We start from the raw sequence: 230,686 nt of genomic DNA on the forward strand, positions 1-230,686 counted from the left end.
TATGGTAACGGAATCGTTGGGTAATCGCACAACATCCACCATTATGTCGGGAGTTGCCCTGCTGTGGGATATGGGATCGTATCCCGTGGCATTGGTGATTTTTGTTGCCAGTATCATGGTGCCAACGCTGAAGATGCTGGCGATGTGCTGGCTGTGTTGGAATGCTCAAGAGAACGGCCATCATGATAGTGAGCGAGTGCATCTGGTGTATGAAATTGTTGAATTTGTTGGCCGTTGGTCAATGATTGATATTTTTGTTATTGCAGTGTTATCGACAATGGTCCGTATCGGCAGGTTGATGAATGTTTACCCGGAGATCGGGGCCGTACTTTTCGCCTTGGTGGTGATCCTGACAATGATTGCCGCAATGACGTTTGATCCCCGTCTGTTATGGGACCGACATAACTATGAGTTAGAGGAGCTTCCCGTTGACGAAAAGTAATCACAGCGTAGCGGAGATTGAAACGATTAAACGCTGGTCGCCAGTCTGGATTGTCCCAATCGTCACGGTGTTAATTGGTGCCTGGATTCTGTTTTATCATTTCAGCCATCAGGGGCCGGAAATTACGCTTATCACCAGTAATGCAGAGGGTATTGAAGCGGGTAAAACAACGATTAAAAGCCTCAATGTCAATGTGGGGATAGTGGAAAGTGTTGTATTGAGTAAAGACCTGCACCAGGTGGAAATCAAGGCGCGTTTGAATCATGGAATGAGCAAGTTACTGAGCCGCGATTCTGTTTTTTGGGTAGTCAAACCCCAGATAGGTCGGGAAGGTGTTTCGGGATTAGGGACGTTGTTGTCTGGGGCATTCATACAGTTACAACCGGGATCCAGTGAAGATGAAAGCAAGTCATTCAAGCTGTTGGATACGCCGCCATTGGCGCCACCGAATTCAAAAGGGATTCGTATCATCCTCAATAGCGAACAGTCTGGGCAACTGAACCCAGGTGATCCGGTGTTATTCCGTGGTTATCGTGTGGGATCGGTAGAAGCCAGCCAGTTCGATCCCAAGGCTAGAATGATGCACTATCAGCTGTTTATCTCCGCCCCATACAATAGCCTGGTGACAAGCAATGTTCGTTTTTGGAAAGACAGTGGCGTGTCATTGAATCTTTCCGCGCAAGGGATGCGCGTGGAGATGGGTTCCCTGAGCACACTGATCAGCGGCGGTGTCAGTTTTGATGTGCCTGCTGGCTGGGAGCCAGGGAAGGTCGCTCGTGATCGTGCTGAATATAAATTATTTGATAATCAGAACAGCATTCAGGATTCTCTTTATACCGAATACAAAGAATATCTGATGTTTTTTGATGAATCAATTCGCGGGTTACAACCGGGGGCACCGGTGGAATTCCGGGGCATACGGCTGGGCACAGTGACACAGGTACCGTACTTTCCGAAAGAGATGCTGCAACGTATTGATAGTGACTACCGTATTCCGGTGTTGATTCGTATTGAGCAGGATCGTCTGGATAAAAATATCCGGGAGAGATTGAACCTGAACCAGGAACTGCACAACGCCTGGTCAAAGGGATTGAGGGCCTCGTTAAAAACGGCGAATATCCTGACCGGTGCATTGTATATCGATATGGATTTCTATCCAAAACAGAAAGGTCAGCGTAGTAAGCCATCGACAGTGGATGGCTACCCGGTTTTCCCTACGGTTAATAGCGGCTTATCGGAGATACAGCAGAAACTGATATCAATATTAGATAAGGTTAATAATCTGCCATTGACCCCGATGGTAGAACAGGCAACCAAAACATTAGCAGAGGGTCAGTCAACCCTGCGAGAAATGCAAAAAACACTGGTAACTCTGAATCGGATTACTGGTAGTGAAGCCATGCAGGGTTTACCACAGGATATGCAACACACGCTTCGTGAGTTGAATCGAAGTCTGCAGGGCTTTCAGCAGGGCTCTCCGGCTTACAATAAAATGGTGGCAAATATGCAGCATTTTGATCAGGTGATACGGGAGTTGCAGCCACTATTACGCACTTTGAATGAAAAGAGTAATGCTCTGGTGTTTGACGCCCCGGGTGCCAAGGATCCTCAACCGAAGAAGGCTAAACCATGATGAAAGGATGGTCACTGGCGCTGATACTATTGCTGAGTGCTTGTAGCAGCGCCCCACAGAAAGTGTATTACCAGATTCCGGTTGACGTGAAGGATTCAGCGGTCTCTATTACTCCGGCATCTGGTCATTATTTAGAAATCAGGACTGTCAATCTGGCTGATTACCTGTCCAATTCGGGGATTGTGTTTCAGACATCAGATGTGCGTTATACCATTGCCAGCAATAACTTGTGGGCCAGTCCACTCGATCAGCAATTGCGGCAGGCGCTGATGGTTACTTTACATGACGGACTGCCGGGATGGCGAATCACCTCCCAGGACATAGGAGGCAACCCGGCAATGCTTGATGTAAACGTCACTGCGTTTCAAGGGCGTTACGATGGTAAGGCGGTGATTAACGGAGAATGGATTCTCCGCTATCAGGATAAAGTGGTCACTCATCCGTTTCATATAGAGATACCACAAACGGCAGATGGATACGACGCTCTGGTCAAAGCCTTGTCCCAGGGCTGGCTACAGGTTGGTCACTCTATTGTTCAGCAGATGGCTTCATTCCCCTAAAGCATATCCAATACCTTTGAACGTTATTTTTAATCTAAAAAAAATACGTTCAGAGGTTTTGTTTTGACCTCAATTCGTTAGCCATGATTTATGGCTGCCGCTAGTCGAAAACTTTCAATATAGTTCACAAATATGACATTGGCGTGAATTTTGCGCCTTGATCTTCCATGAAATACTCGCTATTCATAACGTGTGATTGACTGAAAAGTAATCACTGTTTTCTTTCCACCAGATATGAAAGTGAGGGAGATAAGGCATGAAGAGACAGAAACGAGATCGCCTGGAAAGGGCTCATTCACGAGGGTATCAAGCAGGTATTTCTGGTCGACCAAGGGAGTTATGCCCTTATCAATCGATCAATGCCCGGTCTCACTGGTTGGGAGGTTGGCGACAGGCCATGGAGGATAAGGTAGTGACTGCCTAGCACACCTTATCAATTGAAAAAGGAACAACCTCCGCCTGGGCGGAGGTTTTCGTTAGTGAACCAGCGTAAACGGTTCAGGCTGCGAAGGCAGACAACTCAAAAGCGGACGTCCACCGCCTCGGCTAATTGCGATAATATCAGTTCACTGTCTTTCCAGCCGAGACAAGGATCAGTAATCGATTGACCGTAAGTCAGTGTTTTCGGATTACGTGAGGGCTGATTACCTTCAACCAAAAAGCTTTCTATCATTACGCCGGTAATGGCCTGTGAGCCTTGGCGGATTTGTTGGCAGATATCCTGGGCAACATCCAACTGGCGGTGATATTGTTTCTGACAGTTTCCATGACTGAAATCGACAACCAGATATTCTGGCAGGGAATATTCGCATAAATCAGCACAGGTGATGGCGATGTCTTTGGCATGGTAGTTGGGGGTTTTGCCTCCACGCATGATGATGTGCCCAAAAGGGTTACCAGTAGTTTGATAGACGGTCATCTTTCCCTGTTTGTCCGGGGATAAAAACATATGTGATGCGCGGGCCGCACGGATAGCATCAATCGCGATGCGCGTGTTACCGTCAGTGCCGTTTTTGAACCCTACGGGACAGGACAGCGCCGACGCCATTTCACGATGGATCTGACTCTCGGTGGTGCGGGCTCCGATGGCACCCCAACTGATCAGGTCGGCAATGTACTGACCGGTGACAATGTCCAGAAATTCGGTCGCAGTAGGTAGGCCTAGCGTATTGATGTTCAGTAAAAGTTGACGGGCCAGCGCCAACCCTTCATTGACTCTAAAGGTGCCATTGAGATCCGGATCGGAAATTAATCCTTTCCAGCCCACAACGGTGCGCGGTTTTTCAAAGTAAGTGCGCATGACGATTTCCAGTCGGTCTTGGTAACGATCGCGTAGTTCAGCCAAGCGTTGGGCGTAATCAAGGGCACTTTCAGGATGATGAATAGAGCAGGGACCGATGACGACCAGTAATCGGCGATCCTGACCAGTAAGAATATTTTCTATTTTTAAGCGTGACATAGTTACTATTTTTGTCACCGCAGGCGTTACCGGTAGCTTGGTTATCAATGTATCAGGTGTAACCAGACTAGTGATGCGCGCACTACGCAGCTCATCTGTTTGTTGCATGTAGAATCTCTGAAATTTTTTAAAGGTCAGTCCATCCGGTTTGTTTCACTTGTTGCTTTCAAATCAATTAAACCGCGATTCCTGAATACTATACCATGTACTAGTACATGCGGCGACTCATACCTAAAATATCAATAATCTTGGCGGAAATTTCTTCCACCGAATAATTGGTGGTATTGATGTATTTGATCTGATGCTGGCGGAATAATGCCTCCACTTCACTCAGCTCTATCCGGCATTGCCGTAAAGAGGCATAACGGCTGTTACCTCGCCGCTCTTCGCGAATAGCGGACAGTCTCTCGGCATCAATAGTCAGGCCAAACAGCTTTTGCTGATAGGGTTTTAAGGCCTCCGGCAGGCGTAGGTTGTCCATATCGTCATCAATGAATGGATAATTGGCGGCACGGATTCCAAACTGCATAGCCAAATAAAGGCTGGTAGGCGTTTTGCCGCAGCGCGAAACACCCAACAAAATGACTTGGGCCTGATCAAGATTACGTAAAGAGATGCCATCGTCATGGGCCAACGTATAGTCAATTGCCGCGATGCGGGCGTCATATTTATTTAGATTACTGGCTGTCAGGCCGTGAGTCCGATTGGCGATCGGCATTGGAGCGATATTCAGCTCCTGTTGCAGTGGTGCCACCAGAGCCTGAACAATGTCCTGACAAAACCCTTCACTGTTGACAATAATGTCCCGTACTGTGGGAGTCACTATGGAGTAGAATACCAGCGGACGGATACCGCTTTGATGATAGATGGCATTAATCTGTTCACAGACTGCGCTGGCACGTGTTTCGCTTTCAACAAAAGGCAAGGTATAGCTAACCGCGTTGATCGGAAATTGTGAGAGCACGGCATGACCAATTGCTTCGGCAGTGATTGCCGTGCCATCTGATATATAAAACACACTTCTTTCCACAATCGCTCCTTACGCTTTTGTCTGGATACTAAAAAATCTTCTGTGCTGTAAATTGAGTTTTCCGTCATGATTTTATTGAAACGGCATTTTATTATGTTCATGATTAGAATGCTATTCTTTTACAATATTCAGGTTTTCTCCTAATTAAGCAAAGAAAACCTGCCAGTGTAGTTTTTTTTCATAGGTTGATCGATTCACCTTTCCCGCATTTTTAAAACGCTATGCTACCCTAAAAGCGCTGATATCGATTCTCAGCGAACTCTTCCATACCCCAATTGTATGCAGAAAGGATTATTTTCGATGTCCAATAACGGCCCTGATATGCGTAATGTCCTCTGGTATAACCAACTTGGTATGCACGATGTTGAGCGGGTGGGAGGCAAAAATGCTTCTCTGGGTGAAATGATTACCAACCTGTCTGAACTGGGCGTTGCTGTCCCCAATGGTTTCGCGACTACCGCCCAGGCGTTTAATGATTTTCTTAATCAAAGTGGGATTAACCAGCGTATTTATGAATTGCTGGATGGCACAGATGTGGATGACATTAGCCAACTGGCGAAAGCCGGGGCACAAATTCGTCAGTGGATTATTGATACGCCATTTCAGTCCGAGTTGGAACTGGCTATCTGTGAGGCTTATCAGCAACTGTCTGAGGGAGAAAACGACGCGTCCTTCGCCGTGCGCTCTTCAGCAACCGCAGAAGATATGCCAGATGCCTCTTTTGCCGGTCAGCAGGAAACTTTCCTTAATGTGCAAGGAATTGATGCCGTCATGACGGCGGTGAAACATGTATTCGCTTCCTTGTTTAACGATCGTGCCATTTCTTACCGTGTACACCAGGGATATGACCATCGTGGTGTGGCATTATCTGCGGGTGTTCAACGTATGGTCCGCTCTGATCTGGCGGCATCCGGCGTGATGTTCACCATTGATACGGAATCCGGTTTTGACCAGGTCGTATTCATTACCGCTGCCTGGGGTCTGGGGGAGATGGTGGTGCAGGGAGCGGTTAATCCTGATGAATTTTACGTTCATAAACCCACTTTGCTGAAGGGTAAACCCGCTATTGTTCGTCGCACGATGGGCTCGAAAAAAATCCGTATGGTTTACGCTTCCAGCCAGGAACATGGTAAACAAGTCCGTATTGAAGATGTGCCAGAACAGCTCTCAGGACGTTTCTGCCTGAGTGATGAAGAGGTTCAGTCACTGGCGCACCAGGCATTGCTGATTGAGAAACACTATGGACGCCCGATGGATATCGAATGGGCGAAAGATGGTCATAGCGGCAAGCTGTATATCGTTCAGGCTCGTCCGGAGACCGTGCGTTCAAACGGGCAGGTGATGGAGCGTTACAATATGCCAGAAGGTGGTGACATTCTGGTAGAAGGCCGAGCGATTGGTCACCGTATTGGTGCCGGCGAGGTCAAGATTGTCCACGATATCAGTGAAATGCACCGTATCAATGCCGGTGATGTCCTGGTGACGGATATGACCGACCCGGATTGGGAGCCGATCATGAAGAAAGCGGCTGCCATTGTCACCAATCGTGGTGGGCGTACCTGCCATGCGGCGATCATTGCTCGCGAGTTGGGCATTCCGGCCGTGGTGGGATGTGGCGACGCCACCGAACGTTTGCATAATGGACAAAAAGTCACGGTGTCTTGTGCGGAAGGTGATACTGGCTATGTTTACAAGGATGTACTGGATTTCACGGTGAAAAGTTCTCAAGTGGATGAAATGCCCACGTTGCCCTTGAAAATCATGATGAACGTGGGTAACCCGGATCGGGCTTTTGACTTTGCCTGCCTGCCGAATGAAGGTGTAGGTCTGGCTCGTCTGGAATTTATCATCAATCGCATGATCGGTGTTCATCCTCGCGCGTTACTGGAATTTGACCAGCAGACACCTGAATTACAACGTGAAATCAAAGCGTTGATGCAGGGTTATAATGATCCTGTTGAGTTCTATGTCGAACGTTTGAAAGAGGGCATCGCTACGTTGGCGGCGGCTTTCTGGCCAAAACGTGTCATCGTGCGTCTATCCGACTTTAAATCTAATGAATATGCCAATCTGCTTGGTGGCGAGCGTTATGAGCCGGAAGAAGAAAACCCAATGCTGGGTTTCCGTGGTGCCGGGCGCTATGTGTCACCCGATTTCAAAGCGTGCTTTGCGCTGGAATGCGAAGCCGTCAAGCGGGTACGCAATCTGATGGGGTTAACCAACGTTGAAGTGATGATCCCGTTTGTCCGGACTGTCGCTCAGGCTAAGGCTGTGGTTGAGGGCTTGGCGCATCAGGGTCTGCGCCGTGGTGAGGATGGGTTGAAGATTATCATGATGTGTGAGATCCCCTCCAATGCACTGTTGGCGGAGGAGTTCTTGCAGTATTTTGATGGGTTCTCTATTGGTTCCAATGATATGACCCAGCTCGCTCTTGGCTTGGATCGTGATTCTGGCGTGGTGTCCGAGTTATTTGATGAACGTAATGACGCAGTAAAAGCCTTGTTGTCGATGGCCATCAAAGCGGCAAAAAAACAGGGTAAATACGTAGGGATCTGTGGTCAGGGACCTTCTGATCATGAAGATTTTGCTGCCTGGTTAATGGAACAAGGTATCGACAGTTTGTCTCTGAACCCGGATACTGTGGTGCAAACCTGGTTAAACCTGGCTGAAACGCTCTAGTCCAGTTCACGTATAAAAACTAAAACCGCTCGTCAGCTATACGGCTACGGGCGGTTTTTTTATAGGTTAGCTGAAGTTTCGCTTTTTAACGGCTGACATGGCTCACAGACCATCGTCTTATGGATAAAAAAAAGCCCATCTCAGGGGATGGGCAAAGACTACACACAGCAATTCGTTACTGACTTTGACCAGGAGAAACCTTATTTGCAAACATTACGTTAACAATAGCGCCGGTATCCATAGTATGAATTTCAATCTGTAGAGTCATTAAGAATCATCCCAATGGTTAATGTTTTTTTAAGAATTATTTTAGTAACTGCAAAGTATGTTCAAAATATTTAGCATAAAACAAAATAAACAGATCTAAAAAAAGAATAACCATTGGGAATAATCTTATATTGATTAGATTAATTTATCATTTGTGAGATTATCGGGGGAGTAACCCCCGAAATGTAAAATGAGGCGTATTTAATTCCTTGTGCACAAAATGTTGCTATTTTTTGCCTGTATTTTTAACGCTAGTTAAGCTCGGTGGTTCAGGAGCTTCCTGCATCCATGCGGACAGGAGACGATAAGACACTGCCAATACTACCGGGCCGATGAATATGCCTATCATGCCAAAAGCCAGCAAACCACCGATAACGCCCGATAAGATCAGTAACATTGGTAAATCAGCCCCCATGCGAATCAATAGAGGGCGGATGACATTATCCAGCGTACCAACGATACAGCTCCAGACCAACAGCACCGTGCCCCAGGTGGTATCACCACTCCAATACAGCCAGATAATCGCCGGGATTAGTACCAATAGTGGCCCAAGTTGCGCAACACAGCACAGGAACATCAGAACAGTTAACAGTGTGGTATAGGGAATACCCGATAGTGAGAGTCCTATACCTCCAAGCAGAGACTGTACGATTGCGGTCACTACTACGCCGAGAGCAACGGCTCGAATGGCTTGCGCGGCAAGGATCACCGCAGTGTCGCCGCGCTGTTTACCCAGACGGATCGCAAAGCGTCGCACGCCCAACGCTACCTGATCGCCCTTGATGTAGAGCAAGACGCTGAATATGACCATTAGGGCGCAGTGCATCAGAAAACGGCCAATGTGCGCGGCTTGCTCTACTATCCAGGTGGCTGTTCTGCCGATGTAAGGCTGAACCTTTGCCATTAACGCGCTGCCACCACTGTGTACCAGCGTCTGCCAACTGCTGTAAAGTTTATCGCCAATCAGTGGGATGGATTCCAGCCATTGCAGTGATGGCGGTGTCATCTTCTGTTGACTGGATGCCCATTTGATCAATGCCGCGCTATTATCAATTATGCTACTCACCAGAATGGAGGTCGGGATGACAAACAGCAGAATCAACAACAGTGTCATCACGATAACGGCCAGGGGACGGTATCCCCACAATATATGTTGAAGGCGAATTAACAGTGGCCAGGTCGCAATTACCACCATGCTGGCCCAGGCAAACCCTAGAATGAACGGTTGCACCACCCAGAAACAGGCAATAATCATAATAGCGATGAACAGCAGGCTGAATAATATTCGGGTGATATCAAAGTGCTGAGGTTGAGGCTGAGACTGTTTCATCAATGAATGTTACCTCTGTAGGCCGGTACGATGCCTGATATTATCTCGTGCCGGCAAAACGATGAAAAATGAGAATAATTTATCATGCGTGATTTCCCGCAGTTTGGACAGGACGTTCACGTATTTACAAGTAGCGATGGCTAAACACTAGTATAAGTTTTTGCGCATACATTGGCGCATATCGCAGTGAAATATGATAAAACAAATTGAGTTCGGTCATGATGTAAACGCATCAGCCCGACAATGATTGTATTGGCAAACACCTCTCGCACGGACAGAGTCAAAAATAATGATCCCACAGATCACCCAAGCACCCGGACTTGTTCAACCGGTGCTTAACTTTTTGGAAGCATTGAAGCAAAACGGGTTTACGGGCGATATCGCCACTGACTATGCTGATCGCCTGACGATGGCGACAGATAACAGTATTTACCAGTTATTGCCGGACGCGGTGGTTTTTCCCCGTTCGACGGCAGATGTGGCGTTGTTAGCCCGGCTGGCTGGCGACCCACATTTCCTGGAATTAACGTTCACACCTCGTGGCGGCGGTACTGGCACCAATGGTCAGGCGCTGAATCAGGGGGTTGTGGTGGACATGTCCCGCTATATGAACCGAATTCTGGAAATCAATCCTGAGCAAGGTTGGGTACGCGTAGAAGCTGGGGTTATCAAAGATCAGCTAAATCAGTATCTCAAACCATTCGGTTATTTCTTTGCACCGGAACTCTCCACCAGCAATCGCGCTACGCTGGGCGGCATGATTAATACCGATGCCTCCGGACAGGGGTCGTTGGCCTACGGCAAAACGTCTGATCATGTTCTTGGGTTGCGGGCCATATTGCTTGGCGGCGACATGCTCGATACGCAGGCCATGCCGGTAGCGTTGGCCGAACAACTGGCGAGAGAAAATTCTCCGCTCGGTCGGATTTATCATACCGTATTGCATCGTTGTCGCGAGCAACGGCAATTTATCGTAGAAAAATTCCCCAAGCTCAATAGATTCCTGACGGGTTACGATTTGCGTCATGTTTTCAGCGATGACATGCAAACGTTTGACCTCACCCGTATTCTGACTGGGGCCGAAGGTACACTGGCGTTTATCACTGAGGCAAAACTGGATATCACCCGTCTACCCAGAATACGGCGGTTGGTGAATGTAAAATATGACTCTTTCGATTCCGCCTTGCGTAGTGCGCCCTTTATGGTAGAGGCACAGGCGTTGTCGGTGGAAACGGTCGATTCCAAAGTGTTGAATCTGGCACGGGAAGACATTGTGTGGCATTCGGTCAGTGAATTGATTGCCGATATCCCCGGTCAGGAGATGCTTGGCCTGAATATTGTGGAATTTGCTGGTGATGACGAAGCATTGATTGATACTCAGGTCAACGGGCTGTGCCAGCGTTTGGATACACTATTGCATCACCGTGAGGCGGGCATTATTGGTTATCAGGTCTGCCACGATCTCGTGGGTATTGAACGTATTTACGCGATGCGTAAAAAAGCCGTTGGTCTGCTGGGGAATAGCAAAGGGTTGGCAAAGCCAATTCCGTTTGCGGAAGATACCTGTGTTCCACCGCAGCATCTGGCGGATTATATTGCGGAATTCCGTGCTTTGCTGGACAGCCATAACCTGACTTATGGCATGTTTGGCCATGTTGATGCTGGCGTGTTACATGTTCGTCCCGCATTGGATATGTGCGATCCGCAGCAGGAGATCCTGATGAAGCAGCTTTCTGACCAGATTGTCGAACTGACGGCAAAATATGGCGGTTTGTTGTGGGGGGAACATGGCAAAGGATTCCGTGCCGAATACAGTCCGGCGTTCTTTGGCCCGGAATTGTATGATGAGTTGCGCCGAATAAAAGCCGCGTTTGATCCGGATAACCGGTTAAATCCCGGGAAAATCTGTGCGCCCCTGGGTGTTGACGCGCCGATGATGAAAGTGGATGCGGTTAAACGTGGGACTTATGACCGGCGTATTCCACTGGCGGTGCGTAGTGCGTTTCGTGGGGCCATGGAATGTAATGGCAATGGGCTTTGTTTCAATTTCGACGCCCGTAGCCCAATGTGTCCATCAATGAAAATTACCGGTAACCGTATTCACTCACCGAAAGGTCGGGCCTCGTTGGTACGGGAATGGTTGCGCCTGCTGACTGAGCAGGGCGTTGACCCTTTGACCCTGGAACAGCAGTTATCGCAGCAGCGGATGAGCCTGCGGAGCTTGATTCATAAAACCCGTAACACCTGGTATGCCCGTCAGGGAAATTATGATTTCTCCCATGAGGTAAAAGAGGCGATGTCGGGATGTCTGGCCTGTAAGGCCTGCTCGACCCAATGCCCGATCAAGATTGACGTTCCCAGTTTTCGGGCACGTTTTCTACAGCTTTACCATACTCGCTATCTGCGTCCGGCCAGAGATTATCTGGTTGCGGGGGTGGAAAGTTATGCGCCATTAATGGCCCGTAGTCCCAAGACATTTAATTTTTTCCTGAAACAGCCGTGGCTTAGTGCCTTAAGCCGTAAGTATATCGGAATGGTCGATTTACCACTGCTTTCGTCGCCCTCATTGCATCAGGTATTTGCCGGGCACCAGGCAATGGCAACCACGCTGGAACAACTAGAACAGATGTCGCCGCAGATGCGGGCCGACTATGTGCTGATTGTACAGGATCCCTTCACCAGTTATTACGATGCGCAGGTAGTGGCAGATTTTGTCCGTCTGGTGGAAAAACTGAATCTGAAGCCGGTCTTGCTGCCGTTTTCCCCGAACGGTAAAGCACAGCATATCAAAGGGTTCTTGCAGCGTTTTGCTAAAACAGTCACGAAAACCGCAGAGTTTCTTAATCGGGTTGCCCGCCTGGATTTGCCCATGGTTGGTGTCGATCCGGCGCTGGTTTTATGTTACCGGGATGAATATCGGGAAGTGTTAGGAGATAAACGTGGTGATTTTCAGGTGTTGCTGGTTCATGAATGGTTAACGGATGTTCTGGCTGATAAAGCGCCCCAGCCCTTGAACGGTGATCCTTGGTATCTGTTTGGTCACTGTACGGAAACAACGGCGTTGCCTGTTAGTTCACAGCAATGGTCGGCTATTTTCGCCCGCTTTGGCGCGACGTTGGAGAATATAAGTGTCGGGTGTTGTGGCATGGCGGGAACCTATGGTCATGAGAGCAAAAATCTGGTCAATTCTCAGGGAATTTATAGCTTGTCATGGCAACCGGCTTTGCAACGACTACCTCAGCAGCGTTGTCTTACCACAGGATACTCCTGTCGCAGTCAAGTGAAACGGATGGAGGGCAGCGGTTTGCGGCATCCTTTACAAGCATTGTTGGAGTTAGTGTGATGCTGTGGAAAAGAGATATCGATCTGGTGCAGTTTAACCAGCAAAGTATGGGTTGCATGTTGGGACACCTGGGGATCCGTCTGACACATATTACGGATGATACGCTGGAGGGCATTATGCCGGTGGATAACCGAACCCAACAGCCATTCGGTCTGTTGCATGGTGGAGCGTCAGTAACACTGGCAGAATCACTGGGATCGATAGCGGGTTATCTATGCACGGAAGGCGTTCAACAGGTGGTGGGCGTTGAGATCAACGCCAATCATCTGCGCGCGGTTAGTGAAGGAGAAGTGCGCGGCGTTTGCCGTGCGTTGCACGTGGGCAGAAGACATCAGGTCTGGCAGATAGATATCTTCGACCCAGTAGGTCGATTGTGTTGTTCGTCACGCCTCACCACGGCGGTGCTTACACCGGACGAATAAGCCCTCCACCTGGCCCATTACAGTTTAGGTAAACGCACGAAAATACCCGGGATGCCTACGGGATGGGCGCTCTCCAGGTAATTATTATCGTGTTTCTAGCATCATCGATCTCTTTAACCAATCGATGATGTATTTTTATCAATCCCCGCAAGTGATGGCAGTTATTGCCATATTTATGACTTGATTTCACCATTCTCATACCAGTCAGATGATAATGTTTGGGCTGATCAATACTGCTGTTAGATCGATTTAACAGTAATTCAGCCATATCGAACTCCAACGTGGTATTACGGCGTTTTCGTCCATGTTTATCAATACGCTGCCAGAGGTTAAAACTGATCGTTCGAGTGATCTCTTCCGAGTCTGTTTTCTATATTCCTCCTCTTATCATGTTTCACGGACATAATATTATCGGTGGTCGGTATTATTTTCCCTGTTTATAAAATAGATATTGCCTATGAATACTGTGATTTTTACATGGAAATTCGAACTATTAAAGTGAGTCATATTCGTGATTTTTCTAATTTTTTATTAGTAATCAATGAATTATTTATCATGGCGCCAGAAGTCAATGGCTTGTCATGTTGGCAGAAGACTTTCCCATAATCGGGATAACACTGTAGCTGGATCAAAGCCCCAAAGATCACGTGGTTGAAGCAATAATCATTATCACCAATGATTAGGGTAGTACGGCGTGAAATGGGAAACAGAGATGAATGAGGTAATCCCAATGCAAGCGGACGATAAAGTAGAAATGTTTTCACTGGCGGAGAATACCTGGCAAGGATTGACCCTGACGGAAAGTGCGGCGTCCCATATTCTGAAACTGATGCGGCAGGGACATGAGGTACAGGGTATACGACTTGGCGTTAAGCCATCGGGATGTGCCGGTTTTGGTTATGTTCTGGATCTGATTAATCAACCCAACGCAGGCGACCTGGTGTATGAGCGTGATGGTGCGCGGTTGTATGTTCCGTTGGACGCGATGCCTTTTATCGACGGTACTGAAGTGGATTTTGTCCATGAAGGTCTGAATCAGGTATTTAAATTCACCAATCCAAAAGCTCAACATGCCTGCGGGTGTGGAGAAAGTTTTGGCCTCTAAGCGGTGATGCGATCATGGCACGTAGTAACGTAGAAGTATCCGATGATGTCCAGACAAGGATCGAGGACGGACGCTACAAAGAAGGTTTTTTCACCGAACTGGCCACGGATGAACTGGCTCACGGTATTAACGAACATGTGGTACGGGCTATTTCTGCCAAGCGTAATGAACCTGAATGGATGTTGGCGTTTCGGCTTAATGCTTACCACGCCTGGCTGGAGATGGAAGAACCTCACTGGTTGAAAGCGCACTACGATAAACTTGACTATCAGGATTATAGCTATTACTCGGCACCGTCCTGTGGCGATTGTGACGACAATTGCAGCGCTCAACCGGGCGCCATTCAGCACTCCGGGACTGACGAGACCAGCCTGCCGTCAGACCAGAAAAATTACCTCACTACCGAGGTGGAAAAGGCGTTCGAGCAACTGGGTATTCCGGTGCGGGAAGGCAAGGATGTCGCGGTAGACGCGATATTTGACTCGGTATCTGTTGCCACCACTTACCGGCATGAACTGGCGAAACAAGGCATTATTTTCTGCTCATTCAGTGAAGCAATTCAGGAACATCCGGATTTGGTACGTCAGTATCTGGGTAGCGTAGTACCGTCCAACGACAACTTTTTTGCCGCCCTGAATGCGGCGGTGGCTTCAGACGGAACCTTTGTGTATGTGCCGAAAGGTGTCCGTTGCCCAATGGAACTTTCTACCTATTTTCGCATTAACGCCGCAAAAACCGGCCAGTTTGAGCGGACGATTTTGATCGCTGATGATGACAGTTATGTCAGCTATATCGAAGGATGTTCCGCACCGGTTCGTGATAGTTATCAACTGCATGCGGCGGTAGTGGAAGTGATTGTCAATAAAAATGCCGAAGTGAAATATTCCACGGTACAGAACTGGTTTGCTGGTAAGGACAGTAAGGGCGGGATCCTTAACTTCGTGACCAAGCGAGCACTGTGTGGTGGAGAAAATTCAAAGATGTCCTGGACGCAGTCAGAAACCGGGTCGGCGATCACCTGGAAATATCCAAGTGTGATTCTGCGTGGTGATAATTCGGTTGGTGAGTTTTTCTCCGTGGCATTAACCAGTGGTCATCAACAGGCGGACACTGGGACCAAAATGATCCATATCGGTAAAAACACCCATTCGACCATTATCTCAAAAGGAATTTCGGCCGGGCATAGCCAGAATACCTATCGTGGCTTGGTGAAAATTATGCCAAGTGCGACCAATGCCCGCAATTTTACCCAGTGTGACTCGATGCTGATAGGTAGTGATTGTGGTGCACACACCTTTCCGTATGTGGAAGTGAGAAACAATACGGCCCAACTGGAACACGAAGCAACGACATCCAGAATTGGTGAAGATCAACTGTTCTATTGCCTGCAACGTGGCATCAATGAAGATGATGCTATCTCCATGATTGTAAATGGCTTCTGTAAAGATGTGTTTTCTGCGTTGCCGCTGGAGTTTGCAGTGGAAGCACAGAAACTCCTGGCGATCAGCCTTGAACATAGCGTGGGCTAATGCATTAGTGGCTCCGTCACGGCAACGGAAATGGCACTCCGGTGCACATAATGATGAGCGTCAGCAATCAAAAGACGCCAGAAGGATAAATATGTTAAGTATCAAAAATTTGAGAGTCAGTGTCGAAGAGAAAGAAATCATCAGAGGGCTGAGTCTGCATGTTAAACCAGGAGAGGTCCATGCCATCATGGGACCAAATGGTTCAGGGAAAAGCACCTTGTCTGCAACGTTGGCTGGACGAGAAGATTATGAAGTGACTGCTGGTTCACTGTATTTCAAAGGCAAGGATCTGTTGACATTGGCACCGGAAGATCGCGCCGGAGAAGGCATTTTCATGGCTTTCCAATACCCGGTGGAAATTCCTGGCGTTAGTAATCAGTTTTTCCTGCAAACCGCAGTCAACGCCGTGCGCAAATATCGTCAGCAGGAACCGCTGGACCGTTTTGATTTTGCTGATTTCATTGAAGATAAAATCCAGCTGTTGAAGATGCCAGCAGACCTGCTGACACGTTCAGTAAACGTGGGGTTTTCCGGCGGTGAGAAGAAACGGAATGATATTTTGCAAATGGCGGCACTGGAGCCGGATTTATGTATTCTGGATGAAACAGATTCCGGTCTGGATATTGATGCGTTGAAGATTGTCGCTAATGGTGTGAATACACTACGTAATACTCAGCGTTCATTCATTATTGTTACCCACTATCAACGCATTCTGGATTACGTCAAACCTGATTATGTGCATGTGTTGTCTCAGGGAAATATTGTTAAATCCGGCGATTTCTCATTGGTTAAACAGTTGGAGGAACAAGGCTATGGCTGGCTTACCGACCAACAGTAGTAGCAAACAGCAGCACGTTGTGCAGCAGTGGCAGCAATTATTCAACACGGCTGCGCCGCGATCTCCCGAGGCCGAACAACACTGGCAACAGGTACTGCGGTTAGGGCTGCCACATCGTAAGCTCGAACACTGGAAATACACACCGTTAGATAGCTTATTGTCTCACGTATTTACTGTGCCGACGGCGCGCTTCATCAATCCAGAGTTGCGAAACATGCTGGCTCTGCCTGTCGACAGTTGGCGTCTGGTATTTGTTGACGGGGTGTTTAATGCGATGTTGAGTGACGTGGCGTGGGGGCCTTACCAGATAGATGTAAAGCCAGCTGGATCGCCCTTGTCATTATCTGTCGCTATTCAGCCAGAGGTCTTCCTGCATCTGACAGAAAGCCTGGCAATGTCAACTACGCTTATCCATCTGCCTGCTGGCGTGCAGGCAGATAAACCGCTCTATCTGTTACACATCAACAGCAGCGGTTCTACCCCGGCTTTGAATACGGTTCATTATCGACATCACCTGAGTGTCGGCCAGGGAGCCAGTGCACAGATTATCGAACATTATGTCAGTCTGGATGAAGGGGCGCATTTCTGTGGTGCGCGTTTAACTATTGATGCAGGAGAAAACAGTCAGGTAACGCATTACAAGCTGGGATTTGAGTCGCCAGCCAGTTATCACTTTTCTCATAACGATCTGTTACTAGCACGTGCGGCGCAGGTGAGCAGCCATGGTTTTCTATTAGGTGCCGGGCTGACGCGTCATCACACCAGCGCCCAGATTAACGGTGAAGGCGTTAATCTGGTGATGAATAGTCTGGTCTTGCCGGGTGGTAATGAAGTCTGTGACACTCGCACCTATCTTGAACATAACAAAGGCCATGGCGAAAGCCGCCAGTTACACAAAACCATCGTGCGTGATCGTGCCCGTGCCGTATTCAATGGCACGATTAAAGTGGCGCCTCAGGCGCTGAAAACCGATGGAAAAATGACTAACAATAATTTGTTGCTGGGTCGTCTGGCCGAAGTTGATACCAAGCCACAATTGGAAATCTATGCTGATGATGTGAAATGCAGTCATGGGGCTACGGTGGGGAGAATCGACGAGGAACAGCTATTTTATCTGCGTTCACGTGGTATTAGCGAGCGAGACGCACAACAGATGATTATTTTCGCTTTTGCTGCGGAATTGACGGAAGCGATTACGGATGAAGTATTGCGTGATGTGGTAGTCAGTCGCATTGCGCTTCGGTTGGAAAATACAATGGGAGGTGCTGCATGAGTTACCCCATTGAGCGAGTGAAAGCTGATTTCCCTGCGCTACAGCAGGAAATCAATGGTCAGCCTCTGGTCTATCTGGATAGTGCCGCCAGTGCTCAGAAACCGTTGGCCGTTATCGAACGGGAACGGGATTTTTATCTGCATGAGTATGCGGCAGTACATCGCGGCATACATACGTTAAGCGCGCATGCTACCAGCGCGATGGAAGGTGTCAGAGCACAGGTGGCTGCGTTTATTAACGCAGAGTCCGCCGAGGAGATTGTATTCGTCCGCGGCACGACTGAAGCGATTAATCTGGTGGCAAATAGTTATGGCCGTACCTTTTTCCAACCCGGTGATAACCTGATCGTGACCGAGATGGAGCACCATGCCAACATTGTACCTTGGCAAATGCTGGCAGCGTCTCACCAACTGGAGATTCGTGTCTTGCCGCTAACCGTCGAGGGTACGCTCAATATGGCGAAATTGCCTCTGTTATTGGATGAACGCACACGCCTGGTAGCGGTGACACAGGTCTCCAATGTGCTGGGGACGGTAAATCCGGTCAGTGAGATTATCCGGCAGGCCAAAGCAGCGGGTGCGAAAGTGCTCGTCGATGGGGCTCAGGCGGTGATGCATCAAGCGGTAGATGTTCAGGCGATGGATTGTGATTTTTACGCTTTCTCTGGTCATAAAATTTATGGACCAACGGGGATCGGCGTGTTGTATGCCAAAAAACAACTGTTGCAAGACATGCCACCATGGGAAGGCGGCGGGGCGATGATCAGGCAGGTCAGCCTATATTATGGTACCACCTATGTTGATGCGCCCTGGCGGTTTGAAGCTGGATCACCAAATACGGCGGGCATTATGGGGCTGGGTGCGGCGTTGCACTATGTCACGACCTTGGGGCGTGAAGCTGTCCACGTCTATGAAACCGAACTGATGCAGTATGCTTTGGAAGCGTTAGAGCAAGTAGCGGATTTTACGCTCTATGGCCCGCATCAGCGCCAGGGTGTGATAGCCTTTAATCTTGGGAAACACCATGCCTATGATGTAGGTAGCTTTCTGGATCAGTATGGAATAGCAATCCGTACCGGGCATCACTGTGCCATGCCATTAATGGAGCATTATGGTGTCCCCAGTATGTGCCGAGCCTCGCTGGCGCTCTATACTCAACGGGAAGACATTGACCGGCTGGTGGCTGGATTACAGCGTATTCACCGATTATTGAGCCGCTGAGCCGGTAAACGTCTGGAGATATTTATGACAATGCTGCCTGAACCACAAAAACTGATGCGCAACTTCCTGCGCTGTCATAACTGGGAAGAAAGGTATCTTTATATTATTGAGTTGGGGGTAGGTCTGAAACCGTTACCTGAGGCGTGGCGTCAGGATGAAAATGTCGTATCCGGTTGCCAAAGTCAGGTATGGATTGTAGTGCGACAGGATGAACAGGGGCGCATTATTCTTCATGGTGATAGTGATGCGGCTATTGTCAAAGGGCTTATCGCCGTGGTGTTCAGTCTCTATCAAGGGTTGAGCGCACAGGAGATCGTCGCGTTGGACGTTCGTCCATTTTTTCAGGAACTGGCGTTGAGTGAGCACCTTACGCCTTCTCGCTCTCAGGGGCTGGAAGCAATATTACGCGCTATACGAAGCCGGATTTTACCATTGATCTGAACACTTACTCTGGCCGAATGATCTTAATCACGTCAATGTAAAATATGAACATACGTGGGGATGAGGTTTCGGATGGTGCCATTCCTCGCGCTAAACTTTCGTATCTTGATCCTTTGGCGGATGGGGGTATCTAATATCAAGTTAACCTTAATTGCGTTAATTCATATTTCAGATTTCATCCCGTAGATCTTCTTCGGGACAGCTTTTATCCTTGAGTACGAGATTTTTTACAGTATTGAATTATAATATATTGATTCAAATAAACAAAACCTACCCTTGTTATATTAATTCCGAAAAAGTGAGCCATGAAAATAATCGCTTAGTGGGTTAACTACCATTTTTTATATCTATCTTTGAGCAGTGGAACAGGAAATTAAAAATGAAACACGCTTTTAAATTATTAACTCTATTCTTTGTGTCGTCCCTGGTGGGTATCTCAGTGGCGTGGGCGACAGAATATCCACTTCCACCACCAGGAAGCCGTTTGATTGGCGAAAATATTATTTATACCGTACCCAACGATGGCCGCCCTCTGGAAGCAATTGCTGCTGATTATAAGATTGGGTTGCTTGGGATGTTGGAGGCGAATCCGGGAACGGACCCTTATTTGCCGAAGGCGGGAACCACATTGATAATTCCGACACAGATGCTGCTGCCGGACGCGCCGCGTGAAGGTATCATTATCAATCTGGCTGAGTTGCGCTTGTACTATTATCCCAAGGGCAAGGATACGGTAATTGTTTATCCTATCGGCATTGGTCAGTTAGGGCGCAGTACCCCAGTTATGGTCACCCGGATCAGAGAAAAACATGAGAATCCTACCTGGACACCAACGCCGAACATTCGTAAGCGCTATAAAGAAGATGGCATCATTTTACCGGCAGTAGTCCCAGCTGGTCCGGACAATCCGATGGGATTATTTGCCTTACGGTTGGCTAAAAGTGGCGGGGTTTATCTTATCCATGGAACCAATGCCAATTTTGGCATTGGTATGCGTGTCAGTTCTGGTTGTATCCGTTTACGTCCTGATGATATCAAGGCATTGTTTAATGCTGTACCAGTAGGAACTCAGGTGCGGGTTATCAACGAACCTATCAAGGTGGCGGTAGAACCGGATGGTAAGCGCTATATGGAGGTACATCAGCCACTGTCCAGATCGGATAAAGATGACCCACAAACCATGCCGATTGCTCTTAGCAAGGACGTGAAGACGTTTATTCGCAACAAGGATACCGATGCAGGCAGTGTCTCTGCCACGATTGCTCGTCGTTCTGGTATGCCCGTATTGGTTAATGTTGGACAGCAGATTCACGACTTTCAGTTACCGCAGACGACAGGCGCTGCTGCACCTATTTCTGCCATCAGTCCATCACGGTAAAATTAAGGTAAAAAAATGGCGCACAATGTGCGCCATTTTTTACTCAACCAATTCGATTACTTTTTGTAAGTACGAACTTGGTTGTCCAGACGCTGGTTAGCACGAGCTGCGTCATCTTTAGCAGCCTGTACGTCAGAGCGGATTGCATTCACATCAGTAGCCAGTTGATCAACTTTGCTGTTCAGAGTCTGAACATCAGTAGACAGTTGATCGATTTTAGCATTGGTAGAGCAACCAGCCAGCAGAGTAGAACCCAGAATTACCGCGCCCAGTACCAGTTTAGTACGATTCATTATTAATACCCTCTAAATTGAGTTAATCTCCATGTAGCGTTATAAGTATTACACAAACTTTTTTCTAATGAGAATAAATTTTTGATTGGAAGATGCTTAATTTTGACTGTTCGCTCAAAGAATCAGCGAGTTTCACTGGCAGATTAAAAAAAGTAAATAAAACAGCAAGGTTATATCAGATAACTCTGAAGTAGAGTCACTCCAATATATCAATTAAGTATAACTAAAATGGCAATGAGTTAGCTGGCTCGTGTAATTGGAAAATAAAAAAGCGTCCCGAAGGACGCTTTTTCGTATAGGTTTTCATTACCGGCTTATTTTACAGACGCTGCACAGATGCGGTATTGGTGGTGCCACTGGGGACCAATGCTCCAGAAACCATCACGACAACGTCGCCTGGTTGTGCAAAGCCGCTGCTCAGAGCCGCTTCTTTCCCAATGCGATAGAAATCATCAGTCGAGGCAATTTCTTTCACCAGCATAGTTTCGATGCCTTTGCTCAGCAATAATTGGCGGGCGGTGATTCCATTGGTTGTCAGCGCTAGAATGCGGGCGTTAGGAAAGTATTTACGCACGGATTTAGCTGATTTACCACCGTTGGTGGCAACGACGATCAATGGCGCTTCCAGTTTTTCGGCGGTTTCCACTGCACCACGACATACCGCTTCCGTAATGCGCAATTTGCCCTCGTTGTGCAATTTTTCCAGACGGGGCTTCATCACTCTATCGGTACGTTCACAGATGGTTGCCATGATAGTCACTGATTCCAGAGGGTATTTACCCTTGGCGCTTTCTCCAGACAGCATCACGGCATCTGTACCATCAATAATCGCATTGGCAACATCGCCAGCTTCAGCACGGGTTGGGCGTGGATTCTTGATCATGGAATCCAACATTTGTGTTGCTGTGATAACCACTTTACGGGTTTCGTTACATTTTTCGATCATCATTTTTTGCGCGAAAATCACTTCTTCTACCGGGATTTCCACACCGAGATCACCACGTGCAACCATGATACCGTCGGACGCTTCCAGAATTTCATCAAAGTTGTTCAGGCCTTCCTGATTTTCGATTTTAGAAATGATCTGGATATGTTCCCCACCATGCTGTTTCAGGTGGGCTCGGATCTCTTCTACATCAGAACGTTTACGGATAAACGATGCGGCAACGAAATCAACGCCTTGTTCGCAGCCAAAAATCAGGTCGCGTTTGTCCTTTTCTGCCAATGCGGGTAACTGAATAGATACACCTGGCAGGTTGACGCCTTTGTTTTCCCCCAGATCACCATTGTTCAGTACTTTACAGATAACTTCATTACCCTTGATATCGAGCACTTCCATGCCGATAAGCCCGTCATCAACCAGTACGGTATTACCTGTTTTCAGGTCTTCGGTAAATCCGGCATAGGTCACGGCAACACGGTCTTTGTTGCCAATAACACTCTGCTCGGTGGTGAACGTGAAAATCTGGCCGGCAGTCAGAGAGACGTCGGCACCATTCTCCAGCTTCATGGTTCGGATTTCTGGACCTTTGGTATCCAGTAGAATGGCGGCTTTGTTACCTGTTTTTTCCGTGATGGCCCGTAGGTTCTTAATACGCTGGCCATGTTCAGCATAATCACCATGCGAAAAATTGAGGCGCATTACATTCATGCCGGCATTGAGCAGCTTGCCCAGCATTTCCTCTGATTCGGTTTTGGGGCCAATGGTACAAACGATTTTGGTCTTTTTCATAATGGTTAGTTTCTACAAGTTGTGATGGATAAAAAATATGTGAGCCGGCGGCTGATAGTGCTAATCCACCGGGATAGATATGGTTGGCGGTGATTCTGAAAGCTAAGTATAGGTGGTGACAGCAATGAGAGAATAAACGAGTATGTGACAGGATATTGCCCGGTCATGTGAAGTGATTTTATTGATGATAGTGGCACGTTAATTAGCTGAAACCATTCAATGAAACGACGTTCCGTATTATAGTTGTTAGATGGGGAGAAACAAGCCAGATGAGGTGATGATAACGCATATTTTAGTGCGTTTACGCAAAAAAATGTGCGATTTGTCATTTTTACACAGACTTGTTGCGCAACTGCCTGAGAAAAACTTATTGTGGTGCAAACGAACCAATCGCCAGTTTGGCTAATTGTGTGAAACAGGTCAACTGGATAGATAAAAATGAGAACAAGATGTGAAATGCTTGTATTTGTGTCGATCTCTATCACGTTTCTGTGTGTTGGATATTGAGACTACGATGGCAAATGGTAGTTTATGTACATACAGGATTGTTACTGCACTCGGCAGGCAAGACCAGATGTTCGCTTCATAGCGGGTATCTGGTTTTTTTGTTTTCAGAGCGTGAAAAATGAAGATAGCCAAAATACTTAACAATAATGTCGTCACCGTTATAGATGAACATCATAGTGAGCAGGTGGTGATGGGGCGAGGGCTAGGTTTCAAAAAACAGATCGGGGATGATGTAGATAACACACTGGTTGAAAAGGTATTTGAACTTCGTAGTAGTGAGTTGACCTCCCGTCTCAGTGAACTGCTGGCTGGCATTCCGCTGGAAGTCATCACGACAGCTGACAAAATCATCACTCTGGCCAAGACGCGATTGTCGGGACAGTTACAGAACAGCATCTATATTTCACTGACTGATCACTGTAATTTTGCCATCGAACGACATAAGCAGGGCGTTGATATACGTAATGTTCTGCTGTGGGAAATCAAACGGGTTTATCAGAAAGAGTTCGCGGTAGGCCTGGAAGCATTGGATATTATTGAACAACGTCTTGGTATCCGTCTGCCAGAGGATGAGGCGGGGTTTATTGCTTTGCATCTGGTCAATGCTCAGTTGGATAGCCACATGCCTGAAGTTATTCAGATTACCAAAATCATGCAGGAGATTCTTAATATTGTTAAATACCAATTGAATATTGACTATAACGAACAGGCTTTCAGTTACCATCGATTCGTTACCCATTTAAAGTTTTTTGCGCAGAGATTAATGGGACACAATACGGTATTCAGCAATGATGAGTCTTTGCATGATGTGGTAAAAGAGAAATACTCACAGGCATATCACTGTGCCGAGAAAATCCAGAGTCATATTATTCAGCAGTATTGTTACACTCTGACTAAAGAAGAGTTAATGTTTTTGACAATTCATATTGAAAGAGTCAGATCTGAATTATTGGAAAGCCAATAGACATAGTGGAAATGTATGCTGTAAATCACAAATCAGTGATTATTGATGAGAATAGACTTGCTGTTGAAGTAAAAATAAGTAGTCTATATTGGAAGCGTAAAAACTGGATTGCTACTGTATTCACCACCTGAAGAATACAGGCAAAACCTAAACCACCTTTCTTAGTGCTGATAGCATTCAAAAAGGTGGTTTAGGTTTTTTTTTGTCTCAAAAACAGTGTCGGGTATCTGATGCTATCCGGTTTTACCTGTGAAGTTACTGAGTATTAAGGATTGTCAATGAAATATAAAACGTTAGCCAATGAGATAATTGAAGGTGTCGGAGGGCTCAGTAATATCAATAGCGTATTACATTGCGCTACACGCCTGCGTTTTAAGTTAAAAGATAATAATAAGGCGAATGCTACTGCACTGAAGAATAACCCCGGTATCATTATGGTCGTGGAAAGCGGCGGTCAATTTCAGGTAGTGATCGGGAATCATGTCAATGAGGTGTATCAGGATTTGATCGAAATGTCCGGCATTCAGAATTTATCTGATGCAAGTCGTGACAGCAGTGGCGATGACACGACAAAGGAGAATATCCTTTCCCGGTTGATTGATGTCATTTCTGGTATTTTTACCCCATTTATTGGCGTAATGGCAGCCTCAGGGATTTTAAAAGGATTTTTAGCACTCAGTCTAGCATTGGGATGGATGTCAGATAAGAGTGGTACGTATAAAATATTATTTGCTTCCAGTGATGCCTTATTCTATTTTTTCCCCATTATTTTGGGATATACGGCCGGTAAGAAATTTGGTGGTAATCCATTTGTCTCCATGGTAATTGGTGGAACATTGGTACATCCTTCAATGATCGCTGCCTTTAATGCTATGCAAACAGCAGGATATCAATCACTTCATTTTTTGGGGATACCAATCACCTTCATTAATTACAGTTCATCAGTTATTCCAATTATTTTTGCCAGTTGGGTTTCCTGTAAACTGGAAAAACCACTTAATGCATCTCTACATGTCAATATTCGTAATTTTTTCACACCGTTGCTTTGTGTAATGATTACTGTCCCTTTAACATTTTTATTGATTGGGCCTACGGCAACCTGGTTGAGTCAAATGCTGGCTAGTGGCTATCAGTTACTTTATGGCTTTAACTCATTATTGGCTGGGGTATTCATGGGTGCTATCTGGCAGGTATGTGTAATCTTCGGGCTGCATTGGGGGTTTATCCCCATTATGCTAAATAATCTCAGTGTAATGGGACATGATACATTATTACCATTACTTACCCCGGCAGTATTAGGCCAGGCAGGCGCAACATTAGGGGTATTACTACGCACCCGCGATATGAAACTAAAAGGCATTTCGGGATCGGCACTTTCTGCAGCCATTTTTGGTATCACTGAACCTGCGATTTATGGTGTCACATTGCCATTACGTCGCCCTTTCATCTTCGGATGTATTGGCGGAGCCATCGGCGCAGGAATTATGGGTTATTTCCATTCCACTATTTATTCCTTTGGATTCCCTAGCATCTTTACTTTTACCCAAATTATTCCGCCATCAGGGATTGATAGCAGCGTATGGGCCGCCATTATTGGTACAATCGTCGCTTTTGTGTTCGCCGCTCTTGCTACCTGGTTATTTGGCATAAAAACAGCACAACCTGAAACGGCGGCTACCGCTATTGAATCTGTTCAATCATCTTCAGCGTCATTTGTGACAGGCGATGGACGCAGGCAAACGATCATGAGTCCGATACAAGGTAAGGTGCTGCCGCTGGATCAACTCAGTGATCGTACTTTTGCCAGCGGTCTGATGGGAAAGGGCATTGCCATTAAACCAACGGAAGGACAGTTGTTTTCACCAGTGAACGGTACTGTTGCATCATTTTTCAAAACCCATCATGCCATTGGCTTGTCCACTGATGAGGGGGCAGAGGTTTTAATTCATGTTGGTGTGGATACGGTGAAGCTGGACGGAAAATATTTTACGCCGCATGTCAGTATTGGTGACGTAGTAAAACAGGGGGATCTGTTGCTGGAATTTGACTGCCTGGCTATTGAACAGGCTGGTTATGACACCACAACGCCCATTATTATTACCAATAGCGCTGATTATATTGACGTCTTGCCTGTCGCTAGCGGTGACATTACCGCGAAAATACCATTATTAGTATTGGTTCGCCAAGAAAACGATATTCAGATCAATCCAAGGGAGGAACATAAATAATGAGCCATCATTTTCCAGAAACATTCTTGTGGGGCGGAGCCGTTGCTGCCAATCAGGTTGAAGGTGCATATTTAATCGACGGAAAAGGGTTGTCGACATCTGATGTACAGCCTCAGGGTATATTTGGCGAAATCATTGAGCGCCAGCTTGGGGACAGTGGAATAAAAGATGTCGCTATCGATTTTTATCACCGCTATCCGGAAGATATTGCGTTATTTGCCGAAATGGGATTTAAATGTTTGCGCACATCGATTGCCTGGACGCGTATTTTTCCTCAGGGAGATGAAGAAACACCCAATGAAGTTGGCCTGGCATTTTATGATCGATTATTCGATGAAATGGCGAAATATGATATTCAGCCTTTAGTGACACTATCTCATTATGAGATGCCATATGGTTTGGTCAAAAATTATGGTGGTTGGGGTAACCGTAAAACAATTTCCTTTTTTGAACGTTATGCCAGAACGGTATTTTCACGCTATAAAGATAAAGTGAAATTCTGGCTTACGTTTAATGAAATCAACGTGGCGCTGCATGCACCCTTTACCGGTGTTGGCTTGCCTCCAGAGAGTAGTAAACCAGATATTTATCAGGCAATTCATCATCAATTGGTTGCCAGTGCAAAAGCAGTTAAGGCCTGCCATGAAATTATTCCGGATGCCAAAATCGGTAATATGTTACTCGGGGCCATGCTTTACCCTTTGACCTGTAAGCCAGCAGATGTAATGGAAAGTCTGCAACAAAACCGAGAATGGTTATTTTTTGGTGATGTACAGGCACGAGGTGCTTATCCGGCGTATATGACTCGATTCTTTAGGCAAGCTGGTATTACGTTGAATATAACACAAGAAGATCGGCAAGCATTAAAAGAAACAGTCGATTTTATTTCTTTTAGTTATTATATGACCGGCTGTGTCACGACCGATAAAGATTATCGTCAAAAAGCGCGTGGCAATATATTGAATATGGTGCCAAATCCACATTTGAAAAGTTCAGAATGGGGGTGGCAAATTGATCCGGAAGGATTACGATACCTATTAAATTTCCTTTATGACCGATATCAGAAACCATTGTTTATTGTTGAAAATGGGCTGGGAGCTAAAGATAAACAAGAAAATGATGGTTCGATTAACGATGATTATCGCATTCAGTATTTGAATGATCATTTGGTCCAGGTTGGTGAGGCGATTGATGATGGTGTCGAGGTATTAGGTTATACCTGCTGGGGACCGATTGACTTGGTCAGTGCATCAAAAGCAGAGATGTCAAAACGATACGGATTTATTTATGTGGATCGAGATGATGCGGGTAATGGAAGTCTAACGCGATATAGAAAGAAAAGTTTTTTCTGGTACAAATCGATTATCGCCAGTAATGGTAGTGCATTAATCCGTTAACTTAGTCTTTTCCTGCGGATATAACTTATCCGCAGAATTGTATTTTATCTGGCATATTTAGGCTAGAGGGCTAAATACGCTTGTAACATACAACTTTTCTATTTTTTTTGATTTTCTTCATCGAACACTTAACAGGGATAATTATATGAAATTAAAAACCAGTTGTTTTGTTATTATGTGCGTATTATATCCAGTGGCATTTCCTACTATCGCAGCACCGCTTACCATTGAACAACGATTGGCTGCATTGGAGAAAGATTTACAGGAAACAAAGCTGGAATTACAACACTATAAGGATCAAGAGAAGGGAAATAACGATATTGTGTTAGTTAAGGAAAATAAGATACACAACAGTAAAAAGAAGAATGTCACTAATTCAACCTCTGCGTTGACAACTAAAATGGGTGATACGCTATCTGCGCCTATGTCATCGGCTGTTTCTGCAAAAGAGACCACATCAGCCATGACACTGCATGAGTTAAGTCAGTATGTCAAAGACGATATCGGATTCACCTACTCAGGTTATTTCCGTTCAGGATGGGCCACTGGATCACAAGGCTCACCGAAATCCTGGGCAATAGGATCGCTTGGTAGGTTTGGTAATGAAAATACCAGTTGGTATGATTTGATATTAAACCAGCGAGTGTTTAATAAAGATGGGAAAACGGCACACGCAGTGATCAAGCTGGATGGTAACGTCGATGAGCAATATTCAAGCGGATGGTTTGGTGATAGCAGTACGAATAGTAATAAACTTCAATTTTCGGATATTTATTTAACAACTAAAGGTTTTTTACCTTTTGCACCAGAAGCTGATTTTTGGGTAGGTAAACATGCTCTACCAGTTTATGAAATTCAGATGCTTGACTGGAAAAGTAATAGAACCGACTCTTCTGCCGGCGTGGGGATAGAGAATATTAAGGCAGGTGTAGGTTCATTTGATATCGCACTAACGCGTGAGGATGTTAATGTTTACAATCGAAGTCTTACTGCATATCAACAACTGAATACCAATGCGGTGGAAATGCGTTATAAAGATATTCCGTTATGGGATGGCGCGAAGCTGATGGTATTAGGAAAATATGCCATGGCGAATAAAAATGACAGTCAGAAAAGCAGTGAGGAAAATGGCACTTATTACTCATTAAAAAATGCGTGGCTGGGAGGCGCTATATTACGACAAACCCTTCCACATAAGGGATTTAACGAGTTCACGGCCCAGATGGCCAATAATTCTATTGCCAGTAGTTTAGCGCGTTATGCTGGTTCAAGCCCCTTTGTCGCGGTAAATGGAAACTATTATGGTGAACATACTGGTGGCACGGCGGTACGGTTGATTTCTCAGGGAGAAATGTACTTGCGTGATAATGTTATTATGGCTAATGCATTGGTTTATACCAATGGCAATGATGTTTATAGCTATGATACTGGGGCACACACAGACTTTGAAAGCATTCGTGCAGTATTAAGACCTGCCTATATTTGGGATGATTATAATCAGACCGGTGTGGAGGCTGGTTATTTTACCCAGACCAATAAAAATCAAACTGGCACAAAATTCACTGAATCTGGTTATAAAGCCACCTTGTTTCACACAATTAAAGTCGATACCAGCATGCTTAGTTCACGACCAGAAATCCGTTTCTATGGCACGTATTTAAGAGTGCTGGATAATGAACTGGATGCATTTACATTTCCAGATACAAAAAAAGACCAATTTACTGTAGGTATTCAAGCGGAAGTGTGGTGGTAGTCGCTGTTTAATTAATAGTATTTGCTACTTATGTATATCAGTTATTTTTCAAGTTGCAGATACATTGCCTTCGTTTACTCCATTGAATCACTTATCTGGGTAAATTTATTGTAATTATTATGTTTTCTGCTTTCTGCGACTCGAAATCTGTTGGGCATAGTATGAAAAATATGAGGGTTGATTTAATGAAAATGACAAAAAATAGTTTGTATCTGCTGATATCCAGCTTGTGTCTGTTTTCTCCATTGAGTGCCAACGCGTTTCCAAAGGGGATACCGGCGTTCCCGCGCTCTGATGTGGTTTCGACGCGCTATCTGTCACAAGTAAATGCGGATAAAAGCATCACATTCCGGCTATTTGCACCTACGGCGAAAACGGTCAGCGTAATTACCGGCGCTACACCAGAATCCTGGGCAATTCATCCCATGGTCAAGGATGAATTGGGTGTGTGGTCTTTCCGTACGGCACCACAGTCCCCTGATTTGTACGAATATTTTTTCAATGTTGATGGTTTCCGTAGTATTGACACCGGGTCGTCCACACCCAAACCACAGCGACAGGTGAATACCAGCATGATTCTGGTTCCTGGCAGTATATTGGATACCCGACAGGTACCTCATGGTGATTTGCGAATCATTACCTATCATTCATCGGCGTTGAAATCAGAACGTCAGATGTATGTCTGGACGCCACCAGGATATAGCGATTCAGGTAAACCACTGCCGGTACTCTATTTTTATCACGGCTTTGGTGATACCGGAGATTCGGCGGTTGCCCAGGGGCGCGTCCCCCAAATTATGGATAACTTGCTGGCAGAGAAAAAAATAGTGCCAATGCTGGTTGTGATTCCGGATACTGAAACGGATGCAGCCAACGCAATACCAGAAGATTTCGTGCCGCAGGACAGACGAAAGGTTTTCTATCCTCGCAATGCAGCAGCTGCGGACAATGAACTGATGCATGACATTATTCCCCTGATCAGCCAACGGTTTAATGTTCGTCATGATGCCGATGGTCGAGCGCTGGCAGGTTTATCTCAAGGGGGATATCAGACGCTGGTATCTGGCATGAGCCACATTGATTATTTTGGCTGGCTGGCTACCTTCAGTGGTGTAAGCACGACCACCGTTCCTAATGCTAAAGTCTCTGCACAACTGGCGAAAGCGCAGCAAGTTAATCAGCAATTACGTAATTTCACTGTAGTGGTGGGTAGTAAGGATAGTGTCACCGGGAAGGATATCGCTGGTTTGAAAAAGGAATTGGAGCAGAAAGGGGTAAAGTTTGATTACACCGTTTATCCCAATCTGGGGCATGAAATGGATGTCTGGCGACCGGCTTATATAACATTTGTTCAGAAAATATTTAAATAATATTTGATTACCAACACATAATTAATGCGGCCCCAATAAGTAAACAGCGGGATTCATAATGAATAATGGAATCACTATGGGTTTACGTTATGCAATAGCCGATATTTTATTAATGGCTGTCACTTTCGGGGCCGCGATGGTAACAATGAAAATTAGAGTAGATGACCCATCGGTGTCGTACATCTCTTTGAACGTGGGGATAATCTCACTCGTGATCATGCTTTTGGCATACAGAGACAAAACCTGGCTGTTCATTTCTGTGATACGTGTTTGATTTTTCTTTATCAGTTGCGGTTCAGTGGTGTCTTCACAGCCACGGGGCTCTGCTGAGCAGAGTGTTAGACGAGTAACCGTTATGCGTATTTTGAGCCTTTTTTCGAGGCATTTCTCTCATGCCTGCCATGGTTGGTAGGCGTGAAAACTGGTTGAGGTCGTCTTCTGTTTTAATGTCTTTGACCCGCTCGGCGGTGAGCGCCTTGAGTTTCTTTCGTTCATAGTGTGACTGTCTTCGTTGCCAGGACAAATATAATAAAAACAAGCAATTATACAGTTTAAATTACAGTTTTTAACGTTAACAAAAAAACACATTTTATCTATAATTTTTTCTTACTTAATGGGCGTTGACATAAAAAATCATTTTTTTATTTATTTTTAGCTAAATACTCTGATTTTTTTTTGCTCTCTATGCTTGGGGAAATTAAATATTATTATTGATTTGTTTTATGAAATTTTATGTTTTCAGTGAAAATGAATATAGAATAAATGCTTTAGACCTGCTAATGTTTTTGTGCATGCAGCGCATTTGATTTTACCGGGAAAGTAGTAGTTATCCTTGAACTCAGGAAGAGGTGGCAGTATGTCAATTCTGACAGAATGCACTGGAAATGATATTGGTGCTTATTGTAATATCTTCGTTGAAGAATATGAGAATGATTTAATCAAAAATCATCATCTCAGTCAGTCTGAAGCACATAAAAAAGCTATTGATGTATTTAATTCTTCGTTTCCTGATAATCGAGCTGAGAAAAACAACTCTCTTTTACACATTAACAAAATGCTAAATGATAAATCCTATCATGTTGGTTATATATGGCTTCTTTATTTCCCAAAAGAACAGTCAGTATTTATTATGGATTTCTATATTCTTCATGAATATCGTAATAAAAAAATCGGCTATGAAGCTATGAATGATTTGATATCAATGATCGGACGTTCCAATGTGACGATGATAAAACTACGTGTTGAGCCTGAAAATCAGGCAGCAATTGGTTTATACAAAAAAATAGGTTTTGATATTACCGGCATAAATATGGTCCGCAGGATAACCTTAAAGGTTGGAGAGAATGATATATCAAACAAGTGAGAGTATTAATAATGGAAATATTTTTTTAAAATTTAACGATTTCATAAAAAACAACAGCGTCTATATAAAAATAGAAAATATGAATCAGGGTGGTTCAATAAAAATAAAAACTGCTATAGCTTTAGTCGATGCAGCAGAAAAAAACGCTGGATTAAAAGAGAAAAAACATGTTATTGAATCTAGCTCAGGAAATCTGGGAATCGCATTAAGCATCATCTGTGCAGCAAGAAAATATAAATTCACGTGTGTTGCCGATAAAAATACGTTGCCTCATACTATCAAGGTCATGAAGGCATATGGTGCTGAAGTGATTGTCATCGAAAAACCTGATCCAGAAAAAGGCTATCTCGGTAGTCGACTCAACTATATCAGGAAAACATTGATGTCAGATAATAATTTGGTATGGACTAATCAATATGAATGTCCCGATAATAGCGAAGCCCATGCAAGATTGACGGCCAGAGAATTACTGAATGAATTTCCTGTTATTGACTACCTTTTTGTCGCAGCAGGAACGACGGGTACATTGATGGGATGTGTCCAAACTATTACTGAAGAATCACCAGCAACAAAAATTATTGCTGTTGATACTGAAGGGTCGGTCATTTTTGGTACGCCGCCAGCACCGCGCTATATTCCCGGTATGGGAGCCAGTGTCCCTCCGCCATTATTTGACAGTAAGAATCTGTTCGACATGGTACAAGTGTCAGAAATGGATACGGTGCAGACCTGCCGGATGGTCGCACAGCGCTACGGTTTTCTTGCCGGAGGTTCAACAGGGACCGTGCTGACTGCCATTCAGCACTATAGTCATAAAATTCCCACCGGTTCAGTGGTCGCCATGATTAGCCCGGATGGCGGAGAGCGCTATATCGATACCATCTATTCCGACGAGTGGTGTCGACAAAAAGGCTTATTGCAACTAAACGAGTTATCCAGTTGTGATTCCTTTTCTGGAGCAATTGCCGAATGAATAATTTGAAATTTGATGTTGTATCAGGCGAAACGATTGCCGAATTTCTTGCGAATTCTTATTGTGAAATTATGCACATTGTGCGGGAAACGTATTTACTCCATGAAGAAGGAGTCACAAATAATCCCGATAGCTATTTCTTACGTTTTAATGATAAACCTGAAGCGAGAATCATTGCACTGCCGTCGGCAATAAAAGGGGCTAAATCGGTTGCGGGAATAAAATGGATTGCCAGCTACCCCAGAAATCTGGAAAAAAATTTACAGCGTGCTTCTGCAACAATTGTTTTAAATGATTATGAGACTGGATATCCTTCTGCATTGCTGGAGGCATCGCAAATCAGCGCGTTTCGCACTGCGGCATCCGCAGTACTTGCGGCCAATACGCTGACAAATAATCGAAAGGTTGCTAGCAAGGTGGCTTTTATTGGTACCGGCGTCATCGCCAGAAAGATCGCCGATTTTTTCCGAGCTGAAAACTGGAATATCGATCTGGTTGTTGCTCACGATATAAACTCTCAGGATGCTGAAAATTTTTCACGTTATGTCAATAGTACACATGGATATCAGACAACAGTGGCAGACAATCTTACGGTCGCCATTGGTGAAGCCGACATTATTGTATTTGCCACTAACGCTGGCACGCCATATGTTACCGCTCCTGATGCAATAAAGAAAAATCAGATAGTATTAAATATCTCTCTAAGGGATATCGGTCCTGAGATTATTTTGCGTTCAGCCAATATCTTCGATGATATAGAGCATTGCATGAAGGCCAATACATCACCACATTTGGCGGAACAGATCAGCGGTGGGCGGGATTTTGTTGATGGTACACTGGCAGGATTAATTAATCGGCGATTCCAATTGCGAGAAAATAGACCGATAGTATTTTCACCCTTCGGTCTCGGGGTACTGGATTTAGCCGTTGCAGCTTATTTGCATCAACGGGCAGAAAAAGAAGGGCGGTGCTATTCTATTCCTGGTTTTTTCCCAGATATGACACGATAGATTTACTGTTTACCGCGAGTTAATTTGGAAAGTTTAATCGCCATTATTACTTGAGAGAAATATGAAGAGCAGTCCTATATTGCTTCGAATTGTAGTCTTTATGTTATTTCCGGTTATCGCTGTTTGTCTTGTTAGTTATATTTATTTGCTTCGCAGTCTGCCTGTTGTCGAAAATTTTACGCTGACAGGGCCGGGCTATAATAATGTCGTAGTGAAAAGAGATCATAATGGCGTGGTCTATCTTTCATCTGATGATGACAATAGCATCTATTTTGCCATGGGTTATGTTCAGGCGCAGGACCGCTTGTGGCAACTGACATTACAGCAGCGGATTGTTCAGGGAAGATTAAGTGAGATGCTTGGCGAGAAAGGGGTGAAAAGTGATATTTTCACCAGAACGCTGGGCATCTATCGTGCAGCCCAGCAGGCATGGACGCGGCTGGACCGACCGGCTCAGAATTCGCTAGTTGCCTATGCGGCAGGCGTCAATCAAGCTATCAAGCAGCAGCGAACCTTGCCCCCGGAATTTATCTTGCTGGGGGTTGAGCCGGAAAACTGGACGCCAATTGATTCTCTGGCATGGGTCAAAATGTTTGCCCTAGACCTGGGTGGCAACATGTTCAAGGAGATACAGTACGATGTTGCCACGGAAAGCCTGACCCACGAACAGGTTATGCTACTTTTCCCGACCTACGTTTCCGCTCCGCCTGACAGTGCTGCCAACCTTGCGCTTGCAAGGGGGACCGCGATGCAGCGTGTTGACGCTATCCGGCAACAACTGCCGTATTTTAGTACGGGAGGAATGGGGGTTGGCAGTAATGCCTGGGTGGTATCGGGCACGCATACCGTGACGGGGTATCCGCTGATGTCGAACGACCCGCATCTAAAATTGCAGCAGCCTTCGCCGTGGTATGTGGTATCACAGAATGGATCTCGGTTACATGCTCAGGGCATGAGTCTGATAGGGGTCCCACTGGTTATTTTCGGCAGCAACAGACATATTGCCTGGGGCGGCACAGCGCTTACGGCGGATGTGGAAGATCTGTATGTTGAAACCGTCAAACCGGGTGAGCCTTCCCAGTATAAGGAAGATAATAAATGGTTGCCTTTTACGCAAAGGACAGAGAGCATCCGGGTCCGCAGTGGTATTCCTGATGTGTTCTATCCACCCCTCAAGGATATTACGTTAAATGTGAAGGAAACACGCCACGGTCCGGTAGTGAATGCTCTGTTTCCTAATATTCACCAGACGCTGTCGTTGAAATGGTCGGCTCTGGATCCCGATGACACCAGCTATATGGCGTTCATGAGGATCAACTATGCCCATGACTGGCCGTCGTTTCAATCGGCGGTTCGATGGTTGGTGGCTCCTGCGCTCAATCTCCTTTATGCCGACACCCAAAACAACATTGGTATGTTAAGTGCCGGGGCTATTCCGGTTCGGGGATATGGTAATGGCGAACTGCCGCTGCCGGGCGAAAACAGCCGTAATGATTGGAAAGGCTATATTCCGTTTAACGAGCTGCCTGTGAGCTGGAATCCAGACTCGGGATTTATTGTTTCCGCTAACAACGAGGTCAGCAATCTGACATATCCGCATTTTATTTCTCATGACTGGGCGCTGCCGACACGCAAAGAAAGAATCATCGAACTGCTCGGTAACCGGATCGCCAAATCGGGAAATAAGGTAACGAACGAGGACATGATGGCCATTCAACGGGATACACACGACCAGAATATTGAGGCATTTCGCCAGGCGGTGGTGAAGAAAACTCGTCCGACAAGTGAACGTCAGCAGATGGCGATCAACAGATTAGTCGAATGGAATGGCGATATGACCAAGGAGAGTGTTGCCGCCACCCTTATTGTCAGTTGGGCCCGGCACTTGCGGATTGATATGGTCGTGGATTCGCTGCCCAAATCCTGGGGCGAAGATGAAAAGAACACAATGATGGGCAAGCTGGGCACCTACATCCCGCTGTCATCGTTGGTGAAAATCATCAATCGCGACCATGGCACCTGCCAGACGTTTGGCCGCCAGGTGTCATGGCATAATTGTCAGGATGTACTAGAAAAATCTCTCGATCAGGCGCTCGATGAACTGGGCAGAATGCGAGGTGATAATATGGATAGCTGGCAATGGGGCAGTCTGCACTCCAGCTATTATGCGCATAGCCTGTTTAGCGGAGTACGGTTTCTTGACAATATTTTCAGTACCCGAATAGAAAATGGTGGTTCTCCGAATGCAATCAATGTTGCTGATATGAATTTTGACTTGTCGAAAGGCTATTCTCAGGAACTGGGTGCCAGCTTCAGAATGATTATCGACGTCAGGCCGGGAAAAAGTAGAACGCAATATATCAATTCGACGGGGCAATCCGGCAATATCATGAGCGAACATTACCGAGATATGGTGAAGCCGTTCAATACATTCATATTCTTTGAAATCATGAGCGATTTCGATAGTAGCGTGAATCAATAAGGAGCTGGCTGTGGGATTATTCAGGAATTTCAGTCATAGTGCTCCGAATCGGGTTTTGCTATCAGTTTTTTTGGGCGCGCTAGCCGGAGCGATATATGCATTATTGATTCCACTGACATTGAGCGGATTGAACTCTTTGCCGATGGCGCTCAGTATTGCTGGTGAAAAGACGATCTCCATATTAGGGGTAACCATTTCTAACTATCGTCTCGCATTACTATTTTCTATTTCGATTATATTGATCCTTTGTTTTACTTCGATGTCGGAAATTTTGCTTATCCATGTTGGAATTGATTTTGCCAGAAAGCTGCGCAAGGATATTTATCAGAAGATAAGCCTGTTAAGCATTGTCGATCTTGAACGGCTCGGATTGGCAAGAATTACGGCCATTTTAACTACCGATGTGATGCAGGTTATTCAGGGCGCAAAGATAATTCCAACAATCATTATTAGCATGGTGACAGTGACAGGTATGATGTTATATCTGTATGTTGTCAACAATGAAATATTCTTTTTTATTATTAAAGCAATAGTGTTTGGTGTGTTGACTTATCAGATACCCATTTATTTTTCCAGATATTATCTGGTAAAAACACGCAATAAGGTCGATGAGTTGCGTAATCTGAATATTTCGTTGGTCAGAGGTGCTAAGGAGTTGAAGCTTGATCGTGCCAAACGCTATTATTTCCATCAAAATATATTAAATGCTGTTGAGGATAATATTGCCAGTAATGAAAAGAAGGGACAAACTATACTGGCGATTGCGGTGAACTATGGCGATTTACTCAGTTTCTTTGTCATTGGTTTTACCATGTTTGTATTTGGTAATTATCATGCGATCACCAGTCAGGAATTGATCGCTGTAATAATGACATTGCTGTATATCACTGCCCCCATCAGTGTCATTATCAATAATATTCACAATGTCACTCTGGCTGCTATTTCCATGAAGAAGATAACGGAAATCATCAGCATCATGCCTGCTGAGTCAACGATCAGTGGCGGCGAAACGCTGGTGCCTTGGCGGGAAATGACATTCAACGATGTGGTATATGAATATGTGTCGGAAGACAAGGATACAATATTTACCGTCGGACCGATCAGTTTCACCCTGCAACGCGGAGAGCTGGTTTATATCGTCGGCGGCAATGGGTGCGGTAAGTCTACTCTGGCGAAACTGATTACCCAGCACTATCTGCCCAGTCACGGTCTGATCAAGGTGGATGGGCAGAATGTTGATGATATGAATCGTGATGCAGTCAGACAGCATATCAGTTGTATTTACTCTGACTATCATCTTTTTGATTCACTGCTGATTGCCTCTGAAAATAGTGGTCTTGAAATCAAAGGTTATTTGAAAAGTCTGGGACTTTCTCATAAAGTCAAAATTGAGTCAGGCATATTTTCTACGACATTTCTCTCAGATGGCCAGAGAAAACGACTGGCATTACTCACGGTGTTGCTCGATAACAAGGATATTTATCTTTTCGATGAATGGGCCGCCGATCAGGACCCAGAATTTAAACGCATATTTTATGAGAAGATTCTGCCGGAGATGAAATCGCGCGGAAAAACGGTTGTCGTCATTACCCATGATGATCACTATTTCCATCTGGCAGACCGTGTTTTTAAAATGGACTCTGGAATGATGACGACGCTGAGATAGTGAGTTCATTAATAACATAATTAATCTGCATTAATACCACCTTATTATGGGATGTTGGGATGGAATCTAATAATGATTTATTCGGGCTGACATTGTCTCAGATGGATATCTATCTAGATCAAATCAAGTCTATTACTAGCCCAAAATTTAATATCGGCGGGTATATAAAACTACTCGATATTGATAGCGACCGCTTGGTTGCCGCGCATCAAATACTGATTGAGCAGTATGATTCATTTGGCATCAGAATATCTGCCAATACCGGACAGCCGCTACAGTCGATCTCCTCTGGTAGGAATATACAGTTGCCGATCATCGATTTTTCCACCGTTCCGGATGGCAGAGAAAAAGCGCGGGATTGGGTCAATCATGCTTTTTCCAATCCCTTTAATCTAGAGAACAGTGAATTATTCAAATCTTGGCTGATCAGAATTGATGCATCCGAGAGCTGGTATGTCGGAATTGCTCACCATATTATCAACGATGGCTTTGGCTTTATTAACTGGACGAAACGGCTTGCCGACATTTATAACCGCGAGAATCTGCCAGTCGGATTGCGTTGGCATGATATTGCTAACAGTGATAATGACTATTTGCACAGCGAAAAATATTTGACGGATCAGCAATACTGGTCTGAACGTCTGCACGGCGCTGTGGGAACGCGGCTGATGCAGGTTCATTCTGCGGTGGAAAATGAAAGCGGCAACAAAACCAGTGGTCGTGAAATTCGCCGAATGACCCGCCAAGCCTATAACCAATGGGTTTTTGCAACAAAAGAACACGGTCTCACACTCTATCATTTGATAGTTGCAACCATGGCCATCTATTTCTTTCGTAGCGAAAACGCCGGTCAGGTCGTTATCGGTATTCCGGTACACAATCGCCGTGGTAGTGAACAGAAGGATGTTATCGGTGTGTTTACCAATATTACGCCGGTGTATCTGGACATTTCAGAACATATGCGTGTTCTTGATGTTGCTGTGCTGGTTAAAGAACAGCAGAAGCAAGGCATCAGCCATAACCGTTTTCCGTTAGGGCACATTTCACAACTGGCGGCCGGGATTACCGACACTCGTAATGTCTTCGATGTCAGTTTTAATTATCTCAAAGTTGGTGGTGGCGTGGCATTTGGAGAACAGTCATCCGAACTGTTTTATTTGAGCCATTATCATGATGATACGCCGCTGAATGTTACCGTGTGGGAATCTGGAGGCAAACAGGAAATAGAATTTCATTTCGATTACAACTTCAGGTATTTCAATCCTGTCGAGGCGGAACGACTGGCGGACAGAATGATGTTCCTCTTCGACGTTTGCTGCCATGCAATAATGGATAATGTCTGTCAGATCCCTGTTTTGCCAGAATCCGAGCGACGATTGGCGTGGCAGTTTGCCGCAAGCCAGCAAGAGGCGCTCCCGCCGGATTCAATGCCTTTCCTGCACCAGCTAATAGAACATCAAGCGGCCATGACGCCCGATAACGTGGCACTAGTCGAACCTTCAGGACACCGTCTGAGCTATTTTCAGTTGAATCGGCAGGCGAACCGATTAGCCCGATACATGCGGCAACAAGGTGTCAGCATTGGCGAGCCGATTGTGCTTTGTGCTTCTGCCGGATGCGATGCAACGGTAGGAATGCTGGCAATATTGAAATCAGGTGCTGTCTGCGTACCTGTCGATCTGCGTTATCCGACGGAGCGTATTCAGCATGCGATCAGCCAATCAGGCAGCCGCTTTTTGCTGGCGGATACTCAGGCGGCCGGACATGAGCGGCTAAATGAGATACCTCACGGCTGTCGTGAGATAGCGCTCTGTCATTCGCCGTCCGATGAAGATGAGGCGCAACATCAGAATATTAACCAGAATGCAGTGGCATTAACGCCGGACTCTGCTGCATACATCATCTATACCTCCGGTTCGACTGGAAAATCGAAAGGCGTCGAGGTGGAACATAGTGCTTTCGCCCGACATATTCTCAATATCAATCGTTGTTATTGCATTGACGCCGCTGATCGTTGTCTGCAAACGGCATCGATCAGCTTTGATGCTGCATTGGAACAACTGTTTGTACCGTTGACCTGTGGAGCGTCGGTACATTTCATCGATCTGCGGATGAATGATGTTGATAGTGTGGTTTCATTTATTGAACGACGTCATATTACTGTCGCCGATCTGACGGCGTCTTATGTGAACGAATTCCTGAATCTCTATTCGGGCGTCAGACCTCATGCTTTGCTCAGGTTATTGATCGTCGGTAACGAATGTTTTTACAGCGCCGTATTGCGTCGATGCCTTGCCGTCAAGCTTGCGGACAGGGTGATTAATGCCTACGGGCCGACCGAAACGGTGATTACCAGTATGCTCTATGAAGTGAATTGGGATGATTTACCACTGGGTGTCACGGTTCCCATTGGGCGGGCAGTACCCGGCAATCGTACCTATATTGTCGGTCAGCATGGACAATTGAACCCGATCGGCAGTATCGGCGAATTATTAATTGCTGGGGAGAGTCTGGCGCGACGTTATATTAATGACGACGTGCTCAATGCCGGTAAATTTATTATCAAGCAGTTTATTCCAGAGGTAAATGAGCGATGCTATGCCACGGGGGATCTTGTCCGTTATCGTGAAGATGGAAATATCGAATATATAGGCAGAAATGATGGTCAACTGAAAATAAGGGGGCATCGTGTCGAGTTGCTCGAAATAGAGTCTGCACTGCTGGATATCAATGAAGTAAAGAATGCGCTGGTCAATTATCAATATGATGAGCAAGAGCACGGCCGATTAGTAGCCTATGTCGTTCCCAATGCGGAACAGGCCCTTCCTGTTGCGGTTATTAAAACGGTCAAGAGCAAACTTCGTTCGGTGTTGCCGGATTATATGATTCCATCGCAAATTATCATTAAACCGCAATTCCCTCTGCTTCCCAATGGGAAAATTGATGTCCGCCGTATTATCAATACACCGGCAGATTATGAAGACATCATTTTTAGACCGATAACACCCATCGAAATCAGTCTGGAAAAACTATGGCGTGAAATACTGCTGATGGATGAAGTGGATATTCATACCAGTTTCTTCAGTCTGGGCGGTGATTCGCTACTGGCTATTCGGCTTAACGCCATGATTAAGGATACTTTTGGCATTTCTGTACCTGTAGAACTGATTTTTAACTATTCCACTATTCATGAAATGGCAATGAATATTGACCTTATCCGCGATCAGGTTACTCATCACAAAAATCATATTCAATCTCAATTTAATACCGAGGGATTCCTATGAGTGTTCTCAATATTATCAATAAAGCGAAAGAATCTGGGGTCTTTCTCTATTTAAATGAGGGACGACTGGCCTTTAAAAGTCAAGGTGAATTAAGCAGTGAGCTGAAGGCCGAAATAATAGAACAGCGCGATGAGATTATCGCCCTTCTTGTCAGTTACGAGCAGTCTGTACCAGTGTTGGAAGCTAATACGCCCGTGGCAAAGCGTCGCACGATACAGGAAAAAATACCGGTTACCTTTGAACAGCAGAGGATGCTGGTGCTGGATACCATTTCCGCCCACAAACAAAGCTACAATATGACGGCGTTGATTACGCTGTCGGGGCAATTGGATACAGTTGCGCTAGAAAGCGCCATCAATATTCTGGTGGAACGCCATGAAGTATTGCGCACCTGCTATCGATTCGATGAACCGGGGTACTATGGCGTTCTTCACCCTCATGTGGATATCGCGCTGGCGATAGAGGACCTGACCCTCCTTCTTGTATCGCAGCGGGAAGCGCGTCTGGTTGCCCTGACGCAGGAAAGTGCAGAACTGGAATTCGATCTGGCCCATGATATTCCGTTACGAGTGAAACTGGCCAGAGTGGCGGAACAGGAGCATAGCCTGTTCATCACGTTACATCACATTGCCTTTGATAATGTTTCGATAGCCATTTTTTGTCACCAGCTTAGTACGGCTTACAACCATGCCGTCAATGCAGGCGAGGCACCGTTAGCGGCTTTGCCGCTACAGTATTCAGACTATGCGGATTTCCAGCTCAGCCAGTTAAATGTACACCACGACAGGCTGAAACATTTCTGGTGCGAACGCCTTCGCCACCTACCTGTACTGCACGATCTGCCGTTAGACTACGTTCGGCCGGCGACGCTATCGGCTGCGGGAAAACTGTACAGTGAGCGCGTGTCGGCGGAATGGGGTTTGCAGGTGACTGCGCTGGCGGAAAAAAGCCAGACGACAGTCTATGCGCTGCTGCAATCGATTTTTGCCGTTTTCCTTCACCGCTATAGCGGTGCTGAAGATATCGTCGTTGGTACACCGGTCAACAATCGAACGAATAGCGAACTGAATACGCTCATCGGTCTGTTTGTTAATACCCTAGTTATCCGCTCGGAAATTCGCTTAGGCGATACGTTCGATCAGTTTCTGACCAATAATAGCGCCACGATTCAGCAGAGTGTCGCTCACTCGCTGTATCCGTTTGAACAGCTGGTCGAAGCGATGAAAGTTGAGCGCAGCTTGAGTTACAACCCATTATTCCAGATCGTGTTTGTGTATCAGGATGAACGGCAGACACTGCTTCATTTGAACGGTTTGCAGTGCCGAATTGATGAAGTTCATACCAATACGGCCAAGTTTGATCTCATCTTGACCCTTAGTCACCACCACGACGGCTTATCGCTCAAGTGGGAATACGCGACCGATCTTTTCGACGCTGCATCAATAAAAAGCATGTCCCGCAGTTTTATCCGGGTACTGGAAAGTATCTGCCTCGATTCTTCGCAGAGGATTGGCGCTATTGCGCTGCTCAATGCCAGCGAGAAAGCGGCGAACATTGCTGTAGCCGATGCTGATCGCCAGTGCTATACACCTGCACTGACATTGGATCGTCTGTTTGATCGCCAGGCGGAGAAGTATCCGCAGAAAATGGCGTTGGAACTTGGTGAACATTCCCTCAGCTATGCGCAGTTGAAAGCGACGGCGGAACATCTGGCGAAGCGGATTGCGGATGCTGGCATTCCTCCACAGTCCCGGATTGCCATCGTGGCAGAACCCTCGTTTGAGATGATCATCGGCATTCTGGCGGTATTGAAGGCGGGTTGCGCCTATATTCCGATCGATCCCGCCAGTCCTGAGGCGCGTATTCACTACATTGCGCAGGATGCCGCCGTCGATGTATTTCTGGTAACGGAGCATACCCGTGAGCTGGCGCTTGCCGGATGTGGGCATTGCCTGCTCATCACGCTTGACGCCGACCAGACTCCGTCGGTGGCATTCACGCCGATGGCCTCCGGCCCGGACGATCTGGCCTATGTCATTTACACGTCGGGATCAACCGGCAAACCGAAAGGCGTAGAAATCACGCATGGCAATGTCGTGAGATTGTTCTCTGCTACGGACAAGCAATTCGGCTTTCATCATCAGGACGTCTGGGCGCAGTTCCATTCTTTCGCTTTCGATTTTTCCGTATGGGAAATCTGGGGCGCCCTGTTATTCGGCGGGAAACTGTTACTGGTCACTCGGGAACAAAGCAGAGATCCGGATGCGTTTTACGATCTGGTGGTGCGCCGGGAAGTCACTGTGCTCAATCAAACACCAACTGCTTTTAATCAGTTTATTACCGTCGACAGGAAGCAGCTGCGCAATCTGGCGTTGCGCTACGTCATCTTTGGCGGCGAAGCACTGAATCTGATGAGTCTGCGCCCCTGGCTCCAGCAGCATGGCGATCAACAACCACGGTTGATCAACATGTACGGCATTACGGAAACCACCGTCCATGTGACCTACAAACCCCTGACCTGTGACGAGATAGAGTCTGGCCGTGGCAGCCTGATCGGTAAGCCGCTGGATGATCTGTCGCTTTATCTACTCGACGCTTCATTGCAGCCGGTACCGGACGGCGTCGTTGCCGAACTGTTTGTCGCTGGCGGCGGTCTTGCCAGAGGATATCTAAACCGTCCGGAAATGACTGCCGAGCGGTTTATTCCCAATCCGTTCAATCCACTGGAACGGCTTTATCGTACCGGCGATCTGGTTTGCCGCTTACCGTCGGGAGAGTTTCGTTATCATGGCCGTTGCGATCAACAGGTAAAAATCCGCGGTTTCCGGATTGAAACTGGAGAAATTGAATTTGCCCTGTTGCAGCACCCGCAGGTGCGTGAAGCCGTAGTCATGGTGTATGAGCAGGAAAAACACGGTCCACAACTGGTGGCGTATGTGGTGGGGGATGGCGGGCTGAGCAACAGCCAGTTACAACTGGCGCTAAGACAGCATCTCAGCACGACGCTAGCCGACTACATGATCCCGTCACTGTTCATCGGCATAGAAAGCATTCCTCTAACTATCAACGGTAAGGTAGCTCGTCATTTGTTGGCAAGACCGGATTTCAGCACACTATTCGAGAACAGTTTTGTTGCGCCGCGTTCCGGGGTGCAACAACAGATGTGCGAAATCTGGCAGCTTACGCTGAATGTGTCCCGCGTCGGGGTTGAAGATAATTTCTTTTCTCTCGGCGGTGATTCGATTCGCGTGATTGGTATGGTGGCGGCGGCCAGAGACGCCGGTATTGTGTTTTCCGCCAAAGATGTGTTTGTGCATCAAACTATCGCCCGATTGTCGGAACATCTGGAACAACAGACGGGTGCGGTGGCGGTCAATGATCAGCCAGCACCTTTTTCACTGCTCAATGAGCGGGAAAAAGCGGTGTTGGATGGGTTACATATGACCGGCACCTTGCAGGATGCCTACCCGTTAACCCAATTGCAAAAAGGGATGGTCTTCCATAATCAGCGCGATGGTGATAAAGCGACCTACCACGATATTATGGGCCTGCAACTGGTTATCACATGGCATCAATCCGCATTCCTTACCGCGTTGCGCGCACTGGTCGAACAGCATGACATCCTGCGCACCCGATTTGTGTTGCACGGCGATGCCATGCTGCAAGTGGTAGCAAAAGAAGCTGAGCCTGAGCTGGAGTTCTTTGATTTACGCGACATGGCGGTAGCGCAGGCGCAACAGACGATTGATGCGTGGATGGAAGGCGAAAAATGCCGCGCATTTGATTACGACAGCCACATGTGGAAAGTCACGGTCCATGTACTGAACGATGAAGAGATTAATTACACCCTGACTTGCCACCACGCGATTATGGATGGCTGGAGTGTGGCGCTGTTTAATAGCGAACTGTTCAGACTGTATCGCGGTGCATTGCTGCAACAACCTTGTGTGGCGGCCAAAGGATTGCCTTATAGCCAGTATGTCGCCAGTGAAATGGCCGCGGTGCGATCCGCAGCGGCAAAAGATTACTGGAAGCGGACACTGGATGGCGCGGCGCTGCCCTGGTGGCACTGTAGCGAACGTGGTCGCATCATCCTGCAATCGGTGGAGATAGACGCGGAAGTCAACGCGGCGTTCACCCGACTTGCACGCCAGTTACAGGTGCCCGAGTCCACTCTGTTTCTGACCGCACATCTCTTTATGCTGGCATTTCTGAACGGTAAGAAAGATATCGTGACGTCGATCGTGACCCATCAGCGCCCGGCTATAGCGGGAGGCGACAGCGCGCTGGGGTTGTTCCTCAACTCGGTACCGTTACACATGACGCTGGACGCCAGTACGAACTGGCGGCAACTGATTGGCGAGGTTCAGCAACAACTGGCCGCGATGGCGGATTATTGTGATTACCCGCTGGCGAATATCCAGAAGGACACATCACTGGATTTCTCTTCATCGCTGTTCAACTTTACCCATTTTCACACCTACAACGAACTGGCCGACTCGCTAAAACTGATTAAAGAACAGTCTTTTACAGAAACCAACTATACGTTTGCTTCGCAATTCTCCAGAAACGTCACCACCCGACGCTATGAGTTGTTGCTGGAGTTGGACAGCGCGGTGTTTGATCCGGCGTTTTCACAGCGTATTGCGCAGTATTATTGTACTCTGCTTCGACAGATGGTCCGCCAGCCGGAGAGCGCCGCCGATTACTACGCTATTCTGGGGGATGACGAGTATTTACGCGTGCAGCAGCAGATTCAACATCCGTTCGAACTATTTCATCCTGGTCAATGTATCCATGAGTTGTTTGAAGCGTGTGTGACCAGTCACCCAGAGAAAGTGGCACTGAGGTTTGCCGACGAGACGCTGACTTACCGGCAATTGAACCAGCGCGCCAACCAGTTGGCCAGTTGGCTGGTGGGAAAAGGTATCGGGGCAGATAACCTGGTCGGGTTGTGTCTTGAACGTTCGCTGGAAATGGTTGTCGCCATTTACGGCATCCTTAAAGCTGGGGCCGCCTATGTACCTTTGGATCCAGAGGCGCCAGCGCCGCGGTTACAGACGATGATTGCCTCTGCAGAGATTCCCCTGGTTATTACTTCTGCCAGCGTAGCGCCGAAACTCAATCTGGTGGATGCCGAACAACTGATTCTGGACGACGTTGACACGGCACTGATGCTACAGCGCTATTGCATCGAAAATATCGACAAGGCCAGTCTGCTTCTGACGCCACGGCATCTGGCCTATGTCATACATACTTCGGGTTCTACCGGTACGCCCAAAGGCGTGATGGTAGAACATGCCGCGCTAGTTAACCGCATCGGCTGGATGAACAAGGCCTACCCACTTGCCTGCGATGATGTGGTACTGCAAAAAACGCCATTCAGTTTCGACGTGTCAGTGTGGGAATTCATCTGGCCGTTGACGCATGGTGCATCGCTGCTCATTGCCAGACCGCTTGGGCATAAAGATCCCTATTATCTGGTGGACCTGATCGTCTCTCGAGGCGTAACCATCGTGCATTTCGTGCCTTCTATGCTGCGGGCGTTCCTGAGTATCAGCGAATGTCGCCGCTGTACATCACTACGGCATGTCATATGCAGCGGCGAAGCGCTGCCAGTGGCTGTGGTTAAGGGGTTTCACCAGGTGCTGCCTGCGCGGTTGCACAACCTGTATGGGCCGACCGAGGCGGCGATTGATGTCACCTTCTGGGATACACAAGATAGTACTCTGGCAAAAACGGTGCCGATTGGTTACCCGATCGACAATCTGCGGATATATATCCTCAATGACGAGAAAAAGCCGATGCCGCAGGGGTGCCCTGGCGAGTTGTATATCGGCGGCGTGGGTCTGGCGCGTGGGTACCGTAATCGTGACGATCTTACCCGCGAGAAATTCTGCCATATTGCCGATCCCTTGTTTAACGGTGAGCGGGTCTATCAGAGCGGTGATCTGGCGGTATATCACTCGCAGGGAGAAATTGAATATCTTGGTCGTATCGACGAGCAAGTCAAGATCAAGGGATTCCGCATCGAACTCCAGGAAATCGAACATCAAATCACCGGGTTTCAACCCGGTGCATACGGAGTGGTATTGGTCAGAACGCAACACCACGATAAGCAACTGGTGGCATTTGTTTCTGGCGTCAGTGATGTCGACGCACTGCGCGCTTTCCTTTGCACACGGCTCAACGAGTACATGATTCCCGCCCATTTTGTAACACTGGATAGCATCCCTCTGTCGGTAAACGGCAAGGCTAATCGCAAGGCGCTGGCCGCGATAGTGATCGACGATATGGCGACTGTCGGCGAGTTTATCAGCGCGTCAACATCAATGGAGCAGGCGCTGGCACAGGTTTTTGCCAGCGTACTGGGGGTTCGGAAAGTTAGCATGCGGGATAATTTCTTTGCGCTGGGAGGCGATTCTATTCGCAGTATCGCGCTGGTGGCTGAATGTCGGGCCAGAAGCATACAGATTAGCGTTCAGGATGTTTACAAATATCCTCAGGTGGATCTGTTGGCAGAATATCTGGCGTTCCGGCATCAGGAGCAGGACGACACTGCGCTGGTGGGACCGGTGGTACTGTTGAGCGATGAGGATCGACGTCGGCTTTCTGAGGATATTCAAGAGGCTTATCCCTTGACGACGTTACAGAAAGGTTTGGTGCTGGAAAGCCAACTCGCGCCGGGCAGCGCAATCTATCATGATATTGTGATCTATACCGTCGACGATGCTCTTGATTATGTCGCGTTTGGGCAGGCGTTGAGTGAAGTACAGCAACGGCATTCGATTCTGCGTACCTGTTTTGACTGGTTGACGTTCAGCGAGCCATTACAAATTGTACGGGCAGGACAGTGCAACGGGCTGGAATGGGTGGATTTGACGGCGCTGTCGCCGTCACGGCAACAGCAGTCTCTGGACGATTTTCTGACCAGCGAAAAACAGCATGAATTCGACTGGACAGCACCGTTAATCCGCTACTTCATTCATCAACTTTCGGCGGATCGCTATCAGTTCACGCTCAGTTTCCATGATTCCATGTTGGATGGCTGGAGCATCAATGCCTTATCTTCCGAGATTTTCGACCGTTATTTTGCTCTTCGGCGCGATCAACCTCTGGCTGAGAAATATCAATTGCCGGTATTACCATTTCGGCAGTACGTTTCGCTGGAAATGGCTGCCTTGCTGTGTCAAGGGGATCGCGACTACTGGCGCGACAAACTTGCCGATTTCACCTTCACATCGCTGCCGTTTACCGGTACAGGTGCAGACAACGCGATTTGTTATACGGATGTCGAACTGGCTCCCGGTATTTCCCAGAGTCTGCTGAATCTGGCTGTGCAGATGGGAGTCCCGGTCAAGGTCGTGCTGTTGGCAGCCCATATGCGCGTACTTGCTTTTATCTGTGGTCAATACTCTGTGGTTTCCGGGCTGGAACAAAACGGGCGCCCGGAATTGGCCGATTCCGAACGGACGTTGGGGTTGTTTTTGAACACGCTGCCATTCCGGCTGGAACTGTTACCGGGCAGTTGGAAAGATCTGGTGCGTCAAGTGTTCGATGAAGAAATAGCGCTGATGCCTTATCGCCATTACCCCATGGCACAGATGCGTCTGGACAACGGTATTGGTGATCTGTTCGAGATTGTCTTCAATTATGTTCATTTCCACGTCAGTCAGGACACCATGATCCAGCACGGTCAGGCACTGGCACATCTGGATTCGGTACTGGAAACGGAGTATCCACTGCGCGCCGAGTTCAGCCGGGATACACAACAAGGGCTGGTTGCGCTCAGCCTGCATTACAACCCGAGCCGCATCGACGACGACGAGGTGGCGATTGTCTGCCATTACTATCAGCAGGTGCTGAGCGCAATGGCCACCGACAGCGATGCCAGTTGGTTGGATTTATCACTGCTGACCGCAGAGCAGCATCACGACTTCATGCATCGTTGGAACGATACCGGATACGCGTTACCGTCCGATATGAGCATTCATCAGTTGCTTGACCAGCAGGCGTCGCTGATGCCGGATCGCATCGCGGTGATTGAAGGTTCCCGGCGGCGGAGCTATCGGCAGTTGTCTGAAGAGTCGAACCGCATCGCCAGCGCATTGCAACGGCAAGGGGTGACATCCGGTGACGTGGTTGCTCTCTATGCCAGCCGCAGTATCAACTTCCTGACGGTTATGCTGGGGATCTTTAAGGCTGGTGCCGTCTACTTGCCACTGGATGTGAATCACCCCGGCGACCGTATTCGGACGATTTTGGCGCAGTGCGACAGCAATATGCTGGTAACGGATCAGGACCATTTTGCCTCGTTGAGTTCGATAGCCGCCGAGCTGCCGTCTTTCCCCAGTATGCTAATGATTACTGACCTGCAAGCGCATGATTCGACGCAACTTCAATCCGCCGTCAGTTACGATCTCAATGATCTGGCGTATATCATTTTTACCTCAGGTTCCACGGGCATGCCCAAGGGAGCGATGGTGGAGCATATCGGGCTTATCAACCATATCTACGCCAAGATGCGCGATTTGTCGCTGACGACGGCGGATATCGTGGCCCAGAATGCCTCTCAGTGTTTTGATATCTCTATCTGGCAATTCCTGTCCCCGCTGGTGTTCGGCGGTTGTGTCTGCATCTGTCCGGACGAGATTTTGCTGGATGCGCGCGGCTTGATTGCTACCGTGGCCGAACAACGCATCACGATTCTGGAACTGGTGCCTTCACTGTTGAAAGAGGTTATCAATCAACTGGAGGATGTGCCGGAAATCGGCCGTCAACTGGCTCAGCTACGCTGGTTGGTGCCGACCGGTGAAGCATTGCCGCCGCAACTGGCAAGACAGTGGCTGACCTTGTTCCCGCAGGTGCCAATCCTGAATGCATACGGCCCGACGGAATGTTCCGACGATATTACGCATTATCCGATCATGACGCCGCCAGCGGCGGACGTCGTCAATATGCCGATTGGCAAACCGGTGGCTAACATGCGGATGTATATCCTCGACAGCCGTAGAAAAAGGGTACCGTTGGGAACAGTTGGTGAACTGTATGTTTCCGGTATTGGCGTCGGCCCCGGCTATATCAACAACCCGCAAAAAACGGCCGACGCGTTTATCAACAACCTGTTCGACGATGGCTATTCCCGTATGTATCGCACGGGCGATCTGGCTCGCTATCAGAAAGATGGCAATATCGAATTTTTGGGGCGCATTGACCATCAGGTGAAAATCCGCGGATTCCGCATCGAACTGGGCGAGATCGAAGCCAGCCTGCGGCATTACCCTGACCTCAATGAGGCCGTGATTGCTGTGGTGGAAAACAGTCAGCATGACAAGCAACTGGTGGCTTATATCAGCCTGAAGAATAGCCGCGAAGCCGAACTCGCCGCACAATACGAGCCTATCGTCAAGGCGCTGACTGCGTTGCTGATGGAAAACCTGCCGCAATATATGGTGCCTGCTCATTTTGTCCTGCTGACGGCGTTGCCGCACTTGTCTAATGGCAAGATCAATCGCAAGGCGTTGCCGGATTATCGTTTGCATATTCCTGTCGCCGCCTTGACTACGCCACCCGTAACACCATTGGAACATCAGATAGCCGACCTGTGGCAAGAACACCTTAATACTGAATCTATCAGCATGGACGACAATTTCTTCAATGTCGGTGGTCATTCGCTCATGGCAATGCGCCTGGTGAGTGATATGAATAAAATGTTTGGTATGAAAGCCGGCGTGAAAGAGCTGTTCATGCATCCAACTCCGGCCCATTGGGTGCGTGAAGTCGAATTGTTGCAGGAGCTGACCAGAAATAGTGAGGCGATCACTGGCGGCAGTGATAACGATGGCGTAGAAATTGAGATGGAGTTTTAATGTGATGGATATCATGGAGATATTGCGTTTCTGCAATACGCATCGAATCAGAATCTCGGTAGAGAACGACCGTCTGAAGCTGAAGTCGACAGAAAAGATCACCGACGAGCGGTTTATTGCCAGCATAAAAGAACAGAAGTCAGCCTTGATCGCTATGTTATCGGCGCATAACGGTAGCAGCGATGACATGCCCGTTCCGGTGATGGATGACGACCCGTCATCGCTGTCCTATACGCAGCAACGCCTGTTTCTGTTGCATAAAATGGATCCGCAGTCCGGCGCCTACAATATGCCGAATCAGATTGACGTTAAAGGGGAGTGGGATCGCCAGATATTTGAAGGCGCCATCCGGGCGCTGGTTGAACGACACGAAGTATTAAGGACCACCTTTCAGGCAGAAAACGAGCAGATCCAAGCACATGTTCATCATGATCGTTATCCGGTGATAGATTATCAGGATCTGAGTGATTATTCTGGTAATGCGCTGGATGAACAGGTCAAGCTGCGGGCTAGGGCGGAAGCGCTGTGTGCGTTTGATTTGCAGCGGGACATTCCCTTCAGGATCGCCCTGCTGCAATTGGTGCCAGGGCATGCCATCTTGCTGTTTACCTTGCCACACATTGTTTCTGACGGCTGGTCGATGGGAGTGTTGGTCAGGGATTTTTGTCGGTTATACCGCCGCCTTGCCAGCGGGGAAGCGCAACCGCTCGCGCCGTTGCGTCATCAGTATGCCGACTACACTCGCTGGCAGAAAGCCTATTTTTCCTCTGATGACATGCGACGATCCATGAATTACTGGAGCAGCAAGCTGGAAGATTTGCCGTTGTGCCACAGTCTGCCTGTTATTTTTGGCGGTAGGGAGAGGAAGGTATCGTTGGGAGAAAAGCTGACATTACGGCTCGAACCGTTACTACGCGACAGCATCGAGACGTTTTGCCAGCATCACAATGTTACGCTGTTTATCTTTTTGCAGACAGTATTTGCGTTGCTGGTTTCACGTTATGGCAATGATCGTGATGTCGTCGTTGGTTTCCCTATTTCTGGCCGCGATGATGACCGATTTTTCGATAATATTGGCTGTTTCGTCAATACGTTGCTCGTCAGAACCCGGATCAATCCTGATGATGCGTTTCTGACCCTGCTTGAGCACAATAAACTGAATATTATCGAGGCGTATGAACATCAGCGAGTACCGTTTGACATGCTGGTGGATCGCCTCAATCCGCTACGTTCCTACCAGTGCAACCCGCTGTTTCAAATCTTGTTCACCTTGCAGAACAATGAGGAAGCCGCAGCCGTCCTTCCCGGCGTCGAATTGACGCGGCTGGAAAATCAGACGGCGTTACTCAAGCTGGATCTGGAGGTCAGCGTGACGGAAACCGAACGCGGCATTCAGATCGATTGGCTGTATAACCCAAGCCTGTTTGAACGCTACATTATGGAAGGGATGCTGGATAGCTATCAGGCATTGATTCGCGGTGTCCTGGCGGCGCCAGACTCTGGGGTTGAGGTGATATCGCTTCTGTCTTCGCAAGCGACTGCCGACATGTTGCGAATCGGCCGAACCGGGCCTACCGGGCCTGTCGATGTCTGCTTTCACCAGTTGTTCGAGGCGCAATGCCAACGTTCGCCGAACGCTATTGCGGCGGTTTTTGGTCATCGTCGCATCAGTTATCGACACTTGAATGCTTCAGCCAATCACCTGGCGTACCAGTTGCAGCAACAGCACAATATCACGTCCGATACAGTTGTCGGCCTGTACTGCCAGCGTAGTGCCGATATGCTGATATGTCTGCTAGCGATCCTGAAAGCAGGTGCGGCCTATCTTCCGCTTGATCCCGGCTATCCAGAGCAGCGTATTGCCTATATGTTGTCCCATTCCGGCGCCGAACTGGTGCTGACGACGCCGCAACTTGCCGTGTGTTTACCGACAGGCCCGGAGAACGAGGTGCTGATACTGGAGGAATCATTGCTGGTCGCCGAGTCTGAAGTCGATCACTATCCGAATCTTGCCTCATGTTCTCCAGACCGTCTGGCTTACATCATCTACACATCGGGCTCTACCGGCACCCCAAAAGGGGTCATGATCGAGCATCGTTCAGTCGTCAATTTTCTCCAGTCTATGAAACAGTCACCAGGATTCAGCTATCAGGATCGCCTGCTGGCAGTGACGCCGATAAGCTTTGATATTTCAGTGCTGGAACTCTTTTTGCCACTGAGTTGCGGTGGACAGGTTGTTATCTGTCCGGAACAGGATAGCCGTAATGCGGAGATCCTGAGTGAAATGCTGTTAAAACACCAGATTACTGTAATGCAGGCGACGCCAGCTACCTGGAAACTGTTGCAGCAAAGCTCTCGCTGGCGGGAACATAGGCATTTGAAAGTGTTAATCGGCGGTGAAGCCATCAGCCGTGAGCTAGCCGCAGCGCTGTGTGAGAATATGGGGTCGTTCTGGAATATGTATGGTCCGACAGAAACGACGGTTTGGTCAACCACGGGACAGATTGATACTGACAGCAACGACATCACTATCGGTCAGCCGATCACCAATACCATCCTCTATATCCTGAATGAACATCAACAATTGTCGCCGGCCGGTGTCGTCGGCGAGTTGTACATTGGCGGTGATGGCTTGTCTCGCGGTTACTACAAAAGGCCCGACCTGACAGACGAACGTTTTACAACCGATCCGTTTGCGCCAGGAGAGGGGGGGCGAATCTATCGCACCGGCGATGTTGCCAAATGGAATGCACAAGGGCAGATTACGGTACTCGGGCGTAGTGACAGCCAGGTAAAAATCCGTGGATACCGGGTAGAACTGGGGGAAATCGAAAGTGCCTTGCTATTGCATGAGTGGGTCAGTGATACGGCAGTCAGGCTCAGTATCCATCATGATGGAATGCTGGTCGCCTGTGTGGTGTTGGTGCCAGCGTTGCGCCAGCGTGCAGACCTTACCAACGAGATGCTGATCGGGTCGCTCAGAGAAAGCATATCGCAACGGCTTCCTGATTATATGGTTCCGCATCAGTACCTCTTTATTGATGCACTGCCATTAACGCCTAACGGTAAGGTGGACCGCAAAGCCCTGCCTGATATAACACAGGTGATGGTTTCCAATACACATTACGTCGCCGGGCGAAACCGTCGGGAGAAACAGCTCTGTGAGATCTGGAAAAACATACTGGATATCGAGCAGGTCGGCATTCATGACAATTTTTTCAGTCTGGGCGGGAATAGTCTGACCATGTTCAGACTGTTCAATAAGATGAAAAACAGCGGTTTCACATTCACTCTTGAAGATCTCTTCAGATATCAGAGCATCAGTGAACTGGAGATTTACGCCCATCCGGTTCTTGATGTGCACACGATCGATATTCCGGAATCCTCGGTCGTCGTGAGACTCAACCATTCATCAAGTCCTCGCAAGGTGTTCTGTATCCATCCAGAAGGTGGTATCGCCACCAGCTATTCCGCACTCGCTGGGCAACTGGCGGACTATGCGCAGTTTTATGGCTTACAGGCTCCGACGATATTCGGCGATTTCGGCCCTGGCACCATCGATAATCTGGCGAGTTACTATGTCGATGTCATGCTTCGTCAGCAGCCGACGGGGCGTTATCGGATTCTGGGATGGTCTCTCGGTGGAAGTATTGCCTGGCAGATGGCAGTTCAACTGTGCGGTCGTGGTTATCAGGTGGATTACCTGGGGGTTTTCGATTCGGAGTTGCCAGTCATGGCACCAGTAGACAAACGGGAAAACCTGGCCTGGGAAGCATTGATTAAAGACTTTAGCGCCGACGGATTATCACTAGACAGCGCACTCCTGGCCTCGTTGACGCCAGCTAACCGTAAGGTTTATCTGCTGGAACAGATCGTGGCCAGCAAGATTCGGCCTGAAGGCATCACGGATGAAATGACCCGTCGTTATCTAGACTATCTCATTGATGTTAAACACTCAAAGTATGGCACTCGCTTAACGGCCGCCAATATAGATATCGATTATTATGCAATAGAAAACAGCATCTACCATGCGCAAGGCCAGTACCGCGGTTGGGATGACGTCTCGTTAGGCACGGTGACACTGTTGCCTGCGAAAGGCAGCCATTTGACCATGCTGCAATCGCCGTTTGTAGAAGCGCTATCCAACACATTACGTACACGGTTGGGAGAGCAGACTGGTGAATGATACCCGACAGGTTTATCAGATAAAAAATCCTCTGACACGCTCTCACACCCCGGCTAATCCCTGGTTCAGATGCTTAAATATATGCACAAGACCACGACTACGGTTATTTTGCTTTCCCTATGCAGGAGGTAGCGCTTCAGTCTTTCACGACTGGCCTGCATTTTTTACGGAAAATATTGAGCTGATCAGTGTCCAGTATCCGGGGCGTGGTGAACGCTATAACGACGCACTTATTGCCGATTGTAGCCAGATGGTCGATGCGATTTACGCGAATATCACAACGTTGCTAGACATCCCAACCCTATTTTTCGGGCACAGTAACGGTGGGTTAATCGCCTATGAGCTGGCGCGGAAATTACAGTCCGCAAGCGGGTATTCACTGTCTCATCTGTTTCTTTCTGCCAGCTGCTCAGCGGCTGATCGCAAAGCGACAGCGAGGCGTTCAGCGCTGAATGACGACGCGTTAATCAGCGAATTAGCCAGCCTTAATGGTACGCCACCAGCACTGCTGGCGAACAAAGAGATGATGGAACTTTATCTCCCTATTCTGCGCGCCGATTTTACTATTTCTGACAGCTATCGCTATTGTTCTACGCCACGCCTTAAGAGCGCGACAACCGTCTTTTACGGATTACAGGATGACAGTATGTCGTTGAATGAGATAAACGGCTGGCAGAAAATTATTCATGGAAACGTCGATTTTGTTCCCATTAACGGCGGGCATTTTTTTATTCATGAAAGGCTGTCGCAGGTTATTTCACACATCAAACGCTATCTATGATCTACAGACGCCAGCGAAAATCTGTGAAATAAGAATTGGTACGACCGAGTGGACTCGAACCACCGACCCCCACCATGTCAAGGTGGTGCTCTAACCAACTGAGCTACGATCGTATACCAGGAATGGTGCGTTCTAATGGACTCGAACCATCGACCCCCACCATGTCAAGGTGGTGCTCTAACCAACTGAGCTAAGAACGCATTTTAAAAGCATTGCCGCCAGAGTAGCGGCGGGGACGAATATTAACGGGCTATATCGCCGCTGGCAAGGAGAAAAACATAAAAATTGTCTGCTTACCAGTCTGATTGTCGAGCTTATATGCAGTACGCCGTTTTTTTCGTCACACCCTCTGTTTTATCGAGATGCGCGAGTCAGGATCAGGGACGCAGGCTGTCGTTGTAACCAACGGATGCGCGTTACCATCATGATGGCTGAGGATGTCAGCCCGATAATGAAGCCGCACCAAAAGCCGGCAGGTCCCATTCGGGGAACAATTAGGTCGGTCAGTGCCAATGCATACCCGCTGGGTAATCCTAATATCCAGTAGGAAACAAAGGTAATGAAGAAAATAGAGCGGGTGTCTTTATAGCCACGCAGGACACCGCTACCAATGGTTTGAACGGCATCAGAAATCTGATACACCGCTGCCAGCAACATTAAGTGTGATGCCACCGCAACGACATCCGGATTTTTGTTATAGAGCATGGCAATGGGTTCACGCAGTGTGATAGTAAAAATAGCGGTGCAGATTGCCAGCACAATTCCAGATGCAATACTGGTATGGGCCGCGACACGAGCATCGGCTACAGAGCCTTCTCCCAATCGATGTCCGACACGGATGGTAGCCGCAACACCAACGGAAAGCGGCAGTACAAACATTAGCGAACTGAAGTTGAGGGCGATCTGATGACCAGCGACATTCACCACACCCAGTGGGAGTACCAGCAAGGCAACAATGGCGAACTGCGTGACTTCGAACAGAATTGCCAAGGCAATAGGTAAGCCGAGTCCCCACAGTCGCTTTAACGCCTGCCAGTCTGGCCTGAGTGACGAATGGTGTTGGCGGATATCCCGCAGCCAGCGGGCCTGACGAGTATAGCCAGCCAATAAAAGCATCATAATCCAGTATACGGAAGATGTCGCCACACCGCAGCCTACGCCACCCATTTCAGGCATACCCAATTTACCGTGAATAAAGACATAGTTAATCGGGATGTTAACCAATAACCCGATGAAACCAATAGCCATTCCCGGTTTCGTTTTTGACAACCCCTCACACTGACCGCGTAAAACCTGATAAAACAGATATCCTGGCACACCCCACGCAAGAGCATGAAGGTAATCAATTGCCTTCTCGGCCAGTTCCGGCGGGCCATTGTGCATCAAGTGGATTACGTACTGCCCCTGATACAGAACTATCATGGTGACAACAGAAATGGCACTCGCCAGTAAAAAAGATTGCTGTACTTGATGGGCAATGCGATTTCGCCGTCCAGAGCCGTTCATTTGCGCAACGACAGGCGTTAGCGCCATCAGTAAGCCATGGCCGAATAAAATGGCTGGTAACCAGATGGACGTTCCTACCGCTACTGCGGCCATGTCGGTTGCGCTATAAGAACCCGCCATAATCGTATCGACTACGCCCATTGAGGTCTGGGAAACTTGCGCAATGATGACAGGAATCGCCAGCGTTAATAATTGACGCGCCTCCGACAGATACTTCTGCACGAACACACCTTCCTAATAGGATCGATAGATATCTCAACCAGAGAGAAAGACAATCATCCTTTTTTACATGAAAAGAGCGGGCATTGTAACGATTTATCAGCAGTAAACCAATGAATTACCATTTCTTCCTGTTCTATTGAGATTATGTCAGCAATGCTGAAAAATTCGCTGATTCAATAGCGCTTTTACTCGGTAATCAAGTTTGGTTTTCTTTTTAATATCGTGCAAACTGCCTGGATAATGTTGAAATCAAGTCGGTATCAATGGATATGGTCCGTTGACACTGCATTTTTTAAACGAATTTAAGAGGCACTCCGCATGTTTACCGGTATTGTTCAGGGCACGGCTCCTGTTGTGTCCATTGATGAAAAAACCAATTTTCGCACGCACACTGTTCAATTTCCGCCTGAAATGTTATCAGGGCTGGTGCCAGGCGCATCTGTTGCTCATAACGGTTGCTGTTTGACAGTGAGCGCGATTGAAGGGGCGCGAGTCAGTTTTGATTTGATGAAAGAAACACTGCGTTTGACCAATCTCGGTAACGTGAACGTAGGTGATTCAGTCAATTTAGAGCGTGCTGCCAGGTTCGGTGATGAAGTCGGTGGGCATGTTATGTCGGGCCACATCATCTGTACGGCAGACATCGTTAAAATTCTGACCTCGGAAAATAATCACCAGATCTGGTTCCGAATGTCGGATGATGCCTTGATGAAATATGTACTACACAAAGGGTTCATTGGTATTGACGGTATCAGCTTGACTATTGGTGAAGTTACTCGCAGTCGTTTCTGCGTGCATCTTATCCCTGAAACGTTAAACCGGACTACGCTGGGGCAAAAACGATTGGGTGATCGTGTGAATATTGAGATTGATCCACAGACACAGGCGATCGTGGATACGGTTGAGCGTGTATTGTTGAATCAATCTCACCGTCAACAAGATCCGGCCACAGAAGCAACAGAATAAAATAGTGTAGCCGTCAGCATAAAGCTGGCGGCCAAGTCAATCCGTCAGTGGGGGACGCGTATCCCACCTTCAACGCCGTCAACACTGAATAGCACCTGCCACAGTTGAATATCCCGTGCGCGAAAGGCACCAGCACAGGCGTTCAGATAGTAACTGAACATGCGGTGGAATTTTTCAGGGTAATTCGCTGACAGTTCGGACCAATGTTGCTGGAAACGTGCATGCCAAGTCATCAGCGTTCGATCATAGTCAGCCCCAAAGTTGTGCCAGTCTTCCATGACCAGATAAGGTTCACTGGATTGGGCAATATGTCGGACCGACGGTAGGCAACCATTAGGGAAAATATATTTGTTGATCCAGGGGTCGACTTCAAGATTCGTTTTGTTGGCACCGATAGTATGTAGCAGAAAGAGGCCGTTGGGCTTCAGGGTTTTACGTACCAGTTGGAAATAAGTATCGTAATTTTTGGGGCCGACGTGTTCAAACATACCAACAGAAACGATGCGGTCGAACTGGAGATTCAGATCGCGATAATCCTGTAATAAAATCGTGACATCCAGTTCCTGGCATCGCTGCTGAGCCAGTTTCTGCTGCTCACGAGAAATAGTGACACCTGTGACCGATACACCGTAGTGACGGGCTGCAAATGCCGCTAGTCCGCCCCAACCACAGCCAATATCCAGCAGTGTCATGCCGCGACGCAGCTGTAACTTTTCGCAAATCATACGAAGTTTGTCTTCCTGAGCTTGTTCCAGGGTGTCTGCCTGTTTCCAGTAACCACAGGAATATTGCATGTATGGATCAAGCATCAGTGAGAAAAGATCATTGCCGAGGTCGTAATGTTCTTTCCCTACAATCCACGATCGTCTCTTTGATTGAAGATTGATGACTCGTGCAAGTAGAATCCGTATCAAATCGCGCCAGCGCTGCGGTATTTTTTCTTCCAATCCGGCTCGCAGTACCCGATGGAAAAACATATCCAGACGTTCACACTCCCACCAGCCGTCCATGTAACTCTCACCAAGACCCAAAGAGCCTTCACGCAGAATGCGTTTATAAAAATCGGTATTCTTGACAGTGATATCAAAAGGTCGCGAACCATTAATAGTGATGTCAGCCATTGACAGCATTTCATGCACAATCTGGAACCAGGACGTATTATGCCTACCTAGCTCCTCTATATAAGACGAACTCATAATCTCTCCCTACCTTGCCATTTGAATTACAGCAAGGAACAACATAGACAATTTTTACCTGTAATAAGAATCGGTGGATGCTTATCCATCGTTTACCCTCTGAACTATTTCAGAGAAATAAATAAGAGAAACGTTGGTATGGAAAGCACCTATCCAAATTAGACGACGAAGGCGTTCGGCAGTCTGAGTATAAGGATAGTAAAACTATTCAGTATGTCTTGTTTGCCTGTTATGTTCACATAAGGCAATAGCAAGTCTATGACTGCTTCAGCCTGTGGACAAGCATAAATAGTCTGAAGCAGTGGTTAAAAATTTAATGAAATAAGGCAGCAATAAGTAAATTGTCTGAATTAACGGCGATAATCACGGAACGGACCATCTGCGACAGAGCGTCGTTCAATCAAGGTAGGGTGGACTTCAATGACCTGTGCTTCTTCACGTTTGCTGACAATGCGATCCAGTAGCATAGATAATGCAGACTGTCCCAAACGCTCTTTGGGTTGATGCACCGTTGTCAGCGCTGGTGTGAAATAGCGAGAGTGCCGTACATTATCATACCCGATCACCGAAATATCCTGCGGTACACGTAAGCCGAGTTCGTCAGCTGCACAGATTGCCCCCATGGCCATGATGTCACCACCACAGAAGACGGCTGTTGGGTGATGCTTTTGTGCCAGTATCTGATGCATGGCTTTATAGCCGGATTCCGGTTCAAAATCGCCTTGAACAATCCACTCTTCATGTATTGTGATATGCGCTTCTTTCAGGGCCTTAAGAAAACCCAAGTAACGCCCGCTACCCGTATTCCGTTCTTGCAGACCGGGAATGGCGCCGATGTCGCGGTGACCACGCTCAATCAGGTAACGACCTGCCATATAGCCACCTTCAAAAGCGTTATCAATAATGGTATCGGTAAAATCACTGTGCCCCTTGCCCCAATCCATCACGACCATAGGAATGTTACGGTAATCTTCCAGCATGGAAAGCAGTGCTGGTGGATATTCAGCGCACATTATCAGTAATCCATCTACTCGTTTTTGTGCCAGCATAGAAAGATAAGCACGTTGCTTATCCAGATTGTTGTGGGAATTACACAGAATTAGTGTGTATCCTTTTGCGTAGCAACTATTCTCAACAGATTCGATAATTTCTGCAAAGTAGGGTGCCTCACTTGAGGTCGCAAGCAGTCCAATGGATTTTGTATGATTAACTTTCAAGCTGCGGGCAACGGCACTTGGCGAATAATGTAATTCTTTGATGGCTGCCCTTACGGCGGCTTTAGTATCTTCGGCGACGAAACGTGTTTTATTGATCACGTGTGATACGGTTGTGGTAGAAACACCTGCGCGCTTTGCCACATCTTTAATCGTTGCCATGTAAAATGACTCCTGAACTCACCTGATTACAGCAGTAAGTAAATGGTTAATCGTTTGCCTGCGTGAATAGTTCTCTTTCTGAGCACGAAAGCAGAACTTCAGAAGGAGAGAGTCGGCGGTTTAGACCTGAAGGGCAAGGTTGACGCTTTCGACCAACGCAGGATGTGTACAGTAAACTGCAAATTCTGTCCGATTTAATGCAAAAGTGGAAGTGCTAATTCATATTATGTCTGCGATATTCGGAGAGGATTTCCCGATCAAATTAAGAGAAAGTTTCCATATACCCACTACTATTGGTAGTATTTATTGTCTGGCTTGGGGTAATAAACCCATTCTGATTACAATAACGGATGTCAATACTGAGTCTGCAAAGGAGGTACTTATGGATACGGCTCTAAAAATGTCGTTGTTAACCACAGTGTGTGCATTGGCCATTATCATGGCGTTCAGTTTTACAGCAGTGCTGAACTGATAAGCTTTAGTGACGGTGTAAAGCCACTGAATTAGCCATTTTTGGCATGACAAGACAGAAAGACAACGGGACCGGAAGGTCCCGTTGTCAGTTGGAGTATCCCTCGGTGCGGTATACCCAGGTATCTTGAGCTTAACGAGAATGTTACATCAGCGAACGGTCTTTGGCGTGACGACACGGCGTGCGCCGACATAGTGTTCTTGCCAATAATTGCCGCTCAATTTGCTGATCTTGATATCGGAACCTGTCCGCGGGGACTGAATAAAACGCCCATTACCAAGGTAAACCCCGACATGGTCGGCTGCACCGCGATTACTAATGTGGAAGAACACTAGATCACCTCTTTCCAGCTCACTCTTTTTGATCGGTGCTGCATCACGCAGGTGGAACATTTCATTAGCTGTGCGTGGGATCGGTATTTTTACTACGTCTTTGTAGGCGTAATAGATCAATCCGCTGCAATCAAATCCGGCAGCAGGTGAAGCGCCTCCCCAGTGATAGGGTTTCCCAATCTGTTTTAGCAACTTATTCATTGCAGTCAATTTGACGTGTTGGTAATGCTTTCTGCGCATAACACTAAGGGGTAGTGCTTTCTTGTGCTTGCTTTCTCTGCTTTTGGTTCGTGCCGCTATTTTTATTTTTCTATCTTGCGTTCTGTGATGTGTGGGCTCACCGTTTTCAATGTGTCTTTTCGATGCCACATGCTTGATTTCTGTTGCTTTAGTCTCATGGGTTTTTGTGCGATGTTTGGTCGATGGTCTAGTCAGATGTTTGGGATGAGCGGCTGAGTTTCGTGTGGCTTTGCTGTGGGAATGTGCTGTTTTAGTCGTTTTTAGCGAGTATCCCTTACTGCCCTTCTCTTTTTTATCGTGTGTCGGTACTGTGGCTTTTTTGGTATTTTTGGACGGTTTGTTTTTTCTTGTATCAACCGTGTCAGTTACGCCCACATTGAGCTTATGCAGGGAAACCGCCACGGCGTGTGGTGCGGCTTGTGCCAAATTAAAAAACAGGTTGCTAAAAAATAACAAGAAAAAGGTAACAAATAACCGCATAATTATTATGACTGAATGTCGTCCTCAATCGCTCGATTTCCACAGTATTCCTGAAAATGGGACGATAAAAAAGTGAGAATAGCCGTTTTATTACAACAAAATAGTGAAAAATCGTTAACGAGTGTAATTATGGTGTGATTATCATCAGTTTCCGCATCAGATTTCACCAATCATTATCTAATGATAGCCCTAGTTTAAAACCCTACAAAAGATAACGTTTTTTTGTGACTGCCGCTATCGTTACAATACAAAAGAGTCAATGTGATATTGGCAATATCTATAACTGATGCTGATGGCGGCGGATCAACCGTATAGCCATCACGTGCTTGAGGAAGCAATAGAATGACGACAACGACAATTGAAAAAATTCAGCTCCAGATCGCTGAAAACCCTATTCTGCTATATATGAAAGGTTCTCCAAAACTGCCAAGCTGTGGCTTTTCTGCTCAGGCGGTACAGGCGTTGTCAGCATGCGGCGAGCGTTTTGCTTATGTTGATATTTTGCAGAATCCAGAAATTCGTACAGAATTGCCCAAATACGCCAATTGGCCCACTTTCCCTCAGTTATGGGTAGACGGTGAACTGGTCGGTGGATGCGATATCATCATTGAAATGTATCAGCGTGGTGAGTTACAGCAACTTATCAAGGATACTGCAGAAAAATACTCGTCCCAGAAAGATGGTCAGCAACAATAAATCGACACTATGTTATTTTATACGCGATGATTTTCAGGCGGTAACCACCGCCTGAAAATCTCAATCTTCGCTATGGGCAGGTGAAGGTTCTGCCTCGGGTTGCGTGGCTGTTGGCCATCCCCCCATTCGTTTCCAGCGATTTACCAACTCACAGAATAGCATTGAGGTCTGTTGGGTATCATACAAGGCAGAGTGGGCCTGACTAGGATCAAATGGGACACCGGCAGTAATACAGGCTTTAGCCAGGACTGTCTGTCCTACTACCAATCCACTGAGCGCTGCGGTATCAAAGGTGGCAAAAGGATGAAAAGGATTGCGTTTCAGTCCACAACGCTCTGCAGCGGACATGAGAAAACCATGATCGAAAGTAGCATTGTGTGCGACAACAATCGCCCGATTGCATCCCTGATCTTTAACCCCTTTACGCACGACTTTGAAGATTTCATGTACCGCTTCATATTCACTGACGGCACCACGTAAAGGATTGGTCGGGTCTATGCCGTTAAACGCCAGTGCTTCTGGCTGCAAAATTGAGCCTTCGAACGGTTCAACGTGAAAATGCAATGTCTGATCCGGCAGTAACCAACCATTGTCATCCATTTTGAGTGTCACTGCGGCAATTTCCAGTAGTGCATCCGTTTTAGCGTTAAATCCTGCGGTTTCCACATCAATTACGACCGGATAGAATCCGCGAAAACGGGCACTCAGGACATTAAGGTTATTTTTGTCAGCCATCATCTCTTATTGGTCTTCAGCAAATGCAGTGCGCATTATGGCAAATTTTAGTGGCGGATGCAGTAACGTCAGATCTAACAGGTACCGATCTGGCACCTGTCAATGCAGGGAATATCAGTTTCCCAGACCCAGATCGGCCTGTGAACGTTCAATTAACTCAATTTTATAGCCATCAGGATCTTCGACGAAGGCAATGATCGTGGTCCCGCCTTTTACCGGGCCTGCTTCACGGGTGACATTACCGCCAGCTTTGCGGATACGCTCACAGGTAGCTGCAACATTATCCACCCCGAGTGCAATATGCCCGAAGGCGTTGCCGAGATCGTAGCTGTCTACTCCCCAGTTATAAGTCAGCTCTATCACTGCACCTTCACTCTCTTCGGTATAACCGACAAACGCCAGTGAATATTTGTATTCTGTGTTTTCACTGGTGCGCAGTAGCTGCATACCCAAAATATGGGTATAAAAATCAATGGAACGTGATAAATCGCCAACACGCAGCATGGTGTGAAGTAAACGCATAATTTCCTCTATTGGCTTCAGTGGTTAATGGTAATTTGCAGGTAAAATCAATGAGAGAAGTATAGCGGTGCATATAGCTTGAGTCCAAGCCATGGGTCACAGAAGCCTCCTGGCTGTCGACTCTTGGTGGGAGGTAATGTTGTCTTGCCCGAAGCATTTTTCTCATTGCTTGCCTCTTTTTTACTAAAAAAACGCAGTTTCGACAAAACTGACTGGTATTTCCATAGTGACGAAACTATTTTTATTGTTATTGTTAATCAATGCTTGCCAGCCGGGACGATCAACGCTTCAATAAAAAGGTTCGATGAGGAGGAGGTCCCGTGGCTGAGCAACTTGAGCTTTTTCCTGTACCCAATCCCTGTCGTGGTATCTGTCAGGCTGATGAGCGGGGTTTTTGCCGAGGGTGTTTTCGTAGCCGGTCGGAACGTTTTAGTTGGGGACAAATGAGCGATGTTCAGAAACAGGATGTCTTACGTCTTTGTCGGCAAAGGATGAAACGATTGCAGCGTGTTGAGAAAATTTCAATACCGCCGGAACCAGAGCAATCGAGTTTGTTTTAAGATAGGTCGTGATATTTTGTGTAATAAATTAAGTTTAAGATCATTTTTAGGTAACTATTATTTGGTAGAATACTTATTGTATTTACAATAAATATATATTTTTCGTTTTGTCTTATTTTCATTTTTATAAATCAGAGTTGATTGCAATCCAGGGATATAACTTAGCATGCTAATTATAAGGAGTAGTGATGGAATTGCCATTAGGATCTGATTTAGCCCGGTTAGTACGTGTTTGGCGCGCCTTGATAGACCACCGTTTGAAGCCGTTAGAACTTACACAGACGCACTGGGTGACGCTGCATAATATTCATGAACTGCCCCCAGGGCAGTCCCAAATTCAGTTGGCGAAGGCGATTGGTATTGAACAACCGTCATTGGTCCGCACTTTGGATCAGCTTGAAGATAAGGGATTGATTACCAGACATATATGTGTACATGATCGCCGAGCTAAGCGCATTATGCTGACAGATATGGCTGACCCGATCATTCAGGCGGTTAATGATGTTATCGATCAAACGCGCAGTGAAATATTAAATGGAATCACACCTGAAGAGGTTAGTGAATTAGCGACCATAATTTCCAGGTTGGAAAGCAATATTCTATCGTTATATGAAATGCAGTCTTAATTTGTATGGCACTTGAAAAATCTTGGTTTTAAAAATTAAATTCTGCTGATTGTTAATTAAATTGCCATTAACAGAGTGTTTTGCTGAAATTTAATTTTGCCGATTAATCACCCCTCGTTAGAGTGGTGATTAATCGATTTGCAATTAGCGAGGAGAAACAGTTACTGAACGGCCATCACTGACCATTGCGATTCTCTGACCAGCATAGAATTTGGTAGTACCTTGTTTTTGTACCACCATAATGGTATTGCCGTCATCTTTACGGATTTCCAGTTGAACACCTTGAACACGGTTTATCGCTCCCTCAACACTTTGCCCAGCGACACCACCTGCGACAGCACCAGCGGCGGTGGCCAGGCTACGTCCGGTTCCTCCACCAACAGTATTGCCCAGGAAGCCTCCCAAGACTGCCCCGCCAAGAGCGCCAATAATGTTATTCTCTTCGCCAGCCTGTATTTGTACTGGCCGTGTAGAAATAATTGTGCCGTAAGTTACGGTTTGGACCTGTTTGGCATCAGATGCGCTGTAAACGTCTCCAGATAATGTACTGGTATTTGCACAGCCAACCAAAGTGATACTTGCTAAAGTAATCACAAGAAAATACTTCATCATTTAAGGCTCCTGTAATGGCGATGTCGGACTGGCGCTGCCCTTGTACCGACTAAATTATTTACATGCAGATTATGACGTGGACTAAAGCACCATTCCACTTTTTTACCTGATCACCAGGATAAGATAATGCACTTAACTTTATAATAAGCCGACTATAAAGTTCACGTTAAAGCCCCATTTTTGTGAAAAGACATGTCAAATGGTTATTTTTTACAAAAACTGGCGACAACATAGAAAAAATGACAAAAGTCCACTAAGAATGTCGGTGAAATGCTATTTTTATCGGGTACATTTCTCACCTGCCATTACTGTGTGATCCCCACGGAAAGTAAAAGGTTAATAAGATGAAGTCAGGCAGATATATTGGCGTGATGTCGGGAACCAGTCTTGATGGTATTGATGTGGTGCTGGCCGCGATTGATGAATACACTGTAGCGCAGCAAGCCAGCTATTGCCATCCGATCCCACAGTCTATCAGGCTGGCTATTCTCAGCATGTGCCAGGGGCAACCGGTGACATTGTCGGCACTTGGGCATTTAGATACCCAGCTCGGTATTCTGTTTGCTGAAGCTGTGCTGGCGTTGTTGAAACAGTCGGGAATCAGCGCTTCAGATATCACCGCTATCGGTTGTCATGGGCAAACAGTATGGCATGAACCCGGTGGTGATGCGCCTTGCACTATGCAGATTGGTGATAATAACCGTATTGTGGCGATGACTGGCATCACCACTGTGGGTGATTTCCGCCGCCGGGATATGGCTTTTGGTGGTCAGGGTGCGCCGTTGGTGCCGGGGTTTCATCATGCGTTGTTATTTCATCCGGCTGAGCGGCGTATTGTGTTGAATATCGGTGGGATAGCCAATATTTCCTTGTTGGCGCCAGGGGTACCAGTCAGAGGTTATGATACAGGTCCGGGTAATATGTTGTTGGATGCATGGATTTGGCGTCATTGTACACAGCCTTATGACAGGAACGCTGCATGGGCGTCAACCGGGCTGGTGCATACTGACTTGTTGCATCATCTGCTGGCTGATCCCTATTTTTCGTTGCCCGCACCGAAAAGCACTGGGCGGGAATACTTCAATCTTGGTTGGCTGGAAAGGCAGCTCGCCGCTTTTCCGCTGATAAAACCGGAAGATGTCCAGGCCACGCTGGTGGAGTTGACGGCGGTAAGTATTGCTGAGCAGGTGCTGTTGAGCGGTGGGTGCGAGCGTTTGCTGGTTTGTGGCGGAGGAGCGAGGAATCCGTTGATCATGTGTCGTCTTTCCGCGTTACTGTCGGGTATTGAAGTTAGCACAACCGATGAGTGTGGTGTCAGTGGTGATGATATGGAAGCCCTGGCGTTTGCCTGGCTGGCATTTCGTACATTATCAGGCCTTCCTGGCAATTTGCCCTCGGTAACCGGCGCCAGCCGGGAAACCATCTTGGGAGGAATTTATCCCGCCATGCACGACTAATCAGACTTCGCTGAGATTTCTGATATTAACTGGTTGTTAGACTGTTATTGAGTTGCGTGTTGGTCTGGTTGGTAATGCAGTCAGAATGCAGTATGCCAGGAAAAATAACAGGAGAAGACTAATGAAACACTTGCTGACAGGCGGAGCCCTGTTGCTTTTAAGCGGATGTAGCCAATGGATAGGGGAACAGGAACACACACTACATTATCAATGTGGCACTATGCCGTTGACGGTAACGATGATTGAGCAACCACGGCAATCCCACGTCACTTTTCTGCTGGATGGTGAACTCCATACCTTGCAACAGACACCATCGGCTTCAGGCGTTCGCTACAGTGATGGGAAATATACGTTCTGGAGCAAGGGAAATCACGCCTTTATCCAACGGGGGAGCAACATTATCGTTAACGATTGCATCTTGAAATGATCGGGTTCCCGTTCTATGTCAACCGTTGAGATTTTACCTGTACGGGCGCAGAATGATCGCACTTTTTTCTGGCCCGGTTTAGCGATGGCAGGACTCAATGATGATGGAAAATGAAAATTCGCGCAATACGATAACCGCAGTGCCGGTAACAGAAAGCACGACAGATATTGCGGACTTACGTCGTGAATATACTCGCAGTGGCCTTCGGCGCCATGATTTGACGGAAAACCCACTTGACCTGTTTGAACGGTGGCTAAAACAAGCGTGTGAAGCTCGGCTTGCTGACCCCACTGCAATGTGTGTAGCGACAGTAGACGAGCAGGGGCAACCTTATCAACGGATTGTGCTACTAAAGCACTACGATGAAAAAGGGATGGTGTTCTACACCAATATGGGGAGCAGAAAAGCCCAGCAACTGATGAACAACGCCCATATCAGTCTGTTATTTCCCTGGCATATGTTGGACCGGCAGGTCATTGTTCTGGGGCGAGCCGAGAAACTACCGGCACTGGATGTGCTAAAGTACTTCCATAGTCGGCCTAAAGACAGTCAGATTGGTGCCTGGGTATCAAAACAATCCAGTCGAATTTCTACCCGTGGAATTCTGGAAAGTAAGTTTCTGGAGCTTAAACAAAAATTTCAAAATGGCGAAGTTCCTTTACCCAGCTTCTGGGGTGGATTTCGTGTCAGCATTGATAGCATGGAGTTCTGGCAAGGCGGAGTTCATCGCCTGCATGATCGTTTTTTCTATCAACGTCAGGAAAATGGTTGGCAAGTAGACCGTTTGGCGCCTTAAGTGTGAAATATCCCTATTAACCCACTGGCGCTCCCGTCGGGAGCGCTTTATTCTATGAAGCTTCGTGTTGCTGGCGCTTTAAAGGCAACATAGGCCACAAACTGACGCATCAGAAACAGATATCGTCTTTTTTCCTCATTTATCCTGGGGATAATTAAACCTGTCATGTTCGATGATAGTCATTCTGCTGAACATGCGACATGATTTTTTTGCATAAAAATGGAGTTATCGATGGCGAGTAGTAACCTGATTAAACAATTGCAAGAGCGAGGCCTGGTAGCTCAGGTAACGGATGAGAACGCGTTAGCAGAGCGACTGGCGCAAGGGCCGATTGCTCTATATTGCGGTTTCGATCCGACGGCTGACAGCTTGCATTTGGGGCATCTGGTTCCTCTGCTGTGTCTGAAACGTTTCCAAATGGCAGGCCATAAACCAGTAGCATTAGTCGGTGGGGCAACGGGGCTGATTGGTGATCCCAGTTTTAAAGCGACCGAACGTAAGTTGAACACGGAAGAAACTGTTGGAGAATGGGTAGATAAAATCCGCCGTCAGGTCGCGCCATTCCTCGATTTTGACTGTGGTGAAAACAGCGCCATTGCCGTTAATAACTATGACTGGTTTGGCAATATGAGCGTGTTGACCTTCCTGCGCGATATCGGTAAGCATTTCTCTGTGAACCAGATGATTAACAAAGAAGCTGTGAAGCAGCGACTGAACCGTGATGATGTCGGCATCTCCTTTACTGAATTCTCTTACAATTTGTTGCAGGGCTATGATTTTGCTGCCTTGAATACCCAATTGAATGTCGAATTACAGATTGGCGGCTCGGACCAATGGGGCAATATCACGTCTGGGATCGATTTAACCCGACGTATGAATCAGAAGCAGACATTTGGCTTAACTGTCCCGCTGATTACCAAAGCCGACGGTACCAAATTCGGCAAGACCGAGGGGGGAGCCGTCTGGCTGGATGCCAGTAAGACCAGCCCTTATAAGTTTTATCAGTTCTGGATAAATACTGCTGACGCAGATGTTTATCGCTTCCTGAAATTCTTTACTTTCCTGAGCATGGAAGAGATCAATGCCTTGGAAGATGAAGATAAAAACAGTGGCAAAGCCCCGCGAGCCCAGCATGTACTGGCTGAAAAGGTGACCCGGATGGTACATGGAGAAGCCGGTCTTGCTGCTGCGCAGCGAATTACCCAGAGTCTCTTCTCGGGTTCATTGCAGGATATGACGATAGAGGATTTCGCCCAACTGGCGCAGGATGGGATGCCGACCATTTCGCTGGATCAGGGGGCTGATTTACAGCAAGCGCTGGTCAGTGCTGAACTGGTACCGTCTCGTGGTCAGGCCCGCACGATGATTTCTTCCAATGCGGTAACAGTGAATGGTGAAAAAATAGCCGACGCTGAATACACCTTCAAGGATACCGATCGTCTGTTTGGCCGTTATACGTTACTGCGTCGGGGTAAAAAACATTACTGCCTGATTTGCTGGCAGGTATAACGGCGATAATCAAAAAAGGACTTTCGGTTCCTGATGTTTATCATTTGAAGGCGATATCCGGGACGGCATGGGGATGAGGCTCTCGTAAGGGCTTCTCCCTCTGGCCTGAACCCGGTATAACCGCTCTTTTGATTGACCAGCACCTGGGTTTATCGTGTCCTTGTTTATCAAGAGTATGTACGAAAGGTGCAGGCAGGGATAACAACGATTTATGAAAAATATATTGTCAATTCAATCACATGTTGTTTTTGGTCATGCAGGGAATAGTGCAGCTGAATTTCCTATGCGCCGGATGGGTGTTAATGTGTGGCCACTGAATACCGTTCAGTTTTCCAATCACACACAATATGGGAAATGGACCGGGTGCGTTATGCCTGCCAGTCATTTGACTGATGTTATTCAAGGCATCAATGATATCGATCGCCTTAAAGATTGTGATGCGGTGTTGAGTGGCTATATCGGTTCGCCAGAGCAGGGCGGACATATTCTGGATATTGTCAGACAGGTGAAAGCGATCAATCCGCATGCCGTTTATTTTTGCGACCCGGTAATGGGGACGCCGGAAAAAGGATGCATTGTGGCGCCTGGAGTGACGGATTTCCATTGTAATCAGTCATTGCAGGCCAGTGATGCTATTGCACCAAACCTACCGGAACTGGAACTGCTAAGCGGTCGTGCTGTACAGAGTGTTGATGAAGCCGTACAGGCTTGTCGTGAATTGTGCCAGCGAGGACCAAAGTTGGTGTTGGTAAAACATCTCAGTCGGGCAGCGTACCGTAGTGACAGTTTTGAAATGCTGCTGGTTACGCCGACGGAAGCGTGGCATATCAGTCGTCCACTGGTGGATTTTGGTGAGCGTCAGCCAGTGGGTGTGGGTGATCTTACCAGCGGTTTACTCTTGGTTAATCTCCTTAAAGGCGTCGCGCTGGAAAAAGCGTTGGAACATACCACTGCCGCTGTTTATGAGGTGATGCTGATGACCAGAGAAATGAATCAGTATGAACTTCAGTTGGTTGCAGCCCAAGACGGCATCGCGAATCCTCGCCACCATTTCCAGGCGGTACGTCTTAACTGATGGCGTCAGCCTCCGCGAGAGCGGAGGCATTCCTCGTACTTTACAGCAACAATAATCCTTCTGCTGTTAACGCTTTTTCCACCGATGGGCGTACCTCAATCCTCTCCAGATAAGCCTTCAGTGCAGGGAAATGCGTAAGATCAAATTTAAGTGCCTGTGCCCAACGAGCAATCGTATACAAATAGGCATCGGCTACACCGAAACGATTACCGACCAGGCAGTCATGCTCACTTAACACTTCATTGATATAGCGAAAGCGCTGCTCCAGATAGCTGCGTAAAAGATCTTTATACGATTCAGGCGTTCCCGGGCGGAACAACGGCGAGAATGATTTATGCAATTCAGTAGCAATATAATTCAGCCATTCAATGGCGTGATAATGGTGAATAGTATTCGGAGGGGCAATAAGATTATATTGTGGCGCCTTATCCGCCAGATAAAGCGCAATAGCGACGGTCTCTGTTAAAATAGAGCCATCGTCCAGTTCAAGGGCCGGTACCAATCCTTTTCGGTTAATTAGCAAATAATCCCTATCCTGTTCGGTTTTTTTGGTGCGCAGGTCGACTTTTTCCAATGTGAACCGAGTCCTTGTTTCATGCAGGATGATGTGGGGAAACAAGGAGCAACTCCCCGGTTTGTAATAAAGTTTCATGTGCTATTCCTTCCTTAAGCGTCGAGAGAGTTTTTTGTTGCAAATTGATAATAATATGTATGATTTTATTAAATAATAAGTAAGGCATTATTGCTATAAATTACATCCTCTCGCTGTGCGTTGTCTCGCAGATTATTTGATCTGAAAAATCAATGGCACGCTGATTATGTTGTCATGTCTCCTGCCAATTTAGCCTGTCTGACACAGAGTAATAACTATTGTTGAAGCTCAGGAGCAAAGCTGAAAGAACGGTAAGTATTTTGATAGGTATAGGTGATTTCTATTATCAATTTTAATGTTAACAAAATGTTATTTTTAGTTTGTGTTATCTTTAAAGAAGATCATAAAATTCGGGCTGGATAGCGTTTGTCGGAGCTACAAACGAGAACACCAGCACGAAAAATCTATCCAAATGAAGAGGCGGGTTACCATAAATCATGCTTCTTCAGATAGATACTCAGTCACCCGGGAGGAAGTATGTCATCTCAACTTCGTGAAGCTTGTGTCGCTACACTCACCGTCCGAGAACAATCTTATAACTACTATAGTTTGTCTTTGGCTGCTCAGCGGTTGGGTAACATTGATAGGTTGCCTAAATCGCTCAAGGTTCTGCTGGAAAATCTGTTGCGCCATCAGGATGGCGATGCTGTGCAGGATGCCGATCTGGAAGCACTGGTTGCATGGCAAGATACCGCTCACGCCGAACGTGAGATTGCGTACCGTCCATCCCGTGTATTAATGCAGGATTTTACCGGTGTGCCGGCTGTCGTCGATCTGGCGGCGATGCGGGCAGCAGTGCAGCGGCTTGGAGGAGATGTCAATAAGGTCAACCCATTAACCCCAGTGGATTTGGTGATTGATCACTCCGTGACCGTCGATTATTTTGGCGACAATCAGGCTCTGGTGGAAAATACGCGTTTGGAAATGGTGCGTAATTATGAGCGTTATGCTTTTTTACGCTGGGGACAGAAAGCCTTCCACCATTTTAGAGTCGTGCCGCCAGGTACCGGGATTTGCCACCAGGTGAATCTGGAATATCTCGCGAAAGTTGTCTGGCATGAAAAGCAAAAGGAAGAATGTGTTGCTTACCCGGATACGTTGGTGGGGACGGATTCTCATACCACGATGATCAACGCTCTCGGCGTATTGGGCTGGGGGGTTGGTGGTATTGAAGCTGAAGCGGCGATGCTGGGACAGCCGGTTTCAATGTTGATTCCCGATGTCGTCGGTTTTCAGCTTACCGGTAGACTGCGAGAAGGTATTACGGCAACGGATTTGGTGCTGAATGTCACGCAGATACTGCGTAAACAAGGTGTCGTGGGTAAATTCGTTGAATTTTATGGTGACGGGCTTGATCACCTGGCACTGGCTGATCGTGCGACGATTGCCAATATGGCGCCGGAATATGGTGCAACCTGCGGTTTTTTCCCGGTCGACGATATTACGCTGGACTATTTGCGGTTGACGAATCGCAGTGACGATCAGATTGCACTGGTGGAAGCTTACTGCAAACAGCAGGGGTTGTGGCGATATGCTGGTGATGAACCCCGGTTTACCAGCCAATTGACGCTGGATATGAATAGTGTAGAAACCAGTCTGGCGGGCCCCAAACGTCCACAAGATCGGGTAGCGCTGGTGGATGTTCCCAACGCTTTTCAGGCCACGCTTGAGCTGGATCTTGCAACCGCTCGTCAGCCGGATGACGACACCTCTTTACCGGAAGGGGAAGATTGTCGCCTCAGCCAAGGCGCGGTAGTCATTGCTGCAATTACGTCCTGTACCAATACATCTAACCCCAGCGTCATGATGGCAGCCGGATTGTTGGCCCAGAATGCGGTCAAGCGTGGGTTGAAGACGAAACCCTGGGTGAAAACCTCTCTGGCACCTGGTTCTCGGGTCGTAACGGATTATTTCGCCAAAGCAGGATTGACTGACTCCCTCGACCAGTTGGGTTTTAATCTGGTGGGGTATGGGTGTACTACCTGCATTGGCAACTCGGGCTTGTTACCCACTGCCATTGAGCATGAGATAAAAGAGAAGGATCTGACGGTTGGCGCCGTGCTGTCCGGTAATCGTAACTTTGAAGGTCGCATTCACCCGCTGGTGAAAACCAACTGGCTGGCTTCTCCACCGCTGGTAGTGGCTTATGCGTTGGCTGGCAATATGAACGTGAATTTGACGAGTGATCCGCTGGGTGAGGATGAACAGGGGAAGGCGGTTTATTTACGTGATATCTGGCCATCAGCGAAAGCGGTGGCGAACGCGGTATTGCAGGTCAATGCGGATATGTTTAGAAAAGAGTATGCGTCGGTGTTCACTGGAACGCAGGAGTGGCAGGATATTCTGGTAGAGGACAAGGCCACCTATGATTGGCCGGTAGATTCCACTTATATTCGTAAGATACCCTTTTTCGATGAGATGTCACCGGAACCTACACCAGTACAGGATATTAACGGTGCTCGGATTCTGGCGATACTGGGTGATTCCGTCACGACTGACCATATCTCTCCTGCGGGCAACATCAAAGAGGATAGCCCGGCCGGGCATTATCTGCTGGAACATGGGGTGGCAACCGAAGCGTTTAATTCTTATGGTTCACGACGTGGTAATCATGAAGTGATGATGCGTGGCACGTTTGCCAACATTCGCATCCGCAATGAGATGGTGCCCGGTAAAGAGGGTGGATACACCCGGCATATACCATCGCAGGATGAAATGACGATTTATGATGCTGCAATGCGTTATCAGGACGAGAATTTACCGCTGGCGTTGATCGCCGGTAAGGAATATGGGTCAGGGTCCAGCCGTGACTGGGCAGCGAAAGGCCCTCGTTTGCTCGGTGTGCGAGTTGTGATTGCCGAATCGTTTGAACGTATTCACCGTTCCAATCTGATCGGGATGGGTATTTTACCGTTATCATTTCCGGCAGGTGTAACGCGCAAAACACTACAGCTCACCGGTGATGAGCAAATTGATATTACTGGACTGACTACGCTTCACCCTGGTTGTACCGTAACCGTAAAAATCACCCGACAGGATGGTCAGCAACAGGTGATTGACACGCTGTGCCGTATTGATACACGCAACGAACTGATTTATTTCCAGAACGACGGTATCTTGCACTATGTCATTCGTGGAATGTTGTAATTTATCCGTTGGCGCAGATCGGGTTCTGTGCCAGCGCGGTCATATTGTTAATGTGTTCGCTGGATATTTACACCGTTACCTATTGGTTTTTCTGCCCCAGATGATGGATTTATCGTCTGGGGAAATTTTGACAGGTGTTACTTTATATCCAGTAGATGGCCCATCTTGGCGGCTTTGGTGGCTAGATAGCGTTCATTTTTCGGGTTACGACCGACGATCAACGGAACACGTTCCACTATATTAATACCTGCTTCGCTTAAGATTTTGACCTTTTGTGGATTATTGGTCAGCAGGCGTACGGCACCAACATGCAATAACTTGAACATATCGGCACAAAGGGTGAAATCACGTTCGTCGGCGGCAAAACCCAACTGATGATTAGCTTCAACAGTATCAGCTCCTTTGTCTTGTAACGCATAGGCCCGAATCTTGTTCAGCAAACCGATATTACGACCTTCCTGACGATGGTAAAGCAGTATTCCGCGGCCTTCTTCAGCAATATGGTTAAGCGCCGCTTCTAACTGAAAACCACAATCACAACGCAGACTGAATAGTGCATCTCCGGTCAGACATTCTGAATGCACTCTGGCTAAAACCGGCTCCGGACCGGAAATATCACCGTATACCAAGGCCAGATGATCCTGACCGGTCGCTATTTCTTCAAAACCGACCATCAGAAAATCACCCCAAGGTGTAGGCAATTTGGCTTCTGCCACCCGCTTTAGCTGCATGTTAATCTCCAAAACAAAAAATACTGATGCGCATCCTACCGTTGGATGGGAACCTTAATCAGCCCAAGATCTGACTCGAATCAGATCGATGTATGTGGTTGTCGGTGCTTGATCGATGACGAAATGGCTAACGTTGTAGCAGTGTCGTTGATAGAACCGGGAGGTATTTTACGCCATAGTGGCTGCTTATGTCCTGTTTTCTGGTAAAATTGTGAAAAATATGTTGCTTTATATCCCGCTGAAAAATAGGGAGAAATGATGTACGAACTCGCCAGACGAACTGCGCTGGGTGTAATAGTATTGCTGTTGATGCCGCTAATTATCTGGGTAACTGGCTGGCAATGGAGACCTGACGTCTCTGGCTGGTGGCTACTGGTATTATTTTGGATAACGGAAACGGTCTCTTCACCGTGGGGGGTATTAACCTGCATGGGGTTGAGTCTTTGGTTTTCGTGGTGTCTACGTTTTCGATGGGCACCGGCATTAGCGTTGATAGTCATTATGGCTATGGCCATTCTGCTGGGACAGGGCGTGAAATCTGTCATTAAAAACTGGGTCCAGGAACCGCGACCTTTTGTTGTTTGGCTGGAAAAAAAACATCAGGTTGACAGTCACTATTTCTCACTCGGTAATACCCACACTGGATTGGCAAAAGAACCGCGCAATGTGGAACAACCACCCCTGTGGTTGCGCCATTACTGGCAGGGTGAACATGGGTTTGCTTTTCCTTCCGGACATACGCTGTTTGCGGCCACTTGGGCATTGATGGGGGTCGGGTTGTTATGGACACGCCGTCATTATGTAACGGTAACGCTATTGATGATATGGGCCATCGGGGTGATGGGCAGTCGGTTGGCATTGGGGATGCATTGGCCACAGGATCTGATAATGGCAACGGTGATCAGTGGAATATTGGCTATGGTCGCGACATGGTTGAGCCAGTACTGTGGGTGTTTGCCAGTGTCGCTCAAGGATACAGAAAACAGGTAAGGCAAGTATTTGTGGATCGCTCGGATTAACGTCTTTCTCTCTTACGACGAAAATTGATTCAGGATAACGCGCTTAATGGAATAAGCGCGTTATCCTTTATGATGTTGTGGTGATTTTCATATCAGAAGCCATTAAAGCGTCAGTGTTGTGTTTTTAACCCTGTGATAAGTGAAATGTGGGAATCAGCCAGCTAATGGGTTTTTCCCTCGGTACATATCTCTGTTTCTGCAGCAGTTGGACTGATATCTGAACGCCAGTTGTATCTCGTATCTCAACCAGACAGCATTTCCCACCGCGGAGCAGAAATGCTAATTTAGTGGGGTTTACCGCCGAAATTTGGCATAATTCATGCGGTTAACGCGATATCACAGGAACAAAACGTGAAATACATGCTAATTTTTCTCCTCGTGCTGGCGATATTCATTATTTCTGTCACACTGGGCGCGCATAACGATCAGGTTATTACCTTTAATTATCTGGTTGCACAGGGCGAATATCAGCTTTCAACGTTGTTGGCGACACTGTTTGCGGTCGGGTTCATTTTGGGATGGGTGATCTGCGGTCTGTTTTATCTGCGGGTACGCATTGCGCTAGGGCGTGAACAACGTAAAGTCAAACGCCTTGAGCAGCAATTACCCATCACTGATGACGTCAACACACCGCCTGAGCAAACAACGACCCACTAAGGAATCACTCCCTATGTTAGAACTGCTGTTTCTGTTGCTGCCAGTTGCCGCCGCGTATGGCTGGTATATGGGTCGCAGAAGCGCACAGCAGGATAAACAGGATGAAGCTAACCGTCTGTCGCGGGATTATGTGACAGGTGTCAACTTTCTGTTATCCAATCAGCAGGATAAAGCGGTTGAGCTATTCCTTGATATGCTTAAGGACGATACCAACACCTTTGAGGCTCACCTTACACTGGGAAATCTGTTTCGCTCACGTGGTGAGGTTGACCGCGCCATCCGTATCCACCAGGCATTGACGGAAAGTACCGCGTTGACGTTTGAACAACGTTTGCTGGCCGTACAGCAACTGGGGCGTGATTATATGACGGCAGGGCTGTATGACCGTGCCGAAAAAATATTCAAACAATTGGTGGATGAAGAAGATTTTCGCCTCAGTGCGTTACAACAATTACTGCAGATTTATCAGGCGACCAGTGACTGGCAGACCGCTATTGATACGGCGGAAAAACTGGTCAAATTGGGCACCGACCGATTGCGGGTAGAGATCGCCCACTTTTACTGTGAACTGGCACTGCAATTCATGGGTAATGATGATTTGAACAAAGCCATGGCGTTGTTGAAGAAAGCCATAGCATCGGATAATCAGTGTGCTCGCGCTTCTATCATGATAGGGCGTATTTATATGGCCCAGCAGCAGTTTTCCCCAGCGATAGCGGCGTTGCAACAAGTGTTGGAGCAGGATAGGGATTTTGTCAGTGAAACGTTGCCGATGCTGGAGGAGTGCTATCAGCATTTACATCAACCTCAGGATTGGTCTGCGTTTTTGAAACGGTGCGTGGAGGAAAACACTGGCGCCACCGCAGAACTGATGCTGGCGGATATTATTGAACGAGAAGACGGTACCGAAGTCGCTCAGATCTATATCAACCGCCAGATTCAGCGACACCCTACCATGCGAGGATTTCACCGGCTGATGGACTTTCATTTGCGAGAGGCAGAGGACGGAAGAGCCAAAGAGAGCCTGGTTGTATTGCGTAAGATGGTCGGTGAGCAAGTCCAGACAAAACCCCGCTATAGTTGTAACAAATGTGGATTTACATCACAGTCACTATACTGGCATTGTCCTTCCTGTCGGACGTGGGCCAGTATCAAGCCCATTCGCGGCCTTGATGGTGAATAGCCGTGGCAAATGTTTATTTATCTGATTTTAGTTACAACATACCAATAGTGCATTTACTCTTCTGGTGCTGACCATCAGGCAATAGACTGGTAATGCTTTCCAGGCGGCTGGGATTTGCTGGTCTGGACATGTAGAATGCGCGGCGGGAAAGTAGGGCTTTACTTATCAGCATGTGTAATTGAGGGAAATACTCGTGAATGTCGAAACTGTAGGGCAGAAAAAAGCATCAACCACATCACCGATTATCGTTGCGCTCGATTACGCCGATCAGCGTGCTGCCTATGATTTTGTTGATCACATCGATCCGCAAGACTGCCGCCTGAAGGTAGGCAAGGAGATGTTTACACTGTTTGGTCCACAGTTGGTCAAGGATTTGCAACAGCGTGGTTTTGATGTTTTTCTCGACCTGAAATTTCACGATATTCCCAATACCACCGCGCGTGCCGTGGCCGCTGCTGCCGAATTGGGCGTGTGGATGGTGAACGTTCACGCCAGCGGTGGTGCTCGCATGATGGTGGCGGCTAAAGAGGCGTTGCATCCGTTTGGTAGCGAGGCACCTCGGTTAATTGCCGTGACGGTACTAACCAGTATGGACACAGATGATTTACGTGGCCTGGGTATTACATCGTCGCCGGCAGAGCAAGCTGAACGACTGGCCATGCTGACTCAACAGTGTGGATTAGATGGTGTAGTGTGTTCTGCGCATGAAGCTGAGCATTTGAAACAGGTATGTGGTGCCGGGTTTACGTTGGTGACGCCGGGTATCCGTCCGGCGGGCAGCCAGGCGGGCGATCAGCGGCGTATTATGACACCGGAACAGGCGCTACAGGCTGGCGTCGATTATATGGTTATTGGACGCCCCATTACTCAGTCAGCGGATCCGGCTCAGGCATTGAAAGATATCCGGCTGTCACTGCAAGGGAGATAATGATGAATGATGATAGCAGCCGTCTGGTGTATACAACGGAAAGCGGTCGCATTAAACCGGAAGACGCGCCAGTGTCACGCCCTCAGGGCGATGGTATTGTCCGTATTCAGCGTCAGACCAGTGGACGTAAAGGTAAAGGTGTCTGTGTTATCACTGGTGTCGAACTTGATGATGCCGCACTGGAAAAACTGGCTGGCGAGCTGAAAAAACGATGTGGTTGTGGTGGTTCGGTAAAAGACGGAGTGATTGAGGTGCAGGGCGATAAACGTGATCTGTTGAAACAGTTGTTAGAAGCCAAAGGGATGAAGGTAAAACTGGCGGGAGGCTAACGGTGACCTCAAAAAAACTATCGATGACGCCATGATAATGCAGGCTCGGAAAATCGAGCCTGCTCAGGGAATCACTTAGTGACTTGATGACCGACAATACCTCCTACGGCTGCGCCACCCACCGTTCCCAATACACTACCGTGGGTCAGAACTGAACCGCCGATCGCACCAGCGCCAGCGCCAATAGCTGTATTTCGATCACGTTTGGACATATTGGAGCAACCGCTCAACCCGATGGTTAGTGCTATTGCCATGGCGGCTATGACTAAACGTTGGTTCACTATCATGGTTTTCTCCCGTTGGATCCGCTTTACGTTTTAAACAAGATTATTGCTGGCCTGAAATGAGGAAAATATTGTTGTTCGTGCTTTTCCTGAAATAAAATATAAATTTTTTGCCTTATATCACCCAGGCGTCAGTATAATCATCGATATTCGCAGCAACAGGTAAAAACTCTTAATTCTGTTCATAGTACAGTTCTCATTGCCGTTGTTGTCAACGCGCGATCTGTCAGACTTGCCAGTCTGGTTATACTTTTGCTGGTGCAGCAGAACGCTGACAGATCTTTAGCTATTTAGCCCATACCGGGAGTGACGTGTCACCGAGAGAATAGAATGAAATGGCTAAAGGGAGTGGATAATGTTAGATGAAATTAAAAATCAGGTACTTGAAGCTAATTTGGCCTTACCTCGGCATCACTTGGTGACATTTACCTGGGGTAATGTCAGCGCGGTAGATCGTCAGCAAGGATTAATGGTGATTAAGCCTTCAGGCGTAGAATACGATGTGATGACAGTAAACGATATGGTGGTCGTAGAGCTGGAGACAGGTCGTGTAGTTGAAGGCTCAAAGAAGCCGTCATCAGATACCGATACTCACCGGGTGCTTTATCTGGCCTTTGATTCGATCGGTGGAATTGTCCATACACATTCTCGCCATGCCACTATTTGGGCCCAGTCAGGACACGATCTACCGGCATGGGGAACCACGCATGCCGATTACTTCTATGGCGCCATTCCCTGTACCCGATTAATGACCGATGACGAGATTAACGGCCACTATGAGCGGGAAACCGGCCAGGTTATCGTTGAAACCTTCCACCAGCGACATCTTTCTCCCACCGATATTCCTGCTGTGCTGGTGAATTCGCACGGTCCTTTTGCCTGGGGAAGTGATGCTCACAATGCGGTGCATAATGCCGTTGTTCTGGAGGAAATTGCCTATATGGGGATATTTTCACGTCAGCTGACGCCGACCCTGGAACCGATGCAGCAAACCTTGCTGGATAAACACTACCTGCGTAAGCACGGTAAGAACGCTTACTACGGACAATAATCTATTTTGCCTGATGTCACGAATTTACTTCACTGGAGACGTGAATATTCAAGCAATAATAAAGTGTTATAACGGATTACTCAGAAGTAAAACAAAAAAGAACGAGTCTGGCGGTCATTGCCGGACTCGTTTTGCGTTATGGCAGTATATTTCCGGCGGCACGATAGATTTCGTACCACTCTTCACGTGTTAAGCGCAGTTCCGACGCCAGGGCAATATCTTGCAGGCGCTGGGGGTCCATGCTGCCCACAATCACCTGCATGTTGGCCGGATGGCGCAGGATCCAGGCCACGGCGACAGCGGTATTTTTCACACCATATTGCTCGGCAATGCGGTCAATGGTGGCATTGAGTTGCGGGAATTTTTCATTGTCCAGAAATACGCCAGTAAAAAATCCATACTGAAAAGGTGACCAGGCTTGAATGGTCATATCATGAAGGCGGCTGTATTCCAGCACGGCACCATCATGATTCACGGATGCCGGGTTGGTCATATTGACATTGAGGCCAGCATCAATCATCAGCGTATGCATGATGCTGAATTGCAACTGGTTGGCAATCAGTGGTTGGCGTATCGATTTTTTCAGTAGTTCAATTTGTAACGGATGCTGGTTGCTGACGCCGAAATAGCGCACCTTGCCAGTGGTTTCCAGTTCATCGAAAGCAGCAGCCACTTCATCCGGCTCGAATAACGTATCGGGGCGGTGTAGTAACAGGGTATCCAGATAGTCGGTGTGCAGCCGACGCAAGCTGGCGTCTACCGAAGCGACAATATGTGCTTTGGAAAAATCAAAACAGCCTTTACGAATCCCGCACTTGCTTTGGATAAATAGTGCGTCGCGTGACATGGCCGATTTCTGCATGGCGGCGGCAAAAATTTCCTCGGATTTTCCAGCCCCATAGATGTCGGCGTGATCAAATAAATCGATCCCAATATCCCGTGCGGTGTTGAGGATAGTAACTGCCTCATCGACACTTTTACTGGCCAGGCGCATACAACCCAACGAAATGTTGGCAGTCAGTAACGTTGAATTCCCGATAGCAATTTTTTTCATTGGTGCTCCAGTGATAAATCCAGCGAGAATTGTGCCATCAGGAGAACCCTGATGGCGCGATGTGCTTAAGCTGCTGGTTTGGCGATAATGTTGCGAGTATCCAGACGAACTTCAGCAATGGTCACTTCCAGCGTATCACTTTGGCGATATACCGTTTCACCTTTCACCGTCACGGTACCGGTTTCCTGGCTGCATGCCAGTTCATCACGTACCGCATGAATAAATGATGCAGGAATAAATGCCGAGGCACCGTTATCCAGTAAACGAACACGCAGACCGCCGCGAGTCACGTCCATGATTTCTGCCAGAAAACGTGCGTCAGTGCCTGCTTTTTCTTTTAGAAAACGGGCATACAACCAGTCACTGACATCACGTTCAGCCATACGATTCAAACGACGGCGTTCTGACAACTTCACAGTAACGTCATCCTGTGGTTTTTCTGTCGGCTGACCACTAATAATTGCTTTCAGCAGGCGATGATTCACCATATCTCCGTACTTACGGATTGGCGAAGTCCAGGTGGCATAAGCTTCCAGACCAAGACCAAAATGCGGCCCAGGCGTGGTGCTGACTTCCGCAAATGACTGAAAACGACGGATACGACTGTCAAGGAATTGTGTTGGCTGAGTATCCAGTTCACGGCGCAACGCACAAAAACCCTCTAATGTCAGCAGATGTTGCGCATCGGCATGAATACCATTATTTCCCAGCACGGTGACCGCTTGTTCCACCTTGGACGGGTCAAAGCCATTATGTACGTTGTAAATGCCAAAACCAAGCTTGTCACGTAGAACCTGCGCCGCACAAACGTTAGCGGCAATCATCGCTTCTTCCACAATACGGTTGGCAATGCGACGGTGCTCTACCACGATATCCAGCACTTCACCTTTGTCTCCCAATAAGAAACGGTAATCTGGGTGATCTTTGAATACCAGAGCATGTGTCGTGCGCCAGTGACTGCGGGCCAGGCATACGCGTTGTAGCAGACGGAGCTGATGGGTAATTGTCTCGCTGGCAGGTTGCCAGTCACCTTGTTGTTCCAGCCAATCAGAAACACTGTCATAGGCCAGCTTGGCTTTGGACTCAATCCAGGCGGCGAAGAAGTGCATGTCATCCAGCGTTCCGTCGTCGGCGATAGTCATGCGACATGCCAGTACTGGGCGACGTTCTCCTGGCCGTAGTGAACAGATATCATCCGATAAATGGCGCGGGAGCATCGGGATATTGAAACCAGGCAAATAATTGGTAAACGCGCGATGACGCGCAATGGCATCCAGTTCACTGCCAGCAGGGACATACGCGGTAGGGTCGGCAATTGCCACCGTCAGTTGCAGTGAACCATCATCGTTATCCTGTACGAACAAGGCATCGTCCATATCTTCCGTACTGGCACTGTCGATAGTGACAAAATCCAGCGCGGTTAAGTCTTCTCGCTGCAAATCTCCGTCATCCAGTGCGGCAGTATCGGCTTCGGGGGCAGTGCGCTCCAGATCGTGACGTGACAATGTCACCCACCATGGGACCAGAGGATCCTCACTGTTAGTAATGTACTGCGTTAGTTCAGCGTGGAAGTTGCGATCACCTTTCAGCGGGTGCCGGCGCATTTCCGCTACAGCCCAGTCGCCCTCCTGAAAGTCATGCGCCAACGCGTGTGCGGTGTGGCAAGAGATGGATTCTTTCAGTAGCGGATGGTCAGGAATAATAGCCAGACGATCGTCTTTCTTCTGAACACGCCCGACAAAGCGGGTCAGGAACGGCTCAACTAACGATTCTGGTTCGACGCTTTCTCGCTCTTTTTCCGTATGCACTGTGGCGACAATACGGTCACCGTGCATGACTTTCTTCATTTGCGGTGGCGGAATGAAATAACTCTTTTGAGCGTCGGCTTCAAGAAAGCCGAATCCCTTATCGGTAGCTTTAACGACGCCTTCTACCCGTGGCGTTTGGGAATGGAGTTGCTGTTTAAGCTGAGCAAGCAGCGGATTATCTTGAAACATAGCGTCCAGGAATGCGGTTATAAGTGGCTTTAGCGGCGAATAGTTTTACGCGAATCAGTCGCTGGCGGCAAGCGCTGATCAGGTAATGCAGGGAATATCCGGCTCGGGCCTTGTGCAATCTGAGTATCCCCCATTCGAGTGCGGTTAGGCAATCCGGGATTCAGACTGTTCCGCGCTGGGCGTAATCCGTACTGGAATTGACTTGGATGTCGGCGTAAAGGTTTCGTCACCATAGCTGGAAAGCGGCACCAGTGGATTGGTTTCTGGATAGTAAGCCGCCAGGTTGCCGGGGGGAATATCATAACCCACTAGCCGGAATCCAGTTATTTTGCGTAAGATACCATCATGCCATAAGGTTTCAATATCCACCCGATCACCATCCTCCAGCCCCAATCCGGCAATATCTTCCGGGTGCATAAATAGCACCTCGCGTTGGCCGTATACTCCGCGGTAGCGATCATCCAGTCCGTAGATAGTGGTGTTGTACTGATCATGCGAACGAAGTGTCTGCAACGTGAACGGTGCGGGATCATCGCCTTTGGGAACCACACTGACTGGTAGCGGGGCACTACTGAAGCGGGCTTTACCGGTTGGCGTGTGAAAATGGTATTCAGCCGCCGCATTGCCCAGCCAAAATCCCCCAGGTTCGGCACAACGTTGATTGAAGTCGTTGAATCCTGGTAACGTTGCAGCTATATAATCGCGTATTAGCCCATAGTCTGCCGCCAGCGCCAGCCAATCAACGTGATTGTTGCCTAATGTCGCTTGGGCAATACCGGCTACGATAGCGATTTCGGAACGTTGCTCCGGCGACAATGGCTGGCCGACGCCTTCAGAAGCGTGCACCATACTGAAAGAGTCTTCCACCGTGATGAATTGTGATCCGCTGGCCTGTATGTCCTGATCGGTACGACCCAGTGTGGGCAGGATTAATGTATCTTCTTGCGTGGTGATCAGATGACTGCGGTTAAGTTTGGTACTGATATGAACCGTGAGATGACAGCGGCTGATGGCGTCAGCTGTACGTTCGGTATCTGGTGCAGCGGCGGCCAGATTGCCTCCCAGGGTGATTAGCACCTTGACTTCATCACGCAGCATGGCCTCGATAGCTTGTACCGTATTGTGGCCGTGACCACGCGGTGGGGTGAAGTGAAAATGATCGGACAGACTATCGAGCAAAGCAGTGGACGGTTTCTCGTCAATACCCATAGTGCGATTGCCTTGTACGTTGCTGTGACCACGCACTGGACATAGCCCCGCGCCCGGTTTTCCTAATTGCCCAAACAGTAGTTGCAGATTAACGATTTCCCGAACTGTCGCCACTGAATGTTTATGCTGAGTAATACCCATTGCCCAGGTACAAATCACCCGTTTTGATCGCTGATAAATAGCGGCAACATAGCGGATCTGTGTTTCACTCAGTCCTGATTGCTGTTCGATTTGTGGCCAGCGGGTGGCATCCACCATTGTCAACCAGGCGTCGACCCCGTCGGTGTGCTGGTCGATAAATACCTGATCAAACAATCCTGTTTCACCGATGGTCAGACGTTGGCGATGTGTTTCCAGCAACGCCTTCGCCATGCCACGCACCGCAGCCATGTCGCCGCCAAGATTGGGTTGCAGATAGGTTTCGCTGATGGTGCCAGACAACGGTGTTAGCAATTCCAGCGGATTTTGTGGATTGGCGAAGCGTTCCAGACCGCGCTCACGCAAGGTGTTGAACGCCACAATATGGGCACCGCGGTCGGCGGCATGCCGCAGGCTGTGCAACATCCGTGGATGGTTGGTGCCGGGGTTTTGCCCGAACACAAAAATGGCATCGGCGAGTTCAAAGTCCTGTAAGCGGACGGTGCCTTTACCTACGCCAATACTCTGTTTTAGCCCGGTGCCACTGGCTTCATGACACATGTTGGAACAGTCCGGAAAATTGTTGGTGCCTACCATGCGGCCGAATAATTGATAGAGGAACGAAGCCTCATTGCTGGCACGACCCGACGTATACAGTTCGAGTTGATCTGGATGCGCCATCTCATGGATGTGGCGGGAAATAATGGCAAACGCATCGTCCCAACTGATCGGCACATAGTGATCATGCTGACGGTCATAGCGCATCGGATGTGTCAGTCGCCCCTGATACTCGAGAAAATAGTCACTCTGGCGGCGTAGAGCACTGACACTGTGGGCGGCAAAAAAATCTGGTCCGACAGCTTTGCGAGTGGCTTCCCAACTAACGGCTTTGGCCCCATTTTCGCAAAAGCTAAACGTACTGCTGTTATCGTCACCCCAGGCGCAGCCAGGGCAGTCAAATCCTTTGCTTTTATTGACTCGCATCAAATGGCGGATATTTTTCAGTGTTTGCTTGCTATCCAGTACAAAACGGGTAGTGGCTTCTAGAGAGCCCCAGCCGCCCGCAGCAGCGCGGTATGGCTTGATAGATGATTTAAATTTCATGATTTTCTATGCAGGTGATGATGTTTCGGATATGTAGCGTTTTCTTTAATACTTTGTTTGCTAACTAAGAAGTTTAGGTGCTGCACAAGATGCTGTCTAATCGAAGGAGATAATAGCGGGATAGATAAAGCTTATCGTCGCCAAAGGGTGCAATCTGATGTGATATAGTAGTTTTTCCATGCGGAAAAGAGCAATACTATGGATATCAAGCAACTGATTTATCTGTGTAATCTGGAAAAAGAACGTCATTTTGGTCGTGCTGCCGAAGCCAGTTTTGTCAGTCAGCCGACACTGTCGATGCGATTGAAAAATCTGGAGCAGGAACTGGGACTGGCGCTTATCAACCGAGGTAATAATTTTGAAGGTTTTACCGCAGAAGGTGAACGGGTATTGGCCTGGGCTCGGGAGATGGTGTCAGTATATCAGGGACTCAAGTTGGAAGTAGGATCACTGAAACGTGGGACTAGCGGTCTGTTGCGTATCGGAGTGGTGCCGCAATGCAGCCTGGCGTTGCCTGAATTGCTAGCTGCCGTCAGTGCCGATTACCCACATATGGATTATCAGGTTTCGTTGTTCAGTGCTGACCCATTGCTGGAGGCGCTTAATGCACATGCTGTGGATGTCGGTATCGGCTTTTTTGAGCCGACTGTATTGCGAGAGCTGAATTTTCAAACCGCCTCTTTGACCGAGCAGCGAGTGGCATTGTTGTATCATCCACAGCATTTCCCACAGCTTGTAAGTGACAGTGTAACTGAATTGACGGAGATTGCCGAGTTGCCACTTTGCCTGGCAGAACCCAGCCGCTATTTCCGGCGCTATCTGGATAACCAATTCCGCGAAGCCGGTATTACGCCGCGGGTACGAATGGAGAGTTCATCTGTGCTGCAACTGATCCAGGGTGTGTTTGTCGGGCTGGGTTGTGGCATTGTTCCTGCCGGTAGTTTGATCCCGGCGATGATGCCCGAACTGATGTGGCGTGAATTGGCGCTGCCGTCGATGCCACGTCACGGTGCAGTAGTGATGGCTGCAAGCGGGCGGGCGACAATGCTGGCTCAGCATTTCTTTGATGTGGCGCGAGATTGGTTGTTAAACAGGGATCGGTAAATAGAATGAAAAGCAGAGGAAGGATATCAAGTTCAAACTGATAAGTGAGTTTGATGGCAGAGTCTATATAGCGGCGATAATGAGAAGATCGTAAAGGCGCTGCAAGTCCCTCCCTGTAAGCTCAAGCCGCGCTATCCCTGGCGCGGATGCTTTACTCTTCTTCCTCATCATCACCGTTTTGATGCTACACGTAGGTTTGCCAACGGTCTGAAGTGAGCCTTGTGGCTCGCTTATTACCAGATACCGGATTAATTATCCAGTTCCAGCTCATTCATGGAAGCGATATTGAAACCGCCATCAACGTGCAGTATTTCACCGGAGATACCGGCCGCCAGGTCAGAACACATGAAAGCAGCCGCGTTGCCTACATCTTCAATAGTGACTACCCGGCGAATAGGCGTAACGGCTTCGCAGTGCGACAGCATTTTTTTGAAGTTTTTGATGCCGGAAGCAGCCAGTGTGCGGATCGGACCAGCGGAGATAGCATTGACGCGCACGCCTTGTGCACCCATGGCATTCGCCATATAGCGGACGTTGGCTTCCAGGGAAGCTTTGGCCAGCCCCATCACGTTATAGTTCGGGATGGCGCGTTCTGCACCCAGGTAGGAAAGAGTAATCAGTGCAGCGTGCGGGTTCAGCATGTTGCGGCAGGCTTTCGCCATGGCAACAAAACTGTAGGAACTGATGTCATGCGCGATAGAGAAACCTTCGCGGGTAACGGCGTTAACATAGTCTCCGTCCAGTTGGTCGCCTGGGGCATAACCAATAGAATGAACGAAACCATCGAAATTTGGCCATACTTTTGCCAGTTCAACGAACAGTGCTTCAATGCTGGCATCTTCCGCAACATCACATGGCAGAATGATGCTGGAACCCAGTTCATGGGCAAACTCTTCTACACGAGATTTCAGCCTGTCGTTCTGATAAGTGAACGCCAGTTCTGCTCCTTCTCGGTGCATCGCCTGTGCGATACCGAATGCAATGGAGCGGTTACTGGCAACACCAGTTACCAGAATGCGCTTGCCGTTAAGAAAACCCATAGCAGTATCCTTGTGATCATTGTTGCTGCGGTCATCACCAATAAAAATAGTTAGTTATTGATGGTCGCGGTGAATAAACCGGATGATTCTATCATGTATGACACACAGAGGGGTACTCCGAGGAGTCATGCGGTTGGTCACCCGCGGAGAGTATTTCTCTGTTGGTTATCGCGTCGATTGAATCAAAAGTTTCCGTTGTCGCGTCGCCAGGCATCAGCGCTCAGTGCCTCACCAAAATGGCTGGCTATCAGACGTTTGGTCAAATCATGCAGTGGGGCTGCCAATACGTCGGCGGTACTGCCGCGTTCAACCACTTCTCCGTCGTGCATTACCAGCATTTGGTCACTGATATGTTTCATCATGCCCAGATGCTGGGTAACATAAATATAGGACAGTCCGTGTTTTTCCTGAAGCTCCAGCATCAGATTGATAATCTGTGATCGCATGGACATATCCAGGGAGGCCAAGGCTTCATCGGCCACAATCACCTTGGGCTGCAAAATCAACGCCCGAGCCAGTCCGACGCGCTGTTTCTGCCCCGGAGCTAACGCGTGCGGATAGTAGTAGGCATGGTCTGGCCGTAGCCCGACTTGCCGTAACGCCACATTGATGGCTTTTTCCCGATCTTCAGCATTCAAACTGGTATTCAGTCGTAAGGGGAGATCCAGCAATTGGCCAATACGCTGGCGTGGATTCAGTGCATTGGCTGCATCCTGGAAAATCATGCGAATACGTTGGCTGCGGTAGCGATAATCACCATAATGAAGTTGATGATCGTCGATCAGCAGTTGTCCGGAAGTGGGGGCTATCACCCCAGCCAACATTTTTGCCAGCGTCGACTTGCCTGAGCCATTTTCACCAATGATGGCCAATGTCTGCCGCTCTTTCAGCGTAAAACTCACCGATTTCACTGCTTCTATGTGATGGCGTTGGAACAAGCCAGTACGATAGCGAAATGTTTTGGTCAGGTTTCGGGCTTCCAGCAGTGTTTCTACCATCAGGATTCCTCCATGTTGAGCGGAAAGTGGCAGGCATACAGATGGTTTTTCATTGACACCAACGGTGGGGTTGTCATGCATTGTTTCTGCGAATAAGGGCAGCGAGGGCCGAGTCGACAGCCCACAGGTAAATGCTCCAGCGATGGGATAGCCCCTGGCAGTGCATTCAACCGGCTCTTGTGCGGCAGAGAACGGCCAAAATCAGGCATGGCGCGAATCAGTGCCTGGGTATACGGATGATGTGGTGTAGTAATCAAATCTTCACCGGTGGCGCTTTCTACGGTTTGGCCGCAATACAGCACATTAATGCGGTCTGCCCATTTACTCATGGTTTGCAGATCATGGCTGATAAGCAGAATCGTCGTATTGTTATTTTTATTTAACCGGGACAATAAACGGAAAATTTGTGCCTGAGTGGTGGCTTCCATCGCATTGGTGGGTTCATCAGCGATTAACAAACGAGGCTGGTTAGCCAGTGCAATAGCGATCATTACTTTCTGGCACTCTCCATCCGTTAGCTCATAAGGGTAGCTGCGCATAATGTCTTTATGGTCTTTGAAACCGACCCGATGAAGCAATTCTATGGCGCGACGTTTGCGCCAGTTAATGCGCTGCCACCAGCGGCCTTTGTAAGTCCAGCCGGGGATGACCTGCATTAGTTGGCGGCCAATACTGGCGGAAGGATCGAGACAGGATTGTGGCTCCTGAAAGATCATGGAAACGTTGTGTCCGACCAGTTTGCGCCGCTGCCGCGTGGATAACTGTAACAGGTCGATATCGTCAAAACGAAAACGGTCGGCGCTGATGCGCCAGTTATCTTTGCTGATGCCGCAAATTGCTTTGGCGATCAGGCTTTTTCCTGAGCCGGATTCTCCTACCAACCCACGCACTTCGCCTTCACTCAGGCTAATGCTCACTCGGTCTACTGCTTTGACCGGGCCTTCGGCGGTGAGTAATTCAATGGTCAGATTACGAATATCCAGTAATGGCATAACCTTTCTTCACCCTTACTCAGTTTGAGTCATCAGAGCACGGCGTACACCGTCGCCCAGCAGATTGACAATCAGTACGCTGAAGGTAATCGCGGTACCGGGCAGCATGACTGTCCAGGGCGCAACATAGACTAGTTCTAGCGAGTTCCCCAGCAAGGTACCCCATTCTGTCGTAGGGAGTTGGGCTCCCAGATTCAGGAAGCCTAGGGCGGCAATATCCAGAATGGCGACAGAGAGGGCGCGGGTAAACTCTGTTACCAGCAGCGCCAGAATATTGGGCAGTATCGCATACCAGATGATGTAAATTATTGAGGCACCATCCAAACGGGCGGCCACAATATACTCTTTTTCCAGTTCTTCATGCACAGCCGTGTATATGGTGCGCACCATTCGCGGCAGCAGTGCCAGACCTATCGCCAGCATGGCGTGTCCCAATTGTGGCCCAATGAAAGCGATCACAACAATGGCCAGCAACAGAGAAGGGATAGAGAGCAGGGCATCGAGAATATGGTTCAGTACGGCGGAGCGTAACCCGTGGGTAACGCCTGCCAATACGCCTATCAGTACGCCACACAGTGCAGCGGTAACGGTAACCACCAATGCGGAACCAAAGGTTGGTGCGGTACCGCTCATCAAACGGCTCAACAGGTCGCGGCCCAGATCGTCGGTGCCGAGGAAAAAGGAAACTTCACCATAACGTGACCAGGAGGGGGGCAGTAGCTGGTAGCCCAAAAATTGCTGATCGACGGCATAAGGTGCCAGTGCGTTACCGAATAAGCATAAGGCGATCAAAAACAGGAAGCCATAAAGGCCCAACATGCCCAAGATATCCTGATAAAACGCTTGCCAGGTATCACGCCAACGGCTGGGTAGATTCTTTTCACTATAGACATTATCGAAGGGCATACCATTCCTTATGTTTCAACGGGTTTGCCATTGCACCCCAGATGTCAGATAACACATTAATAGAAATGACCACCGTGCCGATGACCATGACGCCTGCCGAGATTGCCGAGTAATCCTGTTGGCGGATAGCGTTCACCAGCCAGCGCCCCAGACCTGGCCAGCTGAATACCACTTCAGTGATCATCGCCAGCGTTAACATGGTGGAAAACTGTAATCCCAGTTTGGGAATAATCGGTGGAAGGGCGTTATGCAGTAGGTGACGGCGGATTACGGTTGAGCGTGACAGCCCTCGGGTTAAGGCGGCTTTGATGTAGTTCTTGCTGCCAATTTCGGCCGTACTGAGGCGCAATAGTCGGATAACTTCGGTCGTTGGTCCAACCGAGAGCACAATGACGGGCAAAATCAGATGACGGATGGCACTGAGTAACATTTCATCCCGGTACGGTGAGTCTGACAGCCAGGCATCAATTAAGGCGAATCCGGTGACGGGGGGAACCTGATACAACAGATCAAAACGCCCAGATACTGGCAACCAACCGAGATGGAGTGAAAAAAACAGCGTCATCAACAGAGCCAGCCAGAATACCGGTAGCGAGAAACCGAGCAAGGCCAATCCACTGATAAATTTATCCATCCCCTTGTTTTGCATCACACCGGCGGTAATCCCCAACGGAATCCCTACCAACAATGATAATGAGAACGACAGGACACATAATTCAATCGTGGCAGGGAATACTTCTCTCAGTTGTTCGTTGATGGGTTGACCGTTAATACTGGAAAGTCCGAAATCACCCTGTAACAGGCTGACAAAATAGAAATGATAGGCATCGAACAGTGCCGCACCACTCAGCGGAGCATGGGGGGTAAAATAAACCAGGCTAAAGCTGATCAGCGAAAGCAGAAACAGTGTCACCAACAGCAGTAGCAAACGGCGCAACGCATAGATGATCATGGTTTTTCCTCTTTAGCTGGCATCGGTGAAGAAGGATCCACGGATGTTGCATCCGGTTTTTCCTGATGTCCGTCGTCCCGGTAAACCCCAGCGAATGAGGCGTTGCCAAATGGGCTGAGTATTAACCCTTTCATATCAGCGCGGTAAGCCTGCATGCGGAGCGATGATGCTAACGGCAACACAGGTAACTGTTCGGAAAGAATGTGCTGAGCTTGCTGGTAGTACTCAATGCGTCGGGATAACTGTTGTGAAGAGCGTGCATCCTGCAATAACGTATCGAAATCCTGATCACACCAGTGAGCATAATTGGTCTGTGAAGGAATGGCGGCGCAACTTAGCAAGGGACGGAATACGCTGTCTGGGTCATTGCTGTCGGTGGCCCAACCCGCCAGTGTCAGATCATGGTCCATCTCCATCAGGCGAGCTTCCTGAAAACGACCTTCAACGGGAACTATCGTGACTTTAATTCCCACTTGCGCCAGATCGGCCTGAATCAACTCGGCAGTTTTTATCGGGCTGGGGTTATAGGACTGAGAGGCCATGGGTACCCATAAGCGCAGACTTAGATTGGTAATCCCTAGTTTCTTCAACAACTGACGGGATTTTACAGGATTATATTCTGTCACCTGCGATGAGTTATCGTAGGCCCATGACGCTCGAGGCAGGATAGAAGCGGCAGTTTCCGCCGTGCCGTAGTAAATGGATTGCATCAGCCGGTCATTATTAATCGCCAGGGCAATGGCATGCCGGACATCAACATTATCCAGTGGTGGTTTCCGCACATTAAACGCCAGATAGGCGACATTCATGCCGGGTCGCAGAGACAGACGTAAGCGGGGGTCGTTACGCAGGATGGATAATTGGCTGGCCGCCGGATAAGCTAATACATCGCATTCACCGGTCAGCAGTTTTGATAGCCGTCCGGTGCCGCCGGAACCGAGATCAATGACCACCTGAGCCATACGTGGTTTCCCACGCCAGTATTCATCGTTACGTTTCAGGCGGATATATTGACCGTAACGGTATTCGTCCAGCATATAAGGCCCAGTGCCTACCGGTAGACGATCGATCTGCTCTTTTTTGTCTTGCTGCACCAGTTTCTGCGCATACTCAGCCGAAAGCACTGGCGCATAATGTGTCGCCAGATGCCACAGGAACGATGAGTCTGGATGATTTAGCCGGAACTCTACGCTGTATTCACCCAATTTTCGGATGCTCTGTACCATGCTGGAAAACTGCAAACTATCGAAATAGGGATATTCACCGCCATTGATGTCATGAAACGGGTTATTTTTATCCAGCATGCGTTGAAAGCTGAACATCACATCATCTGCATTCATCATGCGTGTTGGGGTAAACCAACGGGTTTTCTGAAACGGAACATCCCGCCGCAGCCAAAACCGATAGGTTGCGCCATTATCTGATACTTCCCAGCGTTGGGCCAATTCAGGCATCAAGCGATAGGTATAGGGATCGACCCCCAGCAGACGATCATACAGCTGGGCTGCCAGGGTATCGACCATTAATCCACTGCGCGCCATTTGTGGGTTAAAGGTGTTTAGAACATCATTGACGCAATAAACAAACCCACTGTGTCGGATATCTTCCAATGGTGTCGTTGGACCAACTGGGGGTGGTACCGGTACGGCCAGCGCGGGCAACGACAGACAGAACAGCACCAATACGAGAGTTATTTTTCCGGACATACAGGCATTTTCACACATTATGTAATACACAGAGTGTATCGCACTCTGCGCCTCCTCCCAATCTGTTGTGCTTATCTGGCCTCTTTTCCATCAGAATTGCTGCATAACTCATCATTTAAGTACAGTAATTTGGCAATATGCGTAACACGATGATTAACCCGCCGCATCCAGCCATTGTTGGTTTTTATCGTTCCTGCCGGTTTAGCATGTTCTGTCACGTACCGTCGATTTTTTATCAAACGTTATGTTATAACATTCCATAGTTGTGCTAATGTAATTCCCGATTATCACGTGAGTTTGACGCATAACCGTTAGTCAGCCATTGCGCACACATTTCAGGCAGGAGAAAAGCCATGCAGCCACTACCCGTCACTGTATTGTCCGGTTTTCTGGGGGCAGGAAAAACCACTGTACTAAACCATGTATTAAATAATCGTCAGGGAAGGCGTGTCGCAGTAATTGTCAATGACATGAGCGAAGTGAACATTGATGCTGATCTGGTGAATAATGAAGTTACGCTGGATCATCGTCAGGAAAAGCTGGTCTCCATGAGTAACGGCTGTATCTGCTGTACCCTGCGTGAAGATTTATTGATTGCTGTGCGGGAGTTGGCGCAGGCCGGATGTTATGACTACCTGCTGATTGAATCCAGTGGTATTTCCGAACCGTTACCTGTAGCGGAAACCTTCACGTTTGAAGATGAGAATGGACAGCGTCTGTCTGATTTCGCCCGGCTGGATACGCTGGTCACTGTGGTGGATGGGGTGAATTTCCTACAACAGTATCAGGCGGCTGAGAGTTTGTATGATGTTGGGCAAAGTCTGGACGAAGAGGATATGCGCAGCGTGACGGATCTGCTGATTGAGCAGATTGAATTCTGCGATGTGATGTTGATCAGCAAAACCGATCAAATGACCACTGAGGCGCGGCAAGAGATTATTACTGTGCTGCAAACCCTCAACCCGACCGCGCATATTGTGCCTATCGAGCAGGGACAGGTTCCGCTGGAAGAGATACTGAATACCGAACGCTTCAATTTTGACAAGGCGGCACAAGCACCCGGCTGGTTGCAGGAACTGCGAGGGACACATACGCCGGAGACAGAGAACTACGGCATCAGTAATTTTGTCTATCGGGCTCGGCGGCCCTTTGATACCCGCAAGTTTCATGATTTTTTGCAACAAGATGACTGGGGCGGCGGACTGTTGTTGCGTTCGAAAGGATTTTTCTGGCTGGCAACCCGGCCCTTTGATGCCGGATTATGGAATCAGGCCGGTGGTATACTGCGCTATGGATTGGCTGGCAAGTTCTGGAAGGCCATACCGGTCGACCAATGGCCACAAGATGCAGAAACACAACAGATGATTACTGAAAAATGGCAGGAGCCGTTTGGGGATATGCGCCAGGAAATGGTTTTCATCGGCCAAAATATTGACCCAGCCTGGATTACCCATCGACTCAATGCCTGCCTGATTAATGACAGCCAGTTGGCCGCTGGCGTAGATCATTGGATGGAAATGGAAGATCCTTTTCCTGAGTGGTAAGGCGTGTCTAATTCCAGCTATTCATTACTCACGGATAATTCATGTTTTTTCAACAAACCGCGGAACTGATGGTAGGTCAATCCCAGGAGTTCCGCGGCTTTGCGCTGATTGAAACGTGCCTGCGTCAGTGATTGCTCCAGCAGATGTTTTTCCTGATCCCGCTGCCAGCGACGCATATCCAGCGGTAAATCGGGAAGGGCATCGCTGGGGGTGGCGATAAGGTCCGGTAGTATTGGAGCATCTTTTTGGAATGGATCAATAATAATATTATCCAGCGCTGTCGCGCTGCTGGCGTGGCGATACACCGACCGTTCTACCACATTCTTCAATTCCCGGATATTCCCAGGCCAGGCGTAGTGCAACAAGGTATGTTCAGCATGCGGTGTGAACCCCGGGAACAACGATTGGCCCAACTCACGGCACATCTGCACGGCAAAATGCTGAGCCAGCAACATGATATCCTGCTGGCGTTGGCGCAGTGGGGGGAGATACACTACGTCAAATGCCAGACGATCCAGCAGATCAGCACGGAATTTTCCTTGCTCAGCCAGTACCGGCAGATTGTCGTTAGTCGCACAGACCAGCCGGACATCCACCTGTAATGGCTGTCCACCACCAACGCGTTCCAGTACACCGTATTCGATGACCCGCAATAGTTTTTCCTGCACCAGCATGGGGGCAGTCGCCAGTTCATCAAGGAATAACGTTCCACCATCGGCACGCTCGAAACGCCCGAGATGGCGCTTTTGTGCGCCAGTAAAGGCACCCGCTTCGTGTCCGAACAGTTCAGAGTCGAGTAGGTTCTCATTTAATGCCGCACAGTTAAGGGAAATGAATGGCCCTTGCCAGCGGGGAGACAAATAGTGCAGTCGGCTGGCGATCAGCTCTTTACCGGTACCGCGTTCGCCAATTACCAGTACGGGTTTATTAAGCTGCGCCAGTTGTGACACCTGTTCCAGCATTTCAAGAAAATTGTTGGCTTCACCCAATAAAGATTCTTTTTCATGATCCATAACACTCGCCTTGTCATTTTCACCAACTATTGGCTTATTTGACCATGATAATGTGTGGTGTAAAAAACAGCAATAAAATAAGTATTTATATTTCATGTGGTTAAGTAAATATAAAACTTGGCATGAAGTTTGATTAGGTTATATCGACACGCAAAGGTGTTATCCGCAGTGGCTGATAACATCACTGAATCAGGCGTATGCACGCCGAAAATCATCAGGAGAATTATGTTATGGGTATTTTTTCTCGTTTTGCCGATATCGTGAATGCCAACATCAATACGTTACTGGATAAAGCGGAGGATCCGCAGAAACTGGTAAGGCTGATGATTCAGGAAATGGAAGATACGCTGGTGGAAGTTCGTTCGACCTCCGCGCGTGCACTGGCAGAGAAAAAACAGCTAACGCGCCGTATTGAACAAGCTCACAGACAGCAGTCTCAGTGGCAGGAAAAAGCAGAGCTGGCCTTACGTAAAGATAAGGACGATCTGGCCCGGGCGGCGTTGATTGAAAAGCAGAAACTGACGGATCTGATGGCGGTATTAGAACAGGAAGCCAGCAATGTGGATGAAACGCTGGAGCGTATGAAGCGGGAAATTGGTGAGCTGGAAAACAAATTGACCGAAACTCGTGCTCGTCAGCAGGCGCTGACGTTGCGTCATCAGGCCGCCTCGTCTTCCCGCGATGTTCGTCGTCAATTGGATAGTGGTAAGCTGGATGAAGCTATGGCGCGTTTTGAACAGTTTGAGCGCCGGATAGATACGCTGGAATCTGAAGGGGAGAGTATGGGTCTGGGTAAACAGAAATCGCTGGATCAGCAGTTTGCCGAATTGAAAGTTAACGATGAAATTGACGCGCAACTGGCGGCGTTGAAAGCTAAAGTTAAACCCATGGAGTAATGGCGACGGTAGTCGTTAAATTTGGCGGCTGCCATGATTGACCATCATAATAATTAAGGAGAAAAAATGGGTGCCTTGTTTCTGACTATGATACCGCTAACCATATTTATGCTGTTTGTGGCACCGATATGGCTCTGGCTTCATTACAGCCAGCGCAAAAACAATGCTCAACTCAGTCAAGATGACATACAGCATTTGGTCAGATTGACAGAAGATGCAAACCGTATGCGAGAACGTATTGCGGCGCTGGAAGAGATTCTGGACGCGGAACATCCAAGCTGGAGACAATCCTGATGAACAGTACCTTGACGGGTAAAAAACTCTACCTTCTACCTGAAGAAGGCATCATCAAAGGGGTCTGTGCTGGTCTGGCCCGCTATTTTGACGTTCCTGTGAAGTTGGTGCGAGTTATCGCGATATTATCGGTGTTTTTTGGGCTATTTCTGATCACCGCTGTGGCCTATATCATTCTGAGCCTGGTGTTGGATCCGGCCCCTGCATCGTTTTACCGGGAAACCCCGACGCAGACACCACGCCAATTGCTGGATGATGCCGATGCGACGCTCCGCGCCAGCGAGCAGCGTTTGCGGCATATTGAACGCTACATTACTTCCGATACTTTCGGGGTACAAAGTCGATTCCGTCAGCTTTAACCTTACTGGTACATGATGCCGCGCTGCTTCGGCAAGCGGGCGTTGTGTCGTATTTTTTGGTGTTGAACGCGGTAAAATGATAACGCACCGAGTGTCCGAAAGCGTTACAAGGAACAGGAGTGCCATGTCTCATCCTCTTAATCGACTGCAAAACGAGTTAGGCTCGTTGGTAAACCGTGGTGTCGACCGTCATTTACGATTGGCGGTGACCGGGTTGAGCCGCAGTGGTAAAACGGCGTTTATCACGGCGTTTGTCAACCAGTTACTTCATCTACATAGCGGCGCCAGATTGCCGCTTTTTTCTGCCGTCAGGGAAGGGCGGCTACTGGGTGCAAAACGCATTCCTCAGCGCGACCTGGGTGTCCCGCGATTTGCTTACGATGAAGGCATCGCTGCGCTGTATGGTTCTCCGCCCGCATGGCCGACACCGACCCGTGGTGTCAGTGAGATCCGACTGGCGCTGCGTTATCGCTCTCATGATTCTCTGCTCCGGCATTTTAAAGACACGTCGACCCTGTATCTGGAAATTGTCGATTATCCTGGCGAATGGTTGTTGGATCTGCCGTTGCTGGAACAGCGTTATCTTGACTGGTCACGACAGATGACCGGATTGTTGCAAGGGGATCGCATCGCCTGGGCGCAGCCTTGGCTGACGCTGTGTGAAAAACTGGACCCTCTGGCTCCGGCGGATGAAAACCAACTGGCGGCTATCGCTCAGGCCTACACGGATTATCTGCTGAAATGTAAGCAGGAAGGTTTCCATTTCATTCAGCCCGGACGGTTTGTGTTACCTGGTGATCTGGCGGGCGCGCCGGTACTGCAATTCTTTCCCTGGCCCCGGTTGGATGTGCAGGGGGAGTCCCGACTGTCTCAAGCGGATGTTCGTACCAACATCGGCATGCTGCGCCAGCGTTTTGACTACTATTGTCAGTCCATTGTTAAAGATTTTTATAAACGTCACTTTGTACGCTTCGACCGTCAGATAGTACTGGTGGATTGCCTGCAACCACTGAATAGTGGTGTCAATGCGTTCAACGATATGCGTCTTGCCCTGACGCAACTGATGCAAAGTTTCCATTATGGTAAACGTACATTGTTGCACCGTCTGTTTTCCCCTCGCATTGATAAGCTGATGTTTGCTGCCACAAAATCGGACCATATTACCGCCGATCAGCACACCAATCTGGTGTCGTTATTGCAGCAATTGGTGCAGGAAGCCAGACAGAGTGCTGCCTTTGAAGGTATTAGCATCGATTGTGCCGGTATCGCTGCCATTCAATCGACACAAGGTGGCATCGTGGAACATCAGGGACAGAAAATCCCGGCCTTGAAGGGGCACCGACTCAGCGATGGACAACTACTGACACTCTATCCTGGCGACGTACCGGCTCACCTTCCAGGCGCGACATTCTGGCGTGAGCAGGGGTTCCATTTTGATCAGTTCCGCCCGCAGGAAATGAGTGTGGATACGCCGTTGCCGCATATCCGGCTGGATACGGTAATGGAGTTTTTATTGGGAGATAAATTGCGATGAATGAACCGCTGAAGCCGCGCATTACTTTTGAGCAGAACGAGCCAGAAGAGCCGCAGCCGACATTGCGTGCGAATCAGACTTTTGATGAGCAAGACGCACAACGGTTTACCCCACAGGATCCCGCCAGTGAACTGCCGGAAGACGGGATGGCGGAAGCGGTTATCAATGATGTTTTGCACCCTAAACGTAGCCTATGGCGACGTATGGTGATGGCGGGGATCACGTTGTTTGGCATCAGCGCGCTGGCGCAGGGAGGGCAATCTCTGTATCACGCCTGGCTGGCACAAGACTGGATAGCGTTGGGCGGTATTGCCGCTGGCAGTTTGATCGTCGGCGCGGGTGTTGGTTCGCTGGTGATCGAGTGGCGCCGGCTTTATCGCCTGCGCTTGCGGGCGGAAGAGCGCGATATTGCGCGTGATCTGTTGCACAGTCACAGCGTTGGCGCCGGACGGGGATTCTGTGAAAAACTGGCCCGACAGGCAGGGTTGGATCAAGGACATCCGGCGATACAACGTTGGCAGGCGTCGCTGCATGATACCCATAACGATAGGGAGGTTGTCGAACTGTATGCCCGGTTGGTACAGCCTGTGCTGGATAATCACGCCCGACGGGAGATTAGCAGCTCTGCTGCCGAGTCAGCATTGATGATTGCTGTCAGCCCACTGGCACTGGTGGATATGGCGTTTATTGCCTGGCGTAACCTGCGGTTGATTAATCGTATCGCAACGCTTTATGGCATTGAACTGGGGTATTTCAGCCGTCTACGACTGTTCCGTCTGGTTCTGCTGAACATCGCTTTTGCTGGCGCATCTGAGCTGGTGAGAGAAATTGGCATGGACTGGATGTCGCAGGATCTGGCCGCCAGAGTGTCGGCTCGTGCCGCACAGGGTATTGGTGCTGGTCTGTTGACCGCTCGTTTAGGCATCAAAGCAATGGAGCTGTGTCGTCCTTTGCCCTGGCTGGATGATAAACCACGGTTGGGTGATTTTCGTCGTGAGCTTATCGGACGGGTTAAGGCCATCATGCATAAAACATCCTGACAGTTTCAGCACGATGGGGTGATATCTGGCATTTCTCCTGAAATTTCTTACTATTAGTCAAGAAAACGTTCATGTTTTGGTGCATTCATCAGTACCGTTGTGATAAGCATAGTCATGTATACCGAGTACGGGTTTCATGCAAATACCGATATGTGTATGCTTCTCTTCCATTGACGGGATGTTTGCTTATGCACCACTGTAAAAAAATCATTATTACCGGACTACTCTGTTCTGTGTTGCTCTCTTTATCTGCCCAGGCACAATTGGTGCTGGCACCCGCCGATGCTCAACGTTATGCACAAGGCAGTTTCCCCGAATACCTGGACTGGTTGACACTGCCTGATAGTACTGAGTCCTCGTCCGATATTCAGCACAATGCCGCATGGCTTATCAACGCGCTCAAGAAGCGCGGGTTCATTACTCAACAATTGAAGAATGATTTACGTCCCATGGTTTACGCCGAATGGGGGAAACCACAGCCGAACCGCAAAACCATCCTGTTTTATATGCACTTCGATGGGCAACCTATCACTGCAACCGAGTGGAAAACCGATCCCTGGAAACCGATACTGAAAGTTAATGATGGAAAAGGGGGATGGCAGGTACAGCCTGACAACCATCTGTTAACCACGTCCGCACTCGACCCAGAGTGGCGTATCTTTGCTCATTCTGCCGCTGATGGTAAAGGGACCATTGGCATATTTCTGGCGGCGATAGATGCACTGAAAGGATCGAATACACCAGCGACGGTAAACATCAAAGTGTTGCTGGACTCAGAAGAACGACGGGGATCACCACATCTTATTCGAGTGGTGGCACAGAATGCGGCTCAGCTTAAAAACGACGGTATCGTCATTTTCAATGGTGCCATGTCCGATAATGATAAGCCGATGATCACCTTTGGTTATCGGGGTAGCATCCAGGTGGATATGACCGCTTTTGGTCCTATCGTCGGTGCGCACAGTGGGGCTTACGGCAACATTATCTCTAATCCGGCCATGCAGCTGGCAGCGTTGCTGGGCAGTATGAAAGAAGCGAATGGTCGGGTGACGATCCCCGGTTTTTATGATCGGGTAAAAATCAGCGACAGCGATCGTAAACAGATGGCCGAATCTGCTCCATCGCCTGGAACGATAGAAAACCGCTATGGTGTGAATCAGTTGGATAAGATTGCGGACAATCCTATTGAGGCGCTGCAATACCCTTCATTGGATATTATCGGTCTCAATGCCGGGGATACCGGTCGACGGGCTATGACGGTCATCCCGGCGACGGCTACCGCCAGTATTAACCTCCGAACGGTACCGGAAACTCCGCCGGAGTATCTCTACGATTTGCTGAAAACGTATGTGGTATCCAAAGGTTTTCATATCATCCGCTCTGACTCACCTTCGTTACAGGAGCGGAATCATTATCCTCGTCTGATTTCCATGACGATGCTGGCCTCACCTGGCAGTGCCGTCGCGGTCAGAACACCGATGGATTCCCCGTTTGCGATATGGGCGGTAAAGGGAATAACCGCCCCCAGGGGGATTGCAGCGGAAAAAAATCGCATGGTGGGTATTTCACCGCCAATTAATGGCCCGGTTCGTCTATTAAAAAGCAGCTATGTGTTCGTGCCGTTATTGAATGCAGACGACAATCAGAACAATCAGGACGAAAATCTGCGCGTTGGTAACTATATCGAGGGTGTAAGAACGATCGTGTCCATGGTGACTACGCCATTCCCGTAAATTTAATCGCTGCTACTGGAATAGCGGTTCGCCGTGCTGAAGCGGGTATTGCGCCGTGTTTGAATTATTCGGTGACTGTCAACTTTTGCTGACACTTTACTTCATCCTGTGACAGTGAAAGGGTATCATCAGGTTTTATCCTCTGCCGCACCTGATTAAGAAGGCTGTCGTTGATGCGTCTGGAAGTTTTTTGTGAAGACCGTATTGGTCTAACCCGCGAACTGTTGGATTTGCTGGTACTCCGCCATATTGATTTGCGCGGGATTGAAATTGATCCCGCCGGCCGAATTTATCTCAACTTCGCGAGCCTGAGTTTTGATGACTTCCGGGGATTGATGGCAGAAATTCGCCGTATTGATGGTATCAGCGATGTCCGGACCGTCGCCTTTATGCCTTCCGAACGTGAGCATCGAGCGTTGAACGCCTTGTTGGAATCAATGCCGGAGCCGGTGTTGTCCCTCGACTTGAGAGGGAAAGTGGAATTGATCAATGCGGCGGCGTTGAGGCTGTTTGGATTGCCGGTGGAGAAGTCCCGTAACCTCACCCTTGGCCAATTGATCCACGGATATAATTTTACCCATTGGCTGGAACTGGGTAGTGTGCCAGAAACCGAGCGAGTGGTGATCCAGAGTCAGGATTTTCTGCTGGAAATAACACCGGTATATCTGGACGACGATACCGCTAAACCGACGATTGTCGGTGCGCTGATAATGTTGAAATCTGCGGCGCGTATGGGACGCCAGTTGCAGGCGATCGGCATTAATGATGACAGCGAATTTGATCATCTGGTCGCTATCAGCCCTAAGATGCGGCAGGTGATCGATCAGGCCAGAAAATTGGCGATGCTGGATGCGCCGCTGTTGATAGTGGGTGAAACGGGCACAGGTAAAGATATGCTGGCACGGGCGTGCCATCTGCGCAGTACCCGTGGAAAAGAACCGTTCCTGGCACTGAATTGCGCTGCTTTGCCGGATGACGTCATGGAAAGTGAACTTTACGGTTATGCGCCGGGCGCTTATCCCAATGCACTGGAAGGTAAAAAGGGATTTTTTGAACAGGCTAATGGGGGGTCGGTATTGCTGGATGAGGTGGGAGAAATGTCACCTCAGATGCAGACTAAACTGCTGCGCTTTCTCAATGATGGTACGTTCCGTCGGGTAGGGGAAGAGCATGAAGTTCATGTGGACGTGCGGGTTATTTGCGCCACTCAGAAGAATCTGCTGGAACTGGTACAGCACGGTCAGTTTCGTGAAGATCTCTATTACCGCCTCAATGTGTTGACGCTGACGTTGCCGCCGTTGCGTGATCGCCCGGCGGATATCATGCCATTGACCGAACTGTTTGTGGCACGTTTTGCGGATGAGCAAGGCATACCAAGACCAAAATTGGTGCCGGAACTGCGTAATCTGCTGCCGCAATACGGCTGGCCCGGCAATGTGCGTCAGTTGAAAAACACCATCTATCGCGCACTCGCTCAACTGAATGGCAATGAATTGCGTTTGCAGGATATCGATCTGCCCGCTTTCGTGGCTGAGTTGCCGCAGAGTGATGAACCACTGGAGGGGTCGCTAGACGATATCAGTAAACGTTTCGAACGCTCGGTACTGACTCGTCTCTACCAGACCTATCCCAGCACTCGCAAGCTGGCGAAACGGCTTGGCGTTTCTCATACGGCGATAGCCAATAAACTGCGGGAGTACGGGCTTAGCAATCGTAAAGTCAGTGAGGAAGAAGACGAGTAAGCACTGTGCCTCTTTAACGGGCATGAAGGCTATTTGCGGGAACCAGTGAATATAGGGCAGCATCGATCGGCTGCTGCCGGATGATGATCCGGTTTCTGGCGATACCTTCATAGTGCGCTCCCGCTTTCTCTGCCACCCGGCGACTGGCCCCGTTTTCTTCGCCCGTCACAATTTCCAGCCTGGTTAGTTTTAGCTGACTGAATCCGTATACGGCTATTGAGTTAACGGCTTCAAGTGCGATACTTTTTCCTTGCATGGATTGCCGTACCCAGTAACCAATATTGCCCATTTGGCGAATCGGCTGAATTTCATTAATAGAGATACCACCTAAAAATCTTTCGGATGTCCGGTCAAAAATATCAAGATCAACCGCGGTATGTGCCTGCCTGCTCTGGTCACAGAAGGTGAACCAGTCTGTGGCTTCTGTAGTGCTGTAAGTGGATGTACACCAGGGTAGCCAGCGCCCGACAGTGTTGACAGACTCCAACACCGCCTCGACAAACTGGGGAATATCATCATTGGCGAAGGGGCGAATCACTAGTCTGGATGTCAGTAAAGGGAACATAAACTCACCTGAATGCGTATCGGTCATTTGGATTCATTTGGCGCCGGAAACGTGGCGAGAGTATCCAGTAATAGCTGATCTTGTTCTTCCGCAGGCATATAGACCAGCATGCGGTCGCCATTACGTGATGCTGTCCACCAGTTGATCTGTCTCAGTGAAATGATGCCGAGATTCGGGTGGTAGAAACGTTTTACTCGATCATCAACGCCCTGAATTTCGTAGTGTTGCTGCCATAACTGACGAAATTCTTCTGATACGGCAAGATAGCGCTGCAATTGCGATTCCCATCGCCGGTCGCCAGCATGTTCCGCCATCTGTGCGCGAAACATAGCCACAATATTGGGCAAAAATTCATGAAGATCGACCAGGTGCTCTCGCCAGCCCTGATGGGTTAACGCCAGGTAGATGCAGTTGCGATCTTCTGGTGGAATCTGGCGCAGATCGATATTTAGCAGGCGGCACCAAGACTGGTTAAATCCAAGAATAGTAAAACGGGCATTGACAATAACGGCGGGAAAGGGGTTGAGTTGGTCAAGGATCCGCTGACTGGCAGCACTAATTTTTTCGCAGCTTGCCTGCACTGATGGTGAGAATGGTAAACCTGCCAGCATAAACAGATGCCGGGTTTCCACCTCATTGAACTGCAATGCATCGGCGATAGCCGTTAGCGTTTTGACTGAAGTACGAATAGGTCGCCCTTGCTCTAGCCAGGTGTACCAGGTAATGCCAACATCGGCCAATAGCGCCACATCCTCTCGTCTCAATCCGGGAGTACGTCGCTTGCGGGGCACTGCTAATCCCAGACGCCGTGGGTCGAGACTTTCACGGCGCGAACGCAGAAACGTACCCAATACTTTACGGTTGTTCTGTATGGTTGGCGGAGCTTTAGCTTCTGACTGCGGATTAACATTCATTATTGCCATTACGTGTCTTCTTCTATTCTGACAGGTAGTGTTTATACCAGGATAATCAAGAACTGGTACCCGTTTAATTTACAGGTGATGCTAGCTCCGGTTGGTTCTTAACGCAATGGGTACAATTATGAAACATGCTTCATCCACCCTGGGGTTAAGCAGTATCGGTCTGGTGATTTTATTAACCGGACAACTGCTGCCGATGATTGATTTTTCGATAGTCAACGTGGCACTGGAGTCTATTGCCCATTCCCTGTCGGCCAGTCCTGCTGAGCTGGAGCTGGTGGTTTCTGTTTATGGCGTAGCTTTTGCCGTTTCTCTGGCGATGGGAGGGCGGCTGGGCGATAACTATGGCCGTCGCCAGGTCTTTATGATGGGGGTCTTTTTATTTGGGCTGGCCTCTCTGCTGTGTGGTATTGCGCAAACGGTATGGTTGTTACTGGTGGCTCGGGCATTGCAAGGTGTGGGTGCGGCGTTGATTGTGCCGCAGATTCTCGCCACGCTGCATGTCTGTCTGCGTGGTAGAGAGCATGCGCATGCCATCGGTTTGTACAGTGCCATTGGCGGGTTGGCGTTTATTGTCGGACAAGTATTGGGTGGGTTACTGATTCAACTGGATATTGGTGGTTACGGCTGGCGTAGTGTATTCCTTATTAACCTGCCTTTTTGTCTGTTGGTGTTGACCTGTGCTCCGCGATGGGTACCGGATACCCGTGGTGAGAAAAAGGTGGCGCTCGATCTTCTTGGCATTGTGGCATTGTCGCTGGCGATTATCTGTCTATTGTTTCCACTGGCACTTGGCCCGATATGGCACTGGCCGTGGCAGTGTCTGGCGGCGCTGGCTGCCACGCTGGTGCTATTCCCTCTGCTGTTGTGGATTGAACGTTACCAGGAACGACAACAGCGAGCACCGTTATTGCCCCCAGCTTTATTGCGTCTACCCAGCGTCCGGTTGGGATTAGTGATTGCCGTGCTGTTTTTCTCCAGTTGGAGCGGATTCATGTTCGCCGTGGCTTACACATTGCAATCTGGTGCAGGGTTTACGCCGTTACAATCAGGGAACAGTTTTATTGGTCTGGGGTTGGCTTATTTTATTGCTTCACTATTCAGCAGTCGAATAACGGGACGGGTTGGCAAAACGCGTGCTCTGTTGATTGGGTGCACCATCCAGATGATCGGATTGTTGCTATTGATAGCCACGCTGGTATGGGTGTGGCCCGTGTCGGAAGGGGTGTATTTATTACCCGCAACGTCGGTAATTGGGTTCGGCCAGGCATTTATTGTCAGCAGCTTTTTCCGTATCGGGCTGTCTGATGTCCCTATGGTGCATGCGGGTTCTGGTAGCGCACTGCTTTCCACGGTGCAACAAGCATCGTTGGGGTTGGGGCCTATTTTACTGGGAACGGTGTTGGTTCAGACGCTGCATTTTACACAAGGACGATTTTTGACCGCGCTGATCGTTACGTTATGTGCTGAATGGGGATTGATGCTGATATTAGTACTGCGTACAGGCCTGGTGTTGCGTAAGGAAAACCACGAGCCGCAACAGGTCACTATTACATCTTGTGTGGCGGTGGATATTCAGAAAAACAATTAATTGATAATGAAAAAATGCCAGTCAGTAAAACGCTGACTGGCATGATGAACGCCGATGACGGGGATTATTTCAGTACTGCCAGTGCGGCATCATAATTCGGTTCGGTGGTGATTTCGTTCACCAACTCGCTGTGCAATACGATATCGTTTTCATCCAGTACCACAACCGCACGAGCAGTCAGGCCTTTCAATGGACCATCAACAATGGCGACACCATAGTTTTCTTTGAATTCAGCGCCACGCAATGTAGAAAGCACCACTACGTTATTCAGCCCTTCTGAACCACAAAAGCGTGACTGGGCGAATGGCAGATCAGCAGAAATACACAACACAACGGTGTTTTCCAGCTCGGAGCCCAATTGGTTGAATTTCCGCACGGATGTTGCGCAAACGCCGGTATCGATGCTGGGGAATATGTTCAGAATTTTACGTTTGCCTGCGTACTGGCTGAGAGCAACGTCAGAGAGATCTTTGGCAACCAATGAGAACGCGCCGGCTTTGCTACCCACTTTGGGAAAGACCCCGGCTACGGGTACTGGATTGCCTTGAAAATGTATGGTCTGTGACATGTCTGCGTCCTTAGTTACATGTGGTTAACATGCTGTTCAGTGTAGGGCAATACCCTCAAATTTGATATAAAAAATTATGCCCCAACAGGTTAACCATCGGGTCAAGATAACGCTCATTTGCCGTGTCTGCGGCAATGACGGGCAGCTCGGCAGTAATACATAGCAGCGCTCTGTCGGCACACCAACTGCCAAACGAGCCCGGTGTGCCATACCCTACATTGTCTACCTGCGGTAAGGAAAAATGGTAAGCCATCCATGTGCCTAGTACAGAACATTGTGGATCATCAATACAGGCCAATGGTTCATGAAATGACACGACCCACGGAGGGGAGAGTCGATCAATTAACTGGCACAATGCCTGGGTTTCCGGTTCGGACCCTGGAGCATCACCGGTCGATAGCGTGACATCCCGCGCCTTAGTGGCGTCACTCCAGCGATAAACGGTTTCACCTGGTTGCCAGTTACTGGCCGGAAAGTTGCGGTTGATATCGACACCATTGGCATTGGAACGTATCCCAAGCTGACAGCCATCCGGGTTTACCGCCAGAATGACATGATGATGACGGTGGCCTGGCGCCAGGCTGCGCATGGCGCAGGACAGCGCGATGGTAGAAGCGGTTTCATCTCCGTGGGTGCCTGCAATGATCAGCCCGCTACCGCTATGCTGAATTTCAGCAGGGAAATAAAGAAGTGGTGCGCCCAGTCTTGAGTGACCATAAGGTTCACTGGATGTGGAGAAAAAGCCACGTGATTGCCTGTCTCGATAGGGTAATGCATGTTGCGTCATTGCTGTATTCCTGCGTCATCATTGTCAGGTTCATCATAGCAAATAATACTTCTGTGATGCCGCCGGGAATAACACCCGTAATATAGTCATAATGGCTGGATGTAAAAGCGGATTTTTGACTATTATAACTCACGGGATAGTAACCATTTTTTATGCGGTAAGGTGAAATATGTGTATTTGTGATATCAGTGTCGAGGACGTCTATGTTCGTTTGCCCTTATCGGCTTCCGTCGCCTGGATGCTGGATCGGCAGGCGGAACGTAAGCTGGGGTGGAAACGTTTTTTAGCACCGAAGAAAAATGTCCGCCCAAGCTGGAAACTTAAACCGCTACAAGACAGTTATGAAGTTCGCTTTTATCCAAAAAGAACGCCAGAGCTATGGTTTTTCAGCGCGGAAAATGCTGCCAGAAAGCGTCTCTAGGCATAACAATGGTTCATGTTCCCCTGTTGCTGATATTCGAACAGGGTGGTTATCAGGTAAGGTCAATTCATCATGTTATTTCGTTATTCCATCCTGTGTGGCGGGTTATTTACAGCGTTAATGAGCAGCGTCAGTGCCGCACAAGTGCCTCCGGGAACCATACTGGCTGAAAAGCAGGAAATTGTTCGTCATATCAAGGACGAACCTGCCTCACTGGATCCGATAAAAGCGGTGGGATTGCCGGAAGCGCAGGTTATTCGTGACCTGTATGAAGGCCTGGTCAATCAGGATGCGTATGGCAATCTGATCCCCGGCGTGGCGCTACGTTGGCAAACCAATGATAACCGTACGTTTATTTTTACATTGCGTGACAATGCCCGTTGGTCCAATGGTGATCCGGTAACGGCCAAAGACTTTGTGTACAGTTGGCGCCGTCTGGTTACACCGAAAAATGCTTCACCATTTGGTTGGTTTGCCCGTTTGGCTGGCATTCTCAATGCCGATGAGATTCTGGCGGGTAAACTACCGGCCGAGAAACTGGGCGTGATCGCAATGGATGACCACACTCTCAAAGTACAACTGAATAAACCCGTACCCTATTTTGTCAGCCTGGTAGCTAACTTCAGTCTTTATCCGGTACATCAGGCCACGTTGGAAAAATACGGTAACGACTGGACCAAACCCGGTAATTTAGTGGGCAATGGTGCGTTTAAACTGCAAGACAGGGTGGTGAATGAAAAGCTGGTGCTGGTGCCGAATGATGACTATTGGGATCATGCCCATACCTGTCTGACCAAAGTTACTTTCGTACCGATTAACAGTGAATCGAGCGCGACTAAACGCTATCTGGCTGGAGATATCGATATCACGGAGTCGTTCCCCAAGAACATGTACCGAAAGCTGATGAAAGAGTTACCAGGTCAGGTTTTTACGCCGGATCAACTGGGAACGTATTATTACGCCTTCAATACCCAGCGCGCTCCGACGAATGATCCGCGGGTACGCAAAGCGCTGTCGTATGCTATTGACCGGCAGGTTATTGCGGAAAAGGTTTTGGGAACCGGAGAAAAACCTGCTTATCACTTTACGCCGGATGTGACGGCAGGGTTCAAGCCTGCACCCGTGGAATTGCAGCAATATTCACAAGAAGAGCTGGATGCTCAGGCCAAGGCACTGATGGCGATTGCCGGTTATGGTCCCGGAAAACCATTGAAGTTGTCGTTACTGTACAACACACAGGAAGTGCATAAGAAGATTGCTATCGCCATCGCCTCAATGTGGAAAAAGAAACTGGGTGTGAACGTGAAGCTGGTCAATCAGGAGTGGCAGACCTACATCGATAGCCGTAATACGGGAAATTTTGATGTAGTACGGGCGTCCTGGGTAGGGGATTACAATGAGCCTTCAACATTCTTGTCTCTGTTAACGTCGAATCACAGCGGTAATATCGCTCGTTTCAAAAATGCGGATTATGACCGGGTGCTTGAAGACGCCGCGGGACAGACCGATGCCAAGATGCTGAATGACGACTACAACAAAGCCGAACAGATACTGGCGGACCAGTCCCCGATTGCACCGATCTATCAATATACCAACGGACGGTTGATCAAGCCGTGGGTAAAAGGGTACCCGATTACCAATCCGGAAGATGTGGCATACAGTCAAACACTCTATATTCTCAAACATTAGCCACTCACTTCCGAATGTCAGTACGGGGGCGTCCATCAGGGTGGGTTGGGTTTATAATACCGGAGGTAACGTGTGGTAGCCATTGAAGGAAAATCATTACAGCAAACAGGGGCCGTTCATGCTTACCAACTGGATGGTGACGGCGGCGTTATGCCGATTGGCGAGCATGGCACGCTTAGCAGCACCAAACCCTGCTGGCTGCATCTGGATTCTACCCAACCTGACAGCATCCGATGGCTGAATGAAACGACGTTACTGCCTGACAGTATACGTAGTGCTCTGGCGGGAGAAAGCGCCCGTCCCCGGGTGAGTCGACTGGGTGAGGGGATCATGATCACGCTGCGTAGCATTAACTACAACGCCAATGCCAGACCGGATCAACTGGTGGCTATCCGGGTCTTTATTACCGACCAGTTGATCGTCTCTACCCGGCGACGTAAGGTCGCGGCGATTGATGAGGTTGTGGACGACCTTAAGAATGGTAATGGTCCTACTGATAGTGGCAGTTGGTTGGTCTCTATTGCGGAGGCGTTGACTGACGACACCAGCGAATTTATTGATGATCTGCATGAGCGGATTATCAATCTTGAAGATAGCCTTTTGGATGAGAATATTCCGCCACGCGGCCAACTGGCTCTTATCCGTAAGCAACTGATTGTGATGCGCCGCTATATGACGCCGCAACGTGATATTTTTTCCCGTTTGTCCAGTGAGCATCTTCCCTGGATTCAGGATGACGACCGTCATCGGATGAAAGAGATTGCGTCCCGGCTGGGGCGGGGGCTGGATGATCTGGATGCCAGTATTGCGCGGACCGCCGTTATCGCTGATGAAATAACCGCACTTATGACCGATGCTTTAAATCGCAGAACTTACACCATGTCCCTGCTGGCGATGGTGTTTTTGCCGTCTACATTTCTTACGGGGTTATTTGGCGTTAATCTGGGTGGCATTCCCGGGGCCGGGAATCATTGGGGATTTGCCGCGTTTTGCCTGATGTTGGTCATGTTGGTATTTGGTGTTACCTGGTGGTTAAAACGCAGTAAATGGTTATGAAAAAACAATGATTCTTATTGCACAAATAATCACACTCTATGAGCAGTAGACAGAAAATCACGGCAATATTGAGCTATATCAACATTTTTTACCCATTGGTACGGCACTATCACCCCCGCAGGTGAATGCAACGTCAAGCGATGGGCGTTGCGCTCCATATTGTCTTACTTCCTTTTTTTGAATTACTGCATAGCACAATTGATTCACACCATGCCGACTTTATGTCGGCATTTTTTTCGCCGGTAGTAAGGATAAAAAATGTCTTGGTTTGAGGCGTAACTCCTCTGCGGGCGCCCCATCCATTACCTGGTTAAACGATTAGCGCCTGGATTATTTGATTTCCAGCACGTCCAGTTTTTCCGGTGAGGCAGTGACATCGTCATCGTCATCATCATCTGGTCGCCAGCCTGACGGTTGCAGCGGTAATATTTCACGATCGAACGCCAGATCACCGCCATTTACCACCTCGCTATCGTGAGTAATGGATTTAAAATCAAACAGAGCGGTATCACACAGATGGGATGGCACTGCGTTCTGCATGGCACTGAACATGGTTTCTATCCGGCCTGGGTAGCGTTTGTCCCAGTCACGCAGCATGTCCTTGATGACCTGACGTTGCAAGTTAGGTTGAGAACCGCACAAGTTGCACGGAATAATCGGGAACTGCCTGGCATCAGCAAAACGTTCGATATCTTTTTCGCGACAATAAGCCAATGGGCGAATCACCACATGCTTGCCATCGTCGCTCATCAGTTTGGGCGGCATGCCCTTTAACTTGCCACCGTAGAACATATTCAGAAACAGCGTTTGCAGAATGTCATCACGATGATGACCCAGGGCGATTTTGGTGGCGCCTAACTCAGTGGCGGTACGGTACAGAATGCCACGACGCAGACGCGAGCACAGCGAACAGGTGGTTTTCCCTTCTGGAATTTTTTCTTTCACGATGCCATAGGTATTTTCTTCCACGATATGGTACTCGATACCCAGGCTGTCCAGATACTGTGGCAGTATATGTTCAGGAAACCCCGGCTGTTTCTGGTCCAGATTAACCGCCACCAGCGAAAACGTGACGGGCGCACTGCGTTGCAGATTGCGCAGAATTTCCAGCATGGTGTAACTGTCTTTGCCGCCGGACAGGCAGACCATAATGCGATCGCCGTCTTCAACCATATTGAAATCGGCAATAGCTTGTCCCACGTTACGGCGCAGGCGTTTTTGAAGTTTGTTCAGATTGTATTGTTGATTTGGTTTAACTATTGGGTTCTCTGTCATTTTTTAATCTGCTAAAAAGGATTGGCACCCGCTGACAGTAGTCAACATGCATCAGTATGATGTGTATGGTACGGATTGCAGCGACGAATGCCAGATCGTTTTACGGCGGCGTTCCATAATTCACCGGTTGAAGAAAGCGAATAACTCGCTTTTTGCTCACCTTTTTGTTTTCGTGGCTGAAATACAAAGCGTAACCGCTGAGTTTCAGTGAGCCGGTGCTCCCGATGAGGGTAGATGATTTTTCTCCGAGGTTTTTCCCCTGTGAGTCCCTTTACGCTTTTAATGCTTCAATCGCGGGAGTAAGACGGGACATCGTGCGGATACCTGCTTGTGTGTTTATTCATGTGAACGCCAGTCTGGGCAATTCAGCGCAGACTGGCGTTTGCTATGTGCAGACGACCAGATTTATTGGCAAAGCCTGTCAGTTGGATTAAACGACAGTGGGATCCAGGCGGCGAGTTTCGTCAAGTGAGATTGTCAGTTCATCCTTCGTCATACGTACGCAGTAGGAGGGCATCCCTCGCTCAAATCTCCAGCCTTCAGACAGTGCCCCTGCATCCACAGTGTCAAAACCGAACGCCTCGTAGAGTCCGGTTGCGATCCTTTTACCATCAATGTCATTTCCAGCGAGAGGTAGTGCCCGGCGTAAAGCATTGCCGGCGGGCAGACCATCACTTACAAGCTGGGTCATTGGAATGGCATTGAATGCCTTAGTGATCTTCGCGCCAGGCAGATGACTGGACAGAAGTTCACTTGTGGTCGTCGTCTGTTTATCCAGTTCAGCAATATGACCATCGCGTTCAGGATAGTAGTTGACTGCGTCAATGACCTGTTTCCCTGAAAGCGCTGAGACCGGTAGCTGCCCGATCGCGGTAAGGGGCACGGCAATCACAACGATGTCACCGAATAGGGTGGCCTCACTGGCGGTGCCTGTTTCGCAACCGATCATCGAACGAAGACTGAATAGTGTCTGTGGCCCACGCGAGTTACTGAGCATTACCTGATGCCCGGTCTTGATCGCAAGTTCAGCAATCGCCCGCCCCACAAAACCTGCGCCGATAATACCGATTTTCATCACTCTTTCCTTTCAAATATCTTCTGGAAGAGAAAGAATAATTAAACACCTTGTGTTGATAAATGATAATTAATGGCATAGATAAACAATATATAAGAGGGAATCATGGACCGACTGACCAGTATGAATGTCTTTGTCAAAGCGGCAGAGCTTGGCTCCTTCGCCGCAGTGGCAGAGGCTTTACGAATTTCGCCGCAGATGGTGGCGAAGCATGTGGCTCGGCTTGAGGCGCGATTGGGTACCACGCTTCTGAGCCGAACCACTCGTCGCCAGCACCTGACTGATATTGGTCGTAATTACTATGAACGCTGCAAGATTGTGCTTGCAGAGGCAGATGCCGCCGACGCAACCGCACTTGAGATGAAAGTCACACCTTCCGGCACGATCCGGGTGAATGCACCCGTGACCTTTGGTGCTGTAGCTCTTGCACCTTTCATTACGCGCTATCTGGAACACTATCCCGATACTCAGGTCGAGCTAACGTTGAGTGACCGAGTTGTCGATCCGCTTGAGGAGGGATATGAGGTTATTATCCGTATCGGCGAACTGACTGACAGTCCGATGATTGCCTATCCTTTGCGGCCTTATCGACTGATTGCCTGTGCCTCGCCTGATTATCTTGAGCAGAAAGGTGTGCCAGAAACGCCTGCTGATCTTGTGCACCATTCGTGTCTTATCTATGGAATCTGGTCTCCTTCCATGCCTTGCCGTTGGTTGTTTTACAAGGCGGGAAAAACCGAAGAAGTACGGCCTGAAGGCCGGTTTCGCTCAAATGACTGGCGGGCGCTCCTGTACGCGGCAATCAATGGCTATGGTGTGACGCTGGGTCCTGAAGATGTACTGAGGGAAGAAATCAGTGTGGGACGTCTGATACAGGTTCTGCCGAATTATGAAGGACCCGTTCGCCCGATGAATATGCTGATACCCGCCGGGCTGCGACAAACGGTAAAAATCAGAAGTTTTGTCAACGCGGTTAGCGAAGCTTTTGGCCTGCCGACATGAGTGTGATTTTAGTAATGTAAAGAAGCGGGATTAATAGACACTGCTGTCACATACATCGCTTCAATTATCGTTAATGATCGAAAGGTATATCACCCCTAAACCGGAGATAAACCGAGGTTTCTCTCTCCCCATGTTGTAAATTGTGGTAAATAGGATTATTACGAATAATAGGAAAACGGTTCAGGAACCAAAAAGAATGAAGTTGTCACAATGGTTTTTGGCAAGCACCGCATTGATCTTAGTGGCTTGCAGCAGCAATGAAAACATAGAAACCGCTTCAGCAAATTCACCGATGATGTCTGCTCAGGATATGGCCACCTTGCAGAATGATGGCTCGTCAGTGGCCGTCATTTGTACGCTGGCTGGTGGGAAAATGGGCATATCACGACAATTGAACGGTGCCCGTATTGGAACCTGTTTGCTGACTAACGGTAAACGCTGTGATGAGCAGGAATTAATGAGCGGAACGTGCTCTGCTGGCTGAATTCGGCAGTAGGCAGAGGCTACCGTCGCCAATGCGTTGGATATTCACGGGTTCAGTAGGTTAGGGCACTCTTCATTGCGATTGATTTGTTGCAGGTTTTGCAATGTGGTTTGTGAAATGCTGGTCAGTGCTTCTTCAGTCAAAAATGCCTGATGACCGGTAAACAGCACGTTATGACAGGCGGAAAGACGCTGGAAAATATCGTCCTGAATGACGTCATTTGATTTGTCGGTAAAAAACAGGCCGCGTTCGTTTTCATAAACATCCATGCCTAATGCGCCAATTTTATGCTGTTTCAGCGCGCTGATGGCCGCCTGAGAGTCAATGAGCCTGCCACGGCTGGTATTTATAATCATCACGCCATCTTTCATTTGTGAAAATGCCGTTTTATTAAGCAGATGATGATTTTCCGGTGTCAGGGGGCAATGCAGAGAAATGACATCGGCATTGGCATACAGTGTTTTCAGGTCAACATATTTAGCACCCAGTTCCAGCGCCTGTGGGTTTGGATAAGGGTCAACAGCCAACAGGTGCATACCAAATCCTTTCAGGATACGCATGGTGGCGATGCCAATTTTACCGGTGCCAATAATTCCGGCCGTACGCTGATGCATATTAAAACCAATCAGCCCTTCCAGTGAAAAATTGGCATCGCGGGTTCGCTGATAAGCGCGGTGAATGCGGCGATTCAGGCACAGCATCAGACCAACAGCATGTTCAGCTACTGCCTCCGGCGAGTAGGCCGGGACACAAACCACTTTTATTCCCAGCTCAGAGGCAGCGGCCAGATCAACATTGTTAAATCCTGCGCAGCGTAGTGCCAGGGTTTTAACGCCTAACTCGGCTAATTCCGTCAATACTTCTCGTCCACCGTCATCATTGACAAAAATACATACGGCCTCACTGCCGGTAGCGGTTTTTGCGGTACGCGGGCTGAGCATGAAATCAAAAAATTCCAGTTCGTAACCAAAGTGCTGGTTAACCTGTTCCAGGTATTTACAGTCATATTGTTTGGCGCTGTAGATGGCCAGTTTCATGGCAACGGCTCCAGATTATCGGTTAGTTGTTTCTAAATAGTAAACTAACAGAAAACGATAAATAAAGAGACAAACCGTTACCTAATTAATGGTAACGGTTTGGAAATGATAAGAGAGAAAAATGGTTTAATGTGTGTTACTGAAGACTGAAACCGCTTCCGCCATGGTAGTGATCTGGCTTTGCAGACGTTCGATTTCAGTGCTGGCGTGGCTGGCAAGGGTGGTATTTTGTCGGGTAGCGTCGTCAATGTTGTTCACTGCATCATTGATCTGACTCATCCCGATAGATTGTTCCTGTGTCGCATGGGTGATCTGTTTCACTAATTCGTTTACTTGTTGCACTTGATGATGAATGTGACTCATGGACTTCGATGTATGTTCAACCATGCGGTCGCCGCTATTAATGTTATCAATAGTCAATTGAATGATGCTGGCAATATCTCGCGCTGATGAAGCACTGCGTTCTGCCAGCATGCGAACTTCCCCCGCCACAATAGCGAAGCTTTTACCCATTTCTCCGGCATGGGCAGCCTCTACCGCGGCGTTGAGCGCCAGAATATTGGTACGGAATGACAGATTATTCAGTACACCGATAATATTGTTGATTTCGTGACTGGAATGGATGAGGGTTTTCATCGTCTGGGCCACCTCCTGGACGGCTTCTTCTCCAGCACCTGCGGCCTGATTAGCCTCCTGAGCAAAGTTTTCCGCCAGTTGGGTGGCAGAGGCATTGCTTTTAATAGTGACAGTGATTTCTTCCATAGAAGACGCGGTATTTTGCAGATTTTCTGCGGTTTCCTGACAACGTTGGCTCAACATATTGTTGCCTTTGGCTATCTCGGCACAAGCTGTACGTAGCTCGGCCAGTTGTCCGCTAACATCATCGACAAAGGTACGAAAATTCATTCCGGACTGATTTACCGCACGTAACAACATTCCAACTTCATCAACGCGTTTAAGTTCAAATTTAAGATCGGCTTGTCCGGAAGCCGCTTTAATCGCTTGTTTTAGTATGCTCTCTAATGGTCTGGCCAAATGTTGTACCAATAATTCACTGGTAACCAAAGCTCCAATAAAAAGAAATAAAGCAAAGAGTAGTGTTACGATGTTGGCAGGAAAGACGTAGATTAAGAGGCCCAATGCTAATAGTAGAAAAATAATAAAGTAAACTCGGATACGCCAGCGCACGGGAATAATTTTAAACAAACTTAACAATTTTAATGAGCCTTTATAAATCAGCAGTCCCTGATATAACTCTCTGGTTTTTAATTTTTCTTCATTTATGTTCTTATACAAACTGTCGGCTTCTTTTATTTCATGTGCCAACGGTGTCGTGCGTACCGACATATATCCCGCGATATTCCCATTTTTAATTAACGGTGTCGTGCTGGCTTTTACCCAGTAGTAATCACCGTTTTTACGACGGTTTTTCACTATTGCCGTCCAGATTTTTCCAGATTTGAGCGTAGACCACATGTCTGCAAATGCAGCGGGCGGCATGTCTGGATGACGCACAATATTATGTGGTTGATCGATGATCTCAGCAAAGTCATAACCACTAGCTTTAATAAAATCTCTATTGGCATAAGTGATATGACTGTCTGGTGTTGTCACCGACATCAGTTTTGTTTTTTCATCTAACACATACTGAATATCACTGACTGGAAAATTCTTACGCATCGTTCAATCCTTGTGCTTTGGGAAAGTGTTATTGCTAATATTCAAAAAGAAGCTAACAATTGAATTCATTAATGGCAAGGATAGATATTCATTAGACACGAAAGTAAAAAATGCTGACTAATAAATAGACATACACTGTTTAATTTTCATGTTTGTTATTCATTTTTCCCATTACTGTACTCAAATGATAATGTTTATTATTTTAATAAATCAGAAGTAATTAATATCCATAATAGATTATCTTGCTTAAATTTTTGCCAATAAAAATAATAGCAGCGTGAGTGATTTCGCTATTCCATCATTTATACCCCAAATCATTCGAGTTGCAAAATGGCGGTAGGTGAAATGGAAGGTAATGGGTTGAATGTGCCCCACTGATATGTACAGTTTATACCAGTGGGACAGTCGTATATTAATTAGAGGCACTAAACACTGACACCGCTTGCGCCATCGTGGAGATCTGTTGTTGCAAGTGACCGGTGGCGGAATTGGATTGACTGGCTAATGCCGTGTTCTGATGGGTTAGCGCATCAATCTTGTTTACCGCGTCGTTAATCAAGTTGAGTCCCTGTGATTGTTCCTTGGTGGCCATGCTGATCTCATTCATCAGACGGGTAACTTGTTGCACTTTCGTCAGAATATTGCTCATCGACTTATTGGTGTGAGCAACTTGCTGATCGCCGGTCCGGATACTGCTAAGTGTGTCGTCAATCAGTTCAGCAATATTTTTGGCTGAATTGGCGCTGCGTTGCGCCAGTGAACGAACCTCACTGGCAACCACGGCAAAACTTTTCCCCTGTTCGCCAGCATGTGCCGCCTCTACGGCGGCATTAACAGCCAATATATTGGTTTGAAAGGCAATATTATCCAGTACACTGATAATATCGGTAATTCGCTCACTGGCTTGGGTAATGGTATCCATGGTACTGGCGACTTCAGAAACCGCTTTTTCACCAGCATTCACTACCTGATTAACGTCCTCGGCATATTCTGAGGCCCGGACTGACGCATCGGCATTGCTTTTGATAGTGGCAGTGAGCTGCTCGACGGACGCGGCGGTTTGTTGCAGGTTTTCCTCGGTTTTTTCACAACACTCCGCTAACGTGCTATTGCCCTGGGCTATCTCGCTACAGGCATTTTTCAACGCATTCAGGTTATTATTCACGTCATCCACAAAGGTGCGAAAGTTCATACCGGACTGATTTACCGCTCGCATCAACATACCGACTTCATCTGCACGATTGAGTTGCACCAGATTATCCGCCTGTCCGGCTGCTGACCGCATTGCCTGTTCCAGAATCCGTTCAATCGGTTTGGCAACATGCAGTACCAACAGCTCACAAAAAAGACCGCTACAGAGTATCAACAACGGAAACAGCATCCATACCAGGGGTGTATGGATCAACAGAGAAAATACCATTGCCAGTGGCAACAGGCCTAACAGGGCAAAATAGCTACGAATACGCCAGCGCAACGGCATGGTTTTGAACATGCTCAGCCATTTTAGTGGTCCGCGATAAACCAACAGGCCATAATGGAAAGTCCGGTGTCGAAGTTTGCCTTCGTTAACCATGGCGTAGAGTGTTTCCGATTGCTGGATCTCTTCCGATGATGCCGCTGTGCGTACTGACATGTAGCCGATCAGTTTCCCTTCTTTTTTCAGCGGAGTTGTACTGGATTTTACCCAGTAATGATCGCCGTTCTTACATCGATTTTTTACAATACCCGTCCAGATTTTCCCTGCTTTTAGCGTACTCCACATATCAGCAAAGGCTAAGGGCGGCATATCCGGATGGCGGATAATGTTATGCGGTTGATCCATTAACTCGTCGGACTGATAACCGCTGACCTTAATGAAATCTGCATTGGCATAGATGATATGGCTGTCAGGTGTGGTGACGGACATTAATTTGGTGCTGGCATCCAACGGATACTGATGTTGGCTGACAGGATAGTTTTTGCGCATTACTTAATCCCTTTCGTGCATATCCTGATGGTGATTCTGTTATTGAGGTGACAGATACCGTCCAGGTAACTACAACATTGATAGCCCCAATGAAAAGTGACGTACTATTGGCGTATTTATGTAACGACAAAAGTGAAAGATAAGAACGACTCATTTCAATTGCTGTGTATATGTAAAAATTTTACCACCCGCGAGTGAGTTGGATGTATGTATTTTGCTGTGAAATGTGAGCTGAATGGTTAATGTAGAGGCAAGTTAATGGGTACTTCGTACCAAAGGGTAGACATGACGAGGATGAAACAGTGCCAAAAAATAATAACCATGCGGAATAATTCCTGATGTTTAAGAAATTTTTACTGGCTATTGGCCTGTTAGCCAGCTTGGTCTTGCTACTGATTACCATGTGGTTATCGTTGCCGCACTGGATGCCACGGCTGTTGGCGTTCTGGTTGCCAACCGGCGCGTCAGTCACTATCGATTCACCTCCTCGCTGGCAGAAAGGCCTCTATCTGCCGGGGTTTAGCGTCAATTTCCAGCAATGTCGGTTTCTGTCGGTGGAGAGCATTGGCTTGCACCGTCGGCAGGGTTTATGGGCCTTGGCGATAGACCGTCTGCATGTCGATGCGACCTGTCTGCAATACTTGCCTGAGGCGGATCACCATACTCCTGCGTCGCTGGCGCAGTGGCAGCGGCGTCTGCCTTTAGCTGATGTCACCATCCATCATTTTTCACTCTCCCCCTGGATTAATGACAACGGCGCATTGCATCTGAAGAGTCGGGCTGAACAGCAGACGGTGGATTTTCAGGGAGAACGACTGGGGTTATTGGCGGATATCAACGGGCAATCACTGACACTGCGTGAAGGTCGTATTGCTACTTATCAGGGACAGCCGCCAGTGAAGCTTAGTGGCACCTTACAATTGGCTACGTTACTGAATCAGTTACCCGTTGAGGGGCATTTACAAGGAAGTATGGTTCCGCTGCAATTGTCAGAGCCGGTAACGGTAGCGTTACATTGGGAGAATAATCACGGCGAATTGACGCTGGGAACGGTGGGCGAAAAGACACCGTTGCTGATTTTGCCCTGGAGTATGGATGCCGACAGAATTCAGGTCACCAATGGACGTTGGCACTGGCCCTATGGCGTTCAGCCGGTGTCGGGAGGCGTTGCCATGACACTGACGGACTGGCAGCAAGGGATAAACCATACCCGCATTGAAGCGCGTATCAATATCCTTACCCAAGGACACAATGGTAAGGCCAATGCGGTACTGGTACTCGGCCCTGGCACGCTGGGGATGGTCGACAGTAATCTGCGTTTTCAACTCACCGGTCAGGCCAATTTAAAAGCCGTGTCTTTCTCGGCGTCGTTGCCAGGGATTCTGCGTGGTCCGGTGCTTAATCCAACGCTATCCATTCTTCCCGGTGCGTTGCTACGAGCCTGGGGAAAGTTAAAGCCAGATATGACGTTGGAAGAGGCCCGCTGGCCGCTGGCAGGCATAACAGTGAGTGAGGCAGGGGTCAGTGGCCGTCTGCAAGCGATTGTTCGGGTGCGAGATGCGTATTGGGGGCGATCCAGGCTCCACTTTGATGGCGTGGCGCACGATTTCTGGCCGGATAACGGCAATTGGCAATGGCGTTATTGGGGGCGAGGGGAATTGCTGCCGTTTCAGGGACACTGGGATATCGCGGGGCATGGTTACTGGAAAGACTCGTTGCTTGAAGTCAGTGCGCTGTCCTGCGGACTGGATCACATTCACTATGGCGCGATTACGGTTGTTAAACCGAGGCTGACGCTGGCGCAACCGTTGCGTTGGCAACGGGACAAAACTGCAAAGTCGTTACAAATGGCATTGCGACTGGTGGCCGAACAGGTGGACTTCGGTGGGGCGAGTTCATTGCCGCCAGCGACCTTGATGCTGAATATTAAAGGACGTGAGCCGGATGATTTTCAATGGGAAGGTCGTTTACAGACAAATGACATAGGTCCAGTGACCTTGTCTGGCCGTTGGGATGGCAAGCGATTACGCGGTAGCGGTTGGTGGCCTGCACAACCACTGCGGGTGTTCCAGCCGCTATTACCCGCGGATTGGAAAATCACTCTTCGGTCCGGTAAATTTTATGCTCAGACGGCATTTTCTGCTGCCCGTGGACAAGGATTTAGTGCTGGCGGACACTGGGTAGTGAAAAATGCAGCGGCGTGGATATCGGACGGTGATGTCAGCGGCGTGAATTTTATTCTGCCTTATCGGTTTCACGATCGCCGCTGGCAACTGGGGGTTAAACAACCAGTCACATTACGGATGGGTACCCTGAATAACCTGTTCCATATACAGAATATCCTGATGACGCTTTCTGGCTATTATCCTTACAGTGACCGATATCCGTTGACGTTGTCACAGGTGGATATGGATGTACTGGGTGGGCATATCTCGCTCTCTCCGTTACGTATTCCACAACATGACGCGGCTATCCTCCGGGCCGAACATATTGAAACGAGTGAGCTTTTTACCGTACTGAAAGTTAAAAAAGTCGCGATGTCTGGTCGTGTAAGTGGCATATTACCGCTTGATTTTACGTATCCAACAACCGTGGTCCAACATGGCTTTTTTACTAATGATGGTGCGTTGACGTTACGCTTGGATCAACAACTGGCCGATGAGCTTGCAAAAAAGAGTTTGACCGATGCTATGGCTGTAGAGTGGCTGCGCTATTTGGAAATTGATCGTTTCTCCGCCAGTATTGATGTGGATAAACAGGGTTGGTTGCTTCTGAAATCACATATTCGTGGTAAAAGTTCCCTGCGCAACGCCAGGCGGGAAGTGATACTGAACTACCATCATCAGGAGAATATTTTTCAATTATGGCGCAGTCTGCGCTTTGGGGATAATTTGCAGGATGCACTGGGACAGCAATTGACGGAATAATAACTAAGGAATCGTGCTATGAAAAAAGTCTGTGCTGCCTTATTACTGTCTATGGTGTGGCTTACCGGATGCATGCCCCGGATTGAACTGGCAGCGTCCAAAGAGCCGATCACGATTAACATGAATGTCAAAATTGATCATGAAATACATATCAAGGTGGATAAGGACACCGCCCAAATGTTGGAAAAATCAGACACCAAAGTCAGCGAAGTGGTAAAGAAAAGCGCGCCTGATAAAGGCGCGCAATAAATTACCAAAGTACAATAAAAAATGGGGGGTAATGAATGATGATGTTTACGCTGTTGCCAACTGGGACAACTGGTCTTTCGCGTCTTGCAGGGCCTTTTGCGCTACATCCGGACCATAGCCAAAACCTTCTGCAAATACGAATTCAATGTCAGTAATGCCAATAAAGCCAAGGAACAAACGCAGATACGGGGTTTGCAGGTCACTTGGCGCGTCTTTATGGATACCGCCGCGGCTGGTTAGTACCACCGCTCGTTTGCCTTTCACCAGACCTTCAACGCCATTTTCACTGTAGCGGAATGTCACACCAGCGCGGGCAATAAGATCAAAGTAATTCTTTAGCTGAGTGGGAATGTTGAAGTTATACATCGGTGCAGTCATAACAATGACATCATGAGCCTGTAGTTCGGTAATCAGCGCATCAGACAGCGTCAGGGCTTCCTGCTGACGTGGCGTCAACGGTTTATCGGAAGGACGCATGGCGCCGACCAGTTCTCCATCCAGTACCGGCACTGGCTCAGCAGCCAGATCGCGTTCGGTAATGGTATCACCGGGATGAGCCGCCAGCCATTGAGCAGTAAAGTGGTCAGCCATTTGGTTTGACTGAGAGAAGTCGGCCAGAATACTTGATTTCAGAACTAATACTTTACTCATTGCCAATTCCTTGTCTTGTTGAAGGTGACGGAGAACATGTCTTCGAATAGAGGCATAATAGGCAGGTTGCCGATGACGTGATAGCTGAATATTTCGAGTGCTTTGTTCGATTTTATTGAATGAGCATTTTCTCCCTGTGTTATAGCCTGTGGCACCAATGTGATACCATGCCCGCCGCATTACCGCCGTAACCGGCTCTGCGCCAGAGAAAAGTATTTAAGGAACGCACCGTGAAATCACCTCTCAATGCATTAAGCCTTCAGATCAATACGTTAATGCTACGCGATCAACCACGCTTGCGCCGCCGTGTGCAAGGCGCGATGAAAGTGGCAAAACCACAAGCTCAGGCGGCGATTGCTCAGGAGATTGAGGGAGAAATTCTTGTCGCCCGCCAGCGGGTGGAAAACCGACGCGCGTCTCTGCCTGTCATCACTTACCCCGAGGCTTTACCGGTCAGCCAGAAGAAAGAGGCTATTCTGGCAGCGATACGCGACCATCAGGTGGTGATTGTGGCGGGGGAAACCGGTTCGGGTAAAACCACCCAGCTACCTAAAATCTGTCTGGAACTGGGGCGAGGCATCACGGGACTGATCGGTCATACTCAGCCACGTCGTCTGGCGGCACGAACGGTGGCGGATCGTATTGCCGCTGAGCTGGAAACGCCGTTGGGCGGCACGATAGGTTATAAGGTGCGTTTTCATGATCAGGTGAGTGATAACACGCTGGTCAAGTTGATGACTGACGGTATTTTGCTGGCGGAAATCCAGCAGGATCGGTTGTTGATGCAATACGACACGATCATCATCGATGAAGCGCATGAGCGCAGTTTGAATATCGACTTTATTCTGGGCTATCTGCGGCAAATTCTGCCCAAACGTCCGGACCTAAAAATCATCATCACGTCGGCCACTATCGATCCTCAACGTTTTTCCCGTCATTTCGGACAGGCGCCAATTATTGAAGTTTCCGGACGTACCTATCCTGTGGATGTACGCTACCGCCCGGTGGTGGAGGATGCGGAAGACAGTGAGCGCGATCAACTGCAAGCGATTTTCGACGCGGTGGATGAGCTGGGACGCGAGGGGCCGGGTGATATCCTGATTTTCATGAGTGGTGAACGCGAAATCCGGGATACCGCCGATGCGCTGACCCGGCTGGATTTACCCCATACTGAAATTTTGCCTTTGTATGCGCGTCTATCCAATCAGGAGCAGAATCGTGTATTTCAGTCGCATCATGGTCGCCGCATTGTGCTTGCCACCAACGTGGCGGAAACCTCGCTTACGGTGCCGGGTATTCGGTATGTCATTGATCCCGGCACGGCACGTATTAGCCGTTACAGTTACCGCACCAAAGTGCAGCGCCTACCGATTGAACCCATTTCACAGGCATCGGCTAACCAGCGGAAGGGCCGCTGTGGTCGCGTAGCGGCTGGCATATGTATCCGGCTTTATGCGGAGCAGGATTTCCTTTCACGACCAGAATTTACCGATCCGGAAATTCTGCGTACCAATCTGGCGTCGGTCATTTTGCAGATGACGTCACTGGGGCTGGGCGATATTTCCGCTTTCCCATTTGTCGAGGCGCCGGATAAACGCAATATTCAAGATGGTATCCGTTTACTGGAAGAACTGGGCGCGATCCAAAGCGGAGAAAACGGGCATTACCATTTATCACAACAGGGGCAGCAACTGGCACAGTTGCCTATCGATCCACGGTTGGCGCGTATGGTGCTTGAAGCTCGCAAGATGGGGTGTGTCCGTGAAGTCATGATTATTACTGCTGCCTTGTCGATTCAGGATCCGCGTGAGCGCCCACTGGATAAGAAGCAGGTGTCAGATGAAAAACATCGGCGCTTTGCCGATAAGGAGTCTGATTTTCTGTCATTTGTGAAACTGTGGGATTATTTGCGCGAGCAGCAGAAAGCGTTGTCTGCCAGCCAATTCCGCAAGTTGTGCCGTACCGATTTCCTGAACTACCTGCGAGTGCGTGAGTGGCAGGATGTCTATACCCAGTTGCGTCAGGTCGTAAAAGAGCTGGGATTACCGGTTAACAGCGAACCTGCCGATTACTTCAGCATTCACTGTGCGTTACTTTCCGGGTTGCTTTCCCATATTGGACAGAAAGATATGGAGAAGCCGGAGTTCAGCGGTGCACGCAATACCCGGTTTGTGATTTTCCCTGGCTCCGGTTTGTTTAAAAAGCCGCCCAAGTGGACCATGGTGGCCGAACTGGTGGAAACCAGCCGGCTCTGGGGGCGGATTGCCGCGCGTATTGAACCGGAATGGGTGGAACCGTTGGCCCAGCATCTGATTAAACGCAGTTACAGTGATCCACATTGGGAGAAAGCACAGGGTGCGGTCATCGCTCAGGAAAAGGTAACGCTGTTCGGTTTACCGGTCGTGGCGGCACGCAAGGTGAATTATGGCTCCATTGACCCGCAGCTATCCCGTGAGCTGTTTATCCGCCACGGGTTGGTTGAAGGTGACTGGCAGACACGGCATGTATTTTTCCGCGCCAATCTGAAGCTACTGGCTGAAGTAGAGGAGCTGGAAAATAAATCCCGCCGTCGCGACATCCTGGTGGATGATGAGACGCTGTTTGCGTTTTACGATCAACGGATTCCACCTGATGTCATTTCCGCTCGTCATTTTGACGCCTGGTGGAAGACCGCCAGCCAGTCGGACGCTGATCTGCTGAATTTTGAAAAGAATATGCTGATTAAAGACGGTGCGGATAGCGTCAGTGCACTGGATTACCCCAACTTCTGGCACCAGGATAATATCAAACTGCGACTGAGCTATCAGTTTGAACCAGGAGCTGACGCTGACGGCGTTACGGTGCATATTCCACTGCCGATTCTCAATCAGGTGAAAGAAGATGGCTTTGAATGGCAGATTCCCGGCGTGCGGCGTGACTTGGTGATTGCGCTGATTAAATCGCTGCCAAAACCAACCCGACGCAATTTTGTGCCTGCACCTAACTACGCTGAGGCGTTTCTGGCTCGAGTAACACCGCTGGAAAAAGGGCTGTTGGACGCACTGGAACGAGAACTACGTTTGATGACCGGCGTGACGGTTCCTCGTGAAGAGTGGCAGTGGGATCAGGTGCCCGATCATCTTAAAATGACCTTCCGCGTGTTAGATGAAAAGAATCGCACTTTGCGGGAAGGGAAGAGCCTGAGTAATCTGAAGGAACAGTTGAAAGATAAGGTACAGCAAACGTTATCAGCTGTGGCAGATGAGGGTATTGAACAAAATGATCTGCACACCTGGAGTTTTGACCACCTGCCCGAGTGCTATGAGCAGAAACGCGGTGGTTATGCGGTGAAAGCCTATCCGGCGTTAGTGGATGAAAAGGACAGCGTGGCAATTCGCCTGTTTGATACACCACATCAGCAGCAACAAATGATGTCGCGAGGGTTGCGGCGATTGTTACTGCTGAATATTCCTTCCCCTATCAAGTATCTACATGAAAAGTTGCCCAATAAAGCCAAGCTGGGATTGTATTTTAATCCTTATGGCAAGGTGCTGGATCTGATTGATGACTGCATTGCCTGTGGTGTGGATATGCTCATAAGGGAGTTTGGCGGGCCGGTGTGGAAAGAAGAGGATTATCTGCGGTTGCATGACAAAGTCCGTGCCGAGCTAAATGACACGGTGGTGGATATTGCCAGGCAAGTAGAGCAGATCCTGACGACGGGTTTTGCCATCAACAAACGGTTGAAAGGGCGGGTAGACATTACCATGGCGCTGGCGCTGAGTGATATCAAAACCCAGCTTAATGGGTTAGTTTACCGCGGCTTTGTGACTGAAAATGGCTGGCAGCGTTTGCCGGATGTATTGCGTTATCTGCGGGCGATTGAACGGCGGCTGGAAAAACTGGCACAAGACATTAATCGTGATCGGGCGCAGATGCTGAAAATCGAACAGGTTCAGCGGGCCTGGCAGCAGTGGTTGCACAAATTGCCGCTGGAACGTCGGGATGATGAGGACGTAAAAGCGATTCGCTGGATGATTGAAGAACTGCGGGTCAGCTATTTTGCCCAGCAACTTGGTACGCCTTACCCCATTTCTGATAAACGCATCCTGCAAGCGATGGAGCAGCTTGACGTTTAAACCTGGTTTTTCCCCGGTTCCGGTCAGCTTCAGCATGCATCCCCGTTTATGCCATTGAACGGGCAGATACGGTAACCATTTTTCGGAAGAAGGGCGTTTTCAGTTCAGAAAACGCCGATAAGCTGATTCAGTGGGATGCGTGTTCAGACAACGTTTCTAATTGTTGACGAATAGCGGTAACGGCCACGGCACGGTTGTCTGCCTGGTTTCGGGCACTGGCGTCCGGAGCGGAGCTTTGAATCCCCATCAACACCCAGCCATTAGGGGTTTTCAACATCAACGGCGAGCCACTGTCGCCCGGTAAAGTGTCGCACCGGTGTGACATCACGGCCTTGTGTACCCAACCCGTAATCAGACAATTCTGGTGCCGGTACAGTGTTTCCTGGTGATCTTCCGGATAACCCGCCTGAGTAACGTGCTGGTGTGCCTGCGCTAAGGCGATTTTCAATGCCTCCAGCGAGCCTGACCATAACGGTAATGGTTTGATATTGGGTGGCGTCTGTTTCAGGCGGATAAGCGCGTAATCCCACGGTGCCGCAGCGGGGGGAACGATCCAATCGTCTCCATCGGCCTTCAGTCGTTTGGCCAGCCGTCTGTTGGTTAGCGCTACAATCTGGTGGGTCTCATAGCGCCAGCCGTTGCCGGTAGGTAAAAAGCGTAAGGCAATGGGTTTGTCGGCGACACCTGGAGGCGCAAGCACGCAATGCCCTGCGGTAAGTGCCAGATGTGGCGAAATCAGTGTTGCCGTGCAGAGATTACCGCTGGCGGTTTCTAACTGGCCGATGGCCTGCCAGGGCCATTGGGATACATCAGGAACTTTATCGCGATCATCATGGTTAAAAAACAGGATTTGCTTTTGCTGCTCAGCGCTGGGAACGGTATCTGCCCAAACCGTTGGAGCAAGAAGGGTGAATGAACATAACAAGCAGGCTGATATGCGCATAGAAGAGTTCGCCTTTGAGTAAAATTCAGCGTGTTAACAATGGGGTGAAATAGCTAATAGTATGAAATAACTATAGACGGATTTGCTGTTGGACGGATCGGACACCATTGCTGTCATCCCATCGATGATATGAAAATAAATTACAGGAAAAACAGTATGATAACCAACGCGCAAATAAGCAGAAAGGACAATACGATTTCAAATGAATAACGACGCAGCATCATCCTATCCCCATGAAATAAACACCCGGTCAAACCGGGTGTTTAAGGTCACTTATGTCATGTTGGAAGTTGAATAATGAGCGAATCACTTCCTGTATTCATGACTGTCGATAGACAGCATGCTTAATTAAGCTGCCGGGGTAGCAGTCTTCTTGGCCGGAGTGTGTTTTTTCACAACTTTTTTCTTGGCTGCCTGAGCTTTCTGGGCAGGGGTAACGTGTTTTTTCACAACTTTTTTCTTAGCGGCCTGTGCTTTTTGAGCAGGGGTTGCTGTTTGTTTTGCATGTTTCACATGCTTAACATGTCTTACGTGCTTAACATGTTTCTTAACATGAGCGGTTTTAGCCATAGTTGTTGACGCGCTAGCGGTAGGCGCCGTTGTAGCAGCATCAGCTGCAAAGGCAACAGAGGACAGACCCAGAGCTACACCTGCGATCATTACTAATACTTTATTCATCATCATTTCCTCATTATCCAATTCGTATTTCGAACCCCTAAGGTGGGCCGATGAAAGGAGAATAAGCGAATATAAGCTATCACTCTGTGAGTGATTGGTTTCCGCGTGTAACGAATTGTACAACCTTTGTCGGCAAACCACCGGAAGCCGATGTAGAGGTGATGACTGGCCAGCGAAAAATAAACCGTGCACCGCCCAGTGAACTGCTTTTCACACTGATGTCTCCACCATGAGCGCGGACGATGGCGTGAACAATCGCCAGACCCAGTCCACAGCCGCCACTGCTGTTTTCAATACCAGAATCAAGCCGAATAAAAGGTTCAAAGATGGTTTCTCTATCTTGTGGGGCGATGCCGGGCCCATCATCTTCAACTTGCAGACAGGCTACGCCTTGATCCAGAGTGAGTCCTATCCGCAAGCGGTTTTTGCAGAAACGCAGCGCATTAGTGACCAGATTATTTAAAACTCGCTCCATCAGCCGTAAATCGACATAGCCGAAATTAGCGGATTGATGAATATCCAGCTCAATTTTTTTATCCGCATGAACCAGTTGAAAATCCTGAACCCGCTTTTGTAACCAGTCTGATAAGGCAATGGCTTCCAGATGCAGTGTGACTTGTGGCCGATCAAGACGAGCGTAAGTGAGTAATTCATCAATTAATGCCTCCAGTTGACTGATGTCCCGGTTAATCGATTCTTGCTCCTTTTCGGTCAGATTGTCGCTGATTGCCAGGCGGTAGCGCAGGCGCACCAAGGGAGTTCGCAGTTCATGAGCGATGTTGTCAATGAGCTGTTTTTTACTGGCAATCAGTTGATTCAGATTGTCCGCCATACGATTAAAGGCCACCCCGAGACGGAAAAGACTAGAGGTGTTGTCAAAGTGAGTACGTTCTTCTAGATGCCCGTCCCCCAGTCGTTGGGCCGCGCTTTCCAGTTGCAGCATCGCTTTCCAGTGTGGGCGCATCCACAAAAATACGGGTAGTGCCAGCGACAGGCCGATCAGCATCAGTACAAATAAATTAAGAAGCCGGATTTCATGCAGGAAAAACAGATAAGGAATCGGACCAACGGCCAAAACGTAGTGGCTGCGGGGGATGCGTTGAATAAACGTGTATTCATCGTCCAGTGCGATGATCTCGCCCTGTACCAGGCGCTGATGTTCCCGGGTACTGAGCGTGTATTTACTGATGGGTTCGATGTGCAGTTTGAATGAAAGATTCAGGTCCATCTGATTAATGGTCTGATGCCATTCGCGTGGGGGAATAGCGCGCAGCTCATTGCGGATCAGATAAAGTGAGCTTTTCATCAGGTCATTCATGGACTGTCGACCCGCGCGTTCAGCAGTAACTTTATAAACCAGCCCGACCAGCAGGGTCATTACCAAAAAGCTGGCAAAAAGTAACAGAAAAAACTGAATAAACAGCTTTCTCATGATAAGCGTGTCTCCCAGGCGTTGGGGGCGAACAGATAGCCTTTGTTACGGATAGTTTTGATACGAACGGGTTCCAGCGCATTGTCGTACAATTTTTTGCGCAGACGGGAAATGGCGACGTCTATACTGCGATCCATGCCGTCATAACTGACACCTCGCAGGTTTTTGAGCAATGCTTCCCGGTCCATGATTTGCCCGGCATGAGTAGCCAGTTGCCACAGAAGATCAAAATCGGCGGTGGATAGTACGATGTTTTCATTATCCAGTGTAACTTCCCAATTGATCGGGTCGATGCACAATAGACCAAAGTTCAAGGGTTTATGCAGCTGCACTGACTGTGGTTTATCCAACGGAGACGAAGGTGTCGCCGCGTATTGACGGAAATGCAGTCGTAGCCGCGCTAACAACACCGCTGGCGGTGTGGTTTTCAGAATGTAGTCATCAGCACCCATCTCCAACGCCAGAATATGGTTCATGTCGCTATCAAGAGAGGTTAGTAGAACGATAGGACCGGAAAATACCGGTCGCAGTTCACGGCAGAGCGTCATGCCGTCTTTGCCGGGCAACATAATATCCAGCAGTATCAGGTCAGGCTTTTGTTTTTCAATAAATGCCAGAGCCGTGTCCCCTCGGGGCTCTATCTGCACATCAATATCATGTTTGCCTAAATACGCTGCGATCAATTTGCCTATTTCAGCATCATCTTCAACAAAAACAATTTTATACATGTTTGTAAACTCACAACTTAAAGCATTCCAAAGCATAGGGTTACGTCACCCGCGGCGCTATTACTGCGGTGTAAACAAGCGTGTCAGGTTAGCGTAGCGGGCGACCACCGTCTAATCCCAGCGTCTTACCGGTCATGTAGTGACTACTCAACAGATAATGAACCAGCCGGACAACCTCTTCTTCGCCAGGTACGGTTTCTATCAAGGATTTTTTCAGAGCTTTCTGACGATACCTGGTCGTATCGTCCGGGTGAAACATGATCAATGCTGGCGCAATGGCATTGACTTTGACATCGGGTGCCAGCTTCTTGGCAAAGGAGCGGGTCATATTGTCCAGCGCCGCTTTACTGGCGGCATAGGCAATGTGCTTCTCACTGCCTTTTTCCACGACATAATCGGTTAGATGAATGATATCGCTTCCTCCGACCCCCTGACCATACAGACAAGATTCCAGCAGTTGATTAAGTAGGTAAGGGGTATAAACGTGGATTTGCAACATTTCTGCCAGCGTTTGTTCCAGCGGCTCATCATGCTGTTCAGCCCGCCATGTGCTGGCGTTATGAATAACGGCCCGCAACTTCGGCGCCAGCGCCTTGACGCGTTTGGCAAAATCATAAACGTTTTCGGTAGTTGAAAAATCAGCTTGCAGGCAGATTGCACCCTGCTGTGACAATATTTCCAGCGACGGGTAGTATGTACGCCAACTGACAATCACTGGCACATTCTGTGCCAAAAAGGAGTGTGCCAACGCCAGACCAATGCGTTTCGCACCACCGGTAATCAGCACGGGTGCGGTAAAAGAAGTTGCCACAATAAAAGCTCCTGCTTTTGCGGAGTAACACTACAATTATTCAAGACACTATACCTTATTACGTCTTTTTTGCGTTGTAATGCGCGATGGTGAATGGCGGAATTGACCCACTGGTAACGGAGAGGAGAAACCGATGAAAAAGGTTCATCTTGTACCTACAAACTCCAGTGAAAGAATCTGCATTGATTACACCGCTTATCTTGGTGCGTTGTGCAACAAGCGCTGGCGCTTTATTGATGCAATCTATGGCGTGATGCCGATTTTCGGTATTGTCACGAAAATGCCGGAGAGGGAACCCGCTACTGAAAATGAGAAACTTGAGACGCTGGCGTTGCAAGTACTGTCAACACAGGTCAGCGATGAAACCAATATCGCTCGTTTGATTACCCTGGCGCAGCAGCAGGGACTGACGGATATTGATATCCGTCTGCCCTATGCCCTTTCAATGGAGCAACTACAGGCTATTGGCCAGGAATGCGATAACTGTTTGCTGGCATTGACGCAGTATGAAGAATATCTGTCTATCCACATTACCGTGCCTATGCCGGGAAATGCTCCGTGAATCCTGCCTGATATATGCAGTAGATCCTTTACACTTTATTCTGGTGGTGTGTCTTGCAGCGATGCTGTCGCCTCCAGTGCTTGTTCCAACGTAGCGTAAAAGCTTAAACGGTTGGCGATGGGCATTACATTGGCCCGCGCCAGAGTTTTTAGTGGCTGGAACGGAATATCCGTAATGATCAGATGTTTGTCGGCAGGCAGCAGTTCACTGAAACGCATGAACGCACTCAAACCACCCGCATCCAATACCGGTACGGCATCCCACTGCAAAATAATGGTGTGATATCCTTCACTACGCTCCAGCAGATCGTTAAAAATGCGTTCCGCGGCAGCGAAAAACAGTGGGCCATTCACGCGTAAAACCAGTCTCTCGTTCGGCAGCTTTCCCGCCAACTCACTCAATCGGGTCATTTTGGCGATGCTGCGCATAAATAGCAGTGATGCCAGCACAATGCCCACGGTAATGGCAATAACCATGTCAAACAGCACAGTCAATGACATACACAACACCATCACGATGATGTCGTCTCTGGGGGCCCGACGTAGCAGATCAATTACCTTGTGGGCTTCACTCATGTTCCAGGAAACAATAAGCAAAAGAGCAGCCATCGCTGCCATTGGCAGGTAAGAGAGTGACGGTGCCAGCACCAGCAGGGCCAGTAGTACCAGCAAAGCATGAATCACCGCAGAAACAGGTGATGTAGCACCGGCTCGCACGTTGGCGGCTGAACGGGCAATGGCGGCGGTGGCGGTAATGCCGCCGAAAAAAGGCGCAATGATGTTGCCGAAACCTTGTCCCACCAGCTCAGCGTTTGAGCGATGTTTCCGGCCAGTCATACCATCCAGCACCACAGCGCACAGCAGTGATTCAATAGCGCCAAGCATCGCCATGGAAAACGCCGCCGGGAGTAAGGCAGAAATACTCTGCCAACTGAGCGTCATGGTTTGTCCACTGGCTGAGGGAACATTCCAGGGAAGTACAAGTTGGGGAAGAATAGCCGGGATACCCTGACCCTGAGAGCCATCCGCCAGCAGATAGCTAAAGCGAGAGCCAATGGTCGCAACTTCTATATGCATCAATGACAGTATTCCCATGACAGCCGTACCTGCCAGCAATGCGGGCAAATGTCCGGGCACGCGAATATGCAATTTTGGCCAGATAAGCAAGACAAACAAGGTTGTACCGCCAATAAGCAAATCACCGATCTGTAGTGAAGGAAGCGCATGAACGATTGCTATTACTTTCCCGACGTAGTGTTCTGGCATTACCGGCATCGTCAGACCAAAGAAATCCTTGATTTGCATGGTCGCGATGGTAATACCGATCCCGGAGGTAAAACCGAGAGTGACAGACAAGGGAATATATTCGATCAGGCGACCAAGGCGGCACACCCCCATCAGCAACAAAAATACGCCAGAAAGTAATGTGGCCACTAATAACCCGGAGAGCCCAAATTGCTGGGATACCGGATAGAGAATGACCACAAATGCGGCAGTTGGACCGGATACGCTGTAGCGGGAGCCGCCACTGAGTGCAATCACCAGCCCGGCGACGGCGGAAGTATAAAGCCCGTATTGCGGTGGAACGCCACTGGCGATAGCCAATGCCATCGCCAGTGGTATGGCAATGATACCTACAGTGATACCGGCAATAACATCATGAGTGAAGCGCTGTAACGTATATTTTTCACGCCAGCATGCCTCTATCAGCGCGCTGAACGGTGTCGTGCCGTTAATTCGGTGTGAGTTCATCTAAGGCAAAAAACCAACAAAAAGAAAAGGGAATGACGAGTCGCCAGTCAGTGACCCGACGTAGATTGAAGCGCTACGATACGCTCTTTGTCTGATGGAGATCCAGAGGTATATCAAGAGAAAGGTGTTACCCCTGTTGAGGGAGTGAAATGTAGCCTATTATTGGGAAATTCAGTTCTATTACAGCACTATTATCCTAATATCAGTGGGAAATAGCGCCGGATATGGGTTGCCATTCACCACATAGATGCACCGATAAGGGAAAAGGATGTTATTACTTTCAGCGAATTTATTATTCTTAATGTGTAATAGATTATTTTTTGCAATTAATTTATGTGCACATAACAGACTGATTATTTATTATTCATAACCATGGTTTACATTTTTAATCTTATTGTTTTTATTGGCTACTGCGGCTTAGAAAAAATGAGCGGTATATAACGGCAATTGCACAGACTCAATAGAATGCAAAAACAGTAATGATTGGTTATCTTTTGCCGTAATATAATCAAACTTACATTGATGATCCAGTTTATCATCGGTGAGAATATAGCGTGTCAAATGCATGGTAGACATGGTAGAAAAGTTTTGGGGCGAGGGTGGTAAGCTGTGTTAACGCGTGATTTTTTGCAAAAAGCAGATTGTAGAACATCGTTTGGTTGTATTGAGGAAACTTTATTACTCACCCCACAGCAACGCGCTGATTCATTGGCGAAAACACTGGCATGTCGTCCTAATGACAGTCCGGTTTGGGTGTTTGGCTATGGTTCTTTGATGTGGAATCCGGTATTTGATGCTGAAGAGAAGAGCCTGGCGACGCTCAACGGCTGGCATCGGGCATTCTGTCTGCGTTTGACGGCTGGTCGTGGTACGGAAAGCCAGCCTGGTCGAATGCTCGGTCTGAAACCGGGTGGTAGTACTACCGGATTGGCCTATCGTTTGTCGGAAGCCACGCTACAGGAAGAGCTGGAATTACTCTGGAAGCGTGAAATGCTGACCGGTTGTTATCGTCCGTTATGGTGTGAGTTACTGCGGCATGGCGGCGAGCCTATTTCAGCATTGGTGTTTGTCACTAATCCTGATCACCCTCAAGTGGAAGCGGATACCTGTATTCAGCATGTGGCACCGTTGATCGCCCAGGCCAGCGGGCCGTTGGGTACTAATGCGCAATATCTGTTTGCACTGGAACAGGAGCTTTATCATTACGGTATGACTGATGACGATCTGACGGCGTTGGCCAGACAAGTATGGAAATTACAGAGCGGCTACTGAAACATTCATGAATAAACCGATTTCTGGGTAATCGGGGTAACAAATTTGCCGAGAGCAGATCCCCGCTTTCGCGGGGATAACCGGTTAAACAACAGCAACGCACCTGCTTGCACAGAGGGATGTTCTTGTGAGAGCGAAGCCGTTCCTTATCAAATTGATTACCAGCCTACGCCAAGTCCCAATGTATATAATGTGTCGTTGACATTACCCTGTACGCTTTCGGTACGGGCGCGTGTCACTTTCATGACCACAGAAGACCAATTGGTTACTTTGAAACGCAGCCCTACGCCAGCCTTGAAATATAATGGTGTGGTGCCGTCAAAGGAGCGGCCGATTTCACCGTCGGTAAAGGCTTCAGTACGCTTACCGAACAGGAAGCGATCATAATTCCATTTAAGACCACTGGAGTAGAAGTTGTCCTTCTCGTCATTTTGGTAAATGAATTCCTGTGAGTTGATCAGCGTCGTTATAGAGAACGAGCCCAGGTCGTTGTCCCAGAACTGATAACCAGGACCGGTACCGAAAGAGCGGTTGATTTTGATATCTTCAACCCAGTCTCGCTTGTATTGATAACGGGTCTGCCAGAACCAATTCTCGTCGATGAATTTATCCAGTGCATATTCACCAGCCGCATTTTTGGTACTTTCCACTTCATCTTCTTTGGCCATATGGTAGCTGGCATCAATGTTGTGACGCCAGGTACCGTGGCGAAGTTTGGTGTTTAGCGTGACATCATGATTATCGGTTTCAGTAGAGCTTTTCTTGTGAGATAGGCTGACATCAATATTACCTTTCCAAGAGAAGTCCGCTATCAGCGGCTTAGGCTCGACCATAGTGGTGATACTTGATAGTGGCAAGGTTTCCTGCGCGCCACTGACCTGACCATCGTCGATAGCAGGCCGGGCGATGATCGCACGCGTTTCGGCCGGTTTTATCGATGGATAAAGCGTACCTTTTTCGTAGCGATGACCCTGAATGATCATTCCATGGTCGGTCTGGAAAGTTTTTACTTTATCCCAGGAGATAGAAACGGTGTCCGCATAGTCTGTTTTGATGAACAGTTTGCCGCTATCCAGTAGGGTGATTTGTCCGCTGAGCTTGTCGCCGTTGGCTAACCAGACCGTGTCTGCATAACTGCAAGAAATACCTGCGGCACTGAGACTGATAAACAGGCTCAGAGACGATATTGCATATTTGGAGTTTGTCATTTTGTCAGATAAACAGTAGTGACTCATAGTGAAAGACGTCATTGAGGACGTACGGCCGATAAAGAAAAAGCCGGTTCTACCCGGCGGTGCAAACATTAACAGGAATCATGCTGAGGCTCTATGCATAACTGTCTTATTGATAGAATGTAAATTGTTATAAATAACGCTATTAATGAGGTTCCGCTATATATGACGCGAATCATATTGTTGTCACTGTTATAGCGGAATAGATAATTACACCGCGCGACTTGGTGGCCCAGCCTGAGGAGACAAAAAGCGTGCTGTCAGCGATTGACGCAGTTTGATGACTACCCGTTCCTGAAAGAGCAGGCAAAGGAGAATGGTGGAAAGCAGGAATATGCCGTAACCGACAAGTGACAATTGCACCTGACCGGCTATGCTGATGCACTGTGACCAATTAGTGAAGCACTCGATCGGATTACCACGTACCAGTTGTTCACCCGTGCGGAACAGATTAAACAGCGGGACATGCAACGCAAAAATAGATAATGAGGTCGCTCCCAGTCGAGTCGACCAGGTTTTTATCCAGGTGTGGTCGGGTTCTTTGGCTTGTGCACACAGATATACCAGTGCAACCTGTGCGGGTAGCAGTAACCCGTTGTGCAGCAGAAAATACCAATAAGGCGCTCCGCTCCGGGTGAACAACCAGGTGGCAGCAATAAAGCTTAATCCGATAAAACATCCCAGCCCTCTGTTTTGCCAGGATGTCAGTGCCGGCAATTGGCCGTCACGGCATTTGCGAAAAATAGCATAGCCAAGCACACCGGCCAAAAACTCGGGTAGACGAAGGAGCGGCGCACGTTGCAATAAGCCGGTATAAGGTATGCCGTACCATTGGTGCCAGACGGCCAATACAGCGGGCACCAGGTAGAATAGGCATATCATTGCCAGCCACAGGCGGGGATAACGGCGGTTCACCAACCAGGGTGCCAGCAACGGAAATAACAGATAAAAGAAAAACAGGGTGGACAAAGACCATAATGGCGCATTAAACGTCAGAAAATAAGGGTTCCATGCCTGAAGCATCAACAGTTGCAGCAAGCTGTTAAACATCAACTGGCTGTTGGTCATGTAATGCCGCAACGTTTCAGGATTTACACTGGGATCATTGCTGTCATAGATAACAAAACGGGCACTGGCCGCCTGACCTTCAGGAGGAATGGCTAGCCAGTACATCAGGCTAACGGCCAGGATTGATGTTACTAAGCCGATAATATGTATTGGATACAGATTAAAGAAACGCTTGGCTAAAAATACCCGTGCCGGTTCTCGTAACTGGCCATTCCGAATGTAGACATGAGTCAACAAAAAACCTGACAGTACAAAAAAAGTACTGGTGGCAAAGAATCCCATACTGGTCAGTTCACTGAGGAAAGGGATGCTTTTACGTTGCGGGTAAAAATGGAATGTATGATAAATCATGACATAACAGCCCAACAGAAAGCGAAGCCATTCCAGTCCGATAAATCGCTCTTTACTACCAACTTGCATTATTTATCCTCCAGTGCCTGATAACAACGCAATGAAGCGCAGTAATAGCACTAGTCTAGTCAATAAATATGGGGAAATATTTAGGAAAACGGCTATAAATTAAGAGAAGTCTTTTGAATGCCTCAATATACAAGTAATTATGAAAAGTAATGTATAGAACCGTATATCTGTGTATTTTATTATTGGATTAATAAACAAAGGGTTATATAAGAATTTATATATATTCCTTGTACTTCATGTCGGTTGCGTTAGAACACTTTTTCTTGTAATACCCATACAGCGGCTTCCACGCGGGATTTCAATTTCATTTTTTTCAATAGATGTTTTACGTGTACCTTTACCGTACTTTCAGTGATGGTGAGCTTGCGTGCGATGACTTTATTCGATAACCCTTGGGCGATCAGCTTAAGAATATCTTTTTCACGCGGTGTGAGTTGCTGAATATCTCGTTCGCTGTTATGGCGATTTTCCCGCAGATTGGCGGCCAGAATCGGTGTCAGCGTTTCGCTTAATACCATTTTCCCTGCCGCTGCCTGATGTAACGCGGCCAGTAGATCTTCAGGCTCCATGTCCTTGAGCAGATAACCATCGGCGCCATTTTTCAGCGCATTGATCACGTCATCTTCATGATTAGAAACACTAAACACCACAATCCGGCCGGAAAGCGGCTTTTCCCGTAGCCGGTTCAGTGTCTCCAGACCGTTCATTCCCGGCATATTCAAATCCAACAAAATGAGATCCGGGTCGAGCTGCTCGGCCAATTCCACACCTTGTTCACCATGGCAGGCTTCTCCGGCGACGCGTAAGTCGGCATCCATGCTAATCAGCTGTTTTACGCCGTTGCGTAGCATGGGATGATCATCAATCAGTAAAAGAGTCGCTGCATCTTCGTTGTTAGTCATTGTGTTCTCCCGTTAAAGATGATGGGTGATGATAGTCGGCAATGAAACTGACCTTGACTTCGGTTCCTCCCTCATCACAGCGCCGGATAGTGAAGTCGCCGTGCAAACTGCGAGCGCGATCGTGCATGATGATCAAACCATAGTGATTGATGCGACTGGCATCATCAGTGATACCGATTCCATTGTCACACACGCTGAGCACAATCCGGCCCTGATGCTGCAATAATCTAATGTCTACCTGGGTGGCCTTGGCATGTTTATAGATATTACTGAGTGCTTCGCGCACGATTTGCAGTAGGTGAATCCCCTGATGGGCAGACACCGCCTGTGGTGGAAGTTGGTAAAGTAGACTAATGGGATAACCCAGCCGCTTACCGAATTCCTCAGTCGTGGTGCGTAGCGCCGCCAGCAATCCAGGCTCGGACAGTTTAAGCCTGAAGGTGGTCAGTAATTCACGCAACTGGCGATAGGCGGTGTTAATTTCATCCCGCATCGCCGACAGTTGTTGTTGTGTTTCTGGCGACAATGTTTCGTTCTGCATTTGCAGGCAGCTTACCTGAATTTTCAAGCAGGAAAGCGATTGGGCGATCGAGTCATGCAGTTCGCGGGCAATAGTGGCCCGTTCTTCCATCAGCATCAGTTGCTGCTGGTGGCTGGACTGACGTTCCAGCGCCAGCGTGCTGGTCAACTGTTCCAACAGCGTGTTAAGTAATTGATGTTGATCCTGGCTGAGCTGAGTATCGGTAGGTAATCGTGCCAGCACGACGCCGTAGTGCCCCAGTTTGTCACTCAGATTCCAGTATAGTGGCTCCGTCGGCGTTTCCTGTGTCGGTGCCTGTGTACTGCAATACTGGCAGCCGACATCGGGACATTGATCCAGATCGAGTGATGCGTCGTGGCTGAACTGATGAAATTGTTCCTGGTTGTTATCTTCATACAACCGCAACTGAATATCGCGTAATGGAGCGAGTTTACTCAACTCATCCAATACTGGCATCAGTCGGCTACAAATAGGCATACTGGTATGCAGACGGCGGCTGACGCGGTATAGAAAAGAGAGGGTGCTATTTTTCTGTTGTAAGTCGGCGGTTTTTTCCTCTACGCGTTGTTCCAGATCGCGATAGATGGCAGCCAATTCATCGGACATGCTGTTTAGCACCTGTGCCAACGTCCCCATTTCGTCTTTTCCGCTGATCATCACCCGCTGTCCGAAATCACCACGGCCAATTGCCTGAGACATGGAAACCAACTGTTGCCAGGGGCGGAGTAGACGGCGACGCAGATAGACGATAGTGCTTATCAGCAGCAGAAGCATGGTGGCAATAAATATGCGCTGCACCTGTGCAACCAGCCGTAAACGCTCTTCCGTTTTATGGTCAATGGCGGAGACCAGCGCATCCAGTTGTGTGACATAACCGGCTACCTCGGCAGATGCATCGATTGGCCGGGTAGCCCGCTGTAAATGGGGTTTTAACGATACCATCCAGTATTGTTGCAACGTATCAAATTGTTGCCCCAATCCTTCACGCTGTACCGCCTGTTGCAAATCGCTGCTGGTTTCATCCCGTTCAAGAGCCTGAAGATAGACTTTATGATTGTCGGATAAAGGCACCATTGACAGTAGTCGATAGCTTTGCATACGTAGTGAACCGGCTTTATTGATAGCGTGCGCGTTTCCCTGAATGCTTTGTGCCATCCAACTGGAAACCGCCATGCCGGCAATACCGAGTATGCCCAGTAACAGCATCATTAGTGCTACCTGGTTAACCAGCGATAGCGGTAGCAGAAAGCGTTTGAACATGTAGAAACCCCCTATGACCGAGGAGTAGAAAATCCACATCGGAAGATGTCACCCTGTCGGTATTTTTCCCTATCCTCACGGATAACCCCATACCTATAACTGAGTACCACCAAATTTCCACCTACCATTATGCGTTAGAACAGAAATAATGGGATGAGATATAAAAATATGAAATTAAAGATTTAATTTTCTCCGTGATGTTACTCATTAAGGAGTGTGACGATTTGGGGGGCGTTTTTTTACCTAACACCCGGTTGATTTATATCAACTTTGCCAGCGGTGTAACCCCTAATGTGACGCGTAACCATACAGGTGTTTCTATTGACCGAGGTTTTTATGACGCAGCCAACAATGACTCAAATCACGCCACGTGAGACGGTGATCAGGGAGTGGTACCCGGAAGATCCGCAATTCTGGCAAACCCGTGGGCAGGGTATTGCCCAACGCAATTTATGGATATCTATTCCTTGTCTGTTACTGGCATTTTGTGTCTGGATGTTGTTCAGCACGGTAGCGGTTAATCTCAATAAAGTAGGCTTTCATTTCACCACTGAGCAACTATTTATGTTGACGGCGCTCCCGTCGGTTTCCGGTGCGCTGCTACGCATACCCTATTCGTTTGTTATTCCGCTGATGGGAGGACGTCGTTGGACTATCCTGAGTACCCTTGTTCTGGTGATCCCCTGTGTGTGGTTGGGGTTTGCCGTGCAGAACCTGCAAACCTCCTATCATGAATTTATGGTCATTTCGCTGCTGTGCGGTTTTGCGGGGGCGAATTTCGCGTCCAGCATGGCCAATATCAGCTTCTTTTTTCCGAAAGCCCGTCAGGGTGGGGCGCTGGGATTAAACGGCGGCTTCGGTAACCTGGGCGTCAGCGTGATGCAACTGCTGGTGCCGGTGGTGATTTTTCTACCGATATTGAGTTTTACCGGTAAAGGCGTTGCCCAACCGGACGGCAGTATCATTCAGTTACAGAATGCGCCGTGGGTGTGGGTGCCGTTTCTGCTGATCGCGGCTGGCGCCGCCTGGTTCGGTATGAACGACCTGAGCGCTGCCAAAGCTTCTCTGCGTCAACAGCTACCGGTGCTGAAGCGCTCACATCTGTGGATACTCAGTGTGTTGTACCTCGCCGCGTTCGGGTCGTTTATTGGATTTTCTGCAGGTTTTGCCATGCTATCCAAAACCCAGTTCCCGAGTATCGTCATTCTGCATTACGCCTTCTTTGGGCCGTTGCTGGGAGCATTGGCACGTCCGGTGGGGGGGATGCTATCCGACCGCTTTGGTGGTGTTCGGGTGACATTGATTAACTTTATCCTGATGTCGATACTTTCCGCTCTGTTGTTCATTTCACTGCCAGGAACCGGCAATGAGGGTTCTTTCCCACTGTTCTTTGGTATTTTCATGTTGTTGTTCCTGACGGCGGGACTGGGAAGTGGTTCCACTTTCCAGATGATTGCCGTGATTTTCCGTGGATTGACACTGACGCGGGTCAAGGCCAGTGGCGGAAGTAATGAAGACGCGCAGCGCAGTGCCGTTACCGATACGGCTGCCGCACTTGGGTTCATTTCCGCGATGGGCGCGATTGGCGGGTTCTTTATCCCGAAAGCGTTCGGGACTTCGCTGGAACTGACTGGATCGCCAGCTGGCGCGATGAAAATTTTCGTGGTGTTCTATGCGGTTTGTGTGCTGATTACCTGGCTGTGCTACGGTCGCAAAAAAAGTCAGTGACTGACGAGTGAGTAGTCAGGGATGACTTCTCTGGAACCGGGCATGTTCTTACCGATATGCTCGGTATCCAATTTCTGCAATAAGCAAGCCAGTCAGTTGCTGTTGATCCCTGCCTTTTTTCTCTGCTTAATCGCCAGTCACATACTTTTTCACTATCCCAGGCAATGCGGAATTTATGTAAAACGAGATTTACGAGTTTCGCTGTGGTGTTAATTTAGTTACAACATTCTTAATGGAAAAATCAAGTGGTGCCTCACCTTTAAATAAAGAGAAAATTCATTCTGGTAAGCATGTTTCTGCGGCTACCCCCAAATAGTTGCAGGTATAAATCCTGTGCCTGTCATTTATTTATCAGGTTAATAATCTATTTATTTATCAATGTCTTGATTTCAAAAAGGTATATCACCCTTTGGTGGTATTTTACCCGTTACCCGTTGATCCCGGCTCCATCTCTCTTGATCACCATCAATTTTGACTTATGACGCGCTGGCTAACCTAGCGGCAAATTGAGCGATGTGTCGTAAGCAAAGCCTACGCGTCTGCTACGGACATTTTATAACTACAAGTTTATAACTACAGGGGCCAGCAGGCTCCGCAGCAGGAGAGTCCGGATGAGCAAATTTCTTGACCGGTTACGCTACTTTAAACAACTAGCCGAGCCATTTTCTGATGGTCATGGTCAAACCCTTAATACCAATCGTGATTGGGAAGATGGTTACCGTAGCCGCTGGCAGTATGACAAAGTGGTACGGTCGACACATGGTGTCAACTGTACCGGATCGTGCAGTTGGAAAATCTACGTTAAAAACGGGCTGGTCACCTGGGAAACCCAGCAAACCGACTATCCACGTACCCGCCCGGATTTGCCAAATCATGAACCCCGTGGTTGCCCACGCGGTGCCAGTTACTCCTGGTATCTGTACAGTGCTAACCGTCTGAAATATCCGATGATGCGCAAACAACTGATCACATTGTGGCGCGAAGCCAAACAACATCATCGCGATCCCGTGGATGCCTGGGCATCAATTGTCGGTGATGTGGAAAAAGTTCGCAGCTACAAACAGGTACGTGGTCGCGGCGGCTTTGTGCGTTCTGACTGGAATGAAGCCAACGAACTGATTGCGGCGGCTAATGTTTATACCGCCAAAACCTTTGGTCCTGATCGTATCATCGGTTTCTCGCCGATTCCGGCCATGTCGATGGTGTCCTATGCTGCTGGTGCTCGCTATCTGTCGCTGCTGGGGGGTGTTTGCCTCAGTTTTTACGACTGGTACTGTGACTTGCCGCCCGCTTCACCGCAAACCTGGGGTGAGCAGACTGACGTACCGGAATCTGCCGACTGGTACAACTCGTCCTATATCATTGCCTGGGGTTCCAACGTGCCGCAAACGCGTACCCCGGATGCGCATTTCTTTAGTGAGGTCCGTTACAAAGGCACCAAAACGGTAGCGATTACGCCAGACTATGCGGAAATCGCCAAACTGTGTGATCTGTGGCTGAATCCGAAGCAGGGCACCGATAGCGCGATGGCGCTGGCAATGGGCCATGTGATCCTGAAAGAGTTTCATCTGGAACGTCCGAGCCACTATTTTATCGAATATGTTCGTCAGTACACCGATATGCCAATGCTGGTGCTGTTAGAACCCCGTAATGACGGTTATTACGCTGCTGGTCGGCTGCTGCGGGCGGCGGATCTGATCGATAATCTGGGGCAGGACAATAACCCGCAGTGGAAAACAGTTGCGATTGATGAGCACAGTGGCAATCTCACCGCCCCGCAGGGCTCCATCGGCTATCGCTGGGGGGAACAGGGCAAATGGAATCTGGAGCAGCGCGATGGAACCAGCCAGCAGGATGTTAGTCTGCGCCTTAGCTTACTAGGGACCCATGACGATGTTGTACCGGTGGGGTTCCCTTATTTCGGTGGCATCACCAGCGAACATTTCAACAGTGTCGGACTGGATGAAATCCTGTTGCATCAGCTGCCCGTCAAACGCCTGCAACTGGCGGATGGCAGCGATGCGCTGGTGGCCAGCGTGTATGATCTGACGCTGGCTAACTACGGTGTAGACCGCGGCCTACAGGATGACAACTGTGCCAAGGATTATGATCAGGTGAAGGCATACAGTCCGGCGTGGGCTGAGCAGATCACTGGCGTTTCCCGACAGAACATTATTCGTGTCGCCCGTGAATTTGCCGATAATGCGGATAAAACCCACGGCCGGTCAATGATTATCGTCGGTGCCGGAATGAACCATTGGTATCACCTGGACATGAACTACCGTGGGCTGATCAATATGCTGGTTTTCTGTGGTTGTGTCGGTCAGAGCGGTGGTGGCTGGGCGCATTACGTCGGACAGGAAAAGCTGCGCCCGCAAACCGGCTGGCTGCCGCTGGCGTTTGCTCTCGACTGGCAGCGTCCGCCACGCCACATGAACAGCACCTCGTTTTTCTACAACCACTCTAGCCAATGGCGTTATGAAACCGTAACGCCACAAGAACTCCTGTCGCCACTGGCGGATAAATCCCGCTTTACCGGCAGCATGATTGATTTCAACGTGCGCGCCGAACGCATGGGCTGGTTGCCGTCGGCGCCGCAACTGGACACTAACCCGCTGCATATCGCCGCCAAAGCGCAAGCCGCCGACATGACGCCGCAGGAGTACACGGTCGCTGCACTGAAATCCGGCGAGTTACGTTTTGCGGCCGAGCAACCGGATGACCCGCAGAACTTCCCACGGAACCTGTTTGTCTGGCGTTCCAACCTACTGGGCTCGTCCGGTAAAGGCCATGAATACATGCTCAAATATCTGCTGGGTACAGAGCACGGTATTCAGGGACAAGATCTGGGCGTTCAGGGCGGAGTGAAACCGGAAGAAGTGGAATGGCAGGATCAGGGCGGTGAAGGGAAGCTGGATCTGGTGGTAACGCTCGATTTCCGCATGTCCAGTACCTGCCTCTATTCGGATATTGTGCTGCCCACCGCCACCTGGTACGAGAAAGACGATATGAATACGTCGGACATGCATCCGTTTATTCATCCGTTATCGGCGGCAGTCGATCCGGCCTGGGAATCCAAAAGTGACTGGGACATTTATAAAGGTCTCGCCAGTGTATTTTCCCGCGTGTGTCAGGGACATTTAGGTACTGAAACCGACGTGGTGACGTTGCCGATTCAGCATGATTCTGCCGCTGAACTGGCGCAGCCGTTGGGTGTACAGGATTGGAAAAAAGGCGAATGTGACCTGATTCCAGGGAAAACCGCGCCACATATTATGGTGGTGGAACGCGACTATCCGAATACTTATGCGCGCTTTACATCACTCGGTCCGTTGATGGATAAGCTGGGAAATGGCGGTAAAGGCATTAGCTGGAACACCCAGACGGAAATCGATTTTCTGAAAAAACTGAACTACACCAAGGCAGAAGGTACTGCCGTCGGGCGACCGAAGATTGAAACTGCGATTGATGCTGCCGAAGTGATTTTGTCGCTGGCACCGGAAACCAACGGCCAGGTGGCGGTTAAAGCCTGGGCCGCACTGAGCAAGGTGACGGGGCGCGACCACATTCATTTGGCACAGTCGAAAAAGGATGAAAAAATTCGCTTTCGCGATCTTCAGGCTCAGCCGCGCAAGATTATCTCCAGCCCCACCTGGTCCGGTCTGGAAGATGAGCACGTGTCTTACAATGCCTGTTACACCAACGTTCACGAGCTAATTCCGTGGCGCACGCTATCGGGTCGCCAGCAGTTGTATCAGGATCACGAATGGATGCGCGCCTTTGGCGAGGGTCTGCTGGTCTACCGCCCGCCTGTGGATACCCGCACGACCACACTGTTGCTGAACAAAAAATCGAATGGTAATCCGGAAAAGGTGCTGAGCTTTCTGACGCCGCATCAGAAGTGGGGCATTCACTCCACCTACAGCGATAACCTGTTGATGCTAACGCTGGGACGCGGTGGTCCGATTGTCTGGCTGAGCGAAGACGATGCCCGCGATCTGGACATTGTGGATAATGACTGGATTGAAGCGTTTAACGTCAACGGTTCTCTGACGGCTCGCGCCGTGGTGAGCCAGCGTATTCCTGCCGGTATGACCATGATGTACCACGCACAGGAACGTATTTTGAATCTGCCCGGCTCGGAAATGACCGGACAGCGCGGTGGTATTCATAACTCTGTGACTCGCATCTGTCCGAAACCAACACACATGATTGGGGGATATGCGCAACTGGCCTATGGTTTCAACTACTACGGCACCGTGGGTTCCAACCGTGACGAGTTTGTGGTGGTTCGCAAAATGAAGCGTATTGACTGGCTGGATGACGAAGGCCAGGACGATATCCAGACCAACAGCACAGCAGCTAAACGCCGGCAGGAGAAAGCCTAATGAAAATTCGTTCACAAGTTGGCATGGTGCTGAACCTCGATAAATGCATTGGGTGTCATACCTGCTCGGTCACTTGCAAAAACGTCTGGACCAGCCGTGAAGGTATGGAGTACGCCTGGTTTAATAACGTCGAAACCAAACCTGGCGTTGGATATCCTCATGCCTGGGAAGATCAGGAGAAGTGGAAAGGTGGCTGGATCCGAAAAATCAACGGCAAGCTGGAACCACGGATGGGCAGTCGTGTCGGCGTACTGGCAAAGATTTTTGCCAATCCGGATGTGCCGTCCATCGATGACTACTACGAGCCGTTTGATTATGACTACCAGCATCTGCAACAGGCCCCGGAAGGCAAGCATCAGCCGGTAGCGCGCCCACGCTCGCTGATTACCGGTCAGCGCATGAAGAAGATCGAAAACGGTCCGAACTGGGAAGACGATCTGGGGGGCGAATTCAGTAAACGTGCGTTGGATAAAAATTTCGACCAGATGCAGAGCGCGATGTACGGCCAGTTCGAAAATACCTTCATGATGTATTTACCACGGCTGTGTGAGCACTGCCTGAACCCGGCTTGTGTAGCGACCTGTCCGAGTGGCGCCATCTACAAACGCGCCGAAGACGGCATTGTACTGATTGACCAGGATAAATGCCGTGGCTGGCGTATGTGCCTGACCGGTTGCCCGTACAAAAAAATCTACTTCAACTGGAAAAGTGGCAAGTCGGAAAAATGTATTTTCTGTTATCCGCGCATTGAGTCCGGCATGCCAACGCTGTGCTCGGAAACCTGCGTGGGACGGATCCGCTATCTTGGGGTTTTACTGTATGACGCAGACTGCATTGAACAGGCGGCATCAGCGGATAACGAACAGAACCTGTATCAGCGTCAATTGGATATTTTCCTCGACCCACATGACCCGGTAGTCATTGAGCAAGCGTTGAAAGATGGCATACCACTGAGCGTCATTGATGCCGCGCAGCAGTCACCGGTGTACAAAATGGCGGTGGACTGGAAGCTGGCGCTACCGCTGCACCCGGAATATCGCACGTTGCCAATGGTGTGGTATGTGCCGCCTCTGTCACCGATTCAGTCTGCTGCTGATGCTGGTGAACTGGCACACAGCGGCATCTTGCCGGATGTCGAAAGCCTGCGTATTCCGGTGCAATATCTGGCTAACCTGCTGACGGCAGGGGACACTCAACCGGTGTTGCTGGCGTTGAAACGTATGCTGGCCATGCGCCACTACAAGCGGGCTGAAACGGTAGATGGCATTACCGATACTCGTGCGTTGGAGCAGGTGGGCTTAACTGAAGCGCAGGCTCAGGAAATGTACCGCTATCTGGCAATTGCCAATTTTGAAGATCGCTTTGTGGTTCCCTCCAGCCATCGTGAAATAGCGCGGGAAGCCTTCCCGGAAAGCAAAAGTTGCGGGTTTAGCTTCGGTGACGGCTGTCACGGCAGCGATTCTCCGTTCAACCTGTTCAATAGCCGCCGTATTGATGCCATTGATGTCAGTAGCAAGACGCGGGATATGAACAGCAAAATCATGCGGGAGAACGGTCATGATTAGTCTTCAGGTGATTGCCCGTCTGCTGGACTACCCGGACCGCGAACTGTGGGAAAACCAATCGGCGCTACTGGAGGCAATAGAGCAGACGGAGGAACTGTCATTGCGTCAGAGCGCTCAACTGATGCAGTTTATCGGTGATTTTTACCGATCAGACTTATTAGATAGACAGGCGCAATACTGTGAGCTGTTTGACCGTGGTCGTGCTACTTCACTGTTGCTGTTTGAGCATGTACACGGTGAATCGCGCGATCGTGGTCAGGCGATGGTGGATTTGATGGAACAGTATCGTCAGGCCGGCCTGATGCTGGACAGTAAAGAGCTGCCAGACTATTTGCCGCTGTATCTGGAGTATCTGGCGCAGCGAAAACCAGACCAGAGTCGTGCCGGATTAACGGATATCGCGACAATTCTGGCATTGCTGGGAGCCCGCTTGCAGCAACGTGACAGCCAGTATGCCGTGCTGTTTGATCTGTTGTTGTCGATTTCCGGTAGCGCACTTAGAAGTGACAATGTCACTAAAAGCATCGCCCACGAAGCCCGTGATGACACCCCGCAAGCGCTGGACGCCGTGTGGGAAGAGGAGCAGGTCAAATTCCTCGGTGAGCAGGGTTGCGCATCGGCGCAACAGACTCAACATCAGCGCCGCTTCACTGGCGCGGTGGTACCACAATACCTGAATCTTGATACCACGCCGGTAAAAGGAGGATGCTAATGTATTATATCAACCTGTTTTTTTTCGATATTTATCCTTATATTGCCGGTGCGGTGTTCCTGATCGGTAGCTGGTTGCGTTATGACTACGGGCAGTACAGCTGGCGTGCAGGCTCCAGCCAGATGCTGGATAAAAAAGGGATGCGACTGGCCTCCAATCTGTTCCACATCGGCATTCTCGGGGTACTGGGCGGCCATCTGTTCGGCATGCTGACGCCACACTGGGTGTACGAAGCATTTTTGCCGCTTGAAGTTAAGCAGAAAATGGCCATGTTCGGTGGCGGACTATGTGGCGTGCTGACGCTGGTAGGGGGTGGTTTACTGTTGAAGCGCCGCCTGACTAACCCGCGAGTGCGGGCTACGTCCACTACCGGCGATATTTTGATCATGACACTGCTGGTCATTCAGGCGGTGCTAGGACTGTTGACTATCCCATTCTCTGCCCGACACATGGATGGCAGCGAAATGATGAAGTTGGTGGAATGGGCGCAGGCCGTGGTGACGTTTCGTGGTGGCGCGTCTGGGCATCTGACCGATGTGGCGCTGATTTTCAAACTGCATTTGGTGCTGGGGATGACGCTGTTCCTGCTGTTCCCATTTTGCCGGCTGGTGCATATCTGGAGCGCGCCGGTGGAATATCTGACGCGCCGTTATCAACTGGTGAGGAACCGACATTAACTGATATTAATGCTGAACAGATAGGAAAATCGGTTTTTTTGGTTATGCTGGTGCACTAACCACACCGGTTAAATAGGGCGGCGTAAAGCAAGATGGCTTTACGCCGCGTATCATTTCAATGTTTTAAATCCACTGTATTTCATCTCCACCACGTTTCAAACGGGCTGGATTTCAGACCAACTGTGACGCTGCCACTATCTCACACATCATAACTAATTGATTTTTATACTCTAAAATTTTCCATTACTCCCAGGCTAACGTTTGTAACAGGTGGTTAATTGATAGCCAGTCGCTGCCTTCCTATTCTATTGCTACGCAAAAACGCGACCCGCGTAATACGTAATAAATAACCGGGGAGGTTTATATATGTCGTTTCAACAGCAACCCACACGCGTTTGGGATACCCGTCGTCAGGAAAAGCGTCGGCGTATTGAGAGCGTACAGGGTTTGGTCTCAGGAAAAGTGATTCCCACCGATGACATCATCGCCGCACTGGAAAAGCTTATTGCGCCCGGCGATCGTGTCATTCTGGAAGGAAACAACCAGAAGCAGGCGGATTTTCTGTCTCGCCAATTAGCGGAGGTGAGCGCATCACATATTCATGATCTGCATATGATCATGCCTAGTGTCGGGCGACCGGAACATCTGGATATTTTTGAGAAAGGTATTGCCCGCAAGTTGGACTTCTCGTTTTCCGGCACTCAGAGCCTGCGTATTTCGCAGTTGCTGGAAGATGGTTTACTGGAAATTGGTGCTATTCACACCTATATCGAACTTTATGCTCGACTGTATGTGGATTTAGTGCCGAATGTGGCCCTTATCGCCGGTTACAAAGCCGATCGCCACGGTAATCTGTACACCGGGCCGAGCACCGAGGATACCCCGGCATTGGTGGAAGCCGCCGCGTTTAAAGACGGCATTGTGATCGCTCAGGTGAATGAGTTGGTGGAAGATGAGTGCGATCTGCCACGTGTGGATATTCCCGGCTCATGGGTTGATTTCGTGGTGGTAGCCGACAAGCCATTCTTTATCGAACCGCTGTTTACCCGTGACCCTCGTCTGATCAAACCCGTGCATGTGCTGATGGCAATGATGGCCATCAAAGGCATTTATGCCAAACACCAGGTGCAGTCACTCAACCACGGTATTGGTTTTAACACTGCCGCCATCGAACTGCTATTGCCCACCTATGGTGAACAACTGGGATTGAAAGGGAAGATCTGCAAACACTGGACGCTGAATCCGCATCCGACCTTGATTCCAGCGATTGAAAGCGGATGGGTAGATACCGTTCATTGCTTTGGTGGCGAACTGGGTATGGAAGACTATATTGCCGCTCGCCCGGATGTTTTCTTTACCGGCAGAGACGGCTCGATGCGCTCCAATCGCGCATTCTGCCAGATGGCCGGGCAGTACGCCGTCGATATGTTCATTGGTTCAACTTTACAGGTTGATGGGCTGGCGCACTCGTCTACCGTTACCCGCGGGCGCTTGTCCGGCTTCGGCGGCGCACCCAACATGGGGCACGATCCGCATGGTCGTCGTCACGCTACCCCAGCCTGGCTGGACATGATTGAGGAACCCGATCCGCTTCAGCGCGGCCGCAAGCTGGTAGTACAGATGGTGGAAACCTTCCAGGCAGGCGCCAAACCCACATTCGTGGAAAAACTTGATGCTGTTGATGTCGCTAAAGAGACATCAATGCCGTTAGCGCCGGTCATGATTTACGGTGATGACGTCACCCATGTTCTGACTGAGGAAGGGATCGCCTACCTGTACCGCGCCAAATCGCTGGAAGAACGGCGGGCAATGGTCGCCGCAGTGGCAGGCATTACTGATATCGGTTTGGGCGTAGATGCCAAACGCGTGGCAAGCCTGCGGCAGGAAGGCAAGGTGGTATTCCCGGAAGATATGGGGATTCGCCGTACCGATGCAAGTCGTTCGCTGTTGGCGGCGGGCAGCATTTCCGATTTGGTTGAATGGTCCGGCGGATTGTATAACCCACCGGCTAAATTCCGGAGCTGGTAATGCTATCTCCTTCCTGCTTTTTCGATCGCGCTGCTGAGACCGGTGCCGCTTTTCTGGCAGAACAGGCGACTCATGCACTACTGGATGAGGTTCGCTTGTCGCCAAAACCGGGCCTGGTGGACAGCCGTGGCAACGGTGCTCATCAGGATCTGTCGCTGGCACTGATGGAGCGTTCTGCCTATAGCCTGCAACCGACATTTCATGCGCTGGCGCTGGCGGGTTGGCAACGCCGAGCCGATGTCGCGCTGCGCCGGGAGATCGGAGAAATAGGACGTGAGGGTGAAGTTGTCATGATGCAGGCCACCGCTGGCGTCAATACTCATCGCGGCGCCATTTGGGCACTGGGGTTATTGGTAACGGCCTCTGGCATGCTCGGTGGCCGAGGCGCACCTGAACAGGTGGCGCAACAGGCGGCACAACTGGCACAACTGTCTGACTCTGCCAGTCCTAAACGCTTCAGTAAGGGGTTGATCGCCACCCGCCGCTATCAAGTTCCCGGTGCGCGGGAAGAAGCGCAGCAAGGGTTTCCTCATGTGATACGGCTGGCATTACCGCAGCTATGGCGTAGCCGGGCGATGAACAGTGGTGAGCAGGCCGCCAGACTGGATGCGCTAATGGCAATCATGACTAGTCTGAGTGACACCTGCGTGTTGTCTCGTGGTGGGATGGCGGCGCTGGATGCGATGCAACAAGGTGCCAGACAGGTACTTACCGCCGGTGGTTTTTCCCATCCAGACGGGCGTCAGGCGCTGGCAACATTGGAAAAGCATCTGTTGCAGTACAACGCATCTCCCGGCGGCGCGGCAGATTTACTCGCCGCCGCATTGTTTCTCGATCGGGCCTCGGCCCGTGGAGTAACCAGATAAGAGGACGTTATGGAAAGTATTGAATTACGTTATCCGGCACAACAAAGCCTGCCGGGCAGAGCATTGGTGGGCGTGGTGGGCTCCGGTGATCTGGAAGCTTTGTATGAACCCGCCACGGATCAGACATTGACAATCAGGATTAAAACGTCCGTTGACGGCAGTCGGGTTCACTGGCAAATGCTGTTTGACCGGCTGAATACCTTGACGACGTTGCCCACTGGCCGTCTGGACATTAATGATTTTGGTGCCACGCCGGGTGTAGCGCGGTTACGCATCGAACAGGTTTTCGAGGAGGCCAGCCATGCGTGATGCCATCAGCTTTATTGAACTGAGTGCTCGCCAGCGGGCGTGTAACCTGCTGGATGACGGGACGTTCCACGAGTTACTGGGGCCGTTTGAGCGCATCACGTCGCCGTGGCTGGAACCGCAGGGCATTGTGACGCAGGCGGATGACGGGATGGTGGTCGCCAAAGGCACCATCAACGGTAATTCGACGGTGGTGATTGCGGTAGAAGGGGCGTTTCAAGGCGGCAGCATGGGGGAAGTCTCTGGTGCCAAGATGGCGTCGGCACTGGAGTTGGCCGCAGAGGATAACCGCAAAGGTATTCCCACGCAGGCTGTGCTGCTGCTGGAAACCGGTGGTGTGCGTTTGCAGGAGGCCAATCTCGGATTGGCAGCGATAGCTGATATTCATGCCGCAATTGTCGATCTACGTCGTTATACCCCCGTTATCGGCATTGTTGCTGGGACGGTGGGGTGTTTTGGCGGTATGTCGATTGCCGCCGGATTGTGTAGTTACCTGATCGTTACCCGCGAAGCCCGGCTCGGCCTCAATGGTCCACAGGTCATCGAGCAGGAAGCCGGAATTGATGAGTATGACTCCCGTGATCGTCCGTTTATCTGGAGTATGACCGGCGGCTCAGTGCGTTATCGCAGTGGTTTTGTGGATCGGGAAGTGGCCGATTCACTTCCAGCGGTAAAAGCTGCCATGCAGGCATGTCTGGAACGTGGTGTACCGGAACAGCATCGCTCGGAACGGTTTGACTGGTTCTTGAACCGGTTGACTTCTTTTGATACCCGCCAGCAGGCTAGCGCCGCGCTGACCGAACAGTTATTTACCCGGGAGGAACGCGCATGAGTACTTTACCTTTAAGCCGCGGAGCGTATTGGTTTTCACTACTCACTGCGGGAGCCGTACCGGTAACGGGACTCTGTCCATCTGTCCGTGCCGCTGACGGTGACATTGACGGACAGGCCGCTCGTTTTATTGCTGTAGTACCGGATGCCAATAACCAGTATCCGCGGGCTGCTCACGGCGAAGTCGGGCTGCTGGAAGGCTGGACGCTAGCGAAAGTGGTCACGCAGGTGGTGGCGGAAGATCGTCAGCAAACACAAAAACGAGCCATCGTGGCTATCATCGACGTTGCCAGCCAGGCTTATGGTCGTCGGGAAGAAGCGTTCGGCATCCATCAGGCGCTGGCTGGCGCGGCTGGCGCTTATGCCAGTGCTCGACTGGCGGGGCATCCGGTGATTGGTCTCATCGTCGGCAAGGCGATGTCCGGCGCGTTTCTGGCGCATGGTTATCAGGCTAATCGGTTGATCGCTTTCAATGACGCAGGCGTGATGATCCATGCCATGGGTAAAGCCTCTGCGGCGCGTATTACACTGCGCTCGGTGGAAGCATTGGAAAAACTGGCCGCCACTATTCCGCCGATGGCTTATGACATTGAAAATTATCACTCATTGGGGCTGCTGGATCAGTTGCTGACCATCGTGGATCCGCTTAATGCCAGTGTTGATGAACAAACACAGGTATACACGGCGATTAGTGATGCGATTACCTCTGCCCGTCAACAAGGTACTGATCTGCGTAATCGGTTAGGTGCGAAAAACCGCCACAGTTCTCAACTGGTGCGGGAACGTATGCGCGCTGAATGGTAGTGCATGGCATGCGTTGCCTACCTTTCTAAAACGCGCTGTGCGCGCTGGTGTGTGCGGCAAAAAGTGCGCACCAGCACGTTGACACCTGCCTGATAATCGCCACAACGTGCAGACATCAGGCTGAATGTACCATCAACAATTTTTTCTTATTGGTAACAGGTGATTTATGACCTACGTGATTATTCATGCCTTGGCCCCGATTTTTCTTATCATGTTGCTGGGTTTCTACGCAGGAAAGGCCAAAATGGTGGATAACCAGAATGTGTCTTTGCTGAATATTTTTGTTATGGATTTTGCCCTGCCGGCTGCGCTGTTCAGCGCAACCGTACAGACGCCCTGGCGCGGCATTGTCGACAAATCGCCACTGATTGTGGTGCTGGTTCTGGCGATGTGGATTACCTATGCGGCGATCTATTTTTTCTGTACGCGTGTGCTGCACAAATCACCACAGGATTCGGCGGTACTCACGTTGACAGTGGCGCTGCCTAACTATGCTGCTCTCGGCCTGCCAATCCTCGGTAGCGTACTGGGGGGATCCACTACCACGTCGCTGTCGGTGGCGGTATCCATTGCCTGCGGATCGGTGCTGATGACGCCGTTCTGCCTGCTGATTCTGGAACGGGAGAAGGCGCTAGCCGCAGGTCAGGCGCAGGGTTCCACTCTTGCGATGCTACCGGTACTGATGTGGCGCTCGGTGAAAAAACCGATTGTCTGGGGACCGCTGCTGGGGGTGGTACTCTCAGCCGTAGGGATCCATATGCCGGAAATCGTACTGACATCGATTAAACCGCTAGGTCTGTCGGCAACCGCGTCGGCACTGTTCCTGACCGGTGTCATTTTGTCCGCCCGTAAGCTGAAGGTGAATGGTGCGGTAGTGATTGCCAGTATCACCAAACTGCTGGTGCAGCCACTACTGGCATGGGGACTCGTATTGGGACTGGGACTACATGGCGAAGTGGCGATTACTGCGATCCTGATGATTGCTCTGTCTGCCGGTTTCTTTGGCATCGTCTTTGGCAACCGTTTCGGCGTACAGTCGCCGGATGCTGAGGCTACACTGCTGATTAGCTCGATGCTGTGTATCATCACATTGCCGTTGTTTATCACCTTGACTGCCGGATTGTAACTGGAGTCTGTCGATGATTCGTCCGCATGATTTGATCTGGGTTGCTGATCTTGCTGCATTGGGCACCGAACAGGAACTGCCTGAATGGGTAAGTCGGCAATGGCATATCGATCTACCACTGATAGTCCGTCGGGACAGACACCATGCCGGACGAATTCCTGCGGGCATTCGTGGGACGCAACGTAGTCAGCGGGCTGCCGTCTGGGTAGACGCTGCGGCTGTGCATCGAATCACAACCCCCGAGTCACTGGTGACCGACGCCTTTGTTTTATTGCGTTCTCCATTCATTTCCCTGCCGCCAGTACAGGCGCTGATGAGTTTGCTACGCCTGTTGAGAAACTGGCATTGGGGTGTGACCGGCAGTTGTGGCTATGCGCTGGCAACCGGGCTTCCGGTGATGCATGACGACAGTGATCTGGATATCGTGGTGCGTTGTCCGCAGCCGGTTGAACGCACAACGTTGATTGAGCTGACACAGTGCCTGCAATTAATACCATGCCGTATGGATGTCCAGATTGAAACACCACAAGGCGGCTTTGCCTTGCTGGAGTGGTTGCGTAGTGATCGGGTACTGATAAAAACCAATACTGGCCCACGGCTATCTGTTTCTCCGTGGGGCACCGATGAGATGACGCTATGAAAATTTTGTTTACGTTTCCCGGGCAGGGGGCGCAAGTCGCGGGTATGTTGCATCAGTTACCGGATAATATGGCCTCGCGACAACTGGTCGTGCAAGCCAGTGATGCGCTGAGTGAGAATGTGCTAACGCTGGATAGCGATTCTGCGCTGCATCACACCCGCGCAGTTCAACTGTGCCTGCTGATTGCCGGTGTGGCTTATGCCACCGAATTGGACATGTTGGACGTCACGCCGGACATCGTCAGTGGCTTGTCTATTGGCGCCTTCCCCGCCGCGGTGATTTCCGGAGCGCTGGATTTCAGCGATGCGGTACGCCTGGTGGCGTTGCGTGGGGAATTGATGGAATGCGCCTATCCGCAAGGTTATGGTTTGACAGCAATAAGCGGTTTGCTACAACCGCAGATGGAACGACTGCTGGCAGAAGAGTATAGCGTGGCATCACCAGTCTATCTGGCGAATATTAACGCTGAAGATCAGATGGTGATTGCCGGCAGTGATGCAGCGATGCAACGAGTGATACAACGGGCTCGTGACGCTGGCGCCCATAAAGCTCAGCGGTTGGCAGTCAGTGTACCTTCGCATTGTGCTTTACTGGATGAGGCGGCACAGCAACTGTCCGATGCCTTACAGAAAGTCAAGGTGCAGCGTCCGCGAGTCGCTTACCTGAGTGGCAGCAATGGGCGGGTGTACTGGCAACCAGAGCAGATTTCACGGGATCTGGCATTGAATATGGCGCGTACTGTGCATTGGCATGACGCGATGATTGCGGCCAGCGAACGGGGTGTGCAACTGGCTATCGAAATGCCGCCCGGCGCGGTGCTTACCGGATTAACCCGACGAGCATTGGTGCAGGGTGAAGCTATTTCCCGTTGTCAATTGGGGGTGAAGGCAGTGACGGAAATTGTGGCCCGCTATCGCCGGTATGCCCGGTAAAACTCAAACGGTACCAACAGCACGAGCGTACATTCTGCCTTCTGCCGCCAGTGCCAAAACATTAGGATCCAGCTCGCGATTGCGGGCAAACACCAGCGCAATGGTTTGACGCATTGGGTAGTCATCACACAGTGGCATGAGATGTACGCCATTTTCATAGACTTTCTTCATCCGTCCGGGTAACAGGGTATAACCCACACCAGCCTGCACCAGACTGATCATTGAAAAAATATCGTTGACGCGGGTAACAATATCCGGCTCAAAACCAGCAATCTGAAAGGCTTCGCTGAATCCGTGGTAGGTGGCAAAACCTTCTGTCAGCGCAACGAATTTCTGGTCGCGAAAATCACGTAAGTCAGCCGGGCCGTCCACGATCAGAGGTGAGTCGGCCGGTGCCGCCAAAAAAATATCATCCTTAAACAGGGGGAGTATTTCGAAATGGCTGGCATCAACCTGACTATCAGAAACCGAAATCAGAATGGCATCCAACTGTTGATTTTCCAACTGAATGAGCAGGTCTCGGTTAGAGCCCATCGTCAGGTCAATTTCGATTTCCGGGCGGCGGACTTTTAACCCCATAATCAAACGGGGGACAGTTTCCAATGTCAGGGAATACATGGTGCCAATCTTCATGCGTTGCTGACCAAAACCTGCCACTTGCCGGGTTTGTTGAATACCTTTCTCTGTCAGCCCGACGATATCGCGGGCGAAATCCATAAGTGTGTGTGCGGAAGGTAAAGGGATCAAGCTGCGACCACGATGAATAAACAACGGGCAACGAAAACCCTCCTCCAGTGTGTGTAATGCGCGATGTACGCTGACACTGCTCAGGTTCAACTGTTCTGCGGCCCGGCCTATATGTTCTGTGTCCATAAATGCCAGAAAAATTTCTAGCTTTTTAAGCGTAATATCACTGTCGATCATCATAACCGTCTGTGGTGCGGAGTCAGGCCCGTACCTTATCAAATTTGAGCATAGTGTTTTTATCGATTGCGGAGATAACGATGGATTTATCTGCTTTTTTTGATCTCAGCCGGATTTTACTCGCACCGGAGCGTTGTGTGTTCAGAAAAAGAATTGTCTGTTTTATGGATTTACCGGTTTGATTTTTTGTAAGTTTGCGCATTTGGTGCAATGCTTAAGTCGCTAAGCAGATTGGCCTGAGGTTACAGGCGTAGAAACTAAGAGGATAAGGTATTTATGGGCATTATTTCATGGATTATCTTTGGTTTGATCGCCGGCATTCTTGCTAAATGGATTATACCTGGACAGGATGGCAGCGGCTTTGTTATGACCGTTTTGTTGGGGATTATCGGTGCTGTGGTGGGGGGGTATATCAGTACGTTCTTTGGTTTTGGCCGGGTCAATGGTTTCAATATTGGTAGTTTTGCTGTAGCGGTTATTGGCGCGGTGGTCGTATTATTGATTTACCGTAATATTCGCAGCTAGCCAGTATTCATTATCCGCGTCCTTGGGGATGCGGATCTCTTCAACATCTGCTGTTGTTTTAAACGCTCCCAGGGTATTTACCTCTCTCTTTCTCCAAACGCCAGAGGGTTACCCATTTGACTCGGCGCTCAATCCGAAGCAGGCAATACACGAGGAAATCGTGGCTACTTTTACCCAGCGATGTAAATCGAAATGGTTTCCGGAAGGGACTTCAACCGGTTAAAGGTAGACGTAAACTACAATACGCTTCACTTAATCCTGTTGTTGAAGTAGCCACTACGTTTGGTTCCAGAAGGGATGCCGAACGTGGTGGCTACTTCGCCTGACTGACATGCATCACGATGCCAGCAAATATACACATCCGTCTTAGTGCGTCGTGACGACATCCAACGCTCGCAGGTTTTCCGGCATCCAGGACAGTTTTACTTCCGAACCGATTTTCCAGGCCGGATTCACCTCGTTGGCGGACATTTTTATCATAAACTGTGGCTGTCCGGCGACTTCAGTTATTAAACGGACGTGGTCGCCCAGATAGATAAACTGCTGAATACGGGCATTCATCTGCTGTGCGCTGGTGGGTAAATGTTCGTCATTAACTTTTACCCGTTCGGGCCGGATGCACAACGTAATCTTTTTACCCGGTGAACTTGGCCGGACTTTCAGTGCTTTCAGCATGGTGCCGTCATCCAGACTCACATGGTAATAATCGCCATCGGTACCTGTTTGCGTGCCGATCAGTGTGTTGTTTTCACCAATAAACTGGGCAACAAATGCGTTCTGTGGACGCTCATAAATATCGTTGGGATAATCCATCTGCTGAATGATGCCATCGTTAAATACCGCCACCCGATCAGACATAGTCATCGCTTCACTCTGATCGTGAGTAACATAGACTACCGTCAGCTCCAGTGCCTGATGTAGTGCCTTGATTTCCAACTGCATGTGTTCGCGTAACTGTTTATCCAATGCACCCAGCGGTTCATCCATTAATACCAGACGGGGTTCAAACACCAGAGCTCTGGCTAGCGCTACACGCTGTTGTTGGCCGCCGGACATCTGTGCCGGATAGCGATCCGCCAGATTTGTCAATTTCACCCGATCCAATACCCGATCCACTTTTTCTTTGATATCGCTGCGATTCATGCGGCGGATCGACAGGGGGAATGCCAGATTCTCTGCCACGGTCATATGCGGGAAAAGCGCATAGTTTTGGAAGACCATCCCAATACCGCGTTGATGCGGCGGCAGATGATGTAATGGTGTGTCGCGCAACAGGATTTCCCCTTGCGTCGGGGTTTCAAACCCGGCCAGCATCATCAGACTGGTGGTTTTGCCAGAACCGGATGGCCCCAGCATGGTCAGAAATTCGCCTTCCTGAATATCCAGATTAAGATTCTTTACCACTAATCGATCGCCATCGTAGGTTTTCTGAATATTCTTGAAGCTGACATAGGTTTTCATTATTTCATTCTCTCACTGTGTCTGGAACAGCAAGTTATATGCATAAACCATGCCTATTAATGAAATGGGCGCATGACGAGCAGGGTTGTCAGGATAAATCGGCACGCTGAACGCATGAGCCACACGTTCTACCTGTGGTGATGCATGAAATCTTAAAACTGGGCATATTGACCATATTTTCTCACTGTCCGTGTGATCAGACTTATAACCTATGCCTCAAAATAGTGATCTATTGTTAATTAAGGGCACTAAAAAAGTGCACTTTTTCCTTGCGATTACCCAACATCAGGTAACGCTTTCAGCTCATTCAGACTGGTGACAATCACGCCGAATGCTCGCACCATTTCATCTTCGTCCACACTGGCGTAACCCAGTAACAGACCTCGTTGATGAGTGGGGTGCAGATAGTAGCTGGAGAGCGGTTTTACCATCACACCGCGTTGAAGAATGCGAGCGCTGAGTACCACATCATCCACTGTATCGGGTAACCGCATAATCAGGTGCAGCCCGGCGTTACTGTTGTATCCCAGATAGTCTTCACCCAGATGCTGTACGATCAATTCGCTTAGCAGGGTGCGACGGCGGGCATACAGCAGACGCATACGGCGGATATGTGCGGCGTAATGTCCTTCACTGATAAACTGGCTCAGTGTTAGCTGAGTCAGTAAATGTCCACCGCGGTACAGCTCGGCATGGGCAATTTTCAGTTCCTGGGCCAGATGAGGGGGCAGCACCATATAACTCACTCGCAAACCGGGATACAGCGTTTTGCTGAAAGTACCGATGTAAATCACCGGCGGCTGGTTTTTTAACCCTTGTAACGCTGGAATTGGGCTACCGGAGAAACGGAATTCACTGTCATAGTCGTCTTCAATCACCCAGCTTCCGTGCTCTTGGGCCAGCGCCAACAACCGTTGACGACGCGCCAGGCTCATTACTGACCCCAGAGGGTACTGGTGGGATGGTGTAACGCAAATCAGGCGTGGCACCCATTGAGGGGAAACCTTATCCGGCGGCACCATACCTTGCTCATCCACTTCTATCGGGGCGACCCGTAGGCCATTGATAGTCAGTACGTTACGCATCCCCCAATAGCATGGGTCTTCAAGCCAGGCCAGATCGCCAGGATTGCACAGCATTTTTGCCAGCAAATCCATTGCCTGATGTGTCCCTTCGGTAATCAGAATCTGATCCGGCGTGCATTCTACTGAGCGTGCGATCCGCAGGTAGTCCACCAGCGAGCGCTGTAGTTCCGGGCATCCGCCGATTGGTGAATAGGAGAGCTGTTCCGGTTTGAGTCGACGAGCGAGACGAGTTTGCAGCCGTCGCCACAGATCATGTGGAAAGCTGGTGATGTCAGGAATGCCCGGCATAAAAGCCCCCCATTGTTTTGCCGATGCTCCGGCATAACCCAGCAAATGCAGGCCCCGGCGGGAAAACTCCTGTACCACTGGACTGGGGGCGGGTTCAGTATCGTCACGCAAGTTCGGAATTGCCGTGTCCGGCAGCTGTTCTGTTACATAAGTACCGCTACCGGTACGGGTTTCGATGTATCCTTCGGCGAGTAACTGTTCATAGGCGGCGATCACTGTGTTGCGTGACAGCGAAAGCTGCTGCGCCAGATCCCGCGAAGAGGGCAAGCGCCGCCCAGCTGTAATGGCACCCTCCAGAATGGCCAGCCGGATAGTATCGTAAAGACGTTTGTTTAATGTGCCTTCCTGTTGGCTTTCCAGCCCCTGCAATAGCAAGTCAGTCAGTAGTGAGCGCAAAGTGGACCCCTCAAATATTAAAAACTGGCTCTGGATTATAGGGCCATAGCGCGCATAAATAGCAACACTAAGGCATAAAATTGTCAGTCATAACCTATTGGGTGTGTTCATCGAATCGGAGCAGAAAATGAATAATAGCGAATTAAATCAACGCCGTTTGGCCGCCACGCCGCGTGGTGTAGGGGTAATGTGTGATTTCTTTGCTGCCAAGGCGGAGAATGCCACGTTGTGGGATGTGGAAGGCCATGAATATATTGATTTTTCTGCTGGGATTGCAGTGCTGAACACTGGCCATCGCCATCCGAAAATTCTGGCTGCAGTGCGTGAACAGCTGGAGTGTTTTACTCACACCGCTTATCAGGTTGTGCCTTATGGCAGCTATATCACGCTGGCCGAACGTATCAATGCGATAGCGCCTATCCACGGGCCGGCAAAAACCACTTTCTTCACGACGGGTGCTGAAGCTGTTGAAAATGCAGTGAAAATTGCGCGTGCTTATACCAAACGCCCTGGTGTGATTGCCTTTAACGCTGCTTTTCATGGCCGTACATTGCTGACCATGACATTGACTGGCAAAGTGGCACCTTATTCCACTGGTTTTGGCCCATTCCCAGGGTCCATTTTTCACGCGGTATATCCTAGCGAGCATAATGGCGTCACGGTAGAACAGTCGCTGGAAAATATCGATCGTTTGCTGCATACCGATATTGCTGCTGATCAGGTGGCGGCTATTCTGCTGGAACCGGTACAGGGTGAAGGCGGTTTCAATGTGGCGCCACCGGAATTCATCAGCGCACTGCGTAAACTGTGTGATGAGCACGGCATATTGTTGATTGCCGATGAAGTACAAAGCGGTTTTGCCCGTACTGGCAAAGTGTTTGCGATGGAGTATTACGAAGAAAAAGCGGATCTGATCACCATGGCGAAAAGCCTGGGGGGCGGTTTCCCGATTTCCGGCGTGGTTGGTCGCGCTGACGTGATGGATGCCCCAGGACCGGGCGGACTGGGTGGCACCTATGCTGGTAACCCCCTGGCGGTGGCGTCAGCTCTGGCGGTACTGGATGTGATTGAAGACGAAAAACTGTGCCAGCGTGCGCAGCAACTGGGAGCCACACTGGTAGAGACGCTGAGAAGTCTGAAAGCGAAGTGCCCGGCGATCGTCGATATTCGTGCCCGTGGCTCAATGGTGGCGGTAGAATTCAATGATCCGCAAACGGGTAAACCTAGTGCGGAGATTACCAAGACATTCCAAAAAGAGGCGCTGAATCAGGGGCTGCTGCTGCTGACATGTGGTGTGCATGGCAACGTGATCCGTTTCCTGTACCCGCTGACCATTCCTGATGCTCAGTTCAGTAAAGCATTGGACATCCTGACCCGCGTCCTGACTCAGTAAAAGGATAGCTATGCAACTGAAAAATAATATTTTATTCCGCCAGCAATGTCTGATTGGCGGTGAGTGGCTGGATAGCCAGAGCGGTGAAAATCTGGTTGTGAACAATCCGGCGACGGGTGAAACGTTGGGAACTGTACCGCTGGTGACTGCCGATCAAACCCGTCAGGCGATTGACGCGGCGGAGCAGGCGCTGACTCCGTGGCGTTTGCGTACTGGAAAAGAACGTGCGGCGCTGTTACAGGCATGGGCACGGCTGATTCGTGAAAATCAGGATGATTTAGCTGCGTTACTTACTGCTGAACAGGGAAAACCGCTGCCTGAAGCGTTGGGGGAAATCGGTTATGCCACGTCGTTTATCGATTGGTTTGCCGAAGAAGCCAAACGAGTTGAAGGCAGTGTGTTGCAGTCACCACAGGCCACCCAGCGTCTGTTGGTAATTAAACAGGCGATCGGGGTGTGCGCGGCGATTACGCCGTGGAACTTCCCGGCCGCGATGATTACCCGCAAGGTCGCGCCGGCACTGGCGGCAGGCTGTACCATGATTGTTAAACCGGCAGAGCAGACACCGTTTACGGCACTGGCGTTGGCGGAATTGGCACAACAGGCTGGCATTCCTGCCGGAGTATTGCAGGTGGTGACCGGTGACGCGCCTTCGGTAGGGAAAATCCTGTGCGATAGCCCGGTGGTTCGCAAGTTGAGTTTCACCGGCTCAACCGAGGTCGGGCGTATTCTGATGGCGCAAAGCGCACCAACAGTGAAAAAATTATCACTGGAACTGGGCGGCAATGCGCCGTTTATCGTGTTCGACGATGCAGATCTGGAACTGGCGGTGAAAGGTATTTTGGCGTCCAAGTTTCGTAACAGCGGTCAAACGTGTGTTTGTGCCAACCGGATTTATGTCCAGCGCGGTATTTACCCGGCACTGGCGGCACGGCTGGTAGAGGAAGTGAAGAAGCTTAAGGTGGGAGAAGGTACTCAACCCGGTGTTACACAAGGCCCGTTGATTGATGACGATGCGGTCAGCAAGGTGCAGCAACACATTGATGACGCGCTGTCGCAAGGGGCAACCTTGTTGGTGGGGGGAGAACCTCATGCGCTGGGCGGTACGTTCTTCTCTCCAACGGTGATTGGCGATGTAACGCGCACTATGCGTTTTGCCCGCGAAGAAACCTTTGGCCCGGTCGCGCCGCTGTTTCCGTTCAGTGAAGAGGCTGAAGTTGTCACCATGGCCAATGACACGGAGTTCGGTCTGGCTGCCTATGTTTATACCCGGGATGCCATTCGTCAATGGCGAGTACCCGAAGCGCTTGATTACGGCATGGTAGGTATCAACACTGGCCTGATTTCGAACGAAGTGGCTCCATTTGGCGGTGTGAAACAGTCAGGTTTGGGCCGTGAAGGTTCACGGTTCGGTATCGAGGATTATCTGGAGATGAAATATCTCTGTGTAGACCTCACGCCTTCAGTTTGACGCAAGGAAAGACAGGGACGTCTCACTTTGCCGTTGTTCTATTATGGTGCGTCTGTCTTTCCCGGAAGCACCATAACAAAGCAGTAAACTCTCAATAACAATAGTTCTAAAAACAGGGCGCTTTGCCTATCTTATGGCGTCACGCTTCTCTGCCCCATCGCGTTAACCCCACAACATTTATCAGATATTGGCACGAAATATGCTTTATATAAAAGTACATGATGCATCGGAAACGATTTTACGATGTTGCCGTTTTGGCATTGCGTTGACTAACTCTCCAGGAGCCAGACTATGTTAAAAAAATTTGCCGTATCTGTACTTTTCATTGCCATGGCCGCTCAGGCACATGCGGAAACGTTAACCGTCATCTCTTTTGGCGGTACTAACAAAGATGCGCAGGAAAAAGCGTTCTACAAACCTTTTATGGCCGCGAATAAAGACACTATTGAAGCCGGGGAATACAACGGTGAAATGGCACGTATTCGTGCCATGGTGGAAACCAAGCAGGTTGGCTGGGATGTGGTAGAAGTCGAAGGGCCGGAGCTGATGCGCGGTTGCAACGAAGGACTGTTCGAGCCACTGGATTGGAAAAAACTGGGCGACCCGTCTCAGTACGTCAATGGCGCGGTTACTGAATGTGGCGCCGGCATCTTTGTGTGGTCAACGGTACTGACCTACAACGCGAACAAACTGAAACAGGCACCTAAAAGCTGGGCTGATTTCTGGGATGTGAAAAAATTCCCCGGCAAACGAGCATTGCGTAAAAGCGCCAAATTCACACTGGAAATTGCGTTGTTGGCAGATGGCGTGAAACGCGAGGATCTGTACAAGGTATTAGCAACGCCGGCAGGTGTTGATCGTGCCTTTAAAAAGCTTGATCAGATTAAATCCAATATCCAGTGGTGGGAATCTGGCGCACAGCCGCTGCAATGGCTGGTTTCCGGTGATGTGGTGATGACTTCCGCCTATAACGGCCGTGTTGCTGTGGCGCAGAAAGAAAAACCCGGTATTCATATCGTATGGAAGGACGGCATCTACGATCTGGATAACTGGGCTATTGTGAAGGGGTCTAAACATAAAGCGCTGGCGGAGAAATTCATCGCTTTCGCTAATCAGCCAGAAAATCAGAAAGTATTCGCTGAAAATATTGCCTATGGTCCAACCAATGTGAAGGCGACCAGTCTGCTGCCACCTGCCGTCGTCGCCGATCTGCCTACGGCTCCGGAAAACCTGTCGCAAGAGTTGCAAGTTAACAACGAGTTCTGGGTCGATCATGGTGAGGAACTGGAACAACGCTTTAATGCCTGGGCTGCCCGTTAGAACGAACCGGTCTAACATAACAAGGAGATATAGCTTATGCCCCAGAACGATACGTTGGCTGTTGAGCCGCTATCAGGCAATAAAAAAGCAATAACCAGTTTGAAACAGCAATTACGTGTGGCACAAGCCCGCTATAAAAGACGGTCGCTGCTGCTGATTGCGCCATTGTTCTTGTTTATCCTGGTGAGCTTTCTTTTCCCTATTACCTCGATTCTGGGCAAAAGCGTGTCAAACCCCGATCTCCGTGTCAGTATGCCTTCCACCATTGCCGCAATGCGGCAATGGTCAGGCAAGAGCGTGCCGGACGAGGCGGTGTTTAAGGCCCTGGTGACGGATTTACGCAACGCGCGCAGTACCGGGCAGGTGTCTGCCATCACCAAACGGTTGGGGTATGAAGACTCGATGTACCGCACGTTGATTAGCCGGACGCTGCGTAAGCTACCACAGGAAGATACGCCTGATATACGTGGCCAGCTAATTGCCAACCAGCCCCTGTGGGGCGAAGTGACCACCTGGAAGACCATTGCCCGGGCATCAAAGCCTTTCACCAGCTATTACCTACTGGCGGTATTCGACCATAAAGTCGATCCGCAAACGCAGAAAATTGTGCAGCAACCCGCCGATCAGGCGCTTTATGTAACTGTCTTGCTCCGCACTTTGCTGATGGCTGGCGTAGTAACGCTGTTGTGTGTTGGCCTGGGTTACCCGCTGGCATACTGGTTGGCGAAACAACCTACTAACCGGGCCAATCTGTTGATGATTCTGGTTCTGTTGCCGTTTTGGACCTCATTGATTGTTCGGACGGCTAGCTGGATTGTGTTACTGCAATCCGGCGGTCTGATTAACCATGCGCTGCTCGGACTTGGCATTATTGAGCACCCGTTGGTGTTGGTCTTCAACCGGGTGGGGGTGTATATCTCCATGACCCACATTTTGATGCCATTTTTCGTGTTACCGCTGTATGCCGTAATGAAAGGCATTTCTCCCAACTATGTGCGAGCAGCGATTTCACTGGGAGCGCATCCATTTATCGCATTCTGGCGCGTATACATACCTCAGACCTATGCAGGTGTTACGGCGGGGGCGCTGCTGGTATTCATGATGGCGATTGGTTACTACATCACGCCAGCATTGCTGGGGGGGCCAGGTGATCAAATGCTGAGCTATTTCGTGGCGTTTTTCACCAATACCACCATGAACTGGGGAATGGCGGCCGCATTGGGAACACAGTTGCTGGTTATTGTCACGTTGTTGTATGTGGTTTATATGCGTGTTACCCGTACCAATGCAGAAGCGGCTGCGCATTAACAAGAGGATAGGGAAATGAGACAACAGGGTGCGCTGGTTATCCGTTTGTGGAATACCTTTTTTAACGTCTATGGCGCTGCGATGTTGCTGTTTTTGGTAGTGCCGGTACTGGTGATTGTTCCACTATCATTCAATGCCGGTTCATTCCTCAGCTACCCGCTGGCGGGATTCTCCTTACGCTGGTATCACGAATTTTTCAATTCCAGTGAGTGGTTGAATGCGCTGGGAAACAGTCTGCTGATTGCCCCATTGGCGACATTGCTGGCAACCGCACTGGGCGTTCTGGCTGCGGTAGGGCTGGTGCGTGGCGAGTTTCGTGGTAAATCGTTGGTGATGGCAGTATTGATATCACCGATGATTGCACCAGTGGTCATCGTGGCGGTAGGAATGTTTTTCTTCTTCGCCAAACTGTCTTTACTTAACAGTTATGTTGGGTTGGTGCTGGCTCATGCGGTGCTGGGTGTGCCTTTTGTGGTGATCACCGTGATGGCAGTGTTGAAGAATTACGATCAGAATCTGACGCGGGCGGCTGTCAGTCTTGGCGCATCGCCATTGACTGCGTTTCGTAAGGTGACATTTCCGCTGATTGCCCCAGGGGTGTTCTCCGGTGCACTGTTTGCATTTGCCACTTCATTTGATGAGGTTGTTGTCACGCTGTTTTTAGCCAGTCCACGTCAGCGAACGCTCCCGTTGCAAATGTTTGCCGGCATTCGTGAGAATCTGGATCCCACTATTGCCGCCGCCGCTTCGCTGATGGTGGCGGCGGCACTGATTCTGTTGGTGGTGATGGAGCTTCTGCGTCGCCGGACGGAGCGGTTGCGTGGTGGTCACTGAAAACTGAAAACCGTGTCATGGGGGGAATCGCCATGACACGTGGTTATTGTCAGAAAACAAAAATAGCGATACAAACTGCATTAGCGGTTATTCCTGTGTTTCCACCCGTTTTGTAGAAGGTACAAAACAAAACCTTTGCTCGAAAAGGGCTTCATGTTATTGACATAATTGAAGGCACTCACGTCATAAAAAAATTTAATCCTCTACTTCCATTTATGATCTTACTTTCAATAGCGTCGATTTTCGCGTGATGACACCTCAAACTTTGCAAAATCTCATTTGAGCAGATACGTGCCAGAATGTACTCTGGTCCGCCCATAGGTCTACTGGCAGTTTGGCGCTGCAGCGGTGTTTGTGTTGGCGACCGCGTTTATATTCATAAAAGCAGCAGGGTTGTTGGAAGCCTGGAAGCAATAACTGTCGTTGCCTTGCACCGCGTAGAAACACGATGAGACGTTCGCTGGGATAGTGATGTTATTGAGTCCACCAATCCTGAAGATTGTCGCAGTTGCAGCCCGGGTCGCGGGGCTATTGGGGTTTTTCCGGAATGTGATGCCGGTGTTGGGTGCCCCGACCTGAATGGCTGCATAATTGGTACAATTGGCACTGAACGGCAGGTCGACAGCAAAAGCGGGGGCGGACAAGGCGGTGAACGCACCCAAGATCATGCCCGTCGTCAGGTAGTGGTAAAAATATTTTATATTCATCATATTAGTGTCCTTTTTTTCGTGTATGAAAATCTGTAAAAACAAGTGAAGACGTTGTTGCAACATTTCAGCTTCTTTTGCCTTTGCCACCGATTGGTGACGAGTGTGCCGTAAAGATTTTTGAACTATCATCATTTACGGTCATTATCCGATAGACGCGAATGTCTCCATGACACCCTTCTTTATAAAAATTAACCGATGATCGATGTACATAAGTCAGGTTTGGCAGAAAGTCAAAGTACCGTCCAAAATATATGTCAAGTCCATTGCCCCGGATCCGAATACAATCTTAGTCGGCGTACTCAAGCTGGACTTTGACTGTATAATTGAGTTTTCATCGAGTTGCGTATTTAGCTTTGGCAGCATAACGCCTTGTGCAAGGTCGGTTACTGTTAGATAGTATGAAATTTGTGCAATATCGAAATAATAGCGGGTATTTGGAGCACCTTGCATGACTAATGCCGGGTACTGGGCAACATATAATGCAACGCTCATTGTCAATGAAGCAGAAACGGTAAAGCTGGCATCTGTCGTGATCTCTAACTTGTTGTGAATATTTGGGTTTAAATAAGGAGTACCAGAAAAAAAACCGTTATTATTGTGTTGAACAGGAAGTGCATTATTGCTATTTGCGGTGGTTGGAGAGACGGATGTTGGAGATTGTCCTGAGGTGAATAGAACACCGATATCAACGGGTTGAGACGTGTTCCCCCAGCCTAATCCAAAATCAGTTTGATCCCACTTGAATGAGTAATTCCCACCATTATTAATCGTCGTCACTAACCAAACGAGCGAAAATTCATTAATGTCTGAAGCATCAGCCAGAAATATGGCCACATTCTGTGGTGCACCACTGCTATTAGTTACGTTCACGGAATAAGTCATGATCGACGCTTCCTTCTCAACAGCAAGCATGGACGGCAGTATTTGCTGGATAATGTGATGATCCATGAATGGGATCAAATAATGAAAATCAATTTCCTCTTGATAAGGGCTGAAGAGAACTCCTTAACTCTCAATACTATATTTCGAAAAACCAATCTGTAGAAAACAACAGATTGGTTTTCTTAAACGACGGCTGAGAACAAAATGCTACTGATCCTTAAGACGTCAGCAAAACAAATTGTAAAGTATCAGTGAGTTTGAATTTCAACGAAGTTACGCCTTCGGCGAAGGAGAACTGTGTTGGACTACTGACAAATGTTCCCGAAACAGCAACACCTTGTTTTGAGTCTGTGGTGCAAATCCAATAGGTTGGGTGTGTATCAAACAAAAAATTCCCATTTGGTTTGCCTTGCATGGCAAATGCTGGCAAAGAATTCATGTAAACAGCAAGGCTCATCGCCAGTGATTGTGAAACAGTAAATGATGCGTCGGTTTTCACTAACATGCTGCCGCTAGACACCTCTGGATCATAGAACGCTGTGGGTGACGTTTGAAACTGACCATTAGAGTAAGTTACACCCATCTCGTTGTTTCCTCCGGCAGCAGTAGGATTCATGTTCTGGAGGGGGCCACCGGAACTCCATAAAACGCCAGGTGCCAATGGCTGTTCAGTGGTACCCCAGTTGAGAGCCCAATCTATTGACCAATTGTAGCTATTTGTATTCCCATTGTTGATCGTTTGCAGGAGCCATACCAAAGGCAAGCCTGCTTTGAGGTTAGGGTAAGTTTGATAGATGGCAACATTCGCGGGAGCGCCGCTGGAATTTAATACAGAGATAGAATAGGAAGACATAATTTATATTCCTTTCAGTATGTATGAACTAAATAAGCGTTATTTTGAGCCAATTGGCTACGGCATTTCGTTCCGGAATAACGTAATTATTGTCTGTTTTTTTCATTGTGCAAGTATATTTTTTTTATTTATAAATTTCGTGTTTGTTGTTGTTTAAAAAAGAAATAATCATATTTATTTTTTTTATTTAAAATATTTTTTATACAAAAATATAATGTATTCAATGTGCTGGTGATTTATTTAAATTTATAAAAACAGATGCGTAGCAGTGTCATCATTTTAAAATAATTTACCCAATATTTTTTGGTTTTTCTTATATGTATGATTTTATTATAAATAAAACCCTAAATTGTTGTTTTCCAGATTATTTGTCTTATAATTAATTTAATTATTATTATTGCTATGTATAATCATATCGTATTGGGGTTTTTTAGTAAGTAAACGTGGGCTGGAGTAATCAAGGTTACTCTTTAACTCATTACGTCAGTAATTATTTAACTGAGAAATAATATAAGCATTTTAGATACTATCAACATAACAATACAGACAAAAAACTTTTATTGTGCTAATTGAATTAATGATTATTCATCTCTTTAAAATATTACAGTATGCAGTAGTCAATAGAAATTGATTACGCTTTAGCGTTTTTCCAATGTAATCATTATGATTCATTTGATGTTAATTCATCGTTATATGGGGGACTGAGCTGACTATAATAACCGATGGTATAATTCGTTATTGATCTATTCGCATCACTAAAATTACCGTATCCACTGTTTGATACCCGTGTGCACCCGTGTGCTGCTCAACGGTTATTGCAGAACTGCATCGAGCGAGTCTTATCATCATTACGATTGTTCCACTATCGTTCAATGCCGGTTCGTTCCTCAGCTACCTGCTGGCGAGGTTCTCTTTACGCTGGTATCACGAATTTTTCAATTTCAGTGAGTGGTAATGTGCCAGGAAACAGCCTACTGATTGCCCCATTGGCGACAGCATGGGCGTTCTGGTCGCGGTAGGGCTGGTGCGTGGTAGTCACTGAAAACCGTGTCATGGGGGGAATCGCCATGACACGTGGTTATTGTCAGAAAACAGAAATAGCAATACAAACTGCTGCATCAGTAGCAGTCACATACCAGAAAAACATATTTTGTTACCTAAAAAGAAGAGTAATCAAATAATTTGTTAATAATACATCTCAGTACATAATATGTTACTTGATTAGTATGTTAATGGCCTGTTTCATGATTTCTGTCAAAATAAAGTGATAGGGTTAAGTGTTTTATATTAACTACGATTTAACCATACCCGTCATACTTCAAGTTGTAGGCGCGTTGGCTTTCCTTGCCCACTCCAGTCACTTGTTTGAGTCAGCGCTGAAGGGTCACTGTGTTGCTGTCTTTCTGCAACTTGCCGTTATTCAGGGTTAAACCTTTAATCAGCAGGTATTCAATGCATAAAATTAACACGATGGAGCCGGTTACAGAGCAGTCGCTTTCACTTTCGCCTTTGTTCTGGCAGCTTGTGGGCGTGATGGCGCTCGCCGTTCGTTTGGTCTCCGGCTGGACTTATTGGGGCGGCGCGAGTCGCAGGTTGATTTATGACCTGGCCAAGCTGGATCCGACATCACCCGCTTATCTTGCCAACAAGCTGGTACATGCTGCACCGGGTATGGCATTTGATTTGTCTGGTGTGATGTATTGGTTGCTGGCCCATCCAGTACTGCTGCACATTGCGATAATCTTTTTCACGCTGGTTGAATTGGTGGTAGGCGTGGGACTGATCATCGGCTTTGCCACCCGGTTTATGTCTTTTATCGGGTTAGGTCTGTCGGTGACCTTAATGATCATTTTTGGTTGGATGGGGACCACCTGCCTGGATGAGTGGACCATGGCGGCCTGCGGGTTTGCCATGTCGGCCGTCGTTCTGGTCACCGGCGGTGGCAAGTGCGCGGTGGATCAACTGTTGCTGCCGATGATTGAGAGAAGCGGTGCTCGTTGGCTGGTATGGTTAACCAGTGGGCCGTTGCCACTAACAACCAGGCAGGTGATGAAATTTGCTTCGACAATGGCGGTCATCTCTATCGTATTTACCGTCGGTTTTTATGGTTATAATTTTGGAGCGCTTATCACGCCGCTTGGTAAACGCCTGGATAATGCGCACCCAACAGTTACGTTATCCGATGCCACCCTGATGGATCATCACTTGCGGGTCGCTACTTACATAAAGACGGGCCCAGATACGCAAGGGGCCTATGTGACAAAGGTTTCGTTAATCCAACAGGAACAAACGCTGATAAGCTACCAGGCCGCGGATTTGAAAGACCCAGCCAAAGTGGTGTTGAAAAATCAATTTGCACCATGGTCAACCTGTAAAGCAATGGCTTATGCAGTACGTTGCCAGCTAGGTTCCAAAGCCAATTGGGTGATTACACTGCCAGCAGATTTAACCATGGATGACCATAAACCACTTACGGTTGAATTTACCGATGTGGAAGGGAAAAACTACACTGCACTGGTTGAGCTTCACTAAGATGATCTCGTACCAGATGGCGTTGTAATAGATATGAGGTTACGCGACGGTCATTGACACGTGGAAACCGCGTCATGGGCAACCCCCACGACGCGGGGTCATGGTCAGGATGCTCCGACGTTGTCAGCAATCTGATGTGATGGCGTATCTTTGGGATCCTGAACGAAATCATCGCTATCTGTAATTGTTGCCTCAAAACTGCGCAGACGCTTATAGATTGATAGCAGTTCGACAATGGTGGTCCAGGAGTTGATCAGATACTGGAATGAACTGCGCACTTGATCAAACACATTGGTAATCTGTGTCATCAGCCCGAGCGTCAGACTTCCGGCAACGATGGATGGCAGCAGGACTATCAGACCAAATATATTATCGGTTTGCAGATACAATACCCGCGCAATATTGAAATAGGTGTAGTGGAAATAGAGACGAAAATAGTTTTTACGTACGTGAGTAAATAATTCCCGCACAGTAACCGGGGCTGCCCGCTCCTCATTATCTTCTCCATACACCAGTTCTTTACGGTAGGCGGCCTCTACTCGCTGATTATTGAACTCCAGCCCTGGCAGTTTGATCCCGATTATCGCCAGTAACCCGGTTCCCATCAGCGACCAGATAATGGCGGCAATCAGTAGTGCATAGGGAATATGGCCGACGATGGGTAATTCAGTCACATGGGATGACAATGAAATCAATATGGGTAAAAATGCAATCAATGTCATGATTGACTGAACCAGATTGACACCCAACCCCTCCACCGTTGAGGCGAAGCGCATACTGTCTTCCTGAATACGCTGTGCTGCGCCCTCGATGTGACGTAGACGTGGCCAATGAGAGATGTAGTAGTCATTCATTGCCATACGCCAGCGAAAGACATAATGGCTGACGAAAAACATATTCATAACACCCACTGTCACGGCGATTAATGCAATGCCGAGAAATATTCCCAGTTCATGATAGAAACTGCCAATAGCTACCGCATGAGGTGTCGACAAGGCTTTCTGAATCAAATTATAAAAAGGGACGTACCAGGCGTTTATCGCGACGCCAACTTCAACAGAGAAGTAGGTGGCAAAGATGATCAGCGCGGAACCGAGGATTGACCAACGCTGCCAGCGGTGAGGCGAAAAAACAAACCAGCCGGTGGCAAAAATGCCGACACTGAGCAGATAATAACCATAAAACCATAAAAAAGGCGGTGACCAGAAGCGTGTTGCACTGTTGGGTAATGGTTGCGTGATATGCAACAGGCTATTGCCTAATGGTTTTCCCCATGTATACCAGAGTACAACAGACAGCAATGTCCAAAATAAAGCGGAAGAAAAAAACAGTTTTGGATGCGGAAAAAAAGATTTAAACATAACGCGTTTTGCCTGTTAGAAATATTTGTTTCATTAATGTGTTTTCATTACCAGATATCTGATTCACATGCAGGTTTTTTATTGCAACGATATTTGACGGTGCCATCATTTCTTTACAGACCGTGGATAATAAATTAAGCAATAAGCAAGAATCAGGCGAGTGATACTGATAACCGCATAACCGCAGCCGACGTAATTTATTTTTCGTATATACCCGTCATACTTCAAGTTACAGGTGTGTTGGCTGCGTTCGTTCACCCGAATCACTTATCTGAGTAAGCTCATCGGGATTCACTCTCTTGCCGCCTTCCTGCAACTCGAATTATTTTGGGTATCGATGTTTACCTGTGTTTTACTCGATTTCAATAATTTCCTTTTCCCTTTTCTGCTCCTGTTCCAACTGACGTAATATCCGATAAACCTGTGCGACTGCCTGCAAGGTATCACGAGGAATGTAGTTGCCGGTCGGAATACGGTAAAGCGTTCGGGCCAGCCATACAAAACGGATCACCGGAATATCGGCTTGATGGGCGCGGGTGATCAGTTTCTTCGCCTGATCATCTTTCCCTTTACATAGAATGCGTGGCAACGGTGTTTTTCCCGGACGATAAAACAGCGCCACCGCATAGTGCGTAGGGTTAACCAGCAGCAGGTCCGCATCTTCAACTTTGCCTTTGGGGCGCTGGGTGGCCGGTTTATTCAATATCTCATTCGCCAGTGACTTACGATGTCCTTTCATGTGCGGATCACCTTCGGAATCTTTATGCTCACTACGGAGATCTTCATGACTCATACGTTGTTGTTTCATAAAAAAATATTTTTGCAGGCCAAAATCCAGAGCGGACAATACCAGCAGTGCCGTCAGGGTGGTGCGTGCACTATGGTGTAATATTTTCGCCACACCGTGCCAGAATCCGTCCAGGTCACCGTAAGACAGCTCCGCCAGCGACTCCAGATCGGGGATAATGACCAGATAAAATATCGTGCCGATGGTGCTCGCTTTTAGAATGTTGGTCAGCATCTCCGTCAGTTTTCGCATGGAGAACATCTGTTTGAACTGGTTGATGGGATTCAGTCGACTAAGGTCAATGCGCAGTGCTTCCGGCGCAAACAGCGGGCCATACTGGAGCCACCCGCCGACCAGACGTAACAGCACTGCCACACTGATGGTAAGCAGGCAAAACGTAGCAAGCAGGGATAACGCTTCACTGAAAATTTCTTCTGCCGCATGGCCGAATGGGTCACTCAGACGTGCCAGAGGGAGTTGCATCAATGACTGCAATTTTCCCATGCTGCGGTCTGCCAGCGCCAGAATAGTTTCCAGCAGACTGGTGCAAATCAGTAATTTTGGTACATCCTGGCTTTGGCCAACTTCCCCTTTGCGCCGCGCATCCTGTAATTTTTTGGTCGTGGGTTTTTCGGTTTTTTCGCTCACGCAGACTCCTTGCCACGCTGTTCAGGGTTGAACGGAAAAAAACAGCGGCAACAGATATTTCAGGTCGGGCAAGGCCATAATTCGACCCTCTGCAAGAAATTGCACTACTGGCATATAGACAATAAAGAATGACATACCGGCCAGGCATTTTGCCGGTACCGATAGTACGTAAACCTGTAGTTGCGGGCTATAGAGACTGAGCATGGCGATGCTGAATTCCAGTAACAACAACAGTGCCACCAGTGGACCGGCATACACCACCATGTGGCTGAAGGTTTCTTTTAACAGATCCAGATAGGTGTGAAATCCTTGCTCAGACAATGGTGGGAGCCATTGCAGGGGTGGCCAGATCTGATAACTGTCCCAGATCACTTGCATTGGGCCGGAGATACCGATGGTTAATATCAGCAGCAGAATAAATGTCTCTTTCAGCAGATGACCGAGCGGCGTGACATCTCGGCCCAGCGCCGGGTTCAGTTGCCCGCCGATCAATGCTCCGCGCTGGTTGTCAAACAGTGCGCCCACGGATTCAAACATCCAAAACGGCATGGATAGCAGTGACCCCAACAATAACCCGACAACCATTTCCTTCAGCAGCAGCCCTGTCAATATCAACCAACTAAGGTCAGTTACCATGAGTTGTTGTTGAATGGCGGTAGCGGGTACCAGTGCCAGTGTTATCACGACAATATTGCGTAACATCCCTTTGACCACCGTGAAGGAAAATATCGGTATTAGAAACAGACAAGGGTAGAGGCGGGCGACGCCCAGCGTGATGGCGAACAGAAAGTGGTAGATGCTTTCAATCGTGGAGATCATAACAACCTCATACGTGGGTATGTTCAATCATGCTGAAAGCCGTGACGGCCAGTTGAATCAGCTCGCTGCCAATCCAGCGCCCGGTCATCGCCAATACCAACCCGACAGAAACCAGTTTGACGGCAAAGGGTAGCGTCTGATCCTGAAGCTGCATGACGGCCTGTATCAGCGATACCAGTACCCCGACCATTACCGCTGCCAGCAAGGGGGGGGCCGAGAGCATCACCACCAGAACCATGGCTTGTTTGAACAGATTGAGTGTTTCCACGGCAGACTCACAAATAGCTGTAGAACAGACCGTCCAACAGACGTGTCCAGCCGTTCACCAATATGAAAAGTAATAACTTGAGTGGCAGTGAAAGGGTGGTGGGTGCCACCATCTGCATCCCAAGCGCCAGCAGTACGTTAGAAACGATCAGATCAATAACGATGAAAGGGATATAAACCAGAAACCCTATTTTGAACCCGGCCTGCAATTCCGAGAGTACAAACGCCGGGATCACCAACAGGATATTTTGGGTATTCACTTTCTCCGACATGCTTGCCGGCCACATGCGGATGCTGTTTTCATGCAGGTGGACAAGAATGTCCGGGTCACTGTTGCGCGACATGAATTTTTGTAGTGGCGTGATCCCGCTGCCGAGCGTCGTTTCCAGTGTTTCAATGCTGTTTAAATCCAGCGGCGTGTCCTGAAATTGTTGCCGGATATCGTTGAATACCGGCGCCATGATAAACAGTGTGGACGCCAGAGCGATACCATACAGCGCCATATTGGGGGGCACTTGCTGCACGCCAATGGCATTACGGGTAATGATCAACACCATGGCGATTTTAAGAAAGCAGGTACAGACGATCATCATCATCGGAATCAGTGAAAGCGCGCCGAGGAACAGGGCAAGCATCACTGGATCGAACTGACCGGAGATCATGATGCCAGCTCCTGTACAACCGGTGTGTCAGGGATGCCCATCAAGCGTTCAATTTTCAGTCCCAGTCGTCCTTCCACATCCACCAGTTCACCACAGGCCAGTGGTTGTTCCCCGTGATACAGCATGGCTTCACCGGGAATGGCGTGTTGCAGCGTCAGGATGGCCCCACGGTCAAGTCGCTGTAATTCCCGTAAGGTCATGGTCAGGTGACCACAGCGAACGGTCAGAGTAAGAGATAATGGCGGAAGTGGAACAGCGTCCAGGTTATTCGGCATGTCGTCAGATATACCATCTTCCATGGGGGTTTCAGGATTCTCATCGTCATTAAAAGGGGAAGTCATGGGGTAATCCTCACGTTCAGTCACGATAAAATGATAAGGCGCACCACCATCCATCTGGAGTTGCCCGGATAAACGCCAGCCAGCCAATAACACAGAACCCTGGCCCTCCGGCGAAAAGTATTGTGTGGGTGGCAAAATCAGGTCGCCCGGTTCCATATGCAGAATGTCATCATGGGGCAACGTCACTTCTGCCAGTATCAATGGATGATGAAAACACAGTGCTGCCGGTAGTGGATGGTGCTGAGGCACCCAGCCGGACTGCGCCAGCAGCCGCAGTAATGAAGATAAAACCATCCATAATCGGCTACGCACCTGGTGTGGTCCCAGGCTGACGCCGAGCCAAAGCGCGATATCTGGCTGGGCAGCGGGCAAAGAGGTTGGCTGCAACTCACCTAACAGTTGGCGCAGCGCCGGGCTCAAATAGTGGTTGTAAAGCGTCCAGTACCACTCCTGCGTATCCTCCTCGGCATCATCGGCTGTGCTGGAATGTTCCGGCAGCAGCGCCGGGCAGGACGAAAACAGAGACAGTACGGTGTCGGCGCTGTCCAGCAGTAATCGACCGTGGTCACAATGCCAACTGGTTTCCGTTCCGCGGAGGCTCGCTGTCTCCGCGAGATTTAGCCGTAGCTCACCGGGCTGACCGTCAAGCGTAAACGCAAAACGATAACCGGCTGCTAACCGGCGATAAACCAGTGCTTGCTGATAGCGTACTGGCGGCAAGTTAAGTGGTTGGCAGTTCATATCCCGCCCCCTGCGTTTCAAACTGTAGGTGGATTGGGCAGGCGAGTGCTTCTGACAATGAACGGCGGCAAGACTCCCGACGGGTCTTCAACTGTTCGTAAGTGTCTTTGTTAAAGCGCAATGAAACGTCCCAGCCGTTAGGCCGCAGCGATGCCATCCGCACATCAATGTCGCCGAGCTGCGGTAATTGCAGGCTAAATGCCAACGGTTCGCCGGGCCGGTTTCTCAGTGATGAAGTCAGTTCGGTTTCCAATGATTGCCAAAATGACGGTGTCACAGAATGTGTAGCGTCCGCGGCACCGCTGCCTTCCGTGTCCATCGAGGATACGGGCAGGTTTTCGGTGATAAGCAGTGCCGGTTGGGCAATCAATTGCTCAAAGCTGAGGGGGGAAGCGAACGGTTCCCAAAACGCCATATCCGCATGATTTTTTTTAGCTGGCGAAGGTTTATCCAGCTGACGGGGCGGTGTCTCATTTGAGGATGACAATCGGTTATTCATAAATGCTCCTGCTTGAGTGTTAACAAAAATTCCAGTTTTTCCACGGCTTTCTGATTCAGTCGAGTGCCTTCTCGTGCATCGCTAACCCGCTGCTGTTGAGCCAGATAGTTTTTCTGCCAGTCGGTACACAGCAAAATTTGTGCATGAACCTGGCGGATGTGTTTTTGTTCTTCTTCCAACTGATTTTTGAGTGATTCCAGCGTCTGGGTTTTTCCTACCGCTTGTCGCTGGAAGGTTTCACGGTGCCGTTGGTAGTTATCCTGTTGTTGCGCGAGGTGTTGCTGATGTTTCCGCAAGGCATGTTCAATGCGCAGCAGTTCCTGTTCTTCCTGACGCAACTGCCGCTCTGCCCGGCTGAGACGTTGACGACGGATCGGCATCAACTGGTTAAGGGTGGCATTCAGCGCCTGTGCGGCGCTATCTACTGCTTTTTCTTCGATAGCACTAGACGGTGGCATGGGTACTGAGCTCCGCTAATCGGGCCTGAATATCTTCAAATGACAATGGTTCGCGCATGGACTGCTGCAAAAAATGATTAATCTCATCATTGGCGTTCACGGCGGCATCGGTAAAGGTATCGTGTCCTGGCTGGTATTCTCCCAGCCTGATCAGCATTTCTACCTGTTTATAGGCTGCCATCAACCGCCGCACGGTACTGGCGTCACGGGTATGTGTTTTTTCGACGATATTACTCATGATGCGGCTCAGGCTCATCAGCACGTCGATGGCCGGATAGTGATTACGTTCCGCCAGATGGCGTGACAGTACGATGTGGCCATCAATCAGTGATCGCACTTCATCCGCCACCGGGTCGTTCATCGAATCCTGTTCAATCAGCACCGAGTAGAGTGCGGTAATAGCGCCTTGGCGAGTTTGCCCGGCGCGTTCCACCAGCCGTGGCAACAGGGTATACACCGACGGTGGCAGTCCGCCGCGACCTTGCGGTTCACCCAACGCCAGGCCGATTTCGCGCTGAGCACGGGCGAAGCGGGTGAGTGAATCAAGGATCAGTAACACCTGTTTTCCCTCGCTGCGGAAGGCTTCCGCGATAGCCGTGGCGGTAAAAGCCGCCCGGGCGCGTTCCATACTGCTGCGGTCTGAGGTGGCGCAGATCAGGACGGTACGGCGGCGCAATTCCTCATCCAGTTCGTGATCAAGAAATTCACGTAATTCACGGCCACGTTCTCCAATCAAACCGAACACAATGGCGTCACAGGGGGTGTTACGCGCCAGCTCGGCCAGCAGTGTGGTTTTTCCACAGCCCGCCCCGGCAAATATGCCGACACGCTGGCCGCGACCGATAGTCAGTAAACCGTCGATGGCCCGTATTCCGGTGGGCAGCGGTTGGCTGATCCGCGGGCGTTCCGTAGGGGGTGGAGCATCGCCCAACACTGGCGTGGGATGAACCGAAATGTCACCGGGTTCGACAAACGCACTGGCGCCACCTTCTTCCAGCGGGCGACCAAACCCATCCAGCACACTGCCAAACAGCGCATCGGAGATATGTACGCAATGTGGCTGGTATAACGGCGTAACCACGGCGCCCTGCGCGATACCGTCCAACGCGCCCAGCGCGGAGAGAAAGGTGTTTTCCGCGCTGAAACCAACGATTTCCGCCAGGATCTGCGTTGCATCATTGCGTTTCACCAGGCACAGATCACCTATGCGGGCGCGGGGCAGACTGGACTCCAGCAAAATGCCACTGATGCCAACGATCCGCCCCTGCAAATTGACCGGGGAATACAGCGCCAACTGCTGCCGTTGATGGCTTAGCCAGCTATCCAGTAACGGATAGCGGAGATGTCGCACGGTTTCCTGACTCATCATTTACCAGTTCACCTTAATTTGCTGCCGACCACGAAATTCAATCAGATGGTCGTCAATACTGACCAAACGAAGATTGTTCACCTCATCACCGACAAAGATTCGTCTGCCATCCGATGTCACGATATTGGCCTGTGGGCCTCTGGTGACCTGGATGATGCGGAAGGGCAATTTCTCAAGCTTCACCGTGGTGTGATCCTCAATTTGCAAGGTGGTGTTATAGCGTTGGTGGAATTGCATCAACATTCGTTCCAGGCGTTTCTGCATTGCAGGACGGATATTGCCGCTCAGTACCACATGGTTATTTTCCTGATGGGTATCAATTTCTGATAACAGATCCCGCTCTCTGAGCATGGTCTGTAGCATGCTGTTAAGCTGCGGCAGTGTACTGATAGGCATCCGGGTATCCTGTGGCGGCGGCGCTGAAGGCATGGCGGCGCTTTCCTGCAACATCCAGCTTCCCACCATCAGGAACAGCAGTACGCCCAGCAGCAGATAGCTGCACTTGGCCCACCAGGGTAACGCTGCTTTTTTCGTGGCTTTTGGCCCAGACAGGGTAGGAACCGGATCATGGTGTGACGTTTCCGGTGGTGGCAGGACATCTTCATCCGGCAGTTCAGACGGCGTCTCTTCCTGCCAGGGCAGCGCAGCGTCTACGACGCACAGCCAGAGGTGACCCAGGGCAAACGGTGTTCCCGCTTGCAGCGCCAGTTGATGTTCAATCTGATGACCTTCACTGTCACTCAGCGGGCCTTCATCGGCGTACAGCGTCCACCCCGAATCCTGCCTTTCCAATAGGCAATGTTTAGCGCTGATGCCGGGATCGTATAGCACCATATCAGACTCGTCGGAGGAACCGATACGCCATGAAGCGCCGCTCAGCGGCAGCGCGGCTCCACGATGTAATCCGGTCAGAACACGTAGCTCAAACATTTTTCCTCTTCCTATGCACTAAAAGGTTCGACTGTTTCTTGCAGATCGATACGTCCGATGACGTTAATCGACAGATGTGATTCCAGCTCAGTAAATGACAGCACCGGCACATGATGAAACTCATCTTGCAACAGCGCTCTAAGCGGGCTGCGTAAATCCTGTGCTACCAGAATCACAGCAGACAGCGGCGCCATCGGTGGAAACGCCTGACGCAGTTGCATCAGTAGCGTGGCGGCATACTCTTGCGCCAGGGCAAAGAATGTCTCGTTCTGTGTCTGGCGCAGAGCATCACGTAACAGTTCTTCGGTTTCCGGTGTTAGCAGCCAGACAAACAGGTTGTCGTCCTGACTATACTGGTGGCAAATCTGGGACTTCAGTTCCAGACGAACGTAATCGGCGAGGGCGTTGGTATCCCGCTCATGCTGGCCGATTTCGATCAGCGCTTCCGCGATGGGCCGTACCGAGCGTAGTGGTACGCGCTCTGATGCCAATCGTTGCAACACGCTGGCAAAGCGCGATAGCGGCATAATGCGTTGTAGTTCCTGCGCCAGTTCGGGTTGTTCGCCCTCCAGCCAGGCCAGAATGGATTTGGTTTCCTGGAGCCCGATAAACTGTGAACCACTGCGATGGATGGCGTTTTCCATCCGTTTCAGGATCAAGGATTCGGTGTCCCAGTGCGGTAGGGGGTCCTGTCGCAGCAAGTCATGCTCGGGAGCCAGCCACAGCCAGTGGTGCTCATCACGCGCGTTAATGCCGGGATGCATGGTGTCGTCCTGCTGCTCTTCCGGTATCAGCCGTTTTTCTACCGCGACGTGCCGGGAGCCGAAGGTCGCACGTAGCAGCGGGATTTCGTACACACAGAACTGGAATTCATCCTCTGGCACCGTGGGATTGAACTCGATATCAAATGACGGCAGGGTAAAGCCAAAGTGATAGACCAGTCGGTTTCTCAAACGGCGGATCTCTTGTACCAGCAATGCGGCCGCCTGCGCGTGCTGGAACACTGGATTAAATTGCAACAGATAAGCACGGGTTGGGTTAAAACGGCGTAAATCCTGATAGCCATTCTGTTCGGCGGGCAGATTATCTGCCGCGAGCAGGCTGTCAGCCTGCAACCCGCTTTGCTTGATCCGCCACAGTTGAAATAGCCCGCTGCCGAGGGAAATCAGACTGATAACCGCGAACACTATCGTTGGCATCCCTGGTAACAGTGCGAAACCAAACATGCCAATCGAAGAAATAATCCAGGCTTTGGGCTGACTGGTCAGTTGTTCAGCAATTTCTCGGCCAATGTTGTTATCTACTTTCTGCCCATCGGCAGAAACGCGGGTGATGATCATCCCGGCGGTCAGTGAGATCAGCAATGCCGGTATTTGGGCGATCAATCCGTCGCCAATGGTCAGTACCGAGTAGATATGCATCGCGTCACCGGCGGTCATGCCGTTTTGCAGCACACCAATGGCAAAACCACCGAGCATGTTAATGAACACAATCACCAGACTGGCGATGGCATCCCCTTTAACGAACTTCATGGCACCGTCCATCGCCCCGAACAACTGGCTCTCTTTGGCCAGATTTTCGCGGCGTTGCCGGGCCTGATGGGTTTCAATCAGGCCGGCACGCAGGTCGCTATCAATCGACATCTGCTTACCGGGCATGGCGTCGAGGGTAAAACGGGCGGCCACTTCAGCGACTCGCTCCGACCCTTTGGTGATCACCATAAAATTCACGACGGTCAGGATCAGAAAGATAACCAGCCCTACCGTCAGATTACCGCCCACCACGAAGTTACCGAATGCCTCCACCACATGCCCGGCATCTTGTTGTAGCAAGATCTGTCGAGTAGTAGAGATAGAGAGCGCCAGCCGAAACATGGTGGTCAGTAGCAATACCGCCGGGAACGTAGAAAATGCCAGCGGTTTGGGTAGATACATCGCCAAAACAATCAGCAGGGAAGACATACAGATGTTTAAGGCGATCAGCACGTCAATCAGTCCGGTTGGTAACGGGATGATCATCATGAAAACAATCGACATCACAATGACGGCACCAACGATCTCGGAACGTTGCATGGCGCTAATGGCGATGCGGTTAAGCCAGGAGATCAGTAGGCTCATGCATCCTCCTTATTTCGCTGCCCGGTCATTCATCTGTTTTTCATACTGCGCAAAATCCCCAATTAAGCCCTTAATCAATTGCAGCGCGGTCTGGCGATTTTTGCTGTCGCGCCACAACGGATGCGGTAGTTCGCTGATCAGCGGCAGTAGTGCATTGAAAAACAAAACCTGTCGGTGCGGGTCCTGACCGGCGATTTCCCGCCCCAGATTATGCAAGTCACGCACGTAAGCCCCGTTGGCACTTAACCCGATCAACCGCCGGGTTAATTCCACTGCGTTGAGGGTGCAATCTGGCAACCTGGCCGCCAGGCGTAATAGCAAACTCTGGCTGGATGACAACGTATGGCTCAGGTGACGCGAATCATTCAGATTGCTCAGCATTTTGCTCAGTATCGATTTGGAAATGGACGGTGCCAGCGAGGCGATATCGGCTGCCAGCGCCCGTTGTAAGGTGCGCAGTCCGGCGGCGAAATGCTGAGAATCAAAGCGCTCTAACAGAGCATCCAGCAGCGAACTGGTGGATTGCTGATGAACAATTTTCTGGTAGTAGAGTTCGCGTAGTGCCTGTTTATGGTTCGGATCGGTGCTGAACAGAGAAATCGACGCGGCGGTGTTCAAACCAGCGCGGACTTCCGGGCCTTTTTCCTGATGTAGTTGTGTCAGGCTGTGGGTCGCGGTTTTCGAAAGTGTGGCATCTTGTGTCTGCGTCTGATTAATCACATGGCGCAACACGATATCAGCGCGGGCGGCATCACCTCCGGCCGTCGTGATGATAGCCTCTACCGTAGGGGGTTCAGACTGGTTGAGTAGTGCCTTCATCTGAAGGATTTGTTGATCCAGTGTCGGCTGTTTTGGGTTCTCCAATAGATGGAACAATTCCGTCAATTTTTCGATGCGCTCAACATTGGCGGCAAGTCGGCTTTCGGGTTGTGTGATTTGTCGGCGGTTTAAGGCTTTGCTTTTTCTTTCTACCTGTTCGCCAAAGGTCATAGACACTTCTTCCATTGAATCATGTAGGGAAGACGCGGCGTGAGTGACATGAGGCGCGCTGGTTTTTGCTGGCGTGGTGACGGATTCCTGGTTATCCACATCATGGGTAATTGGCGTGGAACCCGTGTTGAGTGCGGAAGAAATGTTGGGGATCGTGATCATTTTCCTGTCCTGCCTGAATCAGGCTGTACTGCAACGATGTGCTGTTATGTGGTGGGCAGGAAAATGTGGTTCCCGTTAAAAATAGTTGCATCGCAAATAATAAATCACGGTCAGTAATATGGTGATCATGCTAATACTTTCTAATTTACGGCACTGCAAACTCTTGCAATATCGTCTTTTTTTACCAGCGAAAATTTGCATTAAAATGCAAAAGTTAAAATATAAATTTGTTTTAAAACAATTAGTTAATTTGCATTAAGGGTGTGGCACACGCTTTGCTATCTCGCTCATGCCAATGAGGGCATAACGAGGGAGAGTTAGCAAAATGGAAACCACCACACTGAAACAAATTGAGCTGTGCCAGATATATACCCCTATTAACAATGTGGACTGGGAACAGATATTTCGACAGCACGGTAAGCGACTGCACAATTTCATTCGTAAGCGTGTGTCTAACCGTGAGGATGTAGAAGATTTACAGCAAATGACCTATCTGGAAGTGTTAAAAAACAGCGAGAAGTTCGCTGGTGCCTCACGTCCTGAAACCTGGGTATTTGGTATTGCTCTCAACCTGGTGCGTAATCATTTCAAGCAGGCCCGTATCCGTGCCAATGAAGTGGGTGATGAAATACTGGAGTTTCTGTCCAACGATATTGATCCGAGTCGTATTGTCGAATGCGACTATTCGCTGGTCAGGGCTGTTGCGGCAACGGCTCAACTGCCGGAAGAAACCCGTAAAATGTTACTGATGCTGATTGATTCTGATGTCAGTTATCAGGATATCGCCAACATGCTGAATATCCCGATTGGCACTGTACGTTCGCGACTATCCCGTGCCAGGCATTTTCTCCGTCAGGCGGTAGACGCCTAACTTCATTCCTGACACAAAAAAGGAGTTGAAGGAAACCTGTCAGTCAGTTTTATCACACGGTCGCAGGTAATCTTCTTAATGGGGGATCCTGTGGTTTTCCTGTTCTGCCTGTACCGATAGCGATTCTCTGATACAGGCAGACTCAGCGATAGCAAGGAGATGGCTATGTTATATACACCGACTTCTCAGCAAACACCAACCCCGGATGGTGTTCCCCAGCTTGAACTGGTGGATTTTGCTTTCAGCCGTATCAAAGATGCCATTTATATCGTCAATGAGCTGGAACAGTTTTGTTATACCAATGATGAGGCCTGCCGCATCCTGGGTTATAGCCGTAATGAATTCCATCATATGCGTGTTCAGGATATCGACCCGAGCTGGAACAACGAGTCGGCACACCGCAGTTGGCGTGATCCCCGAACCTGGCAACGGGGTTTATCCTTTGAGACCCAGCATAAAACCCGTTATGGGATGATTATTCCAGTTGAAGTCAGCATCAATCATTTCAGACATAAAGGCCGAAAATACAGTATGTGTGTCGTCAGGGATATCCGTGAGCGTAAACATATCGAGCAGTTGGCCTATGCACGGGAACAGGAATTTCGGGCGCTGGTTGAAAACAGCCCGGATGTCATTATTCGTTTTGATCCGCAGCTGAACTGTCAATATGCCAATCCTGCCGCGCTGAACCATCTGGGGTTTGCGGCAGAACAGTTGTATGGCCGCCAGATAACGGAACTGTTACCCAACGCCAAATGTGCTCTACGGATTACTCAACTGGTGCAACTGGTGGTGGGAACAAAAAGTAGTGCCGAAGGAGAATTGACGGAGGATATTGGGAATATCGATGAAAAACATCATGTTATTTACCATATTAGCTGTGTGCCGGAATTCAACCCAGACGGATATCTGGTCTCGATCCTCACTGTCGGCCGGGATATTACCGCCATTCGCTATGCGGAAAAGAAGCTAGAGGACTCCCACATGCAACTGCGGTTGCTGGCGCGACAGCGCGAGATTTCTCGCGAAGATGAACGTAAGCATATTGCCCGGGAAATCCATGATGAACTGGGGCAGCACCTGACCTCCATGCGGATGGGTTTGTCGTTAATGCGAATGCAGTTTGCAAAAGATAATCCACATCTGCTCACGCAATTACAAAATCTGATGACATTGTCGGATAAGACCATTCAGGTGGTCAGGAATGTTGCCACCCGCCTGCGGCCCAACGTACTGGATATGGGGTTGACGCCGGCGCTGGAATGGTTACGGGATGATTTTATCCGCCAATATGGCTGTAACTGCCAACTCCAGGCACCGGAACCCGAAGTGGTGCTGAACGATGAATGCGCCACGGCGGCATTTCGTGTTGTGCAGGAATCTCTAACCAATATCGCCCGTTATGCCAAGGCGAGTCAGGTGAAAATTACGCTGGAAAATCGTGAAGGTCTGATTGTGCTGAGTGTGCAGGATAATGGCGACGGGTTTGACACCTCGGTCAGAAAGCCGCACGCATTTGGCCTGATGGGGATGAGAGAACGTGGGCGAATGTTGGGTGGCGAAGTGGTGATTGAAAGCGGCGTTGATAAGGGAACATTGGTTCGCCTGACTTTCCCGCAGAGTGCGGGCTTGCGTTAAGTGTAGCGGCATTGAGGTTTGGAGATGATTATATAATGTGCAAACAAATTCGATTAATGATTGCCGATGATCACGCCATTATGCGTGAAGGACTGAAACAAATTTTCGCGTTGGATCACTTGCTTGAAGTGGTTGCCGAAGCGGGAACCGGGTCACAGGTGTTGATGAAGCTGCGTAGCAACGAAATAGATTTATTGTTGTTGGATATGAGTATGCCGGGTATTTGTGGTGAAGAGCTGATTATTCGGATCGCGGCGCAGTATCCGCGACTGCCGATACTGGTGCTGAGTATGTATAGCGAACCTCAAATTGCCCTTAGAGTGTTGAAAAGTGGAGCCCAGGGTTACATTACGAAGGATAGGGACCCGGAAACCCTACTGTCCGCTATCCGACGGGTGGCCCAGGGTTCGCGTTATATCGATCACACCATTGCTGAGCAGATCGTGTTTTCAGACACAAATACCCATGATGGTGGCCGGGATGAAAGACTGACGCCCCGAGAGCACCAGATTATGATCATGCTGGCGCAGGGAATGGGGATTAATGCGATTGCTGAAGCATTAACTATCAGCAATAAAACCGTGAGTACCCATAAGTCGCGTTTAATGGAAAAAATGTGTTTTATCACCAATGCCGATATTGTGAAATACGCACTGAGCAGGCGTTTGGTCCCTTGAGCGCCGCGCAATCATGATGACTCCTGTTCACGGTGTAAGGATTTCCCTACCGCCCATATCCGAAATTCCTACTGTAACTTCAGCCGTTGGCTGATGGTTCGTCACGGCAATGACGGTAATGCTTTATTAGTTTCATTAACTTTTAGTAAGAAATGTATGTATATCGTAAATTATCGTTAAATAATGCTAATGGCCATAATGATGTAACACGATGATTAATTAGTAAAAAAAGATCTGTTAAGGATAACCCGAAAGGGTACAGGAGTTGTCATGAATGTCAGAAATTACAGTGAACCGAAGCCGCAGATTCACTGTTTACCCCATGAGCCTTTTTTTGAATACCCACGAGAGGATATCCACGGCACATTGTTATCCCTTATCAATGATATCGCCCCGCTAAATGTTGACATCGTCCTGGAGGGGGAAACTGGTACCGGCAAAGATACCTTGGCGCGTCGCATTCATAAGTTGTCTGGTTGTAGTGGCCCGCTGGTGGCAGTGAATTGTGCCGCCATTCCGGAAAGTCTGGCGGAAAGTGAATTGTTTGGTGTGGTTTCCGGTGCTTATACCGGCGCCAACCGTTCCCGGGCCGGTTATCTGGAAACGGCTGACAAAGGTATTCTTTTTTTGGACGAAATAGACAGTATGCCATTGACACTACAGGCAAAAATGTTGCGTGTTTTGGAGAATCGGGGGATTGAACGTCTGGGTAGCACCCAGTTTAAAGCCGTGGATATGCGGGTTATTGTCGCCACCCAGACACCTTTGTCAAAGCTGGTGGAGGAGGGCCGCTTTCGTCGTGATCTTTATTTCCGGCTGGATACCGTCAAAATTCAGCTTCCAACGCTACGTTCGCGTATCGACATCATCCTGCCGATGTTTCAACGCTTCACTCGAGAAGCCTCTGCCCGCCTGAAACGGTCTTCTCCACCGATACCCGTTTCCGTCCATGAACGCCTGCTGACGCATAGTTGGCAAGGCAACATCCGTGAGCTTAAGGCTGCGGCAGAGCGTTGGGTGCTGGGCCTGCCGCCGTTGCCGATGGTCATGGAAACCTCAGCACAACATCACCCCTTGCTGAAAGAGCGCTTGCGCCGCATCGAGAAATTTCTGATCCAGGACGCTCTGACGCGTAATGGTCATTGTATTGATGATGTGGTGACAGAACTGGGCATCCCGAAAAGAACGCTCTATCACCGGATCAAACTGTTGAATGTGCGATCTGCCAACGGTTGCACGCCATGCAGGACCATTCTGACCGGCAACGAAAAAAACTGACAATAGGTCGGAACCGTGACGTGGTATCTCCTACTTAATGGATGAACACGATAACGATGTAAGTCGATAAGTGTTCAACCAACGTAGTTAACATAACCAATTGATATCTGGAGATACATATTATGATGGGACTTTCTAATGCAGCTTCAATGGCTTCCATGGCGACCCTGGACAAAACCATGGCGGAAACCACCGCAATGACCACGGCTGCTCAATCACAGAAAATGAAAACCGACGCCATCAGCTCTATTACCGATGGCCAGATGGACTCTGCCACCAAAGTGATGAACTCAGGACAGAAAGCGGCGAAAGCCATTCAGTTCTGATGTGCTACAGGTAGTCGACTACCGGGGGGACTCCCCCGGTTATTACAAAGGTAAACTTCCATCGGCAAGGGATAGATACATGATGAAAATCACACATGTCAATGCATTCAAGGGAGTGATAAATGACGGTGAACCGCGCAGTCTGGATGTTCCGGCATCGGCTGATGTGAATTGGTTCAGTGCGGCATTGAACCCGATATCAAACGTTATGCCATCTGCTGATGATAAATCCTGGGTAAACACGCTGGTTGAAAAATCCAATCATCTGGATAACTTGCTGGAACACGCCGAGCGTCAGGTCGGAAAGAGTGTCAGTACCAACAATCCGAAAGATGTTATGGATGCCACCCGAACGCTGTCCTCTTTCTATCTGGAAAGTCTGATGAACGCGAAGGTGGTGGCGAAAAGCGTGCAGAGTCTGGAAAAACTGACCAACTTACAATAGTGGCCTTCCATGAGTAAATCCGTTCTGAATCGATGCCTTATCCTGCTGCTGACCCTGATACTGGCTGGCTGTGGTGACCAGGTGGAACTACACCGCGGCCTGTCTGAAAACGATGCCAATGAAGTGATTGCCGCGCTGGGGGGGTATCACATCGAGGCAGAAAAACGCCTGGATAAAACCGGCGTCACCATTCTTCTTGATAAAAAAGACATTGATCGAGCAGTAAATATCCTGAGTGCCGCCGGATTACCTCGCCAGGCCAGAACCAATCTGGGGGAAGTGTTCCAGAAAAGTGGGGTGATTTCGACGCCATTGGAAGAACGCGCCCGTTATATCTATGCATTGTCTCAGGAAGTGGAATCCACACTGACACAGATTGACGGTGTTCTCGTCGCTCGTGTGCATGTGGTACTTCCAGAGCGTATTGCACCGGGAGAGCCTATCCAACCGGCGTCCGCTGCCGTGTTTATCAAGTATCGTCCTGAGCTGGAGCCCGACAGCATTGAGCCGCGTATTCGTCGGATGGTGGCCAGCAGTATCCCCGGCTTGGCCGGAAAAAGTGATAAGGATTTAGCCATCGTGTTCGTTCCTGCCGAGCCGTACATCGATCATATTCCCATGATATCTCTCGGCCCATTTCAGTTTACCCCGCAAGAGATGGCGCAATTGCAGTGGGTAGTCACCCTGTTGATCCTGTCCGTCATTGGCGCATTGGGCTGGTTGATTGGTAAACCCTGGTGGATTCAGCATCAGGAACAGAAAAAATCGACCCCACCACAGGGAGTGTAACGTGATGAATCCAGATACCCACGAGATAACACCGCAAGACCGTCTGGCATGGGTGCAGTGGTGGGTCTACGGCTGTGGATTACAGGCGGATAACAGCTGGCATGCCGCGGGAGAGCGTGCCGGGGAAGCCGCTTTGTTGGCGTCTGTCGCACCGGTCTATCACCATCTTCTGCGCTCGCGCCGGACGGTGCCTGACGACTTTCCAGCATGGCCGGAACCGAAGTTGTTACATCTGGCCGCACTGCATCCGGTACAGCGCCAATGGGTGCTGATCCTGATTGCCACTGTATGCCGTGAACAGCCGCAGAACCGCTTGTCTGAATCTGTATCGGTGTGGTGTCGAAGGTTGGCGAAAGCGCTGCGACCGGGATTATGGCTACCGGATACCTTACTGTTTAACACCCGGCGAGATAGCGATGCACTTTGCATCCTGCGTAGTCACTATCCGGCGGCATGCTGGTCTCGGTTGCGGTTGCTGTTTCCACAAACCGTAAGTGAGCAGGCTGAACAGCATGAAATTGGTGGTTTACCCGCCGCACGGATAACGACGTTGTGTGAGGCCATTATGTGGAAAGTCAGCGATAGCGCGGCATTTATCACGCCATCGCCGATGTAGTAAACCTGTCGGGATGGATACCGGGAAACATTGCCTACAACGGAATAAGCCGGGGAGAGGATTATCATGCTTACCAGAAGAAAACTGGCGTTGGTCGCCGGAATGGATGCCGAGGACGTCGGGTTAATCAAAGCTGAACGACTGCAACAACATTGGCTCGGTCTGGATGTGTTGGCGCAGGCGCGTCAGCAGTCGACGGCGTTGATTGAGGAGGCCCGCCAACAAGCGCAGGACGTGATCTTGCGCACGACCGAACAGGCGGAGCAACAATTCTGGCGGCAGGCGGATGACATCCTGCGCGGCTGGCAACAGGAGCGGGATGAAATGGAAGCGTACCTGGCCTCTCAGGCCGGGCAAATTCTGGCTGACGCCATGACGCAATTGTTGACAGATGTGCCGGATCCCCAGCGCCATCAGGCATTATTGCGCCAGTTACTCCGGACTCAGGGCGGCGAAGGTCGTGGGATGCTGTACTGTCATCCTCATCGTAAAGCCGACGTTACCGCGTGGTTGGATGAGCATGCCCATCTGGGCTGGAAGCTCAACGGTGATGATACGTTGGCGGAAGATGCCTTAAAGTTGGTCACGCCACAGGGCGTGATGACACTGAGCTGGCAACAGGCCGTAGATCAATTATTGCCCAAGGCTGATGTTATTCCACTGCATGAATAATGGCCCGGACAGTGAGGTAATGGGCAGTCGAACCACTGCCCGACGGACAACGATCCAGGACGGTTCCTTATGGGACGTCGCGTTTTTTGTCAGCTTGACTATCGGTTTGTGGCCCGATAACGGTCGATTTATTCTCACTTATCCATTGCTACAAAAACGACACTTCTCCATTGGAACTCCCATTTCACACCAACCACACAACTACAGGTCAACAATACGGGAGTAATAATGATGTCTTCACCTACCGCACTGCAACGTCGACTCGACTCGGCTTTTTCTGATGCGCAGTCACGGCTTGATGATCTGGCCATGAATGTCGCTGATGAAGGTGCCAGCCTGTCAGACACTTATGCCTTTTATGAAGCCAGTATGGATTACTCGAACGCCAACTGGGCGGCCGGGCAAATGCTGAGCGTCAAACATGGCTTGGCTAAGGCCATCATCAATGACTTCAACTGAGTTAGTCACCGTTATTGGGCGCTGGCTGGATAGTACGGCGGCGCAATTCACGTTGCATATTGATGGTAGCCCGGTGGTGCTGAGTCGCTATCGTTGCGGTGTAGGTTGTGCGGCGGTACTGGCGTTGTCGGTCAGCATTGATGACCAGTTACTTCAGGTCGCATTGCAGTTTTCCTCTCCGGCACGACATCGGTTTGGTACCCAGGCAGCAGCGTTGGCCTATTCGCCTGTGGACGAACAACTGTGGTTGTTGACACACCATGAGCCAGATAACCCCATACAACTGTGCCGCACACTGGAAACACTGGCTAATCAACGAGATGTGTGGCAAAGCCTGTTAGCGCCTGCTGTCAAGTCGGTATCCCACTCCGCGCTGAATTTGAAAACGCTGGCATTTTTGCAAGGAGATCAGCATGCGTCGTAACACGTTGTATACCATCCTGTTTACCCTTTATCGCTGGTTTTGCTGGTCATTGGTTTTTTTGGGTATGGTTCCTATGGCGCACTCATCCACACCGACTGAATGGCGCAAGGGGGCTTATGCCTATTCCGCAGAACAGACGCCGTTATCGGAAGTATTGCAGGATTTTGCTAATAGCCATGGCGTGGATCTGGTGCTGGGCCATATTCCGGACGTGAGTGTGGACGCTAAAATCAGAGCCGACAATCCGGTTGCTTTTCTTGACCGACTGGCGCTGGAGTACCGTTTCCAATGGTTTGTTTATAACACGACCCTTTATGTGAGTGCGAAGGATGAACAAACCTCGGTACGGCTGGAAATTTCCCCCGAAGCGGCACCCGATCTGAAGCAGGCGCTGACCGGAATCGGGTTGCTGGATTCTCGTTTTGGCTGGGGTGAGTTGCCGGATGATGGCGTAGTGCTGGTTACCGGCCCGGCAGAGTATGTAAACCTGATCCGCCGTTTTAGCCAACAGCGGGAAACCAAGGATGATCGCCGCAAAGTCATGCTCTTTCCTCTGCGATACGCTTCCGTTTCTGACCGGACTATCCAGTATCGGGGTCAGAATCTGATTATCCCCGGAGTGGCCACCATTTTAAGCGAACTGATGGATGGTAATCGAAACCTTCCAGCCGGAGCGGCGGCGAGCAGCAATGGCAACGCTGAAAACGCAGCCGGTGGGCCGATGGCAATAGCGGATAGCGGAATGCGGGCGATACAGAACAGCGCCAGCTCAATGCTGGTGCGTCTGGCAACCCGCGGCAGTGCTGGCCGGGAGGCCGGGAGCCGTCAGCGTGACGCACAACTTAATGGCAAAGTATCGGCAGATGTGCGGAATAACGCGTTGTTAATTCGTGACGATGAAAAACGGCGTGATGAATATCAGCAGCTTATCGACAAGATCGATGTTCCGCAGAAGTTGGTCAATATTGACGCCGTTATTCTGGATATTGACCGCACGGCCCTGTCGCGGCTGGAAGCCAACTGGCAGGGGAAATTGGGTGCGGTAACGGGCGGTGTCAGCATGATGTCAGGGTCCAGTACCTTATTTATCAGCGATTTTAAACGCTTCTTTGCTGATATCCAGGCGCTGGAGGGCGAGGGTACGGCCTCTATCGTGGCGAATCCTTCCGTGTTAACGCTGGAGAATCAGCCTGCGGTCATTGATTTTAGTCGGACGGCATTTATTACCGCGACTGGTGAGCGGGTCGCCAATATTCAACCCATTACTGCCGGAACCAGCCTACAGGTGACACCACGAGTAGTGGGACAAGGTCGTCAGAGTAGTATCCAATTGGTGATTGATATTGAAGATGGGCAAGTCGAAACCAATACCGACGGCAATGCCTCCGGTGTTAAGCGCGGCACGGTGAGTACACAAGCGTTGATTGGTGAAAATCGCTCGCTGGTATTGGGCGGCTTTCATGTAGAGGAGAGTGGTGATCGTGACAAACGGATCCCGCTACTGGGCGATATTCCCTGGATCGGTAAACTGTTCACTTCCCGGCAGCATGAAATTTCCCGACGTGAACGATTGTTCATCCTGACACCCCATCTTATTGGTGATCAAACTGACCCCTCCCGCTATGTTTCGGCGGATAACCGACGTCAATTGAATGACATGATAGGACGGGTATCGCAGCGTAACAGCAAAACCGATTTCTACAATGTGGTTGAAAATGCATTGCGCGATCTGGCCAACGGGCAAACACCCGCCGGTTTTACCACCGAACACACTGGCACCCGATTGAGTGAAATCTGTCGCCCGAATATGTCGCTGTTGTATGAAGGGAGTCGTAATCAATGGTACAGCACGTCTGCGGTCAATCTCACTGTGGGCGTTGTGAAGAACACCGGCAATCGCCCTCAACGTTTTGATGAAGCCAGTTGTTCCGGCAATCGCACGTTGGCGGTAGCCGCCTGGCCTAAAACCATGTTGGCTCCCGGTGAATCCACCGAGGTATATTTGGCGTTGCAAGCGTCTCGTAACGTGCAACCTTCCAGAACCTCGTTAATCAAACCATAAGCCTTTAAGGAGGCGTGCATTGATTCATCAACGAATTCTATTATTGAGTGGTGCGCTGTTGTTAAGTGCCTGTAGCAGCGTTACGCCACAAGAAAGCTGTACTTCAGTCGCCTGCCGGCCACAGCCGCAAGCACGGCAGTTGGTTATCTGGTGGCAACCTGATTTGCGTACCGGCGCGTCGGATTTCACACAGGTTAGCGTTCAATGACAACTTCATTACCGCTCTTCGAGCGTCACGCCGACTTTGTCGCGGCCATGAATCGTCATCAGGCCGCTCGATGGATCCCTCACTCTGGTGTCGAGCTGATTTTTCAGTACGGTGAATCAGGAAAAGAACTGATGATGCAGATCCAACCGGGGCAGCAGTATCCCGGTATGCTGCGCAATATCTTGAGCCGGCGGTATACCGAGGCTGCGGATATAGAGAACTGCCATCTGGCACTAAATGGCGACAACGTATTGATTCTCTGGTGGTCACTGTTACAGCCACCGGTAGAGTATCCGGCGGTTATTCGACAATTGTTTCATCTGGCGGGGCTGGAACTGCCGACCTGAAGAAGATGGAGTAAACATCATTTTTTGCCTGAAATCGTCACGGTCAGGAACTGTTCTACTTCTGTTATCACTCAATAGACAAGTATCTATAGCAATGCCGACATCGTGACAAATGTGGGCATCACATGCGGATACTTTCTTGTAAACACCTTTCATGAATGAGGAAACGATATGATGAATATCACTATCAAAGCCAGTATTGGCGGTGATGCAGGGTTATCAGGACTGGGTTCCGGAACGCAGGGACTTAAAGGGTTTTCTTCCGGGACATCGCCTCTTGGTTCGAGCATTGACAGCCTCAATAGCACAGTTGGAAAACTGACCACTATACTGACCGCGATGATGTTTGCCAGCCTGCTGAGCAGAGGTATGGGTTCCGGAATGAATTCTGGTATGGGCTCCGGTATGAACACGGGTTCTGATATGGGGCGGGGTTCGGGGCTGAAGAATACGCAAAGCAACAGTCAGGACAACGCTATGGGATCGAGTAATCTGCTGTCGGCGCCCAAATCGGGAACGGATGCGTTGTCCCAGATGCTTGAGAAATCGCTGGACGATCTGTTGGGTCACGATACCGTTACCCGCCTTTCCAATCAGACTAACAGCCTTGCCAACAATCTGCTAAATGCCAACCAGCAGACGGCAGACAATATGAATGCGTTTAGTGGCGGTATGGGCAACTCACTGTCTTCTATTATGGGCAATGGTTTGAGCCAAACTTCCAGCGGCTTTTCTCCGATGCCATTAGGTAATGGTGGCCTGCAAGGGTTATCCAGCTCTTCTGACTTCGGCCAACTCGGAAGTGCGCTTGGTATGGGGGTCGGTCAGAATGCCGGGTTGCAGGCGTTGGGTAACATCAGTACCCATAAGGATGGGAATAACCGGCATTTTGTGGATAAAGAAGATCGCTCTGTTGCCAAAGAAGTGGGTCAGTTGATGGATCAATATCCGGAAATTTTTGGTAAACCTGAATACCAGAAAGATGGCTGGAGCTCAGCGAAGCAGGATGATAAATCCTGGGCTAAAGCCTTGAGTAAGCCAGATGATGATGGCATGACGGAGGCTAGCATGAACAAGTTCCGTCAAGCCGTTGGTGTGCTGAAAAGTGCGATAGCGGGTGATACTGGTAATTCAAACTTGAATCTGCGCGGCGCTGGCGGTGCTTCACTGGGGATTGATGCGGCCATGGTAGGTGACAAAATAACCAATATGGCGTTGAACAAGCTGGTGGCCTGATCGTCGGGTCGGGCTGCATCATTACAATCGATAATAGCTTCACTGTGAATGTAAAGAGACGGAATCGCTGCCGTCTCTTTATCCCGACATTATGATTCCTAAAATTGGTGTTTATCAGTAATAAAAAACTGATAATTTTATCTATATTGATTTTTTGTATCGAGATAACAAAAAAAATTCACATATTACTTGTATGTAAAGTTATGTATTGTAATTGAAAGAAATTAACATTACTCTATTAAGAAATTTTAAGTACATGGAAGTTGTCAATGTGTAGCAGAATGAAGCTACTGGGTGTATCGCTTTTTTTTATTTTCATCCTCTACTCCTCTACTTTATTTTCTGCAGAATTAAACCCGGCAGATCGTAATGAAATACAGCAACGGCAATCTGACGTCATTGAGCAGTCGAAACAACAGCGCGACGCTCTGCAACAATTAAATGACATTGTGCAACCACCTCTAAAAACCGATAATTTACCGGCTGGGCCTTGCTTTATTCTGCACGATATCGCTTTTCATCACAGTACCTTATTGACCGAGAAAGATAAGCTTCGGCTGAAAAAAAATTATATCAATCGTTGCATTAATGTTAATGAAATAAATAAGCTAATTCATGATGTTAGCAACTGGTATATCGAACGTGGATTTATTACCAGCCGGGCTTTTATCGGTGAGCAGAACCTGTCCAGCGGAATATTGCAGATTGAAATCCTGGAAGGGAAACTGGAAAAAATAACCATTAACCATCAGCAGGAGCGTCAATCTGCATGGGCATTTCCCACACGAAAAGATGACATACTCAATCTGCGGGATATTGAACAGGGCATGGAACAAATTAACCGCATGCCCACTCAACAAGTCACCATTGAAATATTACCGGGTAGCCGTCCAGGCTATTCTGTCGTTAATCTCACCCGTCAACCACATATTCCGTTCAGCGCCAATGTTAATATTGATAATAGCGGGCAGAAAAGTACCGGAGAATGGCAGCTGAATGGCGGAATAGGGCTGGATAATATTTTCGGTATCGCCGATCAGTGGTTGTTGTATGGCGGGCATAGCAGTGAATTTTCCACCAGCCATAATGCGGAAAACTATCAGGCGAGCGTTTCCCTGCCTTACGGGTATTGGAACCTGAATTATACCTACGCCTGGAGCCGCTACCGCAATGCATTTCTCAATCAGGGGTTCCAGTGGCGGCCCACCGGGGATAGTAAAACGCACCGTCTCTCCGTGTCACGGGTGGTATTCCGCAATGGGAATATGAAAACCGCTATTTCAGTTACCGCAACACACCGTATTGGTGACAACTACCTGAATGAGGTTTTGTTGCCTTCCAGCAGCCGCAAACTGAGTAGCGCTATCCTCGGTATCAGTCACAGCCAGAAGCTCTGGGGCGGGCTGGCAACCTTCAATCCCTCCTATAGCCGCGGAACCACCTGGTTTGGCGCGGAGGATGATCACGATAAATCCACTGATGCACCCAAGGCACAATTTAATAAGTGGGCGGCCTCGGCCAGTTACTACCATCCCATTACTGACAACATCAGTTATTTAACCACTGTCTATGGGCAATACTCCGCCCGAATTTTATATGGCAGTGAACAAGTGACCTTGGGCGGAGAAGCATCGGTCCGTGGCTTCAAAGAGCAATATCTTTCCGGTAATCGCGGCGGGTATTGGCGCAATGAAGTGAACTGGCGACCATTGCAACTACCGGTGTTGGGGACGTTGACTTTCACGGCGGCGCTGGATGGCGGCCGCCTCTATAACCATAAACAAGATATTGGCACCGCAGGCACCTTGTGGGGTGCGGCGGTGGGTATCAGTACCGCCAACCGTTATATGACACAACAGGTGACGCTCGGTTGGCCGTTGTCCTACCCTGCGGCACTGAAACCGGATATGGCGGTGGTGTACTACCGGATTGGCATATCACTTTAATGCGTTCAGACAGAGATAACTATCGGAGTTCAGGGATGAAACCTGTCAAGACCACACAGCGCTTGTTGAGCTATGTGCTGATTTATCTGGTTGCCATGCAGCCACTGCTGCCAGCAATGGCTGCAGCAGTGAGCGTCGCCTCGGGCAATACTTCACTGGATAACGCTGGCAATGGTGTGCCGATTGTCAATATCGCCACGCCCAACGCCGCTGGCATATCGCATAACCAATATAACGATTTCAATGTCGGCAAATCGGGCCTGATTCTTAATAACGGTACGGCACGGTTGAACTCCACCCAACTGGGTGGATTGATTCAGAACAACCCCAATCTGAATGGCAAAGCGGCTGACGCCATCATCAACGAAGTGGTCTCTTCAAACCGCAGCACACTGGCTGGTTATCTGGAAGTAGCTGGCAAGCAAGCCAATGTGATGGTCGCCAATCCGTATGGCATTACCTGTAATGGCTGTGGATTTATCAATATCCCGCAGGTCACGCTGACCACCGGTAAACCGCAATTTGATGCCAACGGGCAGTTACAGGCACTGGATGTGCGTGACGGCAATATCACTATTACCGGCCAGGGGGTGGATGCCAGCGACAGTGACTATTTCAGCTTGATCGCCCGTACCGCCACACTACAAGCCGGACTGAATGCCAAAGATATCCGCGTGGTCCTGGGGGCGAACCGGGTCGGCAGTGATGGCAGCGTCACACCACAGACGCCGGGCAGTGCCGCGCCCACACTGGCGCTGGATACCAGCGTGCTGGGTGGAATGTATGCCAACCGCATCCGTCTGGTGTCAACGGAAAACGGCGTCGGGGTGAATACCGGTAATCTTGGTGCGCGCAGCGGCGACATTACGCTGGCAGCCAACGGTGAACTGACGGTAGGGAATGTGGTTGCTCAGGGCAATATTCAATTGCAGGGCGGAAAACTGGCCGTACAAGGCAAACAACAGGCGGGCGGGCAGCTCGATTTACAGGGACAGCACGGCATCCGCCTGCAAGACAGCACGCTGCGATCAGCGCAGGACATTACTTTATCGTCCAACGGACAGATTCAGTCGACAGGCAGCACGATAAGCGCAGGAGTAAACCGTCAGGGAACAATCCAGGCAGGGAATCAACTGACGATAAAAGGTGACAATGTCACAATAAACCACAGCCAGCTGGTGGCAGACCAGGTGGCGTTGACGGCAACCGGGCATCTGCAACAGGATGCGGCCGGGGTTATTCGTGCTGGGAAAACACTCCGTCTTGGCAGCGCCAGCGCCGAACTGAATGGTGAAGGTGGCGGTGAAACACTTCGGCTGGAGAGCGGTGTGTTAACAGGTAGCGGTCGTTGGCAGGCAAGCGACGACCTGTCGCTGAGCGGCGTGACCCAGGGTGACTGGTCAGGCAGCCTGCTGGCGGGCAATGTGCTGGATATCCGTGCGGGTGATCTGACCAACAGCGGCACGCTATCGGGTGGGCAAGTCAGTCTGCACGCCGGACGTTGGAGTAATAGCGGAACGATCAGCGGTCGTCAACTGGCGATGACGGCGGATTCACTGATAAATCAGGGTACGCTGGGCGCAGAGAAAGGTGTCGATCTGCTGGTGAACGGTGACTTCGATAATCAGGGAACATTGCTGGCTGGTGATACGCTGCAACTGACGGCGGCGTCGCTGGATAATCACAGCGTGATCAATGCTAACCAATTGAGTCTTCATGCCAACAGCCTGATCAATGCCGGTACATTAGAGGCTCAGGGGGATGCCGATCTCACCATTGATGCCCTGTTTAGCCAGACGGCGGATGGCATGTTGCTGAGTGGCAATATGCTGACGCTGCAAAGCGGCGATCTAAAGACCGCAGGGCATCTTCAGGCGCAACAGTTGACGCTTGACACACAGCGTTGGCTGAATACCGCCGGTGTCAATCTGGGCGGTGACGGAAGGGTCACGCTGGCCGAACTGAATAACAGGGGCAACCTGTTGGCAGGCCATGCGCTGGACATCCGTGCGGGTGATCTGATCAACAGCGGCACACTATCGGGTGGACAAGTCAGTCTGCACGCCGGGCGCTGGGATAACAGCGGAACGATCAGCGGTCGTCAACTGGCGCTGACGGCGGATTCACTGATAAATCAGGGTTCGTTGGGCGCAGAGAAAGGTGTCGACCTGCTGGTGAACGGTGACCTGGATAATCAGGGAACATTGCTGGCTGGTGATACGCTGCAACTGACGGCGTCGTCGCTGGATAATCACGGCGTGATCAATGCTAACCAGCTGAATATCCATGCCAACAGCCTGATCAACGCCGGGACGCTACAGGCTCAGGGGGATGCCGACCTCACCACTGACACCCTGTTCAGCCAAACGGTGGATGGCATGTTGCTGAGTGGCAGCATGCTGACCCTGCAAAGCGGCAGTATGGCAACCGGAGGTCGGTTGCAGGCGGGGCAGTTACAACTGGATACTGGCCGTTGGCTGAACACAGCAGACATCAGTTTGAGAGATAATGGACGTGTAACGCTGGCCGAATTGGATAATCAAGGCAGCATGTTGACGGAAGGCGGTTGGCAACTCACCGGTGAGCGGCTGAGCAATCAAGGCCGTTTGCAAGGCGGCACACTGCGGCTGGATGCTACCGATATCCTGAACAGCGGGCACATGCAGGCAGCACAGGATTTGGCATTGAATGCCCACCACTCCGTTACCAACGATGGTGACGGGTTGAGCGGTGCGACACTGACCCTGACCGCTCCCTCGCTGGATAACGGCGGTACGTTGCAGGCCCGGCAACTGGTGCTCAGTGGTCAGCACCTGGTTAACCGGGGACAGTTGACCGGCATCGACCAGCTAAACATGACGCTCAGTGGCGCGCTGGATAATCAAGGAATGCTGGGCAGTAACGCACTGACATTATCGGCGGATCGTCTCGCCAACGCAGGGACGATGACCGGCATCGACCAGCTAAACATGACGCTCAGCGGTGCGCTGGACAATCAGGGGATGCTGGGCAGTAACGCACTGATGTTATCGGCGGACCATCTCACCAACGGAGGGACGATAACCGGCATCGATCGGTTGAACCTCAGTTTGAACGACGATCTGACGAACGATGGCAATATCAACAGTAACCAATTGACAGTGACTAGCGGATCGCTCAGCAACAGTGGCACCCTGTTGGGCGTGAATGGCGCTGACGTGCGTCTGACCGGTAATCTCGATAATCAGGGAATGATTGGCAGCTCGGCGGCTCTGGCTGTGCAGGCGGCGGCAGTGACGCAAAGCGGGCGGATGGAGGGACAAACGCTCGACGTTCGGGCCGACTCTCTGGATAACAGCGGTACGCTATTGGGCTTGGATGCGCTGACGCTGGCGATACGCGATAGCGCCCGCAACACCGGAAAGTGGCTGAGTCAGGGCGATAGTCGCCTGCGTACGACGCAACTGGATAACCGTGGGCAGTGGCAAGCCGATACCATGACGGCGAATGCGAACACCGTCACTAATGCCGGGCAGATACTGGGGATTAAGGCACTGACGCTGACGGCAACAGACAGCCTCAGTAACCAGACGGCGGGCAAACTGCTGACGCAAGGCGCAGCGGTACTAACGGCCAATCGCCTGAGCAACGATGGCGAATGGCAAGCCGGTAATCTGACATTGCAGGCCGAGCAGTTCACCAACACCGGTCGAGTACAGAGCAATGGTGCATTGGACGTGACATTGTCACCATATACTGCACCGGAACCGGTAACATCGCGTCTGTTAGGCACCTCACTGTTGGCACAACGCCGTTTGAGCAGTGCGGCCCCGACCGGCCTGTTCAGCAATAGCGGTACAGTTGCCGTGGGCGGTGACAGCCAGTTCCGGGTCAGTCAATTAGATAATCAGGGTACGCTGGCGGGTAGCGGCGACATGAACGTTCGCGCTGACCAACTGGATAATAGCGGAAACTGGCTGACGCAGGGCAGTTTGTCACTGGACGGTAACTATCAGGGTGGTGGTTTACTACAGGCGGGTGACACACTGTCATTACATGGTGACCAACTCAGTAACAGCGGGCGTTGGGATAGCGCTGCGTTGGTGTTGAACGGGGGTGCCTTCGACAATCAGGGAATTGTACAGGCGGAAAGCGGCGGCACGCTGAATCTGACCGGGGCATTGACCACTGGGGCGGACAGTCATCTGCTGAGCAATGGTCTGCTAACGGTACAAGCGGGGACGTTCAGCCAGGCGGGAGAAACTGGCGCGGGCCAGTTGCAGGTTACCACCGGTTCATTGGATAACCGTGGGCGGTTGGTGGGGCTGACCGACCTGGACCTGAACAGTTCTGGCTCGCTAACCAACTACCGTGGTGGCGAGATACTGGGTAACGGCGCCAGCGCGCTCAGTGCCGTCACGCTTGGCAATCAGGGAACGATCAATGCTGCGGATGTCAGGTTACGAGGCACGGACATCACTAATCAGGGGAATATACAGGGGAGCACGGCGCTACAACTGCGGGCCGATAATAGCCTGATTAACCAGACCAACGGACAGATCTTATCTGGCGGCAATACCGGGCTGAACGCTAACCAGGTAGACAACGGTGGCTGGCTGCAAGGGAAAGATCTGACGTTGAATGCCCAACAGTTGACCAACGCCGGTACTCTGAAAGTACAAAATGCACTGACGCTCACCGTGCCTCAGTGGGTGAACAGCGGCACGCTGCAAGTAGGACAGGCGGACATCACCGCCGACACTATCGACAATCGCGGCGCATTGCTGGGGCTGACGCGGCTGGCGTTACAGGCGAATCGCATCACCAATGTCGCCGGGGCGAAACTCTACAGCGCCGGGGATATGTCGCTGAAAACCGGGACACTGGAACAAAATGGCCAACTGGTGGCGCTGGGCAACCTGCAAGCCGACATATTGAACCCGATGAGGTTCGCCAGCACGCTGGCGGCTGGTGGGCAACTGACGCTGAACGTCACCGGGGATCTGGTACAAGCCGGGACGTTGCAAGGCAATGGCGTGACGGTGACCAGCAGCGGAAACCTGACCAATCAGGGCAAAATTGTGGCCGGCAGCGGTAATTCCACGCTGAGCGCTGCCGATATCACCCAGACGGCGAGTGGCAGCATACAAACCGGGAATAGTTTATCACTGCTGAGCCGTGGAGGGATCAGCAATCAGGGCTTTATTGGTGCCGCGGGGGATTTATTACTGCGTGCCGGTGGGGTGGTTAATAACACCAGTTTGGTCTACGCCGGAAATAATCTGCGGCTGTTCTCGGATTCGTTAATTAATCGCTTCGGCAATATTCTGGCGGGTAATAATCTGTGGTTACAGCGGGATGAAAACGGCACGGCTAACAGCAGTATTTTAAACAGCTCCGGCACTATCGAAACCCAGCACGGCGATATCAACATTAATACCGGGAATCTAACCAACCAGCGGGAAGGGCTGGTGGTGACAGAGAGTAATAGCAGCACAGCAGATATGCCATCCTGGGCCGGGGGGACGACAGCAAGTATTCCCATAAGTTGGTTTAAAGATGGGGAGCTTGGGATTGCAGAGTATGATACAAGCCGGAAAACCGGACATGATGATGATATATATCACTTCTACTTTTTCAAAGTGCCTTACGCTAAGGCTTATGATCAAAAAATAGAAATCTCAAGTAAATTTATTTCTATTAATGCTCAAGATACCGCGGCGAAGATAAGCTCTGCTTCTAATCTTTTTGTAAATGCAAAATCAATATTAAATAATGCATCATCTATATTTTCAAAGAATAATATTTCAATGAGTGGTGATGTATTAAATAACAAATCTTATCAGTCTGGATATTTAAAAGAGTATCTTCTTTATAAGTATAATGGAGTAGTAGATCCTGAGAATAATCGGTACAGAAGATATTTTCTTCCAGATAGTGATCAATCTGATTATAAATTTGTTAATGTTAAAGATAATAGTAAGGATGGTATGTCCTATGATTATATTAAATATCATAGTGGTAGTGGAAAAAATGACGGTTGGGTTTCTAAATTTAATTTAATAAATAAATATATAGACTATGAACTAATTGGCGACCCCATCACCGAATTCACACCCGGCCAAAACTATAACGCCACGATTCAGGCCGGTGGATCTATCACCGCCAGTTTCACCAGTAATATCAGTAATACCAGTTTACAGCCGGGCAGTGGCAGTTTTATTCCCGCTGCCGCAATCCCCACGCTAGCGCGTGTCTCTTCGCTGGGCGGATTGACTCAACCGGGTGACCGCAGCCTGAGTACCGGCAACAGCGACCTGTCCTTATCTCACAGCAGCACGCCGACACTCGAATTACAGCCGGGCGTACAGGCAGCGGCGATTAGCGTTGATCCGGCCCATCCCTTCAGCAATCTCTCTGCGTCGGATCTGATAACGTCGATCAATCAGGGTTTACAACAACTGAACCAGCAGACGCTAACGGACTACCCGTTGCCATCCGGCAATAACGGGCTGTTTGTCGTAGACCCGAACAGCGACAGTCACTATTTGATCCACAGTAATCCGAAGCTGGATCAACTGGGTCAGGTAGACAACGGTCTGTTCAGTGAATTACAGGGTATGCTGAATCAGACTCCGGCCACGCAGGCGAAGGTGGAAACCCGTTCCCAACTGACGCAGGCGAATCAGTTCCTTGGTTCCAGCTATCTGCTGGGCAAACTGAATCTGGATGCGGATCATGACTATCGTTTCCTTGGTGATGCCACTTTTGACACCCGTTATATCAGCAATGCGCTACTTGATCAGACCGGTCAACGCTATCTGAATGGCCTGGGGTCTGATCTGGCGCAGATGCAGTATTTGTTGGATAACGCCGCACAGGCGCAAAAAAGTCTCAACCTGCAACTGGGGGTCAGCCTCACCCCTGATCAGGTGGCAGGGCTGAGTCACAGCATCGTCTGGTGGGAGAACATTACCGTCAACGGCCAGACAGTCTTGGCGCCGAAGCTCTATCTGGCGCAGGCTGACCAAAGCAACCTGCAAGGCAGTAGCATTGTCGCCAACAGCGTCAGCCTCAGCGCGGGCGGTGCGGTCACCAATAGCGGCAGTACGGTGAAAGCGGTTGAGGCGCTGGCCATTGCCAGCGGCGATAAAATTGAGAATAGCGAAGGTGGACTGCTGAAATCGAATGGCAGCCTTAATCTGGTATCGCTGGGCAATCTGACGAACAGCAGTGCCACCATTCAGGGGAATAATGTCACGCTGGCCAGCATCAATGGCGACATTATTAACACCACTACGGTAAATCAGTGGCAGACAGCGGCGAAAGACGGTCGGGGTAGCGGTTCGCTGACACGCACCGATCTGGGTAAAACCGGCAGTATTGTGGCGGATAATGCCCTGACATTACAGGCTGGGCATGATATCCAACTGAATGCCGGACAACTAAGCGCCGGCCAGAGCATGGCCCTTAGCGCTGCCAATGACATTACGTTGAATGCGGCACACACGCTGAAGGATACGGTCGACACTCGCGGCGGCGGCACCAGCCAGAATCGTACCCAGGGGTTGGTGACCAGCCAACTGACCAGCGGAGGCGATCTCAGCCTGAGCGCCGGGCGTGACCTGACCACCGAGGCCGCCGGACTGAATGCGACGGGCGATATGGCGCTATCTGCCGGGCGGGATCTGAACCTGCTGTCGGCCACGCAGGAACAATACAGCGGTCACTGGTGGGATCGTCACGCTGACTGGCGTCAGACAGTCAGTCAGCAGGGTACGACACTGGACGCCGGTCGCGGATTGAGTCTGAGTGCGGGCAATGACATCAACCTACAGGCTGCTCAGGCGGAGACAAACGGCGCACTGACGGCAAAGGCCGGCAACGATATCAACCTGCTGTCGGCGACTGAAAGTCAGCATGATTTCTTTGAAGAAACCAAAGTTAAAAAGGGACTGTTCTCAAGGAGTGTAACTCATAATTTACAGGACACGCTGCAAACCACCGAGAAAGGGACACTGCTCTCGAGCAACAGTGTGGCATTGACATCCGGACATGATATTAATGTGCAGGGCTCATCAGTGGCGGCCGAAGACGATGTGGCGTTGACGGCGAAAAACAACGTCAACACCGCTGCCAGTGTGGAGAACTACCAGAACTACGAAGAACACAGCAAGAAGACCAGTGGGTTGTTCAGTGGCGGGGGTATCGGCTTTACTATCGGCTCCACGTCGGTCAGCCAAAAGCTGAGAGATAAGGCGGCGACCGAGAGCCAGAGCGTCAGCACGCTGGGCAGTACCGGTGGATCGGTGCGTATTAATGCCGGCCAGGATGTCAAATTGGCGGGAACGGATGTTATTGCGGCCCGTGATGTCCAGTTGACGGGCAACAGTGTTACTGTCGATCCGGGTTACGATAAACGCCAGCAGGAACAAAAATCCGAGCAAAAAACCGCCGGATTGACGGTGGCGCTCTCCGGCGTAGTGGGATCGGCGCTCAACAGCGCGGTGCAAAGCATTCAAGCTGTGCGTAAAGCGAGCGATGGTCGGTTGGCCGCGTTACAGGGCATGAAAGCCGTTTTGTCCGGTTATCAGGCGTACCAGGGAACGCAGCAGGCCACCAACAATAAAGGGGCATCGTCATTTGTTGGCATCAGTGTATCGGCAGGCGCACAGCATTCCAGCAGCAGTCAACACAGTGAACAGACACAAAGCTTTGCCTCTACACTGAGTGCCGGTAATGACATCAGCATTACAGCGCGCAGTGGTGATATCACGGCGGTTGGCAGTCAGTTGAAGGCAGTCAACAATGTCGAACTGAACGCGGCACAGGCCATCAACTTGCTGTCGGCGCGTAACAGTGAGGAACTCAGTGGTAAGAACAGTAGCAGCGGCGGCAACATCGGCGTTAGTTTCGGGTTGAGTAATGGGGGTGCCGGGCTCAGTGTTTTTGCCAATGTTAATGCAGCCAAAGGCCGGGAACTGGGCAGCGGTAACAGCTGGTCAGAAACCACGGTGGATGCGGGGCAGCGCGTCGGCCTGACCAGCGGTGGAGACACCAACCTGATTGGTGCGCAGGTCAGCGGTGAGCAGGTCAGCGCCAATGTCGGCGGCGACCTGTTAGTGCAAAGTCAGCAGGACAGTAATCAATACGACTCGAAGCAGACTACTGTCGCGGCAGGCGGTAGCTTTACCTTCGGCTCAATGACCGGTAGTGGTTACCTGAGTGTGAGCCAGGACAAGATGCACAGCAATTTCGACAGCGTGCAGCAACAGAGCGGGTTATTTGCGGGCAGTGGCGGCTATGACATTGATGTCGGCAACCACACGCAGTTAGACGGGGCGGTGATTGGCTCGACGGCCAGTGCAGACAAAAACCGGCTGGATACCGGCACGCTGGGCTGGAGCGATATCGGCAATAAAGCCGAGTTCTCGGTATCACATACGGGTATCGGACTCAGTGCCAGCCCGTCGCTGAGTGGTACAGATATGCTGAAATCGGCGGCGTTGACGGTGCCGTCGGCGCTGATGGCGATGGGCAGTGGCGGCAACGCCAGCAGCAGCACCTATGCAGCGGTCAGCGACGGTACGCTGACAGTCCGTAATCAGGCGCAGCAGACGCAGGATGTGACGATGCTCAGCCACGACGTCGAGCATGCCAACAACGCGCTGAGCCCCATCTTCGACAAGGAGAAGGAACAAAAACGGTTGCAAACGGCGCAACTGATAGGAGAAATTGGCGGGCAGGCCATCGACATCGTTCGTACGCAGGGCGCCATCAAGGCGGAGAAAGCGGCGGAAGCGAGCGGCGAGTCGAAAGTCAACCGCCCAGCGGAGGATGGGTCGGAAAAAGCGTGGGAAGATTACAAAAAGGCGCTGACGGAGACCCCGGCCTATAAGGCGGCGATGAAGGATTATGGCACGGGGGGCGATTTCCAGCGGGCGGCTCAGGCAGCAACGGCGGCGCTGACGGCGCTGGCGGGCGGCGATATCCAGAAGGCGTTAGCGGGGGCGTCGGCACCGTATCTGGCGCAGCTGGTGAAAGCGGCCACGATGCCGCAGGACGGCAGCAAAGCGACGGCATCGGATATTGCGGCGAACGCGATGGGCCACGCGGTAGTGGGTGCGGTGGTAGCCGAACTTTCCGGTCAGAATGTAGCCGCCGGTGCAGTGGGCGCCGCTGGTGGAGAGCTGGCGGCGCGAAGCATCATGGGGTATCTGTATCCGGGCAAGGAAACGAAAGACCTGACGGAAGCGGAGAAACAGTCGGTAAGCGCGCTGGCGACAGTGGCCTCGGGACTGGCATCTGGCCTGGCGGCGGGAGATACTACCGGCGCGGCCAGCGGTGCCCAGGCGGGTCGTAATGCGGTGGAGAATAACTTTTTGAGTGATAAGGACATCAAAACCTTCACTGAGAAATATGCCGCCGCGAAGACCGATGCCGAGAAAGAACAGCTTGTAGCTGACCTGAAAAAGCTGGATGCAGATAAGCAGAAACAGGCGCTATCTACAGGAATATCAATAGCCGAGCAGAAAGATGCACTGGCTGATCTGAAAGCCCTTGTCGCATCACCAGAATGTACAGCGAAGTGTCAGGAACTGGCTGCTTACTCCATATCAGAACTGGAGCCCGTCGCCAACAACACGCAACTGCATGAAGACAATCTTAAAAAGGGAATACTGGCGGGTGTTATTTATGCTCTGACAGTAGAGAAACCTGCATCCGGTGGTTCTGGTTCTGGCCTGTCTTCATTGACGAAAGAGCAGCAACAGTTAATCAGAAATGCTGAAACAATCACGACAGCCAAAGGGATACAGAATCCATTCCCAAGGGATTTGAATGAGAAGGTTCTGTGGAATGGAGTTAAGGCTAATCCATCGGCTGGACAAAAACTTGATGGGATGAATAAAGATCCTCGTTTCCCTGCATCAGCAGGATTCCAGAAGATGCAAGTTACTCATGAATTACCCGATGGTTCTAATATCACAATACATTATCAATATAATTCAAATACGGGTAAGGCTTACGACATGAAAATTACATCTCCACAAGCGAATCCGTTGCAACCAGGCCCATCAATAAGGGATAAATAATGAAAATAAAAACTAAGCGTTCTGAAAAAATCATTGAAGTTTTTGCAATGTATTGCATAGCTCAGGAAACTTATTTTCTTGGACATTCAAAAGGATATGCAGGGTTACTTGCATACAAAGCTAAAGATGTAGAAATCATAGATCCCGATTTATCTGGGAATTTTACCTATTTTGGTAACAATGGCTATGGGATTTATTATTCCGCGCTTATTAAAGAAGAATTACTCGATGATTTACTTGAAGGTGACGAAACTGCCTACAAACGCTTCCTTGAGATCCTGAAAGTAGAAGGCCGGATAGATCCAGACTATTTTTAACCGCCAGTGATCCCGGCCTTCACGCCGGGATCGTCTTTTTACCGGCTTGTCAGACTCTCAGTTCCGCCTCAATCACCAGCCGCCCGCGCTCGACGGTGACGATAACCGGCTGGCCGGTGTTAAAGCCGAGGTCTTCCAGCCATCGGCCCTTCAGCGTGAGTTGTGGCGGCGGGTTGCCCTTCATGCCATTGGGGGCGTAGCCGACGGTGTAATGCCGCTGGGGTTCTTTTACTTCAGTTACGCGGGGTTCTGACTTAGAATCGCGTCCAGCCATAGTAACTACCTCATATAGTTGCTTGTGGTGAGCGGTTGGGACAGGTTGCCGCCTGTTCTAACCGCGCTCAGTAATCTGTTTAGCCTGGTACTTCAGTATCATCCCATCCAGTAACGCCTTGATAATACGGCGCTCTTCTTCGGGCATCCCGCTGACGGCCTCAAACTGCAACGCCAAATCATCAGACGGGCCACGCTCGTGGTCATCAAACACCAGTCCATCCAGCGAGACATGCAACACTTTAGCCAGCCTGATGAGGGCGTCTAAGGTGGGTTGAGCCGACCCCGCTTCATAGCGGCGTATCTGGTTCACATGAATGGACGCGCTGTCGGCCAATGCCTGTTGAGTCAGGTCTGCGGCTTTGCGCAGTTGTATCAGTCGGGTAGGAAAGTTCATCGGTAAGAACCACAAAGTTGACGTAGCCATACTGTAACCTGCCCCTCTAATACTGTTTGACATATACACAGTATAAGGTATTTAATAAAAACATTAAACGGTTATTGACAGGTTTTTACAGGAGCAGCGGAATGGGACGAATGACACCGGCAGAGCTGACGCGACTCAAGCGTGAGGTGTCGCTGCTGACTGTGGCACAGAATCAGGGTCATCGGTTGAAAAAGCAGGGTGACGACAGCGTGGTGTGCCTGTGTCCGTTCCACCGGGAGAAAACCCCGTCCTGCGTCATCACGCCGTCAAAGAACCTGTATCACTGCTTCGGCTGCGGCGCATCGGGGTCGGTGCTGGACTGGCTGCAACACACCGAGAAACTGACCTATCCGCAGACTCTGGTGCGGCTGCGTGAACTGGCCGGTTCGGCTTCTTCTTTAGCCGCCGTCCCTTCACTGGCTTCACCGGCTTCGCCGCCGTTGGTGCGTACGCCGTTGTCCGATCTGGATGATGACGGTCAGGCGTTGCTGCATCAGGTTATCGACTTCTATCACCAGAATCTGCTGAACAACCCGGAGGCACAACAGTGGCTGGTCAGTCGCGGGCTGAACCATCCCGAACTGGTGAGCCACTTCCGCATAGGGTTCGCGGGGCATCACGGTATCGGCGGCAGTGCGGGAGTGTTGCCCTCCAGTGCGAGCGGTGAGGGAAAACGGCTGCGTGAGCGGCTGGCCGGACTGGGGGTGCTTCGTCAAACCACACGACAAGACCACTTCCGGGGCTGCGTGGTGATGCCGGTTATCGGCTGGGCGGAGTCGGCGACTGTGGCGCAGCGGGGTCGGGTGTTGCAGTTATACGGTCGCCGAACCACGGCGGACTACGCGGTGAAAAAAGGCGCGGCGAAGCATCTGTATCTGCCGTCACCGTTAAGCGGGGTGTGGAATGAGGAAGCGTTGAAGGCGTCGTCAGAGGTCATCCTGTGTGAAGCGTTAATCGATGCCATGACCTTCTGGTGCGCGGGGTTCCGCAACGTGACCACCGCTTACGGGGCGAACGGTTTTACCGCTGAGCATCTGGCGGCGTTGCAGTACCACGGCGTGAAGCGGGTGCTGATAGCGTATGACCGGGATGAGGCGGGCGACCGGGGTGCGGAAGCTGTGGCCGGTGACTTGCTGGAAAGCGGTATCGAGGCGTGGCGGGTGCAGTTCCCGCAAGGGCTGGATGCGAATGCCTATGCGCTGAAAAGCGGTAATCCTGAAGCGGCGTTAGGGCTGGCGCTGGAGCAGGCACAATGGATGGGCAAGGGAATCGGACCGGGTGTGGTGTTCTCGCATGAAACGCCAGTATCTGAAGTGGACGGTGGAGCTTCTTCTTTAACCGCCTCTGCACCTGCGGTTGATGTGGTGCCATGCGAACAGACGGATGCAGGTGAGCTGCTGTTACGCGCCGGACCACGGGTGTGGCGGGTGCGGGGCTGGCAGAAGAACAGCGTGGCTGAAGTGATGAAAGTGAACGTGCAGGTGCGGGATGAGTCAACTGGCGCGTTCCATGTGGACAGTCTGGACATGTACAGTTCGCGTCATCGTCAGGGCTATATCAGCGCGGCAGCGGGTGAACTGGGCTGTGAGGTGTCGGTCATCAAGCGCGAGTGCGGGCGGGTGCTGCTGATGCTGGAGCAGAAGCAGGACGAGCAGCGGCGGGGTACAGAGAATGCGGAACCCGTTGCCATTACGGTGAGTGGTGAAGACGAAGCGGCAGCGCTTGAGTTACTCAACGCCCCCGACCTGGCTGAACGTATCGTGGACGACCTCGCGTCCTGTGGCGTGGTGGGGGAATCGACCAATCTGCTGATGGGGTATCTGGCGGCGACGTCGCGCAAGCTGGATAAACCGCTGGCCGTGCTGATACAAAGTAGCTCGGCGGCAGGCAAGTCGTCACTGATGGACGCGGTGCTGGGGCTGATGCCGGAAGAGGAGCGAATCCAGTACTCGGCGATGACCGGTCAGAGCCTGTATTACCTTGGCGAAACCTCGTTACAGCACAAGATACTGGCGATAGCGGAAGAAGAAGGGGTCAGACAGGCGGCGTATGCGCTGAAGCTGTTGCAGTCGGACGGGGAACTGAAGATAGCGTCAACCGGGAAGAACGAGCAGAGCGGCGAACTGGTGACACGGGAATACAAGGTGCAGGGGCCGGTGATGCTGATGCTGACCACCACGGCCATCGATGTGGACGAAGAACTGTTAAATCGCTGTCTGGTACTGACGGTGAACGAGTCCAGAGAGCAGACACAGGCGATACATGCGATGCAGCGTCACGGTCAGACGCTGGCCGGGCTGCTTCAGTTCTCAGAAAAACAGTATCTGACCCGGCTGCACCAGAATGCACAACGGCTGCTGCGGCCACTGAAGGTGGTGAATCCGTATGCCGACCGGCTGACGTTCCTGAGCGATAAAACCCGCACCCGACGCGACCATATGAAATACCTGACGCTGATACAGAGTATCGCGCTGTTGCACCAGTACCAGCGGGCGGTGAAGCGGGTCGAACACCGGGGCGCGGTTATCGAGTATATCGAGGTGGCGCAAAGCGATATCGTGTTAGCCAACCGGCTGGCGCATGAGGTGCTGGGCCGGACGCTGGACGAGATGCCGCCACAAACCAGAAAGTTACTGGTGTGGCTGAAGGGCTGGGTACAGGAGACGGCACAGGGACAGGCGCTGAAAGCGGAGGAGGTCAGGTTCACGCGGCGGGACATCCGGGCGGTACTGGGCTGGGGCGATACGCAGTTGAAAATCCACCTGTCACGGCTGTTGGAAATGGAGTACCTGCTGCTGTTCCGGCGCGGGCTGACGTATGAATACGGGCTGCTGTGGGACGGGGAAGAGGGCGGCGGGGCGCACCTGTGCGGGCTGCTGGACGTGTCGGAAGCGGTTCCGGCAGGTGAGGGCAGCGATACCCGGTCGGGTCTGGAAGCGGCTCAGTCGGTCTCCGGTCGGGGTGTGGTCGGTAGTCAGTCGGACAGTGAAAAAGTAATGTCAGGCCAGAGTCAGCAAGGCTTAGCGAGTGAAGCAGTCGGGGTTGCTGAAAACGCAGCAATAAGAGGAAAAAGAAAACGTGCTGCTGCCATCGCCCCGAATGTAAACAAGGAGGCGTAGCATGGCCAACCGTAAACCGCGTGCGGATGCGCTGCTGACGGTCGATGAGGTCTATCGTCAGCCCGTCGGCCCGGCCAGCGACCCGAAAAGCCTGTACGCGCTGCTGCTGCGGTTCGTGGTATGGCGACGGGAGCGTAACGGGTCGGAAGCGACGCTGAAGGTGCAGACGCATCACCAGTACCGCTTTATCCTGTGGGCAACGGAGCGCGGGGTGCATTACGCCCGCGACGTGACTCGGCCAGTCCTTGAACGTTACCAGCGCCACCTGTACCAGTACCGCAAAAGCAACGGCGAGCCGCTGAGCACCCGAACCCAGCGGACGGCGTTACAACCGTTGCAGGCATGGTTCCGTTGGCTGACGAAACAGCATCTGCTGCTGGCGAACCCGGCGGCAGACCTTGAGTTACCGAAGCTGGAAAAGCGGTTGCCGCGCACGATACTCAGCGTGGAAGACGTGGAGCAGGTGCTGGCGTTGCCCGATCTGACGACGCTTCAGGGTGTGCGTGACCGGGCGCTGATGGAGCTGCTGTGGTCAACGGGGCTGCGCAGAGGTGAAGTGGCAACGCTGGACGTCTACAGCGTGGATGCGAGCCGGCGAACGGTGACGGTAAGGCAGGGAAAAGGGAGAAAAGACCGGGTTATCCCGATAGGAAACCGGGCGCTGCGCTGGCTGGGCTATTACCAGCAGCAGGTGAGGCCGCAACTGCTGGTCAACCCGGACATCACGGCGCTGTTCGTGGCGCTGGACGGGGTAGCGGGGCTGACCGCGAACGGCATCACGAACACGGTAAGCCGTTACATCAGGGCATCGGGGATAGCACGATGGGGAAGTTGCCACCTGTTCCGGCATGCGATGGCGACACAGATGCTGGAGAACGGTGCAGACCTGCGGTGGATACAGGCGATGCTGGGCCATGCGAGCGTGGAGAGCACACAAGTCTATACGCAAGTCTCCATCAAAGCGTTATCCGCAGTCCATGCGAGTACGCATCCGGCGGAGCGAGAGGACAGTGACGAGACCGGACTGCTGGCCGACCTGACGGCGGACGAGGAGGAGGACAACATGCCCGTGCCGCCGGACAGCGCGAAAAAGTAGCTCACTCTCTTCATGGCCGCAGGACGGTGGAGGGCAAACGCCGCGCCGTCCGTGGCGCAGCGCTTGCCTTATGCGGCTAAGGTGCTCCGGCGGTAAATGTCGCCCGGCCAGCACTTACCTCAGTCACTCTCTGTCATTAACGTTGCTGGCCAGTCGTCATTCAACATAATGTGGCATTACGCGAAAGCCGCTGAACGCGGCCCACGCGTAACGAACATTATGTCGGCGTCGGTTGGGTAATGGGCGCGTTGCGGTCTTCCTCCACAACGGTGAGCGGCTGGCCGCCGGGGTTGGGCTCTGTGGTGCGGTGTGGCGCACAGCTCGCAGGCTCGCTCTGCTATCAGCATCGCGTTCCTTCCTTGGCTTCCACGGTGTGGCCGCCGTCCCTGGCGGCGCAGGCTCCGGCGTCATCCTTCAGGCAACATCAAGGTCAACATCAACAGAAAAGGGGTTGTCGGCCTTCGGCCTCTGCTGAAGGGCGTTACCTCGCCCCCGCCGGGGGCCTCCCTGCTAAGGCATCTACCTGCGGGCTTCGCCAGCCCGCACCCGGCAGACGCTTCGCCGTCCCACAGGCAAGCTGCGGAACGTCTCGCGCCGCGATAAGGACGAACGGCAAAACGGGTAATGGCAGCGGCTGACGCCGCTGCTATGATGTGGCGGTTGCAGTCTGAAAAGTCATGGCGGGGCGGTAGCGTGTCGGGGGCCAAAACCGCGTATCGGGGCTTCGCCGTCTGGGCATCGAAATGCATCAGGAAAAACCGGTTGTAACTGGCTGACAGCACAGGGAAAAAGTGGGTTCGTCGGCTGACTTCGCAACGGATGAAGTTGTTGTGGAGAATAACTTTTTGAGTGATAAGGACATCACCACCTTCACCGAAAAGTACGCGAATGCCAAGACAGATGCGGAGAGAGAACAGCTTCTGGCCGACCTGAAAAAGCTGGATGTTGAGCAGCAGGCGAAGGCGCTGGCAACCGGTATTCCGGTGAACGAGCAGAAAGCTGAGCTTGAGAAACTGAAAGCGCTGGCTGTTTCACCGGACTGCAATGCACAGTGTCAGGGACTGGTTGCTTATTCGATCTCTGAACTGGAGCCAGTGGCAAATGACACGGAGCTGCACAAAAATAATCTGAGTAAGGCGGTACTGGCGGGTGTGATATTTGGATTAACGGTTGAGAAGCCTGCAGCAAATAATCCTATATCGCATCTGACAAGGGAGCAGCAGCAACTAATCAGGAGTGCTGAGACTATCACGACGGCTAAAGGGATACAGAATCCGTTCCCGCGCGATCTGAATGAAAAAGTGTTGTGGAATGGAGTTAAGGCTAATCCATCGGCTGGCGAACCGCTCAGAGGAATGAATAAGGATTCTCGTTTCCCAACATCTGCGGGATTCCAGAAAATGCAGGTTACTCATGAATTACCTGATGGTTCTAATATCACAATACATTATCAATATAATTCATATACCGGTAAGGCTTACGATATGAAAATGGTGACACCACAGGCTAATCCATTGCAACCGGGTCCATCGTTAAAGGGCAAGTAATGAAAATAAAAAATGATAGATCTGAAAAGATTATTGAGGTTTATGCAGTTTACTGGAGCCGTGGAGAAACTTATTTTTATGGATTGTCAAAAGGTTATAACGGACTGCTTGCTTATAAAGCCAGTAATGTGAAAATCATTGATCCTGTGATGTCTGGTGATTTTATCTTCTTTGACGATGGGATTTTTTACAAACCATTGATAGCCGAAAAGCTTCTTGATGATTTACTTGAATATGATGAAGCTGCTTACAAACGGTTCCTTGAGATCTTGAAAGTAGAAGGCCGGATAGATCCAGACTATTTTTAACCGCCAGTGATCCCGGCCTTCACGCCGGGATCGTCTTTTTACCGGCTTGTCAGACTCTCAGTTCCGCCTCAATCACCAGCCGCCCGCGCTCGACGGTGACGATAACCGGCTGGCCGGTGTTAAAGCCGAGGTCTTCCAGCCATCGGCCCTTCAGCGTGAGTTGTGGCGGCGGGTTGCCCTTCATGCCATTGGGGGCGTAGCCGACGGTGTAATGCCGCTGGGGTTCTTTTACTTCAGTTACGCGGGGTTCTGACTTAGAATCGCGTCCAGCCATAGTAACTACCTCATATAGTTGCTTGTGGTGAGCGGTTGGGACAGGTTGCCGCCTGTTCTAACCGCGCTCAGTAATCTGTTTAGCCTGGTACTTCAGTATCATCCCATCCAGTAACGCCTTGATAATACGGCGCTCTTCTTCGGGCATCCCGCTGACGGCCTCAAACTGCAACGCCAAATCATCAGACGGGCCACGCTCGTGGTCATCAAACACCAGTCCATCCAGCGAGACATGCAACACTTTAGCCAGCCTGATGAGGGCGTCTAAGGTGGGTTGAGCCGACCCCGCTTCATAGCGGCGTATCTGGTTCACATGAATGGACGCGCTGTCGGCCAATGCCTGTTGAGTCAGGTCTGCGGCTTTGCGCAGTTGTATCAGTCGGGTAGGAAAGTTCATCGGTAAGAACCACAAAGTTGACGTAGCCATACTGTAACCTGCCCCTCTAATACTGTTTGACATATACACAGTATAAGGTATTTAATAAAAACATTAAACGGTTATTGACAGGTTTTTACAGGAGCAGCGGAATGGGACGAATGACACCGGCAGAGCTGACGCGACTCAAGCGTGAGGTGTCGCTGCTGACTGTGGCACAGAATCAGGGTCATCGGTTGAAAAAGCAGGGTGACGACAGCGTGGTGTGCCTGTGTCCGTTCCACCGGGAGAAAACCCCGTCCTGCGTCATCACGCCGTCAAAGAACCTGTATCACTGCTTCGGCTGCGGCGCATCGGGGTCGGTGCTGGACTGGCTGCAACACACCGAGAAACTGACCTATCCGCAGACTCTGGTGCGGCTGCGTGAACTGGCCGGTTCGGCTTCTTCTTTAGCCGCCGTCCCTTCACTGGCTTCACCGGCTTCGCCGCCGTTGGTGCGTACGCCGTTGTCCGATCTGGATGATGACGGTCAGGCGTTGCTGCATCAGGTTATCGACTTCTATCACCAGAATCTGCTGAACAACCCGGAGGCACAACAGTGGCTGGTCAGTCGCGGGCTGAACCATCCCGAACTGGTGAGCCACTTCCGCATAGGGTTCGCGGGGCATCACGGTATCGGCGGCAGTGCGGGAGTGTTGCCCTCCAGTGCGAGCGGTGAGGGAAAACGGCTGCGTGAGCGGCTGGCCGGACTGGGGGTGCTTCGTCAAACCACACGACAAGACCACTTCCGGGGCTGCGTGGTGATGCCGGTTATCGGCTGGGCGGAGTCGGCGACTGTGGCGCAGCGGGGTCGGGTGTTGCAGTTATACGGTCGCCGAACCACGGCGGACTACGCGGTGAAAAAAGGCGCGGCGAAGCATCTGTATCTGCCGTCACCGTTAAGCGGGGTGTGGAATGAGGAAGCGTTGAAGGCGTCGTCAGAGGTCATCCTGTGTGAAGCGTTAATCGATGCCATGACCTTCTGGTGCGCGGGGTTCCGCAACGTGACCACCGCTTACGGGGCGAACGGTTTTACCGCTGAGCATCTGGCGGCGTTGCAGTACCACGGCGTGAAGCGGGTGCTGATAGCGTATGACCGGGATGAGGCGGGCGACCGGGGTGCGGAAGCTGTGGCCGGTGACTTGCTGGAAAGCGGTATCGAGGCGTGGCGGGTGCAGTTCCCGCAAGGGCTGGATGCGAATGCCTATGCGCTGAAAAGCGGTAATCCTGAAGCGGCGTTAGGGCTGGCGCTGGAGCAGGCACAATGGATGGGCAAGGGAATCGGACCGGGTGTGGTGTTCTCGCATGAAACGCCAGTATCTGAAGTGGACGGTGGAGCTTCTTCTTTAACCGCCTCTGCACCTGCGGTTGATGTGGTGCCATGCGAACAGACGGATGCAGGTGAGCTGCTGTTACGCGCCGGACCACGGGTGTGGCGGGTGCGGGGCTGGCAGAAGAACAGCGTGGCTGAAGTGATGAAAGTGAACGTGCAGGTGCGGGATGAGTCAACTGGCGCGTTCCATGTGGACAGTCTGGACATGTACAGTTCGCGTCATCGTCAGGGCTATATCAGCGCGGCAGCGGGTGAACTGGGCTGTGAGGTGTCGGTCATCAAGCGCGAGTGCGGGCGGGTGCTGCTGATGCTGGAGCAGAAGCAGGACGAGCAGCGGCGGGGTACAGAGAATGCGGAACCCGTTGCCATTACGGTGAGTGGTGAAGACGAAGCGGCAGCGCTTGAGTTACTCAACGCCCCCGACCTGGCTGAACGTATCGTGGACGACCTCGCGTCCTGTGGCGTGGTGGGGGAATCGACCAATCTGCTGATGGGGTATCTGGCGGCGACGTCGCGCAAGCTGGATAAACCGCTGGCCGTGCTGATACAAAGTAGCTCGGCGGCAGGCAAGTCGTCACTGATGGACGCGGTGCTGGGGCTGATGCCGGAAGAGGAGCGAATCCAGTACTCGGCGATGACCGGTCAGAGCCTGTATTACCTTGGCGAAACCTCGTTACAGCACAAGATACTGGCGATAGCGGAAGAAGAAGGGGTCAGACAGGCGGCGTATGCGCTGAAGCTGTTGCAGTCGGACGGGGAACTGAAGATAGCGTCAACCGGGAAGAACGAGCAGAGCGGCGAACTGGTGACACGGGAATACAAGGTGCAGGGGCCGGTGATGCTGATGCTGACCACCACGGCCATCGATGTGGACGAAGAACTGTTAAATCGCTGTCTGGTACTGACGGTGAACGAGTCCAGAGAGCAGACACAGGCGATACATGCGATGCAGCGTCACGGTCAGACGCTGGCCGGGCTGCTTCAGTTCTCAGAAAAACAGTATCTGACCCGGCTGCACCAGAATGCACAACGGCTGCTGCGGCCACTGAAGGTGGTGAATCCGTATGCCGACCGGCTGACGTTCCTGAGCGATAAAACCCGCACCCGACGCGACCATATGAAATACCTGACGCTGATACAGAGTATCGCGCTGTTGCACCAGTACCAGCGGGCGGTGAAGCGGGTCGAACACCGGGGCGCGGTTATCGAGTATATCGAGGTGGCGCAAAGCGATATCGTGTTAGCCAACCGGCTGGCGCATGAGGTGCTGGGCCGGACGCTGGACGAGATGCCGCCACAAACCAGAAAGTTACTGGTGTGGCTGAAGGGCTGGGTACAGGAGACGGCACAGGGACAGGCGCTGAAAGCGGAGGAGGTCAGGTTCACGCGGCGGGACATCCGGGCGGTACTGGGCTGGGGCGATACGCAGTTGAAAATCCACCTGTCACGGCTGTTGGAAATGGAGTACCTGCTGCTGTTCCGGCGCGGGCTGACGTATGAATACGGGCTGCTGTGGGACGGGGAAGAGGGCGGCGGGGCGCACCTGTGCGGGCTGCTGGACGTGTCGGAAGCGGTTCCGGCAGGTGAGGGCAGCGATACCCGGTCGGGTCTGGAAGCGGCTCAGTCGGTCTCCGGTCGGGGTGTGGTCGGTAGTCAGTCGGACAGTGAAAAAGTAATGTCAGGCCAGAGTCAGCAAGGCTTAGCGAGTGAAGCAGTCGGGGTTGCTGAAAACGCAGCAATAAGAGGAAAAAGAAAACGTGCTGCTGCCATCGCCCCGAATGTAAACAAGGAGGCGTAGCATGGCCAACCGTAAACCGCGTGCGGATGCGCTGCTGACGGTCGATGAGGTCTATCGTCAGCCCGTCGGCCCGGCCAGCGACCCGAAAAGCCTGTACGCGCTGCTGCTGCGGTTCGTGGTATGGCGACGGGAGCGTAACGGGTCGGAAGCGACGCTGAAGGTGCAGACGCATCACCAGTACCGCTTTATCCTGTGGGCAACGGAGCGCGGGGTGCATTACGCCCGCGACGTGACTCGGCCAGTCCTTGAACGTTACCAGCGCCACCTGTACCAGTACCGCAAAAGCAACGGCGAGCCGCTGAGCACCCGAACCCAGCGGACGGCGTTACAACCGTTGCAGGCATGGTTCCGTTGGCTGACGAAACAGCATCTGCTGCTGGCGAACCCGGCGGCAGACCTTGAGTTACCGAAGCTGGAAAAGCGGTTGCCGCGCACGATACTCAGCGTGGAAGACGTGGAGCAGGTGCTGGCGTTGCCCGATCTGACGACGCTTCAGGGTGTGCGTGACCGGGCGCTGATGGAGCTGCTGTGGTCAACGGGGCTGCGCAGAGGTGAAGTGGCAACGCTGGACGTCTACAGCGTGGATGCGAGCCGGCGAACGGTGACGGTAAGGCAGGGAAAAGGGAGAAAAGACCGGGTTATCCCGATAGGAAACCGGGCGCTGCGCTGGCTGGGCTATTACCAGCAGCAGGTGAGGCCGCAACTGCTGGTCAACCCGGACATCACGGCGCTGTTCGTGGCGCTGGACGGGGTAGCGGGGCTGACCGCGAACGGCATCACGAACACGGTAAGCCGTTACATCAGGGCATCGGGGATAGCACGATGGGGAAGTTGCCACCTGTTCCGGCATGCGATGGCGACACAGATGCTGGAGAACGGTGCAGACCTGCGGTGGATACAGGCGATGCTGGGCCATGCGAGCGTGGAGAGCACACAAGTCTATACGCAAGTCTCCATCAAAGCGTTATCCGCAGTCCATGCGAGTACGCATCCGGCGGAGCGAGAGGACAGTGACGAGACCGGACTGCTGGCCGACCTGACGGCGGACGAGGAGGAGGACAACATGCCCGTGCCGCCGGACAGCGCGAAAAAGTAGCTCACTCTCTTCATGGCCGCAGGACGGTGGAGGGCAAACGCCGCGCCGTCCGTGGCGCAGCGCTTGCCTTATGCGGCTAAGGTGCTCCGGCGGTAAATGTCGCCCGGCCAGCACTTACCTCAGTCACTCTCTGTCATTAACGTTGCTGGCCAGTCGTCATTCAACATAATGTGGCATTACGCGAAAGCCGCTGAACGCGGCCCACGCGTAACGAACATTATGTCGGCGTCGGTTGGGTAATGGGCGCGTTGCGGTCTTCCTCCACAACGGTGAGCGGCTGGCCGCCGGGGTTGGGCTCTGTGGTGCGGTGTGGCGCACAGCTCGCAGGCTCGCTCTGCTATCAGCATCGCGTTCCTTCCTTGGCTTCCACGGTGTGGCCGCCGTCCCTGGCGGCGCAGGCTCCGGCGTCATCCTTCAGGCAACATCAAGGTCAACATCAACAGAAAAGGGGTTGTCGGCCTTCGGCCTCTGCTGAAGGGCGTTACCTCGCCCCCGCCGGGGGCCTCCCTGCTAAGGCATCTACCTGCGGGCTTCGCCAGCCCGCACCCGGCAGACGCTTCGCCGTCCCACAGGCAAGCTGCGGAACGTCTCGCGCCGCGATAAGGACGAACGGCAAAACGGGTAATGGCAGCGGCTGACGCCGCTGCTATGATGTGGCGGTTGCAGTCTGAAAAGTCATGGCGGGGCGGTAGCGTGTCGGGGGCCAAAACCGCGTATCGGGGCTTCGCCGTCTGGGCATCGAAATGCATCAGGAAAAACCGGTTGTAACTGGCTGACAGCACAGGGAAAAAGTGGGTTCGTCGGCTGACTTCGCAACGGATGAAGTTGTTGTGGAGAATAACGCGCTGAGTGTGTCGGACAACAAAGCTCGCGCTCAGGAAATGACTCAGTGCCAGGGCGGTGTTGCCTGCGAAAATGCTGTTATTGATAAGTATAAGAAAATCAATGCCGAACAGCATGAAAGCGTTGTGGGATGTAAAGGCGCTCAGGACTGTGTTAACAAAGCTAATGAAGTTGGACAGTTACAGGCTGATTATGCCAACCGTACCAATGAGTTGCTGGAGAAAGCGCGTGCTAATGGTGGTTTAAGCCCGGAAGAACAGAACGAATTGTCTATTCTTCAGGTGACGTCTATCCAGCTTGAAGCAGACAGAAACGCGGCGATCCACAATGCGCTAATGTCAGATGATTCGTCTGAAGCGAAACAGCTTGCGATCAACTCACTGGCACAGGTGGCAGGAACCAGTGCGGCGGGTATTGCTGCCGGGATTGGGAAAGGGAAATACCAGCCTAATCAAGGAGCCGTTGGCAATATGAATGAACTGCTTAGACAGCCTGGTTTTGGTAGTGAAATAAAAAACTCCGTACAAAAATCATCTCAACAATATCAGGGGCAAAGCGTTTATAAAGCGACTGATGATGTTGGTGAATATATCAAGAAGGGCGACCAGTTTTATTTAGACGGCCAACATAAGGACCATCTTGAAGTCTTCGATAAACGAGGTAACTTCAGGGCTGTATTGAATTTGGATGGATCGCTCAACGAGGCTAAAACTAAAGCTGCTGAAGGGAGAAAATTCAAGTGATTGATAGTATTAAAAAACTTGAACATGATCTTACTAGTGCTCTTATTAATAAGAATAACCAGTCAGATCTGAATATATCAGATGTTGCAGAAAACTATGAACGTTACATTAGTGACTTTAAATTAGCAGTAGAGTTGTTGGGTAAGACAGTAGAGGAAGATGACAAAATAGCAATCCAATGTGCATTAACAAGAGTGAGAATAGCTTCGCTGAATTTATCAAATATCTATCAAGATATTATTGATGATGTGGTATTGATAAATAAATCTGACTCATGGCCAGCGATCCCTGATGGTTATCAAATACCCGAACATTATAATCACTCTAAGAAATAACGAAAATCCCGGCCCCTAAAAAGGCCGGGATTTTTTGTCGGTCATTCAGCCACAATACGTATCAACAGTTGACCGTGTTCAATGGTGACAATAACCGACTGTCCGGTGTTAAAGCCGAGATCTTCCAGCCAGCGGCCCTTGAGGGTGAGTGGCAGCGCGTCGGCCTGACCAGCGGTGGAGACACCAACCTGATTGGTGCGCAGGTCAGTGGTGAGCAGGTCAGCGCCAATGTCGGCGGCGACCTGTTAGTGCAAAGTCAGCAGGACAGTAATCAATACGACTCGAAGCAGACTACTGTCGCGGCAGGCGGTAGCTTTACCTTCGGCTCAATGACCGGTAGTGGTTACCTGAGTGTGAGCCAGGACAAGATGCACAGCAATTTCGACAGCGTGCAGCAACAGAGCGGGTTATTTGCGGGCAGTGGCGGCTATGACATTGATGTCGGCAACCACACGCAGTTAGACGGGGCGGTGATTGGCTCGACGGCCAGTGCAGACAAAAACCGGCTGGATACCGGCACGCTGGGCTGGAGCGATATCGGCAATAAAGCCGAGTTCTCGGTATCACATACGGGTATCGGACTCAGTGCCAGCCCGTCGCTGAGCGGCACGGATATGCTGAAATCGGCGGCGTTGACGGCGCCGTCGGCGCTGATGGCGATGGGCAGTGGCGGCAACGCCAGCAGCAGCACCTATGCAGCGGTCAGCGACGGTACGCTGACAGTCCGTAATCAGGCGCAGCAGACGCAGGATGTGACGATGCTCAGCCACGACGTCGAACATGCCAACAACGCGCTGAGCCCCATCTTCGACAAGGAGAAGGAACAAAAACGGCTGCAAACGGCGCAACTGATAGGGGAAATTGGCGGGCAAGCCATCGACATCGTTCGGACGCAGGGCGCCATCAAGGCGGAGAAAGCGGCGGAAGCGAGTGGCGAGTCGAAAGTCAACCGCCCGGCGGAGGATGCACCGGAAAAAGCGTGGGAAGATTACAAAAAGGCGCTGACGGAGACCCCGGCCTATAAGGCGGCGATGAAGGATTATGGTACGGGGGGCGATTTCCAGCGGGCGGCTCAGGCAGCAACGGCGGCGCTGACGGCGCTGGCGGGCGGTGATATCCAGAAAGCGCTGGCGGGGGCGTCGGCGCCGTATCTGGCGCAACTGGTGAAAGCGGCCACGATGCCGCAGGATGGCAGCAAAGCGACGGCATCGGATATCGCGGCGAACGCGATGGGCCACGCGGTGGTGGGTGCGGTGGTAGCCGAGCTTTCCGGTCAGAATGTAGCCGGCGGTGCAGTGGGTGCCGCTGGTGGCGAGCTGGCGGCGCGAAGCATCATGGCGTATCTGTATCCGGGCAAGGAAACGAAAGACCTGACGGAAGCGGAGAAACAGTAGGTAAGCGCGCTGGCGACAGTGGCCTCGGGGCTGGCCTCCGGGCTGGTAACGGGAGATACTACCGGCGCGGCCAGCGGTGCCCAGGCGGGTCGTAATGCGGTGGAGAATAACTTCTTCGCGCCACCCATACCGGTGGTTGTTGGGGGGGAAGCGGCTGCGATGGCGGGAGCGGTGGGACAAGGCGTTCGTCAGGGCGGTGGGAACGGTGATGACGAGGATATGGGTGGCAGTTGTGAAGGCACCCGTGAGCAGTGTGCGGTACGTGATGGCACCCGTGGGCCGGGACATACCGAATTACCGATAGCGGATAAAGACCCGACCGGTGGCAAGCTGGAAAACCCGGCCCCGACAGAGAACACGGCCACCACGCTGACGACACCGGACCAGTCAGGGGAAAATGGTGCCAGCGATACCGGTAATACGGAGGGCGCGCCAGCTACCGCCGGAAATACCACCACGACGCTTATCCCGGATGGGCCAAATAAGGATGATTTGGCTTATCTGGCTATAGGAGATAAACCTGCAAACTTATCGCCTGAAGGCTCAGCAAGAGCAGGGGCATTCAATGAGGCTAAAAGACAATCTGGCATCCCTGTTAGCCAAAGCCCGAGCAGAGTATCTCCAAACGTTGACAGACGCGACAATGTTCAACCCGGCTATATATATGAGTTTGAAGTACCGAAGCCTGGTGGCGGAACTCAAAAAGTATATATTCGTGATGATGCCGGTGGACATTTCTATGGGGATGATTCCAGCCAAAACCGTGGCGCACACTTTAATGATGAGCAAGGTAATCACTATGACTATTAATTATATTAAACGATATGCTGAAAATTTAAATGTCAAAAATGATATTGCTAATTTCAATGGGTTACTTTTTTCATTGGATGGTATTTCAGCTGTAAGCTGGGAGCTGCCGGGGTGTTCACGGAGAGAATATGGTGAGCAATTGTTGAAGGATATATATACTGCCACCACTGGTAATAATAGTGATGGTATTCATGTAATGGTGAAACTAGTGCCAGAACAGCCTGATACTGCAATAGTTAACTATAAAAAAACTTGGGGTTTGATTGAGCATTCAGGTGTGAATTTAGATAATATTTTCGATAAAAGATCCTTTATTGATAATGGAGTTAAAGGACTTGTGTTAACTGGGTTTGGATATATTTTTAATACAGGGGGTGGTGAGATACAAAAATTAATAAACGTGGAAGAAAAATTGTTTTTTTCAAATTTATCGCCAGACATTGACATTAATAATAACTCTCAAGCGGATCGTCTTACACAGTGGTTACATAATATTTTACTCAATGATGGGACCATTTTTTTTCTCTTGGGTCGTTTTGATGAAAAAGACTCAGAGGTTGTTGCTTTAGGTAGTAAATATGCTTTGAGAAAAATCATGTAATTCATTGTTGAGAATAACTCGCTGAGCGTGCCGGAAAACAAATCTCGTAGTCAGGAAATGACTCAGTGCCAGGGCGGTGTTGCCTGCGAAAATGCTGTTATTGATAAGTATAAGAAAATCAATGCCGAACAGCATGAAAGCGTTGTGGGATGTAAAGGCGCTCAGGACTGTGTTAACAAAGCTAATGAAGTTGGACAGTTACAGGCTGATTATGCCAACCGTACCAATGAGTTGCTGGAGAAAGCGCGTGCTAATGGTGGTTTAAGCCCGGAAGAACAGAACGAATTGTCTATTCTTCAGGTGACGTCTATCCAGCTTGAAGCAGACAGAAACGCGGCGATCCACAATGCGCTAATGTCAGATGATTCGTCTGAAGCGAAACAGCTTGCGATCAACTCACTGGCACAGGTGGCAGGAACCAGTGCGGCGGGTATTGCGGCGGGGATTGGGAAAATTAAACCTGGCACACAACCAGGAAATCGAATTGAACAAACACTTTCCCCTGAGAAAAACTGGGAGAGCGCCCGAAATAAAGCATTGGATATTG

184 protein-coding genes, 2 tRNA genes, 1 other RNA gene and 5 pseudogenes (2 of these 192 running past the window's edge) are annotated in these 230,686 nt (G+C 49.9%); 117 read left to right on the top strand and 75 right to left on the bottom strand.

What is annotated here, in order from left to right; translation table 11 throughout:
• From pqiA to rmf, 4 genes are all read left to right on the top strand, one after another.
• A protein-coding gene (gene pqiA / locus CWC46_RS12030) for a membrane integrity-associated transporter subunit PqiA (protein ID WP_021016326.1) crosses the window boundary here: on the top strand, positions 1–442 show its final stretch. Its footprint begins 827 nt before the window's first position; 442 of the gene's 1,269 nt are visible here — the last part of the coding sequence; its start codon lies beyond the left edge, outside the window; the stop codon is at positions 440–442.
• Positions 429–2,075: an intermembrane transport protein PqiB gene (pqiB, locus tag CWC46_RS12035; RefSeq protein ID WP_021016325.1), complete on the top strand. Its 1,647-nt coding sequence runs from the start codon at positions 429–431 to the stop codon at positions 2,073–2,075. The genes pqiA and pqiB overlap by 14 nt, the downstream gene beginning before the upstream one ends.
• Positions 2,072–2,635 carry a membrane integrity-associated transporter subunit PqiC gene (gene pqiC / locus CWC46_RS12040; RefSeq protein WP_021016324.1) on the top strand — a complete coding sequence of 188 codons (564 nt, stop codon included), beginning with the start codon at positions 2,072–2,074 and terminating at the stop codon, positions 2,633–2,635. The genes pqiB and pqiC overlap by 4 nt, the downstream gene beginning before the upstream one ends.
• A 256-nt stretch (positions 2,636–2,891) precedes the next feature.
• Complete coding sequence (gene rmf / locus CWC46_RS12045; RefSeq protein ID WP_021016323.1) at positions 2,892–3,059, top strand: ribosome modulation factor; 168 nt, start codon at positions 2,892–2,894, stop codon at positions 3,057–3,059.
• Between the two features lie 96 nt (positions 3,060–3,155).
• On the opposite strand, the gene CWC46_RS12050 is transcribed toward rmf, so the two are convergent.
• Both CWC46_RS12050 and ppsR read right to left on the bottom strand, forming a co-directional pair.
• Complete coding sequence (locus tag CWC46_RS12050) at positions 3,156–4,202, bottom strand: 3-deoxy-7-phosphoheptulonate synthase (protein WP_021016322.1); 1,047 nt, start codon at positions 4,200–4,202, stop codon at positions 3,156–3,158.
• 100 nt (positions 4,203–4,302) lie between these two features.
• Entirely contained in the window at positions 4,303–5,124 is an 822-nt protein-coding gene (gene ppsR / locus CWC46_RS12055) for a posphoenolpyruvate synthetase regulatory kinase/phosphorylase PpsR (RefSeq protein ID WP_021016321.1), read from the bottom strand.
• Between the two features lie 300 nt (positions 5,125–5,424).
• Here ppsR and ppsA point away from each other — a divergent pair, with 300 nt between their 5' ends.
• The gene (gene ppsA / locus CWC46_RS12060) at positions 5,425–7,803 is read left to right on the top strand and encodes a phosphoenolpyruvate synthase (protein WP_021016320.1); all 2,379 of its coding nucleotides are present in this window, start codon (positions 5,425–5,427) and stop codon (positions 7,801–7,803) included.
• Between the two features lie 123 nt (positions 7,804–7,926).
• Here ppsA and rprA read toward each other — a convergent pair.
• Positions 7,927–8,031: antisense sRNA RprA (rprA, locus tag CWC46_RS12065), an RNA gene on the bottom strand.
• A 265-nt stretch (positions 8,032–8,296) separates the two neighbouring features.
• Positions 8,297–9,400 carry an AI-2E family transporter YdiK gene (gene ydiK / locus CWC46_RS12070; protein ID WP_021016318.1) on the bottom strand — a complete coding sequence of 368 codons (1,104 nt, stop codon included), beginning with the start codon at positions 9,398–9,400 and terminating at the stop codon, positions 8,297–8,299.
• 289 nt (positions 9,401–9,689) lie between these two features.
• Here ydiK and ydiJ point away from each other — a divergent pair, with 289 nt between their 5' ends.
• The 9 genes from ydiJ (at position 9,690) to CWC46_RS12115 (ending at position 20,949) form a co-directional block, all read left to right on the top strand.
• A complete protein-coding gene (gene ydiJ / locus CWC46_RS12075) occupies positions 9,690–12,743 on the top strand; it encodes a D-2-hydroxyglutarate dehydrogenase YdiJ (RefSeq protein ID WP_021016317.1) in 3,054 nt (1,017 codons plus the stop codon).
• Entirely contained in the window at positions 12,743–13,165 is a 423-nt protein-coding gene (locus CWC46_RS12080) for a hotdog fold thioesterase (protein ID WP_021016316.1), read from the top strand. The genes ydiJ and CWC46_RS12080 overlap by 1 nt, the downstream gene beginning before the upstream one ends.
• Positions 13,166–13,895: 730 nt before the next feature.
• Positions 13,896–14,270 (top strand): Fe-S cluster assembly scaffold SufA, encoded by a 375-nt coding sequence (gene sufA, locus CWC46_RS12085; protein ID WP_021016314.1) that lies wholly within the window; start codon positions 13,896–13,898, stop codon positions 14,268–14,270.
• A gap of 14 nt (positions 14,271–14,284) precedes the next feature.
• The gene (gene sufB / locus CWC46_RS12090) at positions 14,285–15,799 is read left to right on the top strand and encodes a Fe-S cluster assembly protein SufB (protein ID WP_021016313.1); all 1,515 of its coding nucleotides are present in this window, start codon (positions 14,285–14,287) and stop codon (positions 15,797–15,799) included.
• 91 nt (positions 15,800–15,890) lie between these two features.
• Positions 15,891–16,637, top strand: coding sequence for a Fe-S cluster assembly ATPase SufC (gene sufC / locus CWC46_RS12095; protein ID WP_021016312.1), 747 nt, complete (start codon positions 15,891–15,893; stop codon positions 16,635–16,637).
• The gene (sufD, locus tag CWC46_RS12100; protein ID WP_021016311.1) at positions 16,612–17,910 is read left to right on the top strand and encodes a Fe-S cluster assembly protein SufD; all 1,299 of its coding nucleotides are present in this window, start codon (positions 16,612–16,614) and stop codon (positions 17,908–17,910) included. The genes sufC and sufD overlap by 26 nt, the downstream gene beginning before the upstream one ends.
• Positions 17,907–19,130 carry a cysteine desulfurase SufS gene (gene sufS / locus CWC46_RS12105; RefSeq protein WP_021016310.1) on the top strand — a complete coding sequence of 408 codons (1,224 nt, stop codon included), beginning with the start codon at positions 17,907–17,909 and terminating at the stop codon, positions 19,128–19,130. Before sufD ends, sufS begins: the two co-directional genes overlap by 4 nt.
• 24 nt (positions 19,131–19,154) lie before the next feature.
• Positions 19,155–19,571, top strand: a complete 417-nt coding sequence (gene sufE, locus CWC46_RS12110) for a cysteine desulfuration protein SufE (protein WP_021016309.1) — start codon at positions 19,155–19,157, stop codon at positions 19,569–19,571.
• 379 nt (positions 19,572–19,950) lie between these two features.
• The gene (locus CWC46_RS12115) at positions 19,951–20,949 is read left to right on the top strand and encodes a L,D-transpeptidase family protein (RefSeq protein WP_021016307.1); all 999 of its coding nucleotides are present in this window, start codon (positions 19,951–19,953) and stop codon (positions 20,947–20,949) included.
• Positions 20,950–21,005: 56 nt separating this feature from the next.
• On the opposite strand, the gene CWC46_RS12120 is transcribed toward CWC46_RS12115, so the two are convergent.
• Both CWC46_RS12120 and pykF read right to left on the bottom strand, forming a co-directional pair.
• Entirely contained in the window at positions 21,006–21,242 is a 237-nt protein-coding gene (locus tag CWC46_RS12120) for a major outer membrane lipoprotein (RefSeq protein ID WP_021016306.1), read from the bottom strand.
• Positions 21,243–21,561: 319 nt separating this feature from the next.
• Positions 21,562–22,974, bottom strand: a complete 1,413-nt coding sequence (gene pykF, locus CWC46_RS12125) for a pyruvate kinase PykF (RefSeq protein ID WP_021016305.1) — start codon at positions 22,972–22,974, stop codon at positions 21,562–21,564.
• A 625-nt stretch (positions 22,975–23,599) separates the two neighbouring features.
• Here pykF and licT point away from each other — a divergent pair.
• From licT to CWC46_RS12150, 5 genes are all read left to right on the top strand, one after another.
• Complete coding sequence (licT, locus tag CWC46_RS12130; protein ID WP_021016304.1) at positions 23,600–24,445, top strand: BglG family transcription antiterminator LicT; 846 nt, start codon at positions 23,600–23,602, stop codon at positions 24,443–24,445.
• Between the two features lie 278 nt (positions 24,446–24,723).
• A complete protein-coding gene (gene bglF / locus CWC46_RS12135) occupies positions 24,724–26,673 on the top strand; it encodes a PTS beta-glucoside transporter subunit IIABC (RefSeq protein WP_021016303.1) in 1,950 nt (649 codons plus the stop codon).
• Positions 26,673–28,070 (top strand): glycoside hydrolase family 1 protein, encoded by a 1,398-nt coding sequence (locus CWC46_RS12140; RefSeq protein ID WP_021016302.1) that lies wholly within the window; start codon positions 26,673–26,675, stop codon positions 28,068–28,070. Before bglF ends, CWC46_RS12140 begins: the two co-directional genes overlap by 1 nt.
• Before the next feature lie 145 nt (positions 28,071–28,215).
• Entirely contained in the window at positions 28,216–29,823 is a 1,608-nt protein-coding gene (locus CWC46_RS12145) for a carbohydrate porin (RefSeq protein ID WP_021016301.1), read from the top strand.
• A gap of 185 nt (positions 29,824–30,008) precedes the next feature.
• Positions 30,009–31,193 (top strand): alpha/beta hydrolase, encoded by a 1,185-nt coding sequence (locus CWC46_RS12150; protein WP_021016300.1) that lies wholly within the window; start codon positions 30,009–30,011, stop codon positions 31,191–31,193.
• Positions 31,194–31,325: 132 nt separating this feature from the next.
• On the opposite strand, the pseudogene CWC46_RS23265 reads toward CWC46_RS12150, so the two are convergent.
• A pseudogene (locus tag CWC46_RS23265) lies at positions 31,326–31,716 on the bottom strand (transposase); the annotation flags it as partial.
• Between the two features lie 333 nt (positions 31,717–32,049).
• Between CWC46_RS23265 and CWC46_RS12160 the strand changes: the two are divergent.
• The 9 genes from CWC46_RS12160 (at position 32,050) to CWC46_RS12200 (ending at position 56,807) form a co-directional block, all read left to right on the top strand.
• Positions 32,050–32,556 (top strand): GNAT family N-acetyltransferase, encoded by a 507-nt coding sequence (locus CWC46_RS12160; RefSeq protein WP_021016298.1) that lies wholly within the window; start codon positions 32,050–32,052, stop codon positions 32,554–32,556.
• A complete protein-coding gene (gene sbnA, locus CWC46_RS12165) occupies positions 32,537–33,529 on the top strand; it encodes a 2,3-diaminopropionate biosynthesis protein SbnA (RefSeq protein ID WP_021016297.1) in 993 nt (330 codons plus the stop codon). The genes CWC46_RS12160 and sbnA overlap by 20 nt, the downstream gene beginning before the upstream one ends.
• Positions 33,526–34,539, top strand: a complete 1,014-nt coding sequence (gene sbnB / locus CWC46_RS12170) for a 2,3-diaminopropionate biosynthesis protein SbnB (protein WP_021016296.1) — start codon at positions 33,526–33,528, stop codon at positions 34,537–34,539. The genes sbnA and sbnB overlap by 4 nt, the downstream gene beginning before the upstream one ends.
• Positions 34,540–34,750: 211 nt before the next feature.
• Positions 34,751–37,021, top strand: a complete 2,271-nt coding sequence (locus CWC46_RS12175; protein WP_157831369.1) for a penicillin acylase family protein — start codon at positions 34,751–34,753, stop codon at positions 37,019–37,021.
• 55 nt (positions 37,022–37,076) lie between these two features.
• Positions 37,077–38,687, top strand: coding sequence for a cyclic peptide export ABC transporter (locus CWC46_RS12180; RefSeq protein WP_157831370.1), 1,611 nt, complete (start codon positions 37,077–37,079; stop codon positions 38,685–38,687).
• A 59-nt stretch (positions 38,688–38,746) separates the two neighbouring features.
• Positions 38,747–41,971, top strand: coding sequence for a non-ribosomal peptide synthetase (locus CWC46_RS12185; protein ID WP_021016293.1), 3,225 nt, complete (start codon positions 38,747–38,749; stop codon positions 41,969–41,971).
• A complete protein-coding gene (locus tag CWC46_RS12190) occupies positions 41,968–51,840 on the top strand; it encodes a non-ribosomal peptide synthetase (RefSeq protein ID WP_021016292.1) in 9,873 nt (3,290 codons plus the stop codon). The genes CWC46_RS12185 and CWC46_RS12190 overlap by 4 nt, the downstream gene beginning before the upstream one ends.
• A gap of 4 nt (positions 51,841–51,844) precedes the next feature.
• Positions 51,845–56,026 (top strand): amino acid adenylation domain-containing protein, encoded by a 4,182-nt coding sequence (locus CWC46_RS12195; RefSeq protein ID WP_021016291.1) that lies wholly within the window; start codon positions 51,845–51,847, stop codon positions 56,024–56,026.
• Entirely contained in the window at positions 56,019–56,807 is a 789-nt protein-coding gene (locus tag CWC46_RS12200; protein WP_021016290.1) for a thioesterase II family protein, read from the top strand. The genes CWC46_RS12195 and CWC46_RS12200 overlap by 8 nt, the downstream gene beginning before the upstream one ends.
• A gap of 36 nt (positions 56,808–56,843) precedes the next feature.
• Here CWC46_RS12200 and CWC46_RS12205 read toward each other — a convergent pair.
• From CWC46_RS12205 to CWC46_RS12215, 3 genes are all read right to left on the bottom strand, one after another.
• Positions 56,844–56,920 (bottom strand) — tRNA-Val (locus tag CWC46_RS12205).
• Between the two features lie 10 nt (positions 56,921–56,930).
• Positions 56,931–57,007: transfer RNA gene (locus CWC46_RS12210), tRNA-Val, on the bottom strand.
• A gap of 154 nt (positions 57,008–57,161) precedes the next feature.
• Entirely contained in the window at positions 57,162–58,535 is a 1,374-nt protein-coding gene (locus tag CWC46_RS12215) for an MATE family efflux transporter (protein ID WP_021016289.1), read from the bottom strand.
• Positions 58,536–58,853: 318 nt separating this feature from the next.
• Between CWC46_RS12215 and CWC46_RS12220 the strand changes: the two genes are divergently transcribed.
• Positions 58,854–59,501 (top strand): riboflavin synthase, encoded by a 648-nt coding sequence (locus CWC46_RS12220; RefSeq protein ID WP_021016288.1) that lies wholly within the window; start codon positions 58,854–58,856, stop codon positions 59,499–59,501.
• A 44-nt stretch (positions 59,502–59,545) separates the two neighbouring features.
• Here the strand turns inward: CWC46_RS12220 and cfa are convergent, their stop codons facing one another.
• Together cfa and purR are read right to left on the bottom strand one after the other, a co-directional pair.
• Positions 59,546–60,697: a cyclopropane fatty acyl phospholipid synthase gene (cfa, locus tag CWC46_RS12225; RefSeq protein ID WP_021016287.1), complete on the bottom strand. Its 1,152-nt coding sequence runs from the start codon at positions 60,695–60,697 to the stop codon at positions 59,546–59,548.
• A 350-nt stretch (positions 60,698–61,047) separates the two neighbouring features.
• On the bottom strand, positions 61,048–62,073 hold the full coding sequence (purR, locus tag CWC46_RS12230; protein ID WP_021016286.1) for an HTH-type transcriptional repressor PurR: 1,026 nt from the start codon (positions 62,071–62,073) through the stop codon (positions 61,048–61,050).
• Between the two features lie 382 nt (positions 62,074–62,455).
• On the opposite strand from purR, the gene cydH reads away from it, so the two are divergent.
• Positions 62,456–62,545 (top strand): cytochrome bd-I oxidase subunit CydH, encoded by a 90-nt coding sequence (gene cydH / locus CWC46_RS22860; protein ID WP_157831371.1) that lies wholly within the window; start codon positions 62,456–62,458, stop codon positions 62,543–62,545.
• 149 nt (positions 62,546–62,694) lie between these two features.
• Here cydH and CWC46_RS12240 read toward each other — a convergent pair whose 3' ends face one another.
• Positions 62,695–63,597 (bottom strand): C40 family peptidase, encoded by a 903-nt coding sequence (locus CWC46_RS12240; protein WP_021016285.1) that lies wholly within the window; start codon positions 63,595–63,597, stop codon positions 62,695–62,697.
• Between the two features lie 342 nt (positions 63,598–63,939).
• Here CWC46_RS12240 and CWC46_RS12245 point away from each other — a divergent pair, with 342 nt between their 5' ends.
• The gene (locus CWC46_RS12245; RefSeq protein ID WP_021016284.1) at positions 63,940–64,293 is read left to right on the top strand and encodes a Grx4 family monothiol glutaredoxin; all 354 of its coding nucleotides are present in this window, start codon (positions 63,940–63,942) and stop codon (positions 64,291–64,293) included.
• 60 nt (positions 64,294–64,353) lie between these two features.
• Here the strand turns inward: CWC46_RS12245 and rnt are convergent, their stop codons facing one another.
• Positions 64,354–65,028, bottom strand: a complete 675-nt coding sequence (rnt, locus tag CWC46_RS12250) for a ribonuclease T (RefSeq protein WP_037382065.1) — start codon at positions 65,026–65,028, stop codon at positions 64,354–64,356.
• Between the two features lie 114 nt (positions 65,029–65,142).
• A complete protein-coding gene (gene gloA, locus CWC46_RS12255; protein WP_021016282.1) occupies positions 65,143–65,550 on the bottom strand; it encodes a lactoylglutathione lyase in 408 nt (135 codons plus the stop codon).
• 144 nt (positions 65,551–65,694) lie between these two features.
• Between gloA and CWC46_RS23270 the strand changes: the two genes are divergently transcribed.
• The 3 genes from CWC46_RS23270 (at position 65,695) to slyA (ending at position 66,736) form a co-directional block, all read left to right on the top strand.
• Complete coding sequence (locus CWC46_RS23270; protein ID WP_237160251.1) at positions 65,695–65,997, top strand: hypothetical protein; 303 nt, start codon at positions 65,695–65,697, stop codon at positions 65,995–65,997.
• Positions 65,919–66,110, top strand: a complete 192-nt coding sequence (locus tag CWC46_RS12260; protein ID WP_237160231.1) for a DUF1289 domain-containing protein — start codon at positions 65,919–65,921, stop codon at positions 66,108–66,110. The genes CWC46_RS23270 and CWC46_RS12260 overlap by 79 nt, the downstream gene beginning before the upstream one ends.
• A 188-nt stretch (positions 66,111–66,298) precedes the next feature.
• Positions 66,299–66,736 (top strand): transcriptional regulator SlyA, encoded by a 438-nt coding sequence (slyA, locus tag CWC46_RS12265; protein WP_021016279.1) that lies wholly within the window; start codon positions 66,299–66,301, stop codon positions 66,734–66,736.
• Between the two features lie 144 nt (positions 66,737–66,880).
• Here slyA and CWC46_RS12270 read toward each other — a convergent pair whose 3' ends face one another.
• On the bottom strand, positions 66,881–67,348 hold the full coding sequence (locus CWC46_RS12270; protein ID WP_037381809.1) for an outer membrane lipoprotein: 468 nt from the start codon (positions 67,346–67,348) through the stop codon (positions 66,881–66,883).
• A 344-nt stretch (positions 67,349–67,692) separates the two neighbouring features.
• Between CWC46_RS12270 and anmK the strand changes: the two genes are divergently transcribed.
• The 5 genes from anmK to pdxY all read left to right on the top strand — a co-directional run bounded on the left by anmK (position 67,693) and on the right by pdxY (position 72,612).
• On the top strand, positions 67,693–68,805 hold the full coding sequence (gene anmK, locus CWC46_RS12275; RefSeq protein ID WP_021016277.1) for an anhydro-N-acetylmuramic acid kinase: 1,113 nt from the start codon (positions 67,693–67,695) through the stop codon (positions 68,803–68,805).
• Between the two features lie 121 nt (positions 68,806–68,926).
• Positions 68,927–69,232 carry an MliC family protein gene (locus tag CWC46_RS12280; protein WP_021016276.1) on the top strand — a complete coding sequence of 102 codons (306 nt, stop codon included), beginning with the start codon at positions 68,927–68,929 and terminating at the stop codon, positions 69,230–69,232.
• 103 nt (positions 69,233–69,335) lie between these two features.
• The gene (gene pdxH / locus CWC46_RS12285) at positions 69,336–70,028 is read left to right on the top strand and encodes a pyridoxamine 5'-phosphate oxidase (RefSeq protein WP_051391523.1); all 693 of its coding nucleotides are present in this window, start codon (positions 69,336–69,338) and stop codon (positions 70,026–70,028) included.
• A 231-nt stretch (positions 70,029–70,259) separates the two neighbouring features.
• Positions 70,260–71,537, top strand: coding sequence for a tyrosine--tRNA ligase (gene tyrS / locus CWC46_RS12290; RefSeq protein WP_021016274.1), 1,278 nt, complete (start codon positions 70,260–70,262; stop codon positions 71,535–71,537).
• Between the two features lie 211 nt (positions 71,538–71,748).
• Positions 71,749–72,612, top strand: coding sequence for a pyridoxal kinase PdxY (gene pdxY, locus CWC46_RS12295; RefSeq protein ID WP_021016273.1), 864 nt, complete (start codon positions 71,749–71,751; stop codon positions 72,610–72,612).
• Between the two features lie 40 nt (positions 72,613–72,652).
• Here pdxY and gstA read toward each other — a convergent pair whose 3' ends face one another.
• Positions 72,653–73,264 carry a glutathione transferase GstA gene (gene gstA / locus CWC46_RS12300; RefSeq protein WP_021016272.1) on the bottom strand — a complete coding sequence of 204 codons (612 nt, stop codon included), beginning with the start codon at positions 73,262–73,264 and terminating at the stop codon, positions 72,653–72,655.
• A gap of 477 nt (positions 73,265–73,741) precedes the next feature.
• Here gstA and acnA point away from each other — a divergent pair, with 477 nt between their 5' ends.
• Positions 73,742–76,411, top strand: a complete 2,670-nt coding sequence (acnA, locus tag CWC46_RS12305; protein ID WP_021016271.1) for an aconitate hydratase AcnA — start codon at positions 73,742–73,744, stop codon at positions 76,409–76,411.
• 137 nt (positions 76,412–76,548) lie between these two features.
• On the opposite strand, the gene ribA is transcribed toward acnA, so the two are convergent.
• Positions 76,549–77,142 carry a GTP cyclohydrolase II gene (ribA, locus tag CWC46_RS12310; protein ID WP_021016270.1) on the bottom strand — a complete coding sequence of 198 codons (594 nt, stop codon included), beginning with the start codon at positions 77,140–77,142 and terminating at the stop codon, positions 76,549–76,551.
• Between the two features lie 258 nt (positions 77,143–77,400).
• On the opposite strand from ribA, the gene pgpB reads away from it, so the two are divergent.
• The 5 genes from pgpB (at position 77,401) to yciH (ending at position 81,258) form a co-directional block, all read left to right on the top strand.
• The gene (gene pgpB, locus CWC46_RS12315; protein WP_021016269.1) at positions 77,401–78,132 is read left to right on the top strand and encodes a phosphatidylglycerophosphatase B; all 732 of its coding nucleotides are present in this window, start codon (positions 77,401–77,403) and stop codon (positions 78,130–78,132) included.
• Between the two features lie 380 nt (positions 78,133–78,512).
• Positions 78,513–78,818, top strand: coding sequence for a LapA family protein (locus CWC46_RS12320; RefSeq protein ID WP_021016268.1), 306 nt, complete (start codon positions 78,513–78,515; stop codon positions 78,816–78,818).
• Positions 78,819–78,831: 13 nt separating this feature from the next.
• Positions 78,832–80,001 (top strand): lipopolysaccharide assembly protein LapB, encoded by a 1,170-nt coding sequence (gene lapB / locus CWC46_RS12325; RefSeq protein ID WP_021016267.1) that lies wholly within the window; start codon positions 78,832–78,834, stop codon positions 79,999–80,001.
• 193 nt (positions 80,002–80,194) lie between these two features.
• Positions 80,195–80,929, top strand: a complete 735-nt coding sequence (gene pyrF / locus CWC46_RS12330; RefSeq protein ID WP_021016266.1) for an orotidine-5'-phosphate decarboxylase — start codon at positions 80,195–80,197, stop codon at positions 80,927–80,929.
• A 2-nt stretch (positions 80,930–80,931) separates the two neighbouring features.
• A complete protein-coding gene (gene yciH, locus CWC46_RS12335; protein WP_021016265.1) occupies positions 80,932–81,258 on the top strand; it encodes a stress response translation initiation inhibitor YciH in 327 nt (108 codons plus the stop codon).
• 71 nt (positions 81,259–81,329) lie between these two features.
• Here yciH and osmB read toward each other — a convergent pair whose 3' ends face one another.
• Complete coding sequence (gene osmB / locus CWC46_RS12340; RefSeq protein ID WP_021016264.1) at positions 81,330–81,545, bottom strand: osmotically-inducible lipoprotein OsmB; 216 nt, start codon at positions 81,543–81,545, stop codon at positions 81,330–81,332.
• A 352-nt stretch (positions 81,546–81,897) separates the two neighbouring features.
• On the opposite strand from osmB, the gene araD reads away from it, so the two are divergent.
• Entirely contained in the window at positions 81,898–82,593 is a 696-nt protein-coding gene (araD, locus tag CWC46_RS12345) for an L-ribulose-5-phosphate 4-epimerase (protein WP_021016263.1), read from the top strand.
• Positions 82,594–82,729: 136 nt separating this feature from the next.
• Here the strand turns inward: araD and CWC46_RS12350 are convergent, their stop codons facing one another.
• From CWC46_RS12350 to CWC46_RS12360, 3 genes are all read right to left on the bottom strand, one after another.
• Positions 82,730–83,647: an aldo/keto reductase gene (locus CWC46_RS12350; RefSeq protein ID WP_021016262.1), complete on the bottom strand. Its 918-nt coding sequence runs from the start codon at positions 83,645–83,647 to the stop codon at positions 82,730–82,732.
• 65 nt (positions 83,648–83,712) lie between these two features.
• Positions 83,713–85,644: an exoribonuclease II gene (locus CWC46_RS12355; protein WP_021016261.1), complete on the bottom strand. Its 1,932-nt coding sequence runs from the start codon at positions 85,642–85,644 to the stop codon at positions 83,713–83,715.
• Between the two features lie 144 nt (positions 85,645–85,788).
• The gene (locus CWC46_RS12360) at positions 85,789–88,095 is read right to left on the bottom strand and encodes an FdhF/YdeP family oxidoreductase (protein WP_021016260.1); all 2,307 of its coding nucleotides are present in this window, start codon (positions 88,093–88,095) and stop codon (positions 85,789–85,791) included.
• Positions 88,096–88,293: 198 nt separating this feature from the next.
• Here CWC46_RS12360 and CWC46_RS12365 point away from each other — a divergent pair, with 198 nt between their 5' ends.
• Positions 88,294–89,199 carry a LysR family transcriptional regulator gene (locus CWC46_RS12365; protein ID WP_021016259.1) on the top strand — a complete coding sequence of 302 codons (906 nt, stop codon included), beginning with the start codon at positions 88,294–88,296 and terminating at the stop codon, positions 89,197–89,199.
• Positions 89,200–89,447: 248 nt separating this feature from the next.
• Here CWC46_RS12365 and fabI read toward each other — a convergent pair whose 3' ends face one another.
• From fabI to sapA, 6 genes are all read right to left on the bottom strand, one after another.
• Positions 89,448–90,239, bottom strand: coding sequence for an enoyl-ACP reductase FabI (fabI, locus tag CWC46_RS12370; RefSeq protein ID WP_021016258.1), 792 nt, complete (start codon positions 90,237–90,239; stop codon positions 89,448–89,450).
• A gap of 182 nt (positions 90,240–90,421) precedes the next feature.
• Entirely contained in the window at positions 90,422–91,237 is an 816-nt protein-coding gene (gene sapF / locus CWC46_RS12375; protein ID WP_021016257.1) for a putrescine export ABC transporter ATP-binding protein SapF, read from the bottom strand.
• Positions 91,237–92,229 carry a putrescine export ABC transporter ATP-binding protein SapD gene (gene sapD, locus CWC46_RS12380; RefSeq protein WP_021016256.1) on the bottom strand — a complete coding sequence of 331 codons (993 nt, stop codon included), beginning with the start codon at positions 92,227–92,229 and terminating at the stop codon, positions 91,237–91,239. Before sapD ends, sapF begins: the two co-directional genes overlap by 1 nt.
• Before the next feature lie 15 nt (positions 92,230–92,244).
• Complete coding sequence (sapC, locus tag CWC46_RS12385) at positions 92,245–93,135, bottom strand: putrescine export ABC transporter permease SapC (protein WP_021016255.1); 891 nt, start codon at positions 93,133–93,135, stop codon at positions 92,245–92,247.
• Positions 93,122–94,087 (bottom strand): putrescine export ABC transporter permease SapB, encoded by a 966-nt coding sequence (gene sapB / locus CWC46_RS12390; RefSeq protein ID WP_021016254.1) that lies wholly within the window; start codon positions 94,085–94,087, stop codon positions 93,122–93,124. The genes sapC and sapB overlap by 14 nt, the downstream gene beginning before the upstream one ends.
• On the bottom strand, positions 94,084–95,793 hold the full coding sequence (gene sapA, locus CWC46_RS12395; RefSeq protein ID WP_021016253.1) for an ABC transporter substrate-binding protein SapA: 1,710 nt from the start codon (positions 95,791–95,793) through the stop codon (positions 94,084–94,086). Before sapA ends, sapB begins: the two co-directional genes overlap by 4 nt.
• Positions 95,794–96,146: 353 nt before the next feature.
• On the opposite strand from sapA, the gene zigA reads away from it, so the two are divergent.
• Positions 96,147–97,337, top strand: a complete 1,191-nt coding sequence (zigA, locus tag CWC46_RS12400) for a zinc metallochaperone GTPase ZigA (RefSeq protein ID WP_021016252.1) — start codon at positions 96,147–96,149, stop codon at positions 97,335–97,337.
• A gap of 17 nt (positions 97,338–97,354) precedes the next feature.
• Here zigA and pspF read toward each other — a convergent pair whose 3' ends face one another.
• The gene (pspF, locus tag CWC46_RS12405; RefSeq protein WP_021016251.1) at positions 97,355–98,350 is read right to left on the bottom strand and encodes a phage shock protein operon transcriptional activator; all 996 of its coding nucleotides are present in this window, start codon (positions 98,348–98,350) and stop codon (positions 97,355–97,357) included.
• 230 nt (positions 98,351–98,580) lie between these two features.
• On the opposite strand from pspF, the gene pspA reads away from it, so the two are divergent.
• The 7 genes from pspA (at position 98,581) to tyrR (ending at position 105,948) form a co-directional block, all read left to right on the top strand.
• Positions 98,581–99,246 (top strand): phage shock protein PspA, encoded by a 666-nt coding sequence (gene pspA / locus CWC46_RS12410; RefSeq protein WP_021016250.1) that lies wholly within the window; start codon positions 98,581–98,583, stop codon positions 99,244–99,246.
• Positions 99,247–99,312: 66 nt separating this feature from the next.
• Positions 99,313–99,540, top strand: a complete 228-nt coding sequence (gene pspB, locus CWC46_RS12415) for an envelope stress response membrane protein PspB (RefSeq protein ID WP_021016249.1) — start codon at positions 99,313–99,315, stop codon at positions 99,538–99,540.
• Complete coding sequence (gene pspC / locus CWC46_RS12420; protein WP_021016248.1) at positions 99,540–99,899, top strand: envelope stress response membrane protein PspC; 360 nt, start codon at positions 99,540–99,542, stop codon at positions 99,897–99,899. The genes pspB and pspC overlap by 1 nt, the downstream gene beginning before the upstream one ends.
• A 124-nt stretch (positions 99,900–100,023) precedes the next feature.
• On the top strand, positions 100,024–101,433 hold the full coding sequence (locus CWC46_RS12425; protein WP_021016247.1) for a YcjX family GTP-binding protein: 1,410 nt from the start codon (positions 100,024–100,026) through the stop codon (positions 101,431–101,433).
• On the top strand, positions 101,430–102,473 hold the full coding sequence (locus CWC46_RS12430) for a TIGR01620 family protein (protein ID WP_021016246.1): 1,044 nt from the start codon (positions 101,430–101,432) through the stop codon (positions 102,471–102,473). Before CWC46_RS12425 ends, CWC46_RS12430 begins: the two co-directional genes overlap by 4 nt.
• A 188-nt stretch (positions 102,474–102,661) precedes the next feature.
• The gene (locus CWC46_RS12435) at positions 102,662–104,206 is read left to right on the top strand and encodes a peptidase dimerization domain-containing protein (RefSeq protein WP_021016245.1); all 1,545 of its coding nucleotides are present in this window, start codon (positions 102,662–102,664) and stop codon (positions 104,204–104,206) included.
• A 173-nt stretch (positions 104,207–104,379) separates the two neighbouring features.
• The gene (gene tyrR, locus CWC46_RS12440) at positions 104,380–105,948 is read left to right on the top strand and encodes a transcriptional regulator TyrR (protein ID WP_021016244.1); all 1,569 of its coding nucleotides are present in this window, start codon (positions 104,380–104,382) and stop codon (positions 105,946–105,948) included.
• A gap of 13 nt (positions 105,949–105,961) precedes the next feature.
• On the opposite strand, the gene CWC46_RS12445 is transcribed toward tyrR, so the two are convergent.
• Both CWC46_RS12445 and CWC46_RS12450 read right to left on the bottom strand, forming a co-directional pair.
• Positions 105,962–106,540, bottom strand: a complete 579-nt coding sequence (locus tag CWC46_RS12445) for a GNAT family N-acetyltransferase (RefSeq protein ID WP_021016243.1) — start codon at positions 106,538–106,540, stop codon at positions 105,962–105,964.
• Entirely contained in the window at positions 106,537–107,436 is a 900-nt protein-coding gene (locus tag CWC46_RS12450; protein WP_021016242.1) for a helix-turn-helix transcriptional regulator, read from the bottom strand. The genes CWC46_RS12445 and CWC46_RS12450 overlap by 4 nt, the downstream gene beginning before the upstream one ends.
• Positions 107,437–107,554: 118 nt before the next feature.
• On the opposite strand from CWC46_RS12450, the gene CWC46_RS12455 reads away from it, so the two are divergent.
• Positions 107,555–109,024: an MFS transporter gene (locus CWC46_RS12455; protein WP_084297640.1), complete on the top strand. Its 1,470-nt coding sequence runs from the start codon at positions 107,555–107,557 to the stop codon at positions 109,022–109,024.
• Between the two features lie 64 nt (positions 109,025–109,088).
• Here the strand turns inward: CWC46_RS12455 and tpx are convergent, their stop codons facing one another.
• Together tpx and mpaA are read right to left on the bottom strand one after the other, a co-directional pair.
• Positions 109,089–109,592 (bottom strand): thiol peroxidase, encoded by a 504-nt coding sequence (gene tpx / locus CWC46_RS12460; protein WP_021016240.1) that lies wholly within the window; start codon positions 109,590–109,592, stop codon positions 109,089–109,091.
• Between the two features lie 55 nt (positions 109,593–109,647).
• A complete protein-coding gene (gene mpaA / locus CWC46_RS12465; protein WP_021016239.1) occupies positions 109,648–110,379 on the bottom strand; it encodes a murein tripeptide amidase MpaA in 732 nt (243 codons plus the stop codon).
• A gap of 169 nt (positions 110,380–110,548) precedes the next feature.
• Here mpaA and CWC46_RS12470 point away from each other — a divergent pair, with 169 nt between their 5' ends.
• The 3 genes from CWC46_RS12470 to zntB all read left to right on the top strand — a co-directional run bounded on the left by CWC46_RS12470 (position 110,549) and on the right by zntB (position 113,545).
• A complete protein-coding gene (locus CWC46_RS12470) occupies positions 110,549–110,800 on the top strand; it encodes a hypothetical protein (RefSeq protein WP_021016238.1) in 252 nt (83 codons plus the stop codon).
• 72 nt (positions 110,801–110,872) lie between these two features.
• Complete coding sequence (locus CWC46_RS12475) at positions 110,873–112,489, top strand: peptide ABC transporter substrate-binding protein (RefSeq protein ID WP_021016237.1); 1,617 nt, start codon at positions 110,873–110,875, stop codon at positions 112,487–112,489.
• Between the two features lie 72 nt (positions 112,490–112,561).
• Positions 112,562–113,545, top strand: a complete 984-nt coding sequence (zntB, locus tag CWC46_RS12480) for a zinc transporter ZntB (RefSeq protein WP_021016236.1) — start codon at positions 112,562–112,564, stop codon at positions 113,543–113,545.
• 330 nt (positions 113,546–113,875) lie between these two features.
• Here the strand turns inward: zntB and ttcA are convergent, their stop codons facing one another.
• The 3 genes and pseudogenes from ttcA to CWC46_RS12490 all read right to left on the bottom strand — a co-directional run bounded on the left by ttcA (position 113,876) and on the right by CWC46_RS12490 (position 115,895).
• Positions 113,876–114,820: a tRNA 2-thiocytidine(32) synthetase TtcA gene (gene ttcA, locus CWC46_RS12485; RefSeq protein ID WP_021016235.1), complete on the bottom strand. Its 945-nt coding sequence runs from the start codon at positions 114,818–114,820 to the stop codon at positions 113,876–113,878.
• Between the two features lie 44 nt (positions 114,821–114,864).
• Positions 114,865–115,154: pseudogene (locus tag CWC46_RS23275) on the bottom strand (site-specific integrase); the annotation flags it as partial.
• Between the two features lie 96 nt (positions 115,155–115,250).
• Entirely contained in the window at positions 115,251–115,895 is a 645-nt protein-coding gene (locus CWC46_RS12490) for an NADPH-dependent F420 reductase (RefSeq protein WP_021016234.1), read from the bottom strand.
• A 105-nt stretch (positions 115,896–116,000) separates the two neighbouring features.
• On the opposite strand from CWC46_RS12490, the gene CWC46_RS12495 reads away from it, so the two are divergent.
• Together CWC46_RS12495 and CWC46_RS12500 are read left to right on the top strand one after the other, a co-directional pair.
• On the top strand, positions 116,001–116,897 hold the full coding sequence (locus CWC46_RS12495) for a LysR family transcriptional regulator (protein ID WP_021016233.1): 897 nt from the start codon (positions 116,001–116,003) through the stop codon (positions 116,895–116,897).
• Positions 116,898–117,093: 196 nt separating this feature from the next.
• On the top strand, positions 117,094–117,381 hold the full coding sequence (locus CWC46_RS12500; protein WP_021016232.1) for a putative hemolysin: 288 nt from the start codon (positions 117,094–117,096) through the stop codon (positions 117,379–117,381).
• Between the two features lie 44 nt (positions 117,382–117,425).
• On the opposite strand, the gene CWC46_RS12505 is transcribed toward CWC46_RS12500, so the two are convergent.
• The 3 genes from CWC46_RS12505 to CWC46_RS12515 form a co-directional block, all read right to left on the bottom strand.
• Positions 117,426–118,418: a 2-hydroxyacid dehydrogenase gene (locus CWC46_RS12505; RefSeq protein ID WP_021016231.1), complete on the bottom strand. Its 993-nt coding sequence runs from the start codon at positions 118,416–118,418 to the stop codon at positions 117,426–117,428.
• Between the two features lie 126 nt (positions 118,419–118,544).
• Positions 118,545–120,098 carry a methyl-accepting chemotaxis protein gene (locus CWC46_RS12510; RefSeq protein ID WP_021016230.1) on the bottom strand — a complete coding sequence of 518 codons (1,554 nt, stop codon included), beginning with the start codon at positions 120,096–120,098 and terminating at the stop codon, positions 118,545–118,547.
• 412 nt (positions 120,099–120,510) lie between these two features.
• Positions 120,511–122,064: a methyl-accepting chemotaxis protein gene (locus CWC46_RS12515; protein WP_021016229.1), complete on the bottom strand. Its 1,554-nt coding sequence runs from the start codon at positions 122,062–122,064 to the stop codon at positions 120,511–120,513.
• A gap of 338 nt (positions 122,065–122,402) precedes the next feature.
• Between CWC46_RS12515 and CWC46_RS12520 the strand changes: the two genes are divergently transcribed.
• Both CWC46_RS12520 and CWC46_RS12525 read left to right on the top strand, forming a co-directional pair.
• Positions 122,403–124,991 carry a YdbH family protein gene (locus CWC46_RS12520; RefSeq protein WP_021016228.1) on the top strand — a complete coding sequence of 863 codons (2,589 nt, stop codon included), beginning with the start codon at positions 122,403–122,405 and terminating at the stop codon, positions 124,989–124,991.
• Positions 124,992–125,009: 18 nt separating this feature from the next.
• Positions 125,010–125,240, top strand: coding sequence for a YnbE family lipoprotein (locus CWC46_RS12525; protein ID WP_021016227.1), 231 nt, complete (start codon positions 125,010–125,012; stop codon positions 125,238–125,240).
• 45 nt (positions 125,241–125,285) lie between these two features.
• Here the strand turns inward: CWC46_RS12525 and CWC46_RS12530 are convergent, their stop codons facing one another.
• On the bottom strand, positions 125,286–125,891 hold the full coding sequence (locus tag CWC46_RS12530) for an FMN-dependent NADH-azoreductase (RefSeq protein ID WP_021016226.1): 606 nt from the start codon (positions 125,889–125,891) through the stop codon (positions 125,286–125,288).
• 230 nt (positions 125,892–126,121) lie between these two features.
• Between CWC46_RS12530 and hrpA the strand changes: the two genes are divergently transcribed.
• Entirely contained in the window at positions 126,122–130,009 is a 3,888-nt protein-coding gene (gene hrpA / locus CWC46_RS12535) for an ATP-dependent RNA helicase HrpA (protein ID WP_021016225.1), read from the top strand.
• A gap of 127 nt (positions 130,010–130,136) precedes the next feature.
• On the opposite strand, the gene CWC46_RS12540 is transcribed toward hrpA, so the two are convergent.
• The 5 genes from CWC46_RS12540 to folM all read right to left on the bottom strand — a co-directional run bounded on the left by CWC46_RS12540 (position 130,137) and on the right by folM (position 134,601).
• On the bottom strand, positions 130,137–130,952 hold the full coding sequence (locus tag CWC46_RS12540; RefSeq protein ID WP_021016224.1) for a trypsin-like serine peptidase: 816 nt from the start codon (positions 130,950–130,952) through the stop codon (positions 130,137–130,139).
• Between the two features lie 348 nt (positions 130,953–131,300).
• The gene (gene asr / locus CWC46_RS12545; RefSeq protein WP_021016223.1) at positions 131,301–131,630 is read right to left on the bottom strand and encodes an acid resistance repetitive basic protein Asr; all 330 of its coding nucleotides are present in this window, start codon (positions 131,628–131,630) and stop codon (positions 131,301–131,303) included.
• Positions 131,631–131,709: 79 nt separating this feature from the next.
• On the bottom strand, positions 131,710–133,062 hold the full coding sequence (gene rstB, locus CWC46_RS12550) for a two-component system sensor histidine kinase RstB (protein WP_021016222.1): 1,353 nt from the start codon (positions 133,060–133,062) through the stop codon (positions 131,710–131,712).
• Positions 133,059–133,790: a two-component system response regulator RstA gene (rstA, locus tag CWC46_RS12555; protein WP_021016221.1), complete on the bottom strand. Its 732-nt coding sequence runs from the start codon at positions 133,788–133,790 to the stop codon at positions 133,059–133,061. Before rstA ends, rstB begins: the two co-directional genes overlap by 4 nt.
• Before the next feature lie 88 nt (positions 133,791–133,878).
• A complete protein-coding gene (folM, locus tag CWC46_RS12560) occupies positions 133,879–134,601 on the bottom strand; it encodes a dihydromonapterin reductase (RefSeq protein WP_021016220.1) in 723 nt (240 codons plus the stop codon).
• Positions 134,602–134,734: 133 nt separating this feature from the next.
• Between folM and CWC46_RS12565 the strand changes: the two genes are divergently transcribed.
• Positions 134,735–135,163, top strand: coding sequence for a hypothetical protein (locus CWC46_RS12565; RefSeq protein WP_021016219.1), 429 nt, complete (start codon positions 134,735–134,737; stop codon positions 135,161–135,163).
• Positions 135,164–135,198: 35 nt separating this feature from the next.
• Here CWC46_RS12565 and dauA read toward each other — a convergent pair whose 3' ends face one another.
• Positions 135,199–136,914 (bottom strand): C4-dicarboxylic acid transporter DauA, encoded by a 1,716-nt coding sequence (gene dauA, locus CWC46_RS12570; protein ID WP_021016218.1) that lies wholly within the window; start codon positions 136,912–136,914, stop codon positions 135,199–135,201.
• Between the two features lie 609 nt (positions 136,915–137,523).
• On the opposite strand from dauA, the gene CWC46_RS12575 reads away from it, so the two are divergent.
• A complete protein-coding gene (locus tag CWC46_RS12575; RefSeq protein WP_021016217.1) occupies positions 137,524–138,186 on the top strand; it encodes a gamma-glutamylcyclotransferase in 663 nt (220 codons plus the stop codon).
• 158 nt (positions 138,187–138,344) lie between these two features.
• Here CWC46_RS12575 and CWC46_RS12580 read toward each other — a convergent pair whose 3' ends face one another.
• The 4 genes from CWC46_RS12580 to narX form a co-directional block, all read right to left on the bottom strand.
• Positions 138,345–139,394 carry a DUF481 domain-containing protein gene (locus CWC46_RS12580; RefSeq protein WP_037382054.1) on the bottom strand — a complete coding sequence of 350 codons (1,050 nt, stop codon included), beginning with the start codon at positions 139,392–139,394 and terminating at the stop codon, positions 138,345–138,347.
• 234 nt (positions 139,395–139,628) lie between these two features.
• Positions 139,629–140,906, bottom strand: a complete 1,278-nt coding sequence (locus CWC46_RS12585; RefSeq protein ID WP_021016215.1) for an acyltransferase family protein — start codon at positions 140,904–140,906, stop codon at positions 139,629–139,631.
• A 248-nt stretch (positions 140,907–141,154) separates the two neighbouring features.
• On the bottom strand, positions 141,155–141,808 hold the full coding sequence (gene narL / locus CWC46_RS12590) for a two-component system response regulator NarL (RefSeq protein WP_021016214.1): 654 nt from the start codon (positions 141,806–141,808) through the stop codon (positions 141,155–141,157).
• Positions 141,801–143,609: a nitrate/nitrite two-component system sensor histidine kinase NarX gene (gene narX, locus CWC46_RS12595; protein WP_021016213.1), complete on the bottom strand. Its 1,809-nt coding sequence runs from the start codon at positions 143,607–143,609 to the stop codon at positions 141,801–141,803. Before narX ends, narL begins: the two co-directional genes overlap by 8 nt.
• Positions 143,610–143,945: 336 nt before the next feature.
• Here narX and CWC46_RS12600 point away from each other — a divergent pair, with 336 nt between their 5' ends.
• The 13 genes from CWC46_RS12600 (at position 143,946) to mdcH (ending at position 160,212) form a co-directional block, all read left to right on the top strand.
• On the top strand, positions 143,946–145,337 hold the full coding sequence (locus CWC46_RS12600) for a NarK family nitrate/nitrite MFS transporter (protein WP_021016212.1): 1,392 nt from the start codon (positions 143,946–143,948) through the stop codon (positions 145,335–145,337).
• Positions 145,338–145,948: 611 nt separating this feature from the next.
• Positions 145,949–149,725 carry a nitrate reductase subunit alpha gene (locus CWC46_RS12605; protein ID WP_021016211.1) on the top strand — a complete coding sequence of 1,259 codons (3,777 nt, stop codon included), beginning with the start codon at positions 145,949–145,951 and terminating at the stop codon, positions 149,723–149,725.
• A complete protein-coding gene (narH, locus tag CWC46_RS12610) occupies positions 149,725–151,290 on the top strand; it encodes a nitrate reductase subunit beta (protein ID WP_021016210.1) in 1,566 nt (521 codons plus the stop codon). Before CWC46_RS12605 ends, narH begins: the two co-directional genes overlap by 1 nt.
• Complete coding sequence (narJ, locus tag CWC46_RS12615) at positions 151,283–152,002, top strand: nitrate reductase molybdenum cofactor assembly chaperone (protein WP_021016209.1); 720 nt, start codon at positions 151,283–151,285, stop codon at positions 152,000–152,002. The genes narH and narJ overlap by 8 nt, the downstream gene beginning before the upstream one ends.
• Positions 152,002–152,679, top strand: coding sequence for a respiratory nitrate reductase subunit gamma (gene narI, locus CWC46_RS12620; RefSeq protein ID WP_021016208.1), 678 nt, complete (start codon positions 152,002–152,004; stop codon positions 152,677–152,679). Before narJ ends, narI begins: the two co-directional genes overlap by 1 nt.
• A gap of 366 nt (positions 152,680–153,045) precedes the next feature.
• Complete coding sequence (gene mdcA, locus CWC46_RS12625) at positions 153,046–154,707, top strand: malonate decarboxylase subunit alpha (protein WP_021016207.1); 1,662 nt, start codon at positions 153,046–153,048, stop codon at positions 154,705–154,707.
• The gene (locus CWC46_RS12630) at positions 154,701–155,573 is read left to right on the top strand and encodes a triphosphoribosyl-dephospho-CoA synthase (RefSeq protein ID WP_416354400.1); all 873 of its coding nucleotides are present in this window, start codon (positions 154,701–154,703) and stop codon (positions 155,571–155,573) included. Before mdcA ends, CWC46_RS12630 begins: the two co-directional genes overlap by 7 nt.
• Positions 155,574–155,582: 9 nt before the next feature.
• Positions 155,583–155,882, top strand: a complete 300-nt coding sequence (locus tag CWC46_RS12635) for a malonate decarboxylase subunit delta (RefSeq protein ID WP_021016205.1) — start codon at positions 155,583–155,585, stop codon at positions 155,880–155,882.
• Positions 155,875–156,711 (top strand): biotin-independent malonate decarboxylase subunit beta, encoded by an 837-nt coding sequence (locus tag CWC46_RS12640; RefSeq protein WP_021016204.1) that lies wholly within the window; start codon positions 155,875–155,877, stop codon positions 156,709–156,711. The genes CWC46_RS12635 and CWC46_RS12640 overlap by 8 nt, the downstream gene beginning before the upstream one ends.
• Positions 156,708–157,514 carry a biotin-independent malonate decarboxylase subunit gamma gene (gene mdcE, locus CWC46_RS12645; protein WP_021016203.1) on the top strand — a complete coding sequence of 269 codons (807 nt, stop codon included), beginning with the start codon at positions 156,708–156,710 and terminating at the stop codon, positions 157,512–157,514. The genes CWC46_RS12640 and mdcE overlap by 4 nt, the downstream gene beginning before the upstream one ends.
• Before the next feature lie 166 nt (positions 157,515–157,680).
• Positions 157,681–158,640: an AEC family transporter gene (locus tag CWC46_RS12650; RefSeq protein WP_021016202.1), complete on the top strand. Its 960-nt coding sequence runs from the start codon at positions 157,681–157,683 to the stop codon at positions 158,638–158,640.
• Positions 158,641–158,653: 13 nt separating this feature from the next.
• On the top strand, positions 158,654–159,280 hold the full coding sequence (locus CWC46_RS12655) for a malonate decarboxylase holo-ACP synthase (RefSeq protein ID WP_021016201.1): 627 nt from the start codon (positions 158,654–158,656) through the stop codon (positions 159,278–159,280).
• Positions 159,277–160,212 carry a malonate decarboxylase subunit epsilon gene (gene mdcH, locus CWC46_RS12660; protein ID WP_021016200.1) on the top strand — a complete coding sequence of 312 codons (936 nt, stop codon included), beginning with the start codon at positions 159,277–159,279 and terminating at the stop codon, positions 160,210–160,212. The genes CWC46_RS12655 and mdcH overlap by 4 nt, the downstream gene beginning before the upstream one ends.
• Positions 160,213–160,215: 3 nt before the next feature.
• Here mdcH and CWC46_RS12665 read toward each other — a convergent pair whose 3' ends face one another.
• Positions 160,216–161,136 carry a LysR family transcriptional regulator gene (locus tag CWC46_RS12665; RefSeq protein WP_084297658.1) on the bottom strand — a complete coding sequence of 307 codons (921 nt, stop codon included), beginning with the start codon at positions 161,134–161,136 and terminating at the stop codon, positions 160,216–160,218.
• Between the two features lie 276 nt (positions 161,137–161,412).
• Between CWC46_RS12665 and CWC46_RS12675 the strand changes: the two genes are divergently transcribed.
• A complete protein-coding gene (locus CWC46_RS12675; protein ID WP_021016197.1) occupies positions 161,413–161,661 on the top strand; it encodes a GlsB/YeaQ/YmgE family stress response membrane protein in 249 nt (82 codons plus the stop codon).
• 366 nt (positions 161,662–162,027) lie between these two features.
• Here the strand turns inward: CWC46_RS12675 and CWC46_RS12680 are convergent, their stop codons facing one another.
• Together CWC46_RS12680 and pdxR are read right to left on the bottom strand one after the other, a co-directional pair.
• Entirely contained in the window at positions 162,028–163,122 is a 1,095-nt protein-coding gene (locus CWC46_RS12680) for an ABC transporter ATP-binding protein (RefSeq protein ID WP_021016196.1), read from the bottom strand.
• 275 nt (positions 163,123–163,397) lie between these two features.
• A complete protein-coding gene (pdxR, locus tag CWC46_RS12685) occupies positions 163,398–164,891 on the bottom strand; it encodes a MocR-like pyridoxine biosynthesis transcription factor PdxR (RefSeq protein WP_021016195.1) in 1,494 nt (497 codons plus the stop codon).
• 127 nt (positions 164,892–165,018) lie between these two features.
• On the opposite strand from pdxR, the gene CWC46_RS12690 reads away from it, so the two are divergent.
• The 5 genes from CWC46_RS12690 to CWC46_RS12710 all read left to right on the top strand — a co-directional run bounded on the left by CWC46_RS12690 (position 165,019) and on the right by CWC46_RS12710 (position 171,217).
• On the top strand, positions 165,019–166,284 hold the full coding sequence (locus tag CWC46_RS12690; protein ID WP_021016194.1) for a 4-aminobutyrate--2-oxoglutarate transaminase: 1,266 nt from the start codon (positions 165,019–165,021) through the stop codon (positions 166,282–166,284).
• 10 nt (positions 166,285–166,294) lie between these two features.
• The gene (locus tag CWC46_RS12695) at positions 166,295–167,755 is read left to right on the top strand and encodes an NAD-dependent succinate-semialdehyde dehydrogenase (RefSeq protein ID WP_021016193.1); all 1,461 of its coding nucleotides are present in this window, start codon (positions 166,295–166,297) and stop codon (positions 167,753–167,755) included.
• 291 nt (positions 167,756–168,046) lie between these two features.
• Positions 168,047–169,075: an ABC transporter substrate-binding protein gene (locus CWC46_RS12700; protein ID WP_021016192.1), complete on the top strand. Its 1,029-nt coding sequence runs from the start codon at positions 168,047–168,049 to the stop codon at positions 169,073–169,075.
• A 36-nt stretch (positions 169,076–169,111) separates the two neighbouring features.
• Entirely contained in the window at positions 169,112–170,383 is a 1,272-nt protein-coding gene (locus tag CWC46_RS12705; RefSeq protein WP_021016191.1) for an ABC transporter permease, read from the top strand.
• Positions 170,384–170,398: 15 nt separating this feature from the next.
• Positions 170,399–171,217, top strand: coding sequence for an ABC transporter permease (locus CWC46_RS12710; RefSeq protein WP_021016190.1), 819 nt, complete (start codon positions 170,399–170,401; stop codon positions 171,215–171,217).
• A gap of 323 nt (positions 171,218–171,540) precedes the next feature.
• On the opposite strand, the gene CWC46_RS12715 is transcribed toward CWC46_RS12710, so the two are convergent.
• The 3 genes from CWC46_RS12715 to CWC46_RS12725 form a co-directional block, all read right to left on the bottom strand.
• Positions 171,541–172,059: a hypothetical protein gene (locus tag CWC46_RS12715; protein WP_021016189.1), complete on the bottom strand. Its 519-nt coding sequence runs from the start codon at positions 172,057–172,059 to the stop codon at positions 171,541–171,543.
• 81 nt (positions 172,060–172,140) lie between these two features.
• A complete protein-coding gene (locus CWC46_RS12720; protein WP_237160181.1) occupies positions 172,141–172,875 on the bottom strand; it encodes a hypothetical protein in 735 nt (244 codons plus the stop codon).
• Positions 172,876–173,026: 151 nt separating this feature from the next.
• Entirely contained in the window at positions 173,027–173,662 is a 636-nt protein-coding gene (locus tag CWC46_RS12725) for a hypothetical protein (RefSeq protein WP_021016187.1), read from the bottom strand.
• Between the two features lie 844 nt (positions 173,663–174,506).
• On the opposite strand from CWC46_RS12725, the pseudogene CWC46_RS12730 reads away from it, so the two are divergent.
• Together CWC46_RS12730 and CWC46_RS12735 are read left to right on the top strand one after the other, a co-directional pair.
• Positions 174,507–174,695 (top strand): annotated as a pseudogene (locus CWC46_RS12730) (ABC transporter permease); the annotation flags it as partial.
• A gap of 419 nt (positions 174,696–175,114) precedes the next feature.
• Positions 175,115–176,194 (top strand): TQO small subunit DoxD, encoded by a 1,080-nt coding sequence (locus CWC46_RS12735; RefSeq protein ID WP_021016186.1) that lies wholly within the window; start codon positions 175,115–175,117, stop codon positions 176,192–176,194.
• 104 nt (positions 176,195–176,298) lie between these two features.
• Here the strand turns inward: CWC46_RS12735 and sbmA are convergent, their stop codons facing one another.
• The 12 genes from sbmA to sctW form a co-directional block, all read right to left on the bottom strand.
• Positions 176,299–177,555 carry a peptide antibiotic transporter SbmA gene (gene sbmA, locus CWC46_RS12740; RefSeq protein WP_021016185.1) on the bottom strand — a complete coding sequence of 419 codons (1,257 nt, stop codon included), beginning with the start codon at positions 177,553–177,555 and terminating at the stop codon, positions 176,299–176,301.
• A 352-nt stretch (positions 177,556–177,907) separates the two neighbouring features.
• Positions 177,908–178,990: a type III secretion system export apparatus subunit SctU gene (sctU, locus tag CWC46_RS12745; RefSeq protein WP_021016184.1), complete on the bottom strand. Its 1,083-nt coding sequence runs from the start codon at positions 178,988–178,990 to the stop codon at positions 177,908–177,910.
• Positions 178,991–179,011: 21 nt separating this feature from the next.
• On the bottom strand, positions 179,012–179,809 hold the full coding sequence (gene sctT, locus CWC46_RS12750; protein WP_021016183.1) for a type III secretion system export apparatus subunit SctT: 798 nt from the start codon (positions 179,807–179,809) through the stop codon (positions 179,012–179,014).
• Positions 179,810–179,816: 7 nt separating this feature from the next.
• Entirely contained in the window at positions 179,817–180,077 is a 261-nt protein-coding gene (sctS, locus tag CWC46_RS12755; protein ID WP_021016182.1) for a type III secretion system export apparatus subunit SctS, read from the bottom strand.
• A gap of 7 nt (positions 180,078–180,084) precedes the next feature.
• Entirely contained in the window at positions 180,085–180,738 is a 654-nt protein-coding gene (sctR, locus tag CWC46_RS12760; RefSeq protein WP_021016181.1) for a type III secretion system export apparatus subunit SctR, read from the bottom strand.
• Positions 180,735–181,820: a FliM/FliN family flagellar motor switch protein gene (locus CWC46_RS12765; RefSeq protein ID WP_021016180.1), complete on the bottom strand. Its 1,086-nt coding sequence runs from the start codon at positions 181,818–181,820 to the stop codon at positions 180,735–180,737. The genes sctR and CWC46_RS12765 overlap by 4 nt, the downstream gene beginning before the upstream one ends.
• The gene (locus CWC46_RS12770) at positions 181,801–182,319 is read right to left on the bottom strand and encodes a type III secretion system HrpP C-terminal domain-containing protein (protein ID WP_021016179.1); all 519 of its coding nucleotides are present in this window, start codon (positions 182,317–182,319) and stop codon (positions 181,801–181,803) included. The genes CWC46_RS12765 and CWC46_RS12770 overlap by 20 nt, the downstream gene beginning before the upstream one ends.
• Complete coding sequence (locus tag CWC46_RS12775) at positions 182,316–182,777, bottom strand: hypothetical protein (protein ID WP_021016178.1); 462 nt, start codon at positions 182,775–182,777, stop codon at positions 182,316–182,318. Before CWC46_RS12775 ends, CWC46_RS12770 begins: the two co-directional genes overlap by 4 nt.
• Entirely contained in the window at positions 182,764–184,143 is a 1,380-nt protein-coding gene (sctN, locus tag CWC46_RS12780) for a type III secretion system ATPase SctN (protein ID WP_237160234.1), read from the bottom strand. The genes CWC46_RS12775 and sctN overlap by 14 nt, the downstream gene beginning before the upstream one ends.
• Before the next feature lie 3 nt (positions 184,144–184,146).
• On the bottom strand, positions 184,147–185,076 hold the full coding sequence (locus tag CWC46_RS12785; protein ID WP_021016176.1) for an FHA domain-containing protein: 930 nt from the start codon (positions 185,074–185,076) through the stop codon (positions 184,147–184,149).
• An 11-nt stretch (positions 185,077–185,087) separates the two neighbouring features.
• Entirely contained in the window at positions 185,088–187,193 is a 2,106-nt protein-coding gene (sctV, locus tag CWC46_RS12790; RefSeq protein ID WP_021016175.1) for a type III secretion system export apparatus subunit SctV, read from the bottom strand.
• Positions 187,194–187,202: 9 nt separating this feature from the next.
• Positions 187,203–188,345 carry a type III secretion system gatekeeper subunit SctW gene (gene sctW / locus CWC46_RS12795; RefSeq protein ID WP_021016174.1) on the bottom strand — a complete coding sequence of 381 codons (1,143 nt, stop codon included), beginning with the start codon at positions 188,343–188,345 and terminating at the stop codon, positions 187,203–187,205.
• A 325-nt stretch (positions 188,346–188,670) separates the two neighbouring features.
• On the opposite strand from sctW, the gene CWC46_RS12800 reads away from it, so the two are divergent.
• From CWC46_RS12800 to CWC46_RS12885, 18 genes are all read left to right on the top strand, one after another.
• Entirely contained in the window at positions 188,671–189,216 is a 546-nt protein-coding gene (locus CWC46_RS12800) for an RNA polymerase sigma factor (protein WP_021016173.1), read from the top strand.
• A gap of 165 nt (positions 189,217–189,381) precedes the next feature.
• Positions 189,382–190,854 carry a PAS domain-containing sensor histidine kinase gene (locus tag CWC46_RS12805; protein ID WP_021016172.1) on the top strand — a complete coding sequence of 491 codons (1,473 nt, stop codon included), beginning with the start codon at positions 189,382–189,384 and terminating at the stop codon, positions 190,852–190,854.
• A gap of 35 nt (positions 190,855–190,889) precedes the next feature.
• The gene (locus CWC46_RS12810) at positions 190,890–191,531 is read left to right on the top strand and encodes a response regulator transcription factor (RefSeq protein WP_021016171.1); all 642 of its coding nucleotides are present in this window, start codon (positions 190,890–190,892) and stop codon (positions 191,529–191,531) included.
• Positions 191,532–191,801: 270 nt separating this feature from the next.
• On the top strand, positions 191,802–192,809 hold the full coding sequence (locus CWC46_RS12815) for a sigma 54-interacting transcriptional regulator (RefSeq protein ID WP_021016170.1): 1,008 nt from the start codon (positions 191,802–191,804) through the stop codon (positions 192,807–192,809).
• Between the two features lie 119 nt (positions 192,810–192,928).
• Positions 192,929–193,135, top strand: coding sequence for a type III secretion system major pilin HrpA (locus tag CWC46_RS12820; protein ID WP_037381789.1), 207 nt, complete (start codon positions 192,929–192,931; stop codon positions 193,133–193,135).
• A 79-nt stretch (positions 193,136–193,214) separates the two neighbouring features.
• A complete protein-coding gene (locus CWC46_RS12825; protein ID WP_021016168.1) occupies positions 193,215–193,580 on the top strand; it encodes an EscI/YscI/HrpB family type III secretion system inner rod protein in 366 nt (121 codons plus the stop codon).
• Positions 193,581–193,589: 9 nt separating this feature from the next.
• The gene (gene sctJ / locus CWC46_RS12830; RefSeq protein WP_021016167.1) at positions 193,590–194,369 is read left to right on the top strand and encodes a type III secretion system inner membrane ring lipoprotein SctJ; all 780 of its coding nucleotides are present in this window, start codon (positions 193,590–193,592) and stop codon (positions 194,367–194,369) included.
• Between the two features lie 4 nt (positions 194,370–194,373).
• A complete protein-coding gene (locus CWC46_RS12835; RefSeq protein ID WP_021016166.1) occupies positions 194,374–194,985 on the top strand; it encodes a hypothetical protein in 612 nt (203 codons plus the stop codon).
• Between the two features lie 66 nt (positions 194,986–195,051).
• The gene (sctL, locus tag CWC46_RS12840; RefSeq protein ID WP_021016165.1) at positions 195,052–195,657 is read left to right on the top strand and encodes a type III secretion system stator protein SctL; all 606 of its coding nucleotides are present in this window, start codon (positions 195,052–195,054) and stop codon (positions 195,655–195,657) included.
• A gap of 231 nt (positions 195,658–195,888) precedes the next feature.
• The gene (locus CWC46_RS12845) at positions 195,889–196,116 is read left to right on the top strand and encodes a type III secretion protein HrpF (protein ID WP_037382042.1); all 228 of its coding nucleotides are present in this window, start codon (positions 195,889–195,891) and stop codon (positions 196,114–196,116) included.
• Positions 196,103–196,540, top strand: a complete 438-nt coding sequence (locus tag CWC46_RS12850; protein WP_021016163.1) for a type III secretion system chaperone — start codon at positions 196,103–196,105, stop codon at positions 196,538–196,540. The genes CWC46_RS12845 and CWC46_RS12850 overlap by 14 nt, the downstream gene beginning before the upstream one ends.
• On the top strand, positions 196,530–198,602 hold the full coding sequence (sctC, locus tag CWC46_RS12855; protein WP_021016162.1) for a type III secretion system outer membrane ring subunit SctC: 2,073 nt from the start codon (positions 196,530–196,532) through the stop codon (positions 198,600–198,602). Before CWC46_RS12850 ends, sctC begins: the two co-directional genes overlap by 11 nt.
• A gap of 19 nt (positions 198,603–198,621) precedes the next feature.
• The gene (hrpT, locus tag CWC46_RS12860; RefSeq protein WP_037381786.1) at positions 198,622–198,810 is read left to right on the top strand and encodes an HrpT family type III secretion system protein; all 189 of its coding nucleotides are present in this window, start codon (positions 198,622–198,624) and stop codon (positions 198,808–198,810) included.
• Positions 198,807–199,157 carry an HrpV family type III secretion system protein gene (gene hrpV / locus CWC46_RS12865; RefSeq protein WP_021016161.1) on the top strand — a complete coding sequence of 117 codons (351 nt, stop codon included), beginning with the start codon at positions 198,807–198,809 and terminating at the stop codon, positions 199,155–199,157. The genes hrpT and hrpV overlap by 4 nt, the downstream gene beginning before the upstream one ends.
• A gap of 174 nt (positions 199,158–199,331) precedes the next feature.
• On the top strand, positions 199,332–200,393 hold the full coding sequence (locus CWC46_RS12870; protein ID WP_037382038.1) for a type III secretion protein HrpN: 1,062 nt from the start codon (positions 199,332–199,334) through the stop codon (positions 200,391–200,393).
• A gap of 269 nt (positions 200,394–200,662) precedes the next feature.
• Complete coding sequence (locus tag CWC46_RS12875; RefSeq protein ID WP_021016159.1) at positions 200,663–202,339, top strand: ShlB/FhaC/HecB family hemolysin secretion/activation protein; 1,677 nt, start codon at positions 200,663–200,665, stop codon at positions 202,337–202,339.
• Between the two features lie 35 nt (positions 202,340–202,374).
• Complete coding sequence (locus CWC46_RS12880) at positions 202,375–213,411, top strand: hemagglutinin repeat-containing protein (protein WP_021016158.1); 11,037 nt, start codon at positions 202,375–202,377, stop codon at positions 213,409–213,411.
• Entirely contained in the window at positions 213,411–213,728 is a 318-nt protein-coding gene (locus CWC46_RS12885; protein ID WP_021016157.1) for a hypothetical protein, read from the top strand. The genes CWC46_RS12880 and CWC46_RS12885 overlap by 1 nt, the downstream gene beginning before the upstream one ends.
• 49 nt (positions 213,729–213,777) lie before the next feature.
• On the opposite strand, the gene CWC46_RS12890 is transcribed toward CWC46_RS12885, so the two are convergent.
• Together CWC46_RS12890 and CWC46_RS12895 are read right to left on the bottom strand one after the other, a co-directional pair.
• A complete protein-coding gene (locus CWC46_RS12890) occupies positions 213,778–214,002 on the bottom strand; it encodes a SymE family type I addiction module toxin (RefSeq protein ID WP_021016156.1) in 225 nt (74 codons plus the stop codon).
• A 57-nt stretch (positions 214,003–214,059) separates the two neighbouring features.
• Positions 214,060–214,398 (bottom strand): helix-turn-helix domain-containing protein, encoded by a 339-nt coding sequence (locus CWC46_RS12895; protein ID WP_051391521.1) that lies wholly within the window; start codon positions 214,396–214,398, stop codon positions 214,060–214,062.
• Between the two features lie 131 nt (positions 214,399–214,529).
• On the opposite strand from CWC46_RS12895, the gene CWC46_RS12900 reads away from it, so the two are divergent.
• Both CWC46_RS12900 and xerC (CWC46_RS12905) read left to right on the top strand, forming a co-directional pair.
• The gene (locus tag CWC46_RS12900) at positions 214,530–217,547 is read left to right on the top strand and encodes a CHC2 zinc finger domain-containing protein (RefSeq protein ID WP_021016154.1); all 3,018 of its coding nucleotides are present in this window, start codon (positions 214,530–214,532) and stop codon (positions 217,545–217,547) included.
• 1 nt (position 217,548) lies between these two features.
• Positions 217,549–218,643 carry a site-specific tyrosine recombinase XerC gene (gene xerC, locus CWC46_RS12905; protein ID WP_021016153.1) on the top strand — a complete coding sequence of 365 codons (1,095 nt, stop codon included), beginning with the start codon at positions 217,549–217,551 and terminating at the stop codon, positions 218,641–218,643.
• 156 nt (positions 218,644–218,799) lie between these two features.
• Here xerC (CWC46_RS12905) and CWC46_RS23085 read toward each other — a convergent pair whose 3' ends face one another.
• The gene (locus CWC46_RS23085) at positions 218,800–219,054 is read right to left on the bottom strand and encodes a hypothetical protein (RefSeq protein ID WP_210404728.1); all 255 of its coding nucleotides are present in this window, start codon (positions 219,052–219,054) and stop codon (positions 218,800–218,802) included.
• 434 nt (positions 219,055–219,488) lie between these two features.
• Between CWC46_RS23085 and CWC46_RS23280 the strand changes: the two genes are divergently transcribed.
• Positions 219,489–220,190, top strand: a complete 702-nt coding sequence (locus CWC46_RS23280) for a hypothetical protein (RefSeq protein ID WP_237160182.1) — start codon at positions 219,489–219,491, stop codon at positions 220,188–220,190.
• On the top strand, positions 220,190–220,498 hold the full coding sequence (locus tag CWC46_RS12915) for a hypothetical protein (RefSeq protein WP_101377498.1): 309 nt from the start codon (positions 220,190–220,192) through the stop codon (positions 220,496–220,498). Before CWC46_RS23280 ends, CWC46_RS12915 begins: the two co-directional genes overlap by 1 nt.
• Positions 220,499–220,547: 49 nt before the next feature.
• Here the strand turns inward: CWC46_RS12915 and CWC46_RS12920 are convergent, their stop codons facing one another.
• Positions 220,548–220,772 carry a SymE family type I addiction module toxin gene (locus tag CWC46_RS12920; protein WP_021016156.1) on the bottom strand — a complete coding sequence of 75 codons (225 nt, stop codon included), beginning with the start codon at positions 220,770–220,772 and terminating at the stop codon, positions 220,548–220,550.
• Between the two features lie 57 nt (positions 220,773–220,829).
• Complete coding sequence (locus tag CWC46_RS12925; RefSeq protein ID WP_051391521.1) at positions 220,830–221,168, bottom strand: helix-turn-helix domain-containing protein; 339 nt, start codon at positions 221,166–221,168, stop codon at positions 220,830–220,832.
• A 131-nt stretch (positions 221,169–221,299) separates the two neighbouring features.
• On the opposite strand from CWC46_RS12925, the gene CWC46_RS12930 reads away from it, so the two are divergent.
• Together CWC46_RS12930 and xerC (CWC46_RS12935) are read left to right on the top strand one after the other, a co-directional pair.
• Positions 221,300–224,317, top strand: a complete 3,018-nt coding sequence (locus tag CWC46_RS12930) for a CHC2 zinc finger domain-containing protein (protein ID WP_021016154.1) — start codon at positions 221,300–221,302, stop codon at positions 224,315–224,317.
• Position 224,318: 1 nt separating this feature from the next.
• On the top strand, positions 224,319–225,413 hold the full coding sequence (gene xerC / locus CWC46_RS12935; RefSeq protein WP_021016153.1) for a site-specific tyrosine recombinase XerC: 1,095 nt from the start codon (positions 224,319–224,321) through the stop codon (positions 225,411–225,413).
• A 156-nt stretch (positions 225,414–225,569) separates the two neighbouring features.
• Here xerC (CWC46_RS12935) and CWC46_RS23090 read toward each other — a convergent pair whose 3' ends face one another.
• Positions 225,570–225,824, bottom strand: coding sequence for a hypothetical protein (locus tag CWC46_RS23090; RefSeq protein WP_210404728.1), 255 nt, complete (start codon positions 225,822–225,824; stop codon positions 225,570–225,572).
• Positions 225,825–226,204: 380 nt separating this feature from the next.
• Between CWC46_RS23090 and CWC46_RS23285 the strand changes: the two genes are divergently transcribed.
• A complete protein-coding gene (locus tag CWC46_RS23285) occupies positions 226,205–226,999 on the top strand; it encodes a hypothetical protein (RefSeq protein WP_021016152.1) in 795 nt (264 codons plus the stop codon).
• On the top strand, positions 226,996–227,334 hold the full coding sequence (locus CWC46_RS12950; RefSeq protein WP_021016151.1) for a hypothetical protein: 339 nt from the start codon (positions 226,996–226,998) through the stop codon (positions 227,332–227,334). The genes CWC46_RS23285 and CWC46_RS12950 overlap by 4 nt, the downstream gene beginning before the upstream one ends.
• Positions 227,335–227,375: 41 nt before the next feature.
• Here CWC46_RS12950 and CWC46_RS23650 read toward each other — a convergent pair whose 3' ends face one another.
• Complete coding sequence (locus CWC46_RS23650) at positions 227,376–227,564, bottom strand: SymE family type I addiction module toxin (protein ID WP_416354401.1); 189 nt, start codon at positions 227,562–227,564, stop codon at positions 227,376–227,378.
• Here CWC46_RS23650 and CWC46_RS23655 point away from each other — a divergent pair.
• The 4 genes and pseudogenes from CWC46_RS23655 to CWC46_RS23660 all read left to right on the top strand — a co-directional run.
• A pseudogene (locus tag CWC46_RS23655) lies at positions 227,487–228,848 on the top strand (VENN motif pre-toxin domain-containing protein); the annotation flags it as partial. The gene CWC46_RS23650 and the pseudogene CWC46_RS23655 sit on opposite strands and share 78 nt — an antisense overlap.
• A gap of 99 nt (positions 228,849–228,947) precedes the next feature.
• Positions 228,948–229,538: an HNH/endonuclease VII fold putative polymorphic toxin gene (locus CWC46_RS23760; RefSeq protein ID WP_237160235.1), complete on the top strand. Its 591-nt coding sequence runs from the start codon at positions 228,948–228,950 to the stop codon at positions 229,536–229,538.
• On the top strand, positions 229,528–230,139 hold the full coding sequence (locus CWC46_RS12970; RefSeq protein ID WP_021016148.1) for a hypothetical protein: 612 nt from the start codon (positions 229,528–229,530) through the stop codon (positions 230,137–230,139). The genes CWC46_RS23760 and CWC46_RS12970 overlap by 11 nt, the downstream gene beginning before the upstream one ends.
• Before the next feature lie 402 nt (positions 230,140–230,541).
• Positions 230,542–230,686, top strand: a pseudogene (locus CWC46_RS23660) (hypothetical protein) (its annotated part continues 257 nt past the right edge of the window); the annotation flags it as partial.

Origin of the sequence: Prodigiosinella confusarubida (assembly GCF_002847015.1) — a bacterium.
Lineage (GTDB): Bacteria > Pseudomonadota > Gammaproteobacteria > Enterobacterales > Enterobacteriaceae > Prodigiosinella > Prodigiosinella aquatilis.

What these genes read in the sequence shown, in the direction of transcription:
- pqiC (WP_021016324.1), top strand. Translation starts at nt 2,072, where the DNA reads ATGATGAAAGGATGGTCACTGGCGCTGATACTATTGCTGAGTGCTTGT.
- rmf (WP_021016323.1), top strand. Translation starts at nt 2,892, where the DNA reads ATGAAGAGACAGAAACGAGATCGCCTGGAAAGGGCTCATTCACGAGGG.
- CWC46_RS12050 (WP_021016322.1), bottom strand. Translation starts at nt 4,202, where the DNA reads ATGCAACAAACAGATGAGCTGCGTAGTGCGCGCATCACTAGTCTGGTT.
- ppsA (WP_021016320.1), top strand. Translation starts at nt 5,425, where the DNA reads ATGTCCAATAACGGCCCTGATATGCGTAATGTCCTCTGGTATAACCAA.
- ydiK (WP_021016318.1), bottom strand. Translation starts at nt 9,400, where the DNA reads ATGAAACAGTCTCAGCCTCAACCTCAGCACTTTGATATCACCCGAATA.
- ydiJ (WP_021016317.1), top strand. Translation starts at nt 9,690, where the DNA reads ATGATCCCACAGATCACCCAAGCACCCGGACTTGTTCAACCGGTGCTT.
- CWC46_RS12080 (WP_021016316.1), top strand. Translation starts at nt 12,743, where the DNA reads ATGCTGTGGAAAAGAGATATCGATCTGGTGCAGTTTAACCAGCAAAGT.
- sufA (WP_021016314.1), top strand. Translation starts at nt 13,896, where the DNA reads ATGCAAGCGGACGATAAAGTAGAAATGTTTTCACTGGCGGAGAATACC.
- sufB (WP_021016313.1), top strand. Translation starts at nt 14,285, where the DNA reads ATGGCACGTAGTAACGTAGAAGTATCCGATGATGTCCAGACAAGGATC.
- sufC (WP_021016312.1), top strand. Translation starts at nt 15,891, where the DNA reads ATGTTAAGTATCAAAAATTTGAGAGTCAGTGTCGAAGAGAAAGAAATC.
- sufD (WP_021016311.1), top strand. Translation starts at nt 16,612, where the DNA reads ATGGCTGGCTTACCGACCAACAGTAGTAGCAAACAGCAGCACGTTGTG.
- sufS (WP_021016310.1), top strand. Translation starts at nt 17,907, where the DNA reads ATGAGTTACCCCATTGAGCGAGTGAAAGCTGATTTCCCTGCGCTACAG.
- sufE (WP_021016309.1), top strand. Translation starts at nt 19,155, where the DNA reads ATGACAATGCTGCCTGAACCACAAAAACTGATGCGCAACTTCCTGCGC.
- CWC46_RS12115 (WP_021016307.1), top strand. Translation starts at nt 19,951, where the DNA reads ATGAAACACGCTTTTAAATTATTAACTCTATTCTTTGTGTCGTCCCTG.
- CWC46_RS12120 (WP_021016306.1), bottom strand. Translation starts at nt 21,242, where the DNA reads ATGAATCGTACTAAACTGGTACTGGGCGCGGTAATTCTGGGTTCTACT.
- pykF (WP_021016305.1), bottom strand. Translation starts at nt 22,974, where the DNA reads ATGAAAAAGACCAAAATCGTTTGTACCATTGGCCCCAAAACCGAATCA.
- licT (WP_021016304.1), top strand. Translation starts at nt 23,600, where the DNA reads ATGAAGATAGCCAAAATACTTAACAATAATGTCGTCACCGTTATAGAT.
- bglF (WP_021016303.1), top strand. Translation starts at nt 24,724, where the DNA reads ATGAAATATAAAACGTTAGCCAATGAGATAATTGAAGGTGTCGGAGGG.
- CWC46_RS12140 (WP_021016302.1), top strand. Translation starts at nt 26,673, where the DNA reads ATGAGCCATCATTTTCCAGAAACATTCTTGTGGGGCGGAGCCGTTGCT.
- CWC46_RS12145 (WP_021016301.1), top strand. Translation starts at nt 28,216, where the DNA reads ATGAAATTAAAAACCAGTTGTTTTGTTATTATGTGCGTATTATATCCA.
- CWC46_RS12150 (WP_021016300.1), top strand. Translation starts at nt 30,009, where the DNA reads ATGAAAATGACAAAAAATAGTTTGTATCTGCTGATATCCAGCTTGTGT.
- CWC46_RS12160 (WP_021016298.1), top strand. Translation starts at nt 32,050, where the DNA reads ATGTCAATTCTGACAGAATGCACTGGAAATGATATTGGTGCTTATTGT.
- sbnA (WP_021016297.1), top strand. Translation starts at nt 32,537, where the DNA reads ATGATATATCAAACAAGTGAGAGTATTAATAATGGAAATATTTTTTTA.
- sbnB (WP_021016296.1), top strand. Translation starts at nt 33,526, where the DNA reads ATGAATAATTTGAAATTTGATGTTGTATCAGGCGAAACGATTGCCGAA.
- CWC46_RS12185 (WP_021016293.1), top strand. Translation starts at nt 38,747, where the DNA reads ATGGAATCTAATAATGATTTATTCGGGCTGACATTGTCTCAGATGGAT.
- CWC46_RS12190 (WP_021016292.1), top strand. Translation starts at nt 41,968, where the DNA reads ATGAGTGTTCTCAATATTATCAATAAAGCGAAAGAATCTGGGGTCTTT.
- CWC46_RS12195 (WP_021016291.1), top strand. Translation starts at nt 51,845, where the DNA reads ATGGATATCATGGAGATATTGCGTTTCTGCAATACGCATCGAATCAGA.
- CWC46_RS12220 (WP_021016288.1), top strand. Translation starts at nt 58,854, where the DNA reads ATGTTTACCGGTATTGTTCAGGGCACGGCTCCTGTTGTGTCCATTGAT.
- cfa (WP_021016287.1), bottom strand. Translation starts at nt 60,697, where the DNA reads ATGAGTTCGTCTTATATAGAGGAGCTAGGTAGGCATAATACGTCCTGG.
- purR (WP_021016286.1), bottom strand. Translation starts at nt 62,073, where the DNA reads ATGGCAACGATTAAAGATGTGGCAAAGCGCGCAGGTGTTTCTACCACA.
- cydH (WP_157831371.1), top strand. Translation starts at nt 62,456, where the DNA reads ATGGATACGGCTCTAAAAATGTCGTTGTTAACCACAGTGTGTGCATTG.
- CWC46_RS12240 (WP_021016285.1), bottom strand. Translation starts at nt 63,597, where the DNA reads ATGCGGTTATTTGTTACCTTTTTCTTGTTATTTTTTAGCAACCTGTTT.
- CWC46_RS12245 (WP_021016284.1), top strand. Translation starts at nt 63,940, where the DNA reads ATGACGACAACGACAATTGAAAAAATTCAGCTCCAGATCGCTGAAAAC.
- rnt (WP_037382065.1), bottom strand. Translation starts at nt 65,028, where the DNA reads ATGGCTGACAAAAATAACCTTAATGTCCTGAGTGCCCGTTTTCGCGGA.
- gloA (WP_021016282.1), bottom strand. Translation starts at nt 65,550, where the DNA reads ATGCGTTTACTTCACACCATGCTGCGTGTTGGCGATTTATCACGTTCC.
- slyA (WP_021016279.1), top strand. Translation starts at nt 66,299, where the DNA reads ATGGAATTGCCATTAGGATCTGATTTAGCCCGGTTAGTACGTGTTTGG.
- CWC46_RS12270 (WP_037381809.1), bottom strand. Translation starts at nt 67,348, where the DNA reads ATGATGAAGTATTTTCTTGTGATTACTTTAGCAAGTATCACTTTGGTT.
- anmK (WP_021016277.1), top strand. Translation starts at nt 67,693, where the DNA reads ATGAAGTCAGGCAGATATATTGGCGTGATGTCGGGAACCAGTCTTGAT.
- CWC46_RS12280 (WP_021016276.1), top strand. Translation starts at nt 68,927, where the DNA reads ATGAAACACTTGCTGACAGGCGGAGCCCTGTTGCTTTTAAGCGGATGT.
- pdxH (WP_051391523.1), top strand. Translation starts at nt 69,336, where the DNA reads ATGGAAAATGAAAATTCGCGCAATACGATAACCGCAGTGCCGGTAACA.
- tyrS (WP_021016274.1), top strand. Translation starts at nt 70,260, where the DNA reads ATGGCGAGTAGTAACCTGATTAAACAATTGCAAGAGCGAGGCCTGGTA.
- pdxY (WP_021016273.1), top strand. Translation starts at nt 71,749, where the DNA reads ATGAAAAATATATTGTCAATTCAATCACATGTTGTTTTTGGTCATGCA.
- gstA (WP_021016272.1), bottom strand. Translation starts at nt 73,264, where the DNA reads ATGAAACTTTATTACAAACCGGGGAGTTGCTCCTTGTTTCCCCACATC.
- acnA (WP_021016271.1), top strand. Translation starts at nt 73,742, where the DNA reads ATGTCATCTCAACTTCGTGAAGCTTGTGTCGCTACACTCACCGTCCGA.
- ribA (WP_021016270.1), bottom strand. Translation starts at nt 77,142, where the DNA reads ATGCAGCTAAAGCGGGTGGCAGAAGCCAAATTGCCTACACCTTGGGGT.
- pgpB (WP_021016269.1), top strand. Translation starts at nt 77,401, where the DNA reads ATGTACGAACTCGCCAGACGAACTGCGCTGGGTGTAATAGTATTGCTG.
- lapB (WP_021016267.1), top strand. Translation starts at nt 78,832, where the DNA reads ATGTTAGAACTGCTGTTTCTGTTGCTGCCAGTTGCCGCCGCGTATGGC.
- yciH (WP_021016265.1), top strand. Translation starts at nt 80,932, where the DNA reads ATGAATGATGATAGCAGCCGTCTGGTGTATACAACGGAAAGCGGTCGC.
- osmB (WP_021016264.1), bottom strand. Translation starts at nt 81,545, where the DNA reads ATGATAGTGAACCAACGTTTAGTCATAGCCGCCATGGCAATAGCACTA.
- araD (WP_021016263.1), top strand. Translation starts at nt 81,898, where the DNA reads ATGTTAGATGAAATTAAAAATCAGGTACTTGAAGCTAATTTGGCCTTA.
- CWC46_RS12350 (WP_021016262.1), bottom strand. Translation starts at nt 83,647, where the DNA reads ATGAAAAAAATTGCTATCGGGAATTCAACGTTACTGACTGCCAACATT.
- CWC46_RS12355 (WP_021016261.1), bottom strand. Translation starts at nt 85,644, where the DNA reads ATGTTTCAAGATAATCCGCTGCTTGCTCAGCTTAAACAGCAACTCCAT.
- CWC46_RS12360 (WP_021016260.1), bottom strand. Translation starts at nt 88,095, where the DNA reads ATGAAATTTAAATCATCTATCAAGCCATACCGCGCTGCTGCGGGCGGC.
- CWC46_RS12365 (WP_021016259.1), top strand. Translation starts at nt 88,294, where the DNA reads ATGGATATCAAGCAACTGATTTATCTGTGTAATCTGGAAAAAGAACGT.
- fabI (WP_021016258.1), bottom strand. Translation starts at nt 90,239, where the DNA reads ATGGGTTTTCTTAACGGCAAGCGCATTCTGGTAACTGGTGTTGCCAGT.
- sapF (WP_021016257.1), bottom strand. Translation starts at nt 91,237, where the DNA reads ATGGTAGAAACACTGCTGGAAGCCCGAAACCTGACCAAAACATTTCGC.
- sapD (WP_021016256.1), bottom strand. Translation starts at nt 92,229, where the DNA reads ATGCCATTACTGGATATTCGTAATCTGACCATTGAATTACTCACCGCC.
- sapC (WP_021016255.1), bottom strand. Translation starts at nt 93,135, where the DNA reads ATGCCCTTCGATAATGTCTATAGTGAAAAGAATCTACCCAGCCGTTGG.
- sapB (WP_021016254.1), bottom strand. Translation starts at nt 94,087, where the DNA reads ATGATCATCTATGCGTTGCGCCGTTTGCTACTGCTGTTGGTGACACTG.
- sapA (WP_021016253.1), bottom strand. Translation starts at nt 95,793, where the DNA reads ATGTCCGGAAAAATAACTCTCGTATTGGTGCTGTTCTGTCTGTCGTTG.
- zigA (WP_021016252.1), top strand. Translation starts at nt 96,147, where the DNA reads ATGCAGCCACTACCCGTCACTGTATTGTCCGGTTTTCTGGGGGCAGGA.
- pspF (WP_021016251.1), bottom strand. Translation starts at nt 98,350, where the DNA reads ATGGATCATGAAAAAGAATCTTTATTGGGTGAAGCCAACAATTTTCTT.
- pspA (WP_021016250.1), top strand. Translation starts at nt 98,581, where the DNA reads ATGGGTATTTTTTCTCGTTTTGCCGATATCGTGAATGCCAACATCAAT.
- pspB (WP_021016249.1), top strand. Translation starts at nt 99,313, where the DNA reads ATGGGTGCCTTGTTTCTGACTATGATACCGCTAACCATATTTATGCTG.
- pspC (WP_021016248.1), top strand. Translation starts at nt 99,540, where the DNA reads ATGAACAGTACCTTGACGGGTAAAAAACTCTACCTTCTACCTGAAGAA.
- CWC46_RS12425 (WP_021016247.1), top strand. Translation starts at nt 100,024, where the DNA reads ATGTCTCATCCTCTTAATCGACTGCAAAACGAGTTAGGCTCGTTGGTA.
- CWC46_RS12430 (WP_021016246.1), top strand. Translation starts at nt 101,430, where the DNA reads ATGAATGAACCGCTGAAGCCGCGCATTACTTTTGAGCAGAACGAGCCA.
- CWC46_RS12435 (WP_021016245.1), top strand. Translation starts at nt 102,662, where the DNA reads ATGCACCACTGTAAAAAAATCATTATTACCGGACTACTCTGTTCTGTG.
- tyrR (WP_021016244.1), top strand. Translation starts at nt 104,380, where the DNA reads ATGCGTCTGGAAGTTTTTTGTGAAGACCGTATTGGTCTAACCCGCGAA.
- CWC46_RS12445 (WP_021016243.1), bottom strand. Translation starts at nt 106,540, where the DNA reads ATGACCGATACGCATTCAGGTGAGTTTATGTTCCCTTTACTGACATCC.
- CWC46_RS12450 (WP_021016242.1), bottom strand. Translation starts at nt 107,436, where the DNA reads ATGGCAATAATGAATGTTAATCCGCAGTCAGAAGCTAAAGCTCCGCCA.
- CWC46_RS12455 (WP_084297640.1), top strand. Translation starts at nt 107,555, where the DNA reads ATGAAACATGCTTCATCCACCCTGGGGTTAAGCAGTATCGGTCTGGTG.
- tpx (WP_021016240.1), bottom strand. Translation starts at nt 109,592, where the DNA reads ATGTCACAGACCATACATTTTCAAGGCAATCCAGTACCCGTAGCCGGG.
- mpaA (WP_021016239.1), bottom strand. Translation starts at nt 110,379, where the DNA reads ATGACGCAACATGCATTACCCTATCGAGACAGGCAATCACGTGGCTTT.
- CWC46_RS12470 (WP_021016238.1), top strand. Translation starts at nt 110,549, where the DNA reads ATGTGTATTTGTGATATCAGTGTCGAGGACGTCTATGTTCGTTTGCCC.
- CWC46_RS12475 (WP_021016237.1), top strand. Translation starts at nt 110,873, where the DNA reads ATGTTATTTCGTTATTCCATCCTGTGTGGCGGGTTATTTACAGCGTTA.
- ttcA (WP_021016235.1), bottom strand. Translation starts at nt 114,820, where the DNA reads ATGACAGAGAACCCAATAGTTAAACCAAATCAACAATACAATCTGAAC.
- CWC46_RS12490 (WP_021016234.1), bottom strand. Translation starts at nt 115,895, where the DNA reads ATGAAAATCGGTATTATCGGCGCAGGTTTTGTGGGGCGGGCGATTGCT.
- CWC46_RS12495 (WP_021016233.1), top strand. Translation starts at nt 116,001, where the DNA reads ATGGACCGACTGACCAGTATGAATGTCTTTGTCAAAGCGGCAGAGCTT.
- CWC46_RS12500 (WP_021016232.1), top strand. Translation starts at nt 117,094, where the DNA reads ATGAAGTTGTCACAATGGTTTTTGGCAAGCACCGCATTGATCTTAGTG.
- CWC46_RS12505 (WP_021016231.1), bottom strand. Translation starts at nt 118,418, where the DNA reads ATGAAACTGGCCATCTACAGCGCCAAACAATATGACTGTAAATACCTG.
- CWC46_RS12510 (WP_021016230.1), bottom strand. Translation starts at nt 120,098, where the DNA reads ATGCGTAAGAATTTTCCAGTCAGTGATATTCAGTATGTGTTAGATGAA.
- CWC46_RS12515 (WP_021016229.1), bottom strand. Translation starts at nt 122,064, where the DNA reads ATGCGCAAAAACTATCCTGTCAGCCAACATCAGTATCCGTTGGATGCC.
- CWC46_RS12520 (WP_021016228.1), top strand. Translation starts at nt 122,403, where the DNA reads ATGTTTAAGAAATTTTTACTGGCTATTGGCCTGTTAGCCAGCTTGGTC.
- CWC46_RS12525 (WP_021016227.1), top strand. Translation starts at nt 125,010, where the DNA reads ATGAAAAAAGTCTGTGCTGCCTTATTACTGTCTATGGTGTGGCTTACC.
- CWC46_RS12530 (WP_021016226.1), bottom strand. Translation starts at nt 125,891, where the DNA reads ATGAGTAAAGTATTAGTTCTGAAATCAAGTATTCTGGCCGACTTCTCT.
- CWC46_RS12540 (WP_021016224.1), bottom strand. Translation starts at nt 130,952, where the DNA reads ATGCGCATATCAGCCTGCTTGTTATGTTCATTCACCCTTCTTGCTCCA.
- asr (WP_021016223.1), bottom strand. Translation starts at nt 131,630, where the DNA reads ATGAATAAAGTATTAGTAATGATCGCAGGTGTAGCTCTGGGTCTGTCC.
- rstB (WP_021016222.1), bottom strand. Translation starts at nt 133,062, where the DNA reads ATGAGAAAGCTGTTTATTCAGTTTTTTCTGTTACTTTTTGCCAGCTTT.
- rstA (WP_021016221.1), bottom strand. Translation starts at nt 133,790, where the DNA reads ATGTATAAAATTGTTTTTGTTGAAGATGATGCTGAAATAGGCAAATTG.
- CWC46_RS12565 (WP_021016219.1), top strand. Translation starts at nt 134,735, where the DNA reads ATGAAAAAGGTTCATCTTGTACCTACAAACTCCAGTGAAAGAATCTGC.
- dauA (WP_021016218.1), bottom strand. Translation starts at nt 136,914, where the DNA reads ATGAACTCACACCGAATTAACGGCACGACACCGTTCAGCGCGCTGATA.
- CWC46_RS12580 (WP_037382054.1), bottom strand. Translation starts at nt 139,394, where the DNA reads ATGACAAACTCCAAATATGCAATATCGTCTCTGAGCCTGTTTATCAGT.
- CWC46_RS12585 (WP_021016215.1), bottom strand. Translation starts at nt 140,906, where the DNA reads ATGCAAGTTGGTAGTAAAGAGCGATTTATCGGACTGGAATGGCTTCGC.
- narL (WP_021016214.1), bottom strand. Translation starts at nt 141,808, where the DNA reads ATGACTAACAACGAAGATGCAGCGACTCTTTTACTGATTGATGATCAT.
- narX (WP_021016213.1), bottom strand. Translation starts at nt 143,609, where the DNA reads ATGTTCAAACGCTTTCTGCTACCGCTATCGCTGGTTAACCAGGTAGCA.
- CWC46_RS12600 (WP_021016212.1), top strand. Translation starts at nt 143,946, where the DNA reads ATGACGCAGCCAACAATGACTCAAATCACGCCACGTGAGACGGTGATC.
- CWC46_RS12605 (WP_021016211.1), top strand. Translation starts at nt 145,949, where the DNA reads ATGAGCAAATTTCTTGACCGGTTACGCTACTTTAAACAACTAGCCGAG.
- narH (WP_021016210.1), top strand. Translation starts at nt 149,725, where the DNA reads ATGAAAATTCGTTCACAAGTTGGCATGGTGCTGAACCTCGATAAATGC.
- narJ (WP_021016209.1), top strand. Translation starts at nt 151,283, where the DNA reads ATGATTAGTCTTCAGGTGATTGCCCGTCTGCTGGACTACCCGGACCGC.
- narI (WP_021016208.1), top strand. Translation starts at nt 152,002, where the DNA reads ATGTATTATATCAACCTGTTTTTTTTCGATATTTATCCTTATATTGCC.
- mdcA (WP_021016207.1), top strand. Translation starts at nt 153,046, where the DNA reads ATGTCGTTTCAACAGCAACCCACACGCGTTTGGGATACCCGTCGTCAG.
- CWC46_RS12635 (WP_021016205.1), top strand. Translation starts at nt 155,583, where the DNA reads ATGGAAAGTATTGAATTACGTTATCCGGCACAACAAAGCCTGCCGGGC.
- CWC46_RS12640 (WP_021016204.1), top strand. Translation starts at nt 155,875, where the DNA reads ATGCGTGATGCCATCAGCTTTATTGAACTGAGTGCTCGCCAGCGGGCG.
- mdcE (WP_021016203.1), top strand. Translation starts at nt 156,708, where the DNA reads ATGAGTACTTTACCTTTAAGCCGCGGAGCGTATTGGTTTTCACTACTC.
- CWC46_RS12650 (WP_021016202.1), top strand. Translation starts at nt 157,681, where the DNA reads ATGACCTACGTGATTATTCATGCCTTGGCCCCGATTTTTCTTATCATG.
- CWC46_RS12655 (WP_021016201.1), top strand. Translation starts at nt 158,654, where the DNA reads ATGATTCGTCCGCATGATTTGATCTGGGTTGCTGATCTTGCTGCATTG.
- mdcH (WP_021016200.1), top strand. Translation starts at nt 159,277, where the DNA reads ATGAAAATTTTGTTTACGTTTCCCGGGCAGGGGGCGCAAGTCGCGGGT.
- CWC46_RS12665 (WP_084297658.1), bottom strand. Translation starts at nt 161,136, where the DNA reads ATGATCGACAGTGATATTACGCTTAAAAAGCTAGAAATTTTTCTGGCA.
- CWC46_RS12675 (WP_021016197.1), top strand. Translation starts at nt 161,413, where the DNA reads ATGGGCATTATTTCATGGATTATCTTTGGTTTGATCGCCGGCATTCTT.
- CWC46_RS12680 (WP_021016196.1), bottom strand. Translation starts at nt 163,122, where the DNA reads ATGAAAACCTATGTCAGCTTCAAGAATATTCAGAAAACCTACGATGGC.
- CWC46_RS12690 (WP_021016194.1), top strand. Translation starts at nt 165,019, where the DNA reads ATGAATAATAGCGAATTAAATCAACGCCGTTTGGCCGCCACGCCGCGT.
- CWC46_RS12695 (WP_021016193.1), top strand. Translation starts at nt 166,295, where the DNA reads ATGCAACTGAAAAATAATATTTTATTCCGCCAGCAATGTCTGATTGGC.
- CWC46_RS12700 (WP_021016192.1), top strand. Translation starts at nt 168,047, where the DNA reads ATGTTAAAAAAATTTGCCGTATCTGTACTTTTCATTGCCATGGCCGCT.
- CWC46_RS12705 (WP_021016191.1), top strand. Translation starts at nt 169,112, where the DNA reads ATGCCCCAGAACGATACGTTGGCTGTTGAGCCGCTATCAGGCAATAAA.
- CWC46_RS12710 (WP_021016190.1), top strand. Translation starts at nt 170,399, where the DNA reads ATGAGACAACAGGGTGCGCTGGTTATCCGTTTGTGGAATACCTTTTTT.
- CWC46_RS12715 (WP_021016189.1), bottom strand. Translation starts at nt 172,059, where the DNA reads ATGATGATAGTTCAAAAATCTTTACGGCACACTCGTCACCAATCGGTG.
- CWC46_RS12720 (WP_237160181.1), bottom strand. Translation starts at nt 172,875, where the DNA reads ATGGATCATCACATTATCCAGCAAATACTGCCGTCCATGCTTGCTGTT.
- CWC46_RS12725 (WP_021016187.1), bottom strand. Translation starts at nt 173,662, where the DNA reads ATGTCTTCCTATTCTATCTCTGTATTAAATTCCAGCGGCGCTCCCGCG.
- CWC46_RS12735 (WP_021016186.1), top strand. Translation starts at nt 175,115, where the DNA reads ATGCATAAAATTAACACGATGGAGCCGGTTACAGAGCAGTCGCTTTCA.
- sbmA (WP_021016185.1), bottom strand. Translation starts at nt 177,555, where the DNA reads ATGTTTAAATCTTTTTTTCCGCATCCAAAACTGTTTTTTTCTTCCGCT.
- sctT (WP_021016183.1), bottom strand. Translation starts at nt 179,809, where the DNA reads ATGATCTCCACGATTGAAAGCATCTACCACTTTCTGTTCGCCATCACG.
- sctR (WP_021016181.1), bottom strand. Translation starts at nt 180,738, where the DNA reads ATGATCTCCGGTCAGTTCGATCCAGTGATGCTTGCCCTGTTCCTCGGC.
- CWC46_RS12765 (WP_021016180.1), bottom strand. Translation starts at nt 181,820, where the DNA reads ATGAACTGCCAACCACTTAACTTGCCGCCAGTACGCTATCAGCAAGCA.
- CWC46_RS12770 (WP_021016179.1), bottom strand. Translation starts at nt 182,319, where the DNA reads ATGAATAACCGATTGTCATCCTCAAATGAGACACCGCCCCGTCAGCTG.
- CWC46_RS12775 (WP_021016178.1), bottom strand. Translation starts at nt 182,777, where the DNA reads ATGCCACCGTCTAGTGCTATCGAAGAAAAAGCAGTAGATAGCGCCGCA.
- sctN (WP_237160234.1), bottom strand. Translation starts at nt 184,143, where the DNA reads ATGAGTCAGGAAACCGTGCGACATCTCCGCTATCCGTTACTGGATAGC.
- CWC46_RS12785 (WP_021016176.1), bottom strand. Translation starts at nt 185,076, where the DNA reads ATGTTTGAGCTACGTGTTCTGACCGGATTACATCGTGGAGCCGCGCTG.
- sctV (WP_021016175.1), bottom strand. Translation starts at nt 187,193, where the DNA reads ATGAGCCTACTGATCTCCTGGCTTAACCGCATCGCCATTAGCGCCATG.
- sctW (WP_021016174.1), bottom strand. Translation starts at nt 188,345, where the DNA reads ATGATCACGATCCCCAACATTTCTTCCGCACTCAACACGGGTTCCACG.
- CWC46_RS12800 (WP_021016173.1), top strand. Translation starts at nt 188,671, where the DNA reads ATGGAAACCACCACACTGAAACAAATTGAGCTGTGCCAGATATATACC.
- CWC46_RS12805 (WP_021016172.1), top strand. Translation starts at nt 189,382, where the DNA reads ATGTTATATACACCGACTTCTCAGCAAACACCAACCCCGGATGGTGTT.
- CWC46_RS12810 (WP_021016171.1), top strand. Translation starts at nt 190,890, where the DNA reads ATGTGCAAACAAATTCGATTAATGATTGCCGATGATCACGCCATTATG.
- CWC46_RS12815 (WP_021016170.1), top strand. Translation starts at nt 191,802, where the DNA reads ATGAATGTCAGAAATTACAGTGAACCGAAGCCGCAGATTCACTGTTTA.
- CWC46_RS12825 (WP_021016168.1), top strand. Translation starts at nt 193,215, where the DNA reads ATGATGAAAATCACACATGTCAATGCATTCAAGGGAGTGATAAATGAC.
- sctJ (WP_021016167.1), top strand. Translation starts at nt 193,590, where the DNA reads ATGAGTAAATCCGTTCTGAATCGATGCCTTATCCTGCTGCTGACCCTG.
- CWC46_RS12835 (WP_021016166.1), top strand. Translation starts at nt 194,374, where the DNA reads ATGAATCCAGATACCCACGAGATAACACCGCAAGACCGTCTGGCATGG.
- sctL (WP_021016165.1), top strand. Translation starts at nt 195,052, where the DNA reads ATGCTTACCAGAAGAAAACTGGCGTTGGTCGCCGGAATGGATGCCGAG.
- CWC46_RS12845 (WP_037382042.1), top strand. Translation starts at nt 195,889, where the DNA reads ATGTCTTCACCTACCGCACTGCAACGTCGACTCGACTCGGCTTTTTCT.
- CWC46_RS12850 (WP_021016163.1), top strand. Translation starts at nt 196,103, where the DNA reads ATGACTTCAACTGAGTTAGTCACCGTTATTGGGCGCTGGCTGGATAGT.
- sctC (WP_021016162.1), top strand. Translation starts at nt 196,530, where the DNA reads ATGCGTCGTAACACGTTGTATACCATCCTGTTTACCCTTTATCGCTGG.
- hrpV (WP_021016161.1), top strand. Translation starts at nt 198,807, where the DNA reads ATGACAACTTCATTACCGCTCTTCGAGCGTCACGCCGACTTTGTCGCG.
- CWC46_RS12870 (WP_037382038.1), top strand. Translation starts at nt 199,332, where the DNA reads ATGAATATCACTATCAAAGCCAGTATTGGCGGTGATGCAGGGTTATCA.
- CWC46_RS12875 (WP_021016159.1), top strand. Translation starts at nt 200,663, where the DNA reads ATGTGTAGCAGAATGAAGCTACTGGGTGTATCGCTTTTTTTTATTTTC.
- CWC46_RS12880 (WP_021016158.1), top strand. Translation starts at nt 202,375, where the DNA reads ATGAAACCTGTCAAGACCACACAGCGCTTGTTGAGCTATGTGCTGATT.
- CWC46_RS12885 (WP_021016157.1), top strand. Translation starts at nt 213,411, where the DNA reads ATGAAAATAAAAACTAAGCGTTCTGAAAAAATCATTGAAGTTTTTGCA.
- CWC46_RS12890 (WP_021016156.1), bottom strand. Translation starts at nt 214,002, where the DNA reads ATGGCTGGACGCGATTCTAAGTCAGAACCCCGCGTAACTGAAGTAAAA.
- CWC46_RS12895 (WP_051391521.1), bottom strand. Translation starts at nt 214,398, where the DNA reads ATGAACTTTCCTACCCGACTGATACAACTGCGCAAAGCCGCAGACCTG.
- CWC46_RS12900 (WP_021016154.1), top strand. Translation starts at nt 214,530, where the DNA reads ATGGGACGAATGACACCGGCAGAGCTGACGCGACTCAAGCGTGAGGTG.
- xerC (WP_021016153.1), top strand. Translation starts at nt 217,549, where the DNA reads ATGGCCAACCGTAAACCGCGTGCGGATGCGCTGCTGACGGTCGATGAG.
- CWC46_RS23085 (WP_210404728.1), bottom strand. Translation starts at nt 219,054, where the DNA reads ATGACGCCGGAGCCTGCGCCGCCAGGGACGGCGGCCACACCGTGGAAG.
- CWC46_RS12915 (WP_101377498.1), top strand. Translation starts at nt 220,190, where the DNA reads ATGAAAATAAAAAATGATAGATCTGAAAAGATTATTGAGGTTTATGCA.
- CWC46_RS12920 (WP_021016156.1), bottom strand. Translation starts at nt 220,772, where the DNA reads ATGGCTGGACGCGATTCTAAGTCAGAACCCCGCGTAACTGAAGTAAAA.
- CWC46_RS12925 (WP_051391521.1), bottom strand. Translation starts at nt 221,168, where the DNA reads ATGAACTTTCCTACCCGACTGATACAACTGCGCAAAGCCGCAGACCTG.
- CWC46_RS12930 (WP_021016154.1), top strand. Translation starts at nt 221,300, where the DNA reads ATGGGACGAATGACACCGGCAGAGCTGACGCGACTCAAGCGTGAGGTG.
- xerC (WP_021016153.1), top strand. Translation starts at nt 224,319, where the DNA reads ATGGCCAACCGTAAACCGCGTGCGGATGCGCTGCTGACGGTCGATGAG.
- CWC46_RS23090 (WP_210404728.1), bottom strand. Translation starts at nt 225,824, where the DNA reads ATGACGCCGGAGCCTGCGCCGCCAGGGACGGCGGCCACACCGTGGAAG.
- CWC46_RS23760 (WP_237160235.1), top strand. Translation starts at nt 228,948, where the DNA reads ATGGGTGGCAGTTGTGAAGGCACCCGTGAGCAGTGTGCGGTACGTGAT.
- CWC46_RS12970 (WP_021016148.1), top strand. Translation starts at nt 229,528, where the DNA reads ATGACTATTAATTATATTAAACGATATGCTGAAAATTTAAATGTCAAA.